This is a genomic window from Corallococcus caeni (assembly GCF_036245865.1).
Taxonomy (GTDB): Bacteria; Myxococcota; Myxococcia; order Myxococcales; family Myxococcaceae; genus Corallococcus; species Corallococcus caeni.
In genome coordinates this window covers 57,672-264,225 of sequence record NZ_BTTW01000011.1, presented here as the reverse complement: position 1 = coordinate 264,225, position 206,554 = coordinate 57,672, and the positions used below count along the sequence as shown (strand labels likewise).

175 protein-coding genes (1 of these 175 running past the window's edge) are annotated in these 206,554 nt (G+C 71.1%); 92 read left to right on the top strand and 83 right to left on the bottom strand.

What is annotated here, in order from left to right; all coding sequences use genetic code 11:
* The 3 genes from AABA78_RS35350 to AABA78_RS35340 form a co-directional block, all read left to right on the top strand.
* A partial coding sequence (locus AABA78_RS35350) for an RHS repeat-associated core domain-containing protein (protein ID WP_338269872.1) occupies positions 1-4,820 on the top strand: 4,820 nt, incomplete at its 5' end.
* A gap of 29 nt (positions 4,821-4,849) precedes the next feature.
* Positions 4,850-5,095 (top strand): hypothetical protein, encoded by a 246-nt coding sequence (locus AABA78_RS35345; RefSeq protein WP_338269871.1) that lies wholly within the window; start codon positions 4,850-4,852, stop codon positions 5,093-5,095.
* A 39-nt stretch (positions 5,096-5,134) separates the two neighbouring features.
* Positions 5,135-5,506 carry a hypothetical protein gene (locus AABA78_RS35340; protein ID WP_338269870.1) on the top strand — a complete coding sequence of 124 codons (372 nt, stop codon included), beginning with the start codon at positions 5,135-5,137 and terminating at the stop codon, positions 5,504-5,506.
* 72 nt (positions 5,507-5,578) lie between these two features.
* Here AABA78_RS35340 and AABA78_RS35335 read toward each other — a convergent pair whose 3' ends face one another.
* From AABA78_RS35335 to AABA78_RS35320, 4 genes are all read right to left on the bottom strand, one after another.
* Positions 5,579-7,891 carry a Tex family protein gene (locus AABA78_RS35335; protein WP_338269869.1) on the bottom strand — a complete coding sequence of 771 codons (2,313 nt, stop codon included), beginning with the start codon at positions 7,889-7,891 and terminating at the stop codon, positions 5,579-5,581.
* 126 nt (positions 7,892-8,017) lie between these two features.
* Complete coding sequence (locus tag AABA78_RS35330; RefSeq protein WP_338269868.1) at positions 8,018-10,240, bottom strand: alkaline phosphatase D family protein; 2,223 nt, start codon at positions 10,238-10,240, stop codon at positions 8,018-8,020.
* Positions 10,241-10,407: 167 nt separating this feature from the next.
* A complete protein-coding gene (gene recA, locus AABA78_RS35325) occupies positions 10,408-11,493 on the bottom strand; it encodes a recombinase RecA (protein ID WP_120527744.1) in 1,086 nt (361 codons plus the stop codon).
* A 112-nt stretch (positions 11,494-11,605) separates the two neighbouring features.
* A complete protein-coding gene (locus AABA78_RS35320; RefSeq protein ID WP_338269867.1) occupies positions 11,606-12,307 on the bottom strand; it encodes a hypothetical protein in 702 nt (233 codons plus the stop codon).
* Positions 12,308-12,455: 148 nt separating this feature from the next.
* Here AABA78_RS35320 and AABA78_RS35315 point away from each other — a divergent pair, with 148 nt between their 5' ends.
* The 4 genes from AABA78_RS35315 to AABA78_RS35300 are packed head-to-tail and all read left to right on the top strand — an operon-like array spanning position 12,456 to position 14,306.
* Positions 12,456-13,058, top strand: a complete 603-nt coding sequence (locus tag AABA78_RS35315; RefSeq protein ID WP_171422194.1) for an RNA polymerase sigma factor — start codon at positions 12,456-12,458, stop codon at positions 13,056-13,058.
* A complete protein-coding gene (locus AABA78_RS35310; protein WP_338269866.1) occupies positions 13,055-13,543 on the top strand; it encodes an anti-sigma factor family protein in 489 nt (162 codons plus the stop codon). The genes AABA78_RS35315 and AABA78_RS35310 overlap by 4 nt, the downstream gene beginning before the upstream one ends.
* A gap of 11 nt (positions 13,544-13,554) precedes the next feature.
* On the top strand, positions 13,555-14,043 hold the full coding sequence (locus tag AABA78_RS35305; protein WP_338269865.1) for a DUF3106 domain-containing protein: 489 nt from the start codon (positions 13,555-13,557) through the stop codon (positions 14,041-14,043).
* Positions 14,040-14,306, top strand: a complete 267-nt coding sequence (locus AABA78_RS35300; protein WP_338269864.1) for a hypothetical protein — start codon at positions 14,040-14,042, stop codon at positions 14,304-14,306. Before AABA78_RS35305 ends, AABA78_RS35300 begins: the two co-directional genes overlap by 4 nt.
* A gap of 84 nt (positions 14,307-14,390) precedes the next feature.
* Here the strand turns inward: AABA78_RS35300 and glmS are convergent, their stop codons facing one another.
* On the bottom strand, positions 14,391-16,226 hold the full coding sequence (gene glmS / locus AABA78_RS35295; protein ID WP_338269863.1) for a glutamine--fructose-6-phosphate transaminase (isomerizing): 1,836 nt from the start codon (positions 16,224-16,226) through the stop codon (positions 14,391-14,393).
* A 114-nt stretch (positions 16,227-16,340) separates the two neighbouring features.
* On the bottom strand, positions 16,341-17,741 hold the full coding sequence (gene glmU / locus AABA78_RS35290) for a bifunctional UDP-N-acetylglucosamine diphosphorylase/glucosamine-1-phosphate N-acetyltransferase GlmU (RefSeq protein WP_338269862.1): 1,401 nt from the start codon (positions 17,739-17,741) through the stop codon (positions 16,341-16,343).
* 378 nt (positions 17,742-18,119) lie between these two features.
* Here glmU and ggt point away from each other — a divergent pair, with 378 nt between their 5' ends.
* Both ggt and AABA78_RS35280 read left to right on the top strand, forming a co-directional pair.
* Positions 18,120-19,895, top strand: a complete 1,776-nt coding sequence (gene ggt / locus AABA78_RS35285) for a gamma-glutamyltransferase (RefSeq protein WP_338269861.1) — start codon at positions 18,120-18,122, stop codon at positions 19,893-19,895.
* Between the two features lie 20 nt (positions 19,896-19,915).
* Complete coding sequence (locus AABA78_RS35280; RefSeq protein WP_338269860.1) at positions 19,916-20,698, top strand: TatD family hydrolase; 783 nt, start codon at positions 19,916-19,918, stop codon at positions 20,696-20,698.
* Between the two features lie 148 nt (positions 20,699-20,846).
* Here AABA78_RS35280 and AABA78_RS35275 read toward each other — a convergent pair whose 3' ends face one another.
* On the bottom strand, positions 20,847-21,122 hold the full coding sequence (locus AABA78_RS35275; RefSeq protein WP_171421382.1) for a hypothetical protein: 276 nt from the start codon (positions 21,120-21,122) through the stop codon (positions 20,847-20,849).
* A gap of 324 nt (positions 21,123-21,446) precedes the next feature.
* Here AABA78_RS35275 and AABA78_RS35270 point away from each other — a divergent pair, with 324 nt between their 5' ends.
* The 5 genes from AABA78_RS35270 (at position 21,447) to AABA78_RS35250 (ending at position 25,736) form a co-directional block, all read left to right on the top strand.
* The gene (locus tag AABA78_RS35270; RefSeq protein ID WP_171416921.1) at positions 21,447-21,689 is read left to right on the top strand and encodes a hypothetical protein; all 243 of its coding nucleotides are present in this window, start codon (positions 21,447-21,449) and stop codon (positions 21,687-21,689) included.
* Positions 21,686-22,678 carry an amidohydrolase family protein gene (locus tag AABA78_RS35265; protein ID WP_338269859.1) on the top strand — a complete coding sequence of 331 codons (993 nt, stop codon included), beginning with the start codon at positions 21,686-21,688 and terminating at the stop codon, positions 22,676-22,678. The genes AABA78_RS35270 and AABA78_RS35265 overlap by 4 nt, the downstream gene beginning before the upstream one ends.
* Before the next feature lie 100 nt (positions 22,679-22,778).
* Positions 22,779-23,159, top strand: coding sequence for a response regulator (locus tag AABA78_RS35260; RefSeq protein WP_014394116.1), 381 nt, complete (start codon positions 22,779-22,781; stop codon positions 23,157-23,159).
* Positions 23,160-23,232: 73 nt separating this feature from the next.
* The gene (locus AABA78_RS35255; protein WP_338269858.1) at positions 23,233-24,075 is read left to right on the top strand and encodes an ABC transporter ATP-binding protein; all 843 of its coding nucleotides are present in this window, start codon (positions 23,233-23,235) and stop codon (positions 24,073-24,075) included.
* The gene (locus AABA78_RS35250) at positions 24,072-25,736 is read left to right on the top strand and encodes a hypothetical protein (RefSeq protein WP_338269857.1); all 1,665 of its coding nucleotides are present in this window, start codon (positions 24,072-24,074) and stop codon (positions 25,734-25,736) included. The genes AABA78_RS35255 and AABA78_RS35250 overlap by 4 nt, the downstream gene beginning before the upstream one ends.
* A 5-nt stretch (positions 25,737-25,741) precedes the next feature.
* Here AABA78_RS35250 and AABA78_RS35245 read toward each other — a convergent pair whose 3' ends face one another.
* Positions 25,742-27,028: a vWA domain-containing protein gene (locus AABA78_RS35245; RefSeq protein ID WP_338269856.1), complete on the bottom strand. Its 1,287-nt coding sequence runs from the start codon at positions 27,026-27,028 to the stop codon at positions 25,742-25,744.
* Positions 27,029-27,159: 131 nt separating this feature from the next.
* On the opposite strand from AABA78_RS35245, the gene AABA78_RS35240 reads away from it, so the two are divergent.
* Positions 27,160-28,059 carry a histone deacetylase family protein gene (locus tag AABA78_RS35240; protein ID WP_338269855.1) on the top strand — a complete coding sequence of 300 codons (900 nt, stop codon included), beginning with the start codon at positions 27,160-27,162 and terminating at the stop codon, positions 28,057-28,059.
* An 84-nt stretch (positions 28,060-28,143) separates the two neighbouring features.
* On the top strand, positions 28,144-28,857 hold the full coding sequence (locus AABA78_RS35235) for a hypothetical protein (RefSeq protein WP_338269854.1): 714 nt from the start codon (positions 28,144-28,146) through the stop codon (positions 28,855-28,857).
* A gap of 8 nt (positions 28,858-28,865) precedes the next feature.
* Here AABA78_RS35235 and AABA78_RS35230 read toward each other — a convergent pair whose 3' ends face one another.
* The gene (locus AABA78_RS35230) at positions 28,866-29,561 is read right to left on the bottom strand and encodes a pirin family protein (RefSeq protein WP_338269853.1); all 696 of its coding nucleotides are present in this window, start codon (positions 29,559-29,561) and stop codon (positions 28,866-28,868) included.
* 90 nt (positions 29,562-29,651) lie between these two features.
* Here AABA78_RS35230 and AABA78_RS35225 point away from each other — a divergent pair, with 90 nt between their 5' ends.
* The 6 genes from AABA78_RS35225 to AABA78_RS35200 all read left to right on the top strand — a co-directional run bounded on the left by AABA78_RS35225 (position 29,652) and on the right by AABA78_RS35200 (position 37,307).
* Complete coding sequence (locus AABA78_RS35225; protein WP_338269852.1) at positions 29,652-30,050, top strand: peptide chain release factor-like protein; 399 nt, start codon at positions 29,652-29,654, stop codon at positions 30,048-30,050.
* Between the two features lie 190 nt (positions 30,051-30,240).
* Positions 30,241-34,482 carry a pilus assembly protein gene (locus tag AABA78_RS35220; protein WP_338269851.1) on the top strand — a complete coding sequence of 1,414 codons (4,242 nt, stop codon included), beginning with the start codon at positions 30,241-30,243 and terminating at the stop codon, positions 34,480-34,482.
* Complete coding sequence (locus AABA78_RS35215; protein ID WP_338269850.1) at positions 34,479-35,075, top strand: PulJ/GspJ family protein; 597 nt, start codon at positions 34,479-34,481, stop codon at positions 35,073-35,075. Before AABA78_RS35220 ends, AABA78_RS35215 begins: the two co-directional genes overlap by 4 nt.
* Positions 35,072-36,187, top strand: coding sequence for a PilW family protein (locus AABA78_RS35210; protein ID WP_338269849.1), 1,116 nt, complete (start codon positions 35,072-35,074; stop codon positions 36,185-36,187). The genes AABA78_RS35215 and AABA78_RS35210 overlap by 4 nt, the downstream gene beginning before the upstream one ends.
* 26 nt (positions 36,188-36,213) lie before the next feature.
* Positions 36,214-36,849 (top strand): hypothetical protein, encoded by a 636-nt coding sequence (locus AABA78_RS35205; protein WP_338269848.1) that lies wholly within the window; start codon positions 36,214-36,216, stop codon positions 36,847-36,849.
* A gap of 35 nt (positions 36,850-36,884) precedes the next feature.
* A complete protein-coding gene (locus AABA78_RS35200) occupies positions 36,885-37,307 on the top strand; it encodes an HD domain-containing protein (RefSeq protein ID WP_338269847.1) in 423 nt (140 codons plus the stop codon).
* Between the two features lie 74 nt (positions 37,308-37,381).
* On the opposite strand, the gene acnA is transcribed toward AABA78_RS35200, so the two are convergent.
* From acnA to AABA78_RS35175, 5 genes are all read right to left on the bottom strand, one after another.
* The gene (gene acnA, locus AABA78_RS35195) at positions 37,382-40,117 is read right to left on the bottom strand and encodes an aconitate hydratase AcnA (protein WP_338269846.1); all 2,736 of its coding nucleotides are present in this window, start codon (positions 40,115-40,117) and stop codon (positions 37,382-37,384) included.
* A 128-nt stretch (positions 40,118-40,245) separates the two neighbouring features.
* Positions 40,246-41,517, bottom strand: a complete 1,272-nt coding sequence (locus AABA78_RS35190) for a phospholipase D-like domain-containing protein (RefSeq protein WP_338269845.1) — start codon at positions 41,515-41,517, stop codon at positions 40,246-40,248.
* A 101-nt stretch (positions 41,518-41,618) separates the two neighbouring features.
* Positions 41,619-43,229, bottom strand: a complete 1,611-nt coding sequence (locus tag AABA78_RS35185; RefSeq protein WP_338269844.1) for an FHA domain-containing protein — start codon at positions 43,227-43,229, stop codon at positions 41,619-41,621.
* Positions 43,230-43,235: 6 nt separating this feature from the next.
* Positions 43,236-44,165, bottom strand: coding sequence for a helix-turn-helix transcriptional regulator (locus tag AABA78_RS35180; protein ID WP_171420896.1), 930 nt, complete (start codon positions 44,163-44,165; stop codon positions 43,236-43,238).
* Positions 44,162-45,187, bottom strand: a complete 1,026-nt coding sequence (locus AABA78_RS35175; RefSeq protein ID WP_171420895.1) for a helix-turn-helix transcriptional regulator — start codon at positions 45,185-45,187, stop codon at positions 44,162-44,164. Before AABA78_RS35175 ends, AABA78_RS35180 begins: the two co-directional genes overlap by 4 nt.
* Before the next feature lie 375 nt (positions 45,188-45,562).
* Between AABA78_RS35175 and AABA78_RS35170 the strand changes: the two genes are divergently transcribed.
* Positions 45,563-46,036, top strand: a complete 474-nt coding sequence (locus AABA78_RS35170) for a hypothetical protein (protein WP_171420894.1) — start codon at positions 45,563-45,565, stop codon at positions 46,034-46,036.
* 20 nt (positions 46,037-46,056) lie between these two features.
* Here the strand turns inward: AABA78_RS35170 and proB are convergent, their stop codons facing one another.
* Positions 46,057-47,181 carry a glutamate 5-kinase gene (gene proB, locus AABA78_RS35165; protein WP_338269843.1) on the bottom strand — a complete coding sequence of 375 codons (1,125 nt, stop codon included), beginning with the start codon at positions 47,179-47,181 and terminating at the stop codon, positions 46,057-46,059.
* Between the two features lie 169 nt (positions 47,182-47,350).
* Between proB and hflX the strand changes: the two genes are divergently transcribed.
* Entirely contained in the window at positions 47,351-49,006 is a 1,656-nt protein-coding gene (gene hflX, locus AABA78_RS35160; RefSeq protein ID WP_338269842.1) for a GTPase HflX, read from the top strand.
* Between the two features lie 50 nt (positions 49,007-49,056).
* Positions 49,057-49,518, top strand: a complete 462-nt coding sequence (locus tag AABA78_RS35155) for a hypothetical protein (RefSeq protein WP_338269841.1) — start codon at positions 49,057-49,059, stop codon at positions 49,516-49,518.
* A gap of 12 nt (positions 49,519-49,530) precedes the next feature.
* Here the strand turns inward: AABA78_RS35155 and AABA78_RS35150 are convergent, their stop codons facing one another.
* Positions 49,531-50,538 carry an NAD(P)H-dependent glycerol-3-phosphate dehydrogenase gene (locus AABA78_RS35150; protein WP_171420891.1) on the bottom strand — a complete coding sequence of 336 codons (1,008 nt, stop codon included), beginning with the start codon at positions 50,536-50,538 and terminating at the stop codon, positions 49,531-49,533.
* Positions 50,539-50,575: 37 nt separating this feature from the next.
* Positions 50,576-51,574: a hypothetical protein gene (locus AABA78_RS35145; RefSeq protein ID WP_338269840.1), complete on the bottom strand. Its 999-nt coding sequence runs from the start codon at positions 51,572-51,574 to the stop codon at positions 50,576-50,578.
* Positions 51,575-51,759: 185 nt separating this feature from the next.
* Here AABA78_RS35145 and AABA78_RS35140 point away from each other — a divergent pair, with 185 nt between their 5' ends.
* Complete coding sequence (locus AABA78_RS35140; protein WP_338269839.1) at positions 51,760-52,524, top strand: hypothetical protein; 765 nt, start codon at positions 51,760-51,762, stop codon at positions 52,522-52,524.
* 24 nt (positions 52,525-52,548) lie between these two features.
* On the opposite strand, the gene AABA78_RS35135 is transcribed toward AABA78_RS35140, so the two are convergent.
* Positions 52,549-53,658, bottom strand: a complete 1,110-nt coding sequence (locus AABA78_RS35135) for a hypothetical protein (protein ID WP_338269838.1) — start codon at positions 53,656-53,658, stop codon at positions 52,549-52,551.
* Positions 53,659-53,790: 132 nt separating this feature from the next.
* Complete coding sequence (locus AABA78_RS35130; RefSeq protein WP_338269837.1) at positions 53,791-55,827, bottom strand: c-type cytochrome; 2,037 nt, start codon at positions 55,825-55,827, stop codon at positions 53,791-53,793.
* 252 nt (positions 55,828-56,079) lie between these two features.
* On the opposite strand from AABA78_RS35130, the gene AABA78_RS35125 reads away from it, so the two are divergent.
* The gene (locus tag AABA78_RS35125; RefSeq protein WP_338269836.1) at positions 56,080-57,612 is read left to right on the top strand and encodes a sensor histidine kinase; all 1,533 of its coding nucleotides are present in this window, start codon (positions 56,080-56,082) and stop codon (positions 57,610-57,612) included.
* A complete protein-coding gene (locus AABA78_RS35120; protein WP_120529848.1) occupies positions 57,609-58,322 on the top strand; it encodes a response regulator transcription factor in 714 nt (237 codons plus the stop codon). The genes AABA78_RS35125 and AABA78_RS35120 overlap by 4 nt, the downstream gene beginning before the upstream one ends.
* Before the next feature lie 16 nt (positions 58,323-58,338).
* On the opposite strand, the gene AABA78_RS35115 is transcribed toward AABA78_RS35120, so the two are convergent.
* Positions 58,339-59,037: a class I SAM-dependent methyltransferase gene (locus AABA78_RS35115; RefSeq protein ID WP_171422047.1), complete on the bottom strand. Its 699-nt coding sequence runs from the start codon at positions 59,035-59,037 to the stop codon at positions 58,339-58,341.
* 217 nt (positions 59,038-59,254) lie between these two features.
* Here AABA78_RS35115 and AABA78_RS35110 point away from each other — a divergent pair, with 217 nt between their 5' ends.
* The 3 genes from AABA78_RS35110 (at position 59,255) to AABA78_RS35100 (ending at position 63,237) form a co-directional block, all read left to right on the top strand.
* Complete coding sequence (locus AABA78_RS35110) at positions 59,255-60,955, top strand: hypothetical protein (RefSeq protein ID WP_338269835.1); 1,701 nt, start codon at positions 59,255-59,257, stop codon at positions 60,953-60,955.
* 212 nt (positions 60,956-61,167) lie between these two features.
* Entirely contained in the window at positions 61,168-62,532 is a 1,365-nt protein-coding gene (locus AABA78_RS35105) for a sigma 54-interacting transcriptional regulator (protein ID WP_171420778.1), read from the top strand.
* Between the two features lie 57 nt (positions 62,533-62,589).
* Positions 62,590-63,237 (top strand): DUF3332 domain-containing protein, encoded by a 648-nt coding sequence (locus AABA78_RS35100; protein WP_338269834.1) that lies wholly within the window; start codon positions 62,590-62,592, stop codon positions 63,235-63,237.
* Positions 63,238-63,287: 50 nt separating this feature from the next.
* On the opposite strand, the gene AABA78_RS35095 is transcribed toward AABA78_RS35100, so the two are convergent.
* Both AABA78_RS35095 and AABA78_RS35090 read right to left on the bottom strand, forming a co-directional pair.
* Complete coding sequence (locus tag AABA78_RS35095) at positions 63,288-63,836, bottom strand: hypothetical protein (RefSeq protein WP_338269833.1); 549 nt, start codon at positions 63,834-63,836, stop codon at positions 63,288-63,290.
* Positions 63,833-65,152 carry a hypothetical protein gene (locus AABA78_RS35090; RefSeq protein ID WP_338269832.1) on the bottom strand — a complete coding sequence of 440 codons (1,320 nt, stop codon included), beginning with the start codon at positions 65,150-65,152 and terminating at the stop codon, positions 63,833-63,835. Before AABA78_RS35090 ends, AABA78_RS35095 begins: the two co-directional genes overlap by 4 nt.
* A 179-nt stretch (positions 65,153-65,331) precedes the next feature.
* Here AABA78_RS35090 and AABA78_RS35085 point away from each other — a divergent pair, with 179 nt between their 5' ends.
* Entirely contained in the window at positions 65,332-65,985 is a 654-nt protein-coding gene (locus AABA78_RS35085) for a gluconate 2-dehydrogenase subunit 3 family protein (protein WP_338269831.1), read from the top strand.
* On the top strand, positions 65,982-67,634 hold the full coding sequence (locus AABA78_RS35080; RefSeq protein ID WP_338269830.1) for a GMC family oxidoreductase: 1,653 nt from the start codon (positions 65,982-65,984) through the stop codon (positions 67,632-67,634). The genes AABA78_RS35085 and AABA78_RS35080 overlap by 4 nt, the downstream gene beginning before the upstream one ends.
* Positions 67,635-67,652: 18 nt before the next feature.
* On the opposite strand, the gene AABA78_RS35075 is transcribed toward AABA78_RS35080, so the two are convergent.
* On the bottom strand, positions 67,653-68,102 hold the full coding sequence (locus tag AABA78_RS35075; RefSeq protein ID WP_171420775.1) for a hypothetical protein: 450 nt from the start codon (positions 68,100-68,102) through the stop codon (positions 67,653-67,655).
* Positions 68,103-68,181: 79 nt separating this feature from the next.
* On the opposite strand from AABA78_RS35075, the gene AABA78_RS35070 reads away from it, so the two are divergent.
* Positions 68,182-68,616 (top strand): hypothetical protein, encoded by a 435-nt coding sequence (locus AABA78_RS35070; RefSeq protein WP_338269829.1) that lies wholly within the window; start codon positions 68,182-68,184, stop codon positions 68,614-68,616.
* Between the two features lie 59 nt (positions 68,617-68,675).
* Here AABA78_RS35070 and AABA78_RS35065 read toward each other — a convergent pair whose 3' ends face one another.
* From AABA78_RS35065 to AABA78_RS35045, 5 genes are all read right to left on the bottom strand, one after another.
* Positions 68,676-70,976, bottom strand: coding sequence for a hypothetical protein (locus AABA78_RS35065; protein WP_338269828.1), 2,301 nt, complete (start codon positions 70,974-70,976; stop codon positions 68,676-68,678).
* 22 nt (positions 70,977-70,998) lie between these two features.
* Positions 70,999-72,789, bottom strand: coding sequence for a VWA domain-containing protein (locus AABA78_RS35060; RefSeq protein ID WP_171421753.1), 1,791 nt, complete (start codon positions 72,787-72,789; stop codon positions 70,999-71,001).
* Positions 72,786-74,768, bottom strand: coding sequence for a cell-cell cohesion protein MtsD (gene mtsD, locus AABA78_RS35055; RefSeq protein WP_338269827.1), 1,983 nt, complete (start codon positions 74,766-74,768; stop codon positions 72,786-72,788). Before mtsD ends, AABA78_RS35060 begins: the two co-directional genes overlap by 4 nt.
* Positions 74,769-74,801: 33 nt before the next feature.
* Positions 74,802-76,127 carry a cell-cell cohesion MYXO-CTERM protein MtsC gene (gene mtsC / locus AABA78_RS35050; RefSeq protein WP_171421755.1) on the bottom strand — a complete coding sequence of 442 codons (1,326 nt, stop codon included), beginning with the start codon at positions 76,125-76,127 and terminating at the stop codon, positions 74,802-74,804.
* A gap of 169 nt (positions 76,128-76,296) precedes the next feature.
* Positions 76,297-77,934: a calcium-binding protein gene (locus AABA78_RS35045; protein ID WP_338269826.1), complete on the bottom strand. Its 1,638-nt coding sequence runs from the start codon at positions 77,932-77,934 to the stop codon at positions 76,297-76,299.
* Between the two features lie 247 nt (positions 77,935-78,181).
* On the opposite strand from AABA78_RS35045, the gene AABA78_RS35040 reads away from it, so the two are divergent.
* The 3 genes from AABA78_RS35040 (at position 78,182) to AABA78_RS35030 (ending at position 80,079) form a co-directional block, all read left to right on the top strand.
* Positions 78,182-78,487, top strand: coding sequence for a hypothetical protein (locus AABA78_RS35040; protein ID WP_338269825.1), 306 nt, complete (start codon positions 78,182-78,184; stop codon positions 78,485-78,487).
* A gap of 105 nt (positions 78,488-78,592) precedes the next feature.
* A complete protein-coding gene (locus AABA78_RS35035; protein ID WP_338269824.1) occupies positions 78,593-79,123 on the top strand; it encodes a hypothetical protein in 531 nt (176 codons plus the stop codon).
* Entirely contained in the window at positions 79,120-80,079 is a 960-nt protein-coding gene (locus tag AABA78_RS35030) for an HTTM domain-containing protein (protein WP_338269823.1), read from the top strand. The genes AABA78_RS35035 and AABA78_RS35030 overlap by 4 nt, the downstream gene beginning before the upstream one ends.
* Before the next feature lie 3 nt (positions 80,080-80,082).
* Here the strand turns inward: AABA78_RS35030 and AABA78_RS35025 are convergent, their stop codons facing one another.
* The gene (locus AABA78_RS35025) at positions 80,083-82,389 is read right to left on the bottom strand and encodes an MtsA protein (protein ID WP_370469502.1); all 2,307 of its coding nucleotides are present in this window, start codon (positions 82,387-82,389) and stop codon (positions 80,083-80,085) included.
* A 269-nt stretch (positions 82,390-82,658) separates the two neighbouring features.
* Here AABA78_RS35025 and AABA78_RS35020 point away from each other — a divergent pair, with 269 nt between their 5' ends.
* The 9 genes from AABA78_RS35020 to AABA78_RS34980 all read left to right on the top strand — a co-directional run bounded on the left by AABA78_RS35020 (position 82,659) and on the right by AABA78_RS34980 (position 95,261).
* Complete coding sequence (locus AABA78_RS35020; protein ID WP_216623375.1) at positions 82,659-83,066, top strand: hypothetical protein; 408 nt, start codon at positions 82,659-82,661, stop codon at positions 83,064-83,066.
* A 39-nt stretch (positions 83,067-83,105) separates the two neighbouring features.
* Positions 83,106-85,850, top strand: a complete 2,745-nt coding sequence (locus tag AABA78_RS35015; protein WP_338269821.1) for an AgmX/PglI C-terminal domain-containing protein — start codon at positions 83,106-83,108, stop codon at positions 85,848-85,850.
* Between the two features lie 58 nt (positions 85,851-85,908).
* Entirely contained in the window at positions 85,909-86,544 is a 636-nt protein-coding gene (locus AABA78_RS35010; protein ID WP_338269820.1) for an outer membrane beta-barrel domain-containing protein, read from the top strand.
* On the top strand, positions 86,541-88,154 hold the full coding sequence (locus tag AABA78_RS35005) for a hypothetical protein (protein ID WP_338269819.1): 1,614 nt from the start codon (positions 86,541-86,543) through the stop codon (positions 88,152-88,154). Before AABA78_RS35010 ends, AABA78_RS35005 begins: the two co-directional genes overlap by 4 nt.
* Positions 88,151-91,423: an outer membrane protein assembly factor BamD gene (gene bamD / locus AABA78_RS35000; protein WP_338269818.1), complete on the top strand. Its 3,273-nt coding sequence runs from the start codon at positions 88,151-88,153 to the stop codon at positions 91,421-91,423. The genes AABA78_RS35005 and bamD overlap by 4 nt, the downstream gene beginning before the upstream one ends.
* Positions 91,420-91,917 (top strand): hypothetical protein, encoded by a 498-nt coding sequence (locus AABA78_RS34995; protein WP_338269817.1) that lies wholly within the window; start codon positions 91,420-91,422, stop codon positions 91,915-91,917. Before bamD ends, AABA78_RS34995 begins: the two co-directional genes overlap by 4 nt.
* Positions 91,914-92,552 carry a hypothetical protein gene (locus AABA78_RS34990; RefSeq protein ID WP_120528321.1) on the top strand — a complete coding sequence of 213 codons (639 nt, stop codon included), beginning with the start codon at positions 91,914-91,916 and terminating at the stop codon, positions 92,550-92,552. The genes AABA78_RS34995 and AABA78_RS34990 overlap by 4 nt, the downstream gene beginning before the upstream one ends.
* Positions 92,552-94,459, top strand: a complete 1,908-nt coding sequence (locus AABA78_RS34985; protein ID WP_338269816.1) for a tetratricopeptide repeat protein — start codon at positions 92,552-92,554, stop codon at positions 94,457-94,459. The genes AABA78_RS34990 and AABA78_RS34985 overlap by 1 nt, the downstream gene beginning before the upstream one ends.
* Before the next feature lie 88 nt (positions 94,460-94,547).
* Positions 94,548-95,261, top strand: a complete 714-nt coding sequence (locus AABA78_RS34980) for a laminin G domain-containing protein (protein ID WP_223764348.1) — start codon at positions 94,548-94,550, stop codon at positions 95,259-95,261.
* Between the two features lie 7 nt (positions 95,262-95,268).
* Here AABA78_RS34980 and AABA78_RS34975 read toward each other — a convergent pair whose 3' ends face one another.
* Together AABA78_RS34975 and AABA78_RS34970 are read right to left on the bottom strand one after the other, a co-directional pair.
* Positions 95,269-96,063 carry a hypothetical protein gene (locus AABA78_RS34975; protein ID WP_338269815.1) on the bottom strand — a complete coding sequence of 265 codons (795 nt, stop codon included), beginning with the start codon at positions 96,061-96,063 and terminating at the stop codon, positions 95,269-95,271.
* Between the two features lie 88 nt (positions 96,064-96,151).
* Positions 96,152-97,792: a hypothetical protein gene (locus AABA78_RS34970; RefSeq protein WP_338269814.1), complete on the bottom strand. Its 1,641-nt coding sequence runs from the start codon at positions 97,790-97,792 to the stop codon at positions 96,152-96,154.
* Positions 97,793-98,045: 253 nt separating this feature from the next.
* On the opposite strand from AABA78_RS34970, the gene AABA78_RS34965 reads away from it, so the two are divergent.
* Positions 98,046-98,756 (top strand): hemerythrin domain-containing protein, encoded by a 711-nt coding sequence (locus AABA78_RS34965; protein WP_338269813.1) that lies wholly within the window; start codon positions 98,046-98,048, stop codon positions 98,754-98,756.
* Here AABA78_RS34965 and AABA78_RS34960 read toward each other — a convergent pair.
* Together AABA78_RS34960 and AABA78_RS34955 are read right to left on the bottom strand one after the other, a co-directional pair.
* Positions 98,737-99,234, bottom strand: coding sequence for a hemerythrin domain-containing protein (locus AABA78_RS34960; RefSeq protein WP_338269812.1), 498 nt, complete (start codon positions 99,232-99,234; stop codon positions 98,737-98,739). The genes AABA78_RS34965 and AABA78_RS34960 overlap by 20 nt on opposite strands.
* 9 nt (positions 99,235-99,243) lie before the next feature.
* The gene (locus AABA78_RS34955; protein ID WP_338269811.1) at positions 99,244-99,888 is read right to left on the bottom strand and encodes a hypothetical protein; all 645 of its coding nucleotides are present in this window, start codon (positions 99,886-99,888) and stop codon (positions 99,244-99,246) included.
* A 56-nt stretch (positions 99,889-99,944) separates the two neighbouring features.
* Between AABA78_RS34955 and AABA78_RS34950 the strand changes: the two genes are divergently transcribed.
* The 3 genes from AABA78_RS34950 to AABA78_RS34940 are packed head-to-tail and all read left to right on the top strand — an operon-like array spanning position 99,945 to position 102,422.
* Positions 99,945-100,787, top strand: a complete 843-nt coding sequence (locus tag AABA78_RS34950; protein ID WP_338269810.1) for an LEA/WHy family protein — start codon at positions 99,945-99,947, stop codon at positions 100,785-100,787.
* A gap of 14 nt (positions 100,788-100,801) precedes the next feature.
* Positions 100,802-101,488, top strand: a complete 687-nt coding sequence (gene aat, locus AABA78_RS34945) for a leucyl/phenylalanyl-tRNA--protein transferase (protein ID WP_338269809.1) — start codon at positions 100,802-100,804, stop codon at positions 101,486-101,488.
* Positions 101,489-101,498: 10 nt separating this feature from the next.
* Complete coding sequence (locus AABA78_RS34940) at positions 101,499-102,422, top strand: hypothetical protein (RefSeq protein ID WP_338269808.1); 924 nt, start codon at positions 101,499-101,501, stop codon at positions 102,420-102,422.
* Here the strand turns inward: AABA78_RS34940 and AABA78_RS34935 are convergent.
* The 3 genes from AABA78_RS34935 to AABA78_RS34925 form a co-directional block, all read right to left on the bottom strand.
* On the bottom strand, positions 102,416-103,027 hold the full coding sequence (locus tag AABA78_RS34935; RefSeq protein ID WP_338269807.1) for a hypothetical protein: 612 nt from the start codon (positions 103,025-103,027) through the stop codon (positions 102,416-102,418). The two genes, AABA78_RS34940 and AABA78_RS34935, sit on opposite strands and share 7 nt — an antisense overlap.
* Before the next feature lie 4 nt (positions 103,028-103,031).
* Positions 103,032-104,036, bottom strand: a complete 1,005-nt coding sequence (locus AABA78_RS34930; protein WP_338269806.1) for a hypothetical protein — start codon at positions 104,034-104,036, stop codon at positions 103,032-103,034.
* A gap of 85 nt (positions 104,037-104,121) precedes the next feature.
* On the bottom strand, positions 104,122-104,925 hold the full coding sequence (locus AABA78_RS34925; protein WP_338269805.1) for a hypothetical protein: 804 nt from the start codon (positions 104,923-104,925) through the stop codon (positions 104,122-104,124).
* 55 nt (positions 104,926-104,980) lie between these two features.
* Here AABA78_RS34925 and AABA78_RS34920 point away from each other — a divergent pair, with 55 nt between their 5' ends.
* The gene (locus AABA78_RS34920) at positions 104,981-106,378 is read left to right on the top strand and encodes a hemolysin family protein (RefSeq protein WP_338269804.1); all 1,398 of its coding nucleotides are present in this window, start codon (positions 104,981-104,983) and stop codon (positions 106,376-106,378) included.
* 20 nt (positions 106,379-106,398) lie between these two features.
* Here AABA78_RS34920 and AABA78_RS34915 read toward each other — a convergent pair whose 3' ends face one another.
* Genes AABA78_RS34915 through glgA form a run of 3 tightly spaced genes read right to left on the bottom strand, consistent with a single transcriptional unit; the run spans position 106,399 to position 109,276 of the window.
* Positions 106,399-106,890 carry a hypothetical protein gene (locus tag AABA78_RS34915; protein WP_338269803.1) on the bottom strand — a complete coding sequence of 164 codons (492 nt, stop codon included), beginning with the start codon at positions 106,888-106,890 and terminating at the stop codon, positions 106,399-106,401.
* Positions 106,890-107,807 (bottom strand): serine/threonine protein kinase, encoded by a 918-nt coding sequence (locus AABA78_RS34910; protein ID WP_338269802.1) that lies wholly within the window; start codon positions 107,805-107,807, stop codon positions 106,890-106,892. Before AABA78_RS34910 ends, AABA78_RS34915 begins: the two co-directional genes overlap by 1 nt.
* A gap of 35 nt (positions 107,808-107,842) precedes the next feature.
* Positions 107,843-109,276: a glycogen synthase GlgA gene (glgA, locus tag AABA78_RS34905; RefSeq protein ID WP_338269801.1), complete on the bottom strand. Its 1,434-nt coding sequence runs from the start codon at positions 109,274-109,276 to the stop codon at positions 107,843-107,845.
* A 71-nt stretch (positions 109,277-109,347) separates the two neighbouring features.
* On the opposite strand from glgA, the gene pdxH reads away from it, so the two are divergent.
* Entirely contained in the window at positions 109,348-109,947 is a 600-nt protein-coding gene (pdxH, locus tag AABA78_RS34900) for a pyridoxamine 5'-phosphate oxidase (RefSeq protein WP_338269800.1), read from the top strand.
* 25 nt (positions 109,948-109,972) lie between these two features.
* Here the strand turns inward: pdxH and AABA78_RS34895 are convergent, their stop codons facing one another.
* Both AABA78_RS34895 and AABA78_RS34890 read right to left on the bottom strand, forming a co-directional pair.
* Positions 109,973-112,396, bottom strand: a complete 2,424-nt coding sequence (locus AABA78_RS34895) for a CapA family protein (protein WP_338269799.1) — start codon at positions 112,394-112,396, stop codon at positions 109,973-109,975.
* Between the two features lie 148 nt (positions 112,397-112,544).
* The gene (locus AABA78_RS34890; RefSeq protein WP_338269798.1) at positions 112,545-113,234 is read right to left on the bottom strand and encodes an SDR family oxidoreductase; all 690 of its coding nucleotides are present in this window, start codon (positions 113,232-113,234) and stop codon (positions 112,545-112,547) included.
* Between the two features lie 104 nt (positions 113,235-113,338).
* Between AABA78_RS34890 and hemG the strand changes: the two genes are divergently transcribed.
* The 3 genes from hemG (at position 113,339) to AABA78_RS34875 (ending at position 116,817) form a co-directional block, all read left to right on the top strand.
* Complete coding sequence (gene hemG, locus AABA78_RS34885; protein WP_338269797.1) at positions 113,339-114,730, top strand: protoporphyrinogen oxidase; 1,392 nt, start codon at positions 113,339-113,341, stop codon at positions 114,728-114,730.
* Positions 114,731-114,985: 255 nt separating this feature from the next.
* Positions 114,986-116,044: a sensor histidine kinase gene (locus AABA78_RS34880; protein WP_338269796.1), complete on the top strand. Its 1,059-nt coding sequence runs from the start codon at positions 114,986-114,988 to the stop codon at positions 116,042-116,044.
* Complete coding sequence (locus AABA78_RS34875) at positions 116,041-116,817, top strand: LytR/AlgR family response regulator transcription factor (RefSeq protein WP_338269795.1); 777 nt, start codon at positions 116,041-116,043, stop codon at positions 116,815-116,817. The genes AABA78_RS34880 and AABA78_RS34875 overlap by 4 nt, the downstream gene beginning before the upstream one ends.
* Positions 116,818-116,845: 28 nt before the next feature.
* Here AABA78_RS34875 and AABA78_RS34870 read toward each other — a convergent pair whose 3' ends face one another.
* Entirely contained in the window at positions 116,846-118,312 is a 1,467-nt protein-coding gene (locus AABA78_RS34870; protein ID WP_338269794.1) for a hypothetical protein, read from the bottom strand.
* A 115-nt stretch (positions 118,313-118,427) separates the two neighbouring features.
* Positions 118,428-119,915 (bottom strand): glutamate-cysteine ligase family protein, encoded by a 1,488-nt coding sequence (locus AABA78_RS34865; protein ID WP_338269793.1) that lies wholly within the window; start codon positions 119,913-119,915, stop codon positions 118,428-118,430.
* A 181-nt stretch (positions 119,916-120,096) separates the two neighbouring features.
* Here AABA78_RS34865 and rlmN point away from each other — a divergent pair, with 181 nt between their 5' ends.
* Both rlmN and AABA78_RS34855 read left to right on the top strand, forming a co-directional pair.
* The gene (rlmN, locus tag AABA78_RS34860) at positions 120,097-121,173 is read left to right on the top strand and encodes a dual-specificity RNA methyltransferase RlmN (protein WP_338269792.1); all 1,077 of its coding nucleotides are present in this window, start codon (positions 120,097-120,099) and stop codon (positions 121,171-121,173) included.
* 200 nt (positions 121,174-121,373) lie between these two features.
* Positions 121,374-121,760, top strand: a complete 387-nt coding sequence (locus tag AABA78_RS34855) for a hypothetical protein (protein ID WP_171419480.1) — start codon at positions 121,374-121,376, stop codon at positions 121,758-121,760.
* 19 nt (positions 121,761-121,779) lie between these two features.
* Here the strand turns inward: AABA78_RS34855 and AABA78_RS34850 are convergent, their stop codons facing one another.
* Both AABA78_RS34850 and AABA78_RS34845 read right to left on the bottom strand, forming a co-directional pair.
* Positions 121,780-123,390: an adenylate/guanylate cyclase domain-containing protein gene (locus tag AABA78_RS34850; protein ID WP_171419478.1), complete on the bottom strand. Its 1,611-nt coding sequence runs from the start codon at positions 123,388-123,390 to the stop codon at positions 121,780-121,782.
* A 33-nt stretch (positions 123,391-123,423) separates the two neighbouring features.
* Positions 123,424-124,278 carry a metallophosphoesterase family protein gene (locus AABA78_RS34845; protein WP_338269791.1) on the bottom strand — a complete coding sequence of 285 codons (855 nt, stop codon included), beginning with the start codon at positions 124,276-124,278 and terminating at the stop codon, positions 123,424-123,426.
* A gap of 88 nt (positions 124,279-124,366) precedes the next feature.
* Between AABA78_RS34845 and gluQRS the strand changes: the two genes are divergently transcribed.
* The 7 genes from gluQRS (at position 124,367) to AABA78_RS34810 (ending at position 130,228) form a co-directional block, all read left to right on the top strand.
* Entirely contained in the window at positions 124,367-125,305 is a 939-nt protein-coding gene (gluQRS, locus tag AABA78_RS34840) for a tRNA glutamyl-Q(34) synthetase GluQRS (protein ID WP_338269790.1), read from the top strand.
* A 156-nt stretch (positions 125,306-125,461) separates the two neighbouring features.
* On the top strand, positions 125,462-126,427 hold the full coding sequence (locus tag AABA78_RS34835) for a hypothetical protein (RefSeq protein ID WP_338269789.1): 966 nt from the start codon (positions 125,462-125,464) through the stop codon (positions 126,425-126,427).
* 73 nt (positions 126,428-126,500) lie between these two features.
* Positions 126,501-127,139, top strand: a complete 639-nt coding sequence (locus tag AABA78_RS34830) for an AgmX/PglI C-terminal domain-containing protein (RefSeq protein WP_338269788.1) — start codon at positions 126,501-126,503, stop codon at positions 127,137-127,139.
* Positions 127,140-127,184: 45 nt separating this feature from the next.
* A complete protein-coding gene (locus tag AABA78_RS34825; RefSeq protein ID WP_338269787.1) occupies positions 127,185-128,024 on the top strand; it encodes a GNAT family N-acetyltransferase in 840 nt (279 codons plus the stop codon).
* A gap of 187 nt (positions 128,025-128,211) precedes the next feature.
* Positions 128,212-128,661 carry a hypothetical protein gene (locus tag AABA78_RS34820; RefSeq protein ID WP_338269786.1) on the top strand — a complete coding sequence of 150 codons (450 nt, stop codon included), beginning with the start codon at positions 128,212-128,214 and terminating at the stop codon, positions 128,659-128,661.
* Between the two features lie 138 nt (positions 128,662-128,799).
* Positions 128,800-129,465: a hypothetical protein gene (locus AABA78_RS34815; protein ID WP_338269785.1), complete on the top strand. Its 666-nt coding sequence runs from the start codon at positions 128,800-128,802 to the stop codon at positions 129,463-129,465.
* Between the two features lie 136 nt (positions 129,466-129,601).
* A complete protein-coding gene (locus AABA78_RS34810; protein ID WP_338269874.1) occupies positions 129,602-130,228 on the top strand; it encodes a MiaE family protein in 627 nt (208 codons plus the stop codon).
* A gap of 4 nt (positions 130,229-130,232) precedes the next feature.
* On the opposite strand, the gene AABA78_RS34805 is transcribed toward AABA78_RS34810, so the two are convergent.
* Positions 130,233-132,035, bottom strand: a complete 1,803-nt coding sequence (locus AABA78_RS34805) for an SLC13 family permease (RefSeq protein WP_338269784.1) — start codon at positions 132,033-132,035, stop codon at positions 130,233-130,235.
* A gap of 211 nt (positions 132,036-132,246) precedes the next feature.
* On the opposite strand from AABA78_RS34805, the gene AABA78_RS34800 reads away from it, so the two are divergent.
* From AABA78_RS34800 to AABA78_RS34790, 3 genes are all read left to right on the top strand, one after another.
* Positions 132,247-134,040, top strand: coding sequence for a phosphoenolpyruvate carboxykinase (GTP) (locus AABA78_RS34800; protein ID WP_338269783.1), 1,794 nt, complete (start codon positions 132,247-132,249; stop codon positions 134,038-134,040).
* Between the two features lie 137 nt (positions 134,041-134,177).
* Positions 134,178-135,008, top strand: a complete 831-nt coding sequence (locus AABA78_RS34795; protein WP_338269782.1) for a tetratricopeptide repeat protein — start codon at positions 134,178-134,180, stop codon at positions 135,006-135,008.
* Positions 135,008-136,447, top strand: a complete 1,440-nt coding sequence (locus AABA78_RS34790; RefSeq protein WP_338269781.1) for an ABC transporter substrate-binding protein — start codon at positions 135,008-135,010, stop codon at positions 136,445-136,447. Before AABA78_RS34795 ends, AABA78_RS34790 begins: the two co-directional genes overlap by 1 nt.
* On the opposite strand, the gene AABA78_RS34785 is transcribed toward AABA78_RS34790, so the two are convergent.
* The 6 genes from AABA78_RS34785 to AABA78_RS34760 all read right to left on the bottom strand — a co-directional run bounded on the left by AABA78_RS34785 (position 136,428) and on the right by AABA78_RS34760 (position 141,481).
* Positions 136,428-137,732: a pyridoxal phosphate-dependent aminotransferase gene (locus AABA78_RS34785; RefSeq protein WP_338269780.1), complete on the bottom strand. Its 1,305-nt coding sequence runs from the start codon at positions 137,730-137,732 to the stop codon at positions 136,428-136,430. The genes AABA78_RS34790 and AABA78_RS34785 overlap by 20 nt on opposite strands.
* Positions 137,729-138,007, bottom strand: a complete 279-nt coding sequence (locus AABA78_RS34780) for a hypothetical protein (protein ID WP_120529476.1) — start codon at positions 138,005-138,007, stop codon at positions 137,729-137,731. Before AABA78_RS34780 ends, AABA78_RS34785 begins: the two co-directional genes overlap by 4 nt.
* Before the next feature lie 115 nt (positions 138,008-138,122).
* Positions 138,123-138,818 (bottom strand): dethiobiotin synthase, encoded by a 696-nt coding sequence (gene bioD, locus AABA78_RS34775; RefSeq protein WP_338269779.1) that lies wholly within the window; start codon positions 138,816-138,818, stop codon positions 138,123-138,125.
* Entirely contained in the window at positions 138,808-139,989 is a 1,182-nt protein-coding gene (gene bioF, locus AABA78_RS34770) for an 8-amino-7-oxononanoate synthase (protein WP_338269778.1), read from the bottom strand. Before bioF ends, bioD begins: the two co-directional genes overlap by 11 nt.
* A complete protein-coding gene (gene bioB, locus AABA78_RS34765) occupies positions 139,986-141,011 on the bottom strand; it encodes a biotin synthase BioB (RefSeq protein WP_120528246.1) in 1,026 nt (341 codons plus the stop codon). Before bioB ends, bioF begins: the two co-directional genes overlap by 4 nt.
* 200 nt (positions 141,012-141,211) lie before the next feature.
* Positions 141,212-141,481 carry a GlsB/YeaQ/YmgE family stress response membrane protein gene (locus AABA78_RS34760; RefSeq protein ID WP_120528245.1) on the bottom strand — a complete coding sequence of 90 codons (270 nt, stop codon included), beginning with the start codon at positions 141,479-141,481 and terminating at the stop codon, positions 141,212-141,214.
* Positions 141,482-141,659: 178 nt separating this feature from the next.
* Between AABA78_RS34760 and radA the strand changes: the two genes are divergently transcribed.
* A complete protein-coding gene (radA, locus tag AABA78_RS34755; protein WP_338269777.1) occupies positions 141,660-143,021 on the top strand; it encodes a DNA repair protein RadA in 1,362 nt (453 codons plus the stop codon).
* Positions 143,022-143,033: 12 nt separating this feature from the next.
* Here the strand turns inward: radA and AABA78_RS34750 are convergent, their stop codons facing one another.
* A complete protein-coding gene (locus AABA78_RS34750; protein WP_338269776.1) occupies positions 143,034-143,678 on the bottom strand; it encodes a hypothetical protein in 645 nt (214 codons plus the stop codon).
* Positions 143,679-143,822: 144 nt separating this feature from the next.
* Complete coding sequence (locus AABA78_RS34745; protein ID WP_338269775.1) at positions 143,823-145,541, bottom strand: hypothetical protein; 1,719 nt, start codon at positions 145,539-145,541, stop codon at positions 143,823-143,825.
* Positions 145,542-145,830: 289 nt separating this feature from the next.
* Here AABA78_RS34745 and AABA78_RS34740 point away from each other — a divergent pair, with 289 nt between their 5' ends.
* Complete coding sequence (locus AABA78_RS34740) at positions 145,831-147,312, top strand: sensor histidine kinase (protein WP_338269774.1); 1,482 nt, start codon at positions 145,831-145,833, stop codon at positions 147,310-147,312.
* Here AABA78_RS34740 and AABA78_RS34735 read toward each other — a convergent pair.
* The 3 genes from AABA78_RS34735 to AABA78_RS34725 all read right to left on the bottom strand — a co-directional run bounded on the left by AABA78_RS34735 (position 147,257) and on the right by AABA78_RS34725 (position 150,818).
* Positions 147,257-149,110 carry a methyl-accepting chemotaxis protein gene (locus AABA78_RS34735; RefSeq protein ID WP_338269773.1) on the bottom strand — a complete coding sequence of 618 codons (1,854 nt, stop codon included), beginning with the start codon at positions 149,108-149,110 and terminating at the stop codon, positions 147,257-147,259. The two genes, AABA78_RS34740 and AABA78_RS34735, sit on opposite strands and share 56 nt — an antisense overlap.
* Before the next feature lie 102 nt (positions 149,111-149,212).
* Complete coding sequence (locus AABA78_RS34730; protein WP_338269772.1) at positions 149,213-149,983, bottom strand: iron-containing redox enzyme family protein; 771 nt, start codon at positions 149,981-149,983, stop codon at positions 149,213-149,215.
* A 262-nt stretch (positions 149,984-150,245) separates the two neighbouring features.
* Positions 150,246-150,818, bottom strand: coding sequence for an NUDIX hydrolase (locus AABA78_RS34725; protein WP_338269771.1), 573 nt, complete (start codon positions 150,816-150,818; stop codon positions 150,246-150,248).
* Positions 150,819-150,971: 153 nt separating this feature from the next.
* Between AABA78_RS34725 and AABA78_RS34720 the strand changes: the two genes are divergently transcribed.
* On the top strand, positions 150,972-152,378 hold the full coding sequence (locus tag AABA78_RS34720) for a sigma-54-dependent transcriptional regulator (protein ID WP_171419662.1): 1,407 nt from the start codon (positions 150,972-150,974) through the stop codon (positions 152,376-152,378).
* A 209-nt stretch (positions 152,379-152,587) separates the two neighbouring features.
* Complete coding sequence (locus tag AABA78_RS34715; protein ID WP_338269770.1) at positions 152,588-153,634, top strand: coiled-coil domain-containing protein; 1,047 nt, start codon at positions 152,588-152,590, stop codon at positions 153,632-153,634.
* Here the strand turns inward: AABA78_RS34715 and AABA78_RS34710 are convergent, their stop codons facing one another.
* Positions 153,635-154,177 (bottom strand): hypothetical protein, encoded by a 543-nt coding sequence (locus AABA78_RS34710; RefSeq protein WP_338269769.1) that lies wholly within the window; start codon positions 154,175-154,177, stop codon positions 153,635-153,637.
* Between the two features lie 136 nt (positions 154,178-154,313).
* On the opposite strand from AABA78_RS34710, the gene AABA78_RS34705 reads away from it, so the two are divergent.
* A complete protein-coding gene (locus AABA78_RS34705) occupies positions 154,314-155,369 on the top strand; it encodes a hypothetical protein (RefSeq protein ID WP_338269768.1) in 1,056 nt (351 codons plus the stop codon).
* Positions 155,370-155,372: 3 nt separating this feature from the next.
* Here AABA78_RS34705 and AABA78_RS34700 read toward each other — a convergent pair whose 3' ends face one another.
* A complete protein-coding gene (locus AABA78_RS34700) occupies positions 155,373-155,687 on the bottom strand; it encodes a tetratricopeptide repeat protein (protein ID WP_120528347.1) in 315 nt (104 codons plus the stop codon).
* A 61-nt stretch (positions 155,688-155,748) separates the two neighbouring features.
* Here AABA78_RS34700 and rsfS point away from each other — a divergent pair, with 61 nt between their 5' ends.
* The 4 genes from rsfS to AABA78_RS34680 all read left to right on the top strand — a co-directional run bounded on the left by rsfS (position 155,749) and on the right by AABA78_RS34680 (position 158,745).
* Positions 155,749-156,294: a ribosome silencing factor gene (gene rsfS / locus AABA78_RS34695; protein ID WP_338269767.1), complete on the top strand. Its 546-nt coding sequence runs from the start codon at positions 155,749-155,751 to the stop codon at positions 156,292-156,294.
* A gap of 4 nt (positions 156,295-156,298) precedes the next feature.
* A complete protein-coding gene (locus AABA78_RS34690) occupies positions 156,299-156,763 on the top strand; it encodes a 23S rRNA (pseudouridine(1915)-N(3))-methyltransferase RlmH (protein WP_338269766.1) in 465 nt (154 codons plus the stop codon).
* A 77-nt stretch (positions 156,764-156,840) separates the two neighbouring features.
* Positions 156,841-157,986: an RNA ligase RtcB family protein gene (locus AABA78_RS34685; RefSeq protein ID WP_338269765.1), complete on the top strand. Its 1,146-nt coding sequence runs from the start codon at positions 156,841-156,843 to the stop codon at positions 157,984-157,986.
* Between the two features lie 57 nt (positions 157,987-158,043).
* Complete coding sequence (locus AABA78_RS34680) at positions 158,044-158,745, top strand: phosphoribosyltransferase family protein (RefSeq protein ID WP_338269764.1); 702 nt, start codon at positions 158,044-158,046, stop codon at positions 158,743-158,745.
* On the opposite strand, the gene AABA78_RS34675 is transcribed toward AABA78_RS34680, so the two are convergent.
* The gene (locus tag AABA78_RS34675; RefSeq protein ID WP_338269763.1) at positions 158,732-159,424 is read right to left on the bottom strand and encodes a Uma2 family endonuclease; all 693 of its coding nucleotides are present in this window, start codon (positions 159,422-159,424) and stop codon (positions 158,732-158,734) included. The two genes, AABA78_RS34680 and AABA78_RS34675, sit on opposite strands and share 14 nt — an antisense overlap.
* A 92-nt stretch (positions 159,425-159,516) precedes the next feature.
* Here AABA78_RS34675 and AABA78_RS34670 point away from each other — a divergent pair, with 92 nt between their 5' ends.
* A complete protein-coding gene (locus AABA78_RS34670) occupies positions 159,517-159,813 on the top strand; it encodes a hypothetical protein (protein ID WP_338269762.1) in 297 nt (98 codons plus the stop codon).
* On the opposite strand, the gene AABA78_RS34665 is transcribed toward AABA78_RS34670, so the two are convergent.
* The gene (locus tag AABA78_RS34665) at positions 159,800-160,126 is read right to left on the bottom strand and encodes a DUF3817 domain-containing protein (protein ID WP_338269761.1); all 327 of its coding nucleotides are present in this window, start codon (positions 160,124-160,126) and stop codon (positions 159,800-159,802) included. The two genes, AABA78_RS34670 and AABA78_RS34665, sit on opposite strands and share 14 nt — an antisense overlap.
* Before the next feature lie 109 nt (positions 160,127-160,235).
* Between AABA78_RS34665 and AABA78_RS34660 the strand changes: the two genes are divergently transcribed.
* From AABA78_RS34660 to AABA78_RS34640, 5 genes are all read left to right on the top strand, one after another.
* Positions 160,236-161,351 carry an SIS domain-containing protein gene (locus AABA78_RS34660; RefSeq protein ID WP_338269760.1) on the top strand — a complete coding sequence of 372 codons (1,116 nt, stop codon included), beginning with the start codon at positions 160,236-160,238 and terminating at the stop codon, positions 161,349-161,351.
* 94 nt (positions 161,352-161,445) lie between these two features.
* Positions 161,446-162,624: an N-acetylglucosamine-6-phosphate deacetylase gene (nagA, locus tag AABA78_RS34655; protein ID WP_338269759.1), complete on the top strand. Its 1,179-nt coding sequence runs from the start codon at positions 161,446-161,448 to the stop codon at positions 162,622-162,624.
* A 57-nt stretch (positions 162,625-162,681) separates the two neighbouring features.
* On the top strand, positions 162,682-164,721 hold the full coding sequence (locus AABA78_RS34650; protein WP_338269758.1) for a glycosyl hydrolase family 18 protein: 2,040 nt from the start codon (positions 162,682-162,684) through the stop codon (positions 164,719-164,721).
* A gap of 258 nt (positions 164,722-164,979) precedes the next feature.
* Entirely contained in the window at positions 164,980-168,642 is a 3,663-nt protein-coding gene (locus AABA78_RS34645) for a DUF3857 domain-containing protein (protein ID WP_338269757.1), read from the top strand.
* 84 nt (positions 168,643-168,726) lie between these two features.
* A complete protein-coding gene (locus AABA78_RS34640) occupies positions 168,727-171,018 on the top strand; it encodes a hypothetical protein (RefSeq protein ID WP_338269756.1) in 2,292 nt (763 codons plus the stop codon).
* Positions 171,019-171,039: 21 nt separating this feature from the next.
* Here AABA78_RS34640 and AABA78_RS34635 read toward each other — a convergent pair whose 3' ends face one another.
* Genes AABA78_RS34635 through AABA78_RS34625 form a run of 3 tightly spaced genes read right to left on the bottom strand, consistent with a single transcriptional unit; the run spans position 171,040 to position 175,454 of the window.
* Positions 171,040-173,211, bottom strand: coding sequence for a bifunctional alpha,alpha-trehalose-phosphate synthase (UDP-forming)/trehalose-phosphatase (locus AABA78_RS34635; protein ID WP_338269755.1), 2,172 nt, complete (start codon positions 173,209-173,211; stop codon positions 171,040-171,042).
* Between the two features lie 13 nt (positions 173,212-173,224).
* Positions 173,225-174,367, bottom strand: a complete 1,143-nt coding sequence (locus AABA78_RS34630) for a hypothetical protein (RefSeq protein WP_338269754.1) — start codon at positions 174,365-174,367, stop codon at positions 173,225-173,227.
* A gap of 49 nt (positions 174,368-174,416) precedes the next feature.
* The gene (locus AABA78_RS34625; RefSeq protein WP_338269753.1) at positions 174,417-175,454 is read right to left on the bottom strand and encodes an NAD-dependent epimerase/dehydratase family protein; all 1,038 of its coding nucleotides are present in this window, start codon (positions 175,452-175,454) and stop codon (positions 174,417-174,419) included.
* Between the two features lie 96 nt (positions 175,455-175,550).
* On the opposite strand from AABA78_RS34625, the gene AABA78_RS34620 reads away from it, so the two are divergent.
* Positions 175,551-175,961: a winged helix-turn-helix transcriptional regulator gene (locus tag AABA78_RS34620; protein ID WP_338269752.1), complete on the top strand. Its 411-nt coding sequence runs from the start codon at positions 175,551-175,553 to the stop codon at positions 175,959-175,961.
* Positions 175,962-176,203: 242 nt separating this feature from the next.
* Positions 176,204-176,635 (top strand): cupin domain-containing protein, encoded by a 432-nt coding sequence (locus AABA78_RS34615; protein WP_171413059.1) that lies wholly within the window; start codon positions 176,204-176,206, stop codon positions 176,633-176,635.
* A gap of 73 nt (positions 176,636-176,708) precedes the next feature.
* On the opposite strand, the gene AABA78_RS34610 is transcribed toward AABA78_RS34615, so the two are convergent.
* From AABA78_RS34610 to speD, 7 genes are read right to left on the bottom strand one after another with little or no spacing between them, the layout of a single operon-like run.
* Entirely contained in the window at positions 176,709-177,998 is a 1,290-nt protein-coding gene (locus AABA78_RS34610; RefSeq protein WP_338269751.1) for a threonine aldolase family protein, read from the bottom strand.
* Between the two features lie 26 nt (positions 177,999-178,024).
* A complete protein-coding gene (locus AABA78_RS34605) occupies positions 178,025-179,659 on the bottom strand; it encodes an FAD-dependent oxidoreductase (RefSeq protein WP_338269750.1) in 1,635 nt (544 codons plus the stop codon).
* Complete coding sequence (locus AABA78_RS34600; protein ID WP_338269749.1) at positions 179,650-181,146, bottom strand: polyamine aminopropyltransferase; 1,497 nt, start codon at positions 181,144-181,146, stop codon at positions 179,650-179,652. The genes AABA78_RS34605 and AABA78_RS34600 overlap by 10 nt, the downstream gene beginning before the upstream one ends.
* A gap of 13 nt (positions 181,147-181,159) precedes the next feature.
* Positions 181,160-181,387: a DUF350 domain-containing protein gene (locus AABA78_RS34595; RefSeq protein ID WP_120525199.1), complete on the bottom strand. Its 228-nt coding sequence runs from the start codon at positions 181,385-181,387 to the stop codon at positions 181,160-181,162.
* Positions 181,387-181,548, bottom strand: coding sequence for a hypothetical protein (locus tag AABA78_RS34590; RefSeq protein WP_171413055.1), 162 nt, complete (start codon positions 181,546-181,548; stop codon positions 181,387-181,389). The genes AABA78_RS34595 and AABA78_RS34590 overlap by 1 nt, the downstream gene beginning before the upstream one ends.
* A gap of 16 nt (positions 181,549-181,564) precedes the next feature.
* Positions 181,565-183,481, bottom strand: coding sequence for a DUF4178 domain-containing protein (locus AABA78_RS34585; RefSeq protein WP_338269748.1), 1,917 nt, complete (start codon positions 183,479-183,481; stop codon positions 181,565-181,567).
* Positions 183,478-183,828, bottom strand: a complete 351-nt coding sequence (speD, locus tag AABA78_RS34580) for an adenosylmethionine decarboxylase (protein WP_171413053.1) — start codon at positions 183,826-183,828, stop codon at positions 183,478-183,480. The genes AABA78_RS34585 and speD overlap by 4 nt, the downstream gene beginning before the upstream one ends.
* A 74-nt stretch (positions 183,829-183,902) precedes the next feature.
* On the opposite strand from speD, the gene AABA78_RS34575 reads away from it, so the two are divergent.
* Genes AABA78_RS34575 through AABA78_RS34565 form a run of 3 tightly spaced genes read left to right on the top strand, consistent with a single transcriptional unit; the run spans position 183,903 to position 185,770 of the window.
* The gene (locus tag AABA78_RS34575) at positions 183,903-184,601 is read left to right on the top strand and encodes a peptidylprolyl isomerase (protein ID WP_253894975.1); all 699 of its coding nucleotides are present in this window, start codon (positions 183,903-183,905) and stop codon (positions 184,599-184,601) included.
* A complete protein-coding gene (locus AABA78_RS34570; protein ID WP_338269747.1) occupies positions 184,598-185,332 on the top strand; it encodes an alpha/beta hydrolase in 735 nt (244 codons plus the stop codon). Before AABA78_RS34575 ends, AABA78_RS34570 begins: the two co-directional genes overlap by 4 nt.
* Positions 185,333-185,353: 21 nt before the next feature.
* Positions 185,354-185,770: a secondary thiamine-phosphate synthase enzyme YjbQ gene (locus AABA78_RS34565; RefSeq protein WP_171413051.1), complete on the top strand. Its 417-nt coding sequence runs from the start codon at positions 185,354-185,356 to the stop codon at positions 185,768-185,770.
* On the opposite strand, the gene AABA78_RS34560 is transcribed toward AABA78_RS34565, so the two are convergent.
* The 4 genes from AABA78_RS34560 to AABA78_RS34545 all read right to left on the bottom strand — a co-directional run bounded on the left by AABA78_RS34560 (position 185,767) and on the right by AABA78_RS34545 (position 191,075).
* Positions 185,767-187,548, bottom strand: coding sequence for a L,D-transpeptidase family protein (locus tag AABA78_RS34560; protein ID WP_338269746.1), 1,782 nt, complete (start codon positions 187,546-187,548; stop codon positions 185,767-185,769). The genes AABA78_RS34565 and AABA78_RS34560 overlap by 4 nt on opposite strands.
* Positions 187,549-187,779: 231 nt before the next feature.
* Entirely contained in the window at positions 187,780-189,141 is a 1,362-nt protein-coding gene (locus tag AABA78_RS34555) for a sigma-54-dependent transcriptional regulator (RefSeq protein ID WP_338269745.1), read from the bottom strand.
* Entirely contained in the window at positions 189,138-190,565 is a 1,428-nt protein-coding gene (locus AABA78_RS34550; protein ID WP_171413074.1) for a sensor histidine kinase, read from the bottom strand. Before AABA78_RS34550 ends, AABA78_RS34555 begins: the two co-directional genes overlap by 4 nt.
* Before the next feature lie 75 nt (positions 190,566-190,640).
* A complete protein-coding gene (locus AABA78_RS34545) occupies positions 190,641-191,075 on the bottom strand; it encodes a hypothetical protein (RefSeq protein WP_338269744.1) in 435 nt (144 codons plus the stop codon).
* A 364-nt stretch (positions 191,076-191,439) separates the two neighbouring features.
* On the opposite strand from AABA78_RS34545, the gene AABA78_RS34540 reads away from it, so the two are divergent.
* The 4 genes from AABA78_RS34540 (at position 191,440) to AABA78_RS34525 (ending at position 198,401) form a co-directional block, all read left to right on the top strand.
* Positions 191,440-191,706, top strand: a complete 267-nt coding sequence (locus tag AABA78_RS34540) for a hypothetical protein (protein WP_338269743.1) — start codon at positions 191,440-191,442, stop codon at positions 191,704-191,706.
* Between the two features lie 255 nt (positions 191,707-191,961).
* On the top strand, positions 191,962-192,546 hold the full coding sequence (locus AABA78_RS34535; protein ID WP_338269742.1) for a GAF domain-containing protein: 585 nt from the start codon (positions 191,962-191,964) through the stop codon (positions 192,544-192,546).
* Between the two features lie 118 nt (positions 192,547-192,664).
* Entirely contained in the window at positions 192,665-194,539 is a 1,875-nt protein-coding gene (locus tag AABA78_RS34530; RefSeq protein ID WP_338269741.1) for a serine/threonine-protein kinase, read from the top strand.
* An 85-nt stretch (positions 194,540-194,624) separates the two neighbouring features.
* Positions 194,625-198,401 carry a DUF3858 domain-containing protein gene (locus AABA78_RS34525; RefSeq protein WP_338269740.1) on the top strand — a complete coding sequence of 1,259 codons (3,777 nt, stop codon included), beginning with the start codon at positions 194,625-194,627 and terminating at the stop codon, positions 198,399-198,401.
* A 59-nt stretch (positions 198,402-198,460) separates the two neighbouring features.
* On the opposite strand, the gene AABA78_RS34520 is transcribed toward AABA78_RS34525, so the two are convergent.
* Positions 198,461-199,645 carry an isoaspartyl peptidase/L-asparaginase family protein gene (locus AABA78_RS34520; protein ID WP_338269739.1) on the bottom strand — a complete coding sequence of 395 codons (1,185 nt, stop codon included), beginning with the start codon at positions 199,643-199,645 and terminating at the stop codon, positions 198,461-198,463.
* 229 nt (positions 199,646-199,874) lie between these two features.
* On the opposite strand from AABA78_RS34520, the gene AABA78_RS34515 reads away from it, so the two are divergent.
* Positions 199,875-200,540 carry a type 1 glutamine amidotransferase domain-containing protein gene (locus AABA78_RS34515; RefSeq protein ID WP_338269738.1) on the top strand — a complete coding sequence of 222 codons (666 nt, stop codon included), beginning with the start codon at positions 199,875-199,877 and terminating at the stop codon, positions 200,538-200,540.
* Between the two features lie 19 nt (positions 200,541-200,559).
* Here AABA78_RS34515 and sufT read toward each other — a convergent pair whose 3' ends face one another.
* The 7 genes in view from sufT to AABA78_RS34480 are tightly spaced (at most 9 nt apart) and all read right to left on the bottom strand, a layout consistent with a single transcriptional unit that may run on beyond the window.
* Positions 200,560-201,111, bottom strand: a complete 552-nt coding sequence (sufT, locus tag AABA78_RS34510) for a putative Fe-S cluster assembly protein SufT (RefSeq protein WP_338269737.1) — start codon at positions 201,109-201,111, stop codon at positions 200,560-200,562.
* A gap of 9 nt (positions 201,112-201,120) precedes the next feature.
* On the bottom strand, positions 201,121-201,573 hold the full coding sequence (gene sufU, locus AABA78_RS34505) for a Fe-S cluster assembly sulfur transfer protein SufU (protein WP_338269736.1): 453 nt from the start codon (positions 201,571-201,573) through the stop codon (positions 201,121-201,123).
* Positions 201,570-202,799, bottom strand: coding sequence for a SufS family cysteine desulfurase (locus AABA78_RS34500; RefSeq protein WP_338269735.1), 1,230 nt, complete (start codon positions 202,797-202,799; stop codon positions 201,570-201,572). The genes sufU and AABA78_RS34500 overlap by 4 nt, the downstream gene beginning before the upstream one ends.
* Positions 202,796-204,106, bottom strand: coding sequence for a Fe-S cluster assembly protein SufD (gene sufD, locus AABA78_RS34495; protein ID WP_338269734.1), 1,311 nt, complete (start codon positions 204,104-204,106; stop codon positions 202,796-202,798). Before sufD ends, AABA78_RS34500 begins: the two co-directional genes overlap by 4 nt.
* Entirely contained in the window at positions 204,103-204,888 is a 786-nt protein-coding gene (gene sufC / locus AABA78_RS34490) for a Fe-S cluster assembly ATPase SufC (protein WP_338269733.1), read from the bottom strand. The genes sufD and sufC overlap by 4 nt, the downstream gene beginning before the upstream one ends.
* On the bottom strand, positions 204,888-206,327 hold the full coding sequence (gene sufB / locus AABA78_RS34485; RefSeq protein WP_338269732.1) for a Fe-S cluster assembly protein SufB: 1,440 nt from the start codon (positions 206,325-206,327) through the stop codon (positions 204,888-204,890). The genes sufC and sufB overlap by 1 nt, the downstream gene beginning before the upstream one ends.
* A protein-coding gene (locus AABA78_RS34480) for an SUF system Fe-S cluster assembly regulator (RefSeq protein ID WP_338269731.1) crosses the window boundary here: on the bottom strand, positions 206,324-206,554 show its 3' end. Its footprint extends 267 nt past the window's final position; the window shows 231 of its 498 coding nt (coding positions 268-498); its start codon lies beyond the right edge, outside the window — the gene reads right to left on this strand; the stop codon is at positions 206,324-206,326. The genes sufB and AABA78_RS34480 overlap by 4 nt, the downstream gene beginning before the upstream one ends.

Genomic DNA, 206,554 nt, shown 5'->3' with positions numbered 1-206,554 from the left:
ACTTCCAGTACGTCTCCCTCCCCCTGCCCTACCCCTACGGCGGCACGCACTGCGTGCTTCGCAGCGTCACGCGCCGGGGTGAGTCCTCTCCCGCCGTCACCTACGCCTACCAGCAGGAGGGCAGCACGGAAATCACCGGGCAGATTGTCTCCGCCACCACGCCCAGCACCGTGCGCACGTACACCTTCACCAACAGCGCGCTGCAGGTCTCCACTGGCAGCATGCTCGTCATGACGCACACCTACTCGCTGGACTGGCAGGGCCGCTCCACCGGCAAGGTGACGGCGGTGACGGGCGCCGGAGAGCAGCTGGCGCTGGGCACCTCGCAGAGCACCACCTGCCAGCCCGGCAGCAACTGCTGCGGCGTGGCCCCCAGCAAGCGTGACATCACCAACAGCAACGCCGGCCGCGGTGACGGCACCAGCGGCTCCGCGGGCTTTACCCAGTCTTTCGAGACGCTCACCAACGCCAGCCAGGGTACCGGCCCCCGCCTCTACCGGACGGTTGATTCCTGCACCGTCGCGGGCGCGTGCAGCCCCGGCAACGAGCGCAACGAGTGGGAGTGCGCCACCAGCACCTCTCCCGGTTTCCTCAAGGCCAAGAAGGACAAGCGCGACTTCTGGGAGGTCTACTCCTACGCGGCCCCGGCGGTGGGTACCGGGATGCCGGCCTCGCTGCTGGAGAAGACGAGCATCAAGCGCGGCGCCCAGGACATGACGGGCACCGGCGCGCTGGAGGAGAACACCTTCAGCTACACCTACGGCCCCAGTGGCGAGCAGTTGCTGGCCGCCTCGGAGAAGGTCAGCGTGCTGGGTGCAGCCGGACAGAAGGCCCGTACCTTCAACCGCTACGACACCACCGGCCGCCCCTCGGCCACCCTCCGCTCCGGCTGGACACGCGTCTTCGACGCCGCCACCGGCACCTGGAGCAGCCAGCAGCGCTGGGTGGGCACCTTCTACCTCACCACCCGCACGGGCGAGAGCACGCCGGACGCGCTGGGCCGAACCCTGGAAGTGCACGGTCCCTGCTTCGTCTCCACCGAGGCCGCCACGGATTGCGCTACCGGCACGGTGTTCCCCGTGACGCGCAACTACTACTGGGGCGACACGGAGACGACGCCCCGCCGCAACCAGTTGCAGAAGGTGGCCCAGTATCCGGCCGGCCTCACCAGCACGCCCATCGAGACGCTCTACAACGCCTATGACGCTGGCGGCCACGTCACCGAGCAGGTGGACGCCAACGGCATCACCACGTCCTTCGTCTACCATGACAACAACCTGGCTTCGCAGACGGTGCATGTCACCGGCCAGCCCGATGTAGCAACCCAAGCCGCCTACGATAGCGCGGGCCATCGAACGTCCCTGCAACTGCCGGAAGGCAACTACGAGGTCTTCTGCTACCGCCAGGGCACCACCTCCGGCTGCACCGGCGGCACCCTCACCGACAAGCTGCAGTGGAAGGCGAAGTCCTCCACCGCGACGGCCACCACCTGGTCCGAGAAGGTGACGTACACCTACTGGCCGGATGGCTCGGTGAGCGAGGAGCGCTACCTCGACGCCGCCGGTAGCACGCGAAAGCTCCTTTCCTACGCCGCCGACGCCCACCGGCGTCCCACCTGGACGAAGACGGGCACCGGCACGGGCAGCTTCGTCGCCACGAAGAGCTACGACGCCGCCAACAACCTCACGGGTGAAGGCAAGCCCTTCAACGCCCCTCCCGCCTGGTGCGCGGCGGGCACGGACGGTCAGCCCACCTCGGCCGCCTGCAATGCTATGCAGTACGACGGCGCCAACCGGCTGCTGCGAGTCGACGAGCATCCGACGGGCAGCACCACGACGCGCACCTGCCTCAAGCACGACGCCCACGGCAACGTCATCAGCGTGGACACGGGCCTTACCGCGACGACGAACTGCGCGACGGCGACGCCTTCCGCCAATGCCTCGCGCTACCAGTACGACGACTTCGGCAACCTCGTGGAGGCGACGCTCGCGGCCACCGGCGAGGGGAGCACCGCGGGCACCACCCGCTTCGCCTACGACGCCCAGGGCAGCACGCTCGTGAAGCAGACGCCCGCCATGGCCGCCGCGCACGTCCGCGACCACCTGGCCTACGGCTACGACGCCATGGGGCGCTTGCTCTCCGCCTCGCACGTCTCGCCGCTGATCTCCGGCGGCGCGGAGACGCTCTACGCCCAAGGTTACGACGCCTCCGCCAGCCCCGACGCGTCCTGCGGCACGCTGACCAATACGCTGGGACGCCTGCGCTACCAGGACGACTCCTTCGGCCGCACCTGGTTCAGCTACGACGCCTGGGGCCGCATGGTGAAGCAGGTCCGTCTGCGCATCGGCACCACCACCTGCACCGGCACGCCCTTCCAGAATCCCCACACGCTCTACGCCTATAGCCCCAACGGCAACCTCACCCAGGTGACGTACCCCTACGGCCGCGTCGTCACCTACACCTACGGCACTGGCGCCCTCACCGACCGCGTCGCGAGCGTCTCCGTCTCCAAGTACGCCAGCGGCGCTCCCACCACCGAAACGCTTCTTTCCCAGGTGGCCTGGGAGCCCTACGGCGGCGTGCGCGGCTACCGCACCCACTACGCCACGACGGGCACCACAGGCAGCGTCGAGTACGCGCTGGGCGACAACGCCTCCGCTGCGCCCACCTCCTGTCCCTCGGCCTTCCCTAGCGTTTCTTCCAGTGACACCACCGGCCGCCTGCGCGCCCTCTGGGTTTCCACGCTCGCCTCGGGTACCAACTTCACCCCGGGAAGCGGCAATGGCGCCATCCTCAAGCAGGTGTACACGTGGCAGGCGGACCAGTTGGTGCGCTCCGATTCGTGCCTGCTGGGCGCCACCTCGCCCCTCACCGAAACCTACGGCTACGACGGCCTGCTGCGCCTGACGTCCGCCACCGGCACCCTCTCCACCACCGGCGGTGCCTTCACCTCGCGCGGCTTCGGTTACGACGCCCGGGGCAATCGCACCTCCGAGTCCGGCGAGGCCAACACCTGGGCCCTGGCCTATTCCACCTCGGGCCACCCTGACCAGCTCGTCTCCCGCAACTCCACCCAGACGGGCGCCACCCTCGGCCACTCCTTCACCTACGACGCCGACGGACGCGTCTCCCAGAAGCTCTGGCGCCCCGCCGATGCTTTCGGCAACGCCTTCCACCTCGACTTCACCTCCGGCCCCTCCTCCAACGGCGGCGCCGACACCGTCTTCAAGGCCGTCAGCGTCAATGGCCTGTCGTTCAACTATTTCTACGACGCCCAGGGCCAACGCCGCCTCAAGGACTACCCCACTGGCATCAAGGACGAGTACTTCTACAATGCGTCCCAGGGCCTCCTGGTGGACCAGGGCAATGCCTCTGCCTTCACCGCCACCATCCACCCGGTGGACGAGTACGTCTGGTTGGGCGGCCGGCCCGTCGCCATCCTCCGCGGCAAGCTGGATGCCTCCTGGGCACACCTCTCCGACGCCACCGCCGACTGCGCCCGCGATGGTCAGACCGCCGCCTGCGGCACCTACCACCTCGTCACCGACTCCCTGGGCAAGCCCGTCCTCATGCTGGACGGCCAGGGCCGCGTCACCGGCACCGGCGAATACGACGCCTTCGGCCACGTCAACCGTGTCAGCGTCGACATCGAAACGCCTCACCCCTACAAGGTCACCACCACCACCTTCGGTGGTGTCATGAAGCAGCCCGCCGTTTCCGGCACCACCCTCCAGCAGCGCGTCCTCTTCGACGGCCTCGACCTCTGGAATGAGTCCGAGCAGTGCGCCGTCGGCTCCGCCGACCGCAGTGACTCCGTCGCCATCCGCGACGAAGCCTCCAGCGCCGACTTGACGACGCGCGGCGCGTGGGAGGATGGCCGCGGCTGGACGGCCTGGGTGACCCCCGGCACTGCCGGCGTCCGCGCCGCCATCATCAACTCTGGCATTGCCTCCTGCTCCCAAGGCCAATCGTGCAATGATTTGTTCTGCCACGCAGTCTGCAACTGCACGACCACCGGCTTTCCCCAGGGCTCCAAGCAGGAAAAGGGCGCCGTCATCTCCGCCTACGAGTACCGCCGCTTCCAGACGGGCGCCGCCCCCTTCTGGACGCCCCTGCGCTTCCCCGGCCAGTACCACGACGCCGAAACCGACCTCTTCGAGAACTGGAACCGCTTCTATGACCCCAGCATCGGCCGCTACCTCCAGTCTGAAGTTCTTGCGCCCAAGTCCCCCCTGATGGCCAAGCAGTCGCCCTACGGCTACGCCGAGCAGAATCCGGGCAACAAGACGGACACCACCGGCCAGTACACGGTCTCTGATCCCTACGAATGCCCGAACTGGAGGGCGGCGGAATGGCTGGCGCGGAAGTGGGCAGGATGCAACGGCAGCACGGGTGACCAGGACTGCGCCTGTCAGCAAGCCCTGCAGAAGTGCAGCGGCGGCTGCGACATCTGTCAGCACCTCGAAATGAACAAGGGCCCGGAGGCTGACTTCCCCGATCTCGGTCCACTCACGCCCAACCCGAAGAATGGAGACCCGACGGAACTGGATGGACAGCGGGCCTACGAGGACGTGGGCTTCTGGTCTGGCAAGCCCAAGTACCGCTTCAACAAGCAGCTCTGCGAGGACTCCGCCTACATTCCCGCCCTGGCTTCGACACTCATCCACGAAGCCACGCACGCCTGCGCTTTCTCGAATCCAAGCAGAAAGGGCCTCCTCGATAGAAACACCTTCCCTGGCATGCTTCAGCCGCCTCCAGAGGGCTGCGCGGCCTTCGAGGTGGAAGCCAAGTGCAACCCCCTCCCGGGCAGCAAATGGTAATCCCATCCAAATACAAGGTACTCATTGCATTGGCGACGGGCATCGCGCTCGGGCGGCTCCTCCTGCCTGTCATTGAGGGCCAGAGCTACTACGGCATCCAAGTCCGTCAGGACAAGGCCCGCGGATGCGCCCTGTTCGTCTCCACCAACAAGGAGATCGCGGGGCACCACTTCCAACGAGGAGAAGGAGCGGACTTCGTTGCCTGTGGAGCATCCAAGGAAGTCGCGCCGGGCAGCTGGATTGTTTGTGATTGTTCGAAGTTCCCCGCCGAATGAGTCCTGCCACATCACATCTCTTCAAGGGAAACCCTGACCATGTCCTCTTTCTTCACCCCCATGGCCTCGCTGGCCGTACTGCTGATGTGTCTGCCCGGCGTCAGCCACGCCCAGGACGCGTGCGAGAACAACCGCTACACCTATTGCGATGCAGGCAAACAGGTGCAGTGCACCTGTGACGGCAGCGCGCGTTGCAATGCCTTCACGGACTGCTCGCAAGACCCATTCTGCAGCCCCATCAACCCGACCTTCCCCAACTACGGCTCCTCGTGCTGCATGAGCACCTGGTCCTGCACGCCTGCCCCCCAGTTCTGCGCGGACGGCAGTTGCCGCAGTGTCCCGGAAGGGGAGCCTCGTCCGGCGACGGGCGAGAGCCCCCAGGTGGAGACCGCCCCCACGAATGCAGGGTGATTCCGGGGCCTGGAGCCAGGGCCCTGGACCGCGAGGGGGCAGGGCCTGAAAGCAGGCCAGCGGCCCTGTTCCTCAGCGCTTCAGCTTCGAGAACGGATTGTTGAAAGGCTCCGGCTTCTTCTGCGCCGGAGCCTGAGCTTGCGCCGCGGGCTTCTGCGCGGGCCGCTGCTGCTGCACCGGTGCACTGGCGGGCTTCGCAGCCTGCGCGGGTCGTCCCGACGGCTGCGGCGCCCCACCCTCCAGCACCGCCCTCACGGACAACGCCAGACGCTTGCGTGCCAGGTCCACGGAGAGGACCTTCACCGTCAGCCGGTCGCCCACCTTGGCGACCTCCGACGGATCCTTGATGAAGCGCGCGGCCAGCTGCGACACGTGCACAAGGCCGTCCTGATGCACACCCACGTCCACGAACGCTCCGAACGCTGTCACGTTCGTCACCACGCCCTGCAACACCATCCCCTCCTTCACGTCCTCCAGCGACCGCAAATCATCGCGCGTCGCGTGCGCCGTGAAGTCACCGCGCGGGTCCCGGCTCGGCTTCTCCAGCTCCGCCAGGATGTCCTTCAGCGTCAGCTCCCCCAGCTCCGGCCCCAGGTAGCGCTTCGCTTCAATCTTGCGCACCAGCGCCGCGTTCCCCACCAGCGACGCCACGTCCACGCCCAGGTCCTTCGCCATCCGCTCCACCACGGTGTACCGCTCCGGGTGCACCGCGCTCGAATCCAGCGGCTCCGGTCCGCGCACCCGCAGGAAGCCCGCCGCCTGCTCGAACGTCTTCGGCCCCAGGCCGCTCACCTTGAGCAGCTCCCGCCGCGTGGTGAAGCGCCCCTTCGCCGCCCGGTGCGCCACCAGCTTCTTCGCCAAGGACGGCCCCACGCCGGACACGTGCTCCAAGAGCTGCGGTGACGCCGTGTTCACGTCCACGCCCACCGCGTTCACGCACGAGTCCACCACCTCGCCCAGCTTCTTCTTCAGGAGGCCCTGGTCCACGTCGTGCTGGTACTGCCCCACCCCGATGCTCTTCGGGTCGATCTTCACCAGCTCCGCCAGCGGGTCCTGCAAGCGCCGGCCAATCGACACCGCCCCGCGCAGCGACACGTCCAGCTCCGGGAACTCCTCGCGCGCCACCTCCGACGCCGAATAGATGGACGCCCCCTGCTCGCTCACCGACACCACGGGGACCTGCACGCCCATCGCCTTCAGCGTGTCCCGCGTGAAGACCTCCGCCTCGCGGCTGCCCGTGCCGTTGCCCACGGCGATGAGCTCCGGCTTGTGCTTGCGCACCACCGCCTCCAGCAGCTTCGCCGCGCGCGCCCGCTCGTCCGCGCTCCGCTCCGAATAGAGCGTCGTCGTCTCCACCACCGTCCCCGTCGCGTCCAGCATCACCAGCTTGATGCCCGTGCGCAGCCCCGGGTCCAACGCCAGCACCGCCCGGGCCCCCGCCGGCGCCGTCAACAGCAGGTGCCGCAGGTTCTCTCCAAACACCCCGATGGCGCCCTTGTCCGCGCGCTCCTTCAACTCCGCGCGCAGCTCCGACTCCAGCGACGGCCCCATCAGCCGGTCCCACCCGTCCTCCACCGCCGCGCGCAACTCCCCCGCGAACAGCGACTGCGGCCGCGTCACCACGCGCCCGGTGAAGAGCCCCTTCACCTCGTCGTCCGGCAGCCCCAGCTTCACCTTCAGCACGCCCTCCTCCTCGCCGCGCAACAGCGCCAGCACGCGGTGGGACGGGGCCTGGGACAGCGGCTCCTCGTGGCCGTAGTAGTTCTCGAACTTGGTCGTCTCGCCCTTCTTCGCGGGCACCACGTCCGAGCGCAGCGTGCCCCGCTTCGTGCACAGGTCGCGGGCCTCGCGGCGCAGCCGGGCGTCCTCCGCCACCCGCTCCGCGCAGATGTCGCGCGCGCCCGCCAGCGCCTGGGCCACGTCCTCCACGCCCTTGTCCGCGCTCACGTAGGGCTTCACGCGCGCGTCCAGGTTCTCCCCGCGCTGGCCCTCCTGCTTCCACACCAGGTCCGCCAGCGGCTCCAGCCCCTTCTCCCGGGCGATGGCCGCGCGCGTGCGGCGCTTGGGCTTGTAGGGAAGGTACAGGTCCTCCAGCTCCGCGCGCGTGCGCGCCGCCTGGAGCGCCTTCTTCAGCTCCGGCGTCAGCTTCCCCTGCTCCTCGATGCTGCGCAGGATGGTGTCGCGCCGCCCGTCCAGCTCCGCGCGCTCCGTGGCCCGGTCCAGGATGGCCTGGATTTGAACCTCGTCCAGGCCTCCCGTGGCCTCCTTGCGGTAGCGCGCGATGAAGGGGACGGTGCCTCCCTCTTCGTGCAGTGCGAGGGTCCGGTCCACCTGCTCCGGCTTGATGCCCAGCTCCTGGGCCAACGCGGCGGCATAGACGTGCATGGCGCCCGTCTATACCCCGGCCAGCCCGCGCCTCCCAGAGACGCGCCGCTCGCCCGGAGCCCATGCAAAAGGGCCGCGCGGGGAGCACCCCACGCGGCCCTTCATGTCACGTCACGGCCGCCCGGCTCAGGCCGGCTGGATGTCGCTGTTCTTCACGCGGAAGGTGTGCGTGGTGAACTTCGCCTCCAGCTCGCCGTCCGCGCGCTTGGAGTAGTCCTTGGCCACCTCCGCGGCGGGGATGAGGTGGAAGGTGGCGAGCGTCTCATCCGCCTTCACCTCCACCATCACGAAGCCGTGCGAGTCCGCGTCCGCGAAGCGCAGGCCCGGGTTGGACGCCATGAGCGTCTTCTCCATCTCCGTGACGGCGTGCTGGTACACCGGCGCGCCCGTGGCGTAGCCCGCGCCAATCAGCGCCAGGCTGGCCAGGCTCTTGATGGAGCCGGAGGTGATGCCCGGCGCCGTCAGCGTGGGCACGCCCTCCTCCACCGACGCGAACGACGCGTGGATGTCCCCGGAGATGAACAGCGTGTTCTGCACGCCCTGCGCCTTGAGCGTGTTGAGCATCACCTTCTTCTTCGTGGGGAAGCCGTCCCACTGGTCCACGCTGAAGTAGAAGCGCTGGCGCAGCGTGGGGTCACTGATGTCCGCCTGCTGCCGGAAGTCCCAGATGAGCGCCGACAGCGACGTGGAGCTCACCACCATCTTCCAGGTGTTCTGCGCCGTGGTCAGGGTCTGCTGGAACCACGCCTCCTGGTCCTTGCCGAACACGTCCTCGCTCTTGCCGGCGGACAGCTGGTACTTCACCGCCGCGAACAGGTCGAAGGTGTCCTTCACCACCACGTAGCGCGAGCCCTGGATGTTGAAGAGCGCCGCCTTGCCCATGTGCGCGTACGCCAGGCCCCGGGGCTTGTCCGCGGGCGGAATCACCAGCCCCTTGTTCACCGCCGCCAGCACCTGGTTCACGTAGTAGAGCGCCACCGGACCGGCCACCCACTTGCCGGCCTTCTCCGCGGCCTCCGCGGCCGAGAGGCCCGCGGCCTTCGCCTGGCTCACGTACACGCCCTGGAGCACCTGCTTCTGGGCCGCGTACGCCGCGTCATCGATGTTCACGTACGCGAACGTGTCCGTCTGGAACGTCTGCTTCACCGCTTCCGGCTGGCCCTGCAGCGCCGCGCCCAGCAGCGTCTGGTCCAGCACCACACCGCCCGGGTAGGCGTCCTCCGGGATGAGGTGGTCCGGCCGGTAGCTGCGGTAGTCCGTCACCAGCAGCTTCAGGTGCCGGCCGTACTCGAAGTCGCGGTAGATGCGCGAGTTGGGGAAGCGCGGCTCCTGGGCCACGTCGATGGCGCCCTCCGGAGACTGCACCGTGTCCAGCGGGATGTACTCCAGGAAGGCCTGCTCCGCGTTGAGCTTGCGGTCCCGCTGCGTCTCGTCCCGCTTGCCGTCCTCGTACGTGGCCACGTCCTGCCAGCAGTCGTCGGAGAACTCGTGGTCATCCCAGGTGATGATGAACGGGTAGCGCTCATGCACCGCCTGCAGCTGCCGGTCCGTGCGGACGTTCTTGTAGAGGTCGCGGTAGTTGGACAGCGAGTTCGCCGCCAGGAACGCGGTGACGCCCGAGCCCTGAGGGAGCGCCTCTTCCGGCGCGCTGAAGCGCACGGCCCGGCCGCCGCCGTCGGACTGGAAGGACGTGTCGCCCGTCGTCTCGTAGACGTAGTCGCCCAGGAACACGACGAAGTCCAGGTCCGCGTCCAGCTGCAACAGCCGCTGCCAGGCGTTGTAGTAGCGGCCAATGAAGTCCTGGCAGCTGGCGAAGACGAACTTCACCGGCACGTCGTCCCCCGCCGCCGGCGCGGTGCGCGTGCGCCCCACGCGCGTGGTGTGGCGCTGGCCGTCCTTCTCGTAGCTGAAGCGATAGTAGTACGTCGTGCGCGCGGACAGCCCCGTGACCTTCACCTTCACCGCGTGGTCGTGCTCCGCCCGCGCCGTCAGGTCCGTCTTGTCCAGCACCCGCGTCTTGAAGTCCTCCGCCGTGGAGACCTCCAGCCGCAGGGGCAGGTCGTCCCCGGCGCGGGCCATGTCCTCCACGCGCACCCACAACACCACGCTGTCCGGACGCGGGTCACCCGACGCCAGCGACTGCGGGAAGTAGGGCGAGCCATCCGACGGCTCCGTGGTGTCGTCGTCGGAGCATCCAAAGGTCGTCGTCGCCGCGACAGCAACCACGGCTTGCAGGAACGTGCGGCGTTTGAAGGGGTTGAACAAGGCGATGGACTCCAGCGGGAAGCGGGGGTGAAAGAGCTTCCAGACCGCGCAGTCTAGAGGCGCTCCTCCCTCCACACGAAACATCCCGGCGACACCCCGGTGATGACGGCGCGCGTCACGCGTCCAATCCCTCTCACGGTGAAGAAAAAGGGGCCGGCCCCATCGCTGGAGACCGGCCCCTTCCTCCTTCACCCGCCGTGCCGCTCCCCCCGGAGGTGCACGGCGGGGCGTTGCTCAGGACACGGGCGTGACTACTTCACGGCCTTCACGCGCGGGCGCTTCTCGCCTTCGGCCGGCTCGCTGGCTTCCGCCGCCGGAGCCGCCGCGGCCGCGGGCTTGCCGATGCCGTACTTCTCCAGCACCAGGCTTTCGACCTCCTTGTAGGTCTCCGGGTGCTCGCGCAGGTACTCCTTCGCGTTCTCCCGGCCCTGGCCGATGCGCTCTCCCTTGAAGGAGAACCAGCTGCCGCTCTTCTCGATGATGTTCTCGTTGGAGGCGAGGTCGATGAGGTCGCCCTCCTTCGAGATGCCCGCGCCGTACATGATGTCGAACTCGACTTCCTTGAACGGCGGCGCCACCTTGTTCTTCACGACCTTCACGCGGGTGCGGCTGCCCACCACGTTCTCGCCGTTCTTGATGGCGCCCACGCGGCGGATGTCCATGCGCTGCGACGCGTAGAACTTCAGCGCGTTGCCGCCCGTCGTCGTCTCCGGGTTGCCGAACATCACGCCGATCTTCATGCGGATCTGGTTGATGAAGATGACGCACGTCTGGCTCTTGGAGATGGTGCCCGTGAGCTTGCGCAGGGCCTGGCTCATGAGGCGCGCCTGCACGCCCATGTGCGCGTCACCCATCTCACCCTCGAGCTCCGCCTTCGGCACGAGCGCGGCCACCGAGTCCACCACCAGCACGTCGATGGCGCCGGAGCGCACGAGCATCTCCGCGATTTCGAGGCCCTGCTCACCGGTGTCCGGCTGGGACAGGAGCAGGTCGTCGGTGCGCACGCCCAGCTTGCGCGCGTAGCCCACGTCCATCGCGTGCTCGGCGTCGATGTAGCCGCACACGCCGCCCTTCTTCTGGGCCTCCGCGACGATGTGGAGGCACAGCGTCGTCTTGCCGGAGGACTCCGGCCCGAAGATCTCGATGATGCGCCCGCGCGGCACGCCGCCCACGCCCAGGGCGATGTCGAGCGAAGTGGACCCCGTCGAAATGGCCTGGACGTCCTTCATCATGGGCTCGTCGTTGCCGAGCCGCATGATGGAACCCTTGCCGAACTGACGCTCCACCGCCGCCAGCGCCAGCTCGATCGCCTTTTCCTTCTCCTGATTCACGGCCATTTCCCGTCGCTCCTTGGAAGAGTGGACCACCCCGGTCCACCTGAACGCGCTTTTAGTACGCGATGGGTAGACCCTAGTCCACCCCTCTGACATCCGTTTCGGGTCCTGGCGGTCAGCTCTTGCGCAGGGCAGCCAGGAAGGCGGCCACCAGCCCGCCCAATCCGGCCGCCCAACCCGCCGGAACGTCTGGCACCAGCACCATCCCCAACCCGACTCCGGACACCACGGTCAGCAGCGCCAGGGCTCCGCGATACAGGGGAGAGCCAACGGAGGCAACCGTCAGCAGGGTCAGGGACAGCAGGGTCAGGAGCCCCTGGAGGATGAGCAGCCCGCCAGGCACGACGAGCCCCGCCAGCCCCAGCACCACCTGGAGGGCCAGCGCGCCCAGCCCCACCGCGAGCGCCGGGAAGGGCCCCCCCGCGGGCGGCGTCAGCCGGGTGCCCGGGACGGGGGCGTTCTTCAGGTGCTCCAGGTCCTCCGGGCGCACCTCCAGGGCGTAGGGGAAGCCCAGCGCCAGCAGCGACTCCACCGCCGTGGCGCGGCAGGAGCGCCCGTCCGCGTCCACCAGCCCGTCCAGGTTGCCCCCCTCCAGGAGCCGGTGGAAGGCGTCCGCCTCCGTCCGGCCCCCGCCCTGCGCCCCCAGCTCCTCCAGGAGCTGGTTGAGGTTCCAGGCCAGGCGCTGCCGCTCCTCGCCCTCCGCGCGGCGGGCCTGCTGCGCCAGCAGGTACATGGGCAGCGGCGAGTCCGTGGGCGGGGTGGGCGTGCCGCCCTGCGCCGGGGGCTCCCAGGCCGCCAGGTCCGACGGGGCCTCCACCTCCCCTCCAGGGTGGGAGGCGGGTGTGCGCGAACGTGGGCGGAAAGCATCGGACACGGTGGCGAAACTGTAACCGGGGCGCCGCGTGGGGTTCAAAGTGGGGGTGGCCCGCAACTTCCAAAGGGCAACGGGGTTTGTGGCCTCACGGATGGATTGGGACCCGGACACGCAGGCGATGCTGAAGGTGGCGGCGGGCGACAAGCAGGCCTTCGCCTGGCTCTTCGACCGGCACCACGCGAGCGTGGCGCGCTTCGCGTACCGCTTCGTGGGGGACGCGGCGCGGGCGGAGGAGCTCACGCAGGACATCTTCGTGAAGCTCTACCGCCACGCGCGGTCCTACAAGCCCACGGCGAAGTTCAAGACCTTCCTCTTCCGGGTGGCGACGAACCACTGCCTCAACGAGATGCGGCGCGGGGAGTACCGCGTGGCGCGCCTCACGGAGGAGGCCCCGGTGGAGGACGACGCGGGAGCGGTACAGATGCCAGGGCCCGACGGAGACCGGCCCGACCAGGCGCTGAGCGGCCGCGAGTTGGAGGCCGCGGTGGGCCTGGCGCTGAAGGACCTGAGCGACCGCGAGCGCGCCGCGTTCACCATGTGCCGCTTCGAGGGCATGGCGTACCGGGACATCGCCGACGCGCTGGAGGCGAGCGAGGCCGCCGTGAAGAGCCTCATCCACCGGGCCACCCTGGCGGTGGCGCGCAGGCTTGAAGCGTTGCAGGCGGGCACCGTGCCCGCGAGGAGTCGGGCATGAGCTGTGAGCATGAAGAAGACCTGACGGCCTACGTGGACGGGGAGCTTCCGCCCCCGCACCGCGCGCGGGTGGAGGCCCACCTGGGCACCTGCGCGGAGTGCCAGGGGACGGAAAGGCTCTTGCGCCTCACGGTGGCGCGGATGGCGGAGCTGCCGGACTTCACGCCGTCCCCGTCCGCGCGGCGCGAGCTGCTGGCCCGCGTGGACGCGCTGCCGCCCACCTGGCGCGAGCGGTTCGCACAGCTCTTGAAGCCCGGCGTGCTGGTGCCCTCCGCGGGCCTGGCCGGTCTGGCGAGCCTGGCGGTGCTGACGCTGCTGGTCGCCGGACGCACGCGCGTGGAGGCGCCCGCGCTGGAAGAGTGGGACCCGGGCGCGCTGGAGGTGGCGGCGAACCTGGAGCTGGTCGAGGACTACGAAGTGCTGGGGCTGGACAGCTCCGAAGACCTGGAGGTCGTCGAGAGCCTCCATGAACTGGGGATGCCGTGATGCTGGGAAGAATGACCGCCGGACTGCTGACCGTGGCGCTGGTGCTCTGCGTGGGAGCGCCCGCCCGCGCGGCCAACGCCCCCACGCCCACCGCCGCGGAGCGCTTCGAGAAGCTCTCGCCGGAGCAGAAGGAAGCCCTGCGCACGAAGCTGCGCGAGTTCAAGGCGATGTCCCCCGACGACCAGGCCCGCGTGCGCGGGAACCTCCAGCGCTGGCGGCAGCTGCCCCCGGAGGAGCGCGAGCGGCTGAGGACCAACCTGCGCGACTTCCAGAAGCTGTCGCCCCAGGAGCGGCAGGCGGTGCGCGAGCAGGTGCGCGAGCTGCGCGGCCTCACCCCGGAGCGCCGCGCGGAGCTGCGCCAGCGCGTGCGCGCCTACCTCAAGGAGCACCCGGAGCGCCGCGAGCAGATGCTGGAGAACATGCGCCGCTGGCGGCAGATGTCCCGGGAAGAGCGACAGGAGGCACGCGAGCGGCTGCGCGAAAGGCGGCGGAACAAGTGAGGCCCGCCCCCTCCTGGCTGCTGCTGTTCGCGCTCACGGTCGCCGTCCCCGCCGGGGCCCAGCAGCCCGCGCCGTCCAAGGAAGCCCCCGCGCCCGCGAAGCCCGCGCAACCGGAGGCCCCGCCCCCGCCCGCCGACACCCGCCGGGTCGAGCCCCAGCTCACCGACGAGGATCGCGAGGTGGTGGAGAACCTGGAGCTGCTGGAGTCGCTGGACGCCGCCGCCGACCTGGAGGTGCTCCTAGAGCTGGCGGACGAGCAGTAACACCGCGCCGGAAATGAAGAAGCCCGGGCCCCCGTGAAGGGAGTCCGGGCTCTTTCGCGTTTCAGGCGCGAAGGCCGTGAAGCGCTACTCGACGGTCACGCTCTTGGCCAGGTTGCGCGGCTGGTCCACGTCGTTCCCGCGCATCTCCGCCACATGGTACGCGAGCAGCTGGAGCGGGATGGTGGCCACCACCGGCGCGAGCAGCGCGCAGGCGGCGGGGATGCGGATGACGTGGTCGGCCAGGCTGTCGGCCTGGTTGTCGTCCTCGTCGAGGATGGCGATGACCTTGCCGCCGCGCGCGCGGACCTCCTCGATGTTGCCGATGATCTTCTCGTACGCGATGTGCGGCTGCTTCGGCGCGATGACCACGACGGGCATCTTCTCGTCGATGAGCGCGATGGGGCCGTGCTTCATCTCACCGCCCGCGTAGCCCTCCGCGTGGATGTAGGAGATCTCCTTCAGCTTGAGCGCGCCCTCCAGCGCCACCGGGTGCATGGGGCCGCGGCCGAGGAAGAGGAAGTCCTGCGCGTTCATGAACTCGCGCGCGACGCGCTTCACCTGCGGCTCGCACTTGAGGACGTCCTCGATCATCTTCGGCACCTGGGTCAGGTGCGTCAGGTGCTCCTGCGCGGCCTCCACGGACAGCGTGCCGCGCATGCGGCCCAGCTTCACCGCCAGCAGGTACAGCGTCACCAGCTGCGTGGTGAACGCCTTGGTGGACGCGACGCCAATCTCCGGGCCCGCGTTCGTGAGGACGTGCAGGTTCGCCTCGCGCGTCATCGCGCTGCCGATGACGTTGCAGATGGCCATGGTGTGCGCGCCCAGCCGCTTCGCTTCCTTGAAGGCCGCGAGCGTGTCCGCCGTCTCACCGGACTGGCTGATGGCGATGACCAGGTGGCTCTTCTCCACGATGGGGTCGCGGTAGCGGAACTCGCTGGCGAGCTCCACTTCCACCGGCAGCCGCGCCAGCGACTCGATCATGTGCTTGCCGGCCACGCCCGAGTGCCAGGACGTGCCGCAGGCCAGGATGGTGACCTTGGTGAAGGACTTCACCTGCTCGGCGGACAGGTTCCACGTCTCGAAGTGGACGTCGCCCTCGGTGAGGAGCATCCGGCCGCGCAGCGTGTCCGCGATGGCGCGGGGCTGCTCGTGGATCTCCTTGTGCATGAAGTGCTTGTAGCCGCCCTTCTCCGCCATCATCGGCGTCCAGTCGATGCGGCGCGTGGGGCGGTTCACCAGCTTCCCCTCGCGGTTGAAGATGTCGACCTTGGCGGCGGTGACGACGGCGAGGTCGCCCTCCTCCATGTAGACGAAGTCACGCGTGTGCTCGAGCAGCGCGGGCACGTCGCTGGCCACGAAGTTCTGGCCCTCGCCCAGGCCCAGCACCATGGGCGACGCGTCCTTCGTGCACACGATGCGGCCCGGGTCGTTGGAGCACACCACCACGAGGCCGTAGGTGCCCTTCACCTGCTTGATGGCCGAGCGCACCGCGTCCGGCAGGTCCACGCCGCGCTCCACCTCCGCGGAGATGAGGTGCGCGAACACCTCCGAGTCCGTCTCCGACGAGAAGACGTGGCCGCGCGCGCGCAGCTCCGCCTTGAGCGCCAGGTGGTTCTCGATGATGCCGTTGTGCACCACCGCCACGTTCTTGTACGTGTGCGGGTGGGCGTTCTCGTCGGAGGGGCGGCCGTGCGTCGCCCAGCGCGTGTGGCCGATGCCGGTGGTGCCCTTCGGCAGGTCCTGCACCACGCGGTTCTCCAGGTTGCGCAGCTTGCCCGTGGCGCGCACCACGTTGAGCTGGTTGCCGCCGACCACAGCGACCCCCGCGGAGTCATAGCCCCGGTACTCGAGCTTCTTCAGGCCCGACACCAGGATGGGAGCAGATTCCTTGTCACCGACGTAGCCAACAATCCCGCACATGTTCTTCCTGCCTCTTTCTCGTCCCGCGGCCGCCGGAGCAAACCACGGGAATCCCGTTCACGCCCAACACGCCCAACCCCGCCCCGCCGACCGAACAGCAGGCGAGCACTCTTGCTAACCAGCCTTCACCTTCGTCTGCCGCGCCTTCTTGGCAGCCACCCAGCCCTCCTTCACCACCTGTGGCGCGCGGGACACAGCGAGGCTCCCAGGAGGCACATTTTTCGTCACCGTGGTGCCCGCGCCGACATACCCGCCGTCCCCCACCTTCACCGGCGCCACCAGCTGCGAGTCCGAGCCGATGAACACGCCATCGCCCAGTTCAGTCAGGTGCTTGTTCACCCCGTCATAGTTACAGGTGATGGTGCCCGCGCCGATGTTGCACCCGGCGCCGATGTTCGCGTCGCCCAGGTAAGTCAGGTGGTTGGCCTTGCTGCCCTTGCCGATGCGGGCCTTCTTCGTCTCCACGAAGTTCCCCAGATGCACTTCCTCTGCCAACTCCGTGGCGGGGCGCAGCCGGGAGAACGGGCCGATGATGCACCGCTCACCCACACGCGCCTCCTCCAGCACGGAGTAGGGCTTGATGTGCGTGCCATCCGCCACGTGGGAGGCCGTGAGCACGCTGCCCTGGCCGATGGTGACGTTCTTCCCGATGACGGTGCCGGCCATCAGCGACACGCTGGGGCCAATCTCCGTATCGGTGCCGATGGTGATGCCCTCTTCGATGTACGCGGTGGCCGGGTCCTGGATGGACACGCCCGCGCGCATGTGGGCTTCGTTGATGCGCTGCTGGAGGACGCGGGCGCGCGCCGCCAGCTCCACCTTGTCGTTCACGCCCGCGGTCTCCGTGGCGTCCGCGTCCACCGCGCCCACGGGGCCGTGCTTCGCGGCCATCTCCACCAGGTCGGTGAGGTAGTACTCGCCCTGCGCGTTGACGGGTTTGATTTCGGCCAGCGCCTTCCAGAGGAAGGCCGCGTCCACGGAGTAGATGCCCGCGTTGCACTCCTTCACCGCGCGCTGCTCCGGGGTGCAGTCCTTGTGCTCCACGATGCGCGCCACCTTGCCACCCTCGCGGATGACGCGGCCGTAGCCGGTGGGGTCCTCCAGCGTGGTGGACACCAGCGCCAGCACCCCGCCCGCGGCGTCGTGCGCGGACAGGAGCGCCTGGAGCGTCTCCTTGCGCAACAGCGGCACGTCTCCGTAGAGGATGAGCACGCGGCCGTCATGGCCCTTGAGCGCGTCCTCTGCCGCCTTCACCGCGTCCGCGGTGCCGCGCTGCTCCTTCTGGAGCGCGAAGCGCAGGGGCGCGTCCGGGAAGTGGGCGCGGATGGACTTCTCCACCTCCGAAGCCTGGTGGCCCACCACCGGCACCACGTGCGTGGCGCCCAGTTCCAGGGCCCGCTTCAAGGGATAGGCGCAGAGGGGACGGCCGAGGATGGGGTGAAGGACCTTGGCCTTCTCCGACTTCATCCGCGTGCCCTTGCCCGCGCACAGCACAACCGCTGCCAGAGCTGTCATATGCGGCGGAGAATTAGGGACCGCCGATCAACTCGTCAACCGCGCCCGGACGTCAAAACCGATCGCGGGGGCTCCGGAGGGGGCCGGGCGCTGACTGCCACACACAACGTGTTGCATTGGACCGTGATGCCGAAGCGCGGCTTGTAGAACGTCGTCAGCCGCGCCGGGGTGGGGGCCGCGGTCGGAACCGACGCCGGGCTTTCCACGGGGTTCGGAGGACTCATAAGCACCGCCCGTTGCTGCACATGGAGCAAGCCTGCCCCGCCTCTGCTCACAATCCAAGGAAAAAAATGTTGTCCGGTTGAAACCCTGGTCCGGGCGCGGCGCATGGTGCATTAGGGAACGGCCGGAAATCACAAGGAAAGGCGTCCACAGGTGATGAAAGCACACATGGGGGCCGCGGGACGTACGTCGTTCCGCGCGCTGGGACTCGCGGTGTTGCTGGTGGCGGCCCAGGCGGGTGCGGCACGGCCCTACCGGGGGGGTGCGGTGGCCACGGCGTATCCGCCCGCGAGCGAGGCCGCGCTCCAGATGTTGGAGAAGGGCGGCAACGCGGTGGACGCGGCGGTGGCGGCGGCGTTCGTGGCGGCGGTGGTGGGGCCCTACCACTCCGGGGTGGGCGGCGGCGGGTTCGCGCTGGTGCACGACGCGAAGTCGGGTGGCACCCAGGTGCTGGACTTCCGGGAGGTGGCTCCGAAGGGCGCCTCGCGCGACATGTACCTCAAGGACGGCGCGCTGGTGCCGGGGCTGTCCACGGACGGCGCCCTGAGCGTGGCGGTGCCGGGCGCGGTGGCGGGCTACCTGGAGCTGCTCGCGAAGCACGGCAAGCTCAAGCCCGCGGTGGTGCTGGCCCCGGCCATCCGGCTGGCGAAGCAGGGCTTCTGGGTGACGCCCAAGTACCAGCAGATGGCCACGGGCCGGGCGGAGTGCCTGCGCCAGGACCCGGAGGCCGCGCGCATCTTCCTCACGCCCAACGCGCAGGGGACGCCGGACGTGCCGCCGCTGGGGCACCTCATCAAGCAGCCGGACCTGGCGCGCACGCTGGAGCGGGTCGCCAAGGGCGGCGCGAAGGCCTTCTATTCGGGCCCGGTGGCGCAGGCGCTGGTGAAGACGGTGAAGGACGCGGGCGGGCTGCTCACGCAGGAGGACCTGACGGCGTACCGGACGCGCAGCCCCGCGCCGCTGGAGACGGCCTACCGGGGCCACCGCATCCTCACCATGCCGCCGCCCAGCGCGGGCGGGCTGGCGGTGGTGCAGGTGCTGGGCATGCTCCAGCAGCTGCGGCCGCAGGGCGTGCCCTACCGCGACCCGGAGTCGCTGCACCTCTACGTGGAGGCGGTGCGGCGCGCGTACGTGGACCGCGCGAAGTACCTGGGTGACCCGGCCTTCGTGCAGGTGCCGCTGGAGCGGCTGACGTCGCCCGGCCACCTCGCGGACCTGGCGGGGAGCATCGACCCGAAGAAGGCCACGGCCAGCGCGTCGCTGCTGGCGCCGGTGACGGGCGGGCCGGCCTCCACGCTGAGGAAGGACGCGGGGCCCCTCACGCCGGAGCCGGAGAGGAAGAACACCACGCACATCTCCGTCATCGACAAGGACGGCAACGCGGTGGCGATGACGACCACGGTCAACTACAGCTTCGGCTCGTGCCTCGTGGCGAAGGGCACCGGCGTGCTCCTCAATGATCAGATGGACGACTTCGCCGCGCAGCCGGGCGTGCCCAACGCGTACGGGCTCGTCACCGGGGAGCCCAACGCCATCCAGGCCGGCAAGGTGCCCCTGTCCTCCATGTCGCCCACGCTGGTGTTCGCGAAGGAGGACCCGAAGCGGGTGATGCTGGCGGTGGGCAGCCCCGGCGGCTCCACCATCCCCACCACCGTCATCCAGGCCATCAGCAACGTGGTGGACCACGGCATGGACGTGACGCGCGCGGTGGCCACGGGCCGCCTGCACCACCAGTACCTCCCGGACGAGCTGTGGGTGGACAAGTGGGGCCTGGAGCCGGCGACGCTGTCCGCGCTGGAGGCGAAGGGCCACAAGGTTCGCCGGGTGGACGGCTGGGGCGACGCGGAGGCCGTCTACAGCGACCCGCGCACGAACCTGCGCTATTCCTCCAGCGACCCGCGCAACGAGGGCGCCGCGACGGGCCAGGACTGACGCCAGGAGACCCCAAGCCCGTGCCCGAGCCGATTCCGCTCTTCGATGCGCACCTCCACCCGGAGGCCCTGACCGACCAGGACCTGGAGTCCATGCGCTTCTTCGGCGTGGAGCGGGCCCTGGTGGTGGCGCACCACTTCCCGGAGCCCACGGCCAAGGCCCTGCGCCAGCACTTCGACCAGCTGGTGGAGAAGCAGCTGCCGCGCCTGGAGCGGCTGGGCATCCGTGCCTGGGCCGCCCTGGGCGTGCACCCGCGCTGCATCCCGCGCCGGGGGCTGTCGGAGGTCTTGAGCCACCTGCCGGACTACTTCGAGGGCGGCCGGGTGGTGGCCCTGGGGGAGACGGGGCTGCACGTGGGCGGCGAGGAGGAGGAAGAGGCCTTCCTGGAGCAGCTGGCCCTGGCCCGCCAGCTCAAGCTGCGCGTGGTGGTGCACACGCCGCTCAAGGACAAGGAGCGCCACACGCGGCGCATCCTCACGCTCCTGCGCCAGTCCGGCGTGCTGCCGTCACGCGTGCTGGTGGACCACGCCAACGCGCGCACCGTGCGGACCATCCTGGAGGTGGGCCACTGGGCCGGGCTCACCCTGCACCCGGAGGCCCTCCAGGCGGACCGGGCGGTGGCCCTGGTGCGGCGGCTGGGCAGCGAGCGGCTGGTGCTGGACTCGGACGCGGGCGACGGCGCGGGCGACATCCTGGGGCTCGCGCGCACGGCGAACCTCCTGGGCAAGGCGAAGCTGTCCGAGCGCATCGTCCGGCGGGTCACCCGGGACAACGCCGCCCGCTTCTTCCAGATCCACGACTGAGCGCGCCATTCGCGCGCCGTGCGGGTGGAGCGCGGTGCGTTGAAAAGTGGACGCGCCCCCGGCCGTGTCAGCGCTGTAAATGCGACGGGCCCCACGCAGTGAAGCGCGGAGCCCGTGGCTTTACAACCTGTGACCCCGGGGAGGGGGCCTAGTTCATCGACGCGGAGGCAGGGGCCTCCGGGTGCAGGGTGAGGCCCTGCGCGTCCGGCGCCAGCCGCACCTGCACGGGCACGCCCTGGGAGCGGTACTCCGCGAGGGAATCCGCCGCCTCGTCGAGCAGCTGCTGGTAGCGCTCCTCCAGCTCCACCGCGATCAGAAGCATGGTCTCACCGGCGTCCGCCACGCCCGGCCGGTACACCTGGCAACGCTGGAACCGCGCCCAGCGACCGTTCTGCATCTTCACAAGCTCGCCGTCGTAAGCCATGCGCAGCACCTCTTGAGTGAAATCCGACGGAAGCAATGTAGAGGCGAATCCCGGCGCTGTCATCCCCCCGTTTGAAAATTCGTAAACCCTTCGGAATTCCAGGCACTTGCCAACACTCCTGGGCATGCCCAGGGGGGCCGCGGCGGCCGGGCCCGCGCAAAATGTAAACTGGAACACTGTCAACGCGGTTAACTTGGACCGGGGTCCAATGCCGCGTCGCGCTGTCAACACTCCGTGAACCGGGCCGCCCGGGTGGGGCGGCCGGGGGGACGGGGCGGGACTGACGCGTGGCAGGCGGGAGGGGCATCCCTTAGATTCCAGCGGATGAAGTTGCCCCTGCCGTTCCGACGCGACCGTCCCATCATTCCGTCCGCCAACGCGCAGGATCACGCGGAGCGGTTGATCGCCGAGTCCCTGCGCATGCTCGGCCAGGTGTGTTCGAAGGTCGCGGACGCCATCGAGGCGCAGCGGCTGGAGCGCCAGGGTTACGCGCACAACAGCTACCTGCGGCGCCTGGACGACGAGGAGGACGCGAAGAAGCCCTCCGGCCCGGGCACGGGCGGATGACGGCTCCCCGGGAGCCCCCGGGCCACGGGCCTCCGCACACGCACGAGGACGACGACGCGCCCGTGCCGTGCCTGGCGTCCTCGCCAGCGCCGTCCTGGCGGGAGCAGGGCATCCAGATGCCCATGCCCGCGCTGGCGGACGAGGAAGGGCCCCGCGTGGACCCCGGCCTGCCGCCCGTCGTGGACGCGCACGTGCACCTGTTCCCCGACCGCGTCTTCGAGGCCGTGTGGCGCTGGTTCGACCGGTACGGCTGGCCCATCCGCTACAAGCTGCACACGCCCCAGGTGGTGTCCTTCCTGCTGTCCCGGGGCGTCGAGCGCGTGGTCGCCCTGCACTACGCCCACAAGCCGGGCATGGCGCGCGCCCTCAACGCCTACGTGGCGGAAGTCGCGAAGGCCGAGCCCCGCGTCATCGGCCTTGGCACCGTGTACCCGGGCGAGCCCGACGCCGTCGCCATCCTGGAGGAGGCGTTCGCCCTGGGCCTGAGGGGCGTGAAGCTGCACTGCCACGTGCAGGCCTTCTCCCCGGACGCGCCCCAGCTGCACGAGCTCTACGCGGCGTGCGCGCGGGCGGGGAAGCCGCTCGTGATGCACTCAGGGCGGGAGCCGTCCAGTCCCCAGTACCCGGTGGATCCGCATCAGCTCTGTAGCGCGGAGCGCGTGGAGCGCGTGCTGAAGGATCATCCCACGCTGAAGCTGTGCGTGCCGCACCTGGGGGCGGACGAGTTCGACGCGTACGCGCGCCTGCTGGAGCGGTACGACACGCTCTGGCTGGACACCACCATGGCGGTGGGCGGCTACTTCCCCGTGCCCCTGCCCAGGAAGGCGCTGGAGGTGCGGCCCGGGCGCGTCCTCTACGGGACGGACTTCCCCAACATCCCCTATGCGTGGGACCGGGAGCTCCGGGCGCTGGCCGGGCTGGGGTTGGACGAGGCCGCGCTCGCGGGCGTGCTGGGCGGCAACACGCTGTCCCTCTACGCGGAGTGTTGAAAAGAAACGAAGCCCCTTCCGCAATGAGGGGGGCATTCCCATCTTCGACCCCATAGAATCGCGGTCCCCGAAGACGCCGCCACTCCAGAGGCTCCTGCCCATGTCGAACTTCATCCTGGTCGTCGACGACGACGCGAGTCACCGCACGCTCATCTGCGATGCCCTCCAGGAGATGGGGTATGCCACCATCGAGGCCAAGAACGGCCGCGAGGCGTTGGATCTTCTCGAGGACGACATCCCGGGCGCCGTGCTGCTGGACCTGCGCATGCCCGTCATGAGCGGCTGGGGCCTGCTGGACGCGCTCAAGAAGATGCCGCGGGCGCGCAACCTGCCCATCATCATCATCTCCGGCTACGGCTTCGAGTGGGAGGCGGAGCTCGTGGGCGCCGCCGGCTACATCTCCAAGCCGGTGGACCTGGACAAGGTGCGCACCACCGTGCAGCAGATCGTCGGGCCGCCGGAGGTGGCCATGGTGCACTGAGTCGGGAAGCGCCCGTCAGGCCGCACCATCCGTCAACCCGAGGATTGTGGGCGGCCCCTGGAGGCATGGTGTGATGGCGTCCTTCATGACGCCCCCCTCCTCCGCAGAACCGGCCGAGCTGGCCATCGACGCTCGTGGCCTCGTCAAGCGCTTCGGCACCTTCACCGCGCTGGACGGCCTGGAGCTTCAGATTCCCCGGGGCGCCTTCTACGCGTTCCTCGGCCCCAACGGCGCCGGCAAGTCCACCTCCATCGCGCTGCTCACCGGCGTGTACGGGCCCGACCAGGGCTCCATCCGCATGCTCGGCGTGGACGCCGTGGCGAAGCCCCTGGAGGTGAAGCAGCGCGTGGGCGTGGTGCCGGAGGAGCTGAGCCTCTTCGAGCGCCTCACCGGCCGCCAGTACCTCACCTTCTGCGCGCGCATGTACGGGCTGGACGGCGCCCAGGCCGCGGCGCGCGCGGTGGAGCTCCTGGAGCTGACGGAGCTCACGTACAAGGCCGGCGCGCTGGTGTCGGAGTACTCCAAGGGCATGCGCCGCCGGCTGGCCATCGCCGCGGCGCTCATCCACGCGCCGGAGCTGGTGCTGCTGGATGAGCCCTTCGAGGGCATCGACGTGCTCGCCGCGGGCGTGATCCGGGAGCTCTTGCGTGAGCTGTCCCGCCGGGGCGTGACGCTGCTGCTCACCACGCACGTGCTGGAGATCGCAGAGCGGCTGGCCACGCACGCGGGCGTCATCCGGGGCGGGCGCATGCTGGATCAAGGCCCGGTGGAGCAGCTCCGCCAGCGCCACGGCGCGGCCACGCTGGAGGCGGTGTTCGAGAAGCTGATCGCCGTGCCCGCCGCGCGCAACGCGAAGCTGTCGTTCTACGCGGAGCCGGCCGCGAACGTGGTGCCGCTGCGCCGGGAGTCCGCGTGAGCCGCCCGCGCCCGCCCGTCCCCGGCTTCTTCCAGCACCTGCTGCTCCTCTGGGGCCTGCGCCTGCACCTGGGCCTCAACCAGGGCCCGGGCAAGAGCCGCCTGCTCGCGGTGGCGGCGTTCATGGGCTCCAGCGCGCCCGGCGTGCTGCTGGGCCTGAGCTTCTTCAAGCTGATGCGGCTGCCGCTCATCGTCCACAGCAACGTGTGGCCGTACTTCATCCTCAACCTGCTGTGCTTCGTCACCGCCGCCACGTGGGTGACGTGGCCGCTGTTGTCCGCGGGCGTGGATGATCATTCCGAGCTGTCGCGCTACGCGGCGTTCCCCATCTCGCCGTTCCGGCTGTTGATGGGCTCCACGGTGGCGAGCCTCTTCGAGCCGCGCGCGCTGGTGTTCTACGCGCCCCTCACCGGCGCGGCGGTGGGCTATGCGTCGCGCCACCGGCTGGCGGCGCCGTGGCTGGCGGCGGTGCTCTACGTGCTGTTCGCGCTCTTCTGCGCGGCGTGGAGCCGGGTGGGCCTCTACACGGTCATCAACGTGCTGAGGGCGAAGCACAGCGCGCGCATCATGGGCGGCGGCATGGTGGCGTTCCTCGTGGCCGCATCGTTCATCCCGCCCATCGACACGTCGTGGCTCACCAGCGTGGGCGAGGCGGGCGTGGGCGCGCTGGACATGAGCCTCATCATCAACGCGGCGGTGGCGCTCAGCCAGGTGCCGCCGGGCTTCTTCGGGGACGGCCTGGGGCAGCTCGCGCACGGGCGCGTGGGCATCGCGCTGCTGGAGGCCTTCGGGCTCCTGTTCTTCACCGCCATGGGCATGACGGTGGCGTACGCGCTCCTGATGCGCTTCCACCGGCAGGCGGGAGGCCGCTCCGGCGGCGACCGGGGGGACGGGAAGGACAGCGACCCCTTCGCCACCACGGGCTCGCGCTTCGACACCCTCTTGCGGCGCGAGGTGCTGGACCTGTGGCGCAACCCTCGCGCGCGGCTCCTGGCGGCGGTGCCCTTCATCCTGGCCATCCTGCTGAAGCTGCTCTCCGGCCGGGACCTCTTCGTGTACCTCTTGGGCGGCAGCGCGGATGCGTGGGTGATGGGCGGCCTGAGCATCTACGGCGCGGTGGTCATCGCGTCCACGTTCTCCCAGAACACGTTCGCGTATGACGGGCACGGCTTCGCGGTGTTCCTGGCGGCGCCCATGAGCCTGGCGGACGTGCTGCGCGCGAAGAACCGGGTGCAGGGCGTGGCGGCGCTGGGGATGGCGGTGCTGGTGGGCGCCTTCTACCGGGTGTACTTCGGCTCGGGCACGCTCGTGGACTTCCTGTGCGCCATGGTCGCGGTAGCGGCGGTGGTGCCCATGCTGCTGGCCGCGGGCAACTTCCTGTCGCTGTACTTCCCGGTGAAGTTCCACGCGAGCCTCAAGCGGCGCGACCGCGTCCCCCTCACCGCGTCCATGCTGGGCATCCTCGCGGCCAGCGTGGGCTGCATGCCGTTTGGCCATGCGCTGCGGGCGGCGGGGAAGGACGGGCCGGGCTGGCAGTCCGTGGCCTTCATCGCCGCCTTCGCCGTGCTCCACTTCGGCGTCTACCTGGCGACGCGCCCCCTGGCGATGCGCCTGCTGGAGCAGCGCCGGGAGGTCGTGCTGCGCGCGGTGACGCGCGAGTAGCTCACTCAGTACGCGACGCCGAACTTCGCGGCCTGGGCCTTCACGCTCTTCATCACGTTGGCGTCGAAGGCGTCCTCCTTGGTGGACGCGTTCTTCGCGAGCCACTGGTCGCGCTCGGTGGCGAGCTTCGCGACCTTCTCCTCCAGCACCTTGCGCTCGGCGGCCAGCTGCTTCACCTTCGCGGCCTGCTCCTCCTTCTTGAGGCCCTTGAGCTCCTGGGGCAGCTCGTCGTCCTTGAGGGTGTCGAGCGCGGCCGGCTTCTCCAAGAGGTCCACCGCGCCGCCGACAGCCACGGGCGCGCTGCTCACCGCCGCGGCGCTGGGAGCGCTCATGCCCGCGCCCCGGCTCTTCTTCATGTAGCTGATGCGGTCCGCGACGGCCTCCGCGGCCATGCCCTTGGTCGCCTCCGAGCGGGCGAGGTTCATCTCCCGGACCTCCTTGCGGCCGCCATAGAGCGTCTTCGACGCCAGCTCCGCGTTCACGCGCGACAGCTCCGCGTCATAGGGCGTGGCCACCGCCACCATGCCGCCAGACGCGTCGATGGAGTCGAACGTGCCGTCCGTCAGCTTCGCCACGTAGCGCCAGGACTCCTCGGTGGAGCTGTCCGCGCCGCAGCGCACCGTGTTCACCACGATGTGGCGCTCCTTCGCGCGCTTGGACCACAGCTTGAAGTCCCAGGCGGCCTCGCGCTCGGCGGGGGGCGCGTCGCCCACCAGGAAGACGACCTTCATCACCTCGCGGTCCTGGCTCCACTTGAGCAGCGACACGGCCTCTCCCAGGCCGCGCCCCACATGCTCCGGGAAGTCCCCGCCCCCGTTCGCCTCCAGCTTGCGCAGCTCCGCGAACATGGAGTCCATGTCGTCGCTCAGCTCGAAGCGCTTCGTCACGTAGGCGTCCCCCACGTCCCGGTACGCCACCAGCGCCACCTTGAGGTGCGGCGTGGGCTTGCCCTTCGCGATGCGCGACGCGATGGAGAAGATCTTCTGCTTCGCGCCCTCCAGCAGGCCGCCCATGGACCCCGTCGTGTCCAGCACGAAGGCCACTTCGATTTCGGGCCGCGCGCCCTGAGCCTGCACCTGCGCGTCCTGGCCCTGCGCCTGCGCGCCCTGCCCCGCGGGCGTGCCGGTGGGCTTCGCGGGCTCGGCCTTCACGGAGGGCTTCGCTTCGGCGGTGGGCTTCCCGGCGGTGGACGCCGGAGCGCGGACGGGCGTGACGGCCCAGGCGGAGGTGGCGGACAGACCGGTGGCGAGCGCGGCCGTCAGGACGGCCCGCGAGAGGGGCTTCAGGTTCATGGGTGTGGGCTCCGGAAACGGACGTCGCGGGCGGGTTTTTCCGCGCCGCCTGCTCCTGTAACGGACAGGCCCGCCGGAAGGTCTAAGCCCCCGGTTGCGGCCCCCGGAAACCGGCGTTACGCCCTGGGTCCGTGCGCGTCTTCCACATCGACAGGTACTCCGTCCCCCTGCCCGACGGGCACCGCTTCCCCATGGAGAAGTACCGGCTGCTGCGCGAAATCCTGCTCGCGCGCGGCATCCTGCCCCCGGCCGCCTTCCACGAGGCCCCCCGCGCGGAGCGGGCGGACCTGGAGCGCGTGCACACCCCGCGCTACCTGGACGCCTTCTTCGGCGGCGCCCTCACGGACGCGGAGCTGCGCCGGCTGGGCTTCCCCTGGTCCCTCCTGCTCGTGGACAACGCGCGCGCGTCCGTGGGCGGCACCCTGGCCGCCGCCCGCGCCGCCCTGGAGGACGGCTTCGGCGCGAACCTGGCCGGCGGCACGCACCACGCCTTCCCGGACCACGGGGAGGGCTTCTGTGTCTTCAACGACATCGCCGTGGCCATCCGCGTCCTCCAGGCGGAAGGGGCCATCCGCCGCGCGGTGGTGGTGGACCTGGACGTGCACCAGGGCAACGGCACCGCGGCCACCTTCGCGGGCGACGCGTCCGTCTTCACCTTCTCCATGCACGGCGAGCACAACTTCCCCTTCCGCAAGCAGCCCTCGCACCTGGACCTGGGGCTGGAGGACGGCGTGGGGGACGCGGAGTACCTGGCCGTGCTCGACGCCCACCTGCCCCACGTCCTGGAGTCCGCGCACGCCGACCTGCTCTTCTTCCAGGCCGGCGTGGATCCGCTGGCGGAGGACACCCTGGGCCGGCTGTCGCTCACCCACGCGGGGCTGCGCGAGCGCGACCTGCGCGTCATGCGCGCGGCGAAGGAGCGCGGACTCCCCGTGGTGCTCACCCTGGGCGGTGGCTACGCGAGGCCGCTGACGCCGTCGCTGGAGGCCCACGTCGGGACTTATCTCGCGGCGTGTTCGTTGTTCCGCTGACGCCCGCCGTCCCCCGGGCCGCTTGCGGGCGCTCGCGCCCCGGCCCCATGCTCACCCCTGCTTCTCCACCCCTGGAGCCCGCTCATGTCGCGTCCCCTTCCCCGTCTTGCCACCCTCGCCTGCGCGCTGGCCCTGGGCTGCGGCAGCGGCGGGCCCTACTACCGTCTGGACTGGGGAGGCGCGGACACCATCACCGCCGCGCCCGGCGACTCCGTCCCCTATGACATCGCCGTCCAGCGCATCGCGGACAACCTGGGCGAGGTGCGCATCAGCGCGGCCAGCGCCCCCGCGGGCGTCACCTTCGGCCCGGCGTTCTCCCTCCCGGAGGGGGAGACCATCGTCAAGTCCACCCCCACGCTCACGGTGGCCCCCAGCGTCACGGCCTACGGCGTGGGCGCGCTGCAGCTCGTCGCCGAGGACCCCGCCAACAACGTCACCGCCACCAGCGGCATCGCCGTCGTCATCCTGCAGCCGCCCGAGCCCAATGAGGCCTTCGCCCTCGCCGTGGAGCCGCGCCAGGTGAACCTGACGCCGGGCCAGTCCGGCCAGGTGACGGTGACGGTGACCCGCGCGGAGGGCTTCACCGGCCCGCTCACCCTCACGCTCGAGACCCCCTCCAACACCACGCGGCTCGGCATCGACCCGGTCACCCTGGCCGCGGGCGAGACGACCGCGCAGGTGCGCGTCACGACGGACCGCTCGCTCTCCGTGCTGCCCTACGTGGTGAAGTTCGTGGCCACCGACGAGCAGGGGCGCACCGCCAAGACGGGCTTCACGTTCAACCTGAACCTCACCTGAGGCCCGCCTCAAGCCAGGTCGAACAGCAGCGCCTCCGTGGGCGTCGTCGCGTCCAGCACCAGCGCCGTCTCCTCCGACACCGCCACGCCGTCACCGGCCTTGAGCGCCACGCCGTTGAGCGTGGCCTCGCCCCGGATGACCTGGAGCCAGGCGTGGCGGCCGGGCTTGAGCGCGGACTCCACCCGCTGGCCCACGTCCAGCTCCGTGGCGGACAGCACCACGTCCTGGTGCACCGTCAGCGACCCGTCCCGTCCGTCGGGTGACGCCACCACACGCAGGCGGCCCTGGCGCTCCTCCGGTGCGAAGCGCTTCTGCTCGTAGCCGGGGGGCAGCCCCTGGCGGTCCGGCAAGAGCCAGATCTGCAGGAGGTGCAACGGCGCATCCAGCGGGTTCCTCTCGCTGTGCACCACGCCCGTGCCGGCGCTCATGCGCTGCACCTCGCCCGGGCGGATGAGGGCGCGCGTGCCCAGGCTGTCCTCGTGCTCCACCGCGCCGCTCACCACGTAGGTGAGGATCTCCATGTCCCGGTGCGGGTGCTTGCCGAAGCCCCGGCGTGGCGCGACGGTGTCTTCGTTGATGACGCGCAGCGCGCGGAACCCCATGAAGTCCGGGTCGTAGTAGTCCGCGAACGAAAAGGTGTGGTGGGTGTCGAGCCAGCCCTGCTCCGCGTGGCCCCGCGCTTCCGACGTCCGGACGTACATCATGCGGGTGCTCCCTCCTCCTGCCGGCTTCACCGCCAGGTGTCAGGACAGCAGTACCGATGGCGTCCCCCCGGCGCTACCTTGAGGACCGCCATGACGCCGACCCTGCCCATCGCTCCCCCAGCACGACGCCAGGCCGCCCGGGAGGCCCTCGCCCTGGATGACGAGGCCCTGCTGAAGGTCTGCGACGTGGAGTTCTTCATCGCCTCCGGTCCCGGCGGCCAGCACCGCAACACCACCGCCAGCGGCGTGCGCCTCACCCACCCGCCCACGGAGCTGTCCGTCACCGCCACCGAGCGCCGCAGCCAGTCCCAGAACAAGGACGCCGCCGTGCGCCGCCTGCGCGCGGGCCTGCAGGCCCTCACCTTCGTGCCCAAGGTCCGCAAGGCCACCCGCCCCACCCTGGGCTCCAAGCGCAGGCGCCTGGAGGAGAAGAAGCGCACCTCGCAGAAGAAGGCCGGCCGGGGCGGCAGGCTGGGCGACCAGGCCTAGCGCCGCTATGCAGGACGTGCGGACCTCGCAAGCTTTGCGTAGCCGCTGACACCGCCTGCCCACAGCGGCACGGTTTCTTTCCAGGGCCCTCCCAGCAGGGGAGCCCTCCGCCGCCAGGGCACACCATGTGCACACCGAGGGTGACCCCTGACCCCAGGGGGTCCGTTGGCCCCCAACCCCCGGTGAACCCTTGGCTCCCCTCTCCTCCAGAATCTCCGCGCCGCGGCGAATCCTGCTGGGCCTGGCGCTGCTGACGGCGCTGCCGGCCTCCGCCACGGACATCGTCACCTTCAGCCAGGGCGCGCTCATCATCCCGGAGCAGGCGACCTTCCAGCAGGGCTGTGGAAGCCTGTCGGCCTACGGCCTGGTGTGGCGCCTCTTGCAGTCCAACGAGGCGGGCGGCTTCAACGCCAACCACCCGGTGACGGTGTACCTGGCCATCGACGACACGAAGCGGTCCCCCAACCGCTGCGTGCCCACCAACAAGCACCTGCCGCCGTCGCCGAACAACGGCCAGTGGAACGACCCCAGCTGGAACGACGGCTGCGACTTCCACATCAGCCGCTCGGACGCGGCGCCCGTCGTGCCGGTGCCGCCCCTGCAGGCGCTGCCCTCCGGGGGCCTGTTCCCCGAAGCGAACGTGGACAACTTCACCACCAGCACGGCCGAGGCGCGGCCGAACTTCACGCGCGCGACGCTCAACACCGCCAGCAACTTCCGCGACGTCCAGTACATGGGCGGCGCGTTCATCATCGACGCGAAGGACGCGAAGAACGCGCTCGACTTCCTGAACTCCTCCACCGGGCCGGACGCGCCGAACAAGTTCCGCACGCCGTGCAACTGCGACACGTTCACCAACGGCAGCGGCTGCTTCTACGTGCGCATGCACCAGGCCACCATCGAGTTCAACGCGCCCATCGGCCGGCGCCTCAACCGCGTGCCCCCGAAGATCGCCCTGCTGGACCGGGACGACCACGACGCCGGCGACAGCTCCTACGTGAAGGGCGGCATGCTGGACGACTACCTGCGCAACGCGGGCCTGGACTTCCCGGGCGCGGGCGGCTGCCCCCAGGGCACCACGAAGACGTGCACCCGCAACGGCGGGCAGCCCGGCCTCATCTACGACGCGCTCCACGCCAACGCGGACCTCGTCTCCACCTCCGCGTTCCCCCACGGCCTGCTCAACGCCGTGGACCCGGTCACCCAGCGCCCCCGCTACCGCGTGTTCTGGGCGCCGCACTGGGAGCTGGGCAACAGCACGCGCCCCGAGTACCGCGACAACGGCGACGGCGCCGTCAACCAGGCGGAGAACGTCCTCAACAACATCGCGTTCTTCACCCACCAGCGCGGCAACGGCCTGTTCGCCGAGTGCGCCAGCATCTGGTCCTACGAGCACACCTCACGCCCGGATGGCTCGCTGGTGCCCACCTCGCGCTTCCAGGGCGACGGCGTCTTCGAGAAGAACCAGCTCGACAACGGCGCCAGCTGGAACGGCCGCAACTGCACGGACCCCGACTACCGCAACGAGTCCTCGCCGCGGCCCGCGTGCATCCTCTACCCCAACCCGGGCGACCCCTTCTCCCAGCTGGGGGACTTCCGCTTCAACAACGTGGCGGGCCACACGGAGAACTACCGGACGACCTACAAGAACGGCGTGCGGCGACTGGCGGTGAGCTGGAAGGACTACGCCCCCGGCCAGCAGTACGACAACGCGACGCAGGTGGCGGCGGACGTGGACCATCGCGGCCACGACTTCTTCTCCTTCAACCAGAAGGACAATGATCCGCAGAAGGCCACCGTCGTCTACCTGGCGGGCCATGACTTCAAGGGGAGCGTCGCGGGCACGCGCATCGTGCTCAACACGCTGCTCAACCTGGGCAGCGAACCGCTGCAGAGCGAGCGCACCGTGTCCGCGCCGGTGGCGCTGGACGACACCAACGGCAGCGACACCAATGGCTCGCGCGCCCTCCTGTTCAAGACCTCCTACAACGCCGTGACGGGCTACCCGCCCGGCGCGGACACGTACACGCCCGCGCAGGGCTCGCACTGGGTGTTCCCCTACTACCCGGGCACGCTGCGCGCGCACTCGCTCATTGGCGGGGACGCGCTCGCCAACGGGGAGAACTCGCTGTCGGACGGCACCCTCTGGAATGCGGACGCGCGCATGCCCGCGCCCGGCGACCGCAACCTCTTCACCTACTTCGGCGGCGAGGTGACGCAGAACCCGTCGCTGGGCGCCGGCCGCTCCGCGCCGCACGGGGTGCTGCAGGTGGGCTGGCAGCCGGAGGAGGTCTCCGGCACGCGCATCAACAAGAGCTACGGCACCGCCCCCAACCCCAACTGCGTGGACGTGCTGAAGCTCAGCCGCGCCCAGGAGCGCGACGGCACCTTCCGCTACGACTTCGTGAAGGGCGGCGACGGCGTCTGTGACTTGCAGCAGGCGACGCAGTACTCGCCGCAGCTGGGCGGCTCCGACTTCGGCATCACGAACGAGCTCATCAACAAGGGGCAGCTGCTCAACGACTTCAACGCGGTGGCGATGATGCTCCAGCGCGTGCGCGGCTACTGCTACGCCACGGTGTCCGGCCGCGACGGCGCCAACGAGACGCCCATCCTCCAGCCCACCCAGGCGCAGTGCAACAACGACGCCGCGGACAACAAGGCGCACCTGGGCGGCTTCATCCACTCGTCGCCCGTGGTGGTGCCCGCCAGCACCTTCATCCCGGACCGCAACGCCGCGCGGCCCACGGTGGCCTACGCGGCGGGCCTGGACGGCCAGGTCCACGCCTTCTACGTCTCCGGCGGCGCGCGCTACGACGGCCCGGCGGAGGCGCTCCAGTTCCCCAACCCGGACGCCAGCGCGCGCTTCAAGACGGACTTCGCCCAGCGCTTCCGCAACGGCACCCTGCCCCTGCCCGGTACGGAGCTCTGGAGCTTCCTGCCGGCCACGCAGCTGTCGGGCCTGCGCAACAACACCGCGCGGGTGAACAGCGCGCCCGTCGTCTTCGACGTGTTCGCGGACTTCGTGGGCACCGGCCGCCGGGAGTGGCACACGGTGCTCGTCGCCAACGTGGGCCAGACGGGGCGCGACCTGTTCGCCCTGGACGTGACGAACCCGCTCAAGCCCGTGCTGCTGTGGCACCTGGTGGGCAGCCACTACGCCACCTCCAGCGCGCCGCACGCCGTGGTGGCGCTGACGGACCGGGGCCTGGGCGGCACGGACTGGACGTACACCTGGGACGAGGACTCCAGCCTCTTCCTGCTGCCGCCGCGCGCGGACCCGGGCCGCGCGCCCAGCGGCCTCTATGACTACAGCGGCCTGGGCGGCTCGCGCGGGCTGTCCGTGGGCGTGAGCTGGGCGGGGCTTTCGCCCGTGTACACCGTCTTCGTCGCCTCCAGCAGCTCCGGCGCGCCGGCGGTGACGGGCTCGCCGGGCTCTCCCGCCAAGGGCGTGCAGGTGTTCGCCATCGACGTGGCCACCGGCCAGAAGCTGTGGCAGTGGCAGCAGGCCTACGCCAGCAGCGTGGACAACAGCGCGCCGGCCGCGCCCACCGTGTCGCAGGACTCGAGCGGCGCCGCGCGCCTCTACGTGGGCGACATGGAGGGCCGGCTCTGGGAGCTGGACGCGTCCACCGGCATGAACGTCAACGTGGCGCGCCTGGGCCCCGTGTGCAGCGACGCCGCGCCCTGCAAGTACACGGCGATGAACATCGGCGGGCTGCCCGTCACCAGCCAGCCCATCAGCACCAACGTGGGCCTGGCGCGCATCCCGCGCGACGCGGCGGACACCTCCGCCTTCGGGCAGTACAAGGGCAAGGTGGTGGCCCTGGTGGGCACCGCCGGCATGGACTGGGTGCCGGACTCCGTGGGGGGCCGCTTCCACGCGCTGCTTTTGGACGCCGGCCTGCGCCTGCCCCTGGGCATGGACGGCAAGCGGCTGGACGGCTCGCCCATCAGCGCGAACCTGGCCCACACCGAGGCCACCACCTTCGGCGTCCTCCAGGAGCCCGCGCCCTTCCCCCTCGTGTTCGCCGCGCCCGAGCACGTCTACGGCAACATCACCATCGCGGGGCGCACCGCGTACTTCAGCACCGCGGAGGAGTCCGTGAACGACCCCATGCTGCTGAGCGCCTCCGTGCGCGGCCACACGTACAGCATCGACCTGGGCAACACGCCCGCCGCGCAGCGGGACATCCAACCGATGAGCGGCGCGTCGCTGGCCAACTACGGCGGCGTGGCCGTCTACCACCGCGACAGCGGCGGCACGTCCCAGGACTACATCGTGGGCGCGGAGGTGAGCGCCCTGCGCGTCACGCGCATCGACAACGGGAGCAACGAGGGGGCCTCCAGCCCCACCTCGAAGAACTCCGTGGCCGGCGAGAACGGCGTGCTCTACCAGCTCCTCAACTGGAGCCAGAGGTTCCTCGAATGAGAGCCCTTCCCTCTTCCTCCCGCCGGGGCAGCGGCCTGCTGGAGGTGCTCATCTCCATGAGCGTCCTGGCGCTGGCGGCCGTGGGCGCCGTGATGGGCATGGTGGCCGCCACCCGCGACGTGAAGGACGGCCAGGTGCTCCAGGGGCGGCGCATGCTGCTGGAGGCGCGCGTCCAGCGGCTGTGGCTGGCGTCCAAGCTGGAGCTGGCGAACCAGGCCGTCGCGCGGCCCGCCATCTACCCGTCGGAGCTGGCCCTGGGCGCGGCGCCCTGGCAGCTGGACCCCAGCACGCCGCAGGCGGGCGACGTGGGCACCGGCGCCTACTTCCGCGTGCGCCCCACGGGCCAGGTGGAGCCGGCGCTGGACGTGCCCAGCGGCACGCCCTGCGACGCCACCACCCCGGACACGGTGCTGCCCCGCGACGTCTACTGCCGGGAAATCCTGGTGACGCAGGGGCTGCCCAGGGACCTGCCACCCGCGGCCCAGGCCCTGGTGCCCACCGGCGCCCTGCCCTTCACCTTCTGGACGCGCGCGTTCCGCAAGGGCGACAGCCTGGAGCGCGCCATCGTGCACAGCGAGGTGTTCGTCCAATGAGGCTCCGCTCGAAGCTCCAGTCGAAGCTCCGGACGAAGACCCGCGGCATGACGCTGCTGGAGACGATGGTGGCCGCGGCGCTCGCCACCATCATCCTCGCGGCGGCCACGGCGCTGCTCTTGGCGGGCGGGCGCGTGGTGCACAACACGGAGCACGTGGCGGACAGCCACGACCACGCGCGGCTCGCGGGAGAGACGCTGCTGTCCGCGGTGCGCCAGGCCGGCGCGGGCATGTCCGAGGGCCTCTGGGTGGTGTCCGGCGGAACGCCCCAGCGCATCAACCCCGTCTTCGGCGGGGACGGCGCGGGCACGGGCGTGCTCGCCGCCACCACGTCCGGCAACGCGCCGGGCACGGACGGCAGCGACGACCTGTGGCTGGTGGTGCCAGACCGCAACTACCTGGGCCGCGACTGCGCGCCGGGCGCGGCGATGTCGGTGGTGAAGAGCGGCACCGGCCCCATCGAGGTCAACTGCGTGGGCACGCCCAGCGGCGCTGTGCCCGCCAACCCGATGCTGGTGGCCAGCAACATGAAGAGCGGCGCGTTGCTCACCCAGGCGTCGGTGACGAGCACCCCGCCCACGGCCACGGTGAACTACCTGGAGGCCGGCGTGCCGGGCTTCTCCAACGCGCCCCACAAGGGCGGCTTCCAGCGCACGGACATGGTGTACTCCGTGCGGCTGTTGCACTTCTTCATCGGGACGAACCCGGCCAACGGCCGCAAGGCGCTGATGCGCGCGGAGGGCAAGCCCGGCGGTGACGTGGCGGGGCGCCCCTTCGTGGATATGGGCGCCCCGGTGGTGGTGCAGGACTTCGTGGAGGACCTCCAGGTGGCCTTCGGCGTCGACGCCACGAACTCGGGAGACCCGGCCCACTACGACTTCCAGAACGGCTTCAAGCCCGAGTACACGCCGGGCCTGCGCTCGGTGCGCGTCAGCGTGGTGGCCACGGGCCGCTCGCCCCGCCGCGACACGCGGGACCAGGCCGTCCTCTCCGAGGACCTGCCGCTCACGGTGGAGAACCACACGCCCGCCGCCGTGCCCGCGGACGGCTATTTCCGCAGCCTCTTCTCGCGCCGGGCGGAGCTGCCCAACCTGGCCTCGGCCAGCCTGTGAGTCCGTCTTCCGTGAGGTCCTCCGCCATGTCCCCGCGCCCCTCGTCCAGAGCCCCCCGCTCCACCCGCGGCGCCACGCTGCTGCTCGTCGTGCTGCTCGTCACCGTGCTCCTGGGCCTGGTGGCGGGCGTGATGGCCTACGCCAGCAGCGAGCGCACGCGCGCCGTGACCTCCAGCCGCACGGGCCAGCGCCAGGGCTGCGCGGAGAGCGGCTTGCAATTGGCGCGCGCCTACTTCGGCCGCAACTTCGCGAAGTGGAACACCTTCCTGGGCGCGCCGTCCGTCTACGACCCCATCGCCTCGCCCACCAACCCGTCGCCCGCCAACCCGCGCACCGCCGCCGGACGCGCGGCCATCAAGGCGGTGAACCCGGCGCTGTTCGCGGACCTGGACGGCGACGGCAAGGACGACGTGTACCTCTACGTCCGGGACAACGAGGACGAACTCAAGCCGCTCCCCCCCGAGTGGAACCGCGACAATGATCAGAACGTCGTCGTGGGCGCCCTGTGCATCAGCGACACGCTGATTCCGCGCCGGGGCGACACCAACCAACTGGACCCCAACGTGCTCGCCGTGGAGGGGCTGCTCAAGTCCAGCGGCGGCGGCGAGGTCTACTCGGCGCAGGCGGGCGGCGGCACGGGCTCCGGCAACATGAACCATTGAGCCGTGAGCCCGCCGGGCGTGCGAAGCTGACGTCCATGCCCACGCTCGAAGACGCCATCGCCCTGGCGGTGGCCGCGCACCAGGGTCAGCGCGACAAGGCAGGACAGCCCTACATCCTCCACCCGCTGAGGGTGATGCTGCGTCTGTCATCCGACGCGGAGCGCACCGCGGCCATCCTCCACGACGTGGTGGAGGACACGCCGTACACCCTGGAGCGCCTGCGGGAGATGGGCTACCCGGAGGACGTGCTGTCCGCGCTGGACTGCCTCACGAAGCGCGAAGGCGAAACCTACGAGGCCTTCATCGAACGGCTGCGTCCCCACCCCCTGGCCCGCCGCGTGAAGCTGGCGGACCTGGAGGACAACATGGACGTGCGCCGGCTGAAGGACGTCACGCCCAAGGACGCCGAGCGCCTGTCGCGCTACGTGGCCGCCTGGACGCGCCTGCGAGCGGAGTAGGAAAAGACGACGGCCCGGCGACCCTCCCATGAAGCGAGGGCGGCCGGGCCGCGACACCGCGTGACGCGCGCGCCTTACGCCTTGGCGAGCTGGCGGAGCACGTACTGGAGGATGCCGCCGTTGCGGTAGTAGTCGAGCTCGTTCGGCGTGTCGATGCGGCACAGCGCCGTGAACTCGATGGGGCCCTTCTCACCGGTGGCCTTCACGGTGAGCTTCTTCTGCGGCGCCAGCCCCTCCGCGATGCCGGTGATCTCGAACGTCTCGTGGCCGGTGAGGCCCAGCGACTGCGCGTCCTGGCCCGCCTCGAACTGCAGGGGCAGCACGCCCATGCCCACGAGGTTGGAGCGGTGGATGCGCTCGAAGCTCTTGGCGATGACGGCCTTCACGCCCAGCAGCTGCGTGCCCTTGGCCGCCCAGTCGCGGCTGGAGCCCGTGCCGTACTCGGCGCCCGCGAGCACCACCAGGGGCGTGCCGTCCGCCTGGTACTTCATGGACGCGTCGTAGATGCTCATCCGCTCGCGCGTGGGGATGTGCACCGTGACGCCGCCCTCCACGCCCGGAACGAGCAGGTTCTTCAGGCGGATGTTGGCGAAGGTGCCGCGCACCATCACCTCGTGGTTGCCGCGGCGCGCGCCGTAGGAGTTGAAGTCCTTGGGCTCCACGCCCTCCGCCATGAGGTACTTCGCGGCGGGGCTCGTCTTCGCGATGTTGCCCGCGGGGGAGATGTGGTCCGTCGTGACGGAGTCACCCAGGAGCGCCAGCACGCGCGCGCCCTTGATGTCCTGCACGGCCTTGGGCTCCTTCGGGAGGTTCTCGAAGAAGGGCGGCTTGCGCACGTAGGTGGACTTCTCATCCCACTGGAACGTGGAGCCCTTGCTCACCTGGAGCTGCTGCCAGAGCGTGTCGCCGTCCATGGCGTTGGCGTACTGGCTGCGGAACTGCTCCGGCTTCACGGCCGTGCGGATGGTCTCCTTGATCTCCTCGTTGGACGGCCAGATGTCCTTGAGGAACACCGGCTTGCCGTTGGGGTCCGTGCCCAGCGGCTCGTTGTCCAGGTCGCGGCCCACTTCACCGGCCAGCGCGTACGCCACCACGAGCGGGGGGCTCGCCAGGTAGTTCATGCGCACGTGCGGGTTGATGCGGCCCTCGAAGTTGCGGTTGCCGGACAGCACGGCCGCCACCACCAGGTCGCCCTCCACCACGGCGTTGGACACGGCCTCCGGCAGCGGGCCGGAGTTGCCGATGCAGGTGGTGCAGCCGTAGCCCACGACGTGGAAGCCCACGGCCTCCAGGTAGGGCAGCAGGCCCGCGTCGCGCAGGTACTCCGTCACCACGCGGCTGCCCGGGGCCAGGGACGTCTTCACCCAGGGCTGCGGCTTGAGGCCCTTCTCCACGGCCTTCTTCGCCAGGATGCCCGCGGCCACCAGCACGGCCGGGTTGGACGTGTTGGTGCAGGACGTGATGGACGCGATGACCACCGCGCCGTGGCCCACCGTGTAGCTCTGCTTGCCCGCCTTCACGGTGACGGACTGGGCCAGCCGCTCCGGGGGCACCGGGGCCGCGGGGGCCTTCGCGCCGCCCTTGGGGCCCTCGTCGTCCTCGCCCTTGCTCTTGCCGGCGGACAGCATCTCCACGAGCGACGACTCGTACCCGGCCTTCATGTCCTTCAGGGGCACGCGGTCCTGCGGGCGCTTGGGGCCCGCGAGGCTGGGCACCACGGCGGCCAGGTCCAGCGCCAGCGTGTCGCTGAAGAGCGGCTCCTGGGCGCCCGCGTTGAGCCACAGGCCCTGCTCCTTGGCGTACGCCTCCGTCAGCGCCACCACGTCATCCGGGCGGCCGGTGAAGCGCAGGTAGTTGCAGCTCTCCTCGTCCACCGGGAAGAAGCCGATGGTGGCGCCGTACTCCGGGGCCATGTTCGCGATGGTGGCGCGGTCCGGCAGCGACAGGTTCTTCAGGCCCTCGCCGTAGAACTCCACGAACTTGCCGACGACGCCCTTCTTGCGGAGCATCTGCGTGACGGTGAGCACCAGGTCCGTGGCCGTGGCGCCCGCGGGCAGCTTGCCGGTGAGCTTGAAGCCCACCACCTGCGGAATGAGCATCGTGATGGGCTGGCCCAGCAGCGCGGCCTCCGCCTCGATGCCGCCCACGCCCCAGCCCACCACGCCCAGGCCGTTGATCATCGTGGTGTGGCTGTCCGTGCCCACCAGCGTGTCCGGGTACACCGTCTTGCCCTGGCGGAACGTCACCTGCGCCAGGAACTCCAGGTTCACCTGGTGGCAGATGCCAATGTCCGGGGGAACGACGCCAAAGCCCTTGAACGCGCTCTGGCCCCAGCGCAGGAAGGCGTAGCGCTCGCGGTTGCGCTCGAACTCCAGCTCCGCGTTCTCCTTGAAGGCCGCGGTGGTGGCGAACGAGTCGATCTGCACCGAGTGGTCGATGACCAGGTCCGCCGGGTTGCGCGGATTGATTTTGGCGGGGTCACCGCCCATGGCGGCCAGGGCCTCGCGCATGGCGGCCATGTCCACGACGGCCGGCACGCCGGTGAAGTCCTGGAGCAGCACGCGCGCGGGGTGGAAGGAGATCTCCGTCTCCGGGGCGGCCTTGGGGTCCCAGGCGAGCATCTTCTCGATGTGCTCGCGCTTGACGACGCGGCCGTCCTCGTTGCGCAGCAGGTTCTCCAGCAGCACCTTGAGCGAGAACGGGAGGCGGTTGACCGCCGGGTGGGCCTTCGCCAGCGTGGCCAGGCTGAAGTAGTCGTAGGTGGCCGAGCCGACCTTGAGCTGGGCCTTGGTGCCGAAACTGTCCGTCATGTGCGTTGCCGTCCTTCCGTGCCGGAATGACGCAACTTCTAGGCGTGTCCCCCCCGGCATGCAAAGGGTTCCTGCACCGCGTTGAAGACGGTGGACGGTTGCCTTGGCCCCCGGGCTTACGGCCCCGCTCAGAGCACCTTGCGGAAGAAGTACAGCACGCGCTCCACGGCCTTCTGCCAGAGGGGCCGGCGGCGGAAAGCGGCCAGGTCCACCTCGCGGCAGTTGCCGCAATCCAGACGGAACGAGTCCTCCAGGTCGCGCCCCAGCCGGGGATCCGCGAAGACGGCGTTCACTTCGTGGTTGAAGGCCAGCGACAACCGTTCCAGGTTGAACGACCCGATGGTGCCCCACACGCCGTCCACGACGGCCGTCTTGGCGTGCAGCACGCCCCGGCGCCACTCGAAGATGCGGATGCCGGCCTCCATCAGCGGCTCGTAGAAGGCGCGCGTCGCGTGCTCCAGGAACGGGTGGTCGCTCTTGCCCCCGTTGAGCAGCAGGCTCACCTCCACGCCGCGCTTCGCCGCGTCCTTGAGCGCGGCCACCATGCGCCGGTCCGGCACGAAGTAGCCCGCGGCGATGAGCACGCTGGCCCGCGCGCGCTGGATGGCGTGCAGGTACGCGCGGTGGATGCTGCGGCGGCTGGACAGCACCGCCAGTCCCACGTCCCCCCGGGGGAGCAGGGCCCTGGGCGCGTGCGCCCCGCCGCGGATCTTCCGGCGCAGCCGGCTCAGGCGGTCGCGGAACATCATCCGCCACGTGGCCAGGAAGCGCCGCTCCAGCTCGTGCACCGCCGGGCCTTCAATCCGCAGCACGTCGTCGCGCCACGCCACGCCCTGCCCCTCCGGGGCCCAGTGCGCCGCGATGTTCACCCCGCCCGTGAAGGCCACCGTGCCGTCCACCACGAGAATCTTCCGGTGGTCCCGGCGCAGCAGGTGGCGCAGTCCGCGCTGGAGGCTGAAGGGCTTGAACGCCCGCACGTCCACGCCGCGCTGGCGCAGGCCCTCGAAGAAGCTCCTGCGGCTGGTCCAGGAGCCCACCGCGTCGTAGAGCACCTTCACGTGCACGCCGCGCTCGGCGGCCTCCGCCAGCGCCTGGCCGAAGAGCTCGCCCACCGCGTCGGTGACGAACATGTACGTCTCCAGGCGGATGGAGCGGCGCGCGCGGCGGATGGCCTCCAGCATCTCCGGGTAGGCCTCCACGCCGTCGCGCAAGAGGCGGCACGCGTTGCCCTGGAGGGTGGGGTGGTGCTGCGGCAGGTAGTAGCGGGCGAGCAGGCGCCGGGACACCCCGTCGCTCCACACCGGAGCGTGCTCGGGCACCGGCCCCGTCGAGCGCGCCAGCTTCGGCGCCGCTGGAACCAACCCCTCCGTCTGCCCGTCCTCCCCCGCCAGCTCACGCATCACCCTCTTGAGGGTGGGAACGGGGGGAGGGACCGGCAACCCGGACGGGCCCTGCCCGCCTTGCTGGCGGGGTTGCACCGTCCGCCAGACAACGGCCGGGACTACAGGCCGTACTCGACGCGCTTGTTCTCCGCGCGCGTGGCGCACGGCTGGTCGTACTCGGGGAAGTACTCGCGCATGTGGTCCAGCGTGGCGGCGGCCTGCTTGAAGTGGCCCTGGTTGTAGTAGCCCTCCACCTCCAGCAGCAGCTTGGAGCAGGTGCGGTCCAGCTCCATCTGGGCGCGCTTCATGGCCTCCTGGGCCTCGAAGTAGAGGTCCGGCTTGGGGTCCGGGTGGGCCTCCAGCATCAGCCAGGCCTCGCGGAAGGCCTTCCAGGCCTCGTAGCGGTTGCGCGCGCCGATGTCCGGCGTGTCGAAGTTCTTGCGGCCCTTCTTGAAGGAATCGCTGGCCGTCTGCACCAGTTGCTGCGTGGAGAGCTGTTCAGGCAGCAGCGCGCGCTCCACCCAGACGTTCCACACGCGCCAGGTGTCCTCACCGGGCGGGTTGCGGGTGTTGTCGAAGATGATGCGGTTGGGCTCGCCCTTGCGCAGCTGCTGGGGCGGGATCATCAGCTCCAGCGAGCGCTCCTGGCTGGCCATCGTGTCCGGGGGCACCTTGCCCACGTCCACGCCGTTGACGCTCACCACCACCTCGTCCTTGGAGATGCCCTGGGCCTGGTAGTGGAGGATGACCACCGCGCGCGTCGCGGCGACGAACTCCCACTCGAAGACCTTCATGTCCGGCCGGTTCCAGGTGACGCCGTCGCCCAGGCCGAACGAGTCGTTGATGGGCTGGTTGGACAGGCGCACGGGCTCCTCGCCCTTCTGCACCTTGTCGTCGCCGCCCAGCACCAGCCAGTACATGAGGGCGAAGAGGCCCAGCACCACCACGCCGCCGCCGGCCATCACGCCCGCGCGGACCTTGGAGTTCGCCTCCGCCCAGAACAGGCGCAGGTTGGCCACCAGTCCCGGCGTCTCACGGCGGATGCGGGCGCGCTCGGCCGCGGACAGGCCGCTGCCGCTGGAGGCGCCGGCACGCGGCGTGCGGGCCACCGCGCGGGACGACTGCGAACCGGTGCGTCGCGCGGGCGGGGGCGCGGGGGCCGGCTTTTCAATGGCGGCCGGAGCGTCCTCTTCCGGCGGGGGCGGCTCCTGCGGGATGGCGCGCTGGGCGTTGGAGGTGGGCCGGCGGATGGCGCGCATGTTCATGCGCGTGGACTCCGCGCGGATGCCCTGCAGGTCCTCCTCGTCCGCGCCCTCTGGCACGAGCGCCGCGGCGGCCTTCTTGTTGCGCTGCTTGCGCAGGGAGTCGAGGGAGACGATGCGCGTGCTGTTGGCGCCGTCCTCCGCGGGCTTCTCGTCCTCGCCGGTGGGCGCGTCCTCCGCCGCGAGCGCGAAGAGGAACGTCACCGGGCCCAGCGTCAGCGTGTCGCCGTCCTTCAGTGTCTGCTTCTGCACGGCCGTGCCGTTGACCAGGGTGCCGTTGGCGCTCTTCTGGTCCTCCACCGCGTAGCCGTCTCCGTCCTGGAAGATGCGGCAGTGGCGGCGGGAGATGCCGGGGTCGTAGAGCACCACGTCGCACTCGGAGGTGCGCCCGATGAGCACGGAGTCCTGGTCGAAGACGAACTCCTTGCCGGCGTCTTTTCCCTCGGAGATCGTCAGTTGGAAGGCCATGTCGTCCTAGGAGCCTATCGAGGCATGTACGGCTCGGGCAACGGCGGCGCGCGCGCTCGCCGGCTCCAGCACTTCCGCCTCTCCCCCGAAGGATAGCACCCACTGCGTGAGCCAGCGCTCACTGTCTCCGGCCACCCGCACCTCCACCCCTCCGTCAGCGAGCGGGCGGGCGTCCTGGCCGAAGCGCTCCTTCACGTAGGGCGCCGCCGTGGGAGTGAAGCGCACCCGGACGGAGGCCTCGCTGGCGCCGCGCGCCGGGTTGGGCACGTCCGCGCGGGCGTCCGGCGGGGGCAGGAAGGCGGTGGTGGTGACGGCCAGGTCCTCCATGCGGTCCAACCGGAACAGGCGCGCGTCCTGGCGGGTATGGCAGAAGCCCTGGAGGTACCACTGACCGCGGTGGCTGAGCAGCTCGTAGGGGCGCACCCGGCGCGGCTCCGCGGGGCGGCCGGGGCTGGCGTAGCCGAACGTCACCTCCAGCCGCTCCAGGATGGCGCGGGTGAGCGGCCCCAGCGCCGGGGGCGCGTCCGCGGAGGCGTCGATCTTCCGGTACATGTCCCGGAAGCGCTCGCGGGCCGCGGGCGGGATGATGCCCTCCAGCTTCGTGAGGGCGCTCTGGAGCGCGTCGCCGGTGGCCGGGCGCAAGAGCTCCGCCGCGGCGGCCAGGGCCGCGGCCTCGCCCGCGGTCAGCCGGGGCGGCGCGAACAGGCGCTGATCCAGGTCCACGTAGACGCGGTCGTTGTCCACGTAGATGTCGATGTAGTCGTCCGGGTTGAAGGGCGGCCGGCCCACGCAGGTGAGCAGGTCCAGCTCCTCCAGCAGGTCCTCGCGGCTGATGTTGAGGGCCTTGGCCAGGGCCTCCACCGTGACGCCGGGGTGCTTGGAGACGTAGGGGACGAGGAACAGCAGGCGGCGCAGCCGCTCGTGGACGTTGCTCATGCGCTCACCCGCTGACCTTCCACCGGCGCGTGCTTCGCCAGGATGTTCGCCGCCATGTGCTCCAGGCGCTCGCGCGCCTCCGGAGGCCCCTCCATGCGGCAGTCCGAGCCCAGGGACAGGACGAAGCGCGCCAGCCCGTCCAGGAACGTCACCGGGAAGCGGGCCCGCACGACGCCCTCCCCCACCGGCTCCAGCGCCGCGCCCGGGAACAGCGAGCCCGCGCGCGAGGCCTGCGGCCCGGTGAGCTGGAGCGTCACCTCCAGGGGCTCGTGGAAGCGGTACTGCCAGGGGAAGTACGCCACGTGGGCGTCCAGCGAGAAGCCCGCCGGCACCTCGAAGTCCGGCGTGCGCGGCCGGGCGGTGTTCACCTTCAGCTCGCGGATGCGGTGGACGTGGAAGGTGCGCAGGCCCTGGCGCAGGTGGCAGTAGCCCACCAGCGTCCAGACGCCGCGCCGCAGCGCCAGGCCGTAGGGGTCCACGCGCCGCTCCGTGACGCCGTCCTTGCGCGGGCTGCCGTAGGTGAGCTGCACCCACTTGTGCGCGGAGCACGCGTCCCAGAGCTGCTCCAGGCGGGCGGAGACCTCCTTCTCCTGGCCCTCCTGGCCGGTGCCCAGCTCCATGCGCACGCGCGGGGTGGGCAGGGATTCGCCGGCGAAGAAGCCGATCTTGCGCAGCGCGTGCGCCAGGTCGTCGCGGCCCGGGAACGCGCCGGACGCGAGCGCGGCGGACCCGGCGGCGTAGAGGACGGCCAGCTCCTCCTTCGTGAGGTCGGCCTCCGGCAGGTAGTAGACGTTGCGGTCGACGAGGTAGCCGTCGCGCCGCTCGTCGTCGCCCTGCACGTAGCTCAGCGGGAAGCCCAGCTCGACGAGCTCCGCCTTGTCACGTTCGAACTTGCGTTCAGCGGCGTCGTCCGAGCCGCCGTAGTCCGCGGGGAAGTGCTCACGCAGTTCGGCCCACGAGATGGGTTCCCGCGCGTCGAGCAGCAGTGCCACGAGATCAAGGATGCGTTCCGTGCGGTCCATTCAGGAGATCGGTGACGATGGCGGACAGGACCCGGGAGATCAAGAGACCGGGGACTTCCGGGGTGGGAGAAGGGAGCAGGCCAGGAAAGGGACAGGAAGGGAACACGGGAGGGGGCTGGCTCCGTCCAAGGGGGAGATAGTCCCCCAGACCTGAACAGGCAAGCAGGTACAACCATGTACCCCTCGTTTCGTCCGCAAGGCAGCAGACAACCCCGGGCGTGGGGCTCGCACTCGGGGCGCGTCTGGGTTATTCCTTGGACCCTGTCGAATTGGGTGAGAAGCGACAGCGCGCCTCCGCCAGGGCCTCTGGTGGAAGCTCCGCTGGCTGCCGTGGGGGCGACGCGGCGGACGCAAGGCTTTGACGAGGGCTCGACCATGGACCGCACCTCCCTGCTGAAGACGTGGCTGCCCGGGCTGGCGCTGGTGCTGCTGGCCTTCGTCTCCACCCCGGCGCACGCCCGCTCCGAACCGCTCTACTTCGCGCTGGAGGTCCGGCGCGACGGGAGGCTGATCGCCCAGCCCAAGCTGCTGGGCGAGGCGGGCCGCACCCTGCGCGCCGAGCGCCGCCGTCCGGGCGCCACGGTGCCGGACTACCGGCTGGTGCTCACGCCCAAGGGCGAGGGCGACTCCTTCCAGCTCCAGGTGGACCTGTCCCTGCCTGAAGGGGAAGGCCACTCGCAGCTCGCGCTGCTGCACGGCCAGGAGCGCAAGCTCCAGCTGGGCCGGGTGCCAGGGGAGCTGGAGGTGTCGCTGCTCCTGATGAAGGTGGACTCCCCGGAGTTCCGCGCGCTGATGCGGCTCACGGACGAGACGCCCGGCACGGTGAAGTCCGTCTCCTGCTCCATCTAGGCGGCTTGCGCCCGGGGCCGCTACAGCACCGCCAGGTCGTCGCGGTGCACCGCCTCATCCAGGTAGCGGTAGCCCAGGACCGCCTCGATGTCCGCGCTCCGCCGCCCGGCGATGCGCTTGAGTTCGTTGGCGTCGTAGGTGGACAGGCCCCGGGCGAACACCGTCCCGGCCGCGTCCGTCAGGTCCACCGGGTCCCCCCGGCCGAAGTCTCCTTCCACGCCCGTCACGCCGCTGGGCAGCAGGCTGCGCTTGCCGGTGACGATGGCCTCCTTCGCGCCCGCGTCCACCACCAGCCGGCCCCGGGGCCTGAGCGCGTGGGCGATCCACGCGGTGCGCGCGCTGCGGCGGCCGGCGGGCTGGAAGAGCGTGCCCACGGCCTCCCCTCGCAGCACGTCGCGCAGGCGGCCGGGCACCGCGCCGGAGGTGATGACGCACGGGATGCCCAGCTCCGCGGCGCGAGCGGCGGCGCGCACCTTGGACGCCATGCCGCCCGTGCCCACCGCGCTGGTGGCGTCGCCGGCCAGGGCCAGCACGTCCGAGGTGACGCGCGGCACGGCGGGCATGAGGCGGGCGTCGGCGTCCTTGCGCGGGTCGGCGGTGTAGAGGCCCTCCACGTCGGACAGGAGGACCAGCGCGTCGGCCTCCACCACGCCGGCCACCAGGCTGGCCAGCGTGTCGTTGTCGCCGAACTTCAGCTCGTCCACCGACACGGTGTCGTTCTCGTTGATGACCGGCACCACGCCCGCGGCCAGCAGCCGGTCCAGGGCATGCTTCACGTTGAGGTAGCGCCGGCGCTCCTGCACGTCCTCGTGGGTGAGCAGCACCTGGGCCACCGTCCGCTCCGCGTGGCTGAAGGCCTCCTCGTACGCCTGCATCAGGCGGCTCTGCCCCACCGCCGCGCACGCCTGCTTGCCCGGGATGTCCCGGGGCCGCGCGGGCAGCCCCAGCCGCTCCATGCCCAGCGCGATGGCGCCGCTGGACACCACCACCAGCTCCCGGCCCCCGGCGGCCCACAGCAGGTCCTGCCCCAGCGCGTCGAAGTGGGCGCGGTTGAAGCGGCCGGTGGCGCTCGTCAGCGCGTTGGTCCCAATCTTCACCACCACGCGGCGGGCCTCGCGCAGGGCGTTGCGTGCGGAATCAGTCACGGCGGGCAGCGTAGGCTGGAACGGGAAATGACGCGCGTGGCCGGTTGTTCACCAGGCTTCGCGGCAGGCGCAAAACAGGGGCCGTTGTCATGAAACGCGGAGGGTCCCTGTCCATCCAATGCCTTGAATGGAGCGCGGGCCCTTCGATGTCCGCGCCAGGAGAAACGGTTTGAAGGAAATCTACGGCAACACCCTGGGCCTGAAGTCGAGCGAGCAGCAGCGGCTGCGCAACACGTTCCGCCGCCGCGTGGATCCGCGCGAAATCGTGTCCGCGGAGCTTGCCCGCCACCTCACCGAGCTGTCGCACGAGCTCAACCGTCAGGTGGGCGTCCTCATCAACCGCAAGGGCGACATCGAGCACGTCGTCGTGGGCAACGCGCACAAGCTGGAGCTGCCGGACATCGGCCGTGCGCGCGCCGGGCAGATTCGTCTGCGCGGCCTGCGGCTGGTGCACACGCACTTGAAGAGCGAACCCCTGACGAAGGACGACCTCACGGACCTGGCGCTGCTGCGCCTGGACTGCGTGGCGGCCGTGGGCGTGGGCAACGACGGTCTGCCCGGCGTGCTGCACTGGGCCTACCTGGTGCCGGAGAACGGCTCGGGTGAGTTCTGGCACGTGTCCACCCTGCCCTCCGTGCACGGTGAACAGCCGGACCTGCTGGCCACGCTGGACGCGCTGGAGGAGGAGCTCAACCGCAAGGCGGCCGCGCGCACCGTGTCCGGCCGCGAGCGCGCCATCCTGGTGGCGGTGTGCCTGGACGGCAACCGCGCGCGGGCGGAGTCCTCGCTGGCGGAGCTGAAGGAGCTGGCGCGCACCGCGGGCGTGGAGGTGGTGGACAGCGTGCTCCAGATGAAGCGCGAGGCGGATCCGCGCTACCTCATCGGCCGGGGCAAGCTGGAGGACCTGAACCTGCGCTCCATGCAGTCCATGGTGGACCTGCTCGTCTTCGACAAGGACCTCACCCCGTCGCAGGGCCGTCACATCGGCGATGCGACGAGCCTCAAGATCCTGGACCGCACGCAGCTCATCCTGGACATCTTCGCCCAGCGCGCGCAGACGGCGGAGGGCAAGCTGCAGGTGGAGCTGGCGCAGCTGAAGTACCGGCTGCCCCGGCTGGTGCAGGGGGATGACTCGCTCAGCCGCCTCATGGGCGGTGGCGTGGGCGGCCGCGGCCCTGGTGAGACGAAGCTCGAAATCGATCGCCGCCGCGTGCGCGAGCGCATCACGAACCTGGAGCGCCGCATCGACGTCATCAGCCGCGAGCGCAGCGTCCGCCGGGCGCAGCGCAACCGGCGCGAGGTGCCGGTCATCTCCATCGTGGGCTACACCAACGCGGGCAAGTCCACGCTGCTCAACGCCATCACCAACGCGGAGGTGCTGGCGGAGGACAAGCTGTTCGCCACGCTGGACCCCACCAGCCGCCGCCTGCGCTTCCCGCAGGAGCGCGAGGTCATCATCACCGACACGGTGGGCTTCATCCGGGACCTGCCCAAGGACCTGGTGGCGGCCTTCCGCGCCACGCTGGAGGAGCTGTACGACGCAAGCCTGCTGCTGCACGTGGTGGACGCGAGCGACCCGGCCCGCGACGACCAGGTGGAGGCGGTGGAGACCATCCTCAACTCGCTGGGCCTGATGGAGAAGCCGCGCCTGATGGTGTGGAACAAGGCGGACCAGCTGCCCGCGGACGAGGTGGAGGCGCTCCTGCGGTCGCGGGGCGGCGTGGCCATCAGCGCGGTGAAGCGCGAAGGGCTGGCGACGCTGCTGGCCAAGGCGGACACCACCCTGTTCGCCGAGGGTGCGTCCGAGTCCATCGGCGTGGTGTGACGGTGGGCGGGTTGTCGGCGCGGGGGCCCTCCCCGTAGAGTCGGGGGGCCTTGGCTCCCGCGCTGAAACTGCTCCTCCCGCTGTTGACGGCCCAAATCGAAGGTCTGCCCGGACAGGACTCCGGGCCGGACTACGACCGGCCCGTCTCGTCCATCACCACCGGCTACATCGAGCTGCTCGAGAAGAACAGCCACATCGTCTACCCGGTCATCGCCGTGGTGACGCTGCTGCTCATCGGCTGGGGCATCCTGTCCGCGTGGCGGACGCAGGACATGGACGGCCTGCAGAAGAACGAGTTCAAGCGCGCCATCATCAACGAGCTGCGCAGCAACATCAGCGGCATGCCCGGCGACCTGCTGGGCCGCACCATCGGGCTGGACCGCCTCAAGACGAACCGCCTGCTGGAGGAGATGCAGACGGAAGGGCTCGTCCTGAGCCACACCAACTCCGAGCGGCTCACCGTGTGGCGCGTGCGCGGCGCAGGCCCGGAAGCCAGGCCGCGCCGCTACTAGCGCTCCGTCGCTTCAGACGCCGGACAGCTCCGACTTCGGCTGGCGCGTCATCAGGTCCACCACCGCCGCCTTGGCGTTCTTGCCCTCGTAGGCGATGAGGTAGACCTGCTCGCAGATGGGCAGCTCCACGCCCGTCTTGAGGGACAGGTCGCGCGCGCTCTTCGCCGTCTTCACGCCCTCGGCGACCTCCTTCATCTCCGCGAGGATGTCCGGCAGCTTGCGGCCCTTGCCCAGCTCCATGCCCACGTGGCGGTTGCGGCTGAGCTCGCCGGTGCAGGTGAGCACCAGGTCGCCCATGCCGGACAGGCCGGAGAGCGTCAGTGGGTTGGCGCCCTTGCGCACGGCGAGCCGGGTGATCTCCGCCAGGCCGCGCGTGATGATGGCGGCCCGCGCGTTGTGGCCCATGCCCAGGCCGTCCGCCATGCCCGCGGCGATGGCGATGACGTTCTTCAGCGCGCCGCCGTACTGCACGCCCACCACGTCCGTGGACGTGTACGAGCGGAAGGTGTCCGTCTGCAGCGCCTTCTGACAGCGCTGGGCCACCTTGTCCCAGTGCGACGCGATGGTCACCACCGTGGGCATGCGCCGCGCCAGCTCCTTGGCGAAGCTGGGGCCGGAGAGCACCGCGACGTACGGGTGGAACTCCTCCGGCAGACAGTCCTCCAACAGCTCCGTCATGGTGAGCAGCGTGCCGTTCTCGATGCCCTTGGACACCGTGACCAGGGGCACGCTCTTCGGCAGGAAGGCCTTCGCGCGAGCGAGCACCTCGCGCGTGGCGTGGCTGGGCGTGGCGAGCACCACCATCTCCGAGCCCGCCAGCGCCTCCTCCAGGTCCGTGGTCGCGCGCACGCGCTCGGAGAGGGGGATGCCCTTCAGGTAGGTGTCGTTCTCGTGGCGGGTGTTGATGGCCTCCACGGTGGAGGGTTCGCGGCCCCACAGGCGGACTTCGTCGCAATTCACCGCGAGCACGTTGGCGAGCGCCGTTCCGAAGGAGCCTGCACCGATGACACTGCCGCGCATGAGATGACCTCGGGTCGAGAGGGGGAGTGGGGGTTCTTCAGAACAGCGCGGACACCACGCCCACGGACAGCGTGGGCATGAACTCCGCGTCCGTGGAGCGGCTGCGGAAGTCCCCGCCGAAGGAGACAGCGTAGGACGTCTTCTCTCCGACGGGAAACTCGGCGCCCAACCGGACGAGGACGGCGGCGTCCAGCTTCCACGCGGGCGGCACGCCGGACAGCGGGTCGCGCTGGATGGGGTCCAGGTCGAAGGCGAAGAGGGCGCGGACGTCCAGGTACGGCCGCCACGCGCGCGGGCCGTCGCCCTGGAAGGACGCCACCAACCCCGGGGCCACGTTCCAGTCGCGCCGGCCGCTCAGGTAGCGCGCGCCCCGGTCCTCCGTGTCCGGGGGGCGCAGGAAGAACGCGCGGCCCCCGTCCGCCACGAGGGCCAGGCTCACGTTCTGGCTGTCCATGAGGGTGAGGCGGGCGCTGGCGCGCAGCTCCGTCATCAGGCCGTAGACGGTGTCCACGCCCAGCCCCAGGTCCAGGGGCTCCAGGACGCCGTACACGGCGCGCGCGGACGCGAAGGGATAGCCCAGCTCCATGCCCACGCCCACGTGTCCGGAGCCCAGCGACCGCCCGCCGTAGAGCCCGTAGCGGTTGGGGGCCTGGGGTGGGCTCGGGGGACGCGGGGGGCGGGGCGGCTTGACGCGGCGTCGCGTGGGCGGGGGCTCGGCGGGCGGTGGCGGTGGGGCGTACCGGGGGGGCGGAGGCGGCGCGGTGACGGCGTCGGAGGCTCCGGGGAAGGCTTCCCAGCCCTCGGCTTCACCCTGGGTGTCGGACGGAGGCTGGACGCGCGTGGGGGCCTCCTCGTTGGGGGCGGCCTGGGGACGGGCGGGCTCCGGGGGTGGGGCTTCGGGAGCGGGCTTGCCGGGTTCGCTCCAGGACTCGTCGGGGGTCGCGCTCCGGGAGGGCGGGACGGGCGTCTGGGCCCGCGCGGGAACGGCCGGCGCCAGGGCCAGGACCGACAGGGTGAGGAGACCGGGGAGGCGCATGGTGGAAGAAGGCAGGCAGCCTAGCCCACGCTCTGGCCCTGAACGAGGCCGGCCTGCCCGACCTCTCTCCCGCCATCCGGTCGCGTCCGGAAAGCGGCAGCCTCGCCACAATGCTGATGACGGGGGCCGGGCCCGGTCTACCATCCGCGCCCGCGCGCATGGCGTCGGTGAGGAGAGCAGACGGGATGAGGGTCGGACGGGGTGCACTGCTGATGGCGCTCGCATTGGGCGCGTGCAGCAAACCCGGTGCGGGCACGGGCACGTCGGATGCGGGGACGCTCACGGGGCTGCCGGGACGGCCGTCCCCGCTGACCGTGCCCTCGTGCGAGGAACTGCTGCCGGCGGACCTGCGCGACCTCACGCTCAACGGCTTCACGATGAAGGAGGACCGCGCGTGTCCAACGTGCGGTCCGCTGTGCTCGCTGCGTTCGGCGGCGATGCCGGACGTGGCCGTGTCGGTGGCGTATGACTGCCAGCCGCACTACGCGAACGCGGATGTTCGCGCGCTGCTCGCGCCCACGCTGAACGCGGGCGGCGAGGAGATTCCGGCGCTGGGCCGCGCCGCCGCGCGCCGCAACCCCGTCCAGGGCATGACGCAGGTGGTGACGTGGGATGACGACACGCCGTGCGTCGTCGTCGTGACCTGGCTGGGGGACGACCCCGACCGTGCGCTGGACGTGGCCCGCCTCGCGGTGACGTCGCACCACGGCATGCTGGATCCGACGGCGGACGCAGGCACGGAGCCTCCGGCCGACGCGGGAGACGGCCTCCTCCTGGATGCGCCGCTGGAGCCGCTGGACAGCCTCACCACGCCGCGCGCGGGGACGACGGACCTGCTCTCCGCGCCCCCGGGCTCGGTGACGCCGCGGCCCGTCCCCGCCCCGCGTCCCGCGGTGAAGGCGCCGGTGGTTCCGAAGCCGGCCACGCCCGGTATCCCCGACGCGGGCTAGGCAGTCATCGCCTGACAGCCCTTCTCAGTAAGGCCACTTCGCGATGGCATAGGCGTGGGTCACCTTGTGATTGAGCCACACGAGCAGCAGCGCCACGGTCCAGCGCATGGCCACGGGGCGCGTGGCCAGCCAGTCACCCGCGACGAACATCACCGGGAAGAGCACCGCGCCGAAGCGGAAGGCATTTCCCAGGTCGCCCTGAGGCAGCATCACTAGCAGCGACAGCAGGGCATAGAGGCCCAGGGCCCGTTCGCGGCGCCACAACACCAATGCGAACACCAGCCACACCGCGCCAAAGGCGTTCCGCAGCACCAGCCAGCCGTTGAAGCCCCGGTGCCAGGCATTGCCGAACCACAATCCCCGGATGGCCTCCCAGAGGGAGTCCACGTGGTTCCACTCCCGCTGCGCCTTCAGGAACATGAACGGATCCCCGGACCGGCTCCACTCGAAGACCAGCAACCCCGCGAACGCCAGCAGCGCCACGCCCCCCATGACGCTGAAGCGCATGAAGCGCTCACGCCATGTCGGCTCGCGCAGGGCCGCCAGGAGCGCCGCGGAGATCGCCACGAAGCAGCCTTGATTGCGGGTGAAGATGCACAGCGAGACCAGGACGGCGGAAGGCAGGAGCCGCCCCCGCGAGGCGCACGCCAGGGCCCCGAACGACAGGAGCAGGAAGAGCCCCTCCGTGTGGTGCGAGTGCAGCGCGAAGCTGGCGGGACCGTAGAGGAACGCGAACCATCCCCACGGCGTCCGCGCCGTCATCCCATGGCCCGGTGGTGCCTGCCGCGCCTCATGCGTGTTCCACGCGATGAACCCCAGCAGGCACGCCGTGGACAGGAGCGTGCCCACGACCTGGGGAGGCAGGGTGCCGCCAAGCCCCAGCCGCACCAGCCAGACCAGGCCTGGGTACAGCGGCAGGAAGGCCCAGAGCGGCCACGAGTACCCGTCCAGGACCAGCGTGCTGTAGTGGTGGGAGTCCCAGCGGTCCAACACCAGGAGCGCGGGGATGCCCCGGTGCCAGGACGTCCAGGCCCAGAGTCCGAAGTGGTGGACCAGGACCAGCAGCACCAACCCCCAGGGCGCGTACGCCATCCCGGGCTGGGACGGACCCGCTGCCTGTGAGGGGGAGCGCATGAGCGGCGGGCACCATGCACACGGCGGGTTCGCGCAGGCAAGCCTCCTGCCTCTTGAACACCGCCGTCTCGCGCCCAGCAGGCGCGGCCATCTCCCAGCGGGGATGACCGCGCCCGTGCGGTTCGCTTCGCGCTACAGCGTCTCCAGGTACGCCACCAGGTCGTCCACGTCCGCGTCGGACAGGTCCGCCGTCATGCCGTGCTGGTTCGACTCGCGGCCGTTCATCAGGCGGGCCCGGAGCGTGGGCGCGCTGCCGTCATGCAGGTACGGCGCGGTGCGGCCCACGCCCAGCAGCGACGGCGTGTTGAGCCCCGACCGGACGACCGCAGCCGCGTCCCGCAGCACGCCCGACAGCACGAACGTGCCCACGTCCGCGTTGGTGTTGTTCGTGAGCGCCGTGCCCGTGTGGCAGGTGTCGCACTTCGCCTGCTTGAAGAGGGAGGCCCCGCGCGCCTGCGCCGCCGTCAGCGGCTCGCCCCGGGACGGGTTGTCCGTCGCGGGGATGGCGTCGATGAACGCGCCCAGCTTCGCCACCGTGTCCGCGTCCAGCTCCTGGCCGCCCATGCGGTCCTTCACCGTGGCGCTCATGAAGTCCCCCAGCGCGGAGAACTCGCCGCTCCAGTGGAAGGGCGCCGTGGCCGTCGTCATGCGGCCCGCCAGGCTGGGCGTCTGGCGCGGCCCGTCCGGGAAGCCCCACACGTGGCCGTCCTCGCGGCCCTCCAGGTGGCACGACGCGCAGGACACCGCCACGGACGGGCTGGTCATCCGCGGATCCACCGCGCTGAAGAACAGCCGCCGGCCCTCCGCAGCCAGCGGCGACAGCGTGTCGCCCGCGATGACCAGGCGCGTGCCCTCTTCGCGGATGTCCCCGGCCCCGCCCACCAGCGTGCTGACCGTGTGGTCGAACGCGTTGTAGACGTACGCCTTGCGCCCGTCCCGCGTGAGCGCGATGCCGTTGGGCCCCGCGCCCACGTCCACCAGCTGCCGCACCGGGCTCGACTCGTTCGGCAGGTCCGACCCGGAGCGCCGCCACGAGGGCAGGATGGCCACGTTGTTCGAGTCCTGGTTCACCAGGAACAGCCACGCGCCCGTGGGGTCCACCACCGCCGCCGCCGGCCCCTGGAGGGGCGCCTTGAACGACGGGCTCGCGATGAGCGACGTGGGGTAGTCCGGCTTCTCCTCCGGCGGCGGCTTGCACTCGTCCAGGTCGTCCACCACCGGCCGGGGCGCCTCGTCCTCCGTGTCGAAGGTCACCAGGCCCGCCGCCACCACGCCGCCGCCCGCCGCCGCGCCGCAGGGCGTCCCGCCGCCGTACATGGAATCGCCCGGGTTCGGGTCGCGGCCGTCCACGGGCCCGCCCAGCGGATCCTCGCGCGACCACAGCACCGGCGCGAAGAGGCGACGTCCATCCGGCGCGCTCAACAGGTCCACCATGCCTCGCGCCCGGAAGGTGCGCGGGCCCTGCCGGGAGTCGGGAAGCTGCGGGGGGTCGATGACCTCGTCCGCCAGGGGGCTGGACACGGAGGACGGCGGCCGGTTGGCCTTCGTGTTCAGGTCCGTGCCGTCGCGCATCACCTTGGGCTTGTTCGCGTCCGACAGGTCCACCGTCACCACGTCGCCCTGCCGGAACAGCGACACCGCCGCCTTGCGGCCGTCCTCCAGCAGCGCGATGCCGCGCGGCTCCTCGCCCAGCGGCAGCTCCCAGCGCACCGTGAGCGTGCCCGTGTCGATGGCGGTGAGGCTGCCCCGCGCGGCGGACTGGTGCGTGGCGCTGTTCACCACGTACAGCGTGCTGCCGTCCGGCGACACCGCGAGCCCCGTGGGCTCCACGCCCACCGGGATGCGCGCGGCCTCCACCGCGTCACCCTTGCGGATGACGGACACGCTCCTGCCGCCCCGGTTCGTCACGTACACGGTGTCGTCCACGCCCACCGCCACGCGCTCCGGGCGCGAGCCCACCCGCACCTCGGAGACCTTCTCCCGGCGGGCGGTGTCCACCACGGCGAGCAGGCCGTTGTCCGCGTCCACCACGTAGAGCAGCGAGTCATCCCGGCTGAGCGCCACGGAGCCGGAGGCGTTGCTCCAGGTGCCCGCCACCTCGCGCTCCTTGCAGCCCGAAAGCACCAGCGTCGTCACCGCGCACAGCGCGGCCCATCCCTGCCGTCGCATCGGAAATGCCATCCCCTCCCGCGAAAGCCTGGCGCGTGCGTCCAGCCCCATCCGCGCGCGGCCCCACGGCCTGTCGGGAGCGTGCCGGCCCAGCTCACACGCCTTCCCGAAGGCCGCATGCTCGCCCACCCGCCCACCCGAAGTCGATGCCCTCCGCACCGGCCGTATGCCTCCCGACAGTGTCGGGAACGCTCCCCCTCCCCCCAAATGCCGCGAGCGCACGGGCGGCGTCGCGTGTAGACACGGGGTGCCGTGTCACGTCCCGCGCCCGTCATCCTCAGCTTCCGACGCACGTTCGCGCTGCTCATCCTGCTGGTCGTGCTGCCCTCGGCCGGCCTGTCCGGCTTCGGCGTCGTGGCCATCATCAACGAGCGCGCGGCGGTGGAGAAACGCCTGGAGGCCGCGTGGCGGGGGACGCTGGCGGACCTGTCCGCGGAGGTGCCCCGCGCGCTCAGCCGCGGACGGCTGGAGCCGGTGGGCAACGAGCGGCTGGCGTTCCTCCTGCCGGACGACCAGGAGCTGTCCGACCCGGAGGGCACCTTCCACGTGGAGAACGGGCTGGTGCGCACCAAGGATCCGCAGCTGGCGGAGGCCCTGGCGGCGCTGGTGCCGGAGGCCGCCTCGCTGCCGACGGCGACCACCGTCTTCTCGCTCGCCACGGGAGGCCGCGCGGTGATGGTGGCCGCCGAGCGCCAGGGCGCCTCCGTGCGCGGCGTGCGGCTGTCGGGCATCGCGCTGGACGGGCTGCTGTCGGAGAAGGCGCAGGGACGGACCACGTCGGAGCCCGTGCGCTTCACGCTGCTGCCCGTGCCGCGCGACACCGCCGGCGAGGGCGGGCTCGTCAACCGGCTGATGTCGGAGGTGGCCCAGGCGCGGCAGAACGCGCTGGGGCCGCCGGTGCTCGCGGAGCGGGTGCTGTCCGCGCCGTTGCAGGACTTCCGCCTGGTGGTGCTCCCCATGGGCGAGGATCCGGTGGCGAGCGCCTCCACGCGCAACCGCGTCGTGTACGGCGTGCTCCTGGGCCTGTTCTACCTGACGCTCACCTTCGGCGTGGCGTACACCGGCCGCGTGCTCTACCGCGAGGCGCGCCTGTCGCGCATGAAGACGGACTTCGTGTCGCTGGTGAGCCATGAGCTGCGCACGCCGCTCACCTCCATCCGCATGTTCATCGAGACGCTGGCCCTGGGCCGGCTGAAGGACCCCGCGCAGACGCAGGAGGTGCTGGACCTGCTCACGAAGGAGACGGAGCGGCTGTCGGACCTCATCGAGCGGGTGCTGGACTGGGCGCGCATCGAGAGCGGCCGCAAGGTGTACCAGCGCGACTCGCTGCCGGTGACGGACGTGGTGGACGCGGCGGTGGCGGCCTTCCGCACCCAGCGGCTGGGCGACGACATGCAGTTCACCGTGGCGGTGGAGGACGGGCTGCCGAAGGTGGACGTGGACCGCGTCGCGCTGGCGGGCGCGCTGCTCAACCTGTTGCAGAATGCCTACAAGTACAGTGGGCCCACCCACCGCAGAATCGCCCTCCGGGCACAGAGAGACGGCGGCTACGTGAACCTGTCGGTGGAGGACAACGGGGTGGGAATCGCCAGGAAGGACCGCAAGCGCATCTTCGAGCGCTTCTACCGGGTGGACAACCTGCTCACGCGCAAGACGGAGGGCAGCGGCCTGGGGCTCGCCATCAGCAAGCGCATCGTGGACGCGCACGGCGGCCGCATCACCGTGAAGAGCGAGCCCGGCCAGGGCAGCTGCTTCACCCTCCAGCTCCCGGTGAGCCGCGCATGAGCACGTCCGTCCCGCAAGAGGAGAAGCCCCGGCGCATCCTGGTGGTGGAGGACGACCTGTCCATCCTCACCGGCGTGTCCATGAACCTGCGCTTCGAGGGCTACGAGGTGCTTCAGGCCCAGGACGGCCGCACCGGCCTGGCCAAGGCGCTGGACGAGGCGCCGGACCTGCTGGTGCTGGACCTGATGCTGCCGGAGCTCAACGGCTACGAGGTCATCCGCGAGCTGCGCCAGCGCGGCCGCGACACGCCCGTGGTGGTGCTGTCCGCGCGGGGCCAGGAGTCGGACAAAATCCTGGGCCTCAACCTGGGCGCGGACGACTACGTGGTGAAGCCCTTCGGGCTCCAGGAGTTGCTCGCGCGCATCAAGGCGGTGCTGCGCCGCCGGTTCGGGGCCACGGGCACCGCGCCGCCGCCGGTGACGTTCGGGGACGTGAAGGTGGACCTGTCGCAGCGCACGGTGGCGCGCGACGGGCAGCCGGTGGACCTGACGGCGCAGGAGTTCAAGCTGCTGGCGCACTTCCTGGCGCACCCGGGCCGCACCTTCACCCGCGAGGAGCTCCTGTCCGGCGCGTGGGGCTACCACTACGAGGGCAGCGCGCGCACGGTGGACAACTTCATGCGCCAGCTGCGGCTGAAGTTCGAAGCGGATCCGGAAGCGCCCCGGCACTTCCTCACGGTGCGCGGGCTGGGCTACCGCTTCGAGCGCTGAAAGGCGCACGCGGCCGTCACGTCCCGGCGACGCCAATCTGGCGCAGGTCCTCCAGGTCGAAGGGCTTGCCGTCGAAGCGGCCGAAGCGCTCGCGCAGGGTGAGGCCGCTGGCGGTGAGGGCGGTCTCTAGTTCCTCCGGGAGGAAGTGGCGCAGCTTGAGGCGGCGGATGGGGCTCTGGCCGCCGGCCGGGCGCCGCTCGCGCAGGTGCAGGGCGAAGAGGGGGCGGCGGGGCTCCACCGCGGCGCCGGGCTCGTCGTCGTCGCGCGGCAGCACGGGTTCGCGCGGGGCGTTGAGCACGTCGTAGATGAAGGTGCCGCCGGGAGCCAGGTGGTGGCGCACGGTGGCGAGGAACGCCTCCAGGTCGTCGCGGCCGGCCATCAGCCCCAGCGCGTGCTGCGGGGCCAATACCAGGGGGAACTGCTCCGGCAGCCGCAGCGCGCGGGGGTCGGCGGCCATGAGGCGCGTGCGCCCGGAGACGTCCGCGGACTCGGAGGCGCGGCGCTCCTCGGCGGAGCGGATCATCGCCTCGGAGGGGTCCACGCCCACGGTGGCGAAGCCATGGCCCGCCAGCGCCCAGGGCACGCGGCCATTGGCGGCGCCCAGCACGAGCACGGGCCCGCCGTGTTCGGAGGCCTGCCGTGTGTAGAAGACGAGGTCCGGCTCCTGTCCCACGAGGGACAGCGGGGTGCGGCCGCGTGCGTCGTTCCCAGCCATTGTCCAGGCCCTAGCACGGTTGGGGGGCGCTTCGGGAACCCGGCGTTCACACATTGGGCAAACGGTTGCCCACCCGGTGTCGCTCCACGGACGCCCACCGACGGCGGCCCGACGGTTCCCGGCCCTCCGGGGCTGGCACCCTCCTTGCCAGGAACGCCTTGAACGAGGAGGTCCGGCAAGGGGACCTTCCGCTGAGCGAGTGTGAGGTGGGCGTCATATGAGGCACGGGTGGCGGTGGACGGGGGCGGTCCTGCTGGTGGGCGCGCTGGGGTGGGCAGGCTGCGGCGGAGACGACGGCGACACGCGGAACGTGGACACGCCGGTGATTCCGGTGACGCCCGTGGAGGACCCGCAGCTGCAGGATGGCGGCACGGGTGAGGTGGACGCGGGCACCGGCACGGACGCGGGGACGGGCACGGATGCCGGGACCGACGCGGGCACGGGCACGGATGCGGGCACCGGCACGGACGCGGGGACGGGCACGGATGCCGGGACCGACGCTGGCACCGGGACGGACGCGGGTGTCCCGGAGAAGGTGCAGACCTATCCCCTGCCCTCGGCGCCGGGCTGGACGTTCTACAACCAGGACATGGGCGCGCCGCGCTACGTGTACGGCATCAGCGCGGACCAGGGCGGAAACGTCTGGGTCGCGGGCGGTGAGGAAGGCCTCTTCCTCATCAAGAAGGGCTCCAACACCATCCAGCGCTTCACGATGTCCGATGGCTTGCGCCCCTACGGCCGCATGCGCGACGGCGTGGGCGGTCCTCCGCCGGGCGTGCCGTACCTCAAGGTCATCTCCGTGGCGGGCGGTCCCGCGGGCACGGTGTTCGTCGGCTACGCCGGCAAGCCGCCCAAGGCGGGCATGCCCACCTGCGAGGACGAGTGGGACCAGTCGGAGAACGACCACCGCGAACCGGACGCGAGCGTCTACAAGAGCGGTGACGCGGACAAGGTGACGCTCAAGGCGGACGGCAAGCTGGATGTCGTGCACTACGACATCCACACCGGCCCCAAGAAGGTGGGCGCCGAGCTGCGCGGGCGCGAGAAGCTCTGCACCGTCTACCGCATCGCCTACGACCCGGTGAAGGAGGTCGTCTGGTTTGGCGGCAACCACGGCTTCGCGATGGGTGACGCGAAGTTCAACGGCATCGTCCCGTCGTATTGCTGGGATCCGCGCCCCTGGACCACGGAGGGCTTCAAGTGGGAGTTCGAGTGCGCGGGTCTCTACGAGCACGTGCACCCCGCCATTTCCGGCTCCAAGGGTGAGCTGCTGTCGGACCGCTACTACGGCATCTCCATCACGGACAATCACGACGTCTTCTTCGGTGGACAGATCCGCTCCACGCGCTTCCGCTACGGCACCAACGGGGACGACTACTGGACGGCCCAGAGCGAGACGGAGGACTCGGGCTACGACTGGAACCGCTTCGACATCTGGCCTGATGCCGTGCCGAACTACCCCACCGCGGCGCAGCGCGTGGACGACAACGTCTCCGGCATGGCTCCGGCGGCCAACGACGGCGTGTGGGTCAGCTCGTTCTACTACGGCCTGGCCCGCCTGAGCGCGAACGGGACCGTGGAGACCAAGGTGATGCAGGACCTGGTCAACTACACGCCCGCCAGCGGCGGCAATCCCGCGATGGCGCCCACGTCCGCCGTGGCGACGGACCCCTGGGATGGCAGCCTCTGGGTGGGCGCCAACTGGTGGGGCGGCATCACCCGCCTGAAGGGCGGCGGCACGGTGAAGTACAGCGGTGACGTCTTCGGCAACGTGCTCACCTCCGCCAGCAGCGTGTCCGACATCCAGTTCGACCGCTCCGCCGGCAAGCGCCGCGTCCTCGTCTCCTTCGAGGGCACCAAGAACGCGAAGACGGGCGTCGTCACCCCGGGCCTCATCGGCATCTACGAAGGCGACTGACGGCGCATCCGCACGGAAGTCCTGACACGGCCGTCCTTCCCGTCACGGGGAGGGCGGCCGTTGCCGTTCATGTCTCCGTCCTCTCGCGCGCCAAGAAAACAATCCGGTGCGCACGCTTTTGACGCGCCGTGCCCGGCTGTCCACCAGCCGGGCACGGCGGTGCCGACAGAAAGCCCGCGCGGGCCCGAAGCCGTCTAGAATCCCGCCCGCTCATGCCCTCCGTGCCTCCCGCCCCCATCCCCACGCACACCGTCGTCGCCGCGCGGGCGCAGGGAGAGCGGCTGTCCGCCCAGCGCTTCCACCTGGTGCTGCTGGACACCGAACGCGCGGGCACCGTGTACCCGCTGGCCACCGAGGACCTGCGCGTCGGCAAGTCCACCGACAACGACGTCGTCATCGACCACCCCACCGTCAGCCGCAACCACCTCGTGGTCCGCCGCCAGGGGGACCGCTTCCTCGTGCAGGACCTGGGCTCCACCAACGGCACCTTCCTGGACGGCGCCCAGGTGCGCGAGGCCTACCTGCGCCCCGGCGCCCTGCTGGAAGTGGGCGACGTGCGCCTGCGCTTCAGCCCGCAGATGGCGCCCGTGCAGGTGGAGCCCACGGTCGAGGACCGGCTGGGCGACCTCGTGGGCCGCAGCGTGCCCATGCGGCAGATCTTCGCGCTGCTCCAGCGCATCGCCCCCACGGACTCCACCGTGCTGCTGGTGGGCGAGACCGGCTCCGGCAAGGGCGCGGGCGCCAAGGCCATCCACAAGTTGAGCCCCCGCGCGGCCGGGCCGCTCGTCGTCTTCGACTGCGCCAGCGTGTCCGACTCCCTCATCGAGTCCGAGCTGTTCGGCCACGAGAAGGGCGCCTTCACCGGCGCGGTGGGCCAGCGCATCGGCTGCCTGGAGCGCGCCCACGGCGGCACCCTCTTCCTGGACGAGATCGACGACCTCGCCCTGGACCTGCAGCCCAAGCTCTTGCGCGCCATCGAGGACCGCGAGTTCCGCCGCCTGGGCTCCTCCACGCCCATCTCCTTCGACGCGCGCATCGTCGTGGCCAGCAAGAAGGACCTGTGGGCGGAGACGCAGGCGGGTCGCTTCCGCGAGGACCTCTACTTCCGTCTGTCTGTCTTCACCGTCAGCCTGCCGCCCCTGCGCGACCGCAAGGAGGACATCCCGCTGCTCGTGGAGGCCTTCGCGGGCGAGGGCCTCTGGCCCCGGCTGCCGGAGAAGATTCAGGAGCAGTTCCTGGGGCACACCTGGCCGGGCAACGTGCGCGAACTGCGCAACGCCCTGGAGCGCGCCCGGCACATGGTGGACATCCCCGGCCTCACCGGGGACAACCTGCTGCGCGAGTTCACCCGCGACGTGCCCACCCCCGCCGGGGACTTCCTGCCGGTGGAGTTCACCGGGCCCTTCAAAGTGTGCAAGGACGAACTCGTCCGTGCCTTCGAGCGCGAGTACCTCACGCGCCTGCTGGGCCGCGCCCGGGGCAACATCGCCCGCGCCGCCCGCGAGGCGGAGCTGGACCGCAAGCACCTCTATTCGCTCCTGCACAAGTACGGGCTGGTTCAGAGCGAGCCGGACTGAGCCTTCGTGGCATGGTGGCGGCCGCTTCCGCGGTCCCCCATTCCCCAGGAGGGCTTCATGAAGATGCGTCCGTCCCGCTGGCTCGGTGTGCTGTGCGCGGGTGTCCTGATGATGAATGCCACCGGCTGCTTCGGCTCGTTCAAGCTCACGCAGAAGATCTGGCAGTTCAACAAGGGCATCTCCGGCAACAAGTTCGTCCAGTGGCTGGTGTTCCTCGTGTTCATCGTGGTGCCCGTCTATGAGATTGGCACGCTGGTGGACGCCATCGTCGTCAACAGCATCGAGTTCTGGACCGGCGGCAACCCGGTGAGCAGCGTGGAGGGGGAAGACTCCAACACGCGCATCGTGAAGCTCAGCCCCACCGACACGCTGAAGATGTCCCGCGACGTGGAGTCCGGCGTGATGCGCCTGGAGCTCCAGCGCGAGGGCCAGGAGCCGCTGGTGCGCTACTTCGAGCCGCTGGAAGACGGCATGGTCGCGCGCGACGAGGCGGGCGCCCTGCTCATCCGCGCCCAGGGACAAGCGGACGGCGCGGTGAAGGTGACGGACGCCACCGGCACCACCGTGACGGTGCACGCGCGGGACGCGGTGGACACCGCGCGCCAGCTCTTCCTGGACGGCGGCGCGCCGGCGCTCGCGCAGTTCGCCACGCACCAGGGACAGCTCTCCCAGGGCATGGCGACGCTCGACACCTGCACGCCGTGAGACAGGACGTCAGGGCTTCCGGCGCCTTCCACCGGAAGCCCTGAGGTGAATCAGGGCGCGGGCTCGTCGACCACCACGTCGCCCAGGTCCGGACCGAAGCCCGCGTCGAGCGCCATGGAGTTGAACGTCCCCTCCATGCTGCGCCCCGCGCCGTAGCCGTCGCCCTTCTTGAAGGACAGGGAGAAGTCCCCGCGCGTGGCTTCTCCCACGTTGCCGCCTTCGTCCAACACCAGGTCGCCCCGCTCCACCTGGGTGAAGGCGCGCGCGGGCTCGCCCGCGGCCACGTGCACCACCGACGCGCGGTCGCGGCCGGACGGCGTGGTGCCGCCCAGCTGCACCTTCGTGCCCGGCTTCAGGTCCACGCCTTCGGTGTCCACGGTGAGCCGCGCGACCAGGTCCACGTCCAGGCCGTTGTTGCGGAAGTAGCTCACCTGGAGCGCCTCCGGGTTGCGGCGGATCTCCACGCGCGACACGTCCGTGACGGGGAACAGCTCCGACACGCTGCCGGACAGCTCGTTGTCTCCGCGGCATGCGACGGCGCCAGCGCCCAGCAGGCCCGCGAGCCCCAGCGCCATCACGGCGCGTCCCGCGAGGCTCACCGCTCCACCGCCAGCGTCAGGGCCTGCGTGCCGCTCGCGCGGTAGAGCACCACGCGCTGTCCCGTGGAGAGGAACGCCAGCTTCGGCGACCAGCCACCCACCGTGTCCACCGTCACCTCGCGCCACTGGTCCTCCACGCGCGTGGCGATGACGAGCGCGTCGTCCGACGGCGAGCAACTGCCCTCGTTGCGCCCGGACTCCAGCGAGCAGATGTGGAACGCGATGGACGGGTCGTGCGTCTTCGGGTCGAACGCGAGCGACGGGTACCAGCCGCCGGAGCCCGTCTGGTACACGGGGTCCGGCGTCGTCCAGTCCTGCGCCGCCGCGCACTTCGTCCCCGTCTTGCCGTCGCAGGTGATGAGCGTGAGCCGGCTGGTGAAGCGGTCCACCGCCGCGATGCCGAAGCCGACGGTGGGGTCATACGCCATCGACGCGCCCAGCATGGTATTGCCCACCGCCTGCACCTGCACCGGCGGCGTCCACGTGGTGCCGTCCGGGTTGCGGCGTTGGAAGTACACGTTCTGCCCCGGCGCGTCCGCGGCCCCGAAGGCTTGGTCGAACACCAGCGCCGGCTGGCCGTCCGCCATCAGCATCTGGAGGTGCCCGCCGTACGCGCCCTTCTGGTCGCCGCCCGACGCCACCACCCGGTGCTGCCACGCCGTGGGCCCGCCGCTGGCCAGTTCCACGTCGCTGCCCGCCCAGTCCTGCTGCGGGAACTGCCCGTTGTGCCCGTCGCGGTAGACGACCAGCGCCTGGCTGCCGCTGAAGACGATGGAGGGATTGAGCCCCACGAGGTAGCCCGTGTCGCTCACCGCGTTGCCCGCCACGGCCTCGTCGCCCTTGGTGACCGCGACGCGCTCCGTCCAGGTGCCGTTCGCGTCGCGATAGGACACCGCCAGGTCGCTCTGGAGCCAGAAGACGGATTGATCACTCCCGCCGCCCAGGTAGCTCACCGCGGGCTGCCCCGTGGGGCTGAACGCCAGCGACACGCCGTAGACGCGCTGCACGGTGGCGATCTTCTCCGCCGTCGCCTGCACCTGGCCGTCCCTCACCTCGCGGTAGCGAAGCTCGGAGTCCTTGTCGTTCACCTTCACGTAGTACGCGATGCCGATGCGGTCGTCCGGGCCCACCGCCATCGCGATGTTGGAGATGGCGAGCTGCTCGCTCGGCCCCGTGTCCACCGTCAGCCGCACGAAGGGCGTGTCCGTCGTTCCGCCATCGTTCTGCGGATTCGTGCCCGCGTCCGGGTTGGCCGGCTTGCCGCCGCCACATCCCAGCGCGAGCGCCGCTCCCAGTAGCCACGCGTGCCGTTTCATGCGGTTCTTCTCCTTGGTTCAGTCGGCCCAGTTGAGCGCGCCATCCTACGCCAGCCGCGCGCGTTGTCCGTCACGCCTCGCGGTGTGACATCGCATCACGCACGCGGTGGGCGGCCAACCGACCCCGGCGCCAACCTCCGTGCCGTGAAGCACGCGCACCTGGGTTAGGCTGCCACGCCATGGCTCGCGCGCGTTCGCTCCCCCCGAAGCTGTCCCGGCGCACCTTCATCCAGCGGCTCACCTTCTTCGGCGGCGGCGTCGTGCTGCTGGGCGCCGCCGCGTGTAAACGTTCGAAGGAAGCGGAAGCGCCCAAGCCCGCGGAGCCCACCGGCACCACCTCCGCCGGGCAGGCCCTGCGCACCTTCTCCGCCTTCGAGTACGCCGTCGTCGTCGCGGCCACGGAGCGGCTCCTGCCCCGCGACGAGGACCCCGGCGCCCAGGACGCGGACGTGGCGCTCTACATCGACCGCATCCTGGAGACGCAGGGGCTCCAGGCCATGCACCGCGACTTCCTCCAGGGACTGGCGGCGCTGGAGCGCCGCGCGCAGCGCATGTTCCAGAAGGGCTTCGCCCAGGCCACGCCCGCCCAGCAGGACGAACTGCTCGCCATCTTCAAGGACAGCCCGGCCGGCAGCGGCGAGGCCCACTTCTTCGAGCTGTTGATGACGCTCAGCCTGGAGGGCTTCCTGGGCGACCCGTCCTACGGCGGCAACAAGGGGCGCGTGGGCTGGCGGCTGATGGGCTTCGACACCGTGGGCACCCTCGCCATGGCGCCACCCGAGGGCTACGACGGGCCCAAGTGCCTGCGCGAGTGCGGAGGTCACCACCCGTGAGCCTGCCTTCCGTGGACGTGTGCATCGTGGGCAGCGGCGCGGGCGGTGCGCCGCTCGCGCTGGAGCTGGGCCGCGCGGGCTTCAAGGTCGTGGTGCTGGAGAAGGGCCGCCACTACCAACCCAAGGACTTCGTCCACGACGAGATCCTCAACAGCCGCCGCAACTTCTTCATGCCGCTGCCGTGGGAGGAGCCGCACTTGGTGCGCCAGGGGCCCAAGGCCCGCTACGAGCGCAGCAACGCCGCGTGGACCGCCAACTGCGTGGGAGGCGGCACCGTGCACATGAGCGGCTTCTTCTACCGCCTCAAGCCGGTGGACTTCCGCCTGCGCTCCACGCTGGGCGCCGTGCCCGGCACCACCGTGGCGGACTGGCCCATCTCCTACGAGGAGCTGGCCCCCTTCTACGACAAGGCGGAGGCGGAGCTGGGCGTGTCCGGCCAGGCCATCCCCCACCCCTTCGCCGAACCCCGCAGCGGCCCCTACCCGCTGCCGCCCCTGGACGTGCACCCGGTGGCGTCTGAAATCGACAAGGCGTGCTCGGCGCTGGGCTGGCACGCGCTGCCCACCGCGCGCGGCATCATCAGCAAGGCCTACAAGGGCCGCGCTCCGTGCGCGTACTGCGCGCTGTGCGGCAGCTACGGCTGCGAGACGGGCGCCAAGAGCAGCACGCTCGCGAGCCTCATCCCCAACGCCATCGCCACCGGCAACGTGGAGGTGCGCCCGGGCTGCATGGCGCGCTCCATCGAAGTGGACCGGCAGGGCCGCGCGAAGAGCGTGGTGTACCTGGACCCAGAGGGCGTCGCGCAGGAGCAGCCCGCGAAGGTCATCATCGCCTCCGCCACCGCCGTGGAGAGCGCGCGCCTCCTGATCAACTCCACCTCCGCGCGCTTCCCCAACGGGCTCGCCAACGGCAGCGGGCTCGTGGGCAGGAACCTCCTCTTCAGCTCCTTCGGCGGCTCGCGGGCGCACTTCCGTGTGTCGAAGCAGAAGGCCGCGCGCCCGTGGCTCACGGACCCCGCGCCCTTCGTGAACCGCAGCCTCCAGGACTTCTACGTGATGCCGGACGCGCGCCACGGCTTCCGCAAGGGCGGCACGCTGGGCTTCATGTGGGCGCACCCCAACCCCATCTACGCGGCGGTGGGGCTGGCGGGCAGCGGCAAGTCCGGCGTGTTCGGCAAGGAGCTGAAGGACCGCATGCGCGCGTACCGCGACTCGCGCATCCTCGAGTTCGAGGTCTACGCGGAGTTCCTCCCCACGCCCGGCACCTCCGTCACGGTGGAGCCCGGCGTGAAGGACAAGTACGGCATCCCCGTGGCCGCCATCACGCTGGACCGGCACCCGGCGGACTTCGCCGCCACGCGCTTCCTCGTCGAGCGCGGGGAAGAAGTGCTGCTGCGCCTGGACCCGGACAGCGTGGAGCGCGTGGGCACACAGGGCGAAACCACCATCCTCCAGCACGGCACCTGCCGCTTCGGCGACGACCCGGCGGCCTCCGTGCTGGACAAGCACTGCCGCGCGCACGAGGTGCCCAACCTCTACGTCGTGGACGGCAGCTTCATGCCCTCGGGCGGCAGCGTGCCCTCCACGCTCACCATCGCGGCCAACAGCTTCCGCGTGGCGGACCACCTGGTGCGCACGCTCAAGGGCTGAAGCCGCACGACGCCGCTGCTACTGGATGCGCAGCGGCGTCACGTCCACCTTCACCACGTAGCGCGCTTGCATGTCGGAGTCGAACTCCACCAGGTGGTCACCCACGCCGGTGACGTCCGCCTGCTGCGTGAAGACGCCGAACTTCTCCATCTGGTCCAGCGCCGCGCGGCCCGTGGAGGCCTTGCGCTGCCGCGCGCGGCAGCCCTCCTCGTGCACGGTGATGGCGGTCTCCTCGCCCGCGGCCGTCACCTCCTCCAGGTAGAAGCTCACCTTGATGGTGGAGGCCTCCGGCACGCGCACCAGCACCTGCCCGCGGCCGGGGAAGCGCCCTTCGGCGTAGCTCTCCGGCCCGAGGATGCAGCCCGCGTACTCACTGCACACGGGCCAGGACGCCTTGCAGACATCCAGCACGCGCGCGCCGATGAAGTCATCCCGCGAGCCGCCGCACGCGACGAGCATCAATCCCATCACCGCGCACGCCAGTCGCGAGACATTCCGTGTTACAACACCAGACATTCTTCTGAACCTCACCGAGGAGTGGATGTCCATGCGCCTGCGCAACCTGTGGCTGCCTCTCACCATCATCGCCCTGGCGGGCTGCGGAGACGAAACCGAGGAGCTGCCCAACACGCCGCAGCTGATCATCGACCGCACGGAGCTGAGCTTCGACACGGAGTTCTCCGCGGGGACCTACGTGGGGGCGACGACCTTCAACACGCTCTACATCGAGAACCGCGGCCTCCAGACGCTGGAGCTCAACGAGGCCTCCCTCTCCGGCCCCAGCGTCTTCACCATGAAGAAGCCGGACACGTGGCCGGAGAACGGGCCCATGAAGCTGGAGACCTACCAGCGCACCTTCATCGAGGTCGCCTTCAAGCCCAACGCCGCCAAGGAGTTCACCGGCACGCTCACCCTCAAGTCCAACGCCGCCAACGGGGACACGCGGGAGCTGGCGCTCAAGGGCAAGGGCATCGCCCGGTAGCCGGAGCGGCGCCCCCGGCGGCGGCGGAGGCCTGAGGCCCCGCCGCCCGGCCGGCGTCGCTAGCGGGTGAACTGGCAACCGCCCACCCACGTGCCACCGTCCTGCGTGGGCGCCGGGCACGACGTGGGCGAGCCGCCATCCGCCGCCGTGTAGCCGCGCGGGTAGTCGCCGTAGCCGGTGCGCAGCGTGTAGCCCACGGGCTTGTAGTCCGTGCGCTCGGTGGCGCTCACCGCCACCTTGAGCGTGCCGCCCTTGATGAAGCGCCGCTCCAGGCAGGAGCACGCGTAGGGCGCCACCGTGACGCGCGTGGTGCTGGCCGTCTTCTCCAGCTGGTACAGCGCCTGGTAGCTGCTGAGCGGCGCGCTCGCGGAGGTGTGCCACGCGCGCATCGCCGTCGAGCTGTAGGCCAGCGTCAGCGCTCCGCCCGTGCTGGTGGTCGTCACCGGCGTGCACGTGCCGGAGCCGCCGTCCGTGCTGTTGCCGTCGCAGAAGGTCAGGTCCAGCGCCAGCCCATGCGGGGTGCCGCCGTCGGGCAGGTTGTCCACGTCCCACTGCACCAGCCACGCCGCGTCCTCCGGCGCGCTCCGGGTGGGGAGCTGGTACTGGAAGGTGTCCGTGTCGGAGGGCACCGCGTCGTAGTCCGCGGGGCCTCGCACGCCCAGGCCCGTGGCGCGGTCGTTGCCGCGCAGGCGTCCGTGGCCGTACGTCAGCTGGCCCTTCGCCTCGAAGGTGGCGTTGCCCACCGGCAGGTTGCCCGTGCCCACGTCGCCGAGCGTCTTCGCGCGCGCCTGCTCCACGCCCCCGCTGTAGGCGGCGACCTCCTCCGCGTCGTCGTCGTCCCAGGACACCTCCAGCCGGTAGTCGCGGTCATCCGCCCAGTTGTTGCCGTCGTCCTGCACCACGAAGTGGTACGTCGCCGTCGCGGCGTGCGCGGGCACCGGCAGCACGCCCTGGAAGTTGCTCAGGCCGGCGAAGCGCGCCGGGTCGCTCTCCTCGCGCAGCGACTGGAGGCACAGCACGGCCTCCGCGTTGTTGCAGTACGTCTGCACCAGCCCCGGCGCGTCGGGGTGCTCGCGCGTGTCGCGCGGGCAGACGGCCGGGTCGCTGGTGCAGGTGGCGCGCTGCTCGGCGGTGACGGATGTGCTGACCGTGGTGAACACCAGCACCTGCCGGTCCGCCAGCTGGCCCAGCGGCAGGGGCAGCGGGTCGAAGCGGGTGGTGGTGGGCACCTCCACCAGCTTGTAGCGCAGCAGGCTGGGCTTCGCGTACGCGGGCAGCTGCAGCGCGAACCAGTCGCGGTCGGACACGTAGCCCAGCCGTCCGTCGAAGGTCGTGGACGTGCCCGGCGAGCCCACCAGGCTGCGCGAGTACGCGCGGGCGTAGGCGTCGTTGTCCCCGGACTGGTCGCGCGGGTCCGCCTCGTCCACCACGCGCACCTCCACCTCGTAGGGCTGGCGCAGGTCGCCCGCGGGCACGGGCTCGTTGTTGCCCCGGTAGCCCTTCACCACCAGCACCCAGGTGCCCGCCAGCTTCACCTTGCGCGCGGTGGCCAGCACGCCCGGGTGCACCTTGGGCAGCACGTTGCCCTCCGACTCCTTGTCGGTGCTGTTGGGGCGCAAGAGCTCATAGGACAGCCGGTAGTTGGGCGCGAAGCCCTGGTCCGGCGCGGTGAGGCGCACGTAGGCGATCTTCCCCGCCGTCAGCGGGAAGCTGAAGCGGTCCACGTCCGCGTCCGTGGCCAGGTAGCCCCGGGCGGTGCCCACCTGCACGGCGCCCTGCGCCGCCAGCGCGATGGGCGTGGGCGTCACGTCATTGGGCTCGTTGGTGTCCGGGTTCTCGATGAGCTCCACCGTGAGCCGGTAGGGGTTGCGCGCGTCGAAGGCGGGGCGCGCGGGGTTCGTGGGCGCGTCGCGCACCACGATGATGAGCTGCGTGTCCGGCGTGCCGTACGGCAGCACGATGTCCACCGGCTTCGGGGCGCCCGAGCCGTGCTGATCCGACTTCGCCACCAGCGCGGTGCTCTTGTCCTTCTCCTGCACCGTCACGGACAGGTTCACCGGCGTGCTGGACGCCAGGTACGTGCCGGTGACGTGCACCAGCGTGCGCGCGTTGGCGGAGGCCGGGATGCGGACGCTGTACCAGTCCTCGTCACCGGCCTTCACGTCGCCGGTGAGCGCCAGGAAGCGCTCCACGGGCACGCCGGGCTTCAGCTCGCAGTCCGGGTTCGTCAGGGCCTCGTCGCGGCTGTTGCAGAGGTCCTCCACCACGCCCGTGCCGCCATCCGGCGTGTCGTCCCCGTCAGAGGAACAGGCGGCCAGCAGGAGGAGCGCGAGCGGGAGCAGTCGGGTGCGAAGGCGCATGGGGGACTCGGGGGCTGCGGAATCAGGGGACGGGCGAGAGGGTCGGGGCGACGCCGGGGCAGCCGTCCACGAAGTCCTCGGGGTTCACGCGGACGACGCCGTCCGGAGGCGACTTGATGCCGCCCACCGGGTAGCGCACGGAGTCCACGCGGAAGGTGCGCACCAGCGTGCGCGCGGTCGGGTCATCCGCGGGCAGCATGGCCACGGAGAGGTAGATGTCGTTGTAGCCCGCGCCGCGCTGCACGGTGCCGGCGTCCACGCCCCCGTCCACGCCGCCGTCGGCGATCATGGCGACGGTGGGCGCGAGCAGCACGTTGTCCACGCGGAAGCGGTAGCACTGGCGGCCCTGGTCATCCACCGGGCCGTCCGCCTCCATGCTGTAACGGTACGCGTCCGAGGCCAGGTTGGCGGTGTCCACCTGGAGGGGCCGCATGTGCATGCGCGCCTCGCTGCGGTTGGTGAGGCCGTCGGTGTCCGGGTCCTCGTCCAGGTCGCTGCTGGAGCCCTGGGTGCCGCCCCGCCACTCCATGCCGTCCGGCACGCCGTCGCCGTCGCTGTCCTGGAGCGTTGCGTTGGTGCCGATGAACTGCTCGTCGCAGTCCAGGAGGCCGTCGCAGTCCGTGTCCACGCCGCGCAGCGCGGGCGGGCAGCCCTTGTCCAGGCCGCCGCCGTCCGGCTGCACTTCCTGGGTGGGGTCGAACTGCACGCCGCGGTCGCGGAAGTACACCTCCACGCCGTCGCTGAAGCCGTCGGTGTCGGTGTCGCGCAGGTTGGGGTTCGTGCCCAGCTCGTACTCACGCGCGTCGGAGAGGCCGTCGCCGTCGGTGTCCGCCTCGTCCAGAGGGCTGCCCGGGGGCGCGGAGAAGTTGGAGGCCACGAACTCCTTCACGACGAAGGCGCGGCGCACCTGGCCGAACTGGAAGTTGAGGAAGTTGATGGGCTCGTTGTTGCGGAAGTCGCGGAAGTTGCCGCCGCCCAGCGTGGCCATCTTCTCCAGGCGGTCCGCGTTCTGGTTGATGATGAGCAGCGGGCAGCCGCCGTCGCCGAAGCCGCCGTCCTCCGACACCAGGTCGCACACGGAGGGCACGGGCTGCGTGGGGTTGAAGACGTGCACGGTGTTGAAGCGCACGTCCTCCACCAGGTCGCGCAGCTGCCGGATGCGCACCACCGCGTCACCGCGGATGAGCTCGTCGTCCTGGTTGTTCGTGGGCTTGCCGTCCGACAGGAAGATGACCGAGTAGCGCGCCTGCGCCAGGGCCTCATTCCCGCTGGGCTGCTGCCGCGCCCGCGCGATGTCCGTGTTGATGAGCGAGTAGATGTCCGACAGCGGCTTGACGAAGTCCGTCGAGTCCCGGTTCGGCGACGTGTCCGTGTTGCGGAACGTGAGCAGCTTCTCCGTGAGGATGGCCTTCGCGTTGGCGTCCAGCCGCGACACCTGCACGAAGCCGTCCTCCGCCGGCGGCCCCGGGTCCTGCGTGAGGAACGCCGTGGTGCTGCCCGCGAAGAGCATCACCGCGATGGAGACCTCCGGGTCCTGCGGGAGGTTCTCGATGAGGTCCACCAGCGCCGTGGCGCGCGTGCCGTCCGGGTCGCTCACGCGCATGGACTGGCTGGCGTCCATGGCGACGATGATCTTGATGGGCCGGATGACCTCGTTCGCGCCCAGCGTGCAGAAGCGCCCGTCCAGCGACACGGCCCGGTCCGCGGGCACCTCCGTGTCACGGCGCGGGTCGTAGAGGTACGAATCCGTACAGGCCACCACCACGGCGAGCCCCACCAGGGTGAGGGCCCAAAGACGTCCCGCGCGGCTCACGGCGACGCGCCTCCCTGCGAAGGCGACACGCCGACGCAATTGCCCTGGGTCCTCCAGGGGTCCACCAGTTGATCCGGCCGGCGGAAGTCGCCGTCGTCCATGGCCAGGTCCGGCCCCAGCGGCACGCGCACGCTGGGCGGCGCGTACTGCGCCCACGCGCACGCGGTGCGCCAGACGCCGTAGTCCGTGGCCACGCCGCTCTCCGGCGCCTCCGCGAACCACACCTTGAACAGGTTGTAGCCCTGCTTCACACCCGAGCGGTCCGGCGGCGTCACCAGCTGGAGGTTGGACACGGTGAAGTCGTAGCAGACGCCGTTCGTGTCGTTGCCGCCCGCCACCTTCGTCACCTCGTACTGGATGCCGTACTTGTCGTGGAAGAGCCGGTCGCGCCGGGTGGGGTCGCTGCCGGCCTTCAGTTCCTCGTCGTCCGGCACGCCGTCGCCGTCGGTGTCCAGGCCGGCCACGCTCGACTGGAGCGGGTTCAGGCCGTACTTCGCCTCCAACCCGTCCGGCGCGCCGTCGCCGTCGCTGTCCACGATGCCCTGGCGCGTCTTGAGGTAGTCCTCCGCGAACTGCGACAGGCCGTCCCCGTCCGTGTCCCGGCAGGTGCAGCCGGGCGTCAGCGGGGACTTGGGGTCGCAGCCGCGCGCGTCCAGGTCGTTGCCCGGCTTGAAGCCCTGGTCCTGGCGCCGGTACTCGAAGCCGTCGCTCAGGCAGTCCCCGTCGCTGTCGATGGTGAAGGGGGTCGTCTTGAGCGTGAAGGTGTTGTCCAGGGAGTCCGGGACGCCGTCGCCGTCGCTGTCCAGCACGCGGCCCTCATCCCCCGGCGCGGAGCTCAAGGGCTCCACCATCAGCGTCTTCATCACGTTGGGCGATGCGAAGGAGGAGTAGTCCAGCGCGCCCAGGCCCAGCTCGCTGATTTCGGCCGTGTCGCTGAACTCCTGGTAGACGCCGTTGCCCATCTCCGCGAAGCGCTTGAGCAGGAAGGAGGCGATCTTCTTCGCCGCGGCCGGGTACTGCGCCTCCGGGACGCCCGGGTAGGTGCCGTAGATGTCCTGGCAGATGGGGCCGCAGGCGCGCACGGCCTCCTCGTTGAAGAGCAGCACCGTGTGCATGCGCACGTCGCCCACGTTGTACTGCGTCTTGAGCTCCATCAGCCGGCGCACGTAGCTGAAGAGCTGGTAGTTCTGGTTGCGGTCCGTGCCCACCTCGAAGCCGGTGATGGCGTCGGTGGTGCTGGTGGCGTTGCAGAAGCTGGAGATGGAGTCGCGCCAGGTGAGGTCCGGCGTGTCCGGGCCCGCGTAGACGGTCAGGTCGTCGTTGGCGGAGCAGCGCGGGTACGGCGTGCCGTCCGTGAGGAACACGACGACGTAGCGCGTGCGCGGCAGCAACTCCGGCGTGGCCTGGGACACCGCCTCGATGTCGCTCGCGATGAGGCTGTACGCGTAGCTGAGCGCGCCCTGGTAGTCCGTGCCCTTGCCCAGCTGCGACTGGAGCCCCTCGATGTAGCCGTTGATGTTGCCCGGGGCCTGGAAGCGGTCACCTCCCGGAGGCGGCCAGGTGTTCTTCACGTTCGTTTCGAACGGTGCAATGGCGATGCTGATGTTGCCCTGGCGCGCGTCGTTGATGCGCTTGAAGCCCGACACCAGGTTCTTCAGGGCGCGCACGCGCGCGGGCTCCGTGACGCCCGGCGGGATGATGGCCTGCACCTCCGCGCGCTCGCAGAAGCCGCTGCCCTCCTGCGAGCCCGGCGGATCCGACACGCACATGCTGCCGGACTCGTCCACGACGAGCACCACCTTCACCGGGAACCCGGTGGGGTTCGCCGGGCGCGTGCACACCCGCCCGGTGAGCGTCAGCCGGTCATCCAGCTGGGACTGCTCCTGGGCGCGCGGCTCCAGGAGCGTGTCGGAACAGGACAGCACACCCAGGGCCAGGAGGCCGGTCGCAAGAAACGGAACCACGAGCTGACGGCGCATGCGATGCGGACCTCCTGGCACGGATGACACTTCTTACGCCTTCTTGCGGCGGCGCAGCAGCAGGCCGAGCACGCCCGCGCCCAGGGCCGCGGCGCTGCCGCCCGCGGGCAGCGAGGTGCAGCCGCCGCCGTTCCCGTCGTCCTTGCCCACCTTCACGAAGAGGCTGGACACGGAGGCGCGCTCCGCGGGGAACACGCGGTCCGCGAAGGCCAGGCGCGTGGACACCTGCAGTTCGTACTCACCTTCCTTGTCCGGCTGGAAGTTGGGCACGCTGCCGTCCACGTACTGGTACTCCCAGTGGCGGCTGTAGGTGACGGCGCCCTTGGGGTTCTCCACCACCGCGGTGGAGCCGGAGGGACGCTTCACCACCGTCCAGGTGTACTCGATGGCCGCGCCGTTGCGGTTGGCGAACAGGGGCGGGCGCACCGCCATGCCCGTCTTCTCCACGCTCAGGGTGCCGCCCGTGCCCACGCTGAAGGGCGCCTTCGGATCCAGGCAGTCGTTGGGCTGGTCCTTGTTGAGCACCACGCAGTAGCGCGTGTCGCACAGGTCGCCCAGGCCGTCGCCGTCGTCATCCGCCTGGTCGCGGTTGGCCACCAGGGGGCAGTTGTCCTGGGCGTTGAGCACGGAGTCGTTGTCCCGGTCCGGGTCGCACGCGTCGCCGATGCCGTCCACGTCCGCGTCCTTCTGGTCCGGGTTGGACAGGCCGGGGCAGTTGTCCAGGTTGTCGGAGATGTTGTCGCCGTCCGCGTCCACGCGGCACAGGCTCACGTCCGCCGGCAGCTGCTGGTCCTCGTTCGCGACGAGCGGGCAGTTGTCCTCGCCGTCCTTCTTCCCGTCGTTGTCGTCGTCGTCGTCACAGACGTCGCCGATGCCGTCCTTGTCGCTGTCCGCCTGGTTGGCGTTGGGGATGGTGGGGCAGTTGTCCTCCCCGTCCGGCTTGCCGTCGTTGTCGTCGTCCGGGTCGCACGCGTCGCCGATGCCGTCGCCATCGCCGTCCAGCTGCGTGGCGTTGGCGACGCTCGCGCAGTTGTCGCAGGCGGAGCCGACGCCGTCACCGTCGCCCGAGTCGTCCTGATCGCGGTTGGACGTGAACGGGCAGTTGTCCTTGTCGTCCGCCTTGCCGTCGCCGTCCGCGTCGTCCGTGTACGACAGCGTCTTGCCGTCGTCCGTGTACGCCACCCAGACGGAGCAGCCGCAGCCACAGCCGCAGCCGCCGCCCTCCTCCTTGGGCCGACCGCACTCGTCTCCGAGGCACTCCGGGTTGTCCGGGTTCTGCTCCTGGGCCTGCACGGTACGGGGGCTCAGTACCAGGAAGGCTCCGAGCGCCAACATGGGGGCAATGCGACCGATAGTCATGGTGACTCCTTTCACAACCCCTCCCCTAGCAAGAGCCGATCCCACCGCTGTAGGACTTTCAGGGTCAGGAACTTCAAGGGGTTGCGGGCTCGGAAGAGACTGCTACAGGATGGGTGTGGGGGGGACACCCCATTGAGACTGTGGGGAACACCCCACGATTGGGCCGGGCTCAGGTGCCCACGATGAAGTCGTCGGAGGTGAGGGAAATCATGCCCGCGGGGGTGCGGCCCGAGTCCGGGTCGTACTGGATCTCCTGGATGAAGAGCGAACCCACGCCGGCGCCGCGCGGATCATTGTCCCGGCCCACCTGGAGGTAGAGGTAGACCTCGTTGGTGCCCGCGGGGATGAACTCGCCGGGGAAGAACGGGTGGGGGCGCTCCAGGGTGGGGACCAGGGAGACGTTCTCCACGCGGGTGCGGTAGCAGGCGCGGTCGCTGGTGGCCGTGGGAGGAAGCGGGACGACGGAGTAGCCGTAGCCGCGCTCGCGGTGGAAGTCGAGGTCGGCGCTGAGCGGGTCGCCGTGGGCCTCCACCTCCGCCACGTTGGTGACGCCGTCGCGGTCGCTGTCGAGCAGGTCCTCGGGGACGAGCGGGTTGGTCCGCGACAGGGCCTCCACGAGGTCCGGCAGGCCGTCGCCGTCGGTGTCGCCCACGCAGGGGTCGCTGCCGAGCACGCGCTCCTCGCAGTCGTTGAGCCGGTCGCCGTCGGTGTCCTGCACCACGCTGCAGCCGTTGATGAGGTCCACGGCGAGCGGGTCCAGGCCCATGCGCAGCTCGACGCCGTCCATGAGGCCGTCCTGGTCCGTGTCGGGGACGGTGGGGTCCAGGCCCAGGGCGCGCTCGTCGTCGTCGCCCACGCCGTCGCCGTCGCTGTCGGTGAGCATCTGGCCGTTGCGCACCTGGACGTTGCGGTTGAAGGCGAGGAAGCGCTTCAACTTGAGCGAGTTGTCGAGCGCGCCGTAGTCCAGCCGCGCGAGCGCGTTGGGCAGGCCCGCGAAGTCGGTCTCCACGGGCGCGCTGCCGCCCGCGTTGGCGATGGCGGCCACCTGGAGGCGCGTGACGGCGTCCGGCGTGGCGCCGCGGACGTAGACGGGCTGGACGCTGACGTCGCCCGCGCCCAGCTGCTCCGTGAGGCCCTTGAGCTCTCCCACCACGGCGGTCAGCTCGCACTGGCTGCACGCGGCGTTGCACTGGGCCTGCGCCTCCGGGGACGCGTTGCAGCCGGCGGCCTGGGACAGCGCGGTGCAGCGCCTGTCGATGCCGATGTTGTAGGCCGGGTTGTCACAGCTCACGTCGGAGCTGCGGATGACGGGCGCGACCACGTAGCGCGTGCGCGCGACCTCGCCCTTGCAGGAGGCCTGCATGTCGCCGGACAGCAGGCTCTTGGACAGCCGCAGCGCGGAGCGGATGCTGATGGGGCCCTGCTGCTGGTAGCTGGCGTAGCGGGGCAGGATGGACTGGAACGCGGCGGCGTCCGTGAAGCTGCCCTGCAGGCCGGTGGCCACCGAGTGGAACGCCACCAGCCCGAAGCGCGTCTGGGGGCCGGTGAAGCGCGAGGTGAGCGTGGTGAGCCCGTCCACCGCGTAGCCCACCATCTCCGTCTCCACACCGGTGCCGCCCTGGAGCGCGAAGACGACCTTCACGGGGAACGCGTCGCCGGTGGCCTCCGGGACGCAGAGGTCGCCCTCGAAGTTGGCGCGGTCGCGGGAGCCGCCCGCGCGGTCATCAATCGAATAGAGCCCCGCGTCGGTGCACGACAGCCACAGCATTGGGACAAGGAGCCAGGCGACCCGGGGGGAGGAACGCATCCGTTGGATTGTAGACCTCAGGCCCCCCATCCAACGCAAGCAACCCGCGGGGCGGCACCGCGCGAAGCCCCGTCACCGGCCCGACTTTTCGCGGCCCTCGTGAACAGGTCGCCGCCAACCAGGCTGGAATGTCCACATCCTGCCTGGAACCAGCTTCCGACAAATTCCTGGTCTTACCGGGATGCTACCGATTCCTGGGAGGGGAAAGACATTGCCCATGCTGTCCAATCCCAAGGAGCAAGACCAAATGAAGACGACGAAGCTGGGCGGGACCGTGGCGATGTTCGTGCTGGCGCTGGGTGCGACGGGCGCGATGGCGCATGGTGGTGACGTGAAGAGCCACGACCCCCGCATGGCGGTGGCGATGGAGGAGGTCGTGCTCGTGTCGAAGACGGGCCCCCTGGCCGGCGGCTCCGGCGGCTCCAGCGGCTGCGGCTTCGTGAGCAACATCCTGGGCAACGTCGCCGGCAACCTGCTGGGCAACACGACGGGCACCCTGCTGGGCATCATCGGCAACGTGTTCGGCGGCGGCGCGAGCGGCAACTGCAACTGAAGCGGCCTGACGTCACGACCCCCTGAAGCGATGTAGCTGTTCATTCAAGACGTACCCGACGCCGGAGGTCCCACCTCCGGCGCTCGGTCTTTGGAGCGAGCCCCCATGCGACACACCCTGACTCCCAGGCACGGGTTGTTGACCGGCCTTGCCGCGGTGCACCTGCTGCTGGTGGCCTGTGGCGCGTTCCACGTGCCCTTCCTGCAGCTCACGGACACCGTGAGGCCCTGGGCGCAGGCCTACGTGCACTGGACGGGCGCGAGCAGTGGCTTCAGCTTCTTCGCCCCCGGGGTGAGCCCGGCGGTGAAGGTGTCCTTCGACCTGGAAGGTGCGTCCGGCGAACAGCTGCACGACGACTTCCGGTCCGACAACAGCGCGGTGAACGTGCGCATCCATTCCATGATGTTGCGCTTCGGCCTCCAGGAGAGCCGGGACGCGCTGGCCCGCGCGTGGGCCGCGGCGATGTTCGGCCGGCACCCGGACGCGCGCTCCGTCACGGTGCGCGTGGAGTCGCTCCAGCTGCCCTCCATGGAGGCGCACCTGCGCGGCTCGCGCCCCCTCTGGTCGGAGGCCTACCGCGCGGTGTTCGAGCGCCGGCTGCCCCCGCCCGTGTCCGCCGGCGAGGTGACGCCATGAGCACCCCTTCCTGGAAGTCCTCCGTGGGTCCGAAGCTGGCGGCGTTCGTCAGCGCGCCCTCCTCCGCGCAGCCGCTGGGCGTGCTCCGCATCGGCGTCGCGGCGCTGCTGCTCATCCAGGCGTGGAGCCTGTCGGAGAGCCTGCCGGAGCTGTTGAGCAACCGGGGCTGGGTGCCCTGGAGCGTCTCCGAGGCGCTGGCGTCCCCGTCGGTGCCCCGCGTGGACGCGGTGGTGGCCGCGCTGGCCCCGCTGGGCATCTCCCAGTCGGCCGGCATCCAGGCCCTGACGTTCGTCTACGTCGTGGCGCTGCTGGGCCTGCTGCTGGGCCTGCACACGCGGCTGTCCGCGGTGGTGGCGTGGGTCATCCACACGGTGCTGCTCAACAGCATCAGCTTCTTCTCCTACGGCGTGGAGACCTTCGCGCACATCAGCCTGTTCTACTGCGCGGTGATGCCGGTGGGCGCGGCGTTCTCCCTGGACGTGAGGGCGGGGAGGTTGTCCAGCGCGCCGTCCGCCCTGGCGACGCTGTCGCTGCGCATGTTGCAGGTGCACCTGTGTCTCATCTACCTGGCCACGGGGCTGGAGAAGCTCCTGGGGCCGGTGTGGCGGGACGGGACGGCGCTCTGGGAGGTGCTGATGCAGCCCCAGTACGGCCAGTTCGACTTCGCGTGGCTCGCGGTGGTGCCGTGGGTGGTGAAGCTGTCCACGTGGGGCACGCTGGCGGTGGAGGTGGGCTACGCGTTCTGCGTCTGGCCCCGGCACACGCGGGGGCTCTGGGTGGCGCTGACCGTGGGCATGCACCTGGGCATCGCGGTGATGATGGGGCTGTGGCTGTTCAGCGGGATGATGACCGTGCTCACGTTCGCGGCGTTCGGCTGGCCCCTGGTCGCCGAGGCGCTCGTCACCCGGGCCCGGGCCATGGTCCTGCTGCCGTTCCACTCCAGCCCGTCGCGCTAGGGCTCACAGCGTGAGCAGGTAGGCGAGCAGGTCGTCTCGCTCCTCGGGGGTGAGCGCCTGCGCGTTGCCGTGCTCCGGACCGGAGGAGTCCAGCAGCATTCGCAGCGGGAAGCGCGCGGCCGCCACCAGCCTGTCTCCCTGCACCGCGTAGCCCATCGTGGCGCTCGTCAGCAGGGGCCACACGTCCCAGGTCCCCACCAGCGAGGGCGGCGCCGCGCCCTTCACCAGTTGCTGCTGCTCCGGCCGCAGCTCCAGCGCGATGGGCGTGCCCACGTCCAGGTACTGGCCTCGCGTGGCGGGGTCCTGGTCCAGGGTGAAGAGGGGCGCGGGGTGGCAGGCCGCGCACCGCGCCTTCCCCTCGAACAGCGCCAGGCCCTTCGCCGGATGCCCTGTCTTCCCGTCCGGCATCGTCACCGTCTCCAGCGGCGCGCCGTCCGCGCCCCGGTAGGGGTTGGGCGGCGTGGGCAGGAGCGACGTGTAGAGCGCCAGGGCCTCCACCTCCGAGGGCAGCGGATCCGGGTTGTGGTAGCGGTTGCGCCCGCCCACCGTCTCCGCCGTCTCCTTGAGGCTGCGCGTGCTCGCGGGCGTGAAGTAGGGCGGCGTGTCCCGGCTGCCCAGCGCCGTCGTCGAGCGGTAGATGCGCATGGGGCGCGTCTTCTCGAAGAAGACGCCGCCCGTGTGTCCCTCGATGTGACACGCGTCGCAGCTCATGCCCGTACGCCCCACGTCGGTGAAGTAGAGCACCTGGCCCAGCCGGCGCTGCTCGCGCGGGCGCAGGTCCGTCACCGGCCACTGCCGCACCACGCGCGCCCTGCCCTGCCGCGACTCGCTCACGTCCACCACCGCCACCGTGCCCGTGAAGCGGTTGAGCACGTAGAGCGTGCGCCCGTCCGGGGACAAAGCCAGCGAGCGGGGCCCGGAGTGCAGCTCCAGCCCCGCCCGGCCCTTCGTGCCCAGGTCCTCCGCCGGGCGGATATACGGCGTGCCCTCCGGCGGGGGCACGGGCAGCGTCTGGAGCACCGCCTCGCGCGCCGCAGCGTCGCTCTTCACCAGCGCCTTCGCGTCCAGCACCCGCACCTGCCCCAGGCCCACGTCCGCCGCGTAGAGCAGCCCGGCGCGGTCGTCCAGCGCCAGCCCCTCCGTCACGCCCGCGCCGAAGCCCCGGTGCCGCACCACCTCATTCCGGTCCAGGTTCAGCACCGCGACGCCGCTGTTGGCGCTCACCTCCATGCGCTGGGCGTTGGGGCCCACGTTCGGCCCCAGGCTCGACATGAAGAGGCGATTGAGGCGGTCGCTCACGACCATCCCCCGGGGCGCCTTGCCGCCCATCACCTGCGCGGAGAAGGGCTCCGTGGGCCCTCCGATGATGGGGACGCCCGGCCCCGGCACCACCGGCCCGAACTCCCGGCCGTTCGTGTTGTCGAGCAGCACCACCTGCCCGGTCTGGAGGCTGCCCACCATGAGCAGCTGGTTCCGCAGCACCATCTCGCGCGGGTTCGGATCCACTTCCCGGGCCCACTTCTCGCGGCCATCCTCCAGCGCGAGCGCGTGCACCTTGTCGTGGACGTGCTCGGCGACGAAGGCCACGCCCTGCGCGGCATCCACCGCCAGGCCCCACACGCCCGTGGGCGTGGGGACGACGCGGGCCTTCCGCTCCGGCGCGTCCAGCGCGTACAGCCAGAGCCCCCCGCTCCACTGGTGGGCCACGCCCAGCCAGGGGCGCCCGCCGGCGTCCTTCCACGTCGCGAGCGCCGACGGCCCGTCCCCCACCGCCATCGCCTCCACGCGCCCGGACTCCACGTCCAGCGCGAACACCGTGTCCGTGGGCGGCGACGCGACGAAGAGCGTGCGCCCGTCCGGGGACAGCGCCATCGCCATCAGGTCCGGGAAGGCCGCGTCGTTGACCACCGTGAGCCGCGCGCTGCCCGTGGGCCTGGGGTCGGTGCTCGCGGCCAGCGACAGCTGCACGTCCGTCTGGAACGTGCCCGCGGGGAGCGTGAGGTCCGCGGGGAGCCTCGTGTAGGCGTGGCGCGCGTCCACCACCGTGAGCGGCACCTCGCGCGACAGGGGCGCGCCCAGCACCAGCCGCAGGCCCGGCACCAGGTTCTCGCCGTAGAGCGAGAGCGGCTGCGAGGTCTGGTTGCTGGTCAGCTTCGGCCCCACCGCCTGGAGGATGGGACGCGGCGGCGCGGGTGGAGGCGGGGGCTCCGGAGCCTCCCGGGGCAGCACGACGATGGCCAGGAGGCCCAGGATGGCCACGCCAGCGAGCCCCACCGCGATCCACTCCAGCTTGCGAATGTCACCCTTCACGCGTGTGCGAGCCTCCCGCGCGCGAGCATCCTCCATCCGCCCACCGTGTCACGATGACTTCGCACCACGTCTGCTCGCATGCTGGGGAGGCACCGCTCAGAGGGAATCCCACGCGACCTTTCCAGCGTACCGGCACGAAGCGGGACAGGGCGTGGAGAGCCCGCCCCACGTGAGGTGGACTGCCCCCCACACCTGATCGCCACACGCCACGCCATGGGGCTGGAGTGTGCGTTGACAGGTCGGGGCTCGCATCGCTTAACCTGTTGATGATGCGACGTTTCCTTCTCTTCTGTGCCGTCGCCAGCGTGCTCGGCTTCGGTCCCCTCTCCACCGCGAACGATGCCTGGGCCCAGGGGCGTGCACGTGCACCCCGGACGAAGGCCGCGAAGGCGACCAAGGCCAAGAAGGGCTCGAGCAAGGCGCCGCCGCGCATCGAGACGAAGTCGAGCACGGCCGTGACGGATCCGGTGACGGGGGATGCCGCGGCAACGGCGTCGTCCGCGCCGCCGCAGCGCGGCCCGTCGCGCATCGACTTCGACGACCGGCTCATCCAGGGCCAGACGAACAAGTCCGGCGCCGTGTATCTGTATGACCGCAAGGAATTGAAGACGCGGTCGATGCTTCGCGAGCGGGACAGCTTCCGCTCCGAGACGCTCGCCACCGTCTACGATCAGTAGGGCCGTACCGCCCATCACCCTTCGAAGGGAGCGTCACCGTTGAGCGGCCAGCCCAGCGTCCTGCAAGTCGTCATCCTCCGCGACGGCCTCCTGGTGGGGACGGAGGTCTTCGTCCCCGGCACCTACGCGCTCGGCTCCGATGCGTCGTCGGACCTGCGGCTGGACGACGCGTCCGTGTCGCCGCGCCATGCGTTGCTGTACTTCCAGAACGGGCGCACCGCGATCCAGGACGCGGGCGGCGGCACCAGCGGCGTCTTCGTCAACGGGCACCAGGTCACGGCCTGTGAGATCCGCTCCGTGGACGAGGTGCTGTGCGGTCCGTTCGTCCTGAAGACGCGGATCCTCAACCAGCGTCCCGTCGAGACCAAGCCGCAGCCGCCGCCCGAGGTCGCCGCGCTCCTCGGAAACGCTGGGCCTCCGCCCCCCGCGAATGGCTTCCCGCCGCAGCACGGTGCGCAGGCCGCGCATCCCGCGAATGGCTTCGCGCCCCAGCACGCGCAGCATGGCGCTCAGGCCGCGCATCCGGCGAACGGCTTCGCGCCCCAGCACGGCGCGCAGGCCGCGAATGGCTTCGCGCCTCAGCACGGTGGGCAAGCCGCGCACGCCCAGCAGCAGGCTGCATTCGCTCAGCAGCAGGCCGCACATGCTCAGCAGCAGGCCGCGCAGGCGCAACAGGCCGCATACGCCAAGCAGCAGGCACAGCAAGCCGCGCAGGCTCAGCAGGCCGCGCACGCTCAACAGCAGGCCGCCTACGCGCAGCAGCAGGCCCAGCAGGCCGCACACGCGCAGCAGCAGGCCGCCTACGCGCAGCAGCAGGCGCAGCAGGCCGCTCAGGCACAGCAGGCCGCACACGCTCAACAGCAGGCACAGCAGGCCGCTTACGCGCAGCAGCAGGCCCAGCAGGCTGCATACGCGCAGCAGCAGGCGCAGCAAGCGGCGTACGCGCAGCAACAGGCCGCGCAGGCCCAGCAGGCCGCATACGCGCAGCAGCAGGCGCAACACGGTGCGCAGGTGGCTCATGCGCAACAGGCCGCGCACGCACAACACGGCGCGCAGGCGGCTCATGCGCAACAGGCCGCGCACGCTCAGCACGCGGCACAGTCAGCGCATCCCCAGGCCGCGCACGGTCAGCATCCCGCGACGCACGGTCAGCATCCCGCGACGCACGGTCAGGCGGGCCACGCGCATCCCCAAGCCGCTCACGCCGGGGCCCAGGCCGCGCACGCTCAGCCCGCGGCCTCCAAGCGCGCCCCGGCTCCCGCCGTCCCCGCGGGCACCATGCCCTCCACTCGGCGCCGTCCTCCGTCGGAGGCCATGCCCAGCCTGCTCGTCGTGGACGACCTGCTCGCGGACGTGGACACGGACGCCGCGCCCACCTCCGAGCCCCTCGTCCTCGACGCGGCCCCGGCCACCCGCCCCACCCACGCGCCGAAGATCGGCCCGGGCAAGAAGGGCGCGGCCCAGCTCTACCTGGAGCTGTACTGGGGCGCCGTGCGCCGCGACGCGCGCCGCTTCACCCCGGACGCGAAGAAGCCCGTGAAGGCCGCCGTGGACGAGCTGGCCCCCATGCCGCTGTGGGGCTTCTCCCTCCCGGAAGGCGACGCCTTCACGCTCGCTGAATCCGTCAACGGCAACTACCGCCTCTTCGTGCCCCCCGGCACCGACGTGGAGAAGGCCAACGGCGACGGCCGCTTCGCCCCCGTCACCACCGCCGCGCTCGAGTCCGACGGCAGCCGCCGCTTCGTCACCCTGCGCGACGGCGCCGCCGCCCGCCTCACCCAGGGCAAGATGTCGCTCGTCGCCTACGCGGCGCCCGCCCCCGAGCGCGTCTTCGTCAACCCGCTCAAGGGCCTGCCCTGGCTGACCCTCTTCTTCCTCGCCATCTTCGGCGGAGGCCTGGGCTGGTTCATCGCCACCCGGCCGCAGGGCCCCGCGACCGCGGACTTCACCCAGAAGAACCTGCCGCCCGTCGCGCTGCGCCTCATCGCCCCCGAGCCCAAGAAGAAGGAAGAGGCCAAGAAGAAGCTCGAGGCGCTCAAGAAGAAGGAGCCCGTCAAGGAGAAGCCCGTCGTCGCGGAGAAGGCCCCGCCCAAGCCCGTCAAGGAGGTCCAGGTCCCCAAGGCCGTGGCCGCCGCGCCGGAGAGCAAGGCCCTCAAGGCGCTCGCGAAGCTGTCCGCCGCGGGCCCCGCCGCCAACGACCTGCTGGCCGCCGTGGACAAGCTGGGCAGCGGCCCGGGCAGCAAGAACGCCAAGCAGACCAACTACAAGCTCGCGGGCCTCATCGGCAAGGCGCCCATCGCCAACGCGGGCCTGGGCACGTTCGGCCTGGGCGGCGGCGGCAAGGGCGGCGGCGCCACCCTGGGCGCGGAGCTCTTGCGCGGCAAGGGCGGCGGCGGCATCGGCGCGCTGGGCGCGGGCGGCGTGGGCAAGGGCGCGGTGGGCGGCACCGTCACGCGCGCCACCGCGCGCAGCATCTCCTCCACGCAGGGCACCGTGGACCGCGAGGCCGTGGCCAAGGTCATCAACAGCCACCTGAATGAAGTGCACGGCTGCTATGAACGCGCGCTGCTCAAGGACCCGGGCCTCGCCGGCAAGGTGGTGCTGGAGTGGGCCATCGGGCTCAACGGCCGCGTCGCCTCCGCAAAGACGAAGTCCTCCACCCTCCGCAACGCCTCCGTCGAGGCGTGCATCCTCAGCAGCCTGAAGGGCTGGCAGTTCCCGGCTCCCAAGGGCGGCCTCGTCATCATCACGTACCCGTTCCTCTTCAACTCGGTCGGCTACTGACGCGGGGGCACTCCCCCACCCCACGTCGACCCCCGCCTCCTGACAGGAAAAAGTCCCCGTGCGATTCCTCCTGCTCTCCCTCCTGTGCCTGGTGCCCGGCCTCGCGCGCGCCCAGGCCGAGGAACTCGAGAACCCCGGCACCGTCTCCGCGGTGCAGGACCGGCTGTACCGCATGCACCACGAGCTCTCGCTCGGCGTGGGCGTGCTGCCCGCGGACGCCTTCTACAAGGGCCTCATCGGCACCGTCGGCTACACGTACCACTTCAGCGACAGCCTCGCGTGGCAGGTGGGCCGCGGCACGTACAGCTACAACGTGCAGACCAGCCTGCGCACCCAGCTGGAGCGCGACTTCGACGCGGCCCCCACCGCCACCGCCTTCGAGGACCAGGTGCAGTGGATGGTGGGAAGCGACCTCATGTGGAGCCCGCTGTACGGCAAGACGTCCTTCCTCAACTCCAACGTCATCCACTTCGAGGTCTTCCTCCTCGCCGGTGGCACGGTGGTGAAGGTGGACCGCAGCGACGGCTTCCGTCCCGCCGTCAACCTGGGCCTGGGCGTGCGCGTGTTCTCCACCCAGAACGTGTCCTTCCGGCTGGACGTGACCAACAACACCGTCTTCGCGGGTGCGTCGCGCGTCATCAACGTGCCCACCGTGCAGATTGGGACGGCCTTCAACTTCGGCGCCACGGAATGACGTCCCGCCCGCTCATCGTCGCCGCGCTCGCCAGCGCCGCGCTCCTCGTGTCCCCGACGGCCGCCCTCGCGGCGCCGGACGCGGGCACGCTGCCCATGCCGCCACCACCGGCCGGCGCCGCGAAGGCCCCCGCCGCCACCACGGACGCCGGGACTTCCGGCCCCACGGACGCGGGCACCGCCGCCGCCACGCCCGCGCCCGCCAAGGCTGGCGTCGCGGAAGCCCCGCCGCCTCCGCCGCAGAAGGTGCCGCCGGAGACCTTCGACAACGCGCTCAAGGCGTACTTCGACGGCAAGCCGCGCGACGCCGCGGGCCCGCTGTACGCGTGGCTCCAGGCCACGCCCCGCACGGACGACAACTACGCGTGGGGCCAGTACTTCCTCGCGCGCAGCCTCATCGACCTGGGGCTCACCCACGCGGGCGCGACGTACCTGGCGCGCATCGCGCGCGAGCGCTCCAACCCCAACGTGCTGCCGCGCGCGCTGGACGCGCTGAAGGGCCTGACGGACCGGCCGCACGACGAGGTGATGATCGACGAGCAGGTCTTCGGCGCGCTCGACCTGGGCTTCCTCCCGGATGAGACGGGCGCCTACGCGCACTACCAGCAGGGCCTGGTGGACCTGCGCGTGGGCAACGAGCGCTGGGCGAACACGCACTTCTCCAAGCTGCCGGAGACCAGCGCGGAAGCGAGCCGCGCGAAGTTCGCGCTGCTCGTGACGCGGCTCAAGCAGGTGAAGGATCCGCCGGAGGAGATGGTGAAGGACTTCCTCGACCTGTCCCAGGACGAGAAGCTCACCCGCGAGGCGCGCAACGAGGCGGCGCTCGCGGTGGCCCGCCTGCGCTACGAGAAGAAGGACTTCACGGGCGCGCTGGACGCGTACGGCAAGGTGAAGCTGCCGGAGCTGGACCCCGGCCGCGCCAGCCTCTACCTGGAGGAGGCGTGGACCCGCTACAAGCTGGGCGACCTGCGCGCGGCGCTGGGCATCCTCACCACGCTGGACGCGCCGTCCTTCCGCGATGAGTTCATGCCGGACAAGTACCTGCTGCGCGCGCTCATCTTCCGCGACCTGTGCCACTACCTGCCCGCCAAGCGCGCGGCGAAGGAGCTGACGCGCCGGTACGCGGACTCGCTGGAGTCCGTGCGCAACCGCGAGGACCTGAGCCAGGACGCGCGCCTGCGCCGCGCCGCCAACGCGCACGGCGGCACCCAGCGCGCCGCGAAGTTCGTGTCCGTGCTGGACCTGGAGGGCGAGCGCCTGGGCCGCTACGCCGGCAGCTTCGGCGACCGGCTCTTCGGACACCTGACGCGGCTGTATGACCTGTCCCACGCGGAGGCCGTGCGCGTGTACGACTCGCGCCTGCAGGAAGCCGTGCGCCAGGAGGCGGACACGCTCCTGCGCGCCGCCGAACAGGTGCGCCTCATGGAGTACGAGGTCGGCCTCAAGCTGTACGAGCGCGTGAAGAAGGGCGCCCAGGTGGTGGCGGCGGAAGAGGAAGAGCTGCTGTCGCCCGCGCAGGTCGCCTTCAAGTTCGACAACGAATACTGGAACGACGAGCTCAAGTCCTACCGGGTCCGCATCGAGAGCCGTTGCATCGAGGAAACCCCATGACCGGCCCGTTCACCGGCCTCATCACCGCCGCGCTGCTCGCGGCCGCGGCCCCCGGCCCTGGCGGCCGCGTGGGACCCAACACCAACCCCATCGTGTCCAAGGCGAAGGAGCGCGAGGAGCTGGTCGCCAAGCTCAAGCGCGACATCTTCAAGGTGGACCGCGCCATCGGCGAGACGGAGAAGCTCATCTCCAAGAGCCGCAACGCCCCCTACCTGCCGGACCTTCAGTTCCGGCTGGCGGAGCTCTACGTCGAGAAGAGCCGCTACGTGTACTACCTCCAGGCGGAGACCCGGCCGGAGGGCGCCACGGGCGCCATCGTCTCCCCGGAGACGCGCCTGATGAAGCAGAAGGCGGTGCAGATGTACTACCGCCTCTTGCGCGAGTACCCGGACTTCAAGGACGGGGACCAGGTGACGTTCTACCTGGCGCACGAGCAGCGCGAGCTGGGCCAGTTCGACGAGATGCTCAAGACGCTGGGGGACCTGACGCGCAAGTACCCCAACAGCCCGCTGCGCCTGGAGGCCGAACAGATCCTGGGCGACCACTTCTTCGACAAGGCGGACCTGGTCGAAGCGGAGCGGCACTACCAGGCCATCCTGGAGCTGCCGCCGTCGCCGGTGCACGACCTGGCCCGCTACAAGATGGGCTGGATCCGCGTGAACCAGGCCAAGCACGCGGAGGCCGTGACGTTCTTCGAGGCGGCGGCCGCCAGCGCGCCCCTGCCCGGCGTGGACGTGAAGAAGGCGCTCAACGTCAAGCGCGAGGCGCTGCTGGACCTGGTCTACAGCTACACGGAGGCCAAGCCCCCCAAGGGCGCGCTCAACTACTTCGAGAAGCTCAGCGAGGGCCGCGCCACGTACGCGCTCGCGCTGGACAAGCTGGGCAACCGCTACTTCATCAAGCAGCAGTACGAGTGGGCCATCCCCGCGCTGCGCAAGCTGATGGAAGTGCAGCCGGACCCGGAGCTGGACCTGGAGCGCGGGCAGAAGCTGTATGACTCGCTCAAGGCCGCCAAGGGCAAGGTGATGCCGGAGCCGGAGGACATCCGCTTCCTCGTGCGCGCCGCGGTGCAGAGCAAGACCGACCCGGAGATCGCGGAGGCCGACCGCAAGAAGCAGCTCGCGGAGCTGGAGGAGATGGCGCGCGACCTGTCCACGCAGGTGCACCTGGCCGCGCAGAAGGCGGACTCGCGCGACCTGTACGTGAAGGCCGCGGCCGCCTACCGCGAGTACCTGGGCCTGTTCCGGCCGGAGCAGTACGTGCGGCCCATCATGAAGAACCGCGCGGACGCGCTCTTCGCCGCGAAGGAGTTCCCGGAGGCCGCGCGCCAGTTCGAGGAGCTGGCCCGCTACGAGGACAAGGCCAAGGACGACAAGGCCGTGGACACGGCCATGTACGGCGCGCTCCTGGCGCACTTCTCCACGCTCAAGCCGGAGGAGGCCCAGAAGCGCAACGCCTTCGAGGTCGCCGACGCGCGGCAGGCGCTGAAGCTGCTGGGCGCGAACTACGTGTCGCGCTACCCGCAGAGCCCGCATGTGCTGGACGTGAAGTTCAACATCGCGCGCGCCTACTACGAGGACGGCGAGTACCCGAAGGCGGCGGAGCTGTTCACCGCGTTCGCGCTGGCGCACCCGCAGTACAAGGACGCGCCGGTGGCGGGCAACCTGGCCCTGGACAGCCTGCGGCAGGTGAACGACTTCAAGAAGCTGGACGAGACGGGCCGCAAGTTCCTCGCGTCCTCGCTGCCGTCCGGCTTCCGCGGAGAGGTGCAGAAGATCCTCACGCAGAGCAAGGCCGAGGCCCTGGACGAGCTGGCCCTGCAGAGCGCGCAGGAGACGGGCGACGTCATCGAAGGCCTGATGAAGGTCGCGGACGAGAACAAGAACACCGACATCGGCGAGAAGGCGCTCTACGGCGCGTTCACCGCCGCGCGTGAGAAGCGCGACTTGCCCCGCGAGCGCGAGCTGGGCGCGAAGCTGGTGCAGTCCTACCCCAAGAGCCAGTACCTGTCGGACGTGCTCCTGACGCTGGGCCGGCACGCGGCGGAAGCCGCGGCCTTCAACGAGGCGGCCGGCTGGTTCGAACAGGTGGGCCAGAAGCTGAGCGGCGACCTCGCTTCGGTGGACGGCTGGATGGCCGGCGCCCGCCTGCGCATCGCGCTGGGTGAGTACAAGGAAGCGTCCCGCAACCTGGAGACGGCCGCCGAGGCCTCGGGCGCGCGCAAGGGCGAGGTGCTGTCGCTGCTCGCCGAGACGCGCCTGAAGCAGAAGGACTACGCCCGCGCGAAGACGGCGGCGGAGTCCGCGCTCAAGTTGGACAAGAACAACGTGGCCGCCGCGGCGGTGCTCGCGGAGGTCCAGGCCACCACCGCGCCCACCGCTCCGCCGGACGCGCTCATCTCCACGCTCACCGCCGCGGTGCAGGGCCCCAACGGCCAGACGGAAGAGGCCGCCAAGGGGCTCTGGTACCTGGGCGAAATCCTCTACCGCGGCTACAAGGACCTGCCTGCCGACAAGGTGGAGGAGAAGGTCGCCGCGCTCCAGGCCATGGAGGGCGTGTACACGCAGGCCGCGTCCCTGGGCTATCCGGAGTGGGCGGTGGCGTCGCTGTGGAAGATCGCCCTCGCGTACGGCCACATCGCGGACGTGGTGGACCAGACGCCGGTGCCGGGCGGGCTGTCCGCCGCGGAGACGAAGCAGTTCCAGGACGCGGTGAAGCAGCAGGTGGGGCCGCTCAAGGCCCGCTCCGACGAGGCCTTCAAGGCGTGCCTGTCCCGCGCGGAGTCGCTGGAGGTCTTCAACGCCGCGGTGGTGGGCTGCCGCAACCGCACGGACGTGGCCGCGCTGCCGGTGCCGCAGCCGGCCGCGCCCACGCAGCCCGCGGCGCTGGAGGACCTGCGCAAGAAGGCGGAGAAGGTGCTCACCGCGGAGGCGCTGGAGGCCCTGGGCATGGGCTACCTGGACGCGCACCAGTACGGCATGGCGCAGCTGACCTTCGGGCGCGTGACGGAGCTGCAGGACACGCGCGCGTCCGCGCACGCGGCGCTGGGCTGGGCCATGCTCAACCTGGGTGACGCCATGGGGGCCCGGGCGGCGTACGCCAAGGCGCTGGAGGCGGACCCCACCTACGACAAGGCCCGCCTCAACCTGGCCGCGCTGCGCTGCCGCTTCGGCGACACGGACGGCGCTCGGCGTGAGCTGGCCGTGCTCAAGGACATGGGCACGCTCAACGGCCCGGACGTGGACGGCGGATGGAAGGCCTGCAAGTGAGCGCGCCCTTCCGTCTCATCGCTCCGGTGCTGGTCGCGCTCGTCACCACCGCGTGTGGTGACGAGGGCGGAAAGCTGGAGGGCAGCGTGACGGAGCTGCTCGACCTGCGCTACCAGCGCACGGAGGCGGGGCTCGCGGAGGGCACGCTGGCGGTGAGCTTCGTCAACACGCAGGGCAGCGGGCAGGACGTGGTGTTGAAGGTGAGCGCGCGGGTGGCGGATATGCTGCCGGACAACGAGTACGCGGGCTCGCTGGACATCGACCTGGCGGAGGCGCTGGAGGACGGCTCGCAGCGGGGCAGCGTGGACCGCAGCGTGCTGGATGAACCGGTGCGTCCCTTCCCGCCGCTCGTGCGCGGCAACCTCTTCGTGAAGTCCCTTCCGAAAACCACCGGGGACCGCGTGTCGGGCGAGTTCAACGTCACCTTCACCAACGGCACCGACGTCTACTCCGGCCGCACCATCTTCAGCCGTTTCGAGGCCACTGCTCCATGAAGCGCCACCTGCTCCTCAGCCTGTCCCTCCTGACCGCCGCCTGCGGCCCGAGCTACGGCATGCGCGTGCCGGACACGCTGGTGAAGAAGCTGCCGTACGAGACGCGCATCGAGCTCTTGGAGGCGGAGAACGACCTGGCGCTGGCCATCGACCGCGTGGACGAGGCCGACAACGAGGTCAACCGCGCGCGCGACAACATCCGCCGGGCGAAGTCCCGCCAGGAGGCCGCCGAGGACGAGGAGGACCGCGCCCCGGACGCCTCGTCGCGAGAGGTGGCGCAGCTGGCCATCGCGGAGTCCGAGTCCCGCGTGGAGTACCTGCGCGCGCACCAGCGCCTCAACGTGGGACTGCGCGAGGTGGAGCAGCTGTCCCTGCGCTGCGCCTTCGCGCGCTTCGAGCTGGCGCGGCTGACCGCGGCGCGCAAGGCGAAGGTGCAGGGCAGTGAGCGCCTGGAGCCCAAGGACTTCGAGGAGCAGGTGTCCGAGTGCGAGGCCGCGGTGAAGGAACAGCGCGCCAACCTCGCCGGGGACACGAAGGAAGCGCAGGCGGCGAAGGAGGCGTGGGAGGCGAAGAAGGCCGCCCTCGCCAAGAAGACCTTCGACGCGCGCGCCAGCCCGTACGTGGAGAACCTGTGATGACGAAAGCCGGCGTCCTCCTCCTCCAGTTGTTGACGGCCCAGGCCCCTGCCCCGGAGGCGACTCCGCCGGAGAAGGCCGTCAGCGCCCCGCGCACGGACAAGCTCCCGGACGACCCGGACGCGCTCTACAAGCTGGGCACGGCCTTCCTGTCGCAGAACCAGCCGCGCCGCGCGGTCGCGCCGCTGACGAAGCTGGTGGGGCTCACGCCGGACGGCGTGCCCGCGAAGGTGGCGCTCGCGCGCGCGCTGCGGCTGTCGGGGGACGTGCCCAAGGCCAAGGCGGTGCTGGACGCGGCGCTGGCGGCCTTCCCGGAGGAGGCCACGCTGCGCTCGGAGCGCGGCCTGCTGGCGCGCATCCAGGACGACACGGACGAGGCCATCACCCAGTACTCCGTGGCGACGGAGCTTTCGCCCAAGGACGCGGAGCTGCGCTTCAACCTGGGCGAGGTGCTCCAGCGCGCGAACCGCACGGACGACGCCATCGAGGCGTACCGCGAGGCGCTGAAGCTGGACGGCGCGCTCCAGGTGGCGCGGGTGAACCTGGGCAAGGCGCTGGCGGAGAAGGGCCTGGGCGCCGAGGCCAAGGAGACGCTGCGCGAGGCCATCCGGCAGAAGGACGGCGACGCGGAGGCGCACTACAACCTGGGCGTCGTGCTGATGCGGGAGAACGACGTCACGGGCGCGTTCGCGGAGTACCAGGCGGCGCTCAAGGCGGACCCGAAGCACGCGCGCGCGCAGAACAACCTGGGCGTGGTGCTGGACGGCCAGGGCAACGCGCGCAAGGCGGCGGAGGCGTTCCAGAAGGCCATCGCGTTGGATCCGAAGTACGCGGAGGCGCACTTCAACCTGGGGCTCGCGTGCTTCCAGCTGGGGGAGAACGCCCGGGCGACGAAGGCCTTCGAGAAGGCGCTGCTGCTGGAGCCCCGGCGCGCGAGCGGCCCGTACACGCAGCTGGGCCAGCTGTACCTGGCGCAGGGCAAGAAGACGCAGGCGGTGTCCGCGTTCCAGAAGGCCATCGAGAAGAGCGCTGACGACGGCAAGAAGACGACGGAGGCGTACCAGGGCCTGGCGCGCGCGTACCTGGAGCTGGGCAAGGTGGACGACGCGGTGGCCACGCTGAAGACGGCGGTGGAGACCTTCCCGGACGACCCCGGCACCCGCTCGGGCTACGGCGACGCGCTCAAGGCCAAGGGCGACCTGGACGGCGCCATCGCGCAGTACACGGACTGCGTGAAGCTCCAGCCCACGGTGGAGAACCGGCTGGCCCTGGCGGATACGTACGCGAAGAAGCACGTGGGCGCCCAGGCGCGGCCCCTCTACGAGGCCGTGCTCCAGGAGGATCCGAAGCACCGCGCGGCGAAGCTGGGCCTGGCGGACCTGCTGCTCTCCATGGGCGACTACGCGGCGGCGGAGAAGCTGCTGACGCCCGCGCAGGGCGAGGAGGCGGACACGGCCGCGCTGGCGCGGCTGGGCATCCTGCACTCGCGGCGCGGCCGGCCGGAGCTGGCTGTGCCGGAGCTGGAGGCCGTGGTGGCGAAGGACCCCGCGCAGCTGGAGGCCCGCGCGGAGCTGGGCTTCCTGTACCTGCGCGGCGGTGACGAGTCCAAGGCCCTGCAGGTGCTGAGCGACGTGCTCGCGGTGGAGCCGCGCAACTCGCTGGGCCTCCTGTACCTGGGGCACACGCTGTACCGGCAGGGCAAGCTGCCGGAGGCGGAGAAGGCCTTCCGGGGCGCGTCGCAGGTGGACGCGAGCGCGGGCGAGCCGCACTTCGCGCTCGCGCAGCTGCTGGAAGCCACCAACCGCAAGCCCGAGGCGAAGAAGGAGTACGAGGCTGCGGTGAAGTTGCAGCCGGACCATGCGGACGCGAAGTCCGCGCTGCAGAAGCTGGCCGTCGACGTGCCGTGACGTGCGCGGCGGGGAAGTCTCCCCGCTCCCCCAGGGGTTGAGTCCGTGCTGGAGTGGCACGCTCACGCAGTCCCTGGGGAGGTACGTCATGAAGGTGCGGATGGGATTCGCCGCGGTATTGCTGCTGGGCCCGCTGACGGCGGGCGCGGTGAGCCAGAAGCTGCGTTACAAGTTCGAGTCGGTGTCCGACCCGGTGACGACCGTGGTGGACGACAGCGGCAAGGGCCACACGGGCACCGTGCAGGCGTCCAACGGCGGCACCGTGACGGTGGAGGCGGCGGGCTACGAGGGCCAGGGCGTGCGCTTCCCCGCCGTCTGTGTTGGGACGACGTGCGCGAAGGCGTTCATCAGCGCGGCGGACTCCGTGTCGCTCAACCCGGGCACGGCGCTGTTCTCCTTCGGGGCGCGCGTTCGCGTGACGCTCGCGGAGCTGAGCACGGACCACGGCTCCAACCTGGTGCAGAAGGGGCTCTCCTCCACGCCCCAGTGGAAGCTGCAGCTGGACGACGCGGTGACGGGCAAGCCCAGCTGCGTGGTGCGCACCACCGGCGGCGCGGACGCCGTCATCGTGAAGTCCTCCGTGGGCATCGCGGATGGCGTCTGGCACAAGGTGACGTGTCAGCGCACCAGCACCACGTTGACCATCCTCATCGACAACGTGGCCCGGGGCAGCGCGCTGCTCGCCAGCACCTACGACATCAACCCCACGGGCCAGTCCGTCGGCATCGGGGCCAAGAGCGCGGGGAACAACAACGACCAGTTCCACGGCGCCATGGACGAGGTGTACTTCAACCTGGATTGAGTCCAGGTTACTCGCGCGAACGCATGAGTTCCCCCGGCAGCGCCGGCCCCGTGGGCGCGGGCCGGGGTGACTCCGCGAGCGTCCTGCCGAAGCGGTAGCGCGCCTCCGCGTGGACGCCGAAGGACTCGCCTCCGGCGCTCGCCAGCAGCACGAGGTCGTCATCGGGGCTCGCGCCCGCGGGCAGGCCCAGGGTCCAGGGCACTTCGAGTGTGTCCCCGTCCAGGACGATGGGCGCGGTGGGGCCTTCGCGAAGGACGGTCCGCGGCGGCACGCGCAGGGAGACCTGCACGGGCGCGGTGAAGCCCGGGCTCCGGTCGAACCGGGCGACGAGCCGAACCGTGTCCGCGCTGGCATCCACCACGCGCCAGGAGACGTGCAGCGGAGCGGGGATGCGGGCCGTGGCGGGGAGCACCGTGGGCTCAGGCGCCGTGCTGTCCGTCGCCGTGGCGCCGTCCTCCGGGCCTCGCGTGAGCGCGATGGCGCTGGGGGCGGCCACCGTGTCCGGGGTGTGCGGCTTCACGGGGGCGGGCCGGGAATCGTGGCGATCGTGCGACGGGAGGTCCCAGGGCCCCATCCCGTGCGAGGGAAGCGCCACCGACCGCGCGGACGCGAGGAGCGTCGGCGACGAGGCGTGGACGGGCTTCTCCTTCGCCTGGGGTGGTGGCTCCGAAGCGCGCGGCGACTTCTTGCGCCGCACGCGGTCCACGCCGGCTGCCATCCCCGCCGACAGCGCGCCGACCAGCGCCAGGGCCAGCACCGCCCCCGCCACGCGTTTGCGCATCAGGGGACGAAGGAGGTTCATGGGCACGGCTCGCCGGCTTCGCGGCATCGAACGTGGAAGCTTCATGGGCACGGGGACACGGGCGCGGGGCTTCCGCTTCGCGGGGACGTCATGGGCACAGGGGCTCGTGGCTGGGGTACGGGAAGGCGGTGGCGGGGTCTGTCGCCGCGTCCACCAGGGTGCGCGGGAAGCCCTGGCACATCAGCGCGTCCAGGAAGTCCGCGAGGCACGGTGAAGGTCTGCCCGTGTCCACCACGTCCGTGAGCGCTCCCTTCTCATCTCGCTTCCAGGTGTGCCGCGTGTAGCCGCGCGCCCAGGGTGACCGGTTCATCGCGGGCGCGGAGAGCGCGTCGTAGAGGGGCTGGCTCGACGAGGTGCCGGTGGCTGCACGGTAGAGGATGGCGGCCACCTCGTTCTCGTCCACGGACTGGAGCAGACCGGCCTCCGCGCGGGGCCGCGTCCAGGGGCTGACCGAGGAGGCTCGCGCGGACAGGTCCACCCAGAACATCGTCCCGCCCTGCCGGTCGAAGTAGCGGGGACTGCGGCGCGCGTCCGCGCTGAACCACGTGGCCCAGCCCTCGCTCCACGCCTGTCCCGGGAACGTGGGCACGCCCACGAAGTGCGGACCGCCCTCCTCCGGGCTGGTGCCCCGGCTGGCCATCACCCAGTGCCCCAGCTCGTGCATCACCATCGCGTCCGACCACCACGCCGCATCCGAGTCCCCCGGCAGCCACACCTGCGACTCCCAATTCCGGCCCAAAGCCGTCACCGGCCAGGGCGCGAAGCACGCACCGCAGGACCAGGTCGTCCCGAAGCCCAACCACGCCACCACGGGCAGCCCGTCGCGTCCGCCGTAGCGCTCGCGCATCCGGCGCCAGGCCGTGCCCAGCACGTCGAACACCGCCGCCGCGCCGGAACCTTCGGACTCGGTGAGGGTGAAGTCGGGTCGTCCGGACAGCTCGCGCGTCGTGCGCGACCAACTCCAGATGCGCGCCGCTTCGCCCGGCACCGTCGTCACCGACTGCGCCCCCGTCAACGCTGGATCCGCCACCGCGTAGGCCACCGCGCCGTCACGTCCCCGTCCCGCCGCGTACACGACGACGCGGTCGTCCTCACCGGAAGCGGAGGACACCTTCAGCGTGAAGCGGCCAGCGTCATCCGTCACCTGCGAGTCGAGCACCTTCGTGCCCTGGAACGACACGATGAGGAAGCCCCGCGCGGGCACGGGGTCCCACTCCAGGGCCCACGTGCGGAACTCCGCATCCGGGAAGCGGCGTGCGTAGCGCACCGTGCCGCTCAGCGTGGGCCCGGGCGCTCCACAGAAGCCCCGGCCCGGCGCGGCGGTACAGGCCACGTCACAGGCCCGCGTGACCCAGCGGCCGTTCGTGCACACCTGCAGGGTCCGCGACTCCGTGCATCGCGAGACACCGTCGACACACGCCGTGCCCGAAACACAGGCGACCTCGGGCGCTTCGACACAGGTCGTGTCCTCCGCGCAGTCCTCCCGGTGCACGGCGCCGCCTTCACACCGCTCCAGCACGCGAGGCCCCAGGCACCGTGACGGCGCGGGGAGCTGATCACACGCGAGCGAGGGCCGGGCGGTCTCCTCGGGAAGGGACGTGACACAGGCCGCGCAGGCCGCGCCCTCGCAGTCCGCGGCACAGGGCGTCAGCTCCGCGCCCGGGTCGCAGCCCGCGAGCCCCAGCAGGGCCACGAGCGCCCAGCACCACACCCAGACGCCGCGTCCCACCAGGAGGAAACCTCGTTTCGAGCCACCGCGAGCGAGAAGACAGCACGCACGCCCTGACCCCGGGCAGAGCCGAGCAGACCAAGGCCCCCCTGCCCGCCCGCCCTCCCCGCCACGCCCAGACCTGCTGGCGATTGGTCGACATCCGCGTTCGGAGTCCAATTGTGCAACGCGGCCACGCCGTGGATCTTGTGTCACCGTGAGCGGCCGAGACCTCCTGAGCCCGCCCCGACACGCTCGCTCGAGGAGCATGGCCATGAATGAAGCGTCCAGCCGCCGCGGCTTCCTGTCCGCGGTCGTACTGCTGGGTGTTGGAGCCACGGCAAGCGATGCCGTCGCCGCGACGCCCAAGGCGGAGGGCAAGTCAAAGCCCGCGGAGGTGAACGCCACCGAGGACCTGATGCGCGAGCACGGCATCATCCGCCGCACGCTCCTGGTGTACGCCGAAGTCGCTCGGCGCCTCGGCCTTCGTGAAGAGAAGGCCCCCGTGGAGGTGCTCGCCCGGGCCGCCCGCCTCATGCGCGACTTCGCTGAGGGCTACCACGAGAAGACGGAGGAGACGGAGGTCTTCCCCCGGCTGGTGAAGGCGGGCCAGCAGAAGGAGCTCGTGCAGGTGCTGCTCGTTCAGCACGCCGCCGGGCGCAAGGTGACCGAGGCACTCCTGGCCGCGACCTCCGGGCGCGACGCACTCACGCAACCCCAGCAGAGGGCCGACGTCGCGCGGCAGCTCACCGGGTTCATCCGCATGTATGAGCCGCACGCCGCGCGGGAGGACACGGTCCTGTTCCCCGCGTTCCGCAACCTCTTCGACGAGAAGCAATTCGACGAGCTCGGCGAGCGCTTCGAGGAGCAGGAGCACCGGCTGCTGGGGAGCAACGGTTTCGAGAACGCGCTCAAGGAGGTGGCCCAGCTGGAGCGCGACCTCGGCATCCACGACCTCGCCCGGTTCACGGTTGCGGAGAAGTAGAAGCTTCCGTGCGCGCGAGGAACGCGGCCAGCAAGGCCCGCCGCTCCTCCTCGCCCAGCACCCCATCCAGCGCGGGGAACAGGTACGTCTCCTCGCGCAGCGAGTGGTGGTGCTCCAGGTGCTTGAACGTGCTCTCCATGTCGAACACGCGGAGCACCGCGCGGCGGTAGTCCGGAGCGCTCGCATCCAGCGCGTCCACGGCGTCCTGGCACTTCGCCAGCAGCTCGCGCATGCGCTGGTGCTCGCCGGTGAAGAGCTCCGGCGCGGCGCCGCGAATCCGTCCGGCGCGGGGCAGCTCTGGCAGCAGCAGCGCCTCCTCCGCCTCCAGGTGCCGCGTCAGCGCCTCGCGATAGCGCGACAGCCGTTCACGCGCGACGGGCAGGTCCATGCCCATCAGCGCCTCCTGGTGCAGGAGGAACAGCTCCTCCAGGTCGCGGTGGAGCGCACCCAGGCTGACGAAATCGGTGGGGCCGGACATCCAAGCCCCTCAGTGCACCTTGTCGTCGCGCACGTGGGCCTCGCGGGCCACGCGGGGACGCGGCGTCACCATGCGGGCCACGCCGGAGTAGAGCTGCTCCTCCGTGTAGACCTTGCGCACGCGGCGGTGCGACGCACGCGGGTGATAGGCCGGGCCTGGACGCTCCAGCCACTGGAGGACTCGCACCTCGCCGGAGTACGCCAGGTCCGCGAGCAGCGCCTCCGGGCACAGCTTCAGGTAGCGCCGCACCAGCGGCCGCAGGCGGCGCCCGAACTCCGCGCCCAGCTTCGCGTGACGGCGGCCCGCGTGCAGCGTGCCGTCGAAGCGCAGCGAGATGTGGAAGAGCTCGTGCATCAGCGTCTCCAGCCGCGACTTCGCGGTGGAGCCCCGGAAGAAGAGCGGGCGCAGCGTGATGCAGTACAGGATGCGGCGGCCCCGGATGCGCACCACCGGCTTGCGCCGCCCCGCCTTGTCGATGCTCTTGCCCCCCTTGAAGCACAGGGGCTTCACCGTGCCGCGCGACGCCCGGCGGGCCTCACCGGCGACGACGAGGATGCGGCCCACCTTCACGTGCCCGAACTCGGGCATGCGCGCGGCGATGTCCCGGATGAGGGAGCGCAGGGTCCGGTTGAAGTTGGGACGTCGGGGAGCCACGGTTGGTGGACAGTCTAGCGGAAAACCCCTTGGGAGCAGCCCCTGCCCTCCTCAGAATGTCCTGCGTGAATCGCTCGACCTGCCTGATGACCCTGGTGTCCGCGCTGTTCGCCCTCTCCGCCGGGTGCGCCTCCGCCCCGGTCCGCTCCGGCGGCCCCCCCGCCCTGACGGCCCAGGAGACCACCGTCGTCTCCCAGGGGCTCACCGACGCCTCCGTGCGCTACACCGGACAAATCACCGGCGCCGCCACCGGCGTCGTGGAGCGCGCGGACTACGAGCTCGTCGCCGACGGGCAGGTGGTGAAGACGGGCTCCACGAAGCTGGGGGTGCCGTTCGCCCCGGGCACGCCCGCGGACTTCTCCATCGAGGAGAAGTCCGCCTACGTGAAGAGCCCGGAGGACCTGGCCCGCCTGAGCGCCCAGGGCGGCACGGTGCTCATCGCCCTGCGCGGCACGCTGGTGGTGCGCTCCGGCGACAGCGAGGACACCCTGCCCTTCGCCGCCAGCCGCGCGGTGCGCGTGCCCCACCTGCCGGAGGTCGTCGTGGAGAGCCTGGACGCGGCCCGCTACTCGGCGGAGGAGGTGCAGATCAACCTGCGGCTGGGCGTGCGCAACCCGAACCCGTTCCCGCTGCGGCTCGACTCGCTGACCTACCAGGTCACCGTCGCGGACCGCCCCCTGGAGGAGGGCACCGCCGCCCAGGCGGACACGGTGGATGCGTCCGCCACGGGCGTGTACCCGGTGGAGATCGCCGTGACGGCGCAGTCCTGGGGCCCAGGCGTGAAGGGGCTCATCTCCAAGGGCGTCCTGCCCTACAGCGTGAAGGGCGAGGTGAAGGGCCCCATGCTGCAGGTCCCCTTCCTCCTCAAGGGTGACGTGAAGCTCAACGTGTCCCGCTAGACTGGGGCGCGCGCGTGCCCATCTACCTGCTGAGTGACGACGAGCCGGAGCTGTTCCCCCCGCCCTCCAAGGCGGACAAGAGCGGCCTGCTCGCGGTGGGCGGCGACCTGCGCCCCGAGCGGCTGGTGGCGGCCTACTCGCAGGGCATCTTCCCCTGGTACAGCGAGGGGCAGCCCATCCTGTGGCACTCGCCCGACCCCCGCTTCGTGCTGGAGCCGGCGAAAATCCACGTGGGCCGTTCGCTGCGCAAGGTGATGAACCGGGGCACGTACACGGTGCGCTACGACACCGTGTTCGCGAAGGTCATCGACGCGTGCTCGCGCGTGCACCGGCCGGGGCAGGACGGCACGTGGATTACCGACGCCATGAAGCAGGCGTACATCCGGCTGCACGAGCTGGGGCTGGCGCACTCGGTGGAGGCGTGGCACGGCGAGGTGCTGGTGGGCGGGCTGTACGGCGTGTCGCTGGGCGCGGCGTACTTCGGGGAGAGCATGTTCGCGCTGGCGCCGGACGCGTCGAAGGTGGCGTTCGCCACGGCGGTGGAGCGCTTCAAGGGCTGGGGTTTCCAGCTCATCGACTGCCAGGTGGAGACGGAGCACCTGGAGCGCTTCGGCGCGGAGTCCTGGCCGCGCAAGCGCTTCCTCGCGGCGCTGGAGCAGGCGTTGAAGGAGCCGACGCGGCGGGGGCCGTGGACCGAGTAGGCTTCACCGGATGGACGTGCACTACACCTGGATTGGCCCCCCTCCGCAGGACCGCAACCGCGACATCAACGCACCGAAGGCGCTGGCGACGCGCTGCGCAGGCCAGAGCGTCAAAATCTATTTCTGGTGTCTGGACGCGCAGGTCGCGACGTACGAGCGGGACTTCGCCGCGCACAAGAACGTCACCGTGCGTGGGATGGAGGCGTTCCTGGCGAAGGCGGGCACGCGGGCGTATCGCTGGTACTACTGGTACCAGGAGTCGGACGACTGGGCCGTCGCGGCGATGACGGACATCCTGAACTGGGGCCTGGCGCTGGCGACGCCGCCCTCGTACCGGGCCTTCGTGAAGGACGCGTGGTCGCTGTTCCTCATGTACACGTGGGGCGGCTACGTGCTGGACGCGGGCGTGGGGCCGCACGGCGGCGGCACGTTCGCGTTGCCAGAGCCGACAGCGTTCATGGCGCCGTCCCTCACGCGCGACGACGCGCTGTCCATCCGCCGCTTCCAGTTGTCCCGGCTGGCGGGGTGGCAGGCGCAGGGCGACGTGACCCTCAACGACATGCGCGTGGACGAAGTCTGCGGCGCCATGAACTACGCGAACCCGGACGACGGTGACACGGAGATGTGTCCGCAGCTGGAGGTCTGGATGCTGGGCAGCCCGCGCTACGCCAAGGGCGCCTGGGCCGCGCTCAAGCAGTACTGCGTGGTCTGGAAGGAGATGCAGCAGAACAACACGCTGGTGAGCGCGACCGCGCCGCAGGTGTTCCGCTACCTCATCGCCGGCTCCGTCTACAACGGCCTGACGCGCACGCAGAAGGGCGGCGTCCAGGCTCCGCACGGTTCGTTCTGGTACTGCACGGACAACAAGGACGGCACGGTGGACGTGCCGGCCCTGAAGCTGCGCAAGACGTATCACGGCTCCAGCGCTCAGTAGGCGGGCTGGAGTCCCAGGGGAAGCTCCGGGAAGGCCGCCATCCAGACCTTCCGAATGGCAGCCAGCAGGTTCCGGTCTTCCGCCGTGTCCGAAGCGACAACCTGCTCCCAGAAGGGGAAGTGCGCGAACACCGCTTCGTGGTTCGCCGTCACCTCGCCGTGGAAGTCCATCCCGTTGTACCCGTGGATGCCGCGCAGGGCTTCGAACTGGGCACGCGCGTCCTTGCCGCGCAGCGAGAACGCCGTTGGCACATGGCCGACGAAGCCGGGACCGAAGTCCGCGGCGGTCACGCGAATCTGTCCCTGGATGTGGTCGTTGAAGACATCCAGCGCCTCGGCGGGAACCCAGAGTTCCTGGTGCATCCGGGCGCCAACCTGCTGGACCTCGAATGAGGCCGCGTGGCCGTCCTCCACCTCGAACGCAGTCACGTAGCCAGCCCCTTCGGGGCTCGTGGCGTTCCAGTCCCGGCTGATCTGCCGGGCATAGGGCTCGTTGAGCACCGGGTAGAAGATCGGCTGCTCCGGAAGACGCGGCGGAAAACGCCGCATCCCCGACCGGTAGATCAACAACAGCTCCGCAAGCCCTACCGGGCGATACAGGCGCATGAGGTCACTTCTTGCACGGGGACAGCGTGCGCTTCGCGTGGAGGAGGTCCTCTTCCGTGGGACTTCCGTAGCGCACGGCCTTCGGGGCGGCCTTGAGCTTCTGGTAGTCGTACGCGTAGAGCACGCCCATGTCGCGGCTCAGGATGAAGCGCGGGCCGCTGAAGTCCCAGAGGCCTCCGAAGAGCTGGCCTCCCGGCTTGAGCGGCGTCAGCGACGTGCTCTCCCGCCCGCGCACGAACAGCATGGACAGGTCGTCCGTCGCCCAGTTGCACGGGTTGCTGCCGTTCCTGTGCAGATAGGACACCGTCAGGTCGAACGCGCCCTCGCCCTCGTCGCCCGTCACGCCGAAGTACTCCCAGAGCCGCGCGCACTCCGGCGCCGCGCAGTCCTGCGGCGGGATGTGCTCCGCGTAGTCCGGCGGAATGCCGTCCATCTCCTTGCCCGTCAGGCTCCGGTTGGGCCGGCGCAGCACGCACCCCGTGGGCTCGTCCTTCTGCCTGAGCGCGATGGGCGTGCCCGGAAGCCGCCCGGGCGGCAGCACCTCGCACTCCATCGCCAGCTCCGCCATGAGGTACGTCTGGCGGTCCTCGTCCGTCCCCATCCGCACCGCCCAGTACGCGATGGGCGTCCCCTTGCACGCCTTCGACTTCTCCTTGCCGAACACCCAGATGGGCGCCTTCTTGGTGTCCAGCGCGCCCAGCTTCTTCGCCATCTCCATGGGCACCGGCTTCACACCGGAGCGGCTGCGCGCCCCCGCCTGGAAGAACTTGTCCTTCGACGCAGGGATGATGGCCTGGTGCACCAGCCAGCCCAGCCGGTCGATGCCCACCTGCCCCATGGGCGTCATCGGCAGGAACTCCGGCTTCACCGGGCATCCCCGGTCCGGCTCCGGCATGTCCACCACCACCGCCGAGCCGTCATCCACATCCGTCTGCGCCCACGCGGCCCCCGGCCCCACCGTCAGCGCCAGCACCAGCGCGAACCCCGCGCGCATCACTCCGTTCGTCATTCCGTCGGACCTCCACCCACGGTCATACCGCAAGCAGAAGCCCTCCGGCGCGCCCCCAGCGCTCAGCGCGGCTTCTTCCCCGCGCTCAGCGAGGCTTCTTCGGCGGCGCCTTGCGCTTCACCGGCGGCGCGGGCGCCACCACCCCGGCATCCGGCGCGGGCACGTCCGACACCGTCGCGTCCACCGCCTCCTGCTTCGCGGAGTCCTCCGGCTTCGGCGGCGCCTCCACCTCCGTGCGGTCCTCCAGCGGCACGCGGCCCACCGCGCGGCTGAACAGCTCCCACAGCGCCTTGCGGTGCCCGGCCCGGTCCGTCTTCCCCGACAGCACCAGCCCCGCGCCGCTGTAGCGCACCGTCAGCCCCGGCGGCATCCCCGCCTCGAAGTCCTCCAGCTGCGCCTGGAGCTGCGGCACCGCGAACGTCAGCTCCAGCTGCGGCGCCAGGTACGCGTGCGTCTTGAGGAACGTGCGCAGCGCCAGGCGGCACGCGTTGTCGTTCACCGTCGCCGTCAGGGCAGGCTCCGCGCCTTCCGTCGCCTTCAGGTCCGGGCAGGCCTTCTTCGCCGCCGCGAGCTCGGCCGTGGTGTTCTGCAATTCGATGGACCCCACCATCACCCGCCACACCGCGAAGCGCCCCTCCGCGTACAAGAGCACCCGCGCGATGCCGGCGTCGTGGGGCGTGAGCAGCAGCTCGCCGCTCTGGGACAGCGCCTCCGCCGTCACCACGGAAGGCGCGTCGGACTCCGCCCAGTCCACCGCGGTGAGCTTCTGGAACTTCTCCTTGCCGGGCTCCAGCGTCAGGGCCTGGTCCACCGGCCAGGCCAGCGCCGCCACGGGCGCCAGCAGCGCGCCCAGCAGTCCGCCAATGACGTACATCCGACGTCCCCGCATGGTGCCTCCCGCCAGGGTGGTATGCCCCTCTAGCACGGGATAAGAACCTCCCCCTATGCCTACCTGGACCCTCTGGGTCGCCTGCCTGGCCCTCTGTTTCATGAGGTCCCTGGTCGCCGCCGCGGAGTCCGCGCTCTACGGGACGTCCGACCTGCGCGCCCAGGAGCTCGCGGAGGAGAGCAAGACCACCGCCGCCCGCCGGGTGCTCCGTCACAAGACGCACCGTGAACCCGCCGCCACCGCCCTGCGCCTGGGCATGGTGCTGTCCGGCTTCCTCGCCGCCGCCATTGGCGCCTTCGTCCCGCCGCGCCTGCTGGACTTCAGCCGCTACGCAGAGGCCACCTGGGTGCCCGTCGCCACGGTGTGCGCGGGCGCCCTCTTCGTGGGCGTGCTCGCCAGCCTCATGGAAGTCACCCTGCGCGGCCTGGCCAACGGCAACCCGGAGCGCTGGGCGCTGCGCCTGTCGGGCCTGGTGTCCCTGCTGGTGACGGTGCTCTACCCGCCCATGCGCCTGATGCTGGGCCTGCTCAACCTGGGCGCCCGCACCTTCGGCCGCACCCTGCGCTTCGAGCCGCCGCCCCCTCCGCTGGAGGAGCTGGAGAAGCTGCTCGCCGCCCAGGCCGCGCGCAACGAGGTGGACAAGAGCGCCCCGCAGCTCATCCGCTCCATCTTCGAGCTGTCCGACAAGCGCTGCCGCGACGTGATGGTCAACCGCACGGACGTCATCTCCGTGGACATCACCACGCCGCCGGACGAAGTGCTGCGCATCCTGGCGGAGGAGAACCACTCGCGCATCCCCGTCTACAAGGACGACGTGGACCACATCGTCGGCGTGCTGCACGCGCGCGACCTCATCCCGCTGCTCCAGCACCCGGAGCTCATCGTCCTGCAGGACGTCATCCGCCCCGCCCACTTCGTGCCGTGGATGAAGCCCGTGGGGGACCTGCTGCGCGACATGCAGAAGCGGAAGATCCACATGGCCATGGTCGTCGACGAGTACGGCGGCTTCATGGGCGTCGTCACGCTGGAGGACATCCTCCGCGAAATCGTGGGCGACATCGGCGACGAGTTCGAGGTGGAGGAGAAGCTCGTCGAGAAGATGGCCGACGGCACCTCGCTGGTGGACGCCGCCATGGAGGTGGATCAGTTCACGAAGCTCTTCGGCTTCCCGCTGCCGGAGGGCGACTTCGACACGCTGGGCGGCTACCTGTCCTCGCTGGCGGGCCACCTGCCCGACGTGGGCGAGCGCTTCACCTACAACGGCTGGCAGTTCGTCGTGGCCACCAAGGAGGGCGCCCGCATCGACCGCGTGCGGATGTCCCGCCTCAAGAGCGCCGCCCCCGGCACCTCGGACGGCGTGCCCCGCGACGGCGTCCCCGCGCCGAAGGACGACGGCCAGGGCCCGCCGCGCCCGCCCGCCGACTCCGGCACGGCTTCGGACGCGAAGGGCTGAAAGGGGGGCCCCAAGGCCTCTCACTGCGCCGGGCTGGACTCCCCGCCCGGCACCCACGCGAGGTCCAGCGAGCGCGCGTCCCGGAAGGGCGCACGCCGCTCGGAGCCTCCGAAGCGCAGCACCACGCCCCCCTCCAGCCGCACCACGTGCGAGCCGACTTCCGGCCGGCCGCCACCGCGCGCCACGGCCAGCGGGAAGTAGACCTCCAGGGGGACCTCGCCCTCGCCATCCAGGGGCACGCCCAGCACCTGCTCGCCGGTGGCCACGCGCCGTCCGTCCACGCGCAGGTCGAAGTCCACGCGGGTGAGCGTGGCCGCGTCGGAGGACGGGTTGCGCACCTGGAGCTTCAGCGTGAGCGCGCCGGAGCCGTCCCGCGTGAAGGCCAGGTCCACCGCCTCCACGCGCACCGCCTCGTCGTAGGCGCGCGGGCGGAAGGGCACCACGCCCAGGCAGCCGGACAGGAGGAAGAGGCCGGCCAGCCCTGCCCCGAGCACCGCCCGGCGCGAGCGCATCAGCCGCCCAACAGAGGCTGCAGCGCCTCCACCGTCAGGGGCCAGCCCGCGCGGCGCGCCAGCACCTCCAGCGCCTTGATGAACTCCGCCGCGGACTGGAAGCGGCGGGCCCGGTCCGCGAACAGCGCCTTGCGCGCCACCCGCGCCGCGTAGTCCGGCAGGTCCGGCGCCAGCGAGGACAAGAGCGGCACGCGCGCGTCACGCACCTGGTGCATGAGCTGCGCTTCGTTGTCCCCGGTGAAGAGGCGGCGGCCGCCCCACAGCTCCCAGAGGATGACGCCCACCGCGTACAGGTCCGTGCGGGCGTCCACCGCCTGCCCCAGCACCTGCTCCGGGCTCATGTACGGCAGCGTGCCGCGCAGCGCGCCGGAGTCGCCGCGCATCATCCCCTCCACCTCCGCCACGCCGAAGTCGGTGAGCTTCACGTCGCCCTGGATGCCCAGCAGCACGTTGGCGGGGTTCACGTCGCGGTGGACGATGGTGGCGCCGTTCTCCCCCACCTTGGCGCGGTGGATGTAGTCCAGCGCCTTGAGGATGCACCACGCGATGTAGCAGGCGGACTCCGGCGGCATCGCGGCGCCCGCCTTGATGAGCAGCTCCTGCATGTAGCCCAGCGTCCGGCCGCTCACGAGCTCCTGCACCATGAGGTAGTCCGGCCCGGCGCGGAACAGCCGGAACGTCCTCACGATGTGCGCGTTGCGCAGGCGCACCGTCAGCTTCGCCTCGTCGACGAAGGCCTTCACATACGCGGGGTCGTTGCGGAAGGACGGGTGCAGCCGCTTGATGACGACTTCCTCGGGCTCCCCGGGGGAGCGCTGGGTCGTCTCACGGGCACGCGCCTGATACACCTCCGCCATGCCGCCGACCGCCAGCCGGCCGACCACTTCATAGCCACCCAGGTCCGGAGCTTCCGCCACGCGGCAAGTTTAGCGCGGATCCGGAAGGGGCCCCACTATTCCTCCACCAGGGAGGAGAAGAGGGCCTCGTACTTCCGGGCGGACGCGGCCCAGGAGAAGTCCTTCCCCATCCCCCGCACCTGGAAGTCCCCCAGCCGTGCGGGGTCCGCGTACAGGGAGAGCGCCCGGCGGATGGCGGCCAGGAGCGCCGAGCGGTGGAAGGACTCGAAGAGGACGCCGTTGCCGTCCAGCCCCCCCTCCACCGTGTCCACCAGCCCGCCCGTGGCCCGGACGATGGGCACCGTGCCGTAGCGCAGGGAATACATCTGGTTCAGGCCGCACGGCTCATAGCGGCTGGGCATGAGGAAGAAGTCCGCCCCCGCCTCCACCAGGTGTGACAATTCCGGGTCGAACCCGATGTGCACGCCCACCTGCTTCGGGTAGCGGGCCCGCAGCGCGCGCAGGCCGTCCTCCAGGCCGGGCTCGCCGTTGCCCACCGCCACGAACTTCAGGTCCGCCTGGAGCGCCGCGGGCAGCGTCTCCAGCAGCAGGTCCACGCCCTTCTGCCACGCCAGCCGGCTGACGATGCCGAACACCGGCGCGTTGCCTTCCGTGGGCAGGCCGAAGCGCTCCAGGAGGGCGCGCTTGCACACGGCCTTGCCCGTCATGTCGTCCGGGCCGTAGCGCGCCGGCAGGAAGGCGTCCGTCCGGGGGTTCCACTCGTGCGCGTCGATGCCGTTGATGATGCCGGTGAGCGCGTGCGAGCGGCGGCGTAGGAGGCCATCCAGCCCGTAGCCCTGCTCCGCCGTTTGAATCTCCCGCGCGTAGGTGGGCGACACGGTGGTGAGCGCCTCGGAGTAGACGAGCCCCGCCTTGAGGAAGTTGACCTGGTCGTAGAACTCCACGCCCTCCGGGGTGAACAGGTCCCAGGGCAGCCCCAGGTCGTCCATGGTCCGCTTGGGGAAGTGCCCCTGGTAGGCCAGGTTGTGGATGGTGAAGACGCACTTCGCCTTCGCGAGCGGCGTGCCCCCGAAGCCGCGGCGCAGCGCCACCGGGACGAGCCCCGTCTGCCAGTCGTGCAGGTGGATGATGTCCGGGAAGAAGCGCAGCCGCTGCGCGGCCTGGAGCGCGCCCACGCACAGGTAGGCGAAGCGGCGGGGGTTGTCCTGGAACTCGCCGGCCGCGTCGCCGTAGAAGCCCTTGCGGCCGCCGTAGAAGGCCTCGTTCTCCAGGAAGAGGACCTCCAGGCGTTCGGTGAGGCGCGCGGACAGGATGGGGCCGCCCGTCTCACCGAAGGGGAAGCGCAGCACCAGGGACTGCCCGGTGGGCAACAGCTGTCCGGCGTTGCGCACGTCCTGGTAGCGGGGCGTGACGATCTTCACGTCGTGCCCCAGGCTGGCGAGCGCCGTGGGCAGGGCCCCGGCCACGTCGCCCAGTCCCCCCGTCTTCGAGAAGGGGGTGACCTCCGAGGCGATGAAGAGGATCTTCATGAGGCCCGCCATTGCGTGCGAGTCCCGACAGGGAGTCAACCGCGAACGTGCGCGCCGGGGCCGTGTTTCCTATGGTGCGCCGCGTGACGAATATCCCTGCCGACCCCATCCAGCGCTTCGCGGACCTCTTCGCCCAGGCGAAGGCCGCAATTCCCGTGGACCCCAACGCCATGGTCGTGGCGACCGTGGACGACCAGGGCCGCCCCAGCTCACGCGTGGTGCTGCTCAAGGACTTCGATGCGCGGGGCTTCGTCTTCTTCACCAACTTCCACAGCCGCAAGGGGCGTCAGCTCCGCGCGCACCCGTTCGCGGCGCTGTGCTTCCACTGGCAGCCCCTGGAGCAGCAGGTGCGCATCGAGGGCCGCGTGGAGCAGGTGACGGACGCGGAAGCCGACGCGTACTTCCAGAGCCGCGCGCGCGGCAGCCAGATTGGCGCGTGGGCCAGCCTCCAGAGCGAGGAACTGCCCTCGCGCGAGCTGTTGGATCAGCGCGTGGCGGAGGTGGAGGCGCGCTTCCAGGGCCGCCCCGTGGAGCGGCCGCCGCACTGGAGCGGCTTCCGCGTGGTGCCGGACCGCATCGAGTTCTGGCACAGCCGCCCCAGCCGGCTGCACGAGCGCAACCTGTACCTGCGCGACGGCGCGGGCTGGAAGACGCAGCTGCTCTTCCCCTGAAGCTCTGGGGACGCTCGGGGGATGATCAGGGCACGCGGTGCTCGCGGAAGGTGACTCGCAGCGTGTACGTGCCCGCCGGGGCCTCCACCCGCACGAAGTCCCTCGCGTGCGGCGTCTGCTGCGTGAGCGTTCCGCCCGTGGCCTGCTTCTCCCAGGCCACCAGCGCCAGGTCGTCCACCGCCGTCACGCCCTGCCCGGACTTCGGGGGCGCGGTGGTGAGCGTCAGGTCCAGCGCCCACGGCGCGTTCCACAGGTCCGGCCTCGGCGGGTCGGCGGGGAAGTGCAGGTCCTCCGCCACCAGCGTCCAGTCGTAGGTGCCGCCGTCGTGGCGCAGCACCGTCTGCTCGCCGAAGAGGGTGTAGGACTCCACGGGCAGGTACTGCACCTTCGCGGAGAAGGCGCCGCCGCCCTGCCCCTTCAGCCACGCCACCGCCGTGAGGTCGCGGTTGGGCGGGCCTTCCGCGAAGCCCGGCGGACGGAAGCGGTTGACCAGCTTCACCGCCGCGCTCCGCTCGCCCGACGCCCGGCGCTGACAGAGGGCCGCGGCGCCCCGGTGCGGACCGTCCTGGCAGACGTAGCCGGCATTCGGGCCCACGCTCCAGCGCGGCGCCTCGTTGGCGTCGTCGTCCACGTCGTGGTCCTCGAAGTCGCCGTGCAGCAGCACGTCGCGCCCGGCCTTGAGCTTCACGGCCGTGCCCTCCGCCGCGCCCGTGAGCGAGGCCACCGCGACGGACTCCCCCTGATGGCGCAGGGGCCGCAGGTCCACCGTGGCGCGGCCGCTCACGTCCACCGTCACGGGCACGTCCACGGTGCGCTCGCTCACCGCCGCGTGCCGGTCTTCCGGGAGCAGCTCGCCCCATGAGGGCTGGGGCACCAGCTCCACGCCACCCTCGCGGGACAACTCCGCCAGGTTGCGCAGGAAGCTCTCCGCCAGGTCGCCCGCGACGGGCCGGGGGCGGTAGTCCTCGATGTAGACGGGCACCGCGCGGGCGCGGTCCACGCGCGCGCCCGTGGCCTCCACCTCCGCCATCAGGCCCACCATCGTCTCCAGGCGGTCCTGGTCGAAGGCGAAGTTGCCCAGCGACTGCGCCATCAGCACGCCCTCGTGGCGCGCGAAGCCCTGCGGGATGTGCGGGTGGTGCGCGATGACCAGCCCCGCGCCCGCGTCCACCAGGTCGCGCATCCGCTGCGCCGTCGGGGTGGAGGGCCGGACGCTGTACTCGACGCCGGTGTGCAGCAGCGCCACCGGCACGCGCCCCTGCGCCCGCTCCGCGCCCAGCAGCGCGGACACCCGCGTCATGTTCCGCGCGTCCGCCGCGCCGCCCTGGTTGGGGCCCGCGACGTACTGCTGTTCGTGCGCGCTGCCGGTGATGGAGCACATGGACACGAGGCTGTAGTTCGCGCCCGCGAGCGGCACGCGCGCCGGCACGAAGGCCGCATCCTCGTTCTGGCCCGCGCCGCTGAAGGCCATGCCCGTCGCGGCCACGTGCGAGAGCGTGTCGCTCAGCCCCGGCGCCAGGTAGTCGTAGACGTGGTTGTTGCCCAGGCTCACGTAGTCCACGCCCAGCCACGGCAGCGCGGGCATGGAGCCGGGCAGCGTGAAGAAGGCATAGGCCTTCTCGTCGTGGGGCGTGGACGGGTGGTCCGTCACCGGCGTCTCCAGGTTCACGGCGCGGAAGTCCGCCGCCTGGAAGTAGGGCCGCACGTGCGTGAAGACGGCCTTCGTGCCCGGCAGCGGATCCGACACGCGGATGAGCGCCGCCGGGTCGTCCTGGGGCATCTGGTTGCGCGGCGTGGTGTCGTCCGGATCCAGGAAGCGCCGGCCCAGCGACACGTCGCCCGCGAAGAGCATCCGCACGCCGTCCCTCGGAGACAGGCGCACCGGCGGCAGCGTCACGCGCTTCTCCGTCAGGCTCCGCCGCAGCTCCACCGCGACCACCGCCGGGCGGAAGCCCTCCGCGTCCACCGTGAGCAGCCGGTTGTGACGGGGCAGCACGGGGAAGCGGAAGTGGCCGGCCTTGTCCGTGCGCGCCTGCGCGTCCCCCACCTTCACCACGGCGTCCGCGACCGGCGTGCCCGCCGTGGAGACCAGCGAGCCCTCCAGCGCGATGCCGGTGCAGGCGTAGTCATGCCGGGCGGTGCGCTCGGCTTCGGGGAGGGAGGCGTCCGCCGCGGGCTCCGGCGCGCAGGCCGTCAGCACCGGGGACTCCTCCTCCTCCGGTGGCGGCTCCTCCGCCGTCTCGTCGGGAGGGGGCTCCTCGTCGGGAGGAGGTGCGTCGGGCGGGGGCGTCTCCTCGGAGGGCGGGTCGTCCGGAGGCGTCACCGGCGTCGAGGGCCCATCACCCGGCGTCACGGCGTCCTGCCCCTGCTTGGGCGTGGAGGCGCCCGGACCGCACGCCACGAGACACGCCGCCACCCACCCCACGGGCCACCACCGCCGCCACGCCATCCCACCCCTCCGCCGCAGACATCCTCGCGACGAGATGGGGACGAGGGCAGACAGGCGCCAGGGAAGGCCTCGCACCCCAGGGCCGCTTGCCTGCCCCGTGGGGCCGGGCGGTGTTCACCCGGGAACACTGCCCTCATCCCTCAGGCCACTACCAGGGTACTTCGGCGCCCTCGTAGTCGAAGAACCGGCCGGAGTGCTCCAGCGAGATGCTGTCGATGACCCTCAGCATCCCGCGCACGGACTCCTCCGGCGGAAGCGGCGCGTCCTGCCCGCCCATGTCCGTCTGCACCCAACCCGGATGCAGCAGCACGCACGCCAGCCCCTCGCGGCGCAGGTCGTTGGACATGGAGCGCACGCCCATGTTCAGCGCGGCCTTGGACATGCGGTAGGCGTACGCGCCGCCCTCCGTGTTGCTGGAGAGCGACCCCATGCGCGACGTGACGTGCGCCACCTTGCGCCCCGCCCCGGTCCGCAGCGCGGGCAGCAACGCGGAGGTGATGCGCAGCGGCCCGAGCGCGTTCACCTCGAAGGTGCGGGCCAGGTCCTCGAAGTCCAGCTCGTGCAGCCCCACCCACAGGCCGGACACGCCCGCGTTGTTGATGAGCACGTCCACCGGCTCGCGGGAGACGCGCTCCGCGAACGCCTGGACGCTCTCCGCGCGGGTGACGTCCAGCGGGTGGATCCTCAGGCGGTTGCCCGCCTCCAGCAGCAGCGGCTCCAGCCGACGCGCAAGCTCCGGGGCCCGCACGCCGGCGTCCACGGTTTCCCCCCGTCGCAGCAGTTGCTGCACGAATTCGAAACCGATGCCACGGCTTGCTCCCGTGATGACATAGCGCATGCCTTTATTAACGCGCCGGGTGGCTCTCCTTGGCAAAGCTCTTGCCTTCGCACTAAGGCGCCCGGGGTTGCTCACCTCAGGACAAGGGTAGGAGTTCAGACGTCATGACGGTCGCGGTCATTGGGGGAGGAATCACCGGCCTGGCCCTGGCCCATCGATTGCGGGCTCGCGGCACGGCTGCCGTGGTGCTGGAGTCGACTTCGCGCGTGGGCGGAAACGTGCAGACCCACGCACGCTCGGGCTACTTGCTGGAGGCCGGGCCCAACAGTTTCCTGGACCGGGAGCCGACGACGCGTGAACTGGCGGAGACGCTCGGTGTGTCTTCACGCATACGTCCGGCGGATGCGGCGGCAAAAAACCGTTATGTATACACCCGCGGCGCGTTGAGGGCCCTCCCCGCGTCGCCGCCGGCCTTCCTGAAATCCGACATCCTCCCCCTCGCGTCCCGCCTGCGGGTGGTGGGGGAGCTGTTCAGCCGGCGCAACCCTACGGGTTCGGATGAATCCCTGGCCCAGCTGGGTCGGCGCCACCTGGGACGCGAGGCAACCTCGGTCCTGCTGGACGCGATGCAGACGGGCACCTACGCGGGGGACCCGGAGCAGCTGAGCGCGGAGGCCACCTTCCCGCAGCTCGTGAAGTTCGAGCGGGAGCACCGCAGCCTCATCCTGGGCGCCATCCGGGCGCAGCGCGCGGCGCGACAGGCGAAGGCCGCGGGCGCGGGCCCCGGGCTCACCGGGCAGATGAGCACGTTCGACGGCGGCCTGGGCGTGCTGGTGGACGCGCTGGCGAAGGCGCTGGGCGGCGCGGTGCGCACGGACGCGAAGGTGGACGGGCTGGAGCGCACGGCGGACGGCTGGAAGGTGCGGTACCAGGAGCGCGGCCAGCCCGCGGAGCTGACCGCGTCGCACGTGGTGCTGGCGGTGCCCGCGCACGTGGCGGCGGCGCTCTTGCGTCCGCTGGACGCGGAGCTGGCGCGGCAGGCGGACAGCATCCCGTACGCGCCCATCGCCGTGGTGCACCTGGGCTTCGCGCCGGGGACGATTCCGAAGCCGGACGGGTTCGGGTTCCTGGTGCCGGCGGTGGAGGGCACGGCGATGCTGGGCACCATCCACGTCTCCACCACGTTCCCCTTCCGCGTGGAGGGCGGGCGGGTGCTCTTGACGTGTCTGATGGGCGGCGCGCGCCGGCCGGAGGTGGTGGCCCGGGATGAAGACGCGCTGGCGGCGCTTGCGCGCGAGGAGCTGAAGGCGATGGCGGGGCTCACCGCGACGCCGGAGTTGACGGAGGTCATCCGCTGGCCGCGCGGCATTCCGCAGTACACGGTGGGCCACCTGGAGCGGCTGGCGGCGATGGACGAGCGGGTGAAGCGCTGGCCCGGCCTGCACCTCACCGGCAACGCGTACCGGGGCGTGGGCGTCAACGACTGCATCCGCGAGGCGACGCGGCTGGCGGACGCGCTGGGCGGGGAGGCGGCGGGAGCGGTCCGGAGCGCCTGAGCGACCGCTCACCCCGGACTCGCGACGGCCGGGGGCAACCCTCCCCGGCGGGTCCCTGGGTCGGTGCCAGAGTTCGTGGGCATGTTTCACGGACACTGGAGAAACCCCCCATGTTCTCACTGCGCTCGCCGCTCCTGTTCGTGCTCGCCGTCCTCTTCTTCCCCGCGGTCCTCGCCGGGACGCTCGTCCTGGACCTGGTCCCCGCGCCCGTCCCCCAGCGCTAGGACGCGGGACGGTGTAGCCTTCCGCCTCCGCATGCAGGAGACGTCGTCGGAAGGCTCCATCGTTCGCGCCACGCTGCGCGCGCTCGTCGCGCCGTGGCGGCTGGCGCCCATCGTCCTGGTATCGCTTCCGCTGCTCGCGGCCCAGGTGCGCTGGAGCGTGGATCCGCGCGCGTTCTGGATTGGCCTCTTGCTGTGCCTGCTGTGCGTCGCGGTGGCGCCCGTGTCGTACCGGGTGCTGTTCCCGGAGGGGCTGGACCTGAGCCACGGCGGCATCCGCCTGCTGCTCTACGCGGCGGTGGGCAGCGGCGTGGTGCTGTCGGTGGGCTATGCCCTGCCGCGCGTCACGCACATGCAGGACACCTTCCTGTCGGAGCCGTACAACCTGGCCATCTGCGGCGGCTTGTTCCTCGTCGCGGGCTGGGGGCTGGGGCGAGACATCGGTTTTGAAGAGACGCTGGCCCACGAGCGGGCCCGCGCCGCCCGCTTCGCCTGGGAGGCCGAGCAGGCGCAGCTGCTGGCCCTGCGCAGCCACCTGGATCCGCACTTCCTCTTCAACACGCTGAACGCCATCGCGGAGTGGTGCCGCGAGGACGGCGCCGTCGCCGAGGCCGCCGTGCTGCGGCTGTCCACGATGCTCCGCTCGGTGCTCGCGGGCGTGCGCAGCGTCACCTGGCCGCTGTCGCAGGAGCTGGAGCTGATGCGCACGCTCTTCGACCTGCACCTCTTGCGCGACCCGGACCTGTTCCAGCTGCGCATGGACGTGGCGGACGGGCTCGCGGACGTGCCCGTGCCGCCGCTGCTGCTGCTGCCGCTGGCGGAGAACGCGGTGAAGCACGGCCCGGCGGCCGGCCACCGGGGTCCGCTCACCGTGGAGGTGGTGGCGCGTGAGGGAGCGGTGGTGGTGTCCATCGACAACCCCGGCGCGTCCAGGGGTCCGCGCGAGGGCAGCGTGGGCCTGCCCACCGTGGAGCGCAGGTTGGCGCTGGCCTACGGCGGCCACGCCCTCTTGTCGCTGGAGAGCGCCGACGGGCGCACCCGTGTCACCGTCACCCTGCCCCGCCAGGGCCCCCAACCCGGAGTCCTCACGTGAGAGAGCCCCTGCGCGTCCTCATCGCCGACGATGAACTGCTGGCCCGGAAGCGCCTGTCCCGCCTGCTGGCCGCGCTGCCGGACGTGAGCGTCTGCGGCGAGGCGGTGGATGGGGACTCGGTGCTCGCGGCGGTGCGCGCGGGCGGCGTGGACGTGGTGCTGCTGGACATCCACATGCCGGGGCTGAGCGGGCTGGACGCGATGGCGCTGCTGCCCGAGGGCGGCCCCCATGTCATCTTCTGCACCGCCCACGCGGAGCACGCGGTGAACGCCTTCGAGCACGGCGCGGTGGACTACGTGCTCAAGCCCGTGGAGGCGGCGCGGTTGCAGAAGGCGCTGGAGCGCGCGCGGGCGCGGCTGCCGGCGCGGGTGAAGCCCGTGGCCGTGGCGCAGCCGGCGGCGCCAGTGGCCGACAAGCCGGCGCTGACGCGGCTGCCCATCCCGACGCGGCAGGGCCTGGTGCTGGTGTCGCCGGACGCCATCTCCCACGCGTCGCTGGAGGACGAGTTGGTGACGGTGTTCACCGCGCAGGGCGACTTCCTCACCGACTTCACGCTGAACGAACTGGCGGACAAGCTGCCCCCGGAGCACTTCCACCGGGTGCACCGCCGCGCGCTGCTCAACCTGTCGCACGTGACGCGGCTGGAGCCGCTGGAGACGGGCGGCTACCTGGCGCGCACGGCGCGGGGCCACGCGGTGGAGGTGAGCCGCCAGTCCGCGCGCGAGCTGCGCCGCATGCTGGGCCTGCGCAAGGGCGCGGAGGACGAGGGCTGAGGCCACGCCCTGCGCGAACCGCGGGCCTTCAGTTCCAGACGAACAGCCGGTGCACCTGCGCCGCGTCGTCGCCCAGCGTGTCCAGCAGGGCCTGCTTCGCGGGCGCGGGCAGCTCCGCGCCGCCGCGCGCGCAGCGGGCCGCGTCCTCGATGGCGAAGGAAGGCGCGTTGCAGAACGACTCCTGCCAGCGCGACAGGAGCGACGCGAAGAAGGTCTGCTCGTAGCCGCGCAACTGGCCGTCCAGCCAGCCCTCCTTGTTGGGGCGCTCGAACTTCTGCGGGCGCACGCCGCCGGGCTCGAAGGTGATGTTGTGCTCGTAGCCGGAGGCCTCCAGGGACTGCTCCGCCTTCACCGCCAGCGGCGCGTGGCGCTCCTGGAGGAAGCCCTGGGCCACCACCGCGAAGTGGTACTCCACGCCCCGGCGCTGCGCGTGGTAGTCGAAGGAGCGGGAGACGTCGCGGTACTTCGTCACCTCCACCGTCGTCTTGTACTCGACCGTCTTCTTCTGCTGGACCAGGCGCTTCTTCATCACGCCCTTCTCCTCGTAGGACTCCTCCACCGAGTACGGCACCTCCGCCGTCGCGGTGCGGTCCTCGTGGTCCGTGTACGGCACGCGCTCCGTCCACGGCGCCGTCAGCGTCACCGGCTCGCTGATGCGCCGCTCGCTCAGGCTCCCGGCGATGGTGAGGGGCACGGAGCGCTGGGACGCCTCCGAGTACCAGGGCGAGGCCTCGAACGCGCCCGACAGCCGCGACATCAGGTACTGCACCACGTCGTTGCTGATGCCATCCACGGACACCTGCCACGTGGGCCCCCCCAGCGCCTCCGGGAACATCCCCGCGCGGGGCGCGGGCTGCTGGTAGTGGCCGCAGTAGCGCGACACCAGCTCCGTCCAGTGCTGCGCGCCGCCGGACAGCGACTGCTTCAGCTTCGCGCACGTCGCCGCGCCGCCCTGCGCCACCGCCTCCTCCATGTCGCGGCGGATGGGCGCCATCTCCGGGTTGCCCAGCAGCGCGCGCTTGCGCTCCAGGCGCGCCTCCGCCGTCAGCGCGTGGCCCTGCTTCGCCGGTTCGATGATGAGCTGGCGCAGGTGCTGGTGCGTGCCGGCCATCTCCTCCAGCAGCGAGCTCTCCATGCCGCCATCCAGCTTGGAGTTCCACTTCACCTTGTAGGCGAAGAACTGCTCCAGGTTCGCCTCCGCGTCCTCGTCCCGCCCCTCCACGCGCGCCTGCCGCGCCTGGGTGAGCAGCTGCGACAGGCCGCGCCAGCGCAGGTCCTCCAGCGACGCGCGATACTCCGGGTTGTTGGGCTCGTCGTTGACGAGCTTCACGTAGACCTCGGCCGCCTCGACGAAGCGGCCCTTCTCCGCCAGGTCGTTGGCGTGGCTCCGGGTGGTCGAGCACGCGGTGAGCGCGCCCGCGCACAACAGCACAGGCACGAGGAAGGACTTCCGGCGAGCGCCGGAGCGGAACGAAGCGAACAAGGAGGCAATCACGGAAACGGCACCCTTCAGCGCGAGGCGCATGGCCCCGCAGGCTGACCGACAGGATGCCGGGATTATTCACCGCGACGGCCCCGTCCCGACAAGGGCCCCCAGGCTTGGGGAAACCTCAGCGCTCCACCGGCCAGGTGTGCACCGGCAGCCCCTCCTCGGACAGCTCCAGGTAGCGCTCCAGCATGGCCGCCAGCGCGTCCTGGCGGGGCATGTGCGCCTCCAGCCGCTCCAGCACGGCCCGCTGCCAGCGCGCCCCGGTCCGCTGGAGCGCCACCCGCCGGGAGATGATGTCCAGGAGCCCGTCCGCCTCCGCCGCTTCCACGCCGGCCTCCACCAGCCCGCGCCGCGCCACCGGCAAGAGCTGCTTCACCAGCTCCACCGCCGGCATCACCCGGGGGCTGGGCGCGGCCTCCGCCGGCCACAGCAGCGTCGCGCCCAGGCCGTGATGCGCCGCCTGCTTGAAGTTGCGCCGCGCCTGCCAGAAGGGCAGCGCCGGCAGCAGCGCGTCCACCCGCTCCGCCAGCCCCAGCGTCAGCCCCAGCAGGAACGCGCCGTTGGCCACCATGTCCACCACGGTGGGGCCCGACGGCAGCGCGCGGAACTCGATGCGCAGGTGGCCTTCTCCGTGCGGATCATAGACGGCCCGGTTCCACGACCAGACCGTCCCATGGTGCAGCCGCAGCTCCTCCAGCTTCGGCAGGCCCCCGGCGGCCACCACCTCCAGCGGGGACTCCTGCCCCAGCACCGGCAACAGCGCCGGGTAGAGCGCCACGGCCTCCGCGAACAGCTCGTGCGCGCCCTCGCGCACCCAGCCGTGGCCGAACGTCACGCGCGGGTGCAGGTGCGCGGCCTCGTCGCTGTCGCTGCGGTCGTCGGTGGCCTGCTGGAAGAGGGCCACGCGCGTCTCCTCCCACAGCCGCTTGCCCAGGAACACCGGCGAGTTGCCGCACGCGGCCAGCACCGGCCCGGTGGCCAGCTGCGCGGCGTTGTACACGCGCGCGAAGTCCTCCGGAGCCACGCGCAGGTGGAACTGGAGCGACGTGTTCGCCCCCTCCAGCGTCACGTCCTCCCAGGTGAGGTTGAGCGTGTCGTCGCCCGCGATGGCCACCTGGAAGGGCCCGTCGCGCCGCCTGCGGATGGCGGTGGCCAGCGCCCGGTAGCGCGGCTGCGGCGTGAGCGCGTTCTTCCCCAGGTCCACCTGCCGCAGCGTGGGGAGGATGCCCACCGCCGCCACGCGCGCGCCCTCCGTCGCCGCCGCGCGCTTGAGCTCCGTCAGCACGTCGTCCAGCTGGGCCTGGAGCCCCGTGAACGGCCGTCCCGCCAGCGGCGAGGGACGCAGGTTCATCTCCATGTTGAAGCGGTTGAGCTCCAGCGTGAGCCGGTCGTCCTTCGACTTCGCCAGCACCTGCTGGTTCACCGGCAGCGGCGAACCCGCGCCGTCCACCAGCGCCACCTCCAGCTCCGCGCCCATCGTCACGGGCCCCACGCCGAAGCCGGGACGCCGGAGCACCTGCCGCAGCGCCTCCAGGCTCTCCGCGAGCCGCGCCACGAACCGCTCATGCTCCTGCGGCGTGAACTCCTCCTGCTGGATGGCCAGACCCATAGGCCCTGCACGATTGGCACGACGCGGCACGCTCGCACGCGAGGTGTCACCCGCTGGACGCCGCCATGCCCCCGGGCACCCCAACCCCGGCCCGCCACCGCGTGCGCGCGCTCTCCTGGCCGCCCTTCAGGCCGGCGGGCCCGGGTGCGACAGCGCCGGGTGTGTTATCCCAGGCCCCGTCATGCCGGACGCCACCGTCAACCTCTACGACCTGCCCCGCTCCGCGCTGGATGCGCGGCTCGCCGAGTGGGGCTTCAGCCCCCAATACCGCGAGCGCGTGTGGACGGGCCTGTACCGCGACGGCGTGACGGCGTCAGGCGACGTGAGCGGGCTGCGGCCGGACCTCCAGGCCGTGCTCCAGGAGCGCGCGCACCTGGGCGTGCTGGCCACGCACCACGAGAGCTTCAGCAGCGACGGGCTCACCCACAAGCTGCTGCTGCGCCTGCACGACGCGCAGACCATTGAAACGGTGCTGATGCGCTTCAAGGGCCGCGCCACCGTGTGCGTGAGCACGCAGGCCGGGTGCGCCATGGGCTGCGTGTTCTGCGCCACCGGGCAGATGGGGCTGTCGCGCCACCTGACGCCGGGCGAGATCGTGGGCCAGGTGCTCCACGTCACCCGCGTCCTGCGCGCGCAGGGGGAGAGCCTGCGCAACATCGTGCTCATGGGCATGGGCGAGCCCCTGCACAACTACGAGCACACGATGGCCGCGGTGGACATCCTCGTGGACCCCAAGGGCCTGGCGCTGGCGCCGCGCTTCATCACCCTGTCCACCGTGGGCGTGGTGCCCGGCATCGTCCGACTCGCGGACGAGGCCCGCCCGGTGCAGTTGGCGGTGAGCCTCCACGGCGCGACGGACGCGGAGCGCGCCGCGCTGGTGCCCGCGGGCCGCCGCTGGCCGCTCAACGAGCTGATGGACGCGTGCCGCTACTACGTGGCGAAGCGCAAGCGCCGCATCTTCTTCGAGTGGACGCTCATCTCCGGCCGCAACGACACCGCGGAGCACGCGCACACGCTGGGCCAGCTGCTGCACGGGATGGACGCGCACGTGAACGTCATCCCGCTCAACCCCACCGTGGGCTATGACGGCGGGCCCAGCGTCCCCGACGCGGTGCGCGCGTTCCAGGACGTGCTCACGTCGCACGGCGTGCCCAGCACGGTGCGCCAGCGTCGTGGCATCGACATCGACGCGGGCTGCGGCCAGCTCAAGGCCGCCGTGGAGCGCAAGCCCCGCCGCTCCCTCCCCGTCGCGTCCTGAGCAACGTGCGGGGTCGCGCGGCACACCACCCGACCTGCCGTGTCACCCCAAAGCGCTAGCGTCCATTCCGCCCGCACGCGCGTAACGAGGTGTGGGCGGGAAGCGGATGTTCATGGGCCCTTGCGTGGCATGGGCTCGTGGGCACATTCTTCAAGACGGCTTCCACGCAACCCCAACGGCTTCTCTGGCGGAGGTGGGCAATGCTTTCCATCCAGGAGCACGGCACGGTGGAAGAGGCGAGCAGCAACCTGCTCGACTTCATCCTGATCCCCGACAACTGGCTCGAGCAGGCGCCTCCGCAGCCCGAGGGCTCCTCCACATGGCCGGCATCGGACACCCAGTACCAGCGGCGCGTGGGCACGCTGCGCATCTGTGCGTCGGTGGACGTCGCGCCGTCGCTGGACGTGACGCTCCACATCGCGTTCCGCGCTCCGGGCCTCACGCCCCTCAAGGCGGCGGACCACCTGGAGAGCTTCCTCAAGCAGCGCCTGCCGCTGACGCCCAACAGCGAGTGGCAGGTGGAGGTGGACGAGCGCCGGTGGATCCACTTCTCGCGCCGTTACGCGGGCACGCACCTCCTGGCCTGACGCGGCCTTCGCCCGGCCGCTACGGCTTGAGCTGATAGTGCCGCAGCGGCTGGGCCACGTTCTTCACCGGCGTCTCCGTGAGGGGGCCGAACTGGAGCTTGCGCACGAAGGGCTCCCGCGACTGCCTCAGCGCTTCGTGCACGCTCTCCATCACCAGCGTCTCCCGGAAGCCCGCCAGGGACTGGAGGCGCGCGGCCTGGTTCATGCCACTGGAGAACGCGGTGTAGTTGCGGTTGGGCCCGAAGAGGCCGCAGTTCGCGGGGGCCAGGTTCACGCCCACCGCCACGCCCAGCCCCGGCAGCTTCACCCGGCGGCACAGCGCGGCCACCTCCTCCCGTTCGCTCAACTCCGCGGTGAAGGCCTGGATGTCCTGCGCGGCGCGCACGGCCGCCTCCGCGCGGCGCACGCGGTCCGTCTGGAAGAAGGGCGGCCCGAAGAGGCCGATGACGCAGTCACCCACCATCTTGTCGAACACGCCGCCGTGCGCCCAGATGCAGTCCACGACGCGCGCGCTCCACTCGTCCACGAAGCGGCCGATGCTGCGCGGGCTGTCGAAGCCCTGCTCGCAGATGCGGGTGAAGCCGTTGATGTCCGCGAACAGGATGCCCACCTCCTGCACCTGCGCGCGCAGGTGCCGCGCGTAGTCCGGGTCCTCCAAGAGCGCGTCGATGGCGCCCGTGGGGAAGAACTGCGACAGGTGGATGCGCTCGCGGTTGTAGTCCAGGAGGCGCTGGCTCAGCGTGGACGCCAGCACGCGGATGAGGTCCATGGCGTACGCGGAGAAGCCCTCGTTGCTCCAGACGACGATCTTCCCCAGCGGCTCGCTGCGCGTGGCCGCGGAGATGAGCACGGCCTCCGTGGTGCGCCCGTCGAACAGGCGCTTGAGCACGCCCGCGTCCCCGTGCAGGAGCCGCGTGCCGTGCTGGTGCAGCAGCGACTCCAGCGACGCGCCAGGCTGCTCTCCGCTCTCGTACTCCAGCTGCCCGTGCCGGTAGGTGCGGTAGTGCAGCACGTGCGGCTGCACGGCGTCGCGGTACAGCAGGAGGAAGCCCGGCAGCCGCACCCGCTGCGCCAGCGTGCGCACCGCGTGGTCCATGCCCGCCTCGAAGACGGGGTTGGCCAGGTGCTCGTTGCACTGGAGGATGACCTGGTGCTTCTCCGACGCGGTGTGGACCAGCATCAGCACCGTGTCCAGCTCCTCCGCCACCACGTCCAGCGCGCGCAGGCGCTTCGCGGTGACGCCCGCGTCGCCCGGCGGCCCCGCGTAGAGCACGCCCAGCGTGCCCACCGGTGAGCCCGCCACGTCCAGCGTCTGGGTGAGGAGCGTGCCCGTGTCGTGGACGCTCAGGCCCATGGGCCCCGCCAGGAGGCCCCCGGGGAAGACGCCGCCCCAGTCGCCCTCGCTCCACGTCTGCTCCACCAGCTCCTCGTCGCGCGTGGTGACGGCGATGGCGCGCGCGCCCAGGTGCTGAAGCAGCGTGGGGAAGCAGCGCCGGAAGCACTGGGTGAGCGTCTCGCGCTCCCGGAGGCTCTCCTCCAGGAGGTCGTCCGTGACACGCCCCAGCTGGCGCAGGAACCGGTACTCCTCCAGGGACAACTCAGCGGGTGGGGACGGGGGCACCGGGGTCATGTGCGCCCCTTGTACCGCCGCCCGGGAGAACTGTCACAGCGCGGGCATGTGCTTCGTGCCGCCCACGACAAGGCCGTCCTGGACCTCGATGAGCCAGTAGCCCTCCTTCCCCGCCTGGGTGGAGGAGCCCGCGCCGAAGAGATGCGGCCGGTCCTGCGTGGCCGGGTGGTGGTAGCGCTGGTGGATGTGGCCGTGGAGCACCGCGAAGCGCGGCCCCGGCAAGAGCTTCAGGAGCGCGTCCGCGTCATGCAGCCCGTGGTGCCAGCCGTCCGCGTGGTTCGCGGGGCTCTTCGGCGCGTGGTGCACCACCACCAGGATGGCGCGGCCGTCCAGCCGGGCGTCCTTCAGCAGGGCCGCCAGGCCTTCGAGCTGCGCCTGTCCCACGCTGCCGTAGGACAGGCCCGGCGTGGGCAGCGGGCGCGCGGAGCACAGCCCCACCACCGCGGCGCCCTCCCCCACCAGCCGCACGAAGGGGAACGCGCCCTCGCGGCGGTAGTCGGGCAGGTCGCTCTCCAGCAGGTCCCCGAAGTGCCGGGCGAAGCGGCCACTGCGCGCGGCGCCGGGGGTGAAGACGTCGTGGTTGCCCGGGATGACGGTGCAGCGCGCGGGCGTCGGGGCCAGGGGGCCGAGCGCGGCGCGGGCGGCGCGGAACTCGCCCTCCAGGGCGTAGGCGGTGAGGTCGCCGGACAGGATGAAGTGGTCCACGCCGTGCGTGCCTGCGTCGCGGGCGATGGCGGAGAGCGTGGCCTGCGCGTTCCGGTAGGCCTTCGCCCGGCCTCCCGCCGTCAGCTCCACGAGCGCCACCCAGCGGCGCCAGCCCAGCTTGCGCAGCGGCAGGGCGAAGTAGTCCTCGGTGATGTGGACGTCGGAGCAGTGCAGGAAGCGCATGGAGGCGGTCACATCCCACGAAACGGAAGGGAGCAGCGGGGCATTCTCTCCCAGCACGCCGGGCGGGGAAGTTATGGTTGCCGCCACGATGCGAGGACGCTTCGCCCCCAGCCCCACCGGCCGCATGCACCTGGGCAACGTGAGAAGCGCGCTGCTGGGCTGGCTCCAGGCCCGGGCCGCGGGCGGCGCGTTCCTCCTGCGCATCGAGGACCTGGACCGCGCGCGCTGCCGCCCCCAGTTCCTCCAGGACCTCTACGAGGACCTGCGCTGGCTGGGCCTGGACTGGGACGAGCCCCCGCTGGTGCAGAGCGAGCGCGACGGCGTCTACCGCGAGGCCCAGGCGAAGCTGGAGCGCGAGGGGCTCATCTACCCGTGCTTCTGCACGCGCGCGGAGATCGCCCGCGCGGCGAGCGCCCCCCACGGCCTGTCCGACGAAGGCCCGCGCTACCCCGGCACCTGCGCGAACCTCACCGCCGCACAGGTTGCCGAGCGCTCCCGCACGCGCGCCCCCGCGTACCGCTTCCGCGCGCGGGCGGGAGAGGTGCGCTTCGTGGACGAGCTGATGGGCCCCCAGGCGCAGGACGTCCAGGCGCTGGTGGGAGACTTCGTGGTGCGCCGCAACGACGGCGTGGCCAGCTACCAGCTCGCGGTGGTGGTGGACGACGCGGCCAGCCGCATCACCCACGTGCTGCGCGGGGACGACCTGCTGCCCTCCACGCCCCGGCAGCTCCAGCTCTACGCCGCGCTGGGCCTGAGCGCGCCCGCGTTCCTCCACGTGCCGCTGGTGATGGGCGAGGACGGCAAGCGGCTGGCGAAGCGCGACGGGGCGTTCGCGCTCGCGGAGCTGCGCGCGCGCGGCCGGCCTCCCGAGCACGTCCTGGGGCTGCTCGCCGCGTGGAGCGGCCTGGGCGACGGCGGCCCGGTGACGCTGCCCGCGCTCGTCGCGCGCTACCGCACGGACGTGCTCCCGCGCGCGCCGGTGGTGGCGCGCGAGGCACTGCTCCTCGACGCGCTCGGCCTGCGCTGAGGCTCACCCGGCCGTCCGTCCCACCCTTCCGGGCGGAGCGGCCGTGAGGCAGTGAAATGAAGCGGTCTGACTGGTGCACACCTTCATCCCAGACACGTACGTCCTGGCCATGTCCGAGCGGCCAGGACGACTCACGGGAAGCGAGGGTGGAGTCCAATGGCAGCCATTGTTGAAAGCGAACGCGCCGGCAACATCCCAGCGGTGCCGGGAAGTGCGTACAAGCTGAGCTGGGGCGCCATCTTTGGTGGCACCTTCGTCGCGCTGGGCGTCTGGATCCTGCTCTCCACGCTGGGCCTGGCGCTGGGCCTGTCGTCGGTGAACCCGGCCCACGCGGAGAGCGCGAAGTCCGCGGGCATCTTCACCGGCATCTGGAGCGTGATCGTCCCGCTGGTCGCGCTCTTCGTGGGCGGCCTGGTGGCCGCACGCAGCGCGGGCATCGTGGACAAGGCGGGAGGCGCGCTGCACGGCGCGGTGCTCTGGGGCCTGACGACGATCGCGGGCGTCGTGGTGCTGGGCATGGTGCTGTCGAACTTGCTGGGCGCGGTGTTCAGCGTGGGCAAGGCAGCGGTGGGCGCGGGTGGCACCGCCGCGGTGGGGGCCGTGACGGGCGGCGGTGAGGCGGCGAAGGCGTTCGGTCTGGACGCCAACGACGCGCTCGCGCCGGTGAACAAGCGCCTGCGGGAACAGGGCAAGCCCGCCGTCACCGCGAACCAGCTGGAGGCGGCGACCAAGGACATCGTCACCGAAGGCGTGCGCCAGGGCCACGTGGACCGCGAGCTGCTGGTGAGCAACATCGCGCAGAACACCAAGCTGTCGCGCCAGGACGCGGAGGACGTGGCCAACCGCGTGGAGCAGCAGGTGGATCAGGCCAAGACCCAGGTCAAGGCCAAGGCAGGCCAGGTGGGCCAGCAGGTGGAGCAGGGCGCGCTGAAGGTGGCGGACCGCTCCGGCCGCGCCTTCTGGGGCATCTTCGCGGGGCTGCTGCTGGGGCTCGTCGCGGCGGTGCTCGGCGCCACGCTGGGCGTCAGCCGCAAGCAGCGCATCCGCGCGGAAGGGGCGGTGGTGACGCCTCCGACGACGCCCACGACGACCACCACGTCGCGGCGCGAGGTGTATCCGTAGCCTCGGGCGCTCGCGTGCATCCCCGCTTCACGGCCCACCCGTGAGGCGGGTATGACACGCGGGCTCCCGGCCCATGGCATCCTCGAACCGCACCCTCTTCCGCTGGCTCCTCATCCCCGGCCTGAGCCTGGGGCTGTTCCTGCTGTTCACGCTGGGGGCCGCGTGGGTGACGCGCTTCACGGACGCGCCGGAGCCGCCCGGGCCCACCGCGCCGGCGCGCGAGCCTCGCCGGGCCCCACCGCCGCGCGCGACCGCCCCCGCGCCTGAAGCCCCCCGGGCCCCGCCCCCCGCCGCGCCGGTGCGCGAGCCGCCCCGCCCCCCCCCGCCCGGCGAGGCCTGGGACGCCCCCGACCCGCGCCGCGTGGAGGTGGTGGAGCCGGTGGTGGAGGCCTCCTCCGGCCGCATCGACGCGGAGGACCTGCGCCTGGCCATTCAGGCGGTGACTCCGCTCGTGCAGCAATGTTTCCAGGACGCCGCACAACGCAACCGGGGCGCACAGGAAGTGAAGCTGCGCTTCACCGTGGAGGGCGAGGGCTCCGAGGGGAAGATGAACCGGGGCGTGCTCGTCTCCAGCACCATCCCGGACCCCATGGTGCAGGCGTGCGTGCTGGACTCGCTCCTGGACGCGCGCTTCCCGGCACCCCATCTTGGCGGGTCCGCGACAGTGCTCTACCCGTTCCGGTTCACCGTGCCTGGGGACGCTGGCCCGTGAGGTCGGGTTGCGCGTAAGGTTCAGCCCCCCTTCGTCCCCCCGCGAATGCCCGTCACCGTCGAACAGCTCGCGCCTTCCCACACGGACGCCCTGCGCGCGCTCCTGGCGAAGGATCCCGTCCACAACCTCTACCTCCTGGGGTTGCTGGAGGAGTTCGGCATCGCGGCGCCGGAGCGCCAGGCGGCGTTCGCCTTCCACGGCCGCTTCGACAGCGGCGTCCTCACCGCGGCCGTCTTCGTGGGCGGCGAGGGCGGGCTCGTGGTGCCCAGCGCCAGCGACGCCAGCGCCACCGGCGTCATCGCGGACGCGCTCGCCCCCAGCCTCAAGCTGCGCGCCACCGTGGGGGACAAGGCCGCCGTGGACGCGCTGGTGCGAAGCCTCTGCGAAGGCAAGCCGCGCCTGTCACGCACCCAGCGGCTGTTCAGCGTCTCCGCGGACGACCTGGGCCCCTTCACCAACCCCACCCTGCGCCTGGCCCGCGAGGAGGACGTGCCCCGCCTGCTGCCCCTGGCCCAGGGCTACGTGCGCGAAATCCTGGAGCGGGACCCGCTGGCGGAGGACCCCACCCACTACGAGGCCCGCGTCCTCCAGCGCGTGCGCCAGCGCCGCACCTACGTGCTGGAAGAGGGCGGCGAGCTCGTGTTCAAGGTGGACATCGGCTGCCGCTCGCAGTTCGGCGCGGAGCTGGAGGGCATGTACACGCCCCCGTCCCGCCGCCGCCAGGGCCACGCCACGCTGTGCCTGGGACAGATTTCCCGGCACCTGCTGTCCTCGCTGCCCCGGCTGGCCCTGCGCGTCGACGAGCGCGACGAGAGCACCGCCCGCATCGCGCGCAAGGTGGGCTACCACGCCGGCCGCACCCAGCGGCTCGTGCTGGTGGAGTAGCCCCGGCGGCAACACAGGCAACACCTGCCTGTTGCTCCCGGAACAACAGGCATTGTCATAAAGACATGTAAACGACCGAAAGCACGCCATCCCGGATTGGGGCATGGCGCTTGCTCCCAGGCGTCGCGGCGCGCGTGTTCGCGAGCCCGGCGGCCCCAATCACCGCCGCATCCCCAGGGAGCAGTCCATGAAGGGTTTCCAGACGTTGGCGAAGGTGTGCGCGTTCGGTGTGGTGGCGTTGAGCGCGGGGACCGCGGCCGCGTGGCAGTACTACCCGGGCGCCGCGTTCAAGGCCGCCTATGCGTCCGACGCGTCGTGCTTCAACGTGAGCAGCTACTCCGCGCTGGTCAACAACTGTACGACGACGCGTCTGGCGATCGCCACGGTGCCCATGTGGACGGTCGGCTACCACCCGACGACGGTGCAGATCTACGGCAACAACAGCTGGTGCGAGACGACCACGGTCAACGGCGTGGGCAACGGCGCGAACCTGGGCGCGACCACGTACACGGTGGCCGGCCCCATGGCGTGGCAGACCCTCAACACGGGCGACCGCTACGTGTGGGAGGACTTCGCCATCGTCTTCCGCTGCGGCCTGCAGTCGGGCGGCGTCATCGGTGGCTTCACCATCGACTGACGTACGGCTCCTGACTTGCGCCGGGTGACGAGCCCGGCGGCAAGACGCGGTCCCGATGCAGGGGTCGCGCGAAGGCTTCACCTTCCTCCCCTTCGCGCGGCCCGTTCCTCTTCCTCTTCCGCCTCCCGCGAGCGCCCCATGTCCTCCCGGCTCCAGACCGTCCTCGCCCTCACCAACACGGCCGCCATCGCCGGCGTGCTGTTCGCGCTCGTGAGCCACCAGCAGTCGTCCGAAACGGAGCTGGAGGAGCTGCGGGCCCAGGTGCGCAAGAGCGCGGCGAGCACCGACGCGAACCTGGCCGAGCGCCGCGCCGCCGCGGACACCGCGATGCGGCTGTGGGCGACGCAGGCCGCGCAGCCCGCCACTTCACGCGCGCAGGCCCCGGCCCAGGCGAAGTCCCCCGGCGCCACGGAGGAGGACGGCGCGCAGGCCCCGGATGAAGTGCCACCGCCGCCGCCCATGCGCCTGCCGCCCCCGTCCTTCGAACAGTCGCGCACGCGCGTGATGACCGCCTTCGCCGAGGAGCCGGTGGACAGCGACTGGAGTGGCCGGGCCACGCAGACGCTCAACGAGACCCTGCGCCAGCACCTGCCCTCCGGCTCGCGCGTGAAGGCGCTGGACTGCCGCGCCACGCTCTGCCGCGTGGAGCTGGTGCACCGGAGCGCGGCCGACAGCGGGCCCTTCATGATGGACGGCCTGCGCGCGTGGCCGGGCTCCATCTTCGTCGCCAGCGAGGCGCAGGAGGGTACGGACTACGTCGTCACCCTCATCGCCGCGAAGGAAGGCACGCGCCCGCCGCTTTAGCCCGTCCCCGACCGCGCGCGAGTGGGCGGCCCCCCACCGCGCGCCGCCGGCACGTCCCGGGAGGGAGCAGGCCCGCCCCTTGGCGTGCGACTCAAGCGCGCACGGCGCCCGGCGGATGCCCTACAGTCCGCCCGCGATGAGCAGCCGCCCCACACCCTCCCGCCGCCCCCTCTCCGGAGCGGGCCCCGTCATCCTCCACGCGCCCACCGACCCCGGCTGGCTGCCGCTGGCGCTCGCCCACTTCGACGCGGTGCTGGTGGACCACGCCCACTGCGAGAAGAAGGCCGCCGCCAACGCGCTGTCCATGCTCCAGGCCTACCCGGACCTGCCCGGCCTGCCCTCGCAGATGGCCCGCCTGGCCCGCGAGGAGAGCGCCCACCTGGCGCGCGTGCTGGATCTGATGGCCGCGCGCGGCCTCACCCTCACGAAGGACGCGGGCGACCCGTACGCGCAGGGGCTCCAGAAGCACGTGCGCACGCCCGCCCCGGAGCGGCGCGTGGACCGCCTGCTCGTCGCCGCCATCATCGAGGCGCGCTCGTGTGAGCGGCTCTCCCTGCTCGCGGAGGGGCTCACCGACCCGGCGCTCGCCCGCTTCTACGGGGAGCTGGCCCAGTCGGAAGACGGCCACCAGTCCCTCTTCCACCGCCTGGCCGTCACCGCGTCCAACGGCGACGAGGCCGCCGTGGACGCGCGCCTGCAATACCTCCTCGCGCAGGAGTCGCGCGTGCTCGCGGACGTGGGGCTGCGCGCGGCCATCCACTGAAGGCTCAGGCCGCGTGGAACGGCCACACCACGGGCACGGCGAAGACGAGGAACACCACCAGCACCGCGGTCAGCGGCGTGCCCAGCCGGAAGAAGTCCGTGAAGCGGTAGTGCCCGGGCCCGTAGACGAGCACGCAGCTGGGCTCCAGCGGGGTGATGAACGAACAGCTCGCCGCCAGCGTGACGCCCATGGCGAAGGGGCGCACGTCCACGCCCAGCTGCGCCGCCGCGTTGAGGGCCACCGGCAGCACCACCAGCGCCGCGGCCTGGTTGCTCATGGGCGCGGACAGCACGATGGTCAGCACCATCAAGAGCGCCAGCACCGCGCGCGGCCCACCGTACTGGCCCAGCCGCGCCACGTGGTCGCCGATGAACTTCCCCGCGCCGCTCACCTCCATGGCCAGCCCCAGCGCCATCATGGCGCCGATGAGCAGCACCACCCGCCAGTCCACACGGAACGCGGTGCGCGCGTCCACGCACCCGGTGGCGATCATCAGCAGCATGCCGGTGAGCCCCGCCAGCGACAGCGGCACCCAGCCCAGCGAACCCGCCACCAGCGACCCCAGGAAGATGATCACCGCGAGCAGCGCCTTCGCGTAGCGCGGCGGCTCGTACTCGTGGCCCTCCAGCACCATCAGCGTATGGCCCGGCGCCAGCTCCGCCACCTTCTGACGGGGGCCGCGCAAGAGCAGCACGTCCCCCACGGCCAGGGGCAGCGTGGACAGCGAGTGGCGGTGGTAGGCGCGCCGCAGCAACTGGAGCTTCGTGAGCCGCTGGATTCCAGGCCGGCGGTGCAGCCCCAGCGCCACCAGCCCGAAGCGCTCCACGAACAGCGTCTCCTTCAGGCTGCGCCCCACCAGCGGACTGCCGGGCGGCACGCCCACCTCCGCGAGCATCGACTCCGGCCCCTCCAGCTCCGCGTCCGACAGCCGCACGTCCGGCCGCAGCTCGATGCCCTGCAGGTCCTTCACCCGGAGGACATCCTCGCGCCGGCCCTCCACCAGCAGCCGCTCCTCGCCCGTCAGCACGTAGGACGGCTTCGCGTCGAGCGTCTCGCCGTCGCGCACCACGCCAATCACGCGCAGGCCCAGGCCCTCGCTGATCTCCGACAGGGGCTTGCCCACGTAGCGCGAGTCCCCGGGCACCACGGCCTCCGTGAGGTAGTCCCGCAGCGTGAAGCCCTCCGTGCCCGGCTTGCCCTCGCGCGCGGGCAGGAGCCACCGCCCCAGCAGCACCACCACCGCGATGCCCAGCAGCACCACCGGCAGCCCCACCGGCGCCAGCTCCGTCACGCCAATGGGCGCCATCCCCTGCCGCTTCAGCGCCGCGGACACCACCAGGTTCGTGGACGTGCCGAACAGCAGCACCGTGCCGCCCAGCATGGACGCGTACGCCAGCGGCAGCAGCACCTTGCTGCGCGGCACCTTCGCCCGCTGCGCGGCGCCAATGGCCACCGGCAGGAAGGCCGCCGTCGTCACCGTGTTGGAGATGAACGCGGAGAACACCGCCACCACGCCCATCATCGCCAGCACGAACGCCTGGTGGCCGAAGCGCGCGAAGAACGCCATCCGCTGCCCCACCATCTGCACCACGCCCGTGGCGGCGAGCCCCTGCGTCATCGCCAACAGAGTGAAGATGAAGATGACGGTGTCGTTGCTGAAACCCTCGAACGCCTGCGCCGGCGTCAGCACCCCGGAGAGCGCCAGCAGGCACACCACCACCAGCGAGGTGAACTCGATGGGGATGGAATCCATGGAAAAGAGGACCAACGCGACGACGATGACGGCCAGGACGAGGGCGATGGACATGGAGTGGGTGCGCTCCCCAACCTGCGCACGGAATGACGCGCTGCCAGCGCGTGCCGCACCGCGCCGTTTACTGATGGGCGACCGGGCGCTGATAAGTGGAATTAGACCAGAGCGGTCGAAAGTCCGGTTGACTGCCGGACGTCAGTTGATTTTGGGGCCCCGGTCCAGAAGGTTTGGTGTTTCTTCCGAGAGATACCCCGAGGAGACCTCCATGGCTTCGACGCAAGCGGCAGCCGCCACCGAGCAGGCGCCCACGAAGAACCCCACGCTGCTGGCCTGGGTGGCCAAGATGGCCGCGATGACCCAGCCGGACCGCATCGTCTGGTGTGACGGCTCGGAGGCGGAGAAGCAGCGCCTCACCGAGCAGGCCGTGAAGGACGGCACGCTCATCCCGCTCAACCCCCAGAAGCGCCCGGGCTGCTACCTGCACCGCTCCAACCCCAACGACGTGGCGCGCGTCGAGCACCTCACGTTCATCTGTACGCCGAACAAGACGGACGCGGGCCCCACCAACAACTGGATGGAGCCGGAGGCCGCCTACACGAAGCTCTCCCAGCTGTTCGAAGGCTGCATGAAGGGCCGCACGATGTACGTGGTGCCCTACGCCATGGGCCCGCTGGGCGGCCCCTCCACGAAGATTGGCGTGGAGCTGACGGACAGCGACTACGTGGTCCTCAACATGCGGATCATGACCCGCATGGGGAAGGCCGCGCTGGACATGCTGGGCGACAGCGACGACTTCAACCGCGGCCTGCACTCCACGGGCGACGTGAACCCGGACCGCCGCTACATCTGCCACTTCCCCCAGGACAACACCATCTGGAGCTTCGGCTCCGGCTATGGCGGCAACGTGCTCTTGGGCAAGAAGTGCCTGGCGCTGCGCATCGGCAGCTACCTGGGCCGCGAGGAGGGCTGGCTCGCGGAGCACATGCTCATCCTGGGCGTCACCTCCCCCAAGGGTGAGACGACGTACATCGCCGCGGCCTTCCCGTCCGCGTGCGGCAAGACGAACTTCGCCATGATGATCCCGCCCAAGGAGTACGCGGGCTGGAAGATCGAAACCGTCGGCGACGACATCGCGTGGATGCGCCCCGGTCCGGATGGCCGCCTGTACGCCATCAACCCGGAGGCCGGCTACTTCGGCGTGGTGCCGGGCACCAACTACAAGACCAACCCCAACGCGATGGAGACCATCGCGAAGGACACGCTCTTCACCAACGTGGCGCTCACGCCCGACGGCGACGTCTGGTGGGAGGGCAAGGACGGCGAGGTCCCCGAGGAGCTCACCGACTGGCAGGGCAAGCCCTGGAAGAAGGGCAGCGCGGAGAAGGCGGCGCACCCGAACAGCCGCTTCACCGCGCCCATGAGCAACAACCCGGTGCTGTCCGGCAAGGCGAACGACCCCCAGGGCGTTCCCATCAGCGCGCTCATCTTCGGCGGCCGCCGCTCCAACACCGTCCCGCTGGTCCTCCAGGCCTTCAACTGGACCCACGGCGTGTTCCTGGGCGCCACCATGGGCAGTGAGACGACCGCGGCGGCCACCGGCAAGGTGGGCGTCGTGCGCCGTGACCCCATGGCCATGCTGCCCTTCTGCGGCTACCACATGGGCGACTACCTCCAGCACTGGCTGGACATGCAGAAGTCCATCCCGCAGCTGCCGAAGATCTTCCAGGTCAACTGGTTCCGCCAGGACAAGAACGGCAAGTTCATCTGGCCGGGCTTCGGCGAGAACATGCGCGTCCTCGAGTGGATCGTGAACCGCGTGCACGGCCGCGTCCCCACGCAGGAGACGCTGCTGGGCTGGGTGCCGCGCCAGGACCAGGGCCTGAACCTCAACGGCCTGGACCTGCCCGCGGAGGCCATCACGGAGGCCACCTCCATCAAGGAGGACGAGTGGAAGTCCGAGCTCAAGAGCCAGGAGGTCTTCTTCGAGCAGCTGGGCACCAAGGCCCCCGAGGCCCTGATGCTCCAGCGCAAGCTGCTCATCGCGCGCCTGGACGGCTGATCGCCGTCTGACGCCTGGGAAGGCCCTTCCGGGGCCGCTTCCTCCCCTGTCGCGACAGGGGTGGGGGTGGCCCCGGCGCTTTTTCGGGGGGCCAGCGCTTCGACGGCCGGAATGTTCGGCGCTAGGCTCCCCGCCCCATGAGACTGGTTTTCGTGTTGTCGCTGGCGCTTGCGTTGTCGCCCGGGTCCGCCCTGGCGCAGCGGGGTGGCTCCAAGGTCAACGTCCAGGCCCTGTTGAAGGAGGGCAAACGCCTCTACGACGCGGGCAAGTACCGCGAGGCGGCGGAGGCGCTGAAGCAGGCCAACGAGGCGCAGCCGCACCCGCGGCTCGTCTACAACATCGCCGTGGCGCTGGAGTACGCGGGCGAGCCCCGCGAGGCGATGAGCTTCTATCGCCAGTACGTCACGTCCTCCAGCGAGGACACCGACCCCACCCTGCTGAAGAACAGCAACCGCGCCATCGACCGGCTGCGGGTGCAGCTGGACCGCGAGGACCAGGCCCAGGCGGTGGCGGACGCGGACCGGAAGCGCCTGGAGGCGGAGGCGGAGGCCGCGCGGCAGAAGGCGGACGAGGAGCAGGCGGCGGCCCGGCGCGCGGAGGAGGAGAGCGAGCGCCAGCGGCAGGCGGAGATGGACCGCGCGGTGAAGTCCTACCGCAACCAGCGCATCGCGGCGTTCGCCACGGGCGGCGTGGCGGTGGTGGGCGTGGGCGTGGGCGTGCTCTTCGGCCTGCAGGCGCGCGACCAGCGCGAGCAGTTCGACAACGCCGGCACGCTCGCGGACAAGCAGCGGCTGTCGGACAGCACCAAGAGCAAGGCGCTGCTCGCGGACATCGGCTTCGGCGTGGGGCTCGCGGGGGCCATCACCGCCATCATCCTGTATCCCAAAGAGGGCCCTCCCGCGCAGGGCGAGGTCCGCGTGACGCTCGCGCCGCGCGGCGCCGGGGTCGGCATGGAAGGACGTTTCTGATGCGCGCGCTGGGAATGATGACGCTGGGCATGGCGCTGCTGTCGTCCGGGTGCAGCTTCACCACGGCGGGCGGCCTGTCCGAGTGCACGACGAGCAGTGACTGCGGCAGCAACAGCGTCTGCACGTCGGGCTTCTGCCTGCCGCAGCCGGCGGGGTGCGACCAGGTGGTGGGCGCCACGTCCGCGGCGAACCCCATCGTGCTGGGCGCGGCGCTGCCGCTCACCAACGCGAGCGGCAACGCGGAGATTGAGCAGCAGCGCTTCAACGGCCTGAAGCTGGCGCTGGACGAGGTGAACCAGGCGCAGGGCGTGGGCGGCCGTCAGTTCGTCATGTACGTCTGCGACACCGGCGCGGACGTGAGCCGGGCGGTGACGCAGGCGGCCTGGATGGTGAACGACAAGGGCGCGGTGGCGCTGTTCAGCGCGGGCAGCGCGCAGACGCTCGCCATCAGTGAAATCACCGTCCCCAAGAACGTGCTGCTCATGAGCCACACGGCAACGAGCTCCGCGTTCACCACGCTGTCGGACAAGAACGGCGGCAGCGTGGGCCTGGTCTGGCGCACCACGCCCTCGGATGTGCTCCAGGGCCGCGTCATCGCGGACGTGCTCCAGGGCGTCACGCCCATCAACGACCCGGGCGTGACGTTCACCCCGCCCAACAAGGTGGGCGTGGCGTACGTGAACGACTCGTACGGAAACGGCCTGTACGACGCCATCCAGAACCGCATCCCCAACAAGGACAACGTCGCGGGCGCGCAGTACAACCGCAACGAGTCCGTGAGCGGCGCGGTGAGCCGGCTGGTGACCTTCAAGCCGGACCTCACGGTGCTGGCGGGCTTCCCCGAGGACAACGCGCGGCTGCTCGCGGAGGCCGTGGGCCAGGGCGTGTCCGTGGCCAACGGCAACCGCTGGTTCCTCACGGACGCGAGCAAGGACCTCACCCTGCTGACGAACCTGGGCGCCAACAAGGCGCAGCTCAACGGCGCCTACGGCACGGCGCCCGCGTCCGCGCGGCCCAGCGACTCCACCTACAAGCTGTTCGCGGACCGCTTCATCACCGCCTACAGGACGGACCCCGGACAGTTCTCCTTCACCGCGCACGCGTACGACGCCATGTACCTGGTGACGCTGGGCGCGGCGTACGCGGTGGGCAACGACCCCAACAACCCGCAGCCGGTGACCGGGCCGCGCATCGCGGAGGGGCTCACGAAGCTCACGCCCCCCGCGGGCCAGACCGCGACCACCTACTCGCTGGGGTCCACGCAGTTCACGGCGGCGCGCGAGGTGCTGCGCTCCGGCGCCACCATCAACGTGCGCGGCGCCAGCGGCGAGCTGGACTTCAACAACGAGACGGGCGAGGCGCCCTCTCCCTACGAGCTGTTCAAGGTGGAGAACAGCGCCTTCAAGACCGTGCAGCTCATCAACCCGCCGGTGGACTGAGCACGCGCAGGAGCGGCACCAGGGCGGCGGTGAAGACCTCGGGCGTCGGCAGGAGCGACAGCACGAGGTACGCACCGCCGCCGAAGTCGAAGAAGTACCCCGGCTGCACGCGCACCCCCTCCTCCAGGAGCCGCAGGCAGGTGGCCTCCTCGCCGGGGTGATGGGGGATGCGCAGCACCGCGCTCCAGCCGCCGTGCGAGGCCACCACGTCCCACGCGGCGTCCGCCGGACGCGCTTGCAGCAGCCGCTCCCGGTTGCCCTTCACCCGCTCCAGCACCGCCTGCTGGAAGCGCGGCGCATGGGCCAGCAGCGCCGGCAGCGCGAGCTGCACCGGCGTGGCCACGGACAGCGCCGCGTCCGCCACGTCCTCCAGCCGGGCCAGGGCCTCGTCGCGCGCGTGCGCGGGGCCGCCCACGTGCAGCCACGCCAGCTTGAGGCCGGGCAGGCCCGCCACCTTGGACAGGCCGGAGAGCGAGAACGTCAGGCACGGCAGGGGCCGCCCCGCCACGGACGTCACCCTCCCCGCCTCCGCGTCCCACGCGAAGTCGGAGAACACCTCGTCGCTGATGAGCGCCAGGCCGTGGCGCGCGCACACGTCCGCGAGCGAGTGGAGCTCGTCCTCGTGCAGGAAGTGGCCCGTGGGGTTGCCCGGGTTCACCACCAGCACCGCGCGGGTGCGCGCGTCCACGGCGGCCTCCACCTGCCCCGCGTCCAGCCCGAAGCCATGCACGGCGGGCAGGCGGAAGGAGCGCGCGTGCACGCCCTCCAGGCGCGCCAGCACGTCCACCAGGGGGTAGCCCGGCGCGGGGACGAGGACGTTGTCCCCGGGGTCGCACAGGAGCTTCAGGAGCCAGCCGTAGGCCTCGCTGGTGCTGGCCCCGAGGACGACGTGCGCGGCCTCCACGGGCGGGCCCCGCCGGGACAGGTGCGCGGCCACGGCATGGCGCGCGGACGGCAGGCCGAAGGGCTCCGGTGCGTAGACGAAGGGCGAGGGCGTGGAGCCGCCCTCCCTGCCCGGCCGCGCCGGTAGGGCGCCGTCACGGGCCGCCGCGCCCTGCGACGGGCCGCCGCGTCCTGCGACGGGCTCCGGGAGAAGGGAGGAAGCCGTTGGCGACGCCGCGCCCGCCAGCAGCAGCTCCGCGGCGGGCAGGGGCAGCCCCACGCGGGTGGGATTGGTCTCCGCCAGGTCCAGCAGGGGCAGCCCGCGCGCGAGGCGCTCGGCGACGGCCTGGGAGAGCGGGTTGGGGGTGCGCGGGAAGGCGGTGCGGAGCGAGAAGCGGCTCACAGCCCCGTCTGGAGCATGGCGCTGGCCACGCGGCGGATCAGCTCGCGGCGCAGCTCCAGGCGGCAGTGCTCGATGGCCTTCTCGTGAGGCCGGGGCAGCTCCGGGTCGCGGGTGCGGATCGCGGTGCGCAGGACCAGCTCGACCTTCGTCGGCTCGATCTGGAACAGCCGAGGACCGTCTTTCTGGAGGAAGTAGGACAGCCCGCGCTGTTCGATGAGCTTCTGGAAGAAGCGTCGGACGTCCGCGAGGAGCGTGATGTCGATGATGTCCGCCATTCGTGCCGGCTTTCTCGCGCGGAAAAAACGGGCCGTCCAGATCACGGCCACCACCACGCGAAAACTTGCGCGACCTGTAGCACGCGCCTTTCCGGCGAACGCGGCGGAGGCCGATTTATCGGGCCCGCGCGCGTTCAGGCACCAGCGGCGCCAGCGCCCGCCGGAACGCCAGGCGGCGCATTCTCGGATCCTCCACATACGGCACGGGACCCAGCACCTCCACCCCGTGGCGGGCCTCCAGGTAGCGCCGGTTGTCCCGCTCCGCCAGGTCGCGTCCGGGCACCCCGCGCGACAGCACCACCGCGCGCACGGGCACCTTGCGCGCCGCCAGCGCCTCCAGCGACAGCGCCACGTGGTTGAGCGTGCCCAGCCCCGCGCGCGCCACCAGCACCACCGGCAGACGGAAGGCCTGGATGAGGTCCACCACGTCGCGCTTCGAGTCCACCGGGACGAACAGCCCCCCTGCCCCCTCCACCACCACCGTCCCGCCCTTCAGCCGCTTCCATGCCGCGAGCGTCATCCTGAAGTCCGGCTCCCTCCCCAGCCGGGCCGCCGCGATGCCCGGGGCCAGCGGCGCCTTGAAGCGGTGAGGACACACGGCGTCCACCGGCAGCGTGCTGCCCGCGGCCTCGCGCATCGCCAGCGCGTCCGACGGGGCCTTCAGCGACGCGCAGCCGCTCTCGTAGGGCTTGAAGCCCTGGGGCGCGTAGCCCGCGTCCTTCAGGAGCGACAGCAGCGCGCACGACACCTGCGTCTTGCCCACGCCGGTGTCCGTGCCGGTGACGAAGAACTGGAGTGCTTCAGGGGCCACGGGAGACTCCCACCCGGCGCAGGACCTCCAGCGCCAGGTCGATGTGGCCCGTCGTGTGGGCCGCGGAGAGACAGAAGCGCAGGCGGCTGGTGCCGTCCGGCACGGTGGGCGGACGGATGGCCTTCACCAGCAGGCCCGCGTCGCGCAGGCGCTTCGCCGCGTCCAGCGCGCGCGAGGGCTCGCCCAGGATGACCGGGAAGATGGCGCTCCGGGGCTCGGCGGGCAGGCCCAGGGCGCGCAAGCCCTCGGTGAAGCGGTGGATGTGGCCCCACAGCCGCTCGCGCGGGGCCGGGTCGTGCTCCACCAGGCCCACCGCGCATTCGGCGCCGGCGCACAGGGCGGCGGGCAGCGCGGTGGAGTAGACGAACGGCCGCGCGCGGCTCACCAGCAGGTCCGCCACCGCGCGCGAGGTGGCCACATACGCCCCCAGCCCGCCCAGCGCCTTGCTCAGCGTGCCCATGCGCAGGTCCACCCGCTCCTCCACGCCCAGCGCCTCGCACAGCCCCGCGCCGCGAGCACCCAGGACGCCGGTGGCGTGCGCCTCGTCCACCATCAGCGCGGCGCCGTGGGCCTCGCACGCGGCCACCAGCTCGCGCAGCGGCGCCACGTCCCCGTCCATGGAGAAGACGCTGTCCGTGACGACCAGCTTGCGCCGCGCGGGCGTGTCCTCCAGCGCGCGGGTGAGCGCGGCCACGTCCGCGTGCGGGTAGACGACGACGCGCGCGCGCGACAGCCGGCAGCCGTCCACCAGCGAGGCGTGGTTGAGGGCGTCGGAGAACACCGCGTCGCCGGGGCCCACCAGCGCGGGCAGGATGCCGGTGTTGGCCGCGTAGCCGGAGTTGAAGAGGCGCACGGCCTCCGCGCGCTCGAAGCGGGCGAGCCGCGCCTCCAGCCGCTGGTGCGGCACCATGTCCCCCACCACCAGGCGGCTGGCGCCGGTGCCCACGCCGTAGCGCTCCAGCGCGGCGGCCACGGCGGCGCGCACGGCGGGCGACGCCGCGAGCCCCAGGTAGTCATTGGAGGAGAAGTTGACCAGCCGCTCGTCCCCCACGCGCACCTCCGCGCCCTGGGGGGAGTCGAGCGGCTCCAGCGCGCGGCGGAGGCCCTTCGCGGACAGGGCCTCCAGGTCCTCGCGCGCCCAGCGGTCCGCGACCTGCGTGACGGACTTCACCGGTCCTGCCGGGGCTCCAGGGGGCGGATGCCCGCCTTCTCCAGGAGCGCCATGTCCTGGGTGTACTCGGGGTTGCCGGTGGTGAGCAGCTTCTCCCCGAAGAAGAGCGAGTTGGCGCCCGCCATCATGCAGAGCAGCTGCGCCTCCTCGTTCATCTGCATGCGGCCCGCGGACAGGCGCACCATGGCCTGCGGCATGAGCAGGCGCGCGGTGGCGATGGTGCGCACCATGTCCACCGTCTCCACGCGGTGCTGATCCGCCAGCGGCGTCCCCTCCACCGGCACGAGCGCGTTGATGGGCACCGACTCCGGGTGCACCTCCTGGTTGGCCAGCGTGCGCAGCAGGTTGCAGCGGTCGTCCACGGACTCGCCCATGCCGATGATGCCGCCGCAGCACACGGAGATGCCCGCGTCGCGCACCCGGTTCAACGTCTTCAGCCGGTCGTCATAGGTGCGGGTGGAGATGATGTCGCCGTAGTGCTCCGGGGACGTGTCCAGGTTGTGGTTGTACGCGGACAGGCCCGCCTCGCGCAGGCGCTTCGCCTGGCTGTCGGTGAGCATGCCCAGCGTGGCGCACGCCTCCATGCCCAGGGCCCGGACGCCCTTCACCATCTCCAGCACGCTGTCGAACTGCGGGCCGTCCTTCACCTCGCGCCACGCGGCGCCCATGCAGAAGCGGGTGGCCCCGGCCTTGCGCGCCTGGGACGCGGCGGCCAGCACCTCCGGCACCGCCATCAGCTTCTCCGCCTTGACGCCCGTCTTGTAGCGCGCGGCCTGCGGGCAGTACGCGCAGTCCTCCGGACACCCACCCGTCTTGATGGAGAGCAGCGAACACAGCTGCACCTTGTTCTCCACGAACACCTGCCGGTGCACCGTCTGCGCCTTGTGCACCAGATCCAGCAGCGGCAACTGGTACAGGGCCTTCACCTCCGCGAGCGACCAGTCGTGCCGCACCGTCACCCCTTCCGGAGCGGGGGCGGCGTGGTGGGCGTGGCCGTGGAAGGACTCGGCGGTGTCGGACATGCGGGCTCCTTGGGAGGCGTCAGGAGGCCGACGGTGCGTGGCCCGGAGGCCATTGTCAACGCTCTCGCGACAGGGGGTTGACGAGTGTCCTTCCCCCCTCTGGGAGGCCTGTCCCGAAGCCCGCAAAGACAGAAGGGACGTCCGTACGTGACGGACGTCCCTGGCTGTCTCCCGCCTCATCGGTCGAGGAGCCCTGCGAGCTAGACGTGGACGCGACGGCCGCGGCCGGCGAGGCCCACGAGGAACAGCACGACCAGTGCGCCCAGGACGGAGAACAGCAGGCCCGTGGGGTGCAGGTCGAACATCCGGCCGTCACGCGAGAAGAGCGAACCCACGAAACCGCCCACGAACGAACCGGCGATGCCCAGCAACGTGGTGGCGATGAGCCCCATCGACTGGTTGCCCGGCATGATGGCACGAGCGATCAGACCCGCGACCAGACCAATCACCAGAAACGCGATAATCCCCATGACACTCTCCCTGTGTGGGGGGCTCGCTCTGTGCGACGCCCGTGGTCCAGAAAGTGGGTTGCCCCCCCCTGTGGGGCAACCCGCTACCTGATCCACGACAACCTGCCTGCCTGCTCTCCTGGCGTGGCCCGTCTTCGGCCGGGGAAACGTCAGGGGTCTGGGGTAGACACCTCGACCCATGGCGAAGGCGAAGACGCACTACACCTGTCAGGCCTGCGGCTACCAGACGGCGAAGTGGCTCGGGAAGTGTCCGGACTGCGGGGCCTGGAGCTCGCTCCTGGAGGAGACCGAAGCGAAGGTGGACGACAAGCGCCCGGCCTGGGGCGCGTCGGGGGGGGCTTCAAGGCCGGTGAAGCTCCAGGACGTCACGGGGGAGACGGAGGTGCGCCGCAGGACGGGCATCGCGGAGTTCGACCGCGTCCTGGGCGGCGGCGTGGTGGGCGGTTCGCTGGTGCTGCTGGGCGGAGACCCCGGCATCGGCAAGTCCACGCTGCTCTTGGCGGCGCTGGACAAGCTGGCGCGGCACGGGCCGGTGCTCTACGTGTCGGGTGAAGAGAGCCTCCGGCAGACGAAGATGCGCGCGGAGCGCCTGCGGGTGGAAAGCGAGGCCATCCACCTGTTCGCGGAGACGGACGCGGACCGCGTGCTCCAGGCGGCGGAGGCCCTGAAGCCGCAGGCGCTGGTGGTGGACTCCATCCAGACCATGTACCTGCCGGAATTGGGCAACGCGCCGGGCAGCATCACCCAGGTGCGCGAGGTGGCGGGCCGGCTGATGGCGTTCGCCAAGCGCAGCGGGGTGCCCACGTTCCTGGTGGGGCACGTGACGAAGGAGGGCTCCATCGCGGGTCCCCGGGTGCTGGAGCACATGGTGGACACGGTCCTCTACTTCGAGGGCGAGCGGGGCCACCCGTTCCGGCTCCTGCGCGCGCACAAGAACCGCTTCGGCAGCACCAACGAGATTGGCGTCTTCGAGATGAAGGGCGCGGGGCTGGTGGAGGTGGCGGACCCCTCCGCGCTGTTCCTCTCTGAGCGGCCGCAGGGCAAGTCCGGCAGCGTGGTGACGAGCACGCTCAACGGCACGCGGCCGCTCCTGGTGGAGGTGCAGGCGCTGGTGGCGCCCACGGGCTACGGCACCGCGAGGCGCACGGCGATTGGCGTGGACGGCAACCGCGTGGCGCTGCTGGCGGCGGTGCTGGAGAAGAAGGAGGAGATTCCGCTGGTGGGCTGCGACCTGTTCGTCAACGTGGCGGGCGGCATGCAGCTGAGCGAACCGGCGTGCGACCTGGCGGTGTGCGCGGCGCTGGTGAGCAGCCTGCAGAACCGGCCGCTGGACGCGAAGACGCTGGTGCTGGGGGAGGTGGGGCTCGCGGGCGAGGTGCGCGCGGTGGGCCAGGTGGATTCAAGGCTCGCGGAGGCCGCGAAGATGGGCTTCCAGCGGGTGGTGCTGCCAGCAGGCAGCGCGCGGCGCGTGGAGGAGACGAAGCTCCAGGTGGTGGGCGTGGAGACCCTGAGCGAAGCCTTGTCCGCGATGTTCGACTGACGGGCGAAAGCGTCAGTGTTTGCGCAGCATCCAGGACACGTCCGGCACGCGCGTGGGTTTGCGCAGGGTCGGCAGGTCGAAGAAGGCGTCGCGGCCCAGGGTGGCGATGAGCTGGCTTTCCGCGGCGTCGCCCTCCGGGGTCATGGCCTGGGTGGGGAGTTCGTAGGGCTGGACGAGGACGAGGCCGCCATCGAGTGACTGGCGCTGGGACGCGGGGATGGCGTCCAGGCGCGGGCCGAAGAGGTCCACGAAGGGGGCGCCGAAGACGTTGCGCCAGTAGAGGCCGGAGAGGCCCTCGCTGTAGTCGCGCAGGTTGAAGTCGAGCCTGGAGCCAAAACCATCTTCATTCGGCACGATGCGCCAGTTCTTGCGCTCGAAGTCGGCATCAAGTCCGGATTGGGCAAGAGGGGAGCCCAGCAGGTGCATGATTTCGATGACCTGCCGCAGATGGGCCTCGCGCCACCGGGCCTTGCCGGCCTCCACAATCGAAGTCTGCCAGGTGAAGGTGCCGATGAAGGGGTACTGCCCCTGGGTCTCGGGGGAGAAATGAATGAAGTCCCGATCCGTCTTCGCCCCGATGAAGAAGCGCTTGGATTCGTCGTAGACGGCCGCAGGGGCATCCGGATTGAAAGGACCCGGCGCCAGCCGTTCATCCATGCCGACGCCCCCGTAGCGTACCGGTTGGAACCAGCGGCCCTCCGTAAAGAACCGGCGGAGAAGATCACGGATGGTACTTGTCGATGGCGCGCCGGGGAGAAGTGTCCACTGGGTTCTCAAGTAGCGCTGAGCCATGCGTCACTTTCATGGGAAGAACTGGATGTCGGCGCGACCCAACTGCTTGAGCTTCTCGATTTCCGTTCGAAGCGGTTTCGTGAGCTGCGTGGCACCCTCGGCGTGTTTGGCGGAACGGATCCAGAGTTCAAGGGAGCCCCCGTACTTCTGGACGTACTCAATCATGGCCCTGATGTTTCCCGTGAGCGCCAGCTCCGCACGACCCTTCACCTCAACGAAGTCGTAGGGGCTGCCCCAGACCAGGTCCCCCTTGTGCCCCGTCACGGCATCCGGGACGAAGCCCTGGGCCTTGCTGCCCGGTGGCGGCATCAGGAGGCTCGAATTCTTCGGGAGCTTCCGGCCCTGGAGCACGGACTGTTCGAACGCACTGCCCGCACCCTTGTTCTGGATGACCGTCTGGTAGAGCCGCTCCCACTCCGGGTCCACGGCGTACTTGAAGCGCGGGTACTTGCCCGGGTGACGGAACTGGTAGTCCACCCACGCCTGCGCCAGGTGCTCCGCGCTGCCCGGCACCAGCCGCGCGCCTTCTTCCGTCGCCCTTGAGCCCACCAGCGCCACGCGCTTGCCCTGGGCCAACACGCGCCCCGCTTCCGCGAGCGGTGCCTCCAGCCGCTTCGCCAGCCCCTGCAGCCGCGCCACGTCCTCCGCGGACACGGACTCACCGCGCCCCGCCGCACGCAGCACCCGGCGAAGCTCCTGTGCCTCCTGCGGCGACAGGTGCTGCACCACGCGCTGCAACACCTGCACCTCACGCAAGCTCCGGCCCGTCAGCAGGGCCACCCGCTCCACGCCCTGCGCGCCTTCTGACAGCAACCGCCCCGACACCACCGGCAGCGCCACGCTCACCGCGCACAGCAGCCGCTCGCCGTCCGTCAGCGGATATCCCAGCAGGCTCTGCCCCAGCACCACGCCGCCCACGTCCGCCACCTCGCCGGTGACGGGCAGCAGGCCCAGCGCGATCTCCAGCACCACCTCTTCCGGCGGAATGCCCGGGGGCTCACGGGCCGGGTCCCACGTCGGGGGCGCGAAGCGGCTGGCCTCCACCGCCGATGCCAGAATGCTGTCTCGCGCCAGCAGGTAGAGCGCCACCTCACTGGGACTCTTGCGCGGGAAGTCCGGGTCCTCCGTGTGCGCGTAGGCCCAGTCCAGCACCGCATCCAGCAGCGCCAGCTGCATCTCCTCGTAGAGCGGGCTCTCGGTGAGCAGCCCGTCGCCTCCGAGCCTGCGGAAGTGCGCGTCCGCCAGGGCCTGACGGCGCGCATCCGCCCAGCGGTGGAACTCCTCCAGCTTCGCCTCCGCCCGGGCCGAACGCTTGCCGTCCTCGCGCAAGGCCTCCGCGTGCTTGGCCTTCAGCCGCAGGTACACCTCCAGCGGCGCGTCCTTCGCGAGTTCCTCCTCCGTCCGCGCGGACGCCCACAGCATCAGGTCATTGAGCGCGGCATGGCCTACCTGACGCTCCGCCTCCATCACGGCGGGCTGCTTCAAGGCGGCACGCTTCTCGCGGATGAACGCGAGGTAGCGCCCCAATTCCTCTCCTCCGACGGTGCCGCCCGAGCCCGCGTTCTTCCACGCGGTGTCCCGCGCGAACGAAGCCGGTGAAGCGCTGTGATAGCGCCCGTAGCCGTGCAGCCCCACCGGCAGCGTGCGGGAGCCCGGCGTCCCGCAGGCCGCCAGCGTCAGCAACAGGACGACGCATCCACCGAATTTCCCCAGCCATCCATCCGGCATGTCGCGCCCCCTCAATCACTCACATCTACCAGCCGTGTCTGACGTTTTTCGTGAGCCCCTTCCTGACGCGCGTGACACCCGCGACGAAGAGACAACACGCGCCAGCAGCCGGTTCCGACGCGTGCGTCCCACGCCCCGATGCGTGCTCCATCAACGCCACGCCCGGCGGCCACCGCCATCACCCATCAGGGGGATTCCGCTCGCTTCGCGCCTCGCGGGACGAAGAACGAGGACTGGCCAGGAAGCAGGGCATGCCGTTTGATGCAGGGGTGCGAGGAGCACCGCCCGGATGACGCATCGCCCTCATTCCTCCCGTCTGTGGGACGCGCTGGGCTCGCTGTCCGCGCGGCTGCTGCTGGCGTTCCTCCTGCCCACCCTGCTCTTCCTGTCGCTCGCGGGCGCGTCCGTGTACGCGCTCGCTCGCGCGAGCCTGGAGGACGAACTGGGCGCCAGCCTCTCCGCGCTCGCTGCGGCCACCGCCAGCCAGGTCAGCGGCGAGCGCATGCTCACCATCGAGCCCGGCGACGACGTGTCCGGCACCCGCACCTGGCGCAACCTCGTGCGCCTTCTGGACGGCGTGCGCACCGCGAGCGGCGTGCGGCGTGTCTACGCCGTGGACACGCGGGGCCGCGTGCGCGCGGACGCGGGCGGAAACCTGCCCGTGGGCACCGAGGTCCCGGACCTCGCGCGCGACCGTCTGGAATTGACGCAAGTCCTCGCCGGCAGGCGCGCCGCCAGCCAGGTGCTCTTCACCGGCTCCGACGGACTGCTCTACAAGACGGGCTACGCGCCCGTGGTCCAGGACGGACAGGTGGTGGGCGCCATCGGCGTGGAGGGCAGCGCGGCCTTCTTCGGACCGCTGCGGCGGCTGTGGCGCACGTTCGTCATGGCCAGCGCCGTGGCGCTCGTCGCGCTCGCCCTCATCGCCGTCATCACCGCGCGAGGGCTGGCCCGTCCGCTGCGGCGGCTGATGGACTCCGCGCTGCGCATCGGCCGGGGGGACCTGACCACGCCGGTGCCTGCGGAGCCCACGCGTGAGATTGGCGTGCTCGCGCGGGAGCTGGAGGTCATGCGCGGCGCGCTGGAGAGCCGGGACCGGCAGCTCAAGCTGATGCTCGCGGGCGTGGCCCACGAGGTGCGCAACCCGCTGGGCGGCATCGCGCTCTTCTCCGGCCTCCTGCAGGAGGACCTGCGCGCGGGCGCGCACGCGGACGCGAACAGCCACGTGGACCGCATCCAGCGCGAGGTCGCCTACCTCCAGCGCATCGTCGAGGACTTCCTCGCCTTCGCCCGTGAGCAGCCGCTGGCGCGCGCGCCCATGGAGGCGCCCGACCTCGTCTCCAACGCGTGCGAGCTGCTCTCGGCGGAGGCCCAGGGCAAGGGCGTGTCCCTGGACATGTCCGCCGCGCCCGCGCACCTGGAGGCGGATGGCAGCCTGCTCACCGCCGCGCTCGTGAACCTGGTGAAGAACGCCGTGCAGGCCGCGCCCGCCGGCAGCCGAGTGCAGGTGCGCGGCGAGCTGCGCGACGGCCGCTACGCCATCGACGTCCAGGACTCGGGCCCCGGCGTGCCCGAAGCCGAGCGCGAGCGCATCTTCGAGCCCTTCTTCACCACCCGCGAGCAGGGCACAGGCCTGGGGCTACCGCTCGCACGGAAGATCGCCCGCGCCCACGGCGGCGAGCTCGCCCTGCGCTCCACGCCGGGCGACACCGTCTTCACGCTGACGCTGCCCTGTCCCGCTCCCGTGCCGGAGGCGGCGGAGGCGCGGTGAGCGGCGCCACGTCCTGGACGTCGAACTGCAGCGCCATCTGCCCCACCTCCCCGGAGACGACCTGCAGCGTCCGCGTGGCCTCCTGCGTGGAGGACAGCCTGCGCAGGGTGCCGTCCATCAGCTGCGACAGGTCCGCGATGGCGGTGGAGATCTGCGCGAAGGCGGCGTTCTGCTGCGTCACCGCGTTGGCGATCTTCCGCGCCGCCTCGGAGCTCTCCTGCGAGCTGTGTGACAGCGCGCGCAGGGACTCGCCGGAGGCGCGCATCTGATCCAATCCCGCGGCCACCTGACGGCCGCCCTGCTCGCTCATGGCGGCCGCGTCGCGGATGCCCTGGCCAATGTCCGTGAGGATGGTGCGGATGCGCCGCGTGGCCTGGACGGATTGATCCGACAGCCCGCGGATCTCCTTCGCCACCACCGCGAAGCCCTTCCCCGCCTCGCCCGAGCGCGCCGCCTCGATGGCCGCGTTGACGGCGAGCAGGTGGGACTGGTCCGCCAGGTCCTTCACCGCCTCGGTGATTTCCCCAATCTGGACCGTGCTCTCATCCAGCCGCGCCAGCCGCTGCTGGATGCCGGACACCACGCTCCGGATGGCCGCCAGCCCCTCCAGGCTCAGGACCACCGCGGCCTCGCCCTGCTGGCCCAGGGCTTCCGCGCGCCGGGCCACGCGCAAGACCTCTTCCGCGGAGTCCGCGGCAATCCTCGACGCACGCCGCAGCTCGTCCGACGTCACCTGCGTCTCGTGCAGCGCGGCCGCCTGCCGGGTGAGGCCCTGCTGCTGCTCGTCGTTCGACACGCGCAGGTCCGTGCCCGCCTCCCCCAGCCGTCGCGCGGAGGTCTGGAGCAGCCGGGGAAACCTCCGCAGCCGGGACAGCGCCCCGTTCATCCCCGACGCCAGGTCGCCCATCTCGTCCGTGGACACCCAGCGCGGCGAACGGATCCGCCCGGATGCCAGGCCGGAGATGGCCTCGTGCACCGAGCCCGCGCTCGCGGCCTGCCGCCTCGCCAGCATCCACGTGGTGAAGGCCGGCAGGACGAACACCAGCGCCCCCACCCAGGGCAGCGCGAAGCCCAGGTCCGCGAACAGCGAGCTGCCCACGTCATCCAGCCGCGACGCGGCCCGCATCGCGCCATCCGCCACCAGCACCTCCTTCAGCTGGGTGCGCACGCCCAGCAACTTCACCACCACCACGCACGCGCTCAGCACGACCGTGGCGAAGATGGTGGACAGGAACGTGAACGGCAGGAACCACGACTGCCTTGGCCAGAAGAGGCCCGAGCCCGTGGGAGACGTCTCCGGATGCGCATCCTGTTCGCGCAGCGCCCACGGCAGCGCCAGCCGCTCCAGGCCCAGCGCGATGGGGAACGCCACCACCACGCCGAAGCAGAACGCGACGAGCGTGCCCAGCCCCAGCCGGAACCAGTCCTTGCCGAACCACAGACACACCGGGAGGCTGAAGAAGAAGCCGCCCAGCGTCCAGGCCGCGCAGGTGGTGAAGACCATGGAGCGCCAGGGCAGCTCCAGGATGCGCCGCAGCCGGTCCCCCGGCCCGTCCCCGTCGTGACGCCGCAAGGCCCAGGCCGCCAGCCACCGCAGCGTCACGTAGGGATGGAGCAGCCCGAACACGAGCACGATGAACGGCAGGATGGTGGCCGTGACGAGCAACCCCTCCTGGCTCGACAGCCCCATCGCCATCGCGATGAGGTAGGCGCACACGATGGAGGGAGGCAGCACCCACCGGAGGAACAACCACGTCCCACGCCAGGCCAGCTCCCGGATGTCTTCTGCTTCAGTCATGTGCGTACGCCCCCCGTCCGGTCCGACAGGAGGCCGGGCCGGCATGTCTCGCGACTGCGTCATCACCACCGGTGAGAAGGCTGCTTCAGCTCGCGCGACGGCTCACGCCTCGCCGCAGGACTCGAACACACGCGCCAGCAAGACCAGGGACCGGTGGGCCGCGATGCCCACGCGCGCCGGCTCTCCCGTGGTGATGTCCGTGGTCAGCTTGAGGATCTCCAGCGCCTCGTCCGGGTGCGCGTCGTCGTAGCGGGCATGCGCGCGCAGCCAGCGCAGCGCGTGCGCGTCCATGCGCACGCCGTCCCGGGCATAGGCGGTGAAGGGCTCCACCACGGCGCGCGTCCAGACGCCGGTGACCCCCTCGATGGCCCAGTTGGACGCGGCGATGCCCTCCGCCAGCGACCCACCCAGGCAGGTGACCAGCAGGTGGTGGTGGAGCGCCTGGACCTCGGGCGTCATCGGCGCCTCGAAGGTCCTGGGAGCGTCCACGCCCACGGCCTGCATCCAGTCAATCCACCACTCGGCGTGACGGGCCTCCACGCCCAGGTTCTGCAAGAGCCAGCGGCGGATGCTGGCGTCACCGGGACGCAGGCCGTACGTCGTCTTCGCCAGTGACAGCCCCATGTACTTGGGGAAGTGCTCGACGATGGGAAAGCAGCGCTCCAGGAACAGCTGCCAGGCGCGCAGGGGCGGATGCCGTCCCTCCGCCGTCTCCCGGAACAGCGCGGGGGTGCACGCCGCGTCCCACGCGGGCTTGAGCGAGCCCAGCATCTCCTCCAGCCAGGGGGGATGCGGCGTGCGCTTCAACGCGGCGGGCGGATAGCGCCTGAAGACGTCGTCCTGCTTCAGCGATGTGACGGAAACCCCTTCCAAGACAGGGACCTGAGACACTCCGGCCGGAGACGACACGAGACGTGCTCCTGCTCACGGATGGATGACAAGCCGTCATGGCCGCCCCCCTCCACCCCGAGCGTCACCACGGTGACGGGTTGTGTGTGTTTCATCCAGGCCCCCTTGCGAGGTTTGGCGGGCGTCCAATGTTTGTATGTCTCAAACACCCCGAACACACATCCTGGAGTTCTTGGTTTCAGGCTCTACAGCTTCAGGTATCGAACACTCCATGGGGCAATGCCATTCAAGCCCCGGAGTGAAGAATCTCACGGGCCTTGAGCAGCATGCGCCGCAGCGGCGCTTCGTCCGCGCGCACCAGCGCCTCCTCCCATTCCAGCCACTGGATGCCGAACGACTCCGCGGGGTCGTGCGCGAGCGACTCGGGATCCTCCGCCACCACCAGGTAGCGGACGTCCAGATGACAGTGCTCGGGCTCGTCCTTGCGCGCGGGGATGACGTGCACGTCCACGTCCAGCGGGCGCGGCGCCGTGGGGTGCAGGTGCACGCGGCACCCGGTCTCCTCGCGGGCCTCGCGCAGCGCGGTGGCCTCCATGTCGCCTGCGTCCCCGGACTCCGCGTGTCCCCCCGGCTGCAACCAGCGCTTGAGCTTCGCGTGGTGCAGCATCGCCACCCGTCCGCCCGCCGCGTCCACCACCACCGCGCTGCCGGTGAAGTGCGCCTCCACCTGCGACCGGGAGAAGGGCTCCTTCAGCGACGTGGCGAAGTAGCGCATGCGCGCAAGGTCCTCGCGCTCCTTGTCGTCCGTCGGGACGTGGCGCGCGAGCAGGTCAGCGAGGGACGTGGAAACGGAGGCCATGCGCCCGGATAGACACCCACCGCGCCCGGGACGCCAGCCCTTTCACGGCCGCCCCACGTGCACCCCCGCCGGTCCGGTGTAGGGTGGCCTGGCGTGTGCATCGCGCCGGAGCCCACCCCGGCGACACCCCACCCTTCCTTCCCGAGCAGGCGCATGGCCCGCATCCTCGTCATCGACGACCACGACACCCTCCGCGAGGGCATGACCGTCACCCTCACCCGCTCCGGCCACACCGTGTCCGCGGTGAAGAGCGGGGCGGACGGGCTGGCCGCGTACAAGAAGGGCCCCTTCGACCTGGTCGTCACGGATTTGAAGATGGACGGCATGGACGGCATCGCGGTGACGCGCGCCCTCAAGCAGGCGGACCCGGGCGCCGTTGTCATGGTGGTGACGGCGTTCGGCACCATCGAGACCGCCGTGCAGGCCATGCAGGAGGGCGCCTACGACTTCATCACCAAGCCCTTCCCCCCGGACGTGCTGCGCGCCAAGGTGGACAAGGGCCTGGAGCTGTCCGCCACGCGCCGCCAGGTGGAGCGCCTCACCGCCCGCACGGACGCGCACGACGCCGACGCCGCCCTCACCCACCGGGACATCGTGGGAGACAGCGAGCCCATGCAGAAGCTGCTCGCCCAGGTGCGCAAGGTGGCGGCCAGCGACGCCACCGTGCTCGTGCGCGGCGAGAGCGGCACCGGCAAGGAGCTGGTCGCGCGGATGATCCACCAGCGCTCCCCGCGCAAGGACGGCCCCTTCGTCGTCGTGCACTGCGCGGCCCTGGCGGAGACGCTGCTGGAGAGCGAGCTGTTCGGCCACGAGCGCGGCGCCTTCACCGGCGCCGTGAAGCGCAAGCTGGGCCGCTTCGAATTGGCCGACGGCGGCACCCTCTTCCTGGACGAGATTGGGGAGATTCCCGCCTCCGTGCAGACGAAGCTCCTGCGCGTGCTCCAGGAGAAGGAGCTGCAGCGCGTGGGCGGCGAGGAGACGCTCAAGGTGGACGTGCGCGTGGTGAGCGCCACGCACCGCGACCTCCAGGCGGAGGTGAAGGCGGGCCGCTTCCGCGAGGACCTCTACTACCGGCTGCACATCGTCCCGCTCACCCTGCCGCCCCTGCGCGAGCGCCCCGAGGACCTGCCCGCGCTCGCCCGTCACTTCGTCGCCAAGCACGCGCCCCGGGTCAACCGGCGCGTCACCGGCATCGACGACGCGACGCTGCACGCGCTCACCCGCCACGCGTGGCCCGGCAACGTGCGCGAACTGGAGAACGTGATGGAGCAGGCGCTCGTCTTCGCCGAGGGCGAGACGCTCACCCCGCAGGACCTGCCCTCGCACCTGGCCGGCCAGCCGCCGCGCATGGACGCGGGGCTGCCGGTGCCCCAGGGCGACCGCCCCCTGCCCGACATCCTGGAGGACCTGGAGCGCCAGCTCATCGCCCGCGCCTACGAGAAGGCCGGCGGCGTGAAGACGGAGACCGCCCGGCTGCTGGGCATCAAGACCTCCGCGCTGTACTACAAGCTGGAGAAGTACGGCTTCCTGCCGCGCGGCGAACGCCCCGAGGAGGGTTAACCCCCTGAGAAGGGGCCCGAGCCCCCGAGCCTTGGGGGCCTCGGAAATCCGTCACCCCCGCCCTGGCCCCATGACTTTCCACCGTCCGGCCCACCCACCCCGCCCCACCCTGCTCGTGCAGGTGCCCGGAACCAGGGCGCTTTCCGTCGGACCTGGGAACGGGGTAGGAGGGAAGGACTGGCATCCGCCTTGCTGACGGTGTCCCCCCGATGATGTCGCGTGTCCTCCCCCTCCTCCTGTGCCTGCTCGTGGCCGCTCCCGCCGGGGCGACGTCCGGCCTGGAGCAGGCGCGCGCGAAGGCCCAGGCGGCGCGCACGGAGGCACGCACCCTGCGCACCCGGCAGCAGGGGCTGCGCGACGAACTCAACGGGCTGGCCGCGCGCATCGAAGCCCTCAAGGCCCAGCGCCAGGGGAAGCTCACCGCGGGCGGCGAGCTGGAGTCCGCGCTGCGCCGCTCGCAGGAGCTGAGCGGGGAGCTGACGGGGCTGGCGCAGTCGGTGTCCGGCGCGGACGGCGAGGTGGAGCGCGCGCACCTGGCGCTGCACGGCGCGCTGTCCCAGGAGCTGACGCGGCTGCGCGCGGCGTGGGATGCGACGACGGACCGGGCGGAGCGGGCGCGGCTGCTGGAGCAGATGCGGTCCGTGCGCGGCGAGCGGGAGGCCGTGCGCGCGGCGCTGCCCGCCTCGCAGGTGCCGGCGCTGGATGGCGCGGCGCGCGGGGATGACCCCGAGGACCTGCTCGCGCAGGCGGACGCGCTGCGCGACACCCAGGACAAGGTGCGGCAGCGGCTCGCCGCCCTGAAGGCGCGCATCACCGAGGTGCGCGAGGAGCGCGACCTGGACCGGCGCATGAACGACTTCCTGGGCGAGGAGTCCATGTTCGACGACCAGGACCGGCGCCTGCGCCTGCGCACGGCGGGCGACCGGGGCCTGCTGGTGGCCCCCACCCAGCGGGGCGGCCGCAACGGCGAGGTGACCGCGGGGGACGCGATGGCGGAGTCGCCGGACTACGCGGGCGACCCCTCCGTCGGAGGAGGCACCGGGACGCCCGGGGGCGGGCTGGCCCCGTCCGCCAGCGTCACCGCCAGTGACCGGCGGCCCCAGGTGGATCCGGTGCGGGCCCAGGCGCTGGCCGCGGGCGGGCCGGAGGACCTGTCCTCCCTGGAGCAGGAGGCCGCGCGGCTGGAGTCCCTGGCGCGCGAGCTGGACGGCCGCGCGGGCGCCCTGGAGCGCCGCGCGAAGACGCTGGTCCCCTAGCTAGAGCAGGCCTCCCTCCACCTCCAGCACCACCGTCGCCTGCACGCGCACCTCGCGCTCCGGCAGGCGCCCCGTGCCGCGCAGGATGATGGCCATGGACGGCGCGGCCACGTAGGGCCGCAGGTCCACGTTCCCGTCCGCCTTCAGCGACAGCGTGGGGTTGGGCGCGTTCAAGCCCAGCCCGGAGATGCCGTCGCGCGCCGCGAAGCGCGACTCGGAGTTGCCCGCGCGCGCCACCGCCTCCAGCGAGTCCAGGAAGTCGAAGCCCTGGTCGTTCGGGCTGAGGAGCTTGAGCGTCATCGACTTCACCTGCACCCGCGACACCTCGTCCTTGGTGACGTCGCGGTTCTTGAAGTCCTGGTTCTCGTTGAAGTCCAGCGCGGAGAAGCTGCTGATGGCGGGAAAGGCATTCAGGAGCGTGGGGGTGCCGGCGGGGCTCGCGGGCACCGTCGCCTCGCCCTGGACCTCCGTGCGGAAGGACGACGGGGAACAGGCGGTGAGCGACAGGCCGGCCGCCACCGCGAAAAAGGACGCGTAAGACATGGCCGCAATGTACCGGGCGGCCGGGTGCGGCGTCACCGACCGCGGGCGCACCCCGGGTGTCCCCGGGGCGACTCGGCCGGGATGGACGCTTGCGAGGGTGGGGCAGGCCCACGGGCCGGAGTATGGTGCGCGCGTCTTGGACCGCCGCCTCCTCCCGCTCCTCTTCGCCCTCGCGCTGCCTTGGGGCGGAGGTGCGCGCGCGGCCGAGTGGCAGGGCTCGCTCCGGGGCACCGGCCGGCTGCTCGTGGACAGCAACGCCCCGCGCGACTTCTCCGACGGCGCCACGCACGGCCCCGGAACGGACCTGGCGCTGAGCGCGCTGGGCGTGGCGGAGGGAAAGGGCACCGGCGAGCGCGCCCAGGTGGTGGGCCGGTACGAGCTGGGCGGGCGCAAGTACGTGGACTACGCCAACGAGGACACGCTGGTGCAGGCGGGCGCGCTGGAGGGCTCGTTCGCCCTGGGCACCGAGTGGGGCGTGGGCGCCGAAGGGCACGCCAAGGACCGGCGGGGCGGCAGCCGCGCGTACTCGGACCTGGGCGCCAGCCTCTTCGCCGAGTACGCCCCGGACGTGCGCCTGGCCCTGCGCATGCGCCTGGGCGCGCGCCGCTTCGTGTACCGCCCGGACCACACGGCCGACTTCGGCGGGCCGGAGGTGGGGGTGCTGGGCCGCTACCGGCTGAGCCCGCGCCACTCGCTGAGCGTGTTCGGCGAGTGGGGCTCGCGCCGCTACGGCCCCTTCGCCCGGCCCTTCCCCGGCGTCAGCACCTCCCCCGGGCGGCGGCAGGACGGCGCGCTGGTGGCGGGGGCGGGCTACACGTACCGGGGGCCGGTGAAGCTGTCGCTCACGTATGCCTTCCAGGAGGTGAGCTCCAACAGCTTCGGTGAGACGGCGCTGCGCCACCGGCTCACCGGCAGCGCCGGGGTGCGGCTGCCGTGGCGGGTGACGCTGCTGGCGCAGGGCACGCTGGGCCTGGCGCGCTACCCGGACGGCATCTTCCTGTCGCCGGAGATTGTCCTGGTGGAGGAGGACGAGGGGCAGAACTCGCTGTCCCTCAAGCTGGCCCGGCCCGTCTCCGCCCGCGTGGACCTGGAGCTGTCCTGGGGCCTGTGGAGCACGCGCCTGCCGCGCAACGGCCTCAGCTACACGCGCCAGGTGTTCGGCGTGGGCTTCACCTGGCGTGACCAGGACTGAGAGTCATTCCAGGTCGGCGATGCGCTCGTCGATTTCCTCCGCCAGGCTGGGGTGCTGCTGGGCGAGCGCGTGGTCCCGGGCCGTGGTGAGCACCTCCTTCGCCTTGTCCGTCCGGCCGGCCCCCGCGTAGGCATCCCCCAGGGAGACGAGGGCGGCGGCGTACTTCGGGTCCAGGCGGACGGCGGTTTCCAGAGTCTGGATGGCGCTGTCGTACTCCTTGCGCTCCAGGTGGAGCTTCCCCAGGGAGAACCAGGCCATGGGGGCGTCTGGGAACTGGGCCGTCATCTTCTTGAACTGCTCCAGGCGGGCGTCGCTCATGGACGGAACCCATTAGAGGAGCGCTGGAAGCTTGCCAAGGGTGCGATAGGGTATCCGCCACATGGCCACGAAGAAGAAGACCCCTGCATCCAAGAAGGCGAAGGCGAAGACCGGCACCCGGGCTCCGGCCCGCAAGAAGACCGCCGCGAAGAAGGCGAAGAGCGGCCTGCGTCCGCCGCCGCGCAAGAAGACCGCCGCCGCGCGCAAGAAGGCCCCGAAGGCCGCTGCCCCGCCCGCGCCGCCCAAGCCCGCGGAGAACCCGAAGGCGCGCGAGCTGGCGCGCCGCATCGGCAACCTGCTTCTGGACAAGAAGGCCACGGACGTCGTCATCCTCGACATGCGCGGGATGACGTCCTACGCGGACTACATCGTCATCGCCTCCGGCGAGAGCGACCGCCAGGTGAGCGCCATGGCGGAGAACGTCCAGGTGCAGCTCAAGCAGGAGCAGCAGCCCCTGCGCCCCATCAGCACGGAAGGCCTGGAGACGGGCCAGTGGGTGCTCTTGGACTACGACGACGTCGTGGCCCACCTGTTCAACGGCGAGGTGCGCGCCTTCTACGACCTGGACGGCCTGTGGGCGGACGCGCCCCGGGAGAAGCTGTCCTAGTCCCGTGAAGGTCCGCCTCCTCTCCATCGGCAAGGACCGCTCCGGACTGTTCGAGCCCGCCGTGCAGGAGTACGCGCGGCGGCTCGAGCACTACACGCGCTTCGAGCTGATTGAGCTGAACGAAGCGTCGGGCCGCAAGCTCAAGCCCGGCGAGGCGAAGTCCGCGGAGGCGGCCGCCATCCTGGGCAAGCGCAAGCCGCAGGACTGGATTGTCGCGCTGGATGAGCGCGGCACGCTGCTGGATTCCGTGGAGCTCAGCCGCTACGTCGCCAAGGCGCAGACAGGCTCGAAGGACCTGCTCTTCGTCATCGGCGGGGACGAGGGGCTGGATGAGTCGGTGCGCGGCGCGGCGCATCAGGTGATGTCGCTGTCGCGGATGACGCTGCCCCACCGGCTGGCGCGGGTGGTGCTCATCGAGCAGCTCTACCGCGCGTTCACCATCCTGAAGGGCGAGCCCTACCACAAGTAGGCGGCAGGGCGGGCCGGGCGCCCGGGCCCGGGTGGGGCGTCAGGGCGCGAGAAGGCTCCGCGTCGGGACCGGCCATCATGAACACGCCCTCTTCTGAAACCTCCACGGCCGCCACCGTGCGCGTCATCGCCTCGCCCCAGTCCTGGGTGGAGGGCGAGGCCATCCGCCAACTGGAGGCGGTGGCGCGCCTGCCCGGCATGCGGCTCGCGGTGGGATTGCCGGACCTGCATCCCGGCAAGGGCGCCCCGGTGGGCGCGGCCTTCGAGTCCGAGGGCTTCCTCTATCCCTATCTCGTGGGCAGCGACATCGGCTGTGGCATGGGCTTGTGGGACGTGGACCTGCTGACGCGCAAGGCGAAGGCGGAGCGGTGGGCGGCGAAGCTGGACCTGGAGGGGCCGTGGGAGGGGGACACGGACGCGGTCCTCGCGGAGCACGGCGCGAGCAGCACGGGCTTCGAGGCGGCGCTGGGCACGGTGGGCGGCGGCAACCACTTCGCGGAGGTGCAGCGGGTGGAGGAGGTGCACGACGCGCGCGTCTTCGAGGCGCTGGGCCTGCGGGAGGAGCGGTTGCTCCTGCTCGTGCACTCGGGGTCGCGTGGGCTGGGAGAGGCCATCCTGCGCACGCACGTGGACCGGCACGCGGCGGGCGGGCTGGCGGCGGACTCGGAGGAGGCGCGCGCGTACCTCACGCGGCACGACGGCGCGGTGCTCTGGGCGAAGGCGAACCGGGCGCTGGTGGCGCAGCGGGCGCTGGAGGGGATTGGCGCGACGGGGCGGCGGGTGTTGGACGTGTGCCACAACAGCGTGACCGCGCGGCATGAGGGCGGGCGCGTGGGGTGGTTGCACAGGAAGGGCGCGGCGCCGTGGGACGAGGGGCCGGTGGTGATTCCCGGCAGCCGGGGGGCGCTGAGCTATCTGGTGTTGCCGGTGGGCACGGGCGAGCAGAGCGCGCACAGCCTGGCGCACGGCGCGGGACGCAAGTGGACGCGCACGGCCGCGCGGGAGCGGCTGAAGGAGCGCTTCACGGCGGAGTCGCTGACCCGCACGTCCTTCAAGAGTCACGTGGTGTGCGAGGACCGGGACCTGCTCTTCGAGGAGGCGCCGCCGGCGTACAAGGCCATCGACCGCGTGGTGACGGACCTGGTGGAGGCGGGGCTGGTGCGGGTGGTGGCGACGCTGGCGCCGGTGCTCACGTACAAGACGCGCGGCCGCGCGGCGGAGTGAGCGGCACGGGGCTCGCACGAGGGGCGCGAAGCTGCGCTGCCCCTGGGAGTCCCGGTGATGTGGAAGGCCCTGCTGGATTTGGTTTATCCGCCCATGTGTCTGGCCTGCGCGAAGGTGCTGCCGGGCGTGGGCGCGGTGTTCTGCGAGCCGTGTGACACGGCGTTGGAGCGGCTGCCGCCGGTGTGTTGCCGGACGTGCGCGGAGCCCGGTGCGTTTCCCGGGAACGCCTGTCCCCGCTGCCGGACGGTGCCGCCGCCGTTCAGCCGGGCCTGGGCGCCGTTCTCGCACGAGGGGCCGGTGGCGCGGGCCATCCACCGGTTCAAGTACGAGGACCAGCCGGACCTCGCGGCGCCGCTGGGAGCGCTGCTCGCGGACGAGGCGCGGCGGTTCCTGAGGACCGCGCCCGGGTGCGTGGTGGCGTTGCCGCTGCATGTGCGGCGCTTCCGGAAGCGGCAGTACGACCAGGCGCACCTGCTCGCGGGGGAGCTGGCGAAGGCCACGGGGCGGACGGCGCCGGGGGGCTGGCTTACGCGCACGCGGGAGACGCGGCGGCAGGTGGGGCTGAGCGAGGCGGAGCGCGCGGGCAACGTGGCTGGAGCGTTCGTGGCGTCGCGGGCGGTGAAGGGGCAGGAGGTGTTGCTCCTGGACGACGTGTTCACCACGGGGTCCACCGCGCGGGCCGCGGGCGTCGCGCTGCGGGAAGCGGGGGCCGCGAGGGTGGAGGTACTGACGTTGGCGAGGGCGTTCACCCTCGCCTGAGCCGGGCGAGCTCGGCCTCCAATTGGAGAATGCGCTCGCTGTAGCTCAGAAGGGGTGTAGAGCTCGTCCATAACTGGAGGCGCCCTCCTTCGGACTGGAATTCGAGTCCCAGCACTTCGGAGACATATCTCCCGCGCCTGGGCTCCAGGCGTGTGTAGACACGTGCGTCGGGTGTCGCGAGCCGATAGCACTCCAGCGTGCAATCCCGTCCGTCGAGGATGAAGTACTCCGGAATCCCCAAGCGGGCGTAGCGCCGCACCTTGTCCTCGGCGGCCGTCTTCCGATCTCCGCCCGCGTGCACCTCCATGACCCAATCCAATCCGTGGGCCTCGGCGCTGCACACCCACTTTCTCCGGCGATGGCCCTGCGCATCCAGGACGACCAGCAGGTCCGGCGCGAAGCGTGGCTCCTCTGGATAGTAGATGGGGAGCGCGGAGCTCACGTACGCCCGTCGGGACTGCTGCGCCCAGTACCTGCGCAACACATTCCACACGTAGGTGCGCGGGCCGGTGTGCCAATCCCCTTCAGGCATTGGCATCTCATTCCAGGTCACCTCACCAGGAAGGGACTCCACAATCCGAGCCCGCTCCTCCTCGGTCAGCGCATCCCACACCTTCTGGGAGGGTGCGCGTGGATATTCGGATACGACCTCCAGAGTCCTATCTTCCACGAACAACATGTTGGGTCTTATCCCTGGAAGGGTCAATCCCCCCGGGTCGTCTATGCTGCGCGGCGAAGGACTTGTCGCGGAGAGGAGAAGAGAGGCTCGCGATGTTGACGCCAGAGGAGCGCAACCGGGCTCGCGGGGGCAGGCTGCTGGCGCATGGCAGCTGGGGGCTCTACGTCATCGCGGTGCTGATCCAACGACTCTCGGATCCGCTTCTCCTGGGCTCACGGCCGCTGGGTTACGCCTTGGTCCTGCTCTTCGGCTCCGGGCTCGTCATGGGCCTCGTGGCGCTCATCCGCCACAAGCGCTACCTGCCCGCCCGGGTGTTCGCGCCCGCGTTGGCGGGCCTCATCCTGAACGGGTCCATCTTCGTCAGCATCGCCATCGTCACAGTCGGGTAGGCGCGCGGCTCTCCGCGTTCAACGCGTCTTCACCGCGCAACTGCGCGTCCAGCCAGAACGTCCCGCCCGGCACGAACGAGGCCATGAAGGCCACGGCGATCCGCTTCACGCCCCAGCGGTACTCGATGGCCGCCATCGTCAGCGTGTAGAGGTACGCCATGAACAGCACGCCGTGCGCCATGCCCACCACGCGCACGCCCAGGGGCATGTGCAGCACGTACTTCAGCGGCATGGCGATGAGCAGCAGCACCAGGAAGGACAGTCCCTCCCAGAAGGCGACAGCGCGGAAACGGCCCAGGGCGGTCTTCAGCATGACGTCCTCTCTCCTCCGCCCCTTCCCCGCCGTCAAGGCAGGCCGTTGAAGCCCCCGGGCCTGCCCGCTCCAGGTCCGGCCTGACGGCATGGCCTCCGAGCCGCACGGGATGTCGGACGCATCACGCCCGGCGCCTTCCTCCACCCGTCCACCCCTGGAGGCTGTTATCCCCCTGCGCGTGGACCCCACCCAGACGACCCCCTCCCTTCCCGCCCTCGCGCGTGAGGCCGCCCAGGCTCCGGCCGCGGCCCGCCGCCAGCTCGAGCGCTGCCGCGACACCTTCGCCTACCTGGGTGCTCGCCTGCGGCGCACGCCTCCCCGCTTCGTCGTCACCTGCGCCCGCGGCAGCTCCGACCATGCGGCCGTCTACGGCAAGTACCTCATCGAAACCACGCTGGGCCGCGCCGTGGCGTCCATGGGCCCCAGCGTCGCGTCCGTCTACAACACGCGCTCGCTGGACCTGCGCGATGCGCTCTTCATCGCCGTCTCGCAGTCCGGTCAGAGCCCCGACCTCTTGCGCATGACCGAGGCCGCCCGCGCGGGAGGCGCCGTCGTACTGGGCTTCATCAACGACGAGTCCTCGCCGCTGGCCTCGCTGTGCGACGTGCGCGTCCCGCTGTCCGCTGGCCCCGAGCACAGCGTCGCCGCCACCAAGTCCTATCTGCTCTCCGGGCTCGCCTTCCTCCAGCTCGTCGCGCACTGGTCGGACTCCGCGGAGCTGCACGACGCCGCCCGGCGGTTCCCGGACGCACTGGAGGCCGCGGGCAAGCTCGACTGGTGGCCGGCGCTCGCGACGCTCAAGGAGGCCACCAGTCTCTACGTCGTCGGCCGGGGCAGTGGCCTGGGCGCCGCGTTGGAGATGGCGCTCAAGCTCAAGGAGACCTGCCGCATGCACGCCGAAGCCTTCAGCACGGCGGAGGTCCTCCACGGTCCGCTCGGGCTGGTGCGGCCGGGCTTCCCCGTGCTCGCCCTGGGCCAGGAGGACAGCGCCGCCCAGGGCACCCGCGACGTCGTGCAGCGCATGGTCGAGCTGGGCGCGAGCGTCCACACCGCCCTGCCCGTTCCCGGCGCGCAATCCCTGCCCACGCTGCCGGGCCTCCCCGCCGCGCTCGCGCCGCTGTGCCAGGTGCAGAGCTTCTACTTCGCGGTGCACCAGCTCGCGACAGCGCGCGGGCTGGACCCGGATGCTCCCGCGCACCTGCGCAAGGTCACGGAGACCGTGTGATGCCCACCGTCCTTCAAGGCGCTCGCGTCTTCACCGCAAGCCCGCGACTCGAAGGGCGTGCCGTCGTCTCGCACAAGCTCACGGGAGCCGTGTGATGCCCACGCCCACCGCATTGCAGGGCGCTCGCGTCTTCACCGGGGACCAGCTCCTCGAAGGTCACGCCGTCGTTCTCGAAGGGGACACCGTCCACGCCGTCGTCCCCGCTTCCGCAATCCCTCCCAGTGCCACCGTGCACACGCTGCCCGGTGACACGCTGATCGCTCCGGGCTTCGTGGACGTGCAGGTCAATGGCGCGGGGGGCGTGCTCTTCAACGACACGCCCACCGTGGAGGCCGCGCTCGCCATCGCCTCCGCCATGCGCGCGTGCGGCACCACGGGCCTGCTGCCCACCTTCATCACCGACGACGCCGCCCGCATGCGCGAGGCCTGCGAGGCCGCGCTCACCGCCACCTCGCGCCCCGGCAGCGGCGTGCTCGGCATCCACCTGGAGGGCCCCTTCATCAGCCGCGAGCGCGCCGGCGTCCACGTGCCCTCCTTCATCCGCGCGCCCGACCCTCGCGACCTCGACTACCTCACCGCCCTGCCCCGCCGCTTCGCCGCGCACGGCGGCCGCGTGCTGATGACGCTCGCTCCCGAGTGCGTGGACGACGCCATCTTGCGCCGCCTCGCCACCTCCGGCGTGGTGCTCAGCGCGGGCCACACCGCCGCCACCAGCGAGCGCACCACCCAGGCCCTGCACGCGGGCGTGCGCGGCTTCACCCACCTGTTCAACGCCATGCCCCCGGTGATGAACCGCCAGCCCGGCCCCGTCGTCGCCGCGCTCACCCATGACGACGCTTGGTGCGGCGTCATCGCGGACGGGGTGCACGTGCACGCGGACAACCTGCGCCTGCTCCTCAAGGTCAAACCTCCGGGCAAGGTGTTCCTCGTCACGGACGCCATGCCGCCCGTCGGCACGCCCGTCACGTCCTTCACCCTCCAGGGCCGCACCATCCTGCGCCGCCACGGCCGGCTGGAGACCGAGGACGGCACGCTCGCGGGCGCGGACATCGACCTCACGGCGGCCGTTCGCCACTGCGTCCACTCGCTCGGCGTGCCCGTGGAGGAAGCGCTGCGCATGGCCTCGCTCCACCCCGCCGCGTTCATCGGCCTGCATGGCCATCGGGGCCGCATCGCTCCCGGACAGCGCGCGGACCTCGTGCTGCTCAAGCCGGACCTTTCCGTCCACACCACCTGGGTGGCCGGACAGGCGAAATCCAACGACAGCCATTAACCCGGAAAAATGGGGACGTGACTCCTTCCGCGTGTACCGCAGGCGAGGAGAACACGAATGCGTCGTAGCAAGTGGATTGTGGGCCTGGTGGCGTCCGCGCTGACCGTCGCCGGTTGTGGCCAGGAGTCCTTCGCGCCCGAAGCCGGGGGCCCGGGCAGCGTGATGAAGGCGCCGCTGGAGGCCGCGTGGGCCGTGGGCGTCGCGTACTCCGTGGGCACGCGCGTCACCTATGAAGGCCGGCTCTATGAGTGCCGTCAGGCCCATACGTCCCAGGCGGACTGGACGCCCGTGGCCGTGGCGGCGCTGTGGCTCGACCTGGGCCCGGTGACGGGCGGCGGCGACACCACCGCCCCCGTCGTCTCTGCGTCGAGCAGCAAGACGAGCGTCACCGCCGCAGGCTCCATCACCATCTCCGGCAGCGCCACCGACGACACGGGCGTGACGAAGCTGGAGATTCTGGAGAACGGAAACCTCGTCGCCACCGCGTCGTCCTATACGCGCAGCTTCTCCGGCTCCGGGCAGAACGGCACGTACACGTACACCGTGAAGGCCTACGACGCCGCCGGCAACGTGGGCTCGAAGACGGTCACCGTCACCGTCGCCATCCCCTCCAGCGGCGACGTCACCGCGCCCGTCGTCACCGCCAGCGCCAGCGCGTCGCGCCTCACCGCCGCGGGCTCCTTCACCGTCTCCGCGAGCGCCACGGACAACGTGGGCGTGACGAAGGTGGAGATCCTGGAGAACGGCACCCTCGTCGCCACCGCGGCGTCGTTCACCCGAGCCATCTCCACGTCCGCGCAGAACGGCACGTACACGTACACCGTGAACGCGTACGACGCGGCCGGCAACGTGGGCTCCAAGACCGTGAGCGTCGTGGTGGAGCTGCCCGTCACGCCTCCGCCGCCGGGCGGCAAGCGCATCGTCGGATACTTCACCGCGTGGGGCATCTACGGCCGCAACTACCAGGTGTCCAACGTGCCGGCGTCGAAGCTCACGCACATCAACTACGCCTTCTCCAACATCTCCCCGGACGGCAAGTGCATCCTCGGAGACCCGTTCGCGGACATCGACAAGGGCTTCGGCTACCCCGGCGAGTGGGACCCGGGCGCGCTGCGCGGCAACTTCCGCGCGTTCAAGGAGCTGAAGAAGACGAACCCGAACCTCAAGCTGCTCATCTCCATTGGCGGCTGGTCCTGGTCCAAGTACTTCTCGCAGGTGGCCGCCACCGCCGCGTCGCGCACCGCGTTCGTGAAGTCCTGCGTGGACCTGTACGTGAAAGGCCAGTTCCCCGGCGTCACCCCGGCCAACGGCGTGGGCGTGTTCGACGGCATCGACGTGGACTGGGAGTACCCCACCGGTGGCGGCCTGCCGGACAACATCAGCAGCCCCGCGGACAAGGTGAACTACACCCTGCTCATGCAGGAGTTCCGCACCCAGCTGGCCGCCGTGACGGCGCAGACGGGCCAGTCGTACCTGCTCACCATCGCGTCGGGCGCGTCGCCGGACCTGCTCGCCAACAAGCAGGAGACCGTGAAGCTGGCCGGCATCCTCGATTGGATCAACGTGATGTCCTACGACTACCACGGCGCCTTCGAGAGCACGGTCAACTTCCACTCCGCGCTCAACCGCGTGACGGGCGACCCGGGCGCCAACGACGGCTTCTACACCGACGGCTCCATCTCCAAGATGCTCCAACTGGGCGTGCCCGCCTCCAAGATTGTCCTGGGCGTGCCCTTCTACGGCCGCGGCTGGGGCAACGTGCCCAACGTGAACAACGGGCTGTTCCAGTCCGGCGTCCCCACCCAGGGCACCTGGGATGACGGCCAGTCCGGCCTCACCGGCGTGTTCGACTACAAGGACCTCAAGGCCCGCTTCGAGAAGGCCGGCTCCGGCTACTCGAAGTTCTTCCACCCGGAGAGCAAGCAGGCCTACGTCTACAGCCCCACGACGAAGGTGTGGGTGGCCTACGACGACCCGCAGAGCCTCGACGCCAAGTCGGACTACATCCTGGCCAAGGGCCTGGGCGGCGCGATGTTCTGGGAGCTGAGCGGTGACGACGGCAGCCTCGTCAACGCGCTCTACACCAGGCTCCACTGACGCCTCTCCCCTCGCGGAGGGACCCACACCAGGGCCGGCACGGGCATCCACGCCCGCGCCGGCCCTGTGCGTTTTTCCGCCGTCACCTCCACGGGCCCACCCCGCCCCACACCGGTCCGGCATAGAGTGGGACGCGAATGGGTTGCCTGCCCGCCGTCCGGGGCCGCATGCAGGGGAAGGCCGTGACGGGTCCGCCTGTTCACTGGCGTCATCGCCCCCTGCCTGCCCCCGGGCGCCGTCGAACTTCGAGGAGAACGGATGTCGCGTTTCACATCGCTGGCCGCACTTGTCGTGCTCACCTGCCCCGTGCTGGGGCTCGCGAAGCCGAACGCGGACGACCGGGCCCGCGAGTACGCGGCCGAGGCCGTCAAGGCCGCCAACTCGCCGCGCGGTGGCGCCGCCCTCCTGCGCATGCACGCGCTGGTGGATGACGTGGAGGACCTCACCCCGCTGGTGAGCACCTACCAGCAGATTGCCTCCCGCCGCACGGCGGACGCGAACACGCGCACCACCGCTCAAATCCTGCTCATGGACGCGGAGCGCTCGCGCGGCCGGATGGTGCGCGCCAACGAGGTCCGCCAGTGGCTGGGCTTCGTCAACGACTACTACGTCGTCGGCGGCTTCGAGAACGAGGGCAAGGCCGGCTGTGACACGGACTTCGGGCCGGAGGCCGCCAACCTGGACCTCACCGCGCGCTACCCCGGCGCGAAGGGCCACGAGGCCACCTGGCGCAAGCTGGCCGTCACGTCCGCGGACGGCTACGTGGACCTGGCCACCGCGGTGCGCCCCAACAAGGAGTCCGTGGCGTACGCGCTCACCTGGCTGGAGGTGCCGCAGGACACGCGCGTGGCGCTGGGCCTGGGCACCTCCGGCGGCTACCGCCTGTGGGTGAACGGGCAGCTCGCGTCCAAGGAGGACCGCTACAACCTGCCCCGCCCGGACCAGACGCGCGTGTCGGTGAAGCTCAAGAAGGGCCTCAACCGCGTGCTGGTGAAGGTGTGCCAGGAGTCCGGCCCGCTGGGCTTCTACCTGCGCTCGGAGTCCGCCTCCGCTCGCGCCTCGCTGCCCGCCAAGGCCCCCGCCCTGGAGCGCATGCCCGCGCCCGCGCCGCAGCCCCTGCCCACCCTCACCTCCGCGCTGCGCGCGCTGGTGGAGAAGAACCCGGACGACGCGCAGCTGCGAGGCGACTACGCCCAGGTGCTGGCCTTCTTCCGCGCCTATGACGAGCGCGAGCACACCGCCAGCGCCGAGGCCGCGCTCGCGGCGGAGAACGCGCCCACCGACGCGCGCCTGCAGGTCCTGGCCGCCAACACGCAGACGGACGACCTCAACGAGCGCCGCCGCTTCCTGGAGGCCGCCGTGAAGGCGGACCCCACCTACGCCCCCGCGCGCCTGGCGCTGGCGGACCACGAGATGGACCGCGGCCATCCGGAGCGCGTGCAGCCGCTGCTCGCCCCCATCCTGGAGAATGAAGACGGCCGCAACGTGCCGGGCGCGCGGCTGCTGCTCGCCCGCGCGGCCGAGGCCCTGGGCGAGCGCGCCCGGGCGCACGCGCTGGTGGAGGAGGCCTTCCGTCAGCAGCCGCGCGTGCCCCGCGTGGTGCGCGTGGCCGCCGCGGCGTCCCGTCAGCTGGGCCGCGACCAGGAGGCCATGGACCGCATGCGCGTGGTGCTGGCGCTGCGCTACGACGACACCAACACGCGCCGGCAGCTGGCCTCCATGCTCGCGGACGCGGGCAAGGTGGACGCCGCCGAGCGCGAGTACGCGAAGCTCACCGACCTGAACCCCTTCGACAACGGCAGCCGCGTGCGGCTGGCGGAGCTGAAGGCCGCCAACGGCGCCGTGGAGGAGGCCACCGCCCTCTTCACCGAGGCCAAGGCCCTCTCCCCGGACGAGCCCGAGGTCTACGAGCGCGAGGGCCGCGCGCTGCTGGCCGCCGGTCAGCGGGAGCCCGCCCTGGCCGCCTTCGAGCGCTCGCTGGTGCTGCGCCCGCAGAACCCCGGCCTCAAGGAGGCCCTGCGCACGCTCAAGGGCGAGTCCGAGAGCGCGGGCACCCAGTACCTCGTGGACGCGAAGCCGCTGTCCAAGGAGGCCGAGGGCTACATGAACGAGGACGCCCTGTACCTCGTGGACAACACCTACGTGCGCGTGCAGAAGAGCGGCCTGTCCAGCCGCATGCAGCAGATGGCGGTGCGCGTGTTCAACCAGCGCGGCGTGGACGCGTTCCGCAGCGTCCCCATCACCTACTCGCCGGACCGTCAGGAGGTGCGCGTGCTGCGCGCCCGCGTGACGAAGCCGGACGGCTCCGTGGTGGACAGCTACGGCGACGCGGACCGCAACATCAACGAGCCCTGGACGGGCATGTACTACGACGCCCGCGCGCGCGTGCTGTCGTTCCCGTCGCTCGCCGCCGGTGACACGCTGGAGCTCACCTACCGCCTGGACGACACCGCGCAGGACAACCTGCTGTCGGACTACTGGGGCGACGTGGAGAGCGTGCAGGGCGTCTACCCGAAGGTGCGCTTCCAGTACGTCGTGGACATGCCCAAGGAGCGGCCGCTGTACTGGAACAAGAGCCGCCTGGCCGGCGTGGAGCAGCAGCAGGAGGCCCCCGAGTCCGGCCGCACCGTGTACCGCTTCGGCGCGAAGCACGTCTCCAAGGTGGTGCCGGAGCCGGGCATGCCGGGCTGGGCGGAGGTCGCCCAGAACCTGCACATCTCCACGTACAAGACGTGGGACCAGGTGGGCCACTACTGGTGGGGCCTGGTGCGCGACCAGCTCCAGCCCAACGCGGAGCTGAAGACCACCGTGGACCAGGTGCTCACCGGCGTGGACCGCAAGGACCAGCTGGCCGTCGTGCGCGCCATCTACTCGTTCGTCGTCACCAACACCCGCTACGTGGCGCTGGAGTTCGGCATCCACGGCTTCAAGCCGTACCGTGTCGACCGCGTGCTGGCCCGCCGCTTCGGTGACTGCAAGGACAAGGCGAGCCTCATCCACTCCATGCTGAAGGTGGCGGGCGTGGACAGCCGGCTGGTGCTGCTGCGCATGCGCAACCTGGGCGCGCTGGACGCGGAGCCCGCGTCGCTGGCGGCCTTCAACCACGCCATCGCGTACGTGCCCAAGTTCGACCTGTACCTGGACGGCACCGCGGAGTTCCACGGCGCAAAGGAGCTGCCGAGCGCGGACCGCGTCGCCAACGTGCTGGTGGTGGACCCCAACGGCACCAGCAACTTCCTCACCACGCCGGAGGCAAAGGCGGACGACAACAAGACGACGCTGGCCATGGACGTGGCGCTGCGTCCGGACGGCGGCGCGGACGTGAAGGGCCAGAGCAGCGTGTCCGGCCAGTCCGCGCCGGACTACCGCCGCGCCTACCGCCCGGAGTCCACGCGCAAGTCCACCTTCGAGCGCGCGTGGGCGCAGAGCTTCCCCGGCCTCACCGTGCGCGAGGTGAAGCTCAGCGACACCACCCGGCTGGACGACGACGTGACGCTCGACTTCAACATGGGCATCCCGCGCTACGCGGAGGTGCTGCCCGGCGGCAGCCTGCGCTTCCTGCCCTTCGGCACGGGGCGCACCTATCAGCAGGCGTACGCGTCGCTCGCCGAGCGCCGCTTCGACCTGGTGATGCAGAGCCCCTGGGTGAACACCTTCAAGCTGCGCTACACGCTGCCCGGCGGCTACACCGTCACGGAGCTGCCCCAGGCCGTGGAGGAGACCACGAAGTTCGGCCACGTGAAGCTCAGCTACCGCGTGGAGAACGGCGCGCTCGTCGCCGACGGAGAGGTCGCTCTCTCGGTCGCCCGCATCAAGGCGGACGAGTATCCCCAGTTCCGTGAGTTCCTGGGCCGCGTGGACCGCGCCTTCGGCCGCCGCATCCTGCTGCAGGGGCCGGGGCAGAAGACGGCTTCGCGGTAATCGCGGACAGTCGCGGCGCCTGCCTGGCGCCGCTTCGCACGGAGGGCTTGACCCGGACGCGGCCCTCCGTGCTTAAGCATGGACATGCACCGTGCACGCGCGCTCGTCCTTGGCTGCCTGCTGGTGGCGGGGGCCGCCACCGCCGCTCCCGTCGTCCAGCTTCCCGAAGGCGGACGGGCGGTGGAGGTCATCCCCAAGGGCGTGCTGTGCGGCCCGGTGCGCGGCGGCTGGGTGCTGGAGGGCCGCACGCTCAAGCCGCCCACGCGCGCGGATGACGCCACCCGCACGCTGGAGCTGAAGGTCGCCGCCGACGAGGCCTCCTGCGCCACGGCCACCGACACCGTGGTGGTGGTGGCCACCGGGCCCTTCCCGCGCATCGACAGCGCCGCCACCACGTTCTACCCGGACGACGGGCGCCTGGAGCTCAAGGGCACCGGCCTGAAGAACGTGGCCATCGTCTGGTCCGGGACGCCCCGGGGCGTGGATCCGAAGACGGCCTCCCTGGACGGCCAGGACGTCTGCCTGGAGCCCAACGGCCCCTCCGAGTGCGCCGTCCCGCTGGCGCCCGGCCTGCCCACGGACGCGACGCTGTCGTGGGTCCCCGCCTACGGCCGCAGGGGCGCGAACGTGACGACGTACGACGCCAACGGGCGCTTCCTGGACGACGAATACTTCCGCCTGCGCCCCGGCCGCACCGTGCTCACGCGGCCCCTGGTGCAGTCCTCCGGCGTGGACCTGTCCAAGGGCCCCGGCTACGCGGCGGTGACGCACTCTGAGGCCATCGCCTCCGTGGACTGCGGCACCGCGCGCTGCGAGGTGACCGAAGGCGCCGTGTCCATCCGCAACGTGCCGGGGCTGAACCCCACGGTGACGCTGCGCCTGCGGCTGGTGCCGCGCGTGTTCTTCGCGAAGGGGGACGCGCTGGAGACGTCCGTGGCGGAGACGCTGCCCGTGCTCGCGTGTCCGCTGTCCGCGGTGGAGGGCACGGTGCTGCGCGACGCGGAGGACTCCGGGCTGGTGATGCGCCTGGACCCGTCCTGCGCGCACGACCCGCGCGGCCTCTTGTGGACGGTGAACGGCGCGCGCGTGCGCGTGGAGCGCGTGGTGAAGGCGCAGGACGGCACCTACGTGCTCCTGCGCACCAGCGGCACCAACGAGCCGCAGGTGACCGTCACGGCCATCACGTCACGCGTGGACGGCACGGTGGTGGCGTCGGAGACGGCGGACACGAAGCCCGTGCCCGACCCTCGCGCGACGCTGGAGCTGCCCGGCCACGGCACCATCGACTTCGTGCCCACCAACCGCCCGGCGGAGGTGACGGTGGCCTCCAACGGCGGCCTGGGCCGCTTCGTGCTGCGCCCGCTGGGCGGGGCGTACACCGTGACGGTGCGGGAGTCCGTCACGCTCGTCCAGGGCGAGGCCACCGCGGGCGGCTTCGTGTCGCTGCGCTTCGGCTACCGGCTGCCCACGCTGCCAGCGGAGCTGGCCACGTCCGACCTGTTCCTCACCAGCGAGCGCGTGCAGCGCGCGGTGCGCGAGGCCAGCGTGCCCACCAACGTGGAGAACCTGGTGGAGTTCATCTGCGCGGACAAGGAGGGCCACGACGAGAAGCTCACGCCCAGCCGCCCGCACCGGGTGGACTACGCCATGCGCAACACCTGCCGCGTCATCATCCACCGCGAGCGCCTCACGCCGGAGGAGGGCAACCAGGAGATCACCCTGCGCGTCACCGTGACGAAGTCCGACGGCTCCGTCCGGGGTGAGAGCAGCGTGGACCAACGCCTGTTCCTGCGCCCCAAGGGCGACGTGCGCGTCATCCCCGTGCAGGGCAACCTGGGCCAGTACGACCGCATCCTCGTGCAGGTGGCGCACGTCGCGGATGAATCCCGCTACGCCCTCTCCACGGTGGACCGCACGGGCCTGCCGTCCGCGCAGTGGACCGCCATCGTGCGCGGCGGCATGTTCCGCCTCTACACCATGGCTACCATCCCCGCGGGCCTCTACCGCGCCACGCAGCCCTCGGGACAGCTGGCCGTCAACTTCGGCGTGCTGTCGCGCCTGGCGCTGCTCAACAACGAGGGCCAGGAGCGCCTGCTGGGCATCGAGATGGGCTTGATGGGCCTGGGCCTGGTGCCGCAGTCCGGGGACATCCAGTTCCCGCCCACGCTCGCGGCCGTGCTGGGGCTGGGCTTGCGAGTGCCCATCGGCCCGGGCGCGGCGGTGGGCGCGCAGGCGTGGATTGCCCGCGAGTTCCGGGGCGACATCACCCGGCGCACCAACGGAGCCCCGGGCACCGACACCGTGGTGCCCTCCAGCAAGTGGTCCTTCATCTTCGGACCCAGCATCTCCGTGGGCAACGTGGGCTTCAACCTCTGAAGCCCGCGCCACGCCCCGTGGCTACTTCCCGAGCAGCGCCTTGAGCAACCGCCGCACCTCCGGCGGCCCCTCCACGCGGTAGGCCGCGCGCGTGTGCTTGTTGCCCGCGTGCACGGTGATGCCGCCGGGGGGCACCGCCGCGAAGAGGTCCTCGTCGGTGACGTCGTCGCCCAGCGCCAGCACGCGCACGTCCGGCGCCTCCTGCTTGAGCACCTCCGACACGACGCGCCCCTTGTTGACGCCCCGGGGCCGCACCTCCACCACCCGGTCCCCGGGCAGGATGTGCATGGGCTCCTGGGAGAACTTCTCGAAGAGCAGCAGGCGCAGCTCGCGCGCCTGGAGCGCGCCGAACTCCGCGTCCACCCTGCGGTAGTGCCACGCGAGCGACGCCGTCTTCTCCTCCACGAACGAGCCCGTCACCCGCGCCGCGAACGCGTCCAGCACGGGCTTCACCTGGGACTTCCACTCGAAGGACACGCCCGGCAGCGCGTGCCATGGCTGGCCACGGCGCATGCGCGACCACAGGCCGTGCTCCGCGTGCAGCCCCACGGGCAGCTCTCCGAACCACGCCTCCAGCGTCTCGCGCGGGCGGCCGCTCACGATGTGCACGGACAGGTCCGGCCGGGCGCTCAGCTCCTGGAGCAGCGTCATCAACTCCGCGTCCGGCGCGGCCTGCTCCGGCGTGGGCGCGAAGCCCACGAGCGTGCCGTCGTAGTCCAGGAACAGCACCTTCCTGCCCGGCCCCTTCAGCTTGTCCAGGGCGGTCATGCCGTCCGGCAAGGGCGGCTTCTCCGCGACGGAGGGCAGGCCCTGGAGCCGGTCCAGGAAGCTGGCCACCCACCAGTGCACGTCCCGCGTCCTCACGCCCGCGCGCAGGCAGCGCATGCGGTCCTGGCGCTCGGCCTTGGGCATCTCCAGCGCCTGTTCGATGGCGTCCGCCATGCCCTCCACGTCGTAGGGGTTCACCAGCAGCGCGTCGCGCATCTCCGCCGCCGCGCCCGCGAACTCGCTGAGCACGAGCACGCCGTCCTCGTCCGGACGGGCCGCGCAGAACTCCTTGGCCACCAGGTTCATGCCGTCGCGCACGGGCGTCACCAGCATCACGTCCGCGCCCCGGTAGAGGCTCACCAGCTGCTTCTCGTTGAGCGACCGGTAGAGGTAGTGCACGGGCGTGCTGTGCACGGTGCCGTAGAGGCCGTTGATGCGGCCCACGATTTCGTCCACCGTCTCGCGGTACTCGGCATAGGCCTGCACCTGCGTGCGGCTGGGGACGGCCACCTGGATGAAGCGCAGGCGCCCGCGCAGGGACGGGTCGCGCTCCAGCACGCGCTGCACCGCGAGCAGACGCCGGGGGATGCCCTTGGTGTAGTCCAGCCGGTCGATGCCCACGAGCAGCCGCTCTCCGTGGGCGCGCTCGTGCAGCGTCTTCACCTCGTCCAGCACCCCGGGCTCCCCCGCCAGCGTCTCGAAGGCGGTGGCGTCGATGCCCATGGGGAACGCGCCCACGCGCACCTCGCGCCCCTGGAAGAGGACGCGGTCGATGTCCGTGTCCAACCCCAGGTGCCTCAGCAGCGTGCCGGAGAAGTGCCGCACGTAGCTCACCGCGTGGAAGCCGATGAGGTCCGCGCCCAGCAGGCCCCGGAGCAGCTCTCCGCGCCGGGGCAGCGTGCTGAAGATTTCAGACGACGGGAACGGGATGTGGTGGAAGTAGCCGATGCGCGCGTGCGGCAGGCGCTGGCGCAGCATCCCGGGCACCAGCATGAGCTGGTAGTCATGCACCCAGATGGTGTCGCCCGGCTGGTAGTGCTTCGCGGCCAGGTCGGCGAAGCGCTCGTTCGCCTTGCGGTACGCGTCCCAGTCCCGGTCCTGACGGGGGACGCGGTCCAGCATGTAGTGGCACAGCGGCCAGAGCACCCGGTTGGAATAGCCCTCGTAGAAGCGGCTGACCTCGCTGGCGGAGAGGTACAGCGGCACGCAGCGCAGGTCCGACAGCTGCTGCTCCACCTGCGAACGCTGGGCGTCCGTCAGCCGGGAGACATCTCCGGGCCAGCCGATCCACAGGCCTCCGGAGCGCTCGTGCGGGCGGCTGAGGCCGGTGGCGAGCCCTCCGGCGCTCCGCACCACGGAGACGGAATCCTTCTCCGCCTTGACGGTGACGGGAAGACGGTTCGAAACGAGCAGGAGTCGAGCCATAGACCCACTAGCTCTATTCACCTCCTCCGGAAATGGCTACCACCTCGCATGCCGGGCTGACGATTGCCGGGCCCTGCCCCGCCCGTGCCCAACCGAGCCGGGCCAGCAGCGCGGGCTCCTTGCCGGCCTTCCAGATGAAGGCATCCAGCACGTAGTGCGTGGCCTGCGGCAGTGCAAGCAGCGGCACCACGAGCGCCAGCACATCGGCCTCCAGGACAGGTCCACTGTCGCCGAACAACACCGGGCGGTCGTGCCACACGAGCACGTCCCACAGTCCTTCCTCCAGCAGCGCCAGCACGCAGAGGAACAGCAGGAAGCCGGGCAGCCCCGCGCGCAGGAGCACGCCCAGGCCACCGAAGCCCCCTTCCGCGTGGCGCCCGCGCGCGTAGCGGAACAGCAGCGCGAAGTACGGCACGCCGTGCAGCACCACGTTCATCACCGTGAAGGCGAAGTCGTCCCGCGCGAGCACGATGCCGCCGAACCACGCCCCCCACGTGGCCACCACCAGCAGCACCTTGCCGGCCTGAACGCCTTCGCCCCGCGCGATGCGCAGGGCCTGGAAGCCCGCCCACAGCGTGAGCACCGCCGCGTGCGCGCCCAGCGCCACGGTGCCCACCCACGCGGGGAGCCCGGCGAGGAAGTCGTTCTCCACGAACCACCAGAAGGCGCGGGGCAGGTTCGCGTGCCACCAGACGACGGGCCCCAGCGTGGCGGCGTAGACGGCCGCCGCGTCCAGGCGCCGCTCGAAGGGGGACGTGCGCGCCTTGCGGTCGTAGAGCGCCACCCAGCCGTACTGCTGGCGGATGAAGTGGAACAGCGCCACGTACGCGAACAGGCTCCAGAACGCGCCGGGCGAGGCCATGTACGCGAAGACCCCCACCGCGTACGCGGCGAGCGGCGCGCCCACGTAGAGGCCCGGGCGGCGCGACACCTCCTCGCCGTCCAGGTACGTGCGGAACAGCGTGGACCAGACGTGCGCCACGTCCACGCCCACCACGAACAGGAGCCACGCCCACGCGGGCGTGTCCCCCACCGCCCCCAGCCACGGCGCGGCCAGCGCGAAGGCCACCGACACGAGCGCGCTGCCGGCGAACACGGTGAGGTCCACGCCACGGCCGAACAGCCAGGCCTGCGCGGGTGAGAGGAGACGGGGCATCGGGAAGCGGAGCCTATCAGCCCTCCCGCGACACGCGTCCCCCATGCCCTCACACCAGCCCTTCGCGCACCAGCCCCTCCGCGCTGGCGAGCACCGCCTCCGCCGAGGGGCGTGCACGCCAGCCAAGCAGCCGCTCCGCCTTGGCGGTGCTGAACTCGCGCCGCACGCCCAGGTTGCTCACGAGCTGGCGGAGCTCCGGGTCGAACAGCGCGCCGAAGCGCACCAGGAAGTCCGGCGCCATCCGCGTGGACACCTTCGCGGCGCGTGCGCCCAGGTGCTCCCGCAGCAGCCGGGCGATGTCGGAAAGCCACAGGAAGTCGCTCGTCGCCGCGAAACGCTCCCCCGCGGCCCCGGGCGCCGTCATGGCCTTCAAGTGCAGGTCCACCAGGTCGCGCACATCCACGATCGTGAAGCCCAGCCTCGGCAGACGGGACATCTGCCCGCGCAGCATCCGCGCCAACAACTCCAGCGACCCGGAGACGTCCTTGCCCATCACCGGCCCCTGGATGACGGAAGGCAGCACCGTGCTCAGCGTCATCGCGCCTCCCGCCTGTTTCACGAAGGCCCACGCGTCCTGTTCCGCCAGCGTCTTGGATTGCGTGTAGTGGTTCACGCCCTTCGCCGTGAGGTCCGTCCACACGGTCTCATCCGTGGGCGGGGCCCCGTCGCCAGGGTGCCCGGACGGAAGCGCGGCCATCAGCGTCGACGTCATCACCACCCGCTTCACGCCCGCCTTCGCGCCCGCCCTCAACACCCGCAGCGTGCCCTCGCGCGCGGGGCGGAGGAGGTCCTGGTCCTTGAACTCGCCCACCCCCATGGGGGACGCGGTGTGCAGGATGAAGTCCGCCCCTTCCGCCGCCCGCGCCCAGCCCTCGTCCGCCAGCAGGTTCGCGGCGAAGACGGAGAGCCGGTCTCCCGGGTCCACCTGCCGGCCGAGGTCCGCCCGGAGCGCCCCCTCCCTCGCCAGGCTTCGCACCGTGGTCCGGACCCGGTAGCCCTGCTTCAACAGGGCCACCACCGTCCAACCTCCCAGGTAGCCGGAGCCTCCGGTCACCAGCACCACTTCGTCCTTCAAGGCCTCGCGCATGGTCCAACCCACCTCGTCCTGCTCCTCGGGGAGTAGGTTTCAAAAGGAGAGTGGGTATATGTTGGTAACTTCGGCGCACTTCAAGAAGGCACCTTCATGAAACTCGGTAACCTCGACCTCCCCTCGGAGGTCTGCCGCTCCGTCGGCGACGTGCTGGGCCGCGTCGGCGACAAGTGGTCGGTGCTGGTCATCGTGATGCTGGCGGACCACCCGCTGCGTTTCAGCGAGCTGCGCCGGTCCATCGGCACCGTGTCGCAGAAGATGCTCACGGCCACGCTGCGCGGACTGGAGCGCGACGGCTATCTCACCCGCACCGTCACGCCCAGCATCCCACCGCGCGTGGACTACGCGCTCACGGAGATGGGCCGCGACGTACTGGTGCCCCTCAACGCGTTGGCCCAATGGGCGCTCGCGCGCCGTGAGCAGGTGGAGGCCGCGCGCCGCGCCTATGACGCGAAGGCGGAGGATGCCGCGTCCCCGGATGAGGCGGCGGGTGGATCCGCCTAGCCTCCGCGAGTGACGCCCTGCCCTGCGGTTTCCACGGGGGTCCGCGAGCACCGTGGCGTTCCGCCTGATCAGAAAATGCGACCGGCAGCGGCGCGCGGACAGCCGCCGTGGAATCTTCCTGAAACAAAGGCATGCGTCAAAGACAACAACCTGACACGTGTGACTAACTTGCAAGGATATTCGTATTGAGCGTTATCATGGGTAACGACACACAGACGCAGGGCCCAAGCGAGGAGGCTGTCATGTCCGGAACGGCGATGATGAATGGCCTGGTGCACACCGCGGACCTCGAGTGGAAGCCGCTCGGTCCCGGAACCTCCTACCGCCTGCTGCGCGTGAGCGCGGAGACGGGCGTGTGGAGCGCCATCCTGAAGATGGAGAAGGGCGCCGTCTTCGCGCCGCACAAGCACCTGGCGGCGGCGGAGATCTTCATCCTCTCCGGCTCGACGCAGGACCGCTACGGCACCACCCGCCCGGGCGACTACGAGTTCGAGCCGGTGGGCGCCGAGCACCCCGCCACCACCGCGCTGGAGGAGTCGCTCGTCCACTTCACCGCGCACGGCCCCATCGCGTTCCACGACGACAAGGGCCGCATCGCGATGCTGCTGGACTCGGAGTTCTTCCTGAAGGAGCAGCAGCAGGAGCCGCAGTACAGCATCAAGAAGGCGGCCTGACGGACCGCGTTGCTGTGTTTCACCCGTCGGGTGTCTGACATTGACACCCGACGTCAGGGCCGGCGGCCTCGCTTCAGGCCGCCTCCAGCAGGCGCAGGAAGGCCCGGGCGGCGTCGGCGTCGCTGATGCCCTGGAGCCCCTCGCTCACCTGCAGCTCCGTGGACACGACGCCGGGCACGCGCGTCTGTCCGAAGCCCCCCGCCACCCAGACGCGGTCCTCGCGCGCGATGCGGTCGCGCTGGCGGTTGTAGGCCTGGGGTGAGCCGCGCAGGAACACGTGGAACATGTTCGTCTGCACCGGCTGCGGCAACACGGTGACGCGCGAGTCCGCCGCCAGGAGCGCGGTGAGCGCCTTCGCGCGCTTCACGTAGCCGGGGATGGCGGCCAGCGCCGCGTCGAAGCGCATGGCGGCGGAGGCCACCAGCGGGGCCAGGTGGTACAGGTTGCCGCCGTGCCGGTGGCGCCACACGCGTGACTCCTTGATGAAGTCGCGGCTGCCCACCAGCATGGCGCCGCCGATGCCGCCCACCATCTTGTAGAAGGACACGTAGACGGAGTCGAAGCCCTTGCAGAGCTCCGCGTAGGAGCGGCCGTAGAAGGGCTGGCTCTCCCACAGCCGCGCGCCGTCCATGTGCAGCTTCACCTTCTGGTCACGGCAGGTGCGCTTGAGCTCCTGGAGCTGCTCCCATGTCTGGAGCTGCCCGCCCAGCCAGCGCACTGGCAGCTCCACGCTGACGCTTCCCAGCACGTCGCGGGAGTTGGCCACGTCCTCCGCCAGCAGCGGCCGCGTCCACGGGCCCAGGTACACGGCGCGCAGCTGGTGCAGCACGGAGTACGCGTCGTCCTCGTGCAGCACGTGGTGCGACGACGGGTGCACGCCCACGGTGCGCACGTTGCTTGCGTCCGCGTAGATGCGCAGCGCGACGAGCTGCGCCATGGTGCCCGTGGGCATGAAGCACGCGTCCTCGAAGCCCAGCAGGTCCGCGATCTTCTTCTCGAAGGCCTGCACGAAGTCGCCGTTGCCGTAGACGTCGCTGGACAGCTTCTGGCGCTGCATCCACTCGCCGATGCGCGCGTACTCCGCGCCGTCGTCGGACGTGGAGCGCACCGGCAGGGACGCGGTGCAGCCCTGCCGCAGCTGTTCGTACTCCGCCTGCGAGCCCGCCGCCGTCGGGCCTGTCTTGGGGGTCGCGACGCCCGCGTCCGACGCGGGGACTCCGGCGAGCCCCGGCGACTTCACGGTGCGAAGGGAGGGCGTGCCCCCGTCCGGGGCCGCGTCTCCCCGCTTCGGGAACAGCGTGGTGCCCGCGAGCAGGCTGGTGAGTGCGAGGAACTCCGCCCGGCTGAAGCGACTGTCCTTCATGTGCCCTTCCCTCCCGCTTCCGGTGGCTACAACCAACTGGCGCTCGTGAGCCCCATTCCCGCCAGGGCCCGCTCCGCGGCCTGCACGCCGAACCAGTTGGCCTCCTCGAAGAGGGCCATGCCGCCCAGGTCCGTGTGCGCGAAGTGCAGGTGCCGTCCCAGGCTCTGTTGCGCGGCGCGGCGCGCGTCTCCCCAGAGGAAGCCCGGCTGGGGCCGCACCATGGCGTGGCCCCAGCGCTGCACCTCCAGCCGCTGCGCGAGCGCGCCCACCCCGGGGTGCGCCGGCAGCAGGTCCGCCATCACCAGCGCCTCCCAGTCCGCATACGTCGCGGAGAGGGCCTGATTGCGCTCCGCCTTCACGTCCGCGCCGGCCATGGGCAGGTACCAGGTGAGCACCGTGGGCCCGCGCGCGTCCTGGCGCAGCGACTGGTGCGTGGCCACCACGTAGCCCAGGCTCCGGCTCTCGTAGAAGACGTTGTCCCAGGCCAGCGGGAAGCCCCGCGACGCCGGCGGCGCGGACACCGTCAGGTTCGCCACCACCCACGGGCTGTAGACAAAGGCATCCATCCACGCGGGCCGCGCCTCGCGCCAGGGGGCCACCACGTGCGCGGCGACGAAGCGCGGGCACGCCAGCACCACCTGCCGGGCCTGGAAGGCCCGGGGCGCTCCGGTGCGCGCGTCCAGGGCGTGCACCCGGCAGCCGTCCTCGCCCGGCTCCACCGTGTGCACCAGCACCTGCGTCTCCAACTGGCGAGGGCCCAGCGACGACGCCAGCTGCTTCACCAGCCGGCCGTTGCCCTCGGGCCAGGACAGGAAGCCGTCACTGCGCTCGCCCTTCCCGTTCTGCCGCGCGGCGAAGTACCAGATGCCCGCCCAGGCGGAGACGTGCTCGGAGGTGGCGCCGTAGTCGTCGCGGCACGCGTAGTCCACGAACCACTTGAGGCGGGGCGAGCGGAAGCCCTCCGCCTCCATCCATTGCGCCATGCTCAGCGCGTCCAACGCGGTCCACTCCGCGTCGTCGCTGGAGAGCGCCCCCGGCACCGCGAACGCCTTGCGCCCCTTCGCGTCGCGCGCGGCGGCGAAGGCGTTCATCCGCGCATCGAAGCGCTCCAGCTCCGCCAGGTCCTCGGCGCTCGCGCCCGCGCGCAGGTACAGCCCCTCGTACCAGTGGCCCTTGTAGAAGACGCGCTCGTCGGGCTCCTGGATGAGCAGCTCCTCCGCGAACGACGGGTGCCCTTCCGCGTCCACGCCGGTGACGGCGTCCATCTCCCGCAGCAGGCGCATCACCGGCCCGCGGTCCTCCAGGGGCGACGGCAGGTAGTGCGCGCCCCATGGGAACGCGGACACGCCGTTGCGGCCCGAGCGCGACGTGCCCCCGGCCTCCGCCTCCAGCTCCACCACGCGCACGTCCTTCACGCCCGCGGCGCAGAGGCGCCACGCGGCGGACAGCCCGGCCGCGCCCGCGCCGACAATCAGCACGTCCACCGGCTCGAAGGACTGCGCGCGCGGCAGCGGTCCACCGCGCAGCTTGTGGCCGGTGTCCACCGCCCGGTCCACGATGGCGCCGGGCACCGGCGCGCGAGGAGCCTGGTGCCGCGTACAGGCGCTCGCCACGGAGGCGCCCAGGAACGCGGCCACCAGCTCGCGCCGCGTCAGTTCCACCGGCGCCACTCCTCTTCGTAGTAGTGCACCAGCACCTGGTTGTTCAGCCGGTTCACCTCCGCCGGCAGCGGCGCCATGTCCGGCGAGAAGTGCGTGAGCCCCTCCAGCGTGTCCTCGTCCAGGAACGCCAGCCCCTCCGGCAGCGCGCGGTGGCGGCCGGCGGGCTCCTGCGCCACCAGCACGTAGCCCCACTCTCCGAAGGACGGCACCAGCGCGTGGTACGGCTGCGTCCAGAAGCCCGCGGCCTTGAGCGTGGTCTCCACGCACCAGAACGAGCGCCGCGCGAACAGGGGGCTCGTGCTCTGGATGACCGCCACCCCGCCCGGCGCCAGGCGCTTCTTCAGGATTTTGTAGAAGCCCGTCGTGTACAGCTTCCCCAGCGCGAAGTTGTTGGGGTCCGGGAAGTCGACAATCACCACGTCCCAGGTGTTGGCGCCCTCCGCCAGGAACTGCATGGCGTCCGTGTTGATGACGCGCATCTTCGGGTGCGTCAGGGAGTGGTGGTTGAGCGCCGCCAGCTCCTTGTAGCCCGTGGCGAGCCCGGTGATGGCGGGGTCCAGGTCCACCAGCGTGATGGACTTCACCTCCGGATACTTCAGCACCTCGCGCGCGGCGAGCCCGTCCCCGCCGCCAAGAATCAGCACGTGCTCCACCTTCTGCGCGCGCACCATGGCCGGGTGCACCAGGGACTCGTGGTAGCGGTACTCGTCGATGCTGGCGAACTGGAGGTTGCCGTTGAGGAACAGCGAGAAGCCCCGCTTGCCGCGCGTGACGATGATGCGCTGGTAGGGGGAGCTCGTGGCGTGGACGACCTCGTCCGCGTAGAGCTGGTCCTCGTAGAACGTGGTGAGCCGGTCCCCCAGCGCGAAGCACACCAGCAGCCCCGCGCACAGCACCACCGCCTTGACGCGCAGGCGCACGGGGTTGGCCAGCACGGGCGCGAGCAGCCACGTGCTCCACAGCCCCACGCCCGCGTTGAGCAGGCCGAAGAGGAGCGACGTGCGCACCAGGCCCAGCTTCGGCACCAGCAAGAGCGGGAAGGCCACGCTGGCGGCGAGCGCGCCCAGGTAGTCGAACGTCAGCACCTGGCTGACCAGGTCCTTGAACTTGAGCTGGTCCTGCAGGATGCGCAGCAGGAGGGGGATCTCCAGCCCCACCAGCGTGCCAATGGCCAGCACGCTGCCGTACAGGACGACGGGGAACACACTGGTGAGCGTGAAGGTGAGGAACAACATCGGCGCGCACAGCCCGCCGACGAGCGCCACGGCCAGCTCCACCTCCACGAAGCGCTGGGCCACCCCGCGCTCCACGAAGCGCGACAGGTAGCTGCCAATGCCCATGGCGAAGAGGTAGCCGCCGATGACGGTGGAGAACTGGGTGATGCTGTCCCCCAGCAGGTAGCTGGCGAGCGTCCCGACGATGAGCTCGTAGATGAGCCCGCACGTCGCGATGACGAGGACGGTGAGGAAGAGCAGCGTCTTGTTCAAAGCGTCACGTCGTTCAGCCGCTGATGGCCGCCGCGATGATGATGGCCAGGCCCAGGATGAAGGAGCCGATGACGATGCCCAGCGAGACGTTCTGGTCGACCTCGATCTCCTTGTGCACGTCGTACGGCAGGATGAGGCGGATGACGTAGAAGCCGGCCACGAACACCACCAGGCCGATGAGCGAATAGATGACGCTCGCCAGCACTCCCTGCAGGGTGACCACCACTCCGAGCAACAGCATCACTTGCCTCCCATGAATCCACCGGTCCACAAGAGCACGCCGCCGGGACCGCGCTTCACGTCTCCGGTCACCCGTCCGCGCTCCTCGTCACTGAACGGGGCCCAGCCCGTATAGGTGGCCCACGCGTACGCCACGAGCACCAGTCCGCCCAGGTACCTCATCGTCCACCTCCCGTGCCTACAGGTTGCTTTCCTTCCAGCGCTCGGTCTCGAAGCTGTTGGCGCCGAAGAACGACAGCGCCGGAATCACCAGCAGCAGCACCAGCGCGATGACGAACCAGCTCTCGTTGGGCGTGTCGTGCGTGAGCACGACCTGGTAGCTGACGACGGGCCCCAGCTGCGGGCCCGTGAGCTTCAGGTTCGGGTCGAACGACGTGGTCGTCCGCAGCACGTACTTGCCCTTGGGCACCGACGACAGGAACACGCTGCCGTTCTGGCCGCCCTCGCTCCAGGAGCCGTCGCTGTCGCGCCCGTGGTAGTAGCTGACCTCTTCGTAGAAGCTCACCACGTCCTGCGTGTCCTGGTTCACCAGGTCGCCCTGCACGCCCACCCACGCGTTGTCGAGCGCCTGCGACATGGTGACCTGCGCCCGCACGTTGCCGTCCCGCGAAAGCTCGAAGGGCTGGCTGAAGTGCATGGCGGTGGGCGTCCCGGACGCCGCGTCCCGGGGCAGCGTCACCTGCATGTCCAGCACCCGCGCGTTGAGCGCGCGCGCGTGGAGCACGGCCGACAGCGCGAACAGCCCCAGGAGCCACACCGCTGACCAGAGCAGCGTCTTCATCATCGCCGCGCGGCGCGTGTTGGGCTGGCTGGGCGCGATGCCTCGGGGCCTGGGCAGCGGCTCCTTCAGCTTGAACGCGTCACGCACCTGCTCTGGCGTGAGGTACTCGCCATGCGTGTACGTGACCTCGTTGTCGGTGGCGTCCTCGTTCACGGAGTACGGCGGCGCGACGTACTCCGTGGCGCGTGCCTGCTCACCCTGGAAGACCTTCCAGTAGAACTCGCCCACCACCGCGTCGGTGACGGCGGTGACGGACTGGAAGGCCTTGTAGCGGCGGCCCTCGTAGTGCGCGGACACCTGCGGCACGACGCTCGCGTCACCGGCCGCCATGGGCTTCAAGAACACCCAGTGGCCGTTGGACTCCATCAGCCAGGTGAAGCCGCGCGCCGGGTGGTAGAGCAGGTACTCCATCCACGGATAGCGCGTGCCCTCCACCACGCACGAGCGCTCCTGGTAGCCGATGCAGATCCACTCCGCGCCGTCGAGCGTGCCCTTCTGCCCCAGCGCGAGGGCCGCCGGCAGCTCCGGCTTCTGGAGCAGCTTGAGGAAGGACAGCTTGCCTTGCGCCGCGCTCATCAGCGCGCCGCAGTAGGGGCACGCCACGCGCAGCGTCTGGTCCGGCGCGCGCAGCTCCAGCGGGCCGTTGCAGTTCGTGCAGCGCGCCTGCTGCAGCTGCGCCTTGCGCACGCGCGGGCGCAGCTCCCCCGCGGGGATGCCCAGCTGCGTGAGCTCCAGCTTCTGCCCCAGGAACACTTCCGGGTCGCGGTCGCGCGTGCCGAAGTCCAGCGTGACGAACAGGCCGCGCGGGCCGGTGGCGTCCACGTAGTAGCTGTCCGCCTCCGGATCCACGTCGCTGGGGAGCTGCCCTTCCGCGGCGACGACGCGCCCGTGGCCGCGCTCCTCCACCACCAGCGGCCGGTTGCGCAGGCGCAGGCGGTCACCAGGATGGAGGCCGTCCAGTTGGAGGCCCTCCTCCACGCCCGCGTCGGAGAGCAGGTGGAAGGCGCCCTCGGACTCGCTGAGCCAGCCGGTGCGGCCGTCGGACATCTCCACGTACCACTCGTCCCAGGGGCCGGCGCCATGGTCCTTCTGGAGGTGTCCGACAATCTGATACGCGGTGCCGTTGACGCGGCCCTCCAGGCCCAGGCGCAGCGGCGAGTCGGTCTCCACGATGCGGGCCACGCGGCCGTGGGCCTCCAGCTCCGCGCCCACGCGCGCCACCACCGTCTGGCAGTGACCGCAGACCACCACCTGCGCGGAGCCGACGGAGAACTCCACGCTCGCGCCACACGACGGACACGCCCCCTGCGTCACGCCTCCACCCCTCTCGACAGCTCGCGCACGCGGCAGGACGTGGCGCCCAGGTGCTTCGCCGCCAGCGCGTCGAAGTCCGGACGCGCGCGGGTGCGGCAGCAATAGACGTTGAGCGCGGCGAAGCCGTGCTCCGGGAAGGTGTGGAGGGTCAGGTGGCTTTCGGCCAGGAGCGCCAGGCCGGTGACGCCGCCGGGCTCCGGGAAGACGTGCCACTGCGGCTGGCCCACGACCTTCAGGTCCATCAGCACCACCAGCTCCTCGAAGAGTGCCGCCAGCGCGGCCGCGTCCTTGAGCCGCTCGGGCGCGCAGCCGCTCGCGTCAACCAGCCATTCCTGTCCGGTTGTCACAGGGAAAACCTCCGGGGGTGCAGCCCTCTTTAACACGCTGGAGCCCGGTCGAAAGCCGCTAGGATGCGCGCCCCATGCGCACCCGATTCCTGACCGCTGGACTCCTCTGCCTCACCCTGACCGCGTGCTCCAAGGACAAGGAGCAGCCGCCGGCCGCGAAGCCCTCCAACTCCCAGGCGGCCCCCCGCACGGTGAGCCTGCAGACGGACGTGGCCTCCGCGACGGGCTTCCAGAAGAAGGCCCTGGAGGGCCAGGACCTCTGGGCCACGATGGAGACGAACCAGGGAACCATCGTGCTCAAGCTCTTCTCCAAGGACGCCCCCAAGACGGTGGCGAACTTCGTGGGCCTGGCGTCCGGCGAGCAGCCGTGGATCAACCCCCGGACCGGTGAGCGCGTGGAGGGCAAGCCGCTCTACGACGGCGTCATCTTCCACCGCGTCATCCCCGACTTCATGATTCAAGGCGGCGACCCCACGGGCACCGGCCGGGGCGACCCGGGCTACCGCTTCGGCGACGAGTTCAAGAGCAACCGGGACTTCGACAAGAAGGGCCTCCTGGCCATGGCCAACGCGGGCCCGGGCACCAACGGCAGCCAGTTCTTCATCACCACGTCCACGCCGCAGTTCCTCAAGGGGCGGCACACCATCTTCGGTGAGGTGGTGAAGGGCTACGACGTGGTGGAGAAGATCGCCAACGCGCCGCGCAACTCGCAGGACAAGCCGGACACGGACATGGTCATCCAGCACGTCACCATCAGCGACGCGCAGCCGTGAGCCTCCGCCCGCGCCACGTGCGCACGAAGCTGGGAGAGCTGAGCTGCCACGTGGTGGACGCGCTCCCCGAGGGCGCGACGCCGGAGCTGGTGGTGGTGTTGAGCCACGGCCTGGGAGCGCCGGGCACGGACCTGGTGGCGCTGGCGCCGGAGCTGATGACAGCCGCGCCAAGGCTGGCCCACGCCGCGCGCTTCGTGTTCCCGGAGGGCCTGCTGTCCATGGAGCACCTGGGCATGGGTGGCGGGCGCATGTGGTTCGAGATCCCCATGGCCATCCTGATGGGCCAGGGGCGCGACTGGGCGCAGTACTCCCAGGCCGTGCCGCCGGGGATGCCCGCCGCGCGCCGGGCGCTGATGAGCGTGGTGGCGGCGCTCCAGGTGCCCCTGAATCGCGTCGTGCTGGGAGGCTTCAGCCAGGGCGCGATGATGTCCACGGACGTGGCGCTGCGGCTGGAGGAGTGTCCGGCCGGGCTGTGCCTGTTGTCCGGGGCCATGGTGGCCGGCAAGGAGTGGGAGCCCAAAGCCCAGGCCCGTTCGTCCCTGCCGGTGTTCCAGGGCCATGGCCGGCAGGATCCGGTGTTGCCCTTCCAGGAAGGCGAGCGCCTGCGCGACATGTTGAAGGGCGCGGGGATGCCGGTGGAGTTCCTACCTTTCGACGGTGGGCACACCCTCACCACCGAGGAGTTGGAGCAGCTGGCGGCGTTCCTCGTGAAGCGGCTGGACGGGCGCTGACCCGCGGGACGGAGGCGAAGGGTGTATCAGGCGAAGGAGCTGACGGTGTCCACGCGGGGCCGGGGCCTGGTGGACATCACCGGTGAGGTGCAGAAGGCGGTGAAGGGCACGGGCATCCGTGAAGGCCTGTGCACGCTGTTCCTGCACCACACCAGCGCGTCGCTGATCATCAGCGAGAACGCGGACCCCGTCGTCCAGCGCGACCTGGAGGCGTTCTTCTCCCGGCTGGTGAAGGACGGCGACCCGCTGTTCCAGCACGACGCGGAGGGACCGGACGACATGCCCGCGCACGTGCGCACGGTGCTGACGCAGGTGTCCCTGAGCGTGCCCGTGAAGGACGGAGCGGCGGACCTGGGCACGTGGCAGGGCGTCTACGTCTGGGAGCACCGCACGTCACCGCACCGCCGCCGCGTCACGGTGTCCGTGCTGGGCGGCTAGAGGTCGCGCACGGTGGCGACGACGGCCGTGCTCTTGCGGCGCTTCTTCGGCGCCTCATGGGCCTGGCCTCGGATGCGCACCCAGGTGCCCGGATCCTCCGGCGTCGCGTGCGCCATGGACCAGCCGGTGGGCACCTCCGGCGTGGTCCAGCCGTAGAGGGCTCGCGCGTCCTTCGGGGCCAGGTTGATGCAGCCGTGGCTCACGGGTTCGCCGAAGCGGTCGTGCCAGTAGGCGGTGTGCAGGGCGAAGTCGCCCTCGAAGAACATGGTCCACGGCACGGTGGCCACGCGGTAGCTGGCGCTGCCCATGGTGCCCGTCATGTCCGCCTCCGCGAACTTCACCCAGATGCGGAAGAGGCCTTCGGGCGTGTCGGTGCCGGGTTTGCCGGAGGAGATGAGCGTGGCGTAGACGGGACGGTCGCCCTCGTAGGCGATGAGCGTCTGGGCCTCCAGGTCCACGTCCAGCCAGCGCGCGCCAGGCTCCACGATGGACGGCGACGCCAGCGACCACGCGACGTGCAGGTCGTCGCGCGCCACCCAGTGGTCCTCCGCGATGCGGACCCACTGGCCGTCGGGGGACAGCTCGCGCACGGAGACGAGCGTGCGCGGGGGGAGCACGGTCTCGCGTTCGGCGCGTGCGTCGGGGGCCTTGCGCACCACCACGTCGGTGCGGGGCGCGGCGCGGGACTGGGCCCAGGCGAAGGGCATGGGCAGGGACGCGAGCGCCTCCGCGTCCAGGCCGCTGAAGTCGGAGGGGCGGTGTTCGCGCAGCACGCGCGCTTCGAAGTACTGGCCGTCGGAGGTGCGCCAGAAGGTGCGCCGGCCGACCTTCACCTGGCCCAGGAGCTTCACGGTGACGGAGCCCTTGAGCAGCACGCCCTGCCGCCTCTTCCGGGCGAGCGCGAGGCTCGGGTAGGCGCGCACGCGGCGGCCGACGACGCGCGCGTAGATGCCGGGCGTGAGCGCGCCCTCCTCCAGGCGGGGCAGCGGACGGACGCGGGGCTCGCGGAAGTTCTGTTCCAGGTAGCGCTCGCAGACCCAGCCACGGGGCTCGATCTCCACCCACGTCTCGCAGTCCGGGCCGCGCATCGCGCCCTTCCACCGCACGCGCATGTCCTGGGCCACGGTGCCCAGGGACGGTGAGTCCTGCCGGGGCTCCGAGCGCACCGCGATGGAGCGGCGTACTCGCAGCGAGCCCGCGTCCGGGGCGTAGGGAATGGCGTAGGGCTCCATGCCCGCGTCGGCGTCCATGAGCGGTGCTTCGGCGACGACGTCCTCGTCACCGTCGGTGCCCGTGATGGGCGCTGTCGCGGGGTCTTGGGAGTCGGATCCCACGACAGGGGGCTCCACCGTGGAGCCTGGCGCATTCGGGTCGGAGCCCACGGCGACAACAGCGCTCCCGCCGTCCGTCGCCTGCGCGATGGCGTCATCCGATGCGGAGTCCTCCGCGTCGATCAACGGCTCACCGTCCGGTCCCAGTTCCAGCAGGGGGACCTCGGACTCGGTGATGACCTGCGGCTCCTCTTCGCCGGGCAGGGCTTCGGTGTCCGCGCCGACGGAGGCGGATTGCGACAGCGAAGGCTCCAGCGACAGCGAGAGCGCACTGCCCGCATCCTCCAAGTTCTCCACCGCGCCCAGCAGGGCCGGCGCGGTGGCATGCGTGACGCCGCCGTCATCGAAGGACTCGGGCGCGGTGGCCTGCCATGCGGAATGGAGCGCCTGCGCGGACTCCGGCGACGGAGCAGCCTCCGCGTCGGGCACGGTGGCTTGTGCCGTCACGGTGCCCGCATCCACCGGCGCGATGGGAACGGGGGGCTCCACCGGAGCGCACGCGAAGAACAACAGGGGAAGTCCGAGGGGGAACCAGCGGCGGCGCATACGGACCGCAACGCTACGGGTCCCCGCTGACATCCTCAACGTCGGCCCAGGTGCGATCTCCTACGCGTGGGTGGGCAGTCCTTGCGCCCTGAACGGCGATTGCCACGAACGGCGGAAAGTGCCCTCCGCGGATCAGCCCCTGCCCTCCGCAGGCGGAATCCCCTCGGGCGCCTCTGGCGACTCCAGGAGCTTGTAGAGCGTCTTGCGGTCCACGCCCAGCAGGCGCGCCGCCTCGCTCTTGTTGCCGCCCACGTGCTGGAGCACGTGCGCCGCGTACCGCCGCGACAGCTCCGCGAGGCTGGGCAGGTCTCCCGCGAGCCCCGTCAGCCGCTTGGGCGCGTCACCGATGGGCTCCGGGAAGTCCGGCGGCCCCAGCACGCCCGTGACGTTCAACGCGAGCGCCCGCGCCATCACGTTCTCCAGCTGCCGCACGTTGCCCGGCCAGTCGTACACCGTGAGCCGCGCCATCGCGTCCGCCGTCACCACCGGCCGCACCCCGCCCCGCGCGTGCAGCGACGCGAAGTGCTCCACCAGCGCCGGGATGTCCTCGCGCCGCTCGCGCAGTGGCGGCAGGTGCAGGTGCACCACGTCCAGCCGGTACAGCAGGTCCTCGCGGAACGCCCCTTCCGCTACCTTCGCCTTCAGGTCCTTGTTCGTCGCCGCCAGCACCCGCACGTCCACCTTCACCGGGACGCTCTCGCCCACGCGGCGGATCTCCCCCTCCTGGAGCACGCGCAGGAGCTGCGACTGGACCTTCATCCCCACGTCGCCAATCTCGTCCAGGAACAGCGTGCCGCCGTTGGCCTCCTCGAACAGGCCGCGCCGCGCTCCGGACGCTCCCGTGAAGCTGCCCTTCGCGTGGCCGAACAGCTCGCTCTCCATCAGCGACTCGGTGATGGCGCCGCAGTCCACCGGGATGAACGGCCCCCCCGAACGCGCCGAGCGCCTGTGCAGCGCCCGCGCCACCATCTCCTTGCCCGTGCCCGTCTCACCCGTAATCAACACCGGCACGTTGCTCGTCGCCGCGCGGGCGACCTGCTTGTAGACCTCCAGCAGCGCCTGGCTGCGGCCCACCAGCGACGTGCGCTCCACCTGCTTGCGCAGCGTGCGGTTCTCCTCCACCAGCCGCTTCTGCTCCAGCGCCCGCTTCGCCACCCGCATGATGGCGTCCACGTCGAACGGCTTGGACAGGTAGTCGAAGGCGCCCAGCTGGATGCTGTCCAGCGCGCCCTCGATGTTGCCGAACGCCGTCACGACAATCACCGGCGTGTCCGGCAGGTTCGACTTCACCAGCTGGAGCACCTTCAGGCCGTCGCCCGGGTCGGGCATGGCCATGTCCGTGAGGACCAGGTCGAAGGACTGCTCGCCCATCCGCTCCGCCGCGCCCTTGGGGTCCGGCGCCTGCGTCACCGGCCCCAGCACGCCCAGGAGGCGCTGGAGCAGGTCGCGCGCATGCGGATCATCATCGACGACGAGGATTCGGGCTGAGCTCATGAGGCCTTGCGGATGGAGGGGGCGTCGCGCTGCGGGCCGGACTCCACCACAAGCGGCGCCGGAGTGCGCGCCACACGCGCGAACCGCACGCGGATCCGCGTGCCCTTCCCCTCCTCCGAGTGCACCGTGAGCGTGCCGCCGTGCGCCTCCACCACGCGCCGGGTGGTGGCCAGTCCCAGGCCGTGCCCGGGAATGCCCCGCACCTCCGCGGCCCGGAAGAACGGCTGGAACAACGACGCCTGCGTCGCCGCGCTCATCCCCAGCCCGTTGTCCGTCACCTCCACCACCGCGTCCGTGCCCTCCGTCGCCACCCGCACCTTCACGCGCGGATCCGGCCGCCCCGCCGTGTACTTCACCGCGTTGGACAAGAGATTCCGCGCCACCACCTGGAGCAGCTGCGCCGGACAGTCCACCAGCACGCCTGGCTCCAGCTCGCGCTCCAGCGACACGCCCAGCGCCGTCGCTGTCTGGCTCACCTCCAACAAGAGCGTGCTCACCGCCGTGTCCAGCTCCCCCATCGTCCCGTCGCCCCGGGTGCCCGCGCGGCAGAAGCGCAGCAGCGCTTCAATGAGCTCGCCCATGCGCACCGCGCTGGACTCGCACTGGGAGATCATCTCCAGCGCGCCCGGGTCCTTCACCGCGCCGGAGCGCCGGATGAGCGTGAGGTAGCCCTTGAGCGGGGACAGCGGCCCCATCAGGTCGTGCGCCACGCGCCGGGTGAACGCATCCAGCTCCTGGTTGTGCCGCCCCAGCTCCTCCAATTGCCCCTGGATGGTGGCGTCCTGGCGCTTGAGCAGGGAGATGATGTGCCAGCCCACCACCATGGACAGCAGGATGGCCAGGAGCGTGGTGACCGCGCCCAGGGCCGTGTTGCGCACCCGCAGCGTGCCCAGCCGTCCCACCAGCACGCGCGCGTCGGACGCGTTCTCCGTGGCCAGCTGTCCCGCCAGTTGGTCCACCTCCGCCGCCAGCGGGCGGATGCTCTCCACCAAATGGCGCCGGGCGCGCTCCGCGTCGCGCTGGCGTGAGAAGACCGCCGCCGCGCGCACCTGATCCGCCAGCCCCTGGCACGCGCCGTTGAAGCGCAGCCAGACCTCCTTCTCGCCGGGCGGCAGGTGGCGCATGTACGCCTCCGAGGACTGGCGGATGCTGCCCAGGATGTCCTCCATCACCGCGTCGGCTTCCTTGCGCTCGGCGTCGCCGCTGGAGCGCACGTGCGCCTCGATGGCGGACTCCAGCGACATCACGTCCACGCGGATGCGGCCGATGAGGCTCGCGCGCTCCAGGGCCTCCAGCACCAGCGCGTCCACCTGATGCCCGGTGCGCACCTCCGTCCAGAGCATGAAGCCGGTGACGCCCGACAGCAGCATCACCACGAAGAAGAATCCCGCGCGGTATCCACGGATGGGGGTCCGCGAGTTCATCGCCACGGGCACGCTCCTTGGGACATCAGAAGAAGAAACAGCAGAAGGCGTCCCGCGGGGACGCCCTCGTGAAACTCACGGCACCGGCCCGTTGGCCTCGGTGGAGGAGGCGCCCGGCAGGGGCGGCTGGGTGCGCCGCCGCGCGCGCTCCAGCGCGGACTCGTACCACACGTCCGACAGCTCCTCGTGCAGCGCCGCCAGCTCGCGCTGCCGCGCCAGCAGCTGCGCGTTGTGCTCCTCCAGCGCGTGGCGCTCCGCCTCCAGCCGCGCCAGTTCGTCTGTCGCGGTCGCGCGCGCCTGCTCCGCCTCCGCGCGCGCCTGCTCCGCCTCCGCGCGCTCCTGCGTCAGCTCCTCCAGCGCGGACTCCAGCGCCGCCATCCTCGCCGCCAGGGCCTCGGTGCGCTCGCGCTCGGCCTGGTACTCGCGCTGCCAGCGCTCCGTCTCCGACACCTGGGCCTGGAGGCGTTCAGGGGGAATGGTCGCGGCGCATCCCACTCCGAGCCACGCCACACTCCATGCCGCCAGCAGGTGCCGCATACGCCATCTCTCCCGACACCTGGCCGCGCGACATGCACGACGAGGACGACCGGGCTTCATGCTCCACTCCGCGGCCCGGCGCGTGGCGCTCGGGACGGGATGGACGCGGTGCAGCTTGCAGAAGAGCGTCGTTGCCGTCAAAGCAACGTGCGCCTGCCTGGGGAGCTTGCACCCATCGTTTCAATTGCAACTGAGGAGATTCTCCCCATGGCGGATCCGCTCCCACCCGGAGAACCCCGCGAAGTTGCTTGAAACCGCCCCTGGCACGGCGGGTGCTCTAGGGCTCTGGCATCAACCGATGCAATCCCGCGTCGGCGTGTCGTCCCCGGAGCCATCCATGAAGACCGTCATCGTCGCCGCCCTGTTCGCCGCCTCCGCCGCGTTTGCCAACACCCCGGCCCCCGCCGCCGCCCCCGCCGCGCAGCCGGCCCCCGCCGCCGAGGCGAAGACCGAGGCCGCCGCCCCCGAGGCGCAGGGCGAGATGAAGGGTGAGATGAAGACCGAGTCCAAGACCGAGACCAAGCACGAGGGCAAGGCCACCAAGAAGGGCACGAAGACCAAGACCGAGAAGAAGACCACCACCGAGACGAAGACCGAGGGCTGATCCCTCTCTTCACTCGCGTCCGCCCGTTTCCAAGGAACGTGCGGGACACGGTGCCCGGCAGGGGCGCTCTCTTCACGAGGGCGCCCCTGTTGTCGTTTCAGTGCCTGGGAAGCGCTTTCCCCCCTCTTCTTGGTTTTTCAGTAAAACCACCATTTGACAGGAACAGAGGAATCGCGCATAACAGGACATATGTGGATGGCGGTTCATCCACGACAGGAAGGGGCGCCCCCCTCCCCCCCTTCAAGCGAGACGGTCATGGTGGAAGCGTTCACGAAGGTGTCCGAAGCGTCGCGGTTGCTCCTGGACAAGGGCCTGTGCCCGGCCACGGGTTCGGATGCGCTGGGCATGGTGGCCCGCCCGATGAAGGTGGATCGCGCGTGCATCTTCGAGAACCGGACCACGAACCTGGCGGGCCGGTTCCTCACGGACCTGCGCCACGCGTGGGCGGAGCCGGGCGTGGTGTCCCCGCTGGCGCACCCGGTGCTGCGTGCGCTGCCCCTGCGCGACTACGCGATGGCGTGGACGGACATGCTGGAGGCGGGGATGCCGGTCAACTGCACCTCCCGCGAGGCGCCGCCGATGATGCGCGAGCTGCTGGAGCGCCAGGGCGTGCAGTCCGTCCTGCTGTGCCCCATCGTCCCGGCCAAGCAGTGGTGGGGGTTCGTGGCGTTCGAGGACTGCCACCAGGCGCGCATCTGGCGTCCGGAAGAGGTGTCCCTGCTCAAGTCGCTGGCGCGGGCCATTGGCGCGTCGGTGCGGCACGCGAACATGCGCTCCTCGCTGTCGCAGGTGCGCACCAACCTCACCAGCGTGCTGCGCCCCGTCGTCGGGGACACCTGAGCCCACCCGGGTCACGGCTGCCCGGCCACCCGGCGAGCGGGAGGGGGCCCGAGGGACTGAAGGGGAGCGGTAACGCGGCGTCCCGTTTCTGCTACCCTCGCCGCCCAGCGCCCCGCCCATGTCCTCGTTTGAGCCAACCGCCATCAGTCGTTCCCGGCCTCCTGACCTCGTCAGCGGCTACCGCCTGGAGAAGCTCGTCGGTGCCGGCGGCATGGGAGAGGTCCACAAGGCCACCCAGCTGTCGCTCGGCCGCACGGTCGCGGTGAAGCTGCTGAACCCGGAGCTGGCCAAGGACCCGTCGTTCATCGCGCGCTTCCAGAAGGAAGCCGCGGCGCTGGCGACCCTGAGCCACCCCCACGTCGTCGCCATCGTCGACAAGGGGAAGACGGACACCACCTATTACCTCGTGATGGAGTTCGTGGACGGGCCGTCCCTGCGCGAGCTCATGCGCAGCCCGTCCATGGAGACGCCGGTGCTCCTGCGCCGGATGCTCGAGATCTGCCGGGCCATCGAGTACGCGCACGGCCGGGGCGTCATCCACCGCGACCTGAAGCCGGAGAACATCCTGCTGGATCAGCAGGCCGGCGGCATCGCGAAGGTGTCCGACTTCGGGCTGGCGTCCTTCCTGGACGACGCGACGGCGGCCTCGCGCTTCGCGCTCACGTCCACGCACGTGTCCATGGGCACCATCTCGTACATGGCGCCCGAGCAGCGCGTGGACGCGAAGAGCGCGGACGCGCGGGCGGACATCTTCTCGCTGGGCGTCATCCTCTACGAGACCTTCACGGGCGAGGTGCCGCTGGGCACCTTCGATCCTCCGTCGCGCAAGCGCTCGGGGCTGGATCCGCGCGTGGACGCCATCGTGATGCGGTGCCTCAAGCCGGATCCCGACGACCGCTATCCGTCCGTCACCGCGCTCATCGCGGACCTGGAGCCGCTGGTCCCCGGCAGCCTGCTGTCCATGCCGCCCCTGCGGCTGACGCGCTGGCAGCGGGCGAAGGCGTCCATGCGCCGCGCGGCGCGCGTGACGGCGCAGACGGCCGCGAGCGTGACGGTGCTGGCCGCCGTGGGCGTGCTGGGCGTGGCGTACCACCGCAGCGGGCAGGTGCACGTGCAGCCGCCGCTGCCGGGCGCCGCCATGATGGGCGAGCTGGGTCCGGACACGCCCCGCAACGGTCCCGGCCGGGTGGAAGAGGTCACCACGGACAAGCGCCGGGTGACGATGGGAGACGGTCCGGACCTACCGCAGGTGCTGGTGGCGGGCCGGACGCTGACCTTCGAGAACAAGGCCCTCGTCTTCCCGCCCGTGGACGAAGACAAGGAGTCGCGCGTGGGCCGCGCCCGCGTGGACGTGATGGGGCTGGTGGGCGGCGTCGCCCGGCTGACCGCGCGCGTGCGCGCCGAAGCGCCGCCAGCCACGTGGCAGCGCCGCCTGAAGGAAGTGCTGAACGGCCCGCCGCCGGAGCCGGTGGCCGCGGTGGGGCTGCTGGGACGGCCGGGCCGCTACGTGATGCTCGTGAACCACGGCGCGGGCGCGCCGCTGTCCCTGGAGTGGGCGCTGGGTGAGCGCAGCGGCGCCATGCTGGGCCTGGTGTCCCCGGAGGGTGAAGCGCGGCTGGAGCTGTTCGTCACCGAGGACGGCGTGATGCAGGCCTTCGTCGGCCAGGGTAAGGATCAGCGCGCCATCGCGGAGCCGCTGAACCTGGGCCGGGACTGGCAGGCCCACTTCGGTGAGGCCCCGGCGCCGGTCGTCGGCTGCATCGAGGGCACCTGCAGCATCGAGGGGCTCACCTACACGGTGGACCGGCCCGCGTCCGTGGTGGAGGCCCCCGCCACGCCGGTGGTGGTCATCCCCCAGGCGCCGGTGCGCACGGTGGCCGCCAACACGGTGCCGGCCAAGGCGGTGGTCCAGAAGAAGCCCGCCCCGCCGCCCCCGCCCAAGCGCCAGCCGGTCAAGGCGGCCCCCGCCAAGCCCGCCCCGAAGCGACGCTAGGGGACCGGGCGGGGCCAGTCCCGGACAAGCACCGCGAGGGGAATATGGCCTCTCCGAGGGGATTGCATTATCCCTCGGCTCCCCTATGCGCACCTTCCGTCGCGGCCTGACCGCGCTCGCCCTCGTCGCCGGACTCACCGGCTGCCCCCGGCCCTCCTCCGTCGTCGCGCCCCACGTGCTCGAGTCCGCCGCCGAGCGCGCCGGTCAGGGTGACGCGGAGGCGCGCACGCTCGCGTTCGCGGGCTTCCACGCGTACCTCGTCGCGGGCGACGTGAAGCTCGCGCAGCAGCGCTTCGACGCCGCCGTGCAGAAGGACCCGGGCGACCCGTACGCCCTGGAGGGGCAGGCGCTGCTGGCCCGGCGCAACGGCCAGTCCGACCGCGCGCTCGCCGCGTCGGTGGAGCTGGTGAAGCGCGCCCCGCGCCACCCGCTGGCCGTCATCGCCGCCCGCTACATGCTGGACCGCGTGGGCACGTCGCGCGCGGAGGACGACACCCTCCTCAAGGGCGTGGACGCCGCGCTCGCCGCGGGCGCCCGGGGTGAGACCGCCTACCTGCTGCGCGCCACGCGCCTGGCGGTGGCCAGCCTCCGCGCGGACACGGCCACCCAGGCCCAGACGCTCAAGGACCTGGGCGGCGCGAGCGAGGCCACGCTGGTGGGGCCCTTCTCGCCCTTCCACGTGCTGGCCATCGACGAGCCCATCGCGCCGGAGAAGGACGGTTCGTTCGCGGGCCCCTTCACGGGCGCGTACGGCGCGCTCGCGGCGCGCACGGTGCGCTCGCCGGACGGCCGGCTGGACCTGGGCGGCGAACCCGGGCACGGGGACATGTACGCGCTGGGCATCGACGCGGAGGTGGCGCAGGCCGGCGTGTACGTGCTGCGCACGGTGAGCCAGACGTCGCACCGCGTGCTGATGGACGGCGCCCCCGTGCTGGAGCGCCGCGACTGGGCGCGCACCGCGTCCACGGTGACCGTGCGCGCGATGGAGCTGCCAGCGGGCAAGCACCGCTTCGTGGTGAAGATGTCCCGCGACAACACCCAGGGCGGGCTCACCTTCGCGCTGATGAAGGCGGACGGCAGCCCCGCCGGGGTGCGCCTCACCGCCGCCACCGGGCCCGCGCCGCGCTGGGACGCGAGCGCCCCGGGCGAGGTGGAGGCCCCGGACATGTACCCGGGCGCGGAGGACCTGGCCCAGGCGCTCCAGGGCGAGGCCGGCGAGACGCTGAGCACCTTCCTCGCGGTGCGCGACGGCCTGGCGCGCGACCCGGACGGCACCCAGCGGCTGATGGCGAAGCTGGAGGCGACGACGCCCGCGCTGCTCACCCTGCGCGCGGAGCAGGCCGCGCAGGACCGCGGCATCCCGTCCAAGGTGGCGCGCGGCCGGGCCACCCGCGACCTGGAGGCGGCGCTGGCGAAGGACCCGGGCAACGTGTCCGCGCTATTGCTCCGCGCGGACCTCTTCCTGGATGACGGCCAGCCGGCCACCGCGCTGGACACGCTGAAGACGGCGCGCGACGCGGTGAAGCCCGCGGGCTTCCCGGTGCACATCCTCATGGCCCGCGCCGCGCTGGCGCTGGACGTGGACGCGCAGGCGGAGGTCGCCCTGGCCTCGGCGCTGGAGGCCCAGCCGGGCCTGTGCGAGGCGCTGGGGTTGCAGTACTCGCTGGCGCGCCGGCGCGACGCGGTGGCCCGCACGGACGAGCTGGTGAAGGCCCAGGAGGGCTGCCCCGGCGCGGACGCCCGGCGGGTGGACCACCTGCGCACGCGCGGCGACCTGGAGGGCGCGGCCAAGGGCTACACGCAGCTGCTGGCGCAGGACCCGGACAACCTCACCACCGCCGCGGCGCTCTCCAGCATCTACCTGAGCCAGCGCCGCTACGAAGACGCGGCGAAGGTGCTCCAGACGCAGGCCAGGGTGTGGCCGCGCAACGCGGAGATCCTCAAGCGGCTGGCGGACGTGCGCGAGTACGCGGGCCAGGGCGCGGAGGCGCTGAAGCTGCGCGAGCAGGCGCTCAAGCTGGACGGCACGGACCTGTCGCTGCGCCGCGCGGTGGAGCGCGCGAAGACGGGCAAGGAGCTGCTGGCGGCGTACGCCATCGACGGCAAGGAGGCGCTGAAGGCCTACGAGGCGGCGCCTGTGACGGGCGGCAGCGCGGCGGCGTACGTGTTGGACGCGGCGGCGGTGCAGGTCTACCCGGACGGCTCGCTCGTCAACCGCATCCACACCATCCAGAAGGCGCTGGAGCAGTCGGGCGTGCAGGACATCGCGGAGGTGAACATCCCGCGCGGCGCCCAGGTGCTGGCGCTGCGCACCCTCAAGGCCGACGGCCGCGTGCTGGAGCCGGAGAACATCGAGGGCAAGGACACCATGAGCCTGCCCGGCGTGCAGGTCGGTGACTCCGTGGAGGTGGAGTACCTGCTGCCCGAAAGCGACCGCGGCCCCGCGCAGCCGGGCTTCACCGCGTCCGCGTTCTACTTCCAGATCGCCAACCAGCCGAACGCGTGGAGCACGTACACCGTCGTCGCGCCCAAGGGCAGCGGCATGAAGGTGGACGCGCACGGCATGAAGGCGCCGCCGCCGGAGGTGAAGGGCGACGTGGAGGTCTTCCACTACGACGCGCGCCGCGTGCCGCCGTTCATCCCGGAGCCGGACGCGCCGCCCTCCGGCAACGAGTACCTGCCCTTCGTGATGGTGGGCGCGGGCGAGACGGGCAACGATGGCTTGGCGCGCGTGTACGGCGACGCGTTCCAGGACCGGTGGCTGCGCACGTCCGAAGTGGAGGCGTTCGCGCGCCAGGCCACGGAGGGCAAGAAGGGCCTGGACGCGGTGAAGGCGCTGCACGCCGCGGTGATGAAGCGCTTCTCCGGCCGCGACGCGAGCCTCGCGCAGTCCGCCGCCTCCACCGTGGCGCAGGACCGCGGCAGCCGGCTCACCGTGATGAAGGCGGGCCTGGAGACGCTGGGCATCCCCTCGCGCATCGCGGCCATCCGCACCTTCAACACCGACCCCGCGCCCTACCTCTTCCCGGCGGACGCGCTCCTGCCCTACGCGGCGCTGCGCGTGGAGGTGCCGGGCGAGGCGCCGGTGTGGCTGGACACGTCCGTGCGCTACGGCCCCTTCGGCGAGCTGCCGGAGGCCGCCATGGGCGAGCGTGAGGCGTACCTGCTGCCGGAGCCCGGCAAGCCCCTGCAGAAGGTGAAGACGCCGCCGCTCAAGCCGCGCACGGGCAAGGACGTGAAGCTCACCCTGGAGCTGGGCGCCGACGGCAGCCTCAAGGGCCAGGGCGAGGAGACGTACTCCGGCTTCGAGGCCGCGCAAATCGCGGAGGCCTTCGAGCAGCTCTCCGCGGAGAGCCGCAAGCAGGCGCTCCAGGGCGCGGTGTCGCGCTACTTCGGCGGCGCGGAGCTGGCGTCCGTGAAGCTGGAGCATGAGGAGGCCGTGGGCGCGCCGTTCGTGCTGCGCTACGCGTTCACCGTGCCGCGCTTCGGGCGCATGGAGGGCGACAGCCGCATGGCGCTGGGCCCCGTCACCTTCCCCGCCCTGCTGGGCCGGCGCTACGTGCAGCTGTCCACGCGCACCACGCCGCTCTACATCGACGACACGGAGGCCAGCCGCACCAACGTCGCCCTCACCCTGCCCCAGGGCTGGAAGCTCAGCGACCCGCAGGCGGGCCTGAAGGTGGACAGCGAGTTCGGCCACTTCACCCGCACGGAGAAGCAGGAGGGGCGCACGCTCAGCATCGCGGAGTCCATCCACATGCCCCGCGCCCGCGTCACCCCGGCGGAGTACGAGAAGTTCGCCGCCTTCGCCGGTGACGTGGACCTGCTCCAGGTGCGCGAGCTGTTCCTCGTGAAGCAGTAGTCGCCGCGACGCTCCGCGCGTCACGTGAGTGATGCGCGGAGCGGGGCCCGGCCGCCTGCCTAGGGTTGCTGGAAGATGGCGACGGTGGGCGTGCCGTCCTCGCCGATGTAGCCGCGGTACATGCCGCTGGAGTTGAAGGGCATGGCCACGTGGCCCTGGCGGTCCATGGCGATGACGCCGCCCTCGCCGCCGGCCTTCACCAGCACGTCGTTGATGACGTAGCTGGCGGCCTCCGGGAGCGGCAGGTCCTGGTACTCGACGCGGGCGCAGATGTCGCGCGCCACGGTGTAGCGGATGAAGAACTCGCCGTGTCCCGTGGCGGAGACGGCGCAGCGCTCATCCGCGTAGGTGCCCGCGCCGATGATGGGCGAGTCCCCCACCCGGCCGAAGCGCTTGTTGGTCATGCCGCCCGTGGACGTGCCCGCCGCGAGGTCGCCGTGTTGATCCAACGCCACCGCGCCCACCGTGCCGAACTTGTGGTCCCCCGTGATGGGGTCCACGCCCGGCGTCAGCGACGAGCCGGGCTGCGGCTGGGGTTGGGCCGGTGCCGCGGGCTGTCCAGGTGTCTCCGGTGCCGTGGGTGGCTGCACCTGCGTCGGCGGCGCCTCCTTCGCGCGCTCCTGCTCCAGCGCGCGCTGGAGGCCCTGCCAGCGCTCCTCCGTGTAGAAGTACTTCGCGTCCACCAGGGGCATGCCCTGCGATTGCGCGAAGGCCTCCGCCCCGTCGCCCACCATCATCACGTGCGGCGACTTCTCCATCACCAGCCGCGCCAGGTCGATGGGGTTCTGGATGTGGCGCACGCCGGCCACCGCGCCGGCCATGCGCGTCTTGCCGTCCATCACCGCCGCGTCCAGCTCGTTCACGCCGTCGTGGTTGAACACCGCGCCCTTGCCGGCGTTGAAGTACGGCGAGTCCTCCAGCACGTGGATGGCCGCCGTCACCGCGTCCAGGCTCCGGCCTCCCTTCGCCAGCACCGCGTGCCCCGCCTGGAGCGCCTGCGTGAGCACGGCGCGCATCGCGGCCTCGCGCTCCGGGCTGAGGTTCTCGCGCGAAATCACGCCCGCGCCGCCGTGGATGACCAAGCCCCACTTCGGCTTCACGCGCGGCGGTTCATCCGTGCGCAGGGCCGCCTCGTCACGCGCGGCGCCCACCTGCGAGGACGTGGCGCAGCCCATGGGGGCCAGCAGCAGCGCCGTGCCCGCGAGCAGGCTCCGGTGCATCCGGGGAGAGAACGTGGGGGACATGCCGTGCGCCTCCAGAAAGGAACCCTTGTCGTAGAGCCGTTCCCCCGGGGGCGTCCAGGACCGCCGCATGCCGCGCCGCACCAGCCCCCAGAGGCATTCCACCCAGCGACACCGCGAGCGCCCGCCTGCCCGCCTGCCCGCCGCTTCCCCTCCCCGCAGGGCATGTCCACCGTGCAGGTTTGGGTTGTAGGGCAGCGCCAGACATCGGGACATCAGGGAGGACAGGGCAATGAAGAAGCTGAAGGGGATGCGGGTGGCCGTGCTGGCGGCGGATGGCTTCGAGCAGGTGGAGCTGACGCGGCCGGTGAAGCGCCTGGAGAAAGAGGGCGCGCGCGTCACCATCGTCTCCCTCCACAAGGGCCGCATCCGGGGCATGAACCTGCTGGTGCCCGGCCGCAAGGTGCGCGTGGATGCCACGCTGCGCGAGGTGAAGGCCGCGGACTTCGACGCGCTGCTCTTGCCCGGCGGCTTCATGAACCCGGACTTCCTCCGGCAGAGCGCCCTGGCGCTGGACTTCGTGAAGGACGCGGACCTGCTGGACCTGCCCATCGCGGTCATCTGTCACGGGCCGTGGCTGCTCGCGTCGGCGGGGCTGCTGGAAGGCCGCCACGTGACGTCCTGGCCGGGCATCCGCAACGACCTGGAGAACGCGGGCGCGCACTGGACGGATGAGCCCGTCGTGCGCGACGGCAACTGGGTGTCCAGCCGGGGGCCGCACGACCTGCTCGCCTTCGAGCACGCGATGGTGGAGCTCCTCGCGGAGCGCATGTCGCCCGCCATCACCCGCCGCTCCACCGCGGAGGCCGCGCCGCGCTGGCCCCGGTGGCTCGCGGGGGGACTCGCCGCCGCGGCCACGCTGGGCCTGGTCGCGCGCGGCCGAAAGGCCCTGGCCTAGCAGGCAGGGCCCGGGGACTTCACATCCAACCCAGCTGGAGCCGCGCGACGTCCGTCATGCGGCTCTGGTCCCACTGGGGCTCCCAGACGAGCTCCACGTGGGCCTCCTTCACGCCGGGCAGCGCGGACACCTTGGAGCGCACGTCCTCCACCAGCACCTGCCCCATGCCGCAGCCGGGCGCGGTGAGCGTCATCTCGATGTCCACGCGCTGGCCGCCTTCCTCCAGCGGCGTGGCCTTGCACGTGTACACCAGGCCCAGCTCCACGATGTTCACCGGGATCTCCGGGTCGTAGACCGTGCGCAGCTGCTCCCAGACCTGCTCCTCGTGGAACTCCCCGGGGGTGATCTCCGCGTCGGGCGTCTTCGCCTTGGCGGCGTACTCCTCGCCCAGCGCGTCCGCGTTCTTCTCGTCGATGCGGAACAGCTGGCCGTACGGGTCCTGCACCGTGACGTTGCCGCCCAGCGTCTGCACCACCGTCAACTCCGAGCCCGCCGGCAGCAACACCTTGTCCCCGCTGGGGATGAGCATCGCGTCCACGTCGCGCTCGATGACTGTCATCGCGCCTCGCATGTCCCCTCCCTACTCCGTCGACACCGAGGTGGAGCGGCCATCCAGCGCCGCGTGCAGCGTGTGCCACGCCAGGCTCGCGCACTTCACCCGGGCCGGGAACTCGCTCACGCCGGACAGCACCGCGAGCTTGCCCAGCGACTCCACGTCCACCTTGTCCGGCCCTTCGGTCACCAGTGTGTGCACGCGCTCGAAGAGGGCCTCGGCCTCCTCGCGCGTCTTGTCCTTCACCGCGCCCGTCATCAGCGACGCGGACGCCTTGGAGATGGCACAGCCCTGGCCCTGGAAGCCGATGTCGCGGATGACGCCGTCCTCCAGCTTGAGCGTCACGGAGAGCTGGTCGCCGCACAGCGGGTTGTAGCCCTCCGCCGCGCAGGTGGCACCCTCCACCACCCGGAAGTTGCGCGGGCGCTTGGAGTGCTCCAGCACCACCTCCTGGTACAGGTCCTTGAGGTCGGAGCTCACGCGAACACCTCCTTCACCTTGTGCAGGCCCTTCACCAGCGCGTCCACGTCCTCGCGCGTGTTGTAGAGCGCCAGCGACGCCCGCGCCGTGGCCGCCACCCCGAAGCGCTGCATCAGCGGCTGGGCGCAGTGGTGCCCGGTGCGGATGCAGATGCCCTCCTGGTCCAGGATGGTGCCCACGTCGTGCGGGTGGACGTCCTCCAGCGTGAAGGACAGCACGCCCGTCTTGCGCGGCGCCGTGCCCACCAGCTTGAGGCCCGGCACCGATTGGAGCGCGTCCGTCGCGTACGCGAGCAGCCACTGGTCGTGCTGGGACACGTTCTCCATGCCCAGGGCCTCCAGGTAGCGGATGGCCGCGGCCAGCCCCACCGCGCCCGCCATGTCCGGCGTGCCCGCCTCGAAGCGGTGCGGCACGCGGTTGTAGACGGTCTTCTCCATCGTCACGGAGAGGATCATGTCCCCGCCGCCCTGGTACGGCGGCAGCGACTCCAGCATGGACAGCTTCCCGTACAGCACGCCGATGCCCGTGGGCCCGAAGAGCTTGTGCCCGCTGAAGGCGTAGAAGTCACAGCCCAGGTCCTGCACGTCCACCGGGAAATGCGTCACCGACTGCGCCCCGTCCACCAGCACCGGGATGTTCTTCGCGTGCGCCTTCGCCACCAGTTCCTTGATGGGGTTCACGGAGCCCAGCGCGTTGGACACGTGGGTGATGGCCAGCAGGCGCGTCTTCTCCGTGAGCAGCGCGTCCACGGCGTCCATGCGCAGCTCGCCGCGGTCATCCACCGGAATCACGCGCAGCTTCGCGCCCGCCGCGTCGCACACCATCTGCCAGGGCACGATGTTGGAGTGGTGCTCCATGGCGGAGATGAGCACCTCGTCGCCCGGGCCCACGTGCTTGCGGCCGTAGGTGGCGGCCACCAGGTTGATGGCCTCCGTGGTGCCGCGCACGAAGATGACCTCGCGCACGTCCTTGGCGTGGATGAAGCGGCGCACCGTCTCGCGCGCGTCCTCGAAGGCCTGCGTGGCGCGCTCGGAGAGGATGTGCACGCCGCGGTGCACGTTGGCGTTGTCGTGCGTGTAGAAGCGCGTCAGCGCGTCCAGCATCGCCTGCGGCTTCTGCCCCGTGGCGGCGCTGTCCAGGTACACCAGCGGCCGGCCCCGCACCTCCTGCCGCAGGATGGGGAAGTCCGCGCGCACCCGCGCGAGGTCGAATCCAGGCCCGCTCATCCCATCACCTCCGCCGAACCCGGCAGCTTTCCCGCGAGCAGCTCCTCCACGCGCGCGCGCACCGGACCCTCCGGCACCGCGCGCACCAGCTCGCTCGCGAACGCCTGCGTCAGCATCCGCTCCGCCTCCACCTTCGGGATGCCGCGCGAGCGCAGGTAGAACAGCGCGTTGTCATCCAGCCGGCCCACCGCCGTGCCGTGGGCGCACTTCACGTCGTCCGCGAAGATTTCGAGCTGCGGCCGGGCGTCCACCTGCGCGCCCTCGGAGAGCAGCAGGTTGCGGCTCGTCTGGCTCGCGTCCGTCTTCTGCGCGTCCTCGCGCACGCGGATCTTCCCGTGGAAGGTGCCGCGCGCGCGGTCATCCAGCACGCCCTTGTAGAGCTCTCGGCTGGAGCAGTGCGGCACCGCGTGGTCCAGGTCCGTGCGGTTGTCCAGGTGCTGCGTGCCCCGGCCCACGAACAGGCCGTTGAGCACGCACTCGCCACCCTCGCCCGCGAAGGCCGCGTGCACTTCGTTGCGCGCCAGCAGCCCGCCGAACGAGAACGCGTGCGACTGGAAGCGGCTGTCGCGCCCCTGCCGCGAGTACAGCCCGCCCAGGTGCACCGCGGTGTCACCCTCCGCCTGGAGCTTGAAGTGGCGCAGGCTGGCGTTGTCGCCCAGCGACACCTCCGTCACGGCGTTGGTGAACGTCGCCCCCGTGCCCAGCCCCGCGTACGTCTCCACCAGCGTGGCCTCGCTGCCCTCGCCCGCCACCACGACGATGCGCGGACTGGCCAGCACCGGCCCGTCGCCGCCGCGCGCGAGGAACAGCAACTGCACCGGCACCTCGCTCAGGGCCCGGGGGGCGAGCGTGAGCAGCGCGCCCTCCTCCAGCAGCGCCGCGTTGAGCGACGTGAAGGCATGCGCGGACGGCCGGGAGAGCTGGCCCAGCGTCTCCTGCAACAGCGCGCCGTCTTCACGCAGCGCCTGCGACAGCGGCTTGAGCACCACGCCGCGCGGCAGGCCGGTGAGCACCGACAGCGCCGGCACGAAGCTGCCGTCCACGAACACGAGCCGCGGGCCGGGCAGCGCGTGCCGCGCCACCGCCTGGGCCACGTCCTCGCCCGCGGACACGTCCCGCGCGGGCTGGAAGGGATGCGACGACAGCGTGGCGACGGGCGTGTACTTCCACTCCTCGTCCTTGGACGTGGGCAGACCACGCGCCTGGAACTGGCTCAGGCCCTGCTCACGAAACGCCTGGAGCCACGCGGGCGCATCGCCGCGCGCCTGGAAGGCCCGGGCCACCTCCGCGTAGTGGGACGCGCTCATGGCCGGGCCTCCTTCGCCTTGCCGGCGGCCGCGCCCTCCCCGATCCAGCCGTAGCCCTTCTCCTCCAGCTCCAGCGCCAGCTCGCGCCCACCCGAGCGCACGATGCGGCCCGCCGACATCACGTGCACGTGGTCCGGCACGATGTAGTCCAAGAGCCGCTGGTAGTGCGTAATCACGACCATGGCGCGGTCCTTCGCGCGCAGCGCGTTCACGCCGCCCGCGACGATGCGCAGGGCGTCGATGTCCAGGCCCGAGTCCGTCTCGTCCAGCAGCGCCAGCCGGGGCTGGAGCACCGCCATCTGGAAGATCTCGTTGCGCTTCTTCTCTCCGCCGGAGAAGCCCTCGTTCACGGAGCGGTTCATGAACGCCGCGTCCAGCTGCACGAGCTTCGCCTTCTCCTTGGCCAGCTGGAGGAAGTCCATCGCGTCCAGCTCCTCCTCGCCCTTCGCGCGGCGCTGCGCGTTGAGCGCCGTGCGCAGGAAGTGCAGGTTGCCCACGCCCGGAATCTCCACCGGGTACTGGAACCCCAGGAACACGCCCGCCTTCGCGCGCTCCTCCGGCGGCGTGCCCAGCAGGTCCTTGCCGTCGAAGCGCACGGAGCCCTTCGTCACCTCGTACGTCTCACGCCCCGCCAGCACGCCCGCGAGCGTGCTCTTGCCGGAGCCGTTGGGCCCCATGATGGCGTGCACCTCGCCGGCGGCGACTTCCAGATTGATGCCCTTGAGGATGTCCTTGCCGCCCACGCGGGCGTGCAGGTCCTGGATGCTCAGTAGCGACGCCATCACCCCACGCTCCCTTCCAGACTCACGCCCAGGAGCTTCTGCGCCTCCACGGCGAACTCCATGGGCAGTTCCTTGAAGACCTGACGGCAGAAGCCGTTCACGATCATCGACACCGCGTCCTCCTGCGAGATGCCGCGCTGCCGGCAGTAGAAGAGCTGGTCCTCGCCAATCTTCGACGTGGACGCCTCGTGCTCCACCTGCGCGGTCGCGTTCTTCACCTCGATGTACGGCAGCGTGTGGGCGCCGCACTCGTCGCCCAGGAGCAGCGAATCGCACTGCGTGTAGTTGCGTGCGTTCGCCGCGCTCTTGAGCACCTTCACCTGCCCCCGGTACGTGTTCTGTCCGCGGCCCGCGGAGATGCCCTTGGACACGATGGTGGACCGGGTGTTCTTCCCGATGTGGATCATCTTCGTGCCCGTGTCCGCCTGCTGCCGGTGGTTGGTGAGCGCCACCGAGTAGAACTCGCCCACCGAGTCATCCCCCTTGAGGATGACGCTGGGGTACTTCCAGGTGATGGCCGAGCCCGTCTCCACCTGCGTCCAGGAAATCTTGGCGCGCTGGTGCGCGATGCCGCGCTTGGTGACGAAGTTGTAGATGCCGCCCTTGCCTTCCGCGTCCCCCGGGTACCAGTTCTGCACCGTGCTGTACTTGATGGACGCGCCGTCCAGCGCCACCAACTCCACCACCGCCGCGTGCAGCTGGTTGGTGTCGCGCATGGGCGCGGTGCAGCCCTCCAGGTAGCTCACGGAGGCGCCCTCATCCGCGATGAGCAGCGTGCGCTCGAACTGGCCCGTGTCCGCCGCGTTGATGCGGAAGTACGTGGACAGCTCCATGGGGCACTTCACGCCCTTGGGCACGTAGCAGAACGAACCGTCGCTGAAGACCGCGGAGTTGAGCGCCGCGAAGAAGTTGTCGGAGAAGGGCACCACCGTGCCCAGGTAGCGCTCCACCAGCTCCGGGTGCTCGCGCACGGCCTCGGAGAACGAGCAGAAGATGACGCCCGCCTTGTAGAGCTTCTCCCGGAACGTGGTGGCCACCGACACGGAGTCGAAGACGGCGTCCACCGCGACGTTCTGCAGGCGCTTCTGCTCCTCCAGCGGGATGCCCAGCTTCTCGTAGGTGCGGAGGATTTCGGGGTCCACCTCCGACAGGCTGTCCTTCTTCGGCTTCTGCTTCGGCGCCGAGTAGTAGCGGATGGCCTGGTAGTCGATGGGGTGGTACTTCACCGCCTGCCACGTCGGCTCCTTCAGCGTGAGCCAGTGGCGGTACGCCTTCAGGCGCCACTCCAGCATGAAGGCCGGCTCGTTCTTCTTCGCGGACAGCACGCGGATGACGTCCTCGTCCAGGCCGGGGGGCAGCGTGTCCGCCTCCACCTGGGTGACGAAGCCCGCCTGGTAGCCCTTGCGCGTCAGCTCCTGGATGGTTTCGGTGCTGCTCATGAACGGACTCCCGTGGCGGAAGCAGGAAGGGGCGCGGACGCCGGCAGGCCCAGGCCCACCAGCCGCTCCGGCATGCGGGGCGCGGGCGCGCGCAGGTCCGCGAGCGTCAGCTTCCCCAGCGCCTCCTGGATGGCTTGGTTGATGAGGCGCCAGTGGCCCCGCACCTGGCAGACGGCCTCCAGCTCACAGGGCCCCGCGGGCTTGCCGGCGTGCTGGCCACACTCCGT

Bases quoted from the DNA above. Each gene is read 5' to 3' on its own strand.
- AABA78_RS35100 (WP_338269834.1), top strand. From the start codon at position 62,590: ATGAAGATGCGTCCGTCCCGCTGGCTCGGTGTGCTGTGCGCGGGTGTC.
- AABA78_RS34515 (WP_338269738.1), top strand. From the start codon at position 199,875: ATGAAGAAGCTGAAGGGGATGCGGGTGGCCGTGCTGGCGGCGGATGGC.
- AABA78_RS34825 (WP_338269787.1), top strand. From the start codon at position 127,185: ATGCCCGTCACCGTCGAACAGCTCGCGCCTTCCCACACGGACGCCCTG.
- sufT (WP_338269737.1), bottom strand. From the start codon at position 201,111: ATGCGAGGCGCGATGACAGTCATCGAGCGCGACGTGGACGCGATGCTC.
- AABA78_RS35120 (WP_120529848.1), top strand. From the start codon at position 57,609: ATGAGCACGTCCGTCCCGCAAGAGGAGAAGCCCCGGCGCATCCTGGTG.
- AABA78_RS35150 (WP_171420891.1), bottom strand. From the start codon at position 50,538: ATGCGCGGCAGTGTCATCGGTGCAGGCTCCTTCGGAACGGCGCTCGCC.
- AABA78_RS35270 (WP_171416921.1), top strand. From the start codon at position 21,447: ATGAAGTTGCCCCTGCCGTTCCGACGCGACCGTCCCATCATTCCGTCC.
- AABA78_RS35315 (WP_171422194.1), top strand. From the start codon at position 12,456: ATGGATTGGGACCCGGACACGCAGGCGATGCTGAAGGTGGCGGCGGGC.
- AABA78_RS34810 (WP_338269874.1), top strand. From the start codon at position 129,602: ATGAGCAGCCGCCCCACACCCTCCCGCCGCCCCCTCTCCGGAGCGGGC.
- AABA78_RS35065 (WP_338269828.1), bottom strand. From the start codon at position 70,976: ATGCGCCTTCGCACCCGACTGCTCCCGCTCGCGCTCCTCCTGCTGGCC.
- AABA78_RS35340 (WP_338269870.1), top strand. From the start codon at position 5,135: ATGTCCTCTTTCTTCACCCCCATGGCCTCGCTGGCCGTACTGCTGATG.
- AABA78_RS35020 (WP_216623375.1), top strand. From the start codon at position 82,659: ATGCGACGTTTCCTTCTCTTCTGTGCCGTCGCCAGCGTGCTCGGCTTC.
- hemG (WP_338269797.1), top strand. From the start codon at position 113,339: ATGACGGTCGCGGTCATTGGGGGAGGAATCACCGGCCTGGCCCTGGCC.
- AABA78_RS34675 (WP_338269763.1), bottom strand. From the start codon at position 159,424: ATGTTGTTCGTGGAAGATAGGACTCTGGAGGTCGTATCCGAATATCCA.
- AABA78_RS35075 (WP_171420775.1), bottom strand. From the start codon at position 68,102: ATGGGATTGATGCTCGTCGCGTGCGGCGGCTCGCGGGATGACTTCATC.
- AABA78_RS34815 (WP_338269785.1), top strand. From the start codon at position 128,800: ATGTCCTCCCGGCTCCAGACCGTCCTCGCCCTCACCAACACGGCCGCC.
- AABA78_RS34635 (WP_338269755.1), bottom strand. From the start codon at position 173,211: ATGGCTCGACTCCTGCTCGTTTCGAACCGTCTTCCCGTCACCGTCAAG.
- AABA78_RS34745 (WP_338269775.1), bottom strand. From the start codon at position 145,541: ATGCCGGATGGATGGCTGGGGAAATTCGGTGGATGCGTCGTCCTGTTG.
- recA (WP_120527744.1), bottom strand. From the start codon at position 11,493: ATGGCCGTGAATCAGGAGAAGGAAAAGGCGATCGAGCTGGCGCTGGCG.
- AABA78_RS35040 (WP_338269825.1), top strand. From the start codon at position 78,182: ATGAAGACGACGAAGCTGGGCGGGACCGTGGCGATGTTCGTGCTGGCG.
- AABA78_RS34790 (WP_338269781.1), top strand. From the start codon at position 135,008: ATGCGCGCGCTGGGAATGATGACGCTGGGCATGGCGCTGCTGTCGTCC.
- AABA78_RS34820 (WP_338269786.1), top strand. From the start codon at position 128,212: ATGAAGGGTTTCCAGACGTTGGCGAAGGTGTGCGCGTTCGGTGTGGTG.
- AABA78_RS34540 (WP_338269743.1), top strand. From the start codon at position 191,440: ATGAAGACCGTCATCGTCGCCGCCCTGTTCGCCGCCTCCGCCGCGTTT.
- AABA78_RS35170 (WP_171420894.1), top strand. From the start codon at position 45,563: ATGGACCGCACCTCCCTGCTGAAGACGTGGCTGCCCGGGCTGGCGCTG.
- AABA78_RS35115 (WP_171422047.1), bottom strand. From the start codon at position 59,037: ATGGCTGGGAACGACGCACGCGGCCGCACCCCGCTGTCCCTCGTGGGA.
- rlmN (WP_338269792.1), top strand. From the start codon at position 120,097: ATGCCGGACGCCACCGTCAACCTCTACGACCTGCCCCGCTCCGCGCTG.
- AABA78_RS34950 (WP_338269810.1), top strand. From the start codon at position 99,945: ATGTCCTGCGTGAATCGCTCGACCTGCCTGATGACCCTGGTGTCCGCG.
- AABA78_RS34845 (WP_338269791.1), bottom strand. From the start codon at position 124,278: ATGCGCTTCCTGCACTGCTCCGACGTCCACATCACCGAGGACTACTTC.
- AABA78_RS34780 (WP_120529476.1), bottom strand. From the start codon at position 138,007: ATGGCGGACATCATCGACATCACGCTCCTCGCGGACGTCCGACGCTTC.
- gluQRS (WP_338269790.1), top strand. From the start codon at position 124,367: ATGCGAGGACGCTTCGCCCCCAGCCCCACCGGCCGCATGCACCTGGGC.
- AABA78_RS35185 (WP_338269844.1), bottom strand. From the start codon at position 43,229: ATGGCCTTCCAACTGACGATCTCCGAGGGAAAAGACGCCGGCAAGGAG.
- AABA78_RS34550 (WP_171413074.1), bottom strand. From the start codon at position 190,565: ATGAACTCGCGGACCCCCATCCGTGGATACCGCGCGGGATTCTTCTTC.
- AABA78_RS34890 (WP_338269798.1), bottom strand. From the start codon at position 113,234: ATGCGCTATGTCATCACGGGAGCAAGCCGTGGCATCGGTTTCGAATTC.
- sufD (WP_338269734.1), bottom strand. From the start codon at position 204,106: ATGAGCGCGTCCCACTACGCGGAGGTGGCCCGGGCCTTCCAGGCGCGC.
- AABA78_RS34880 (WP_338269796.1), top strand. From the start codon at position 114,986: ATGCAGGAGACGTCGTCGGAAGGCTCCATCGTTCGCGCCACGCTGCGC.
- AABA78_RS35005 (WP_338269819.1), top strand. From the start codon at position 86,541: ATGACGTCCCGCCCGCTCATCGTCGCCGCGCTCGCCAGCGCCGCGCTC.
- AABA78_RS34720 (WP_171419662.1), top strand. From the start codon at position 150,972: ATGGCCCGCATCCTCGTCATCGACGACCACGACACCCTCCGCGAGGGC.
- AABA78_RS34935 (WP_338269807.1), bottom strand. From the start codon at position 103,027: ATGCGCCTGTATCGCCCGGTAGGGCTTGCGGAGCTGTTGTTGATCTAC.
- AABA78_RS34920 (WP_338269804.1), top strand. From the start codon at position 104,981: ATGCCTACCTGGACCCTCTGGGTCGCCTGCCTGGCCCTCTGTTTCATG.
- AABA78_RS35245 (WP_338269856.1), bottom strand. From the start codon at position 27,028: ATGAACCTGAAGCCCCTCTCGCGGGCCGTCCTGACGGCCGCGCTCGCC.
- AABA78_RS34520 (WP_338269739.1), bottom strand. From the start codon at position 199,645: ATGTCCCCCACGTTCTCTCCCCGGATGCACCGGAGCCTGCTCGCGGGC.
- AABA78_RS34760 (WP_120528245.1), bottom strand. From the start codon at position 141,481: ATGGGGATTATCGCGTTTCTGGTGATTGGTCTGGTCGCGGGTCTGATC.
- AABA78_RS34740 (WP_338269774.1), top strand. From the start codon at position 145,831: ATGACGCATCGCCCTCATTCCTCCCGTCTGTGGGACGCGCTGGGCTCG.
- AABA78_RS35225 (WP_338269852.1), top strand. From the start codon at position 29,652: ATGACGCCGACCCTGCCCATCGCTCCCCCAGCACGACGCCAGGCCGCC.
- AABA78_RS34865 (WP_338269793.1), bottom strand. From the start codon at position 119,915: ATGGGTCTGGCCATCCAGCAGGAGGAGTTCACGCCGCAGGAGCATGAG.
- AABA78_RS35310 (WP_338269866.1), top strand. From the start codon at position 13,055: ATGAGCTGTGAGCATGAAGAAGACCTGACGGCCTACGTGGACGGGGAG.
- bamD (WP_338269818.1), top strand. From the start codon at position 88,151: ATGACCGGCCCGTTCACCGGCCTCATCACCGCCGCGCTGCTCGCGGCC.
- glmU (WP_338269862.1), bottom strand. From the start codon at position 17,741: ATGACAGCTCTGGCAGCGGTTGTGCTGTGCGCGGGCAAGGGCACGCGG.
- AABA78_RS34610 (WP_338269751.1), bottom strand. From the start codon at position 177,998: ATGAAGGACAGTCGCTTCAGCCGGGCGGAGTTCCTCGCACTCACCAGC.
- AABA78_RS35045 (WP_338269826.1), bottom strand. From the start codon at position 77,934: ATGCGTTCCTCCCCCCGGGTCGCCTGGCTCCTTGTCCCAATGCTGTGG.
- AABA78_RS34805 (WP_338269784.1), bottom strand. From the start codon at position 132,035: ATGTCCATCGCCCTCGTCCTGGCCGTCATCGTCGTCGCGTTGGTCCTC.
- AABA78_RS34700 (WP_120528347.1), bottom strand. From the start codon at position 155,687: ATGAGCGACGCCCGCCTGGAGCAGTTCAAGAAGATGACGGCCCAGTTC.
- AABA78_RS35205 (WP_338269848.1), top strand. From the start codon at position 36,214: ATGTCCCCGCGCCCCTCGTCCAGAGCCCCCCGCTCCACCCGCGGCGCC.
- AABA78_RS35255 (WP_338269858.1), top strand. From the start codon at position 23,233: ATGGCGTCCTTCATGACGCCCCCCTCCTCCGCAGAACCGGCCGAGCTG.
- AABA78_RS35235 (WP_338269854.1), top strand. From the start codon at position 28,144: ATGTCGCGTCCCCTTCCCCGTCTTGCCACCCTCGCCTGCGCGCTGGCC.
- AABA78_RS34850 (WP_171419478.1), bottom strand. From the start codon at position 123,390: ATGACCCCGGTGCCCCCGTCCCCACCCGCTGAGTTGTCCCTGGAGGAG.
- AABA78_RS35070 (WP_338269829.1), top strand. From the start codon at position 68,182: ATGCGCCTGCGCAACCTGTGGCTGCCTCTCACCATCATCGCCCTGGCG.
- AABA78_RS34665 (WP_338269761.1), bottom strand. From the start codon at position 160,126: ATGCTGAAGACCGCCCTGGGCCGTTTCCGCGCTGTCGCCTTCTGGGAG.
- AABA78_RS34855 (WP_171419480.1), top strand. From the start codon at position 121,374: ATGCTTTCCATCCAGGAGCACGGCACGGTGGAAGAGGCGAGCAGCAAC.
- AABA78_RS34990 (WP_120528321.1), top strand. From the start codon at position 91,914: ATGAAGCGCCACCTGCTCCTCAGCCTGTCCCTCCTGACCGCCGCCTGC.
- AABA78_RS34965 (WP_338269813.1), top strand. From the start codon at position 98,046: ATGAATGAAGCGTCCAGCCGCCGCGGCTTCCTGTCCGCGGTCGTACTG.
- AABA78_RS34685 (WP_338269765.1), top strand. From the start codon at position 156,841: ATGAACACGCCCTCTTCTGAAACCTCCACGGCCGCCACCGTGCGCGTC.
- AABA78_RS35110 (WP_338269835.1), top strand. From the start codon at position 59,255: ATGAGGCACGGGTGGCGGTGGACGGGGGCGGTCCTGCTGGTGGGCGCG.
- AABA78_RS34525 (WP_338269740.1), top strand. From the start codon at position 194,625: ATGCGCACCTTCCGTCGCGGCCTGACCGCGCTCGCCCTCGTCGCCGGA.
- AABA78_RS34555 (WP_338269745.1), bottom strand. From the start codon at position 189,141: ATGAGCTCAGCCCGAATCCTCGTCGTCGATGATGATCCGCATGCGCGC.
- AABA78_RS35140 (WP_338269839.1), top strand. From the start codon at position 51,760: ATGAGGGTCGGACGGGGTGCACTGCTGATGGCGCTCGCATTGGGCGCG.
- AABA78_RS34595 (WP_120525199.1), bottom strand. From the start codon at position 181,387: ATGCTGTTGCTCGGAGTGGTGGTCACCCTGCAGGGAGTGCTGGCGAGC.
- glmS (WP_338269863.1), bottom strand. From the start codon at position 16,226: ATGTGCGGGATTGTTGGCTACGTCGGTGACAAGGAATCTGCTCCCATC.
- AABA78_RS34625 (WP_338269753.1), bottom strand. From the start codon at position 175,454: ATGCGCGAGGCCTTGAAGGACGAAGTGGTGCTGGTGACCGGAGGCTCC.
- AABA78_RS35175 (WP_171420895.1), bottom strand. From the start codon at position 45,187: ATGGACCGCACGGAACGCATCCTTGATCTCGTGGCACTGCTGCTCGAC.
- AABA78_RS35215 (WP_338269850.1), top strand. From the start codon at position 34,479: ATGAGAGCCCTTCCCTCTTCCTCCCGCCGGGGCAGCGGCCTGCTGGAG.
- mtsD (WP_338269827.1), bottom strand. From the start codon at position 74,768: ATGCGCCGTCAGCTCGTGGTTCCGTTTCTTGCGACCGGCCTCCTGGCC.
- AABA78_RS35130 (WP_338269837.1), bottom strand. From the start codon at position 55,827: ATGCGACGGCAGGGATGGGCCGCGCTGTGCGCGGTGACGACGCTGGTG.
- AABA78_RS34710 (WP_338269769.1), bottom strand. From the start codon at position 154,177: ATGTCTTACGCGTCCTTTTTCGCGGTGGCGGCCGGCCTGTCGCTCACC.
- AABA78_RS34670 (WP_338269762.1), top strand. From the start codon at position 159,517: ATGTTGACGCCAGAGGAGCGCAACCGGGCTCGCGGGGGCAGGCTGCTG.
- radA (WP_338269777.1), top strand. From the start codon at position 141,660: ATGGCGAAGGCGAAGACGCACTACACCTGTCAGGCCTGCGGCTACCAG.
- AABA78_RS35135 (WP_338269838.1), bottom strand. From the start codon at position 53,658: ATGCGCTCCCCCTCACAGGCAGCGGGTCCGTCCCAGCCCGGGATGGCG.
- AABA78_RS34930 (WP_338269806.1), bottom strand. From the start codon at position 104,036: ATGACGAACGGAGTGATGCGCGCGGGGTTCGCGCTGGTGCTGGCGCTG.
- AABA78_RS34915 (WP_338269803.1), bottom strand. From the start codon at position 106,890: ATGCGCTCGCGCCGGGCGGTGCTCGGGGCAGGGCTGGCCGGCCTCTTC.
- sufB (WP_338269732.1), bottom strand. From the start codon at position 206,327: ATGAGCAGCACCGAAACCATCCAGGAGCTGACGCGCAAGGGCTACCAG.
- AABA78_RS34530 (WP_338269741.1), top strand. From the start codon at position 192,665: ATGTCCTCGTTTGAGCCAACCGCCATCAGTCGTTCCCGGCCTCCTGAC.
- AABA78_RS34750 (WP_338269776.1), bottom strand. From the start codon at position 143,678: ATGGATGAACGGCTGGCGCCGGGTCCTTTCAATCCGGATGCCCCTGCG.
- nagA (WP_338269759.1), top strand. From the start codon at position 161,446: ATGCCCACGCCCACCGCATTGCAGGGCGCTCGCGTCTTCACCGGGGAC.
- AABA78_RS35145 (WP_338269840.1), bottom strand. From the start codon at position 51,574: ATGCGCCTCCCCGGTCTCCTCACCCTGTCGGTCCTGGCCCTGGCGCCG.
- AABA78_RS35030 (WP_338269823.1), top strand. From the start codon at position 79,120: ATGAGCACCCCTTCCTGGAAGTCCTCCGTGGGTCCGAAGCTGGCGGCG.
- AABA78_RS34590 (WP_171413055.1), bottom strand. From the start codon at position 181,548: ATGAGGTACCTGGGCGGACTGGTGCTCGTGGCGTACGCGTGGGCCACC.
- AABA78_RS35230 (WP_338269853.1), bottom strand. From the start codon at position 29,561: ATGATGTACGTCCGGACGTCGGAAGCGCGGGGCCACGCGGAGCAGGGC.
- AABA78_RS34615 (WP_171413059.1), top strand. From the start codon at position 176,204: ATGTCCGGAACGGCGATGATGAATGGCCTGGTGCACACCGCGGACCTC.
- AABA78_RS34735 (WP_338269773.1), bottom strand. From the start codon at position 149,110: ATGACTGAAGCAGAAGACATCCGGGAGCTGGCCTGGCGTGGGACGTGG.
- AABA78_RS35305 (WP_338269865.1), top strand. From the start codon at position 13,555: ATGACCGCCGGACTGCTGACCGTGGCGCTGGTGCTCTGCGTGGGAGCG.
- AABA78_RS34725 (WP_338269771.1), bottom strand. From the start codon at position 150,818: ATGGCCTCCGTTTCCACGTCCCTCGCTGACCTGCTCGCGCGCCACGTC.
- AABA78_RS35265 (WP_338269859.1), top strand. From the start codon at position 21,686: ATGACGGCTCCCCGGGAGCCCCCGGGCCACGGGCCTCCGCACACGCAC.
- AABA78_RS34795 (WP_338269782.1), top strand. From the start codon at position 134,178: ATGAGACTGGTTTTCGTGTTGTCGCTGGCGCTTGCGTTGTCGCCCGGG.
- AABA78_RS34650 (WP_338269758.1), top strand. From the start codon at position 162,682: ATGCGTCGTAGCAAGTGGATTGTGGGCCTGGTGGCGTCCGCGCTGACC.
- AABA78_RS35180 (WP_171420896.1), bottom strand. From the start codon at position 44,165: ATGAGCAACGTCCACGAGCGGCTGCGCCGCCTGCTGTTCCTCGTCCCC.
- sufC (WP_338269733.1), bottom strand. From the start codon at position 204,888: ATGGCGTCGCTACTGAGCATCCAGGACCTGCACGCCCGCGTGGGCGGC.
- AABA78_RS34975 (WP_338269815.1), bottom strand. From the start codon at position 96,063: ATGAACCTCCTTCGTCCCCTGATGCGCAAACGCGTGGCGGGGGCGGTG.
- AABA78_RS34835 (WP_338269789.1), top strand. From the start codon at position 125,462: ATGGCAGCCATTGTTGAAAGCGAACGCGCCGGCAACATCCCAGCGGTG.
- AABA78_RS34630 (WP_338269754.1), bottom strand. From the start codon at position 174,367: ATGCCCCGTCTCCTCTCACCCGCGCAGGCCTGGCTGTTCGGCCGTGGC.
- AABA78_RS34940 (WP_338269808.1), top strand. From the start codon at position 101,499: ATGGACGTGCACTACACCTGGATTGGCCCCCCTCCGCAGGACCGCAAC.
- AABA78_RS34500 (WP_338269735.1), bottom strand. From the start codon at position 202,799: ATGAGCGGGCCTGGATTCGACCTCGCGCGGGTGCGCGCGGACTTCCCC.
- AABA78_RS35035 (WP_338269824.1), top strand. From the start codon at position 78,593: ATGCGACACACCCTGACTCCCAGGCACGGGTTGTTGACCGGCCTTGCC.
- AABA78_RS34660 (WP_338269760.1), top strand. From the start codon at position 160,236: ATGTCGGACGCATCACGCCCGGCGCCTTCCTCCACCCGTCCACCCCTG.
- rsfS (WP_338269767.1), top strand. From the start codon at position 155,749: ATGGCCACGAAGAAGAAGACCCCTGCATCCAAGAAGGCGAAGGCGAAG.
- AABA78_RS34680 (WP_338269764.1), top strand. From the start codon at position 158,044: ATGTGGAAGGCCCTGCTGGATTTGGTTTATCCGCCCATGTGTCTGGCC.
- AABA78_RS34535 (WP_338269742.1), top strand. From the start codon at position 191,962: ATGGTGGAAGCGTTCACGAAGGTGTCCGAAGCGTCGCGGTTGCTCCTG.
- AABA78_RS34895 (WP_338269799.1), bottom strand. From the start codon at position 112,396: ATGGCGTGGCGGCGGTGGTGGCCCGTGGGGTGGGTGGCGGCGTGTCTC.
- AABA78_RS35260 (WP_014394116.1), top strand. From the start codon at position 22,779: ATGTCGAACTTCATCCTGGTCGTCGACGACGACGCGAGTCACCGCACG.
- AABA78_RS35085 (WP_338269831.1), top strand. From the start codon at position 65,332: ATGGCTCGCGCGCGTTCGCTCCCCCCGAAGCTGTCCCGGCGCACCTTC.
- AABA78_RS35105 (WP_171420778.1), top strand. From the start codon at position 61,168: ATGCCCTCCGTGCCTCCCGCCCCCATCCCCACGCACACCGTCGTCGCC.
- pdxH (WP_338269800.1), top strand. From the start codon at position 109,348: ATGGTGCGCCGCGTGACGAATATCCCTGCCGACCCCATCCAGCGCTTC.
- AABA78_RS35330 (WP_338269868.1), bottom strand. From the start codon at position 10,240: ATGTTTCGTGTGGAGGGAGGAGCGCCTCTAGACTGCGCGGTCTGGAAG.
- AABA78_RS35275 (WP_171421382.1), bottom strand. From the start codon at position 21,122: ATGGCTTACGACGGCGAGCTTGTGAAGATGCAGAACGGTCGCTGGGCG.
- AABA78_RS35090 (WP_338269832.1), bottom strand. From the start codon at position 65,152: ATGAAACGGCACGCGTGGCTACTGGGAGCGGCGCTCGCGCTGGGATGT.
- AABA78_RS34575 (WP_253894975.1), top strand. From the start codon at position 183,903: ATGCGCACCCGATTCCTGACCGCTGGACTCCTCTGCCTCACCCTGACC.
- ggt (WP_338269861.1), top strand. From the start codon at position 18,120: ATGAAAGCACACATGGGGGCCGCGGGACGTACGTCGTTCCGCGCGCTG.
- AABA78_RS35190 (WP_338269845.1), bottom strand. From the start codon at position 41,517: ATGCGTGAGCTGGCGGGGGAGGACGGGCAGACGGAGGGGTTGGTTCCA.
- AABA78_RS34925 (WP_338269805.1), bottom strand. From the start codon at position 104,925: ATGCGGGGACGTCGGATGTACGTCATTGGCGGACTGCTGGGCGCGCTG.
- acnA (WP_338269846.1), bottom strand. From the start codon at position 40,117: ATGACGGACAGTTTCGGCACCAAGGCCCAGCTCAAGGTCGGCTCGGCC.
- AABA78_RS34620 (WP_338269752.1), top strand. From the start codon at position 175,551: ATGAAACTCGGTAACCTCGACCTCCCCTCGGAGGTCTGCCGCTCCGTC.
- glgA (WP_338269801.1), bottom strand. From the start codon at position 109,276: ATGAAGATCCTCTTCATCGCCTCGGAGGTCACCCCCTTCTCGAAGACG.
- AABA78_RS34980 (WP_223764348.1), top strand. From the start codon at position 94,548: ATGAAGGTGCGGATGGGATTCGCCGCGGTATTGCTGCTGGGCCCGCTG.
- AABA78_RS35335 (WP_338269869.1), bottom strand. From the start codon at position 7,891: ATGCACGTCTATGCCGCCGCGTTGGCCCAGGAGCTGGGCATCAAGCCG.
- AABA78_RS34960 (WP_338269812.1), bottom strand. From the start codon at position 99,234: ATGTCCGGCCCCACCGATTTCGTCAGCCTGGGTGCGCTCCACCGCGAC.
- bioB (WP_120528246.1), bottom strand. From the start codon at position 141,011: ATGTCCGACACCGCCGAGTCCTTCCACGGCCACGCCCACCACGCCGCC.
- AABA78_RS34800 (WP_338269783.1), top strand. From the start codon at position 132,247: ATGGCTTCGACGCAAGCGGCAGCCGCCACCGAGCAGGCGCCCACGAAG.
- AABA78_RS34830 (WP_338269788.1), top strand. From the start codon at position 126,501: ATGGCATCCTCGAACCGCACCCTCTTCCGCTGGCTCCTCATCCCCGGC.
- AABA78_RS35200 (WP_338269847.1), top strand. From the start codon at position 36,885: ATGCCCACGCTCGAAGACGCCATCGCCCTGGCGGTGGCCGCGCACCAG.
- AABA78_RS35210 (WP_338269849.1), top strand. From the start codon at position 35,072: ATGAGGCTCCGCTCGAAGCTCCAGTCGAAGCTCCGGACGAAGACCCGC.
- AABA78_RS34645 (WP_338269757.1), top strand. From the start codon at position 164,980: ATGTCGCGTTTCACATCGCTGGCCGCACTTGTCGTGCTCACCTGCCCC.
- AABA78_RS34715 (WP_338269770.1), top strand. From the start codon at position 152,588: ATGATGTCGCGTGTCCTCCCCCTCCTCCTGTGCCTGCTCGTGGCCGCT.
- AABA78_RS34640 (WP_338269756.1), top strand. From the start codon at position 168,727: ATGCACCGTGCACGCGCGCTCGTCCTTGGCTGCCTGCTGGTGGCGGGG.
- mtsC (WP_171421755.1), bottom strand. From the start codon at position 76,127: ATGACTATCGGTCGCATTGCCCCCATGTTGGCGCTCGGAGCCTTCCTG.
- AABA78_RS34985 (WP_338269816.1), top strand. From the start codon at position 92,552: ATGACGAAAGCCGGCGTCCTCCTCCTCCAGTTGTTGACGGCCCAGGCC.